We start from the raw sequence: 230,686 nt of genomic DNA on the forward strand, positions 1-230,686 counted from the left end.
GGTGATGGTACGGATGCCGCGATACAGCAGCGTAAAGCTATACATTCCGTCGGTGGCCAGCACCTCGGCGCGGATATCCTGGATAGCCAGCAGCGGTTCTTCCACCCTGGGCATGGCCACAAACGAACCCTTCCTGCGCTTGCGGACAATCATCCCCGCCGCCACCAGCGTTGAAAGCGCCTTGTTTACCGTCATGCGCGAGCAGTTGTAAATCTCCATCAACGCCTGTTCGGTGGGTACACGATCGCCGGGATGCCACTCGTTACTCAGAATTTTATTTTTGATATCGCTCTGAATACTCTGATGAATCGGCAAGGGTTTGACCCGGACGCGTCTGATGGTTTCACTCTTGGACTCGGGTTCCGACAGCGAGGGCTTAGTGGTATTGGGTCTATTTTGGTCCATAACGTCCCTTTTTCAATAGCTTGTTCAATAACTTGCAAAATAATGATAAGCGATATCATACAGCCAAAACACACACCCATCCGCCAAGGCTTAACGCCGAACGGTTGCACGTAGCGCCGGACATGGCACCGGAAGATGATAAAACATCCTATCATCTTTAACCGCTGTTAGGCGGTGCCCGGCACAGGCTTTTCGCCGGGGCAGGCATTTCTTTTTCTTATTAATCCCCTGCCGTTAAAACTCGCCTACTTTATGTATATACAAAATTAGAACGCCGTTAGCGTCAGCGTAAAAGCCGCCGGTGGGAAAAATAATCCCCTGTTTTAACGCGTATTTATCATAGGATTATCCTATGCAGAAAGCCGTGATTTTCGTCTGTGCGGGCTTTACTTCCCCCCTTGATATTATATGGTATATACCAATCAATTAAAACCAGCTTTTCCCTTATCTTTCCTGCGGATTAAGGGAAACCGCGATTGACGGGTGAACGGGATGATAAGAATAGGGGTTGATATCGGCGGAACCTTCACCGATTTCGTCGTCTGGCGCAGCGGCGGGCAGCAGGAACACTGGCAATCCTTTAAGGTACCCTCCACCCCGCCGAATTTCGCCCGGGGTTTTCAGGACGGATTTGAAAAACTGCTGGCTGAACTGGCCATCGGGCCGCAAGAGCCCGTGGTGATAATGCACGGCACAACCGTCAGCACCAATGCGGTGATTGAACGCTCCCAGCCGCCGGTGGCCCTATTGGTTACCCAGGGATTTCGGGATATTTTGGAATTGCAGCGGCTGCGCCTGATTGATCCCACCAATCTGCTGGGCACGCGCAGGCTGCCGCTGATTGAACGCCACCAGGTCTTTGAAATAGGGGAACGCCTGGGGGCGGACGGCGCTATCGTTGAACCGCTGTCGGCGGATTCGGTGGCCCGGGCCGTTGAACAGGTGCGCGCCGCCGGCATGACGGGCATAGCCGTCGCCTTTATGAACAGTTACCAGAATCCCGCCCATGAACAGCAGACCCGCGCATTGATTAACCGGCTGGCGCCGGAGCTGGATGTTTGCCTGTCAAGTGATGTCTGGCCGCGTCCGGGAGAGTATGAACGGGCCATCAATGCGCTGCTGAACGTCTACGTTAAACCCTGCATGTCCTCCTATCTGCAGCAGATTGAATGCTATCTCGCCAGCCGCCTGCGGCACGTGCAGCTGTTTATCACCCGCTCCAACGGCGGCGCCATGTCGGCGCGGGAAGCGCGGGATTTCCCGGTGCATACCCTGCTTTCCGGCCCCGCCTCGGGGGTCACGGCGGCGCAGCTGATGGCCCGCGCCGCGCCGGAACGGCACTATCTCACCATGGATATGGGGGGCACCAGCACCGATATTTCCCTGATCCGCGAGGGCATGGCGGCGGTAGTGGATCAGACGGAAGTGGGCGAGTTTCCCCTTACCATGCCGGTGACCGGCATTGAAGCCATCGGGGCGGGAGGCGGTTCCATCGGCCGCTTTGACGGACCGGTATTCCGTATCGGCCCGATGAGCGCCGGCGCCTGGCCCGGACCCGCCTGCTTCGGCCGGGGAGGAAACCGGCCCACCGTCACCGATGCCTACCTGCTGTGCGGCTACCTGTCCGCCGATGCCTTTCTCGGCGGCGCCATGATCCTGGATCGGGACGCGGCCCATCAGGCGTTTATGCCCCTGGCCCAACGCATGGGGGAGACGGTGACCGGTGCGGCCAGCGCCGCGATTTCCATCGCCACCTCCAATATGGTGGCCAGCGTCTTGCCCTACCTGGCCCGCCACGGCGTTGACCCTCAGGATGTCACCCTGGTGACGTTCGGCGGCAACGGCGCTATCCACGGACCGCTGCTGGCGGCGGAAATCGGTATCCCCTCCCTTATCGTGCCCAATACCCCTTCGGTTTTTTGCGCCGTGGGCGGCGTGGTGGCGGAGCTGACCCACGACGTGGTGGCCATTGTGCAACAGGGGGCCATGGACACCACCCGGTTACGGCAGGTTTTCACCGCCTTGCAGGATGAGGCCGGCGCATGGCTGGCGCGGCAGACCGATGGGGCCAATATAGAGGCCATCGTGCTGGAATACTGGGCGGATCTGCGCTATCGCGGCCAATCATTTCAGATACCGGTGAAAATCGCCGCCGACGCGCCGGACCACATGACCACCGAGATGGTCGTTAGCGCCTTTCACGGCGAGCATCTGCGTTTGCATGCCCATGCCGATCCCCAGGGACGGGTGGAATTTATCGAACTACGGGTGCGTATCCGCGGCGCGCTGGCTACCCCCGGCAGCCATGCGCCGGCGGAGTTGAAATCCGTTGCCGCCCCGAGTCCCTGCGGCCACCGGCGGCTGCACATCGGCGCCGCGCATTTCGACCACTGCCCGGTCTATGCCAGGTCAGGCCTCGGCGTCGGCGCGAGCGTTTTTGGACCCTGTATCATCAGCCAGAGCGACGCGACAGTACTGGTTCCACAGCATTTCACCGCCCGGGTGCAGCCCGACGGCGCCCTTTTTATGATGCAGGAGCGTTGACCGTGGATCCCATACAAACCGTTATCATGAATAACCGCTTTAACGCCATCGTCGAAGAAGCGTCGGTCACGTTGTATCGCACCGCCCATACCACCTTCGTCAAGCTGGTGCAGGATTTCCAGTGCGCCCTGGCCACGCCTCAAGGGGAGGTGTTCGCCTACCCCAGCCATTCCGGCGTCAATGCCTTTATCGGCCTGTCGGTAGCCGGCGGACTGGCGGGCATCGGCCTGGAAAATCTGGAGCCGGGCGACTGCATCATTACCAACGATCCGTTCAGCACCGACGGCATGGTGACGCATATTATGGATGTCTCCATGGTTCGGCCGATTTTTTTCGGCAATGAACTTATCGCCCTGGCCTGGTCGTTTGTCCACGCCTCCGATATCGGCGGCGCGGTGCCGGGCAGCATTTCACCGGCCTTTACCGAGGTGTTCCAGGAAGGACTGCGGGTCAGGCCCACCAAGCTCTACAAGCGCGGCCAGCTGGATACGGCCATTCGCAACATTTTTATCGATAACAGCCGTATTGCCGATGAGCTGTGGGGGGATTTCCAGGCGATGATCTCAGCCCTCACCAGTATGGATAACCGGCTGAATCAATTATGCCGGCGCTACGGCATCCAGCAGGTGCGGGCGGGGATGGATGCTTCCCTGGCCCTGTCCGAGGTGAAGACCCGCGAGGTCATTCGCCGCATTCCCAACGGGGACTACCCCTTTGCGGATTATATCGAAGGCATGACGGAAGGGGATTTTATTCATATCAACGCCGTGATGCGCGTCAGCGACGAACACATTGTGTTCGACTTCAGCGGCACAGACCCGCAGGTGGCGGCGGCCTTTAATTATGTCACCGGCGCCCGCGCCCATCCTTATACCCTGCAGGCGTTTATCTATTACATTTTGACCCTGGAACCGGAAGCGCCGCGTAACTCCGGCCTGCTGCGGGCGCTGGAGGTCATCGCCCCGCGCGGGACCATCATCAATGCCGAATTTCCGGCGGCGGGCGGTTCCCGCGTCACCACCAGCACCCGGGTCTACGACGTGATTCTGGGCTGCCTGAACGCCGCGCTGCCGGACGGGCTGACCGCCGCCGGCCCCGGCATGTCGGGGGTGATTGTCGTCTCCGCCAAAGATCCCCGCGGCGACGGCAACCGTGTCAGCGTCATCAATCCCCTGTGCGGCGGCGGCGGCGGACGCTTCGGCATCGACGGCACCGACGGCGTGGATTCCCGCTCCGGCTATCTGCGCACCGTGCCCGCCGAAATTATCGAAGCCGAAACGGTAATACGGGTCAAACGCTATGCCCTGGTTACCGACAGCCAGGCCCCCGGCCGCTGGCAGAGCGGCGCCGCCATTGCCCTGGAGCTGGAAAATACCGGGCCGGAGGCGGTAATGACGGTGCGGGGCATGAATCGCTTTTATTTTCGTCCTTGGGGCGCCCGCGGCGGCCAGTGCGGCCATTTGGGATCGGTGGTGCTCAATCCCGGTACCGACGATGAACGCAACCTGGGCAAGATCGATGTCTTGAAGATGAAACGCCATGACGTGGTGCGTCTCACCTCCCCCGCCGGCGGCGGCTTCGGCGATCCGTTCCTGCGCGACCCGGCGCTTATTGCCCGCGATGTGCGCCGCGGGCTGGTGACGCCCTTCAATGCCAGGAGCAGCTACGGCGTTGCGGTGGATGACGAGGGCCGCGTTGACGACGCCGCCACCCATCGGCTGCGGGCCGGCCATATCCCCGATCAAAGCCGGGTGACGCTGGGCAGCGCCCGGGATCAGCTGGATGTTGTCTGGCCGCGGGAAATCCGCGGGGCGCTGGCGGCCGGTCTGTTGCAGCAGGAGCGGAACGTTCGCCAGCCGCTGCGCCTGGCGGTGATCAAGCGCCTGACGGCGGAGAACCGGCCGGTGACGCTGCCGCTGATGAACCGGGTTATTGACGAAGAGTTGCAGTATCTAAAGATGCATTGAATGAATAGGGCTCTGCCCGCATCCCCGGGCCAGCGGTTATAAAAAATGGTTTTTTATAGCCTTATAGTGATGTTTTCTCTTGTTGGAGACCAGACATGCGTCATCTGCTTAGGCAAATCTTGTTAGCGCCCGTGGGTAAATCCGGCATGCATACATTAAGAATGCGGGGCTGGCTTTTCGCCTTGATGATGTTCAACGCCGTGCCGGCAAGCGCACTGGCGGATACGGTAAATATCGCCCTATCCGCCGGGCTGACCACTCTCGATCCCCAGCAGGCCACCGTGGTGCAGACGGATCTGAGCGTCATCAGCCATATCTATACCCCCCTGGTGGTGCGCAATGCCGACCTGAGCATTATCGGCGTGGCGGCTACGTCGTGGAAAGCGATGGACGATCGGACCTGGGATATCAAGCTGCGCCCCGGCATCCTGTTTACCAACGGCAAACCTCTGGATGCGGCGGTGGTGAAATGGAATTTTGACCATTTGCTCGATCCCAACCATAAAACCCGGGTGAAGGAGTGGTACAGCCTGATTGACCATGTGGACGTCGTGGCCCCCGACGAAGTGAAAATTGTCACCAGCGCGCCCTTTCCGGGACTGATTGCCCAGCTCAGCATGTTTTTCCTGATGGAGCCCACCTGGACCGCCGCCCACGATCCCGGCCGCGAAGCCATGGGCAGCGGACCGTACCAGCTGGCGCAGTACGTGCCGGGGGAGCGGGTGGTGCTGACGCCCAATCCGCATTATTTCGGCCCGAAAGCCGCCCACGACCAGGTGATTTTCCGCATGATCAGCGAACCGGCGGTGCGGGTTTCGGCGCTGCTGTCCGGCGAGCTTGACCTGGCGCTGGATATTCCGCCCACCGACATCGACCGGATCAATAAAAGCAGTGTGGCCCATGCTGGCTGGGGTGAAAGCAGCCGCGCCATGATAATCAAGCTCAACAGCCTGAAAAAGCCCTTCGCCGATAACCTGAAATTGCGCCAGGCGATGAATTACGCCATCGACCGCCAGGGGATTATCGATGCCATCTATAACGGCCACGGGGCCATGAGCAAGGGCCAGCTATTGTCCCCCATGTACTTCGGCTACAACGATAAGCTGCAGCCCTATCCTTACGACCCGGACAAAGCCCGGCAGCTCATTGCCCAATCGGGCCTGCCGCAGCCCATCTCGTTTGAACTGCAGGTTCCGCTGGGACGCTATTTGCTGAGCCAGGAAATCGGCCAGATCATCGCCGCCCAATTGCAGGACGTGGGGCTGGATGTGAAAATCAAGGAGATGGAATACGCCAACTGGTCCAATGCCTATACTCGCGGCGATATGGGCCAGGCCTCCTTCCTGGGCCAGGCCTGGCCGACCCTGGATGCCGACGGTCTGCTGGGGCTCTATCTGCCCACCGATCCCGGCGCGTACTGGAAAGACCCGGCATTTGCCGATTTGGTGCTGAAAGCCCGTTCAACGGTGGATAAGCAAAAGCGCATCGTCTATTACCAGCAGGCGACGGAGCGGATGCGCGATCAGGCCCCGGTGGTGTTTTTGTTCAACCAGCCCCTGACCTACGCCACGTCTAATAAATTCAGTTGGAAAGTCCGGGGCGATGACTGGGTCCGCGTCGATGATTTAGTGGCAAAATAACAGGCGACCCGCGTGGCTAAATATATTCTGTCCAGAGTAGTGGAAGTGCTGATTGCCCTGTTCGGCCTGGTGACCATCATCTTTCTGGTATCGCGCATGCTGGGGGATCCGGTATCGCTGCTGCTGCCCCAGGGCGCCAGCGCCGCCGACCTCCAGGCCATGCGGGAGCAGTTGGGGTTGCAGCGCCCGCTGCTGGATCAATATCTCGGTTTCCTGCGCCATGTGCTGTCGGGGGATCTGGGCACCTCCTTTTTTTATCAGCGCCCGGCGCTGCAGGTGGTGCTGGAACGCATGCCGGCCACCCTGGCGCTGACGGCGCTCTCCGCCCTGTTCGGCCTGGCGATAGGCTGCCTGGCCGGCCTGGCGGCGGCCCTGTACCGCAACTCCGTCTGGGAATTTCTGGTGCTCACCCTGGCCATGCTGGGGCAGGCCACTCCGGCGTTCTGGCTGGCCATTATGCTGATCCTGCTGTTTTCAGTCCACCTGGGCTGGCTGCCCACCGGCGGCACCGGCAGCGCGCTGCATCTGGTGATGCCCACCGCCGTCATGTCGATTTTCATCGCCGCCAATATCGCCCGCCTGTTTCGATCCAGCCTGCTGGAGGTCATGGGCGAGGACTATGTGCGCACCGCCTGGGCCAAGGGCCTGCCGCCGCGAACGGTTATCAGCTGGCATATGGCGCGCAACGCCGTCCTGCCGGTGGTGACCATGAGCGGGCTGCTGGTGGGGGAGATGCTGGGGGGATCGGTGGTGGTGGAAACCATTTTTTCCTGGCCGGGGGTGGGCCGGCTTATCGTCGAGGCGGTGGCTAACCGGGATTTCCCGTTGATCCAGGCGGGGGTGGCGGTGGTGTCCGGCCTGTTTTTACTGGTGAGCCTGGCGGTGGACCTGCTGTACAGCCTGCTGGATCCGCGCGTGAGGCAATCCCCATGATCAGGGCTGACGGCTTGCGAAGCCTGGGCCGCAGCCTGGCGGCCAGCAAAATCGGCCTGATTGGCTGGGTGGTGCTGCTCCTGCTGCTGCTGGGGGCATTGAGCACGTATCTGCTGCCCCTGCCCGACCCGGTGCACGGCAATCTTTTACAGCGGTTAAAGCCGCCCTCCTATCGGTTTTTCACGCTGTCGTCCCATCCCCTGGGCACCGATCAACTGGGACGGGATATGTTCAGCCGCCTGCTGTTCGGCAGCCGGGTATCCATTACCGTGGGCTGCGCCGCGGTGCTGATGGGCGGGGTGGTGGGCGTGCTGGTGGGCATGATCTCCGGCTATGCCGGCGGTATCACCGATCGGGTATTGATGCGTTTAGTGGATATGCAGCTTTCCATCCCGCTGATTTTGCTGGCGCTGATGGTTATCGCCGCCGCCGGGCCCAGCCTGGGCAATCTGATTATCGTGCTGGCGCTTACCAGTTGGATCCGCTACGCCCGCCTGGTGCGCGGCCAGGTATTGGCCCTGCGGCGCCAGGAGTTTGTCCTGTCGGCCACCGCCGTGGGAGCGGGACCCTGGCATATCCTGCGCTATTATCTGCTGCCGAATGTTCTCACCCCGATCCTGGTTATCGCCACGCTGGAGTTTTCCCGGGTTATCTTGCTGGAAGCCAGTTTAAGCTTTCTGGGGCTGGGCGTTCAGCCGCCCTGGCCGAGCTGGGGCAGAATGCTGGCGGAAGGGCGCACCTATATCGCCACCGCCTGGTGGGTCACCACCTTTCCGGGGCTGGCTATCGTATTAACGGTGATGAGCGCCAACTTTGTCGGTGACTGGCTGCGCGATTTTTTTGATCCCAAACTGCATTCCACCGGAGAATGAAGCCTATGCCGCCGCTGCTGGAAGTGCGTAATCTCACCGTTGAGGTACCCGCCAAACGGGGACGGCCCCCGGTGCGTATCATCGAAGATATCAGCTATGATCTGGACTACCATCAGACTCTGGGCATCGTGGGAGAGAGCGGCAGCGGTAAAAGCATGCAGGCCCTGGCTATGCTGGGACTGCTGCCCCTGCGCAAGGGCGGGCGGATTCAGGGGGAAGTGCTGTTCCAGGGCAAAGACCTGTTGACCCTGTCCCCTAAAGCGCTCAGGGAGATCCGCGGCGGCCAGATAGGCATGATCTTCCAGGAGCCGATGACCTCCCTCAATCCGGTGCTGACCATTGGCCGCCAGCTGGCGGAACCCCTGGTGCATCATATGGGCATGAGCTACGGCAAGGCGCGCCGGCATGCCGTCGACCTTTTGGGGCTGGTGGGCATTCCCGATGCCGCTGAACGGATCAGGCAGTACCCGTTCCAGTTTTCCGGCGGCATGCGCCAGCGCGCCATGATCGCCATGGCCATTGCCTGCAAGCCGAAGCTGCTGATCGGCGACGAACCCACCACCGCCCTTGATGTCACCATCCAGGCGCAGATTATCCAGTTGATTCGGGATCTGCGCGACGAGATGCGGATGTCCATTATCTGGATCACCCATGATATGGGGGTGGTGGCCGCCATGGCGGACCGGGTACAGGTGCTGTACGCCGGTAAAATCATGGAAACGGGGCCGGTGGAACAGGTTTTCGGCCAGCCCTATAGCGCCTATACCTGGGCACTGCTGCAATCCCTGCCCAAACGCGGCCAGCGCCCCAGGGAACCGCTGTTTCAAATCGCCGGGCAACCCATCAACCCGGCCCTGCGGCCGCCGGGTGATCCCTTTGCGCCGCGCAATCCCTTCGCCACCCCGCGCTGCCATCTGGAAATGCCGCCGCTGCGACCGGTGTCCGACGTAGCGCCGCAGCACCGGGTGGCCGCCTGGTACGATCTGCCCCGCTGTCTGGAACAACAACAGGAAAATAACCCATGAACCATGCCCCGCCGCCCGCTACGGCAATAGAAAGGCAGGCTACGAGCCACGCCCCATCGCCCCCGGCCCGGCCGCCGCTATTGCAGGTTGAGGGCTTAAGCAAAGAGTATCCGGTCAATAGTCCGTGGTTCGGCCGGCGCGGGGTGTTCACCGCGGTGGGGGGCGTGAGCTTTTCCCTGGCGAAAGGAGAAACCCTGGGATTGGTGGGCGAATCCGGATCGGGGAAAAGCACCGTGGCGCGCTGCCTGATGCAGCTGGAACGACCCACCGGCGGCCGGGTTCTGCTTGAGGGACAGGATCTGGCGCAGCTCGGCCAAAGCGAGCTGCGGCCGCTGCGCAGAGTTATGCAGATCATCTTTCAAGACCCTTACTCCGCCCTCAACCCCCGCATGACCGCCGGCCGGTTTGTGGCGGACCCTATTATTATCCACGAGGGAAGACAGCCCCGACAGGCTTTAGAGCAGCGGGTAGAGGCGCTGTTCGCCAAGGTGGGGCTGGACAACAGCCATATCCATCGATATCCCCATGAATTTTCCGGCGGCCAGCGCCAGCGCATCTGTATCGCCCGGGCGCTGGCGCTGTCGCCCCGGTTAATCGTGGCGGATGAGCCGATTACCGCCCTGGATGTCTCCATTCAGGCGCAAATAATCAACCTGCTGCAGCAGTTGCAGGATGAACAGGGACTCTCTTACCTGTTTATTTCCCACGATCTGGGCATGGTCCGCCATATCTGCCATCGGGTCGCGGTGATGCTGCGCGGCATGATTGTGGAAACCGGTTCCGTGGAGGACATTTTCAACGACCCGCGCCATCTCTATACCCAGGCTCTGCTTAGCGCCACCCTGGAAGCCGATCCGGCCCTGGAGCGCAGTAAAAAGCGGACGTTTTATAGCCCAACCCCCGCCGGAAGGTTGACCGCCGGCTATATGCGCGAAGTATCGCCGGGACATTTTGTCCGGGAAGAGCTGTAAGGCGAGGTAAAACAGCCCCGGTTCCTAATGCCGGTTGTCGTTTCAAACCACAAATGTATATACATAAAATTATATTGTATATACAATAATCCTGTCATGATTATGACGCCCCTTTTTACGGCGGCGTAGCCGTTAGGTTGTTTTTTGACGACAGGAGTAAGTGGTATGAGTTATACGAGCCTTGGCGATGTGATTAACGACATCCACAGCCATACCGGGCTAATCGCCCATGATGAACCCGCCGAGATCCACGCCTTTCGCACCGGCACGCTGGACAATCAGGCGGGAAGCTACGGTCAGTATTTCGGCACCTGGGATATCGCGGCCGGCATGATGCGCGATTACTCCATGTATACCTATTATCCGCTGCTGCAGATCGTTGAAAATCCGGCTATCGATCTGTCCCAGTTCGCCTTTATCCTCGACAGCTTCGATCACCCCTACAGCAACTATCTGCGCTACAGCGGTTTTCCGAAAATGGGCAAGCTGGCCTTCGCCATGCGGGAGTGGCTGCCGCAGGCCGAGTCGCGCCGGCAGGCGGTTGAAGCCATCAGGGCATTTTGTATATACACCAACAAAATGGCCGCCTGGTCTTTCCACTACTTTCCCTGGCGCCTGGGTAAAGAGTTTACCTATAGCCAGCCCGAAGCGGCCGTCTCTTCCCTCGCCGACCCGGCGCTGCGGGTAAAAATCAACCAGGGCCGCAAGATTCGCCTCACCTGGCAGCCGCTGGGCATCACCGTGGACGCCTATCTGGCGGTGAATGAAAACCCGGAGCTGTGCCAGGATGTGATCAACGCCCTGCCCTTTACCATTTTGCAGGATCACGCCGTGGTCACCGGCGAGTCCATGTATGCCTGGTGCCCGCTGGTATCCACCGCCCCAATCCATGTGCGGGAAAGAATCTGCGATGCCCCGAAAGGGCGGCTGCGTTTTTCCCAGTCCACCGGACAAAAATTCATCGTCCAGTACGGCCCCACCACCGAGGATTTGGCCCAGCCGGTATTGGGGGAAGTGGTGCCGGAACATACCGATCGTCTCGACGCGGTGGGTATCGAGGTCTGGAAAAGCACCTTTGAAACCAAAACCCCTATCTGGCTGCGGGTAGAACTGGCCTGACCGTATTATCTATCCCTAAATAGGGATAGCGGTAATCCACTCCACAGGAATGACAGCATGATTATCTTAAAACCCGGCAAGGTGACCTTGCCGGAGCTGGAGCAAATTTACCGCTCCGACGTGGGCGTCCGCCTCGATCCGGCCATGGAAGGGGCAATACAGCACAGCGCGGCGCGGGTGGCGCAGATTGTGGCGGGGGATGCGGCGGTCTACGGCATCAATACCGGGTTCGGCAAGCTGGCGTCGGTGCGCATTCCCGCCGAAGACGTGGCCACCTTGCAGCGCAACCTGATTTTATCCCACTGCTGCGGCGTGGGGGAAGCGCTGGCCAGGCCGGTGGTGCGCCTGATCATGGCCCTTAAGCTTATATCCCTGGGACGGGGCGCCTCCGGGGTGCGCTATGACATTATTCGTCTTATCGAAGGGATGCTGGCCTGCGACGTCATACCGGTGATTCCCGGCCAGGGCTCGGTGGGCGCCTCGGGAGATTTGGCGCCCCTGGCGCACATGGTGGCGGTGATGATAGGCGAAGGCGAGGCGGTGATGCTCGGACAAAGAATGCCCGCCCGGCAGGCGCTGCAGCTGGCGGGGCTGAAACCGGTGGTGCTGGCGGCCAAAGAGGGCCTGGCGCTGATCAACGGCACGCAGGTTTCCACCGCCCTGGCCCTGGCCGGACTGTTCGGCGCTCATCGGGCGTTGCAAACCACGCTCATCTCCGGCGCCCTCACCACCGACGCCATCATGGGCTCCACCGCCCCGCTGCATGATGAAATCCATCAACTGCGCGGGCACCGGGGACAGATAGACACCGCCCGAAGCCTCAGCCGTTTGCTGGCAACGTCAGAAATACGCCAAAGCCATTTGGAAAACGACCCGCGCGTGCAGGATCCCTATTGCATCCGCTGCCAGCCGCAGGTGGCCGGCGCCGCCCTTGATTTGATCCGCCAGGTGGCGGCCACGCTATGCACCGAAGCCAACGCCGTCACCGACAATCCGCTGCTGCTGTCCGATAATACCGTGGTGTCCGGGGGAAATTTCCATGCCGAGCCGGTGGCGTTCGCGGCGGATATCCTGGCCCTGGCCATTGCCGAGATAGGCTCCATCGCCCAGCGGCGCATTGCCCTGATGGTGGATCCCGCCTTGAGCTTCGGCCTGCCGGCATTTCTGGTGGCCGCTCCCGGGCTTAACTCCGGCATGATGATCGCCGAAGTGACCTCAGCCGCCCTGATGAGCGAAAACAAGCAAATGACCCATCCCGCCTCGGTGGACTCCACACCCACCTCCGCCAACCAGGAGGATCATGTCTCCATGGCCTGCCACGGCGCGCGCCGCCTGCTCAAAATGCTTGATAACCTCAATGCTATCTTAGGGATTGAAATCATGGCCGCCACCCAGGGCATTGAATTCCGCGCGCCCCTCGCCACCAGCCCTGAGCTGCTCAAGGTAACGCGGCAGGTGAGAAAACAGGTAGCCCCGCTGACCACCGATCGCTACATGGCGACGGATATCGCCAATGCCGCGCAGATGGTGGCCTCCGGCGCCATCATCGGCGCCCTGGGCAGCGACGGATTGTTACCGCCGCTGATGTGAGCGGACTGATGCAGGGTATCCATGTCTCGTCATAACCGGCATCCGCCGGTTTTTCTGCCTAAAAAACATACCCCCGCTAATAAATGGCAAATGCATCTTGAAACACACATGTCTCCATGTTGCGACGCCATAACATTGACCTAATTTATTCTATTGATAATTAATCACATTCTCATTTCATACCACTAATAAAGTCATGTGGCTTAATACCTCTTAGCGCATGCCTTACGTTATCTCCATATTTCCAGACACGCCTGGAGTTAATGTGCCAATAACGACGTAAACGCCGCATTCCGTTTAACGTCGCCAGCCCCTTTTGCGTTGGTAGCGCTGTAAGGGGCGTTTTCATTATCGCACTCGGCAACCGGCTGCTTATGGCAAAAAAACAACTACTCCTACACCACGCGGCAAATGCCGTTTCGCAGCGTTATAGATATGCATTCATCTGTAATAGATGTGCGCTCACGGCCGGGGGTAACCCATTACACATTGATGAAATGTTTCGCCGCCATAAGGAACCTTCGCGAACCTTACGGCTTTTTTAAGCGAACGCTGACAGGAATTTACCGGAGCGGTCGCTCTCGTTTCTTTTGATGAACGGTATGAAATTCATTATGCGCCAGAGATTTCTTTACACCAGTTTGATTCTGCTGCTCGCCGGTTGCCACCAGGACACATCATCCCCCCAAGCAACCCAACCCACGGCAGTGGGAGTGGTGACGCTACAGACCCAGCCCATCACATTATTCACCCAACTTCCCGGCCGGACCACGGCGGTAAGAACCGCCGAGGTCCGGCCGCAGGTGAACGGCGTTATTCAAAAACGACTGTTTATCGAGGGCGGCGAGGTGAAAGCGGGCCAGCCGCTGTACCAGATCGATCCCGCCAGCTATCAGGCTGCCTACGATAAAGCGCAGGCCACCTATACCAATGCCTCACTGCTGGCGAAACGCTACCAGCCGCTGGCCGCCGCGCACGCCATCAGCCAGCAAAGCTATGCGGACGCGGTGGCCAGCGCCAACGAAGCAAAAGCCGATTTGGAGACCGCCCGGGTCAATCTCGACTATACGCAGGTGCGCGCGCCCATTTCCGGCCATATCGGCCGCTCTCTTTCCACCGAGGGGGCATTGGTTACCAACGGACAAACCAATTACCTCACTACCATTGCCCAACTCGATCCCATCTATGTGGATGTGAGCGAATCGTCCCAGGATATGCTGCGCCTGCGCCGAGCGCTGGCCAGCGGCATGTTGCAAAAAACCGGCGATAACGCCGCCGCGGTAACGCTGACCCTTGAAGACGGATCGCCTTATCCCCAGCAGGGACGGCTGGAATTTTCGGAAGTGACGGTGGATGAAGCCACCGGCAGCGTCACGATGCGCGCGTCCTTCCCCAATCCCCATAACGAATTGCTGCCGGGCATGTTTGTCCATGCCAGCTTCCCGCGCGGGATACAGGAACAGGGCATTCTGGTGCCGCAGGAAGCCATCATGCATGACAACAAAGGCCAGCCTTACGTTTACCTGGTGCAAAAGGATAACACCATTGCCCAGGCCGATATCGCCACCGGTCAGATGATCAACGACAAATGGCTGGTGAATAAGGGACTGAACGCCGGCGAAAGCGTGGTGGTCAGCGGGCTGCAGCAGATTCACGTCGGCAGCAGGGTGAAGGCGGTATCGTCAGGTTCGGACGATGTGCCCGGCAAGAACGGCGTTACCCTTTCCATGACCGACGCCTCGGCGCAATAGGAGGCGATATGTCAAAATTCTTTATCGACCGCCCGATTTTCGCTTGGGTAATCGCCATTATCGTGATGCTGGTAGGCGCTATCGCGGTACTGAATCTGCCTATCAGCCAATATCCCACCATTGCAGCGCCGGCTATCTCGATTACCGTCACCTATCCGGGCGCCAGCGCGGAAACGACGCAGAATACCGTGGTGCAGGTTATCGAACAGCAGTTGAACGGCCTCGATAACTTGCGCTACATCGAATCCCAAAGCAGCGACGACGGCAGCGCGCAGATTATCGTGACGTTCAATCAGGGTACCAATCCCGATATCGCCCAGGTCCAGGTGCAGGATCGGGTGTCGCTGGCGGAAGCGCAGCTGCCTGCAGCGGTCACCGATCAGGGACTGCGGATCCGCAAATACCAATCCAACTTCATGATGGTGGTCAGTCTGATTTCCAAAGACGGGAAATTGAGCAACAGCGATCTGGCGGACCTGCTGGTGTCCAAGCTTGAAGACCCTATTTCCCGCACCAAAGGCGTCGGCGACTTCCAGGTGATGGGGGCGGAATATGCCATGCGCATCTGGCTGGACCCGGATAAACTCTACAAATATCAGCTGATACCCAGCGATATCACCACCGCGCTCAATGAACAGAACGTCCAGGTGTCATCCGGCTCCCTTAGCGGATTGCCCACCATCCCCGGAGCAAAAACCACCGCCACTATTTTGGGCAAGTCCCGTTTTACCACGGTAGCCCAGTTCGAAAACGTCCTGTTGAAGGTCAACACGGACGGTTCCCAGGTACGCCTGAAAGACGTGGCGAAAGTGGCGCTGGGGCCGCAAAGCTATAATGTCGACTCCACCTATAACGGCATGCCTTCCGCCGGTATCGCGCTGCTGCTCTCCAGCGGAGCGAATGAGCTGGATACCGCCAACGCGGTGCGCCAGACGGTGGCGGGCGTGAAGGATTCGTTGCCGGGCAACGTGGAGGTAGTGTATGCCTATGACACCTCGCCGGTGGTCAGCGCATCTATCGAAGAAGTGGTGAAAACGCTGTTGGAGGCCATTGTGCTGGTCTTCCTGGTGATGCTGGTCTTCTTGCAGAACCTGAGGGCGACCCTGGTCACCACCCTGGTGGTTCCCGTGGTACTGCTGGGCACCTTCGGTATACTTGCCGCCTTCGGCTATAGCATCAACACATTGACAATGTTCGGCATGGTGCTGGCCATCGGCCTGCTGGTAGACGATGCCATCGTGGTGGTGGAAAACGTCGAGCGCGTCATGGCTGAGGACGGCTTGCCTCCCAAAGAGGCTACCATCAAATCCATGCGCCAGATCCAGGGCGCGCTGTTCGGGATAGCGCTGGTGCTCTCGGCGGTATTGCTTCCCATGGCCTTCTTCAGCGGTTCAACGGGCGTCATATACCGACAGTTCTCCATTGCCATTGTTTCGGCCATGGCCTTATCGGTACTGATGGCGTTGATTTTCACCCCGGCGCTGTGCGCCACCGTTCTCAAAAGCACGTCGGCGCAGCATAAAACCACCGGCATGGCCGGCTGGTTCAACCGAAAATTCGATTCCGGCACCCGGCACTATGTTAATGGCGTCGGCAAGGTCATCTCACGCCGCGGTCTGTTTTTGCTGCTTTATCTGGTATTGGTCGTCCTCACCGGTTTTCTCTTTGAGCACGTGCCCACCACATTCCTGCCCAACGAGGATCAGGGGGTAATGACGCTGCAAGTGACGTTGCCCCCCAACGCTTCGGCACAGCGCACCCAGAAAGTCATCAATGACATCAATGAATGGCTGCACAAGAACGAGGCGGCAACGGTCAATTCCGTCTTTGCCGCCAACGGCTTTAGCTTCGGCGCCCGCGGGCAAAGCACCGCCATGGCGTTCGTCCGGCTAAAAGACTGGAGCCTGCGTCCCGACGGCAATCAGAGCGTGCAGAGCCTGGCCCAGCGGACCATGGCGCATTTCGCCGGCTATAAAAACGCCAAGATTTACGCCCTGGTGCCGCCTGCGGTAATGGAGCTGGGCAATGCCACCGGTTTCGACTTCTATTTGCAGGACACACTAAACAAGGGCCATGACGCGCTGATGGCGGCTCAAAGCCAATTTTTACAGTTGGCTGCAAAGGATAAGCGATTAGCCGCGGTGCGCGCCAACGGCATGGCGGATGAACCGCAATATCAACTGAACATCGATGACGAACGCGCCAGCGCATTGGGCCTCAATCTGGAGAATATCAACGATACCCTCTCCGTGGCCTGGGGGTCGAGCTACGTCAATCAGTTTATGTTCAACGGCCGCGTCAAGGAGGTGTATCTGCAGGGCAACGCCGGCTCCAGGGTGACGCCGGAAGATCTTAATAAATGGTATTTCCGTAATGCCAGCGGAACCATGGTGCCCTTCTCCGCCTTCGGCAGCGGTAAATGGGTCTTCGGTTCGCCGCGCTATGAACGTTTCAACGGTCTTTCCGCCATGGAAATCATGGGCTCGCCGGCCAGCGGCTACAGCACCGGCGACGCGGTGAAAGCGGTTTACGACATCATGGCCAAACTGCCTCAGGGATTCAAACCGCAATGGCACGGCGTCTCCTATGAAGAGCAAACATCGGGTTCACAGACGCCGGCGCTCTATAGCATATCGATTCTGGTGGTGTTCCTCTGCCTGGCGGCGCTGTACGAAAGCTGGTCAATTCCGCTTTCCGTGATTCTGGTGGTGCCGCTAGGCGTACTGGGCACCATCGCGGCGGTGCTTTTACGCGGGCTGGAAAACGATGTCTTCTTCCAGGTAGGTTTGCTGACCACCGTCGGGCTGGCGGCGAAAAACGCCATCCTGATTGTCGAATTCGCCAAGGAACTGCAAGAGCGGGAGGGTAAAGACCTGATGGATGCGGTGATTACCGCGGCCCGTATGCGCATACGACCCATCATCATGACCTCCATGGCCTTTGTGCTCGGCGTGCTGCCGCTCACCATGTCCCGCGGCGCCGGCGCGGGCAGCCAGCACTCCATCGGAACCGCGGTGGTGGGCGGCATGATAACAGCCACCTTCCTCGCCATTTTCTTTGTGCCGATGTTTTACGTTGTGGTGGCCCAGCGTTTTTCCGGCAAGAAGGCCGCTAAACCTGTTTATGAAGAGAAAGTTCATAATGATAATTGAATCCTTCCGGTCGGCTGTGCTGCCGCTGGCTCTGGCCGCCGTACTGCTGAACGGCTGCTCATTGGAACCGAAATACCAGCGCCCGGCCTTGCCCGTCGCCAATCATTACGATTACGGCGCCGCCGCCACGCCGGGCGACGGCGCCGATTTGCCGTGGCAAACGTTTTTCACCGACCCGAGCCTGCGCCGGCTGATAAGCCTATCCTTGCAAAATAACCGCGATCTGCGGGTGGCGGCGCTTAACGTCGAAGTGGCCCGCTCCCAGGTGCAGATTGATCGCGCGGCGCTGTTGCCAAGCGTCAATTTGTCCGCCGGCGAAACCGCCGAACATATTCCCGGCGGCCTGTATAATACCGCCAGCACAGGGCCAATCACTTATCACGAGTTCAATACCAGTCTCGCAGTGACCTCCTGGGAGCTTGATTTCTTCGGCCGCCTGCGCAGCCTGCGCGATCAGGCGCTGGAGCAATACCTCTCCCTGGACGCCACCCGGCGCGCTACCCGGATAAGCCTTATCTCCCAAGTGGCATCGGGCTATCTGTCGCTGTGCGCCGATAACGATCTGCTGAAGCTGGCGCAAGACACCGCCAAAAGCCAGCAGGCGTCCTATGACCTCACCAAACGGGGCTATGACGGAGGCGTTTACAGCGACCAGGATCTGGCGCAGGCGGAAACCTCCGTGCGCAGCGCCCAGGCGGATGTGGCCACCTATACGCGCCAGGTACGTCAGGATGTCAACGCGCTGCGGCTGCTGGCGGGCACCGATCTTCCCGCCAGTCTGCTGTCCAATGCGGGATTGAACAAAGATTGGCATTTCCCGGCCACCCCCGCCGGGCTGCCTTCCGATCTGCTGGCCCGCCGGCCGGATATTATTGCCGCGGAGCATACTCTTAAAGCATCCAACGCCAATATCGGCGCGGCGCGCGCGGCCTTCTTCCCGAGCATTACCCTGACGGCGGCCGGCGGATCCACCAGCAGCACCCTGAGCAGTCTGCTCAACGGCGGTACCGGGGCATGGTCATTTATGCCCTCCGTTAACCTGCCCATTTTCGACGGCGGCGTAAACAAAGCGAATTTGGCCATTGCTAAAGCGCAGAATCGCATCGAAATCGCCGATTATGAGAAGGCGATTCAAACGGCCTTCAAAGAGGTGGGGGATGCGCTGGCGGGACAGGATACCTACCGTGATGAACTGCAGGCGCGGGAACAAGATACCGCGGCCAACCAGCGCTATTTCGGTTATGCCAAAATGCGCTTTCAAACCGGCGTCGACAGCTATCTTAATGTGCTGGTGGCTCAGCGTTCGCTTTATACAGCGCAACAGGCTCTTATCACCACGCACCTCGGCCAGTTGAATCAGCAAATCACGCTGTACGAAACCCTCGGCGGCGGGTGGCAATCCTGATAAGACCGGATAAGGCCCTGGGCCTGTTGCTCCAACACGTTCCGAGCGCATTTCCCAGCGGCCTGAAGTTCTTGGCGCCTTGATTTACATGTGGATAAACCGCGTCAAGGTTAATTCAAGGTTCGATAGTGTTTGGCCTGCCAGGCGGAAAACTGCGCGGGTCGTAACCGGTATCGGGCTATTGACCCCTCGTGCAGCTGCCGCAGCTCTTCTATCACCAGCGCTTTCACCACGGCCTGTTCCTCCGGCTTCACTTCGGCGGCGACCATTGCCTCGATCAGTTCGATGGCGTCTTGATCCGCCGCCGCCACCACCTGATAAACCATACCCTTAACGATGAGGCGATAACGCAGCCTCAGCGGATCGGGCTCGCTTAATTCCTGCCTCAACGACCGGTATTCCTCCACGGAACGTTCATAGGCCCACAGATAAAGATCCCGCAGCAATTCGACCCGGGTCATTTCATACACCCCCAATATCGAACGGCAGTAGGCTTGTTCCGGCACACCCAAAAACGCCAGCGGGCACAAATTGGCCCGCAGCAGCGGCAGATTGGCCGCCAGGCGGGAGGTACGTTTATTGACGTCGGCGAAAGGCTGCAGGTAGGGCAGATGGACCATTATAAAAAAAGACTGTTCGAAAGGATCGGTTATGGCCCGCGCCTTGATCAACAGTGAATCCAATACTTCACTGATGTGCGCCTCTCCTATAAGCGGCCGGTAGACACTTTTGCCGATGCCCACCGCGTGCTGGCGGATACGCCCGCCTTCGATGAATTTGGGTAACAGGTTTTCGGAAAGTATACTGTGTAAATTCAGCAGGGTATAGCGGTTGAAATCGGCCTCCTTGACACTCTCCAGCAGGAATTCGATGGCGGCTTTATGATTGAGGATCATCTGGGTTTCCATCACCGTTTTGCCGCTGGCGGCTTGGCCATGCTCAATAAGCTTAACGGTGTCCAGACGGCTGTAGGTATTCCCTTCCAGATGACTGGATGCCCAGGACAAATCAATCATCAAACGGCTTAATATTCCCCGGCCATAGGTGCCTGCGATCTTGGAAGCCTGCTCCATATCCCCCATCCGCCAAAGCTGGTTTCTGATGGGTTCGGGCAGGTAAAAAGTCACATTGGGTTCATAGGCATCGAGAAAATCACGCTGGTACCCCACGGGTATCCTGACGTGCACCGGCCGCTCAATATATCCGAGAATATCCTTACTGTCCTCGGACAGGGGAATCTTCGGGGGGTCGGTATCGCGATCTTCGTCGGAAAAAAGCCAGTACCGGGGATAGTCGTCACGCAGAATCAGCCCATGGGCCGCAGAGTGATTAAGGTCGACCACATAGTGCCGTCCCCGCCCCTCCCCCCGCGCCCGCACTTTGCCATCAGCGACAAGCTGCTTCAGCCAGCGCTGAAGGGTCCGTCGCGCAATGGCCGGATGTTCCGCCGACAAATCGGCCACCGTCAGAGGCTGGAATGTGTTGAAGATCGTCTGATAGACGTTATTTATTGAGTTCACAGGGGTAACCGAGAGCAACGGGAGGATGGCGCGATTATGGCGTGATGGATAATTTTGCGCCATAAACGCTCCATAAACGCGCCATGGACATGACGCCATTGACCTCATAGCGCCTTATTGCGCCACGTTAAACCATGCCTGCGGCGCGATGGGGAGCGCCGTTCCCCGCGCCCCCGCACCAATACTCTTCTCAGGCGTACACTCCGCGGTTCTTCTCGATAAAAGCCTGAACAGTAAGTGCCGGGGCGCCGGTGATTGTTTCTACGTTATCATTGGTGCCGGCAAAAATGCCCGCTTGGTAGTTTCGCGCCACTTCGGTGAGATGCTGAACGAGAAAGGGCGGGAAATGGTAAACCTGTTCCATTTTTTGCCTAAAGGCATCAATGGAGGCCGGAGCATAGTCGATTTTCACCCCCAGCACCTCACTCATGGCGGCGGCAATTTCCGTATGGTTCATTTCGACGGGACCGTGCAGGGTATAGATTTTGCCCTCGTGGCCGGCGGGGTCGGCAAGAATGTGCGCGATAACCCGCCCCTGATCCTCCGCGCTGACAGGCGCATGACGCCCGTCGCCAAAGGGGAATTCGATTTTTTTCCTGGCCTGTATCTCCTTGGCGAAGTGATCATAGACCAGCCAGTCGGCAAAAAAGGTCGGGCGCAGATGCGTCGTCGCTACCCCCGACCAGTCAAAGACCCGCTCGGAAATCCAGTGATCCTGCGCGGCATGGCTTGCGGATTCCCGCCGCGCCGATATTTGCGACATATTGACGATGGCGGTTACGCCGGCTTCCTTGGCCGCCTGCGCAAAAAAAGCGGCGGCGCTGATAATGCCCGGCGCTATGGGATAGAGGAAGTAAGCGGCGTCGATACCCTCCATCGCGGCGCGTATAGCGTCAATGTTGGTGAAATCACCCAAGGCGATCTCCACCCCGCGTTTGCGCAACGCCGCGGCCTTTTCGCTATCCGATCGCACATAAGCCCGTACGCGTTTACCCATGTTCAACAGTTGTTCAATGGCCGCGCCGCCGGTACGTCCGGTTGCGCCGCTTACCAGAATGTTTGCCTTAGTCATTTTCATCACCTTTGCCAAGCGCGAACCGGCCGCGAAACACGTCTGCCGCGGGCGGTTTTTGCCGTTGATCAGCCCGCCATAGCGGCGAAGAATTGTTCCAAGCCCTTGGGATTACCGCCCCACAGCACGGAAAGCTGTTTTGAGGTAGGATCGGGATAGATATCTTCCTGGTCGGCAATAATGCCCTTGACGATATCTTCAGCCGCGTACGCGGGGGAGGCCTTGTCCAACGGCAGGTTTTTCGCCATGTCGGTATCGAGGGGGCCGGGGAAAACGCCGATGACCCGGATGTTCTTGGACTTCAATGCCGTTCGCGCCGCCTGCGTGGCTGAGAACAGCGCCGCTTTCGATGCCGAATAGCCCTCAATGCCCGGCACCGACGCCAGGCCGACCACGCTGACGACGTTGGCGATTACGCCGCCGCGCTTTTCCATCAGGGGCGCAAAGGCCTGCATCATGCGAACGGTGCCATAGTAGTTTACGTCCATGTCCGCCGACAGCTCTGCGGTTGTGGCCGTGAGAATAGAGGTGTAGTTCATAATGCCGGCATTGTTCAGCACAATATCCACCGCGCCTATCTGCCGGGCGGCGGCGGACACGTCGTCGGGCTTGGTGATATCAAGCTGTACGGGAATCACTCGCGCATCGTTGAAATCAGGCAGGGACGAAAGAGTGCGTACGCCCGCATACACCTTGCCGATGCCGTATTTCAGGAATGCGCGCACGATTTCGGCGCCGATGCCGCGATTGGCGCCGGTGATCAATACTGATTTTTCTTGGATATTCATCGTCATGATCCTTAGGTTGGTTACAGCGGTGATTATTCAATGCACCAGCATTGACTTGACATGGGCGCATGCTCTCGCCATAGTTACTTGCATGATGATAGTATATGCGAAACTATCATCATGCAAGTGACTTTTAATACCTGTGGTTTTTTTAACCGGGAGCAAGTATGAAACATAAGAGTTTTGACGAGCTGGTGTGCCCCATCGCCCGCAGCCTTGATCAGGTGGGGGAGTGGTGGAGCATCCTGATTCTGCGCGAAGCTTTTTATGGGGCCAGGAAATTCGATGAGTTTCAAAAAGGCGTGGAAGGCATTGCGCCGAATACGCTGACGCGCCGCCTTAAAGAACTGGTGGGCTCCGGTCTTCTTGAACGCCGCCGCTACAGTGAACGTCCGGAGCGCTATGAATATATCCTGACGCAGTGCGGTCGCGATTTTTATCCGGTCTTGTGGGCATTATTGGATTGGGGCAATAAATATTTCGCCCCGGAGGGGGACATTGTCCAACTGGAAAATCTCAAAACCAAAAAATTGGCGGCGCCTTTCCTGGCCGACAGAAATACCGGCGAGGAAATATCACCGGTGAATTACCAGATTGTCGCCGGTCCCGGCGCCACCGACGCCGTCCGCGGTAAAATCGCCGCATCCCGGCAAAACCTGGATTAAGCGCTCAAACATAAGGCGGCGGCTATCCGCTTTATTCCCCGGGCAGCAGCGATGCATCGATTTTCGCCACCACTTTGCGCAGCCGTCCCGGAATGCCGAGAGTAGCCATAGGACGATGCAGCTCACCGGGAAACAGCAAGACGATGTCTCCGGGACGCAGGCGGATGAGACTCTCCTCACCCATGCCCCGGTAGAACCCGATATCCCCTTCTTCGTTGAAGGGGCCGTCGGAAAGCTGCCGGCTATCCAGCGGCGACGCGCCGATGACCTCCTCGCCTTCCAGCAACAGGTGCACGTCCACATAGCGGCGATGCAACTCCGGCCGCTGCTCGTGCAACGGCCGGCTCTTACCTTCGATAACCGAAAAAAACAGGGCGTCGCCGTCGATGGCATAGCGGCCCGTGGCCAGTTGCGCCAGCGGATGTTGCTCAAGCGCCTGCAACAGCCGCCGAATGATGGCCGGATAGAGCGGATTCACCGCCGCCCGCGCCAGTGTATCGATAATCATGACAATTCCTTGATGGATAGGGGGATGCCGCGCCATGGCGGCGCCGGCGGAGTCTCAGGGCAACGCCTCTGAGCCTTTACACCGCCACCAGCATGCCGCCGTCCACAAACAGCAGATGGCCGTTGACGAAGTCCGACGCGGCGGAGGATAAAAATACCGCGGCGCCGATGAGCTCACGCGGATCGCCCCAACGGGCCGCCGGCGTGCGTTTGCACAGCCATTCGGTAAATACAGGATCCTGCACCAGCGCCTGGGTCATTTCCGTTTTGAAATAGCCCGGCGCAATGCCGTTGACCTGGATGTTATAGCGCGCCAGCTCCACGCACATACCGCGCGTGAGCATTTTCACCGCCCCCTTGGCGGCGGCATAAGGGGTAATGGTGTCGCGCCCCAGTTCGCTCTGCATGGAACAGATATTGACGATTTTACCGGCGCGGCGCTGAACCATGCGGCGTGATACCGATTGGGAAACCAGGAACACCGCGGTCTGGTTAACGGCAATAATGTCATTCCAATCTTTGAGGGGAAATTCGGTGAACGGATGGCGGCGTTGAATGCCGGCGTTGTTGAACAGCACATCAATGGCGCCGATATCCCGCTCGATATGCTCCACGGCGGATTCCACCGCCTGCGCGTCAGTCACGTCGAATGCGGCGGCGTGGGCGTTAAACCCCATATCGCGCAGCTTCAGCGCCGCAATTTCCGCCCGCTCCTGGGTAATATCATTGATGATAATTTCCGCGCCATATTCCGCCAACCCCTGCGCGGTGAGAAAACCGATTCCCCGGGCAGAACCGGTAATCAATATTTTTTTATTTTCAAGACTAAATAAATTCATTATTTTTTCCTACAGATTGGGCTTACGGTATTTAGCGTGCCGCCGGCTATTCGTCCGGCGACAATTAATACGATGTGAAAGTATTTATTTATCGTTCAGATAAAATACCCACATTCCCGGCTATTTAATTTCGCCAGCGAAAAACGTTTGTACTCTTGTGCTGTGCGACGCACCTTGCTTTGTCATTGCTGGAACGGCATCGCCCTGTGCCGCCGGATAACGAGTATGAAAGCGATTTAAGGCCGCTGAAACTGTGATGAAGATCACTTTAAATAGTGTTACGTCAACCTGTTACCTTTGCTGTGATCCAAGCGGGATAACGTTTTCGCTGCCGGGGAGAAACGCAGGGAATGCCTGGGGACGGCGGCATGTTATCGATGGGGGAGAGACGGTAATACCCTTTTCTTTTACCGCTGCCCGGGGGCATAATCAATTCAATCAGATAGGACCGGAAATAATCAATGAAACCACAGCGGGTGACATTACAGGATATCGCCGCCCTGGCCGGCGTGACAAAAATGACGGTTAGCCGTTATTTACGCACGCCGGAAAAAGTGGCGCCGGATACCGCAGCGCGCATTGCGGCCATCCTGGCGGAGGTGAATTACCAGCCCGACCCGGAAAATCGCTCGCTGGCCAGTAATCAATTGCCGCGCATCGGCGTATTGATCCCCTCATTCAATAATCAGATTTTTGCGGACCTGCTGGCCGGCATTGAATCGGTAACGACCCCGCAGGGCTTTCGCACCCTGGTGGTGAATTATGATTACGACCGCGATCGTGAAGAAGAGCAAATCGCCAATATCCTGAATTTCCCGGTGGCCGGACTCATCTTGACGGAAACAATCCACACTTTGCGGGCGGAAAAATATTTGCACGCCGCGGATATCCCGGTGGCCGAAGTGATGGATATGACCGCCGGCAGCGGCAGGATCAACGTGGGCTTTGACAACAAGCAGGCCGCCCATGACATGACCCGTATGCTGCTGGCCAGCGGCAAGCGCCGCATCATCTATTTCGGTTCCATGTCCGACGACCGCGATCAAAAGCGGTACCACGGATACTGCCAGGCCATGGCCGATGCATGCCTGCCCACCGGACGGCTGATACCCAACAAGGTATCCTCGGTGTTGATGGGCACCGGCATGATGACCATGGCCCGCCAGATGTATCCGGATCTGGACGGTATCCTGTGCACCAATGACGATCTGGCGGTTGGCGTGTTACAGGAATGCCTGGCCTCAGGTATCCGCGTCCCCGAGGAAATAGGCATAGCCGGCTTTCACGGCCTGGATATCGGCCAGGTGACCCAGCCGAAACTGGCAAGCGTAGTCACCCCGCGCTTTGAGATGGGACGGGTATCCACCGAAATACTAATACGTAAAATCAAAGGCATATCCACAATAGAACAAATAGATCTGCACTATCGGCTCTCTCCCGGCGGTACCCTGTAAGGCGGGCCGTCAGTACCGAACCGAACTCTCCCGTCCCGCCCGGCCGGCCACCCTCCGTGCCGGCCGCCTCCGATAAAACCCGCTGAATATGTCATACCCGTCACGCACCGGGTAACAGGATTTGTTAACACGATTCAGCGTGATCTATGTCTCAATTTTTCACTGTGAAAACCGTTCTGATAATACCCACAGGAGAGGAGCGGTAATGACAATGATGAATACGCTATTAGCCTATAAAAAAATCTAAGAATGCACTGATTACATAAACCATATTGAGACCAGTCAACATGAATACATTGCCCAAACGCCGTTGGCTTTATCTAATGCCGACGATATTTATTACCTATAGCCTGTCTTACCTTGATAAGGCTAATTACAGTTTTGCCTCCGCCGCCGGCATCGGTAACGATCTGGGTATTGATCCCTCGCTGGCGTCCTTGATTGGCGCGCTGTTTTTCCTGGGGTATTTTACCCTGCAAATTCCGGGCGGGATGCTGGCGGAAAAATGGAGCGTGCGCAAACTGCTGACGCTGAGCCTGGTGCTGTGGGGCATCTGCGCCACGCTTACGGGGCTTGTCACCAATGTCGCCTCGCTGGTTGTCATCCGCTTTGTCCTCGGGGTGGTGGAAGCCATCGTGACGCCAAGCCTGTTGCTGTTGATTTCACGCTGGTTCACCCATACCGAACGCTCCAAAGCCAATACGCTGTTTCTGCTCGGCAACCCGGTTACCGTATTGTGGATGTCCATTCTTTCCGGCTGGCTGGTGCAGAACTGGGGATGGCGCCATATGTTCGTGGTGGAAGGCATTCCCGCCGTCATCTGGGCGGTGGTGTGGTGGGTGGTTATCCGCGACAGGCCGGAACAGGCCGCTTGGCTGAATAAGCAGGAGAAAGCGGCGCTTATGGGCGAACTGGCCAATGAGCAGCGTCGTAAAGAGACCATGACCAACTGGAGCCAAGTCCTTCGCTCCGCCAATGTGATCAAGCTGGCGGGCTGGATGTTTTTCCAGAGCATCGGCTTTTTTGGTTTCCTGATGTGGCTGCCCTCCATTCTGCACTCCGGCGCCATTTCTATGGCCCAAACCGGCCTGCTGTCCTCGCTGCCATACGGCCTGGCGGCGATATTAATGATGATTGCCGCCTGGCTGAGCGACAAATATCAAAAACGGGTGGGTTTTATCGCCTATCCGATCCTGATAGCCGGCTGCTGTTTCCTGCTGCTGCCCTTCCTTGGCACGAACCATTTCTGGCTCTCTTACCTGCTGCTGGTGATTACCGGGGCCTGCCTTTATATCCCGTTCGGGCCGTTCTTCGCGCTGGTGCACGACGTATTGCCGGCGTCCATGGTGGGCGGCGCCGGCGGGATGATCAACAGCATGGCCGCCGTCGGGGCGTTTATCGGCTCGTATCTGGTGGGCATGCTCAACAGCGTCACCCATTCAACCAATTCATCCTATTTTATGATGGCGGCCTGCCTGGGCATCGCCGTGGTCTTCGCCCTTTCCATCAAGCCGCAACAAGAGGCTGAAACGGGGAAGTTAGCCGGTGGTTCCAGCGTGGCGTAACGCCGTACAGGGGTAATAACATGACAGTAAGAAATTTGCGTACCGTTTTGCTGATAGCACCGGTAATGGACCAACTGCAAAAACGTCTTGAGGCCGGCTACGTAGTGCATAAGCTGTACGAGCAAGCCGATCCGGCGGCCTATCTGGCGCAAAACGGCGCCGGCATTTTAGTCGTGGTGACGCGCGGGGACGTAGGGGTGGGCACGCCGGTGCTGGAGGCGCTGCCGTCGGTGGGACTGGTGGCTGTTTTCGGCGTTGGCACCGACGGGGTTGACCTGGACTATGCGCGTCGACGCGGCATCCACGTCACCATTACCTCCGGCGCGCTGACCGAGGATGTGGCGGATATGGCGCTGGGCCTGCTGCTCAGCACCGCCCGCCGGCTGTGCCAGGGAGATCGCTTCGTGCGCGAGGGACGCTGGCCGCTGGAAACGCCGCCGTTAAGCAGCCAGGTCAGCGGCAAACGCATCGGCATCCTCGGCATGGGCAATATCGGACGGGCCATTGCCCGCCGCGCCGGCGGCTTCGATATGCAAATCCGCTACACCGACCGTAAACGTAACGACGCCCTGCCCTATCTCTTCTGCCCCGATTTACCCGCCCTGGCCCGCGACAGCGATTTTCTGGTGATTGCGGCCTCAGGCGGTAAAGAGAGCCAGGGAATGGTGAATCGCTTGATCTTCCAGGCGTTGCCGGACCATGCGCTGGTTATCAATATCGCCCGCGGCAGCATCGTTAACGAGCCGGATCTCATTAACGCGCTGCAACAGGGCGATATCGCCGGGGCCGGGCTGGATGTCTATGCCGACGAGCCCAACGTGCCGCCGGCCCTGCTGGCGATGGACAATGTCGTGTTACAGCCCCATACGGCCAGCGCAACATGGGAAACCCGGCGCAAAATGAGCGACATCGTCTTCGCCAACGTGGAGGCTTTCTTCAACCAGCGCCCGCTGCCGAATAAACTGGAATAACATTAGGGGGTGATGGATGTTTATTTCACGGCGCCGGCTTTTCTGACAATCATTATTCAATGACGATAGCCGGATATAAAAATAATACTGATTCCTCTTTTTATGATTAAAAAGGGGTGGCTAACCTTATTGTCGGACATTTCGCTATGGATGATAAAATACCTCATACCCGTTGGCTGCGAGTGGTCGCGCCAATATTAATCGCTTGTATCATTTCCTTTATGGATCGGGTGAATATCAGTTTCGCCCTGCCGGGAGGCATGGAAAGCGATTTAGGCATAAACAGCCGGATGGCGGGTCTCGCCAGCGGAATATTTTTTATCGGCTATCTCTTCTTGCAGGTGCCCGGCGGCCGTACCGCGGTTCACGGCAGCGGTAAGCGTTTCATCGCCTGGTCGCTGGCGGTATGGGCCGTGGTGTCCATCGCCACCGGATTTGTCACCGGCCACTATCAGCTGCTGGCGCTGCGTTTTCTGCTGGGCGTGTCGGAGGGCGGCATGCTGCCGGTGGTCTTGACCATGCTGAGCAACTGGTTCCCGGAAAAAGAAATCGGGCGGGCCAATGCGTTTGTCATGATGTTCGCGCCCATCGGCGGCATGGTCACCGCCCCCATCTCCGGCACCATTATCAACCTGCTGAATTGGCGCTGGCTGTTTCTTATCGAAGGCATGTTATCGCTGGTGGTGCTGGCGGTATGGTGGTGCCTGATAAGCGATCGTCCCCAGGAAGCCCGCTGGCTGCCTGAAAGAGAACGTGAGTACTTACGCAGGGAGCTGGCCCAGGATGCCGAAAACCGCCAGAACCTCACGCCGGTCAGCAATGCTCCGCTGCGGGACGTATTCCGCAACAGCGGACTGATAAAGCTGGTGGTGCTGAATTTCTTTTATCAAACCGGTGATTATGGCTATACCCTGTGGCTGCCCACCATATTGAAAAATCTCACCGGCGCCAATATGGCAGGGGTGGGGTTGCTGGCGATATTGCCGTTTATCGCCACTATCGCCGGCATCTATCTCATCTCTGTGTTGAGCGATAAAACCGGCAAACGGCGGCTATGGGTACGGGTTTCGCTGCTGTGTTTCGCCGCCGCGCTGCTGGCATCGGTCATTCTTAAACAGAATGTGATCGCGTCCTATATCGCCCTGGTGATTTGCGGCTTCTTCCTCAAAGCGGCCACCAGCCCGTTCTGGTCGATCCCGATGCGTATCGCCTCGGCGGAAGTTGCCGGCAGCGCCCGCGGGGTGATAAACGGACTGGGCAACCTCGGCGGTTTTTGCGGTCCCTACCTGGTAGGCGTCGTGATGTTTCTTTACGGACAAAACCTGGCGGTTTGCGCGCTGGCGGCTTCACTTATCATCGCCGGCCTCCTCACGTTCCTGTTGCCGAAGAGCTGCGACCTGACGTCGGTCGCGACCCCGTCGGACGAAAGCATGAGGCTGCGCAAAGCCCCTCGCCCTTGAGGCAATCATCCCGTTATCCGGCGGAGCGCCAATAGGCTGTCCTGCCGGAAATCCCACGCCAGGAAAATGACCGGAAGATTTTTTCCAAAAAAAAACGGACGCTGCTGGGCGTCCGAAATTTTGAATTGGAGCGGGAAACGAGGCTCGAACTCGCGACCCCAACCTTGGCAAGGTTGTGCTCTACCACTGAGCTATTCCCGCATTATGTCCTGCATTATGCTTTCCTGGCACATCTTTCCGGCAACGCGTTTGCACAGTCTATGCGCAATATCCAACCGCGGCGCCATCAACACAATCAATTGATTCCGTTGATATTTATGTGTCTATTGAAAAGCGGATTGCATTATGGACCAGATGTTTAAAACTGACAAGTTTTTTTTAAACGCCGGGGCGCCAAGCGTGCAGAACGGCAGCATATTATCTCACCGAGTCCCCGCGGCGATATTCAATGGTAAGCTCATCAAACCGGGCCTTGAGATCCGCCGTAAGGCTGTAATCCACCGCGGCCAGGGAATCGGACAGCTGCTCCGCCCGGCTTGCGCCAAGAATAACCGAGGTGATGGCGGGATTTGCCAGGATCCAGGCGATGGAAAGCTTGGTCAGCGGCTCGCCGATTCCCCCGGCGGCCTCTTGCAGCCGAGCGATGGTCTCGAACTCGCGCTGATGCCAATAGCGCGCCTGATACATGGCGCCGAACTGCCCGACTTCCGCCGAGAAACGTCCCTTTTCCGGCGTCTCATCCTGCCGGTAACGGCCCGTCAGCAATCCTCCGGCCAGAGGATTAAAGGGGATCACCGCCAGGTTTCCCTCTGTGGCCAAGGGCAACAGTTCGCGTTCGATTTCACGATACAGCAGGTTATAGCGCGGCTGCACCGAAACGAACCCCACCAGTTTCAACGTTTCCTGGCGGCCGATGGCGCGTGCGAGCCGATAGGCCAGGAAGTTCGATACGCCGACATAACGCGCCTTGCCCGAGCGGACAATGGCGTCAAGGGCTTCGAGGGTCTCGTCCAGGGGGGTAGCCGCATCGTCCAAATGAAGCTGGTAGAGATCGACATATTCAACGTTCAATCGACGCAGTGACCCATCGATTGCATCAAGCAAATGTTTGCGCGAGGTGCCCTGGTCCCAGGGGGAAGGCCCCATGGGGCCGCCCGCCTTGGTGGCAAGAATAAAGCGGTCGCGCTTGCCTGCCAGCCAACGGCCGGTAATCTCTTCGGTGAGCCCCATTCCGGAAGCGCCGATGCCGGCCGGGTACATATCCGCGGTGTCGATAAAGTTAACGCCGGCTTCCGATGCGATGTCAAAGATCCGCCTCGATTCCGCTTCGTCGGTTTGTTTACCGAAGGTTCCGGTGCCCAGGCAAAGACGGGATACGGTCAGACCGGTCCGGCCGAATGTTGTAAATTGCATAGAGACTCCACAGTTGCTAAAGACAGGTCAGCCGTAGCCCACCCCCACCGCCCGCCAAACGCGCGGGCCAGCCTTAATATAGTGATCACTATATTACGATATAAGGCCTTGTCAAGATGATGTATAATGGTCGCTACATGAGGAAATAATGCAGGATGAGGTAAGCGGCAAATGGCGCGCGCGCGGGTATTCGACGTTGACAGGGCAATTGAGGCGGCAACCGAGCTTTTCTGGCGTAACGGCTATGAACGGACATCCCTGGCCGACCTGACCAAAGCGATGGGCATTACGCCCCCCAGCTTCTACTTTGCCTTCGGCAGCAAGGACGGTCTGTTCAAGACGGTCCTTGAACGCTATGCGAAAATCCGTCTTGGCTACGTGGAAGAAGCCTTAAGCCAACCCACTGCCCGCGGCGTCGCGGAGCATATGCTGTACCGGATGGCGGATCTTTATACCGATCCCGCCAGTCCGCCAGGTTGCCTTGCGGTGAATTGCGCCTTGCCCTGTTTTGACGATTCGGGTCCGGTACGGCAGGCGCTCTCGTCAATACGCGAGGGCCGCCGGGCCAAGCTACGGCAGCGGTTTCAACAGGCCCGGGCAAGCGGCGATCTGCCCGCAGACCAGGATCCGGACGAACTTGCGCGGTTTATTATGGTGGTGGGCTGGGGCATGGCGTTCGATGCGCAGTCCGGCGCGACCCGGGCCGACCTGTATCGTACCGTCGCCAGGGCGCTGAAGGCTTGGCCGGACTGATATATCTACAGCGCCCGTCAAGGCGCTACGCGCCGTGCCCGCCGCAGGCAGAAAGAAAAACGGACGCCCTGGGGCGTCCGCAAATCAAAATTTGGAGCGGGAAACGAGGCTCGAACTCGCGACCCCAACCTTGGCAAGGTTGTGCTCTACCACTGAGCTATTCCCGCTTTGCCGACAGTGAAAAACGCTATCGGTATGGGGAGCGCATTATACGAGAAAACATTTTCCCTGCAAGCCCCCCGGCGCCAAAAAATCCTTCTTTTCGTTTGATTGATTAATTAATCATCGATGTGCTGGTTTTCCCGGCGGCCCGCGCGCGGTCAGCCCCTCATAGCCGGATAAAATGTTCGCGGTAATAGGCCAGCTCGGCCACCGACTCGCGAATATCATCCAGGGCCTGATGGGTGCTTTTCTTGGTCAGGCCTTCCAGGATTTCCGGTTTCCAGCGGCGCGCCAGCTCTTTCAGGGTACTGACATCCAGATAACGGTAGTGGAAATAGGCTTCCAGCGCCGGCATATAACGGAACAGGAAGCGCCGATCCTGGCCGATGCTGTTGCCGCAAATGGGGGATTTGCCTTCCGGCACCCATTGGCGCAGGAATTCCAGGGTTTGCTCCACCGCGGCGTCTTCGTCCACCGTGCTGGCCTTGACCCGGTCCACCAGCCCGCTGGCGGTATGGGTGCGGACATTCCACTCATCCATCAGGGCCAGCTGTTCATCGGACTGGCGCACCGCCAGAACCGGACCTTCCGCGAGGACGTTCAGGTTGGCGTCCGTCACCAGGGTGGCGATTTCAATGATGCGATCGCGCTCCGGATCCAGCCCGGTCATTTCCAGGTCGATCCATATTAGGTTGTTCTCGTTTACCGACATGTTTTTCTCGATGTAAAGGGTTTTACGGCGTATCTGATAGAATACTGTGTATCATAGACGTTTTAGTCGCCCCAGGCGATCCATGTGCTACAAGTGAGGCGCAGTGAGCAAAAATAAACTGTCCAAAGGCCAGCAACGCCGCGTACAGGCCAACCACCAGCGCCGTCTGAGAAAAGACCGCGGCGTCGATGTGGATGACGCGCTGCTGGGGGAAGCCCAGGAAGGCATCGTTATCAGCCGCTTTGGCATGCACGCCGACGTGGAATCCGCCGAGGGTACCCTGCATCGCTGTAATATCCGCCGCACCCTTACCTCGCTGGTCACCGGCGATCGCGTGGTATGGCGTCCCGGCACCGAAGCGCTGGCGGGCATCAGCGGTATCGTCGAAGCGGTTCACCCCCGCACCTCGGTGCTTACCCGCCCCGACTTTTACGACGGGGTCAAACCCATCGCGGCAAACATGGATCAAATCGTCATCGTCTCGGCGATCCTGCCGGAATTATCGGTGAATATCATCGATCGCTACCTGGTGGCCTGCGAGACGGTAGAGGTTGAGCCGCTTATCGTCCTGAATAAAATCGATTTGCTGGATAAGGAAGCCCGGCTGTGGGTGGATAAAACCATGGCTATCTACAGCCGCATCGGCTACCGGGTCATCATGGTCTCCAGCCAAACCCTGGAAGGCATGGATGCGTTCAAAACCGCGCTGACGGATCGCATCAGCATCTTCGCCGGACAGTCCGGGGTGGGTAAATCCAGCCTGTTGAACGCACTGCTTCCCGACGAACTGGCCCCTATCGTCGTCAATAATGTCTCCGACAACTCCGGTCTCGGTCAGCACACCACCACCGCCGCCCGCATGTACCACTTCAAGCACGGCGGCCTGCTTATCGATTCCCCAGGGGTACGGGAATTCGGTTTATGGCATCTGGAGCCGGAACAAATCACCCGCGGCTATGTCGAATTCAGAGAGTATTTAGGCAGTTGTAAATTCCGTGACTGTCGCCATAATACCGATCCCGGCTGCGCCATTCGCGCCGCCGTGGATGCGGGGGAAATATCGGCGGTGCGTTTCGAAAATTATCATCAGATACTGGAAAGCATGTCGCAGGTAAAGACGCGTAAATCCTTTTCCGAAACCGATCGCTGACATTTATCCTTGCCGCCGGTACACTTTTCCCTCTTTTTTTCTTCAACCACTCACGTACGAGGTTTTAGGTGCTGGATAGGATGAAAATAGCATTGCAGTATTTACTGCCCAAACGCGCCCTGACCCTGCTGGCCGGCAGGGGAGCGGACTACCGGGGCGGCTGGCTGACCAAGATGGCCATCGGCCTGTTCGTGCGCTACTACCGGGTGGATATGCAAGAAGCGCAGCAGCCGGAAATCTCGGCTTACCCCACCTTCAACGCGTTTTTCGTACGCCCGCTGCGTGACGACGCGCGGCCCATCGATGCCGACCCGAACGTCCTGACGATGCCGGCGGACGGCATCATTTCCCAGTCCGGCCCCATCCTGGACGACCGCGTTTTCCAGGCCAAGGGCCACGATTACAGCCTGGAAGCGCTGCTGGCCGGCAACGAGCGGCTGATAGAAGAATTCCGCGACGGGACGTTTGTCACCACCTATCTTGCCCCAAGGGATTATCATCGGGTGCATATGCCCTGCAACGGCATTCTGCGGGAGATGATTTATGTGCCTGGCGAGCTGTTTTCCGTGAATCCGCTGACGGCGGCCTCGATCCCGAATCTATTCGCCCGCAATGAACGGGTCATTTGCCTGTTTTCCACCGATTTCGGACCGATGGCGCAAATCCTGGTGGGCGCCACCATCGTCGGCAGCATTGAGACCGTCTGGTCCGGCACCGTCACCCCGCCGCGCGAGGGCATCATCAAGCGCTGGCATTACCCGCAGGCAAACGACGATAACGCGGTGGTCCTGCTGAAAGGCCAGGAGATGGGCCGTTTCAAGCTGGGATCCACCGTGGTCAATCTGTTCGCCAAGGGCGGCGTGACGCTCAACGATCGCCTGCATGCCCGTGCCATCACCCGCGTCGGCGAACGTCTGGCCGACGGCATCCCGCACGCGGCCGACAGCCCGCAGCCCTGAGCTGCCCCCCGGCGCGTAAAGAGGGAAAAGCGTGCGTATAACCATAATCATACTGCTGGGGTGGCTGTTATCCGCCCCGCTTTTTGCCGCCGCCTTCCCCGATGAAGCGCAGGTCCGAAAAGAGCTGCAACAGGCCGAATCCAACAAAGCCGTCCCTCACCAGGGGGAAATCGTTGAATCCCTGCAGGGCGCGCTGGACTTCATCACCGAGGGCAAGGTCTCCGCAGAGCGCGGCCGGCAATACCAGAACGCCATTGACGATTTTCCCAAGCTCACCGCCGCGCTGCGCCAACAGTTGGAGACCGAGCCGGAAAAACCCGCCGAGGTCAGCGGCAAACTGTCCGCAAGCGCCCTGGAGCAGCAAATCGTGCAAACCAGCAGCCAGCTGCTGGAGCTCAGCCGGCAATTGCAGCAGGAGCAGGAGCAGGCGCGGGAGATCAGCGAATCGTTAAGCCTGCTGCCCCAGCAGCAAACGCAGGCGAGGAAAGCCCTGCGGGACGCCGAACAACGTCTGCAGTCGCGAAACGGCGCCCCCTCGTCGCCGTTGGCGCAGGCGCAAAGCCGGCGGCTTCAGGCAGAGGCCGCCGCCCGGCGCGCCCGGGTGGATGAGCTGGAGCTGGCGCAGCTCAGCGCCAATAATCGCCAGGAATTGTCGCGCCTGCGCGCCGATGTGCTGAGAAAACGCCATGACGGCGTCGACCTGTATTTGCAGGCGCTGCGCAATCGGCTCAACGCCTTACGCCAGCAAGAAGCGGAACGGGTGTTGGAGAACACTGAACTGCTGGCCGGACAGAGCGGTAATTTACCCCAGGCCATCAGCGGCCCGTTGCAAATCAATCGCGAACTGTCCGTTGCGCTCAACGAGCAGGCCCAGCGCATGGATCTTATCGCCTCGCAGCAGCGCCAGGCCGCCGCCCAAACCCTGCAGGTCAGGCAGGCGCTGAACACCCTACGGGAACAGGCGCAGTGGATAGGAGACTCGCCGGCGCTGGGGGAAACGCTGCGCGCCCAGATATCCCGCCTGCCCGATTTACCCAAACCACAGCAGTTGAACAGCGATATGGCGCAGCTGCGCGTCAGCCGGCTGCATTACGAGGATCTGCTGAACAAATTGCCGCAGCCGGCGCAGGGCAGGCAAGACGACGGAAAACCCCTGACCGCGGAACAAAGCAGGATCCTGGCGGCGCAGCTGCGCACCCAGCGGGAATTGCTGACCTCCCTGCTATCGGGCTACGATACCCAGATTCTGGAGCTCACCAAGCTCAAGGTCGCCAACGGCCAGTTGGTGGACGCCATGAGTGAAATCAGGGAGGCCGCCCACCGCTACCTGTTCTGGGTGGCGGATGTCGGTCCCCTAAGCCTCGATTTTCCGCTGCTGCTGCTGCGGGATCTCAGGGGCTTGCTGTCCATCGACACCTTCACCCAGCTCAGCCACGCGCTCATCATGATGCTCACCAGCCAGGAGACCCTGATACCGCTGTTTTGCGCGGTATTGCTGGTGGGGTTCAGCATCAGTTCCCGCCATCACTACCATGCCTTCCTCGATCGCGCGGCCGGCAAGGTGGGCAAAGTCAACCAGGACTATTTTTACCTTACCCTGCGCACGGTATTCTGGTCCATCGTGCTGGCGCTGCCCCTGCCGGTGCTGTGGGCCGCCCTGGGCTTCGGGCTGCAGCATGCCTGGCCCTATCCGGTGGCGGTGGCCCTTGGCGACGGCCTGATAGCCACGGTTCCGGTATTATGGCTGTTTATGATCAGCGCCCACTTTGCCCAGCCCCGCGGCTTATTCATCGCCCACCTCGGCTGGCCGGCGCATCGGGTGGCGCGGGCGATGCGGTATTACCGCCTGTCCATCTGGCTTATCGTGCCGCTTATCATGGCGTTAATCGCCTTCGATAATCTCAATGACCGGGAATTTTCCGGCACCCTGGGCCGCTTATGCTTCGTGCTGCTGTGCGCCGCCCTGAGCCTGGTGACCAACAGCCTGAAACGATCCGGCATTCCCCTCTATCTGGATAAATCCGGTTCGGGAGATAACGGAGTTAACCGCACGCTGTGGAATTTACTGCAGTGCGCGCCCCTGGCGGCGGCGGTGGCGGCCTGCCTCGGGCATCTGGCCACCGCCCAGGCGCTGCTGGCACGGCTGGAGACCTCAGTGGCAATCTGGTTCTTTTTGCTGGTTATCTACCATATCATTCGCCGGTGGATGTTTATCCAGCGGCGCCGTATCGCCTTCGATCGCGCCAAGCAGCGGCGGTCGGAGATCCTGGCGCAGCGGGCGCGCAGCGAAGAGGACCTATCGCCTTCCCAGCAAAACGACGCCGCGGCGGAAATGGACGAACCTGTCGTGGACCTGGACGCCATCAGCGCCCAGTCGCTGCGCCTGGTACGCTCGATATTGACCCTGGTCGCCTTTATATCGGTGCTCTGGCTGTGGTCGGAAATCCATTCGGCGTTCGGCTTCCTGGAAAATATCCGGCTATGGGATGTGAGTTCCACCGTCAAGGGCGTGGAAAGCATTCAGCCCATCACCCTGGCGTCGGTTCTGATCGCGGTGCTGGTGGTTATCATCACCGCGCAGCTGGTGCGCAACCTGCCGGCGCTGCTGGAGCTGGCGCTGTTGCAGCATCTGGATTTAACGCCGGGCACCGGCTACGCCATTACCACCGTCACCAAGTATCTGCTGATGCTGGTCGGCGGGCTGATCGGCTTCTCATGGATAGGCATTGAATGGGCGAAACTGCAGTGGCTGGTGGCCGCGCTCGGCGTCGGGCTCGGTTTCGGCCTGCAGGAGATCTTTGCCAATTTTATTTCCGGCCTGATGATCCTGTTTGAAAAACCCATCCGTATCGGCGATACCGTCACCATCCGGGAGCTTACCGGCAGCATTACCCGCATCAACACCCGCGCCACGACCATTACCGACTGGGATCGCAAAGAGATCATCGTGCCCAACAAGGCCTTTATCACCGAGCAGTTTATCAACTGGTCCCTGTCGGATTCGGTGACGCGCATCGTGCTGACCATTCCCGCCCCGGCCGACGCCGACAGCGAAACGGTCACCCTGCTGCTTAAACACGCGGCGCAGCGCTGTCCCCTGGTGCTGGCCAATCCTCAGCCCGAGGCGTTTCTGGTGGATTTGCAACAGGGGATCATGCTGTTTGAATTGCGGGTACACGCGGCGGAAATGGGCCATCGCATGCCGCTGCGGCATCAGCTCAATCAGCTGATTCTCGAGGGGTACCGTGAACACGGCCTGGAAATGCCGTTCCCGCCGTTCCAGGTCAGGATGGGGATAGTGAAGCGGCCCGCCGGCTTTGAAGCCGGCTCGCGATAGCGGTCCAGACGGGGCTTAAGCCCTCTCCACCGTAAAAGCGATGACATCCGCCAGGCTGTCCGCCTTGAGCGCCAGCATCACCAGCCGATCCACCCCCAGCGCGACCCCTGAACACTCAGGGATACCGTGCGCCAGGGCCGCCAGCAGGTGCTCATCAATGGGCTGCTCCGGCAGCGACATGGCGGCACGCTTGCGGTTATCCTGCACAAAACGCTGGCGCTGCTCGGTAGCGTCGGATAACTCACGAAAGCCATTGGCCAATTCCACCCCTTTGAAATAGGCTTCAAAACGATCGGCGACCCGGTGGTCCTCGGAGCTGATTTCCGCCAGCGCCGCCTGGGTGGCGGGAAAGTGATAAACAAAGGTCGGTTTATCGCGGCCGATATTCGGCTCCACGCCCATGGCGAACAGCATCTGCAAAAGCGTATCGCGATCTTCATCCGGCGTGCATACATCCGCCAAATCAAGCTTTGCCGCGGCGTCGCACAGCTGCGCCTTATCGGCTGAAAGAGGATCGATGCCGATATGGCGGATAAAGACCTGCTGATAGGAAACGGTCTCCGCGCTGTCGCAATCCAGGGTCTGCTGCAATAAATCATCCACTTCGTTCATCAGCCGGTACATATCGTAATGGGGCCGGTACCACTCAAGCATGGTGAATTCGGGATTATGATGCCGCCCGGCCTCTTCGTTGCGAAAACTGCGGCCAATCTGGAAAATCGGTCCGCTTCCGGCCGCCAGCAGGCGTTTCATATGATATTCGGGGCTGGTCATCAGATAGAGCGTCAGGCCCTGCGCCGCACCCGGCCCGACAAAACGGGTCTGGAAAGGAGAAAGATGCACGTCCGTCACCGTCGCCTGGCTCATGGCGGGGGTTTCCACTTCCAGTAAGCCGCGATCGGTAAAAAATTGCCGGATCTGCGTCATTATAGCCGCGCGTTTTAATAGATTGGCGATGGAGGCGCTGGGTTGCCAGCTTGCCGTTTCGCTCATGTTCAGTCCCTCCTGATTCAAACCGGGGATGCAGTCTACCCGTATCCCGCCGGGTAAACAAATTCATCGTCACACCCGAAGAGAGGTATAGCCCATTGCACGCCGTTCGATAAGGTGTCAGGTCGGGGCAGAATGATAGATCGTAAACACGCCGTAAATCCGTCCCTGGAGGCTCGATCCACGCCATCCCTGGCGTGGACGGTTTACTCTTCTATCATCCTGCCCCTCCCCATTGGCTTCACTCAAACTTTCAGCAATCGTGCCCATGAACTGACAATGCCAGAATGCGGTAGTCCCGTTTTCACATGATGTGAAACCGGGCGTGTTAAAGGGAGAGCGTGCCGATGGGGTCGAAGCAGGCGTGGTTTTCCCGCCTGCCCGAGCGCCCCATGGCGCGGTAGGCCCGCGATCACCGGACGTGCAAAGGCCGAGTTAAAGGGAGACCGTGCCGATGGGGTCGAAGCAGGCGTGGTCTTCCCGCCTGCCCGAGCGCCCCATGGCGCGGTAGGCCCGCCATCACCGAGCGTGCAACGAACCGGTTAAAGGGAGACCGTGCCGATGGGGTCGAAGCAGGCGTGGTTTTCCCGCCTGCCCGAGCGCCCCATGGCGCGGTAAGCCCGCGATCATCGGACGCGCAGCGAACGTGTCAAAGGGAGACCACCCCTCCTCCGCGGCTAAGCGATGGTCGCCATCTTCCTGCGCAGATAGGCTATCTGGCTTTGCAGCGGCAGCTGTTTCGGGCAGACATCATGGCAGGCCAGCAGCGACATGCAGCCGAACACGCCGTTATCATCGCCGATAACCTCATAATAATCGTCATCGGTGCGATCGTCCCGTGGATCCATCCGGAAACGGGCTATTTTACCCATACCCACTGCGCCGATAAAATCGTGCCGCATCTGTGCGGTACCGCAGGCGGCAACGCACGAACCGCATTCGATACAGCGGTCAAGCTCATAGATTTTCTCGGCCAGCGTGGGATCCATCCGCTCTTCCGCCTTGCTCAGATTGATCTCCTGCTCCTTGATATGCACCCAGGTTTGCAGCCGCTCGCTCATGCCGTGCATCCACTTGCCGGTATTCACGGACAAATCGCCAATCAGCTCAAAGAACGGCAGCGGGGTCAAAGAGATCTCGGTCCCCAAGGATTTGGTCAGGGTACGACAGGCCAGACCGGGCCGGCCGTTGATGGTCATCGCGCAGCTGCCGCAAATACCCGCGCGGCAGACAAAATCGAATTGCAGGGTCGGATCCTGATGCTGCCGAATCTCATTCAAGGCGATAAATAAGGTCATACCTACCGCTTCTTCCACCTGATAGCTTTGCATATGCGGCTTACTGGCGGGATCCTGCGGGTTATAGCGCAAAACGCGCAACGTCAGCAAACGATTCGGCGCCTGCTTCTCATTGTTACCATTACCGGTATAAGCAGCGACCTGGGCCGGGGTAAGCGGTACGTCATTATTTTGATTTTCGTTCATAGTCAGCTCATCTATCCAGTGGCTCATCAATGCGTTCATTAAGCCCGCGCAGTTTGGCTGGCAGCTTATCGGTGTAAGACATGATCGCGTCCTGAACGGCATATCGATCCTGACCGGCCATGCGCTGCTTGATTTCTTCCACTTCGGCGGCGCGCTTGGGAGTATCGGGATGATCGATATAGTCTTTGGCGCCATAACCACGCCATCCCGGCGGGAGCTCCATTTTCATCACGTCCAGGTCTTCGTATTCCAGCTCCGGCAGCGTGGCGTTGTCATCCCGCCAGAAAGAGAGGGTACGCTTGAGCCACTGCTGGTCATTACGGTGCGGGAAGTCCCTGCGGAAATGGGCGCCGCGACTCTCGGTACGCTGCAGGGCGCCATAGGAAACGGTGAGCGCCAGCTTGATCATTTTCTGCACCCGATACGCCATCACCAGCTCGGGGTTCACGCCGGGAACCCGATTGCTCACGCCGATATTGCGGCTGCGCACCAACAGCTCCTGCAGCTTCGCCACCCCTTCCTGCAAGGCCTCGCCGCTGCGGAAAATCCCCACGCAGCGGGTCATGGTGTCCTGCATTTCCATATTGAGCTTAAAGGCGTTTTCAGTACCGCCGCCGTTCAGCAAGACCTTAAGCTTCGCCTCTTCCCGCCGGCCGAACTCATTCACCAGCCCCATGGGAATATCAAAATTGCTGCCGATGTTATCGCAAAAATCAGCGATGAATTCGCCGACGATCATACCGGCCACCACGGTTTCCGCCACCGAGTTGCCCCCCAGGCGGTTAAAGCCGTGCATATCCCAGCAGGCGGCTTCCCCGGCGGCAAACAGGCCCTTTAATTTACGGGACTCGCCGGTGGGATTGGTACGCACCCCGCCCATGGTGTAGTGCTGCGCCGGGCGGACCGGGATCCATTTTTCCGCCGGGTCGATGCCAAGAAAGCTTTCGCAGATTTCTTTGACTTCACGCAGGTTGTGCTCGATGTGATGGCGCCCCAGCAAGGTGATATCCAGCCACAGGTGATCGCCGAAGCGGGATTTGGCCCCCTTGCCCTTGAGGATATGCTCCTCCATACGACGCGATACCACATCCCGGGAAGCCAGCTCCTTTTTCTCCGGTTCATAGTCCGGCATAAAACGGTGGCCGTCCACATCCCGCAACAGCCCGCCGTCGCCGCGGCAGCCTTCCGTCACCAAGATGCCCGCCGGTACGATGGCGGTAGGATGGAACTGCACGGCCTCCATATTGCCCAGCGGCGCAACGCCGGTTTCCAGCGCCAGCGCATGTCCCATGCCTTCGCAAATCACGGCGTTGGTGGACACCCGGTACAACCTGCCGGCCCCGCCGGTGGCGATGGCGGTGGCCTTGGCCACATAGGCAACCAGTTCACCGGTGATGAGATCCCGCACAATGGCCCCATAGCAGCGGGAACCGTCGTGGATCAGCGCCAGGGCTTCCTTACGCTCGTGGATATCGATTTTTTCCGCAATGGCGCGATCGCTGGCGGTAAAGAGCATGGCATGGCCGGTACCGTCGGAAACGTAGCAGGTGCGCCATTTTTTCGTACCGCCGAAGTCGCGCTGGGCAATCAGACCCTGCGCCTCGTCACGTTCGGTAATGGTGACCTTTTGGCTGTTGATGATAACTTCGCGATCGCCCTTGGTAATCCGGCTCCAAGGACAGCCCCAGGCGGCCAGCTCACGCACGGCCTTGGGGGAAGTATTCACAAACATGCGCACCACATCCTGGTCCGCGCCCCAGTCGCTGCCGCGCACCGTGTCTTCAAAATGAATGTCTTCGGTATCTCCCTGCCCCTTGATGACGTTAGCCAGCGACGCCTGCATACCGCCCTGTGCCGCGGCGGAGTGGGAGCGCTTGGGTGGAACCAGTGAAAGAAGGGTGACATCATGTCCGCGGCGTTTCGCGCCAACGCCTAAACGCAAGCCCGCCAAACCGCCGCCGATAACCAGTACATCCGTTACGATAGTTTTCATTTACCACCCTCATTTACTGATTGAACAGCCCAGGTTGGGGTGTAGGTTTCATTAGGATTATGCCTGTGTTCATAGCCGATTTTCATATAAGCGACCAGCGTGAGTAAGCCGATAATCATGAAAAATGCGGTCAAACCCCATTTTATTTTTTTCAGAGTCTTGCGCGGAGCATTGGGAATACACCATTTGATCGCCAGGCGATAAATACCGATACCGCCGTGTAATTCAATGGCAATCAGCATAATCAGGTAAAAGGGCCATAGCATATCGCTCCACATGCGCGCGCCGGATCCGTAAGGACCGATGAGCTGAGGCCAGAAAAACATCTGGTACAGATGGGCAGACGCCAGGAAGAAGAGGGCGAAGCCGGTATACACCTGCCATATCCACAGCGTGGTGTCTTCGTGATGCATGCCTTTCATATGAACGCGATAGGCGCGATATTGCTTATAGCTGCCGGGAAATTTACGCACTGCCAGCAGGGCATGGAACACAAAAAGAAAGGCCACGCAGCCTACGACGATGGACACGATCCAGGGATAGCTTTTTCCGCCGAAAAAGAAATAGCCTTCAAAAAACTTGGTGATGGTCCACATCGCATCGCGGCCCAGCAGAATGGATGCGACAAAAAACATATGCCCGCACATGAACAGAAATAATAACAGGCCGGATAAGCTTTGCAGCAAATCCAGCCGGGCGGGCAGACGCGACTTCTTAGCCTTATCGGCTAAACCTGCTCGGTCTATCAGTACATCTTCTTCGTTTGACATGGAGTCCCTCCATTGGAAACAAGAAAAAGCTAAAAGGCTTTTTGTTGAACTGCAGATTATAAGGGTTGGAATAGCGTGGTCTTGATTTCTGTCAATTCATAGAAGAAGCATAAGAAAAGTATTATTTTTTTTTAGTAAATTAATTATATTTCCCAATATTTAATTTGCCCAAACCTCAGAGTATAGCGGAGTATATTGAAGTAACTTTTGACACAGGTATCAAATATCGTTAAACGGCGGGTTTATGAAAATTCGTTATAGCCGGCTTGTGTTATTGATCGATTCAGCTTGCCGTCGCTACGGAGGGTACGACGGTTCCACTCGGGGGGACGATAAAGGGATACAACTCTTTTCCCTATCACGCTTCTTCACAGCATACATAAAATAAGGCTCCACAAAAACCAGGGAGCCATTGACGCTGTTCAACGCGCCAAAGAGCCGGCATCATCGGGATAAATCCGGCGCAATCGCGCTAAGAGGCAAAGTGCCCATGCCAGAATCAAGACCGGCAAAGATACGCAGCCGCGGCACATCAACTATTTATTGCGCAGTGCGCTGAATAGCCTGGCCACCGGCAGAGACATCTTCCCCTACCCCGCGCGTGGTATTGCACGCTGCGAGTGAGGAAAGGATCAGCAGGGCAGCGACGGCCAAAACACTTTTTTTCAGCATAACAATTTCCTTTTTAGTGAGCTTTAGAAGTACGTCTCTTTAAGCTTAGTAAAAAAAGTGTATAGCGCTCGCCTTTCGCTGAAATATTCTGTAATAGTGCCGCCAGCCGGCCTATTTGGAGGCGGCGTGGGAGATTTTCCCGCCCAGATGCTGCACATCCTCGCCAAAACCGCGGGTGGTGTTACAGCCGCTCAGCGTCGCCAACGTCAAAAAAGTAATAACGATCAGTTTTGTCATTCTGGATAACATAATCGCCGTATTCCTTGCTTGCTTGGAAAACACCGGAAAAACCGTCTATTGACAGCATTCCCGGCCTGCCTTTATTTCACGCGGGAGACATAAGCGCCGGAGCGGGTATCTACCTTGATCACTTCGCCAATCTGCACGAACAGCGGCACTTTCACCACCGCGCCGGTGCTCAGCGTGGCGGGTTTGCCGCCGGTGCCGGCGGTGTCGCCCTTCAGGCCCGGATCGGTATCGGTGATTTCCAGCTCGACAAAATTGGGCGGCGTCACGGCGATGGGCTGGCCGTTCCACAGCGTTAGGATACACTCGGCCTGCTCTACCAGCCACTTGGCGCTATCGCCCACGGCTTTGACATCGGCGGCAAGCTGGTCGAAGGTTTCATTATTCATGAAATGCCAGAATTCACCGTCGTTATAAAGGTAAGTCAGGTTCACATCCATCACATCCGCCGCTTCAACGGAGTCGCCGGATTTAAACGTTTTTTCATACTCCCTTCCGGAGAGCAGCTTGCGAATCCTTACGCGGTTGAACGCCTGGCCTTTGCCTGGTTTTACAAACTCATTATCAACGATCGCACAGGGCTCATCGTCTTGCATGATTTTGAGACCGGAACGGAATTCGTTGGTACTATAAGACGCCATGGTGGTCCTCTTAATATAAACTTGGTAATTAAGCCAAAAAAATGGCAGACATTGTAACCCGAAATACCCCAACTAGAGAAGATTGGTTGCTGCAACTTGCTGATGTCGTCACCGATCCCATTGAACTGCTGCAACAACTCCATCTCGACAACCACAAGGAATTACGTGAAGGGGCCGCCGCGCGGCGACTGTTCCCTTTTCGAGTGCCAAGAGCCTTTGTCAAGCGCATGGAACCGGGCAACCCCCACGACCCCTTGTTACGGCAAATTTTGACATCCAGGGAGGAATTCCTGGATGTACCGGGTTTTAGCGCCGATCCGCTGGAAGAACACCAAAGCGTGGTGCCGGGCCTGCTGCACAAATACCATAACCGCGCGTTGCTGCTGGTCAAAGGCGGCTGCGCGGTGAATTGCCGCTACTGCTTCAGACGCCATTTCCCCTATCAGGATAATCAGGGCAGCAAGGGCAACTGGGCTGCCGCCCTTGAGTATATCCGCCGTCATCCGGAACTGAACGAAATCATTTTTTCCGGCGGCGACCCGCTGATGGCAAAAGATCGCGAACTGGCGGAGCTGATAAGCGGCCTCGAAACCATTGATCATCTTAAAACCCTGCGCATTCACACCCGCCTGCCGGTAGTGATACCCGCCCGCATTACGCCGGCGCTGTGCCAACGCCTGGCGGACAGCCGTCTGAAAACGGTGCTGATAACCCATATCAACCACGCCAACGAAATAGACCGGCCGTTCACAGAAAGTATGGCACAACTGCGCCGGGCGCAGGTGGTTCTGCTCAATCAAAGCGTGCTGCTGCGGGGCGTCAATGACAGCGCCGATACCCTGGCGGCGCTGAGCGAAGCGCTCTTTGCCGCCGGGATACTGCCCTATTATCTGCATGTCCTGGACCGGGTGCGGGGCGCGGCGCATTTTATGGTGCCCGATGACGAAGCCCGGATAATCATGCAGCAGCTGATGACCAGGGTCTCGGGTTATCTGGTGCCGAAGCTGGCGCGGGAAATCGGCGGCGAGCGCAGCAAAACGCTGATTGACATAGGACTGCGACAGCGGTAATCGATGTCACCGTCCCGGTTATCGGGACGATGGCTGGCGTGCGGGTGCGTGAAAGACTAAGGGCAATTATACACTTCGCCCTGAAGCTTGCTGTCCAGCGGCACAAAGCTGGACAGGTAGGTTTCCGTCTTACTTACCGGGCTTGCGGCCTTGTAAATAACGTTACCGCCCATCGCCGCGGCTTTATTGCGCAGGTCATTGGCCGCGCCGCGCATTGAGCTGTCTTCGCCGCCTTGCCCCGACAACCAGTTACTTTGCGTACCGACCACCGTACCCAGCAGACGGCAGTTGGCCGCCGGCTGATCCTCGGTGAATTTAACCGACTGGCCGGCCGCGGACAATTGGTTACCGGTACTGCATCCCGCTAATAACAAAGAGCCTGCGCAAAGACAGAGTAGAAATTTGATTCGCATCGTTTTCCTCGAATTTTAATTTGTCCGGCAAAAGTTTTACTGTGCGCCATGCTTCCCTTGGGCAACCGACAGCGAAAAACCACTGTTAACCTTGCCCATACTGCCCACTGTTTATACCTTAAAAACGTGCCGGTTGATAATTTTTTGCCAAAAAAACAAAACCCCCGGAGACCGGGGGTTGAGAAAACTACTGGTGAAGCAGGGGCATTACATCATGCCGCCCATGCCGCCCATTCCGCCCATACCGCCGCCGGCACCACCTAAATCAGGTTTGTCGTCACGGGGCAGTTCGGTGATCATCGCTTCAGTGGTGATCATCAGACTGGCAATGGATGCTGCATATTGCAGTGCAGAACGGGTGACCTTGGTCGGATCCAGGATACCCATGGAGATCATGTCGCCGTACTCTTCCGATGCCGCGTTATAGCCCATGTTGCCGTTGCTGGCTTTAACGTTGTTGGCGATGACGGAAGGTTCTTCGCCGGCATTGGCCACGATCTGACGCAGCGGCGCTTCCATGGCGCGACGGGCAATCTTGATGCCGACGTTTTGATCTTCGTTATCGCCACGCAGTTCGGTGATGCTGTTGGCAACGCGAATCAGCGCAACGCCGCCGCCGGCGACCACGCCTTCTTCAACCGCGGCACGGGTAGCATGCAGGGCGTCTTCCACGCGGGCTTTTTTCTCTTTCATTTCCACTTCGGTAGCGGCGCCGACTTTGATGACGGCTACACCGCCGCTCAGCTTGGCGATACGTTCCTGCAGTTTTTCACGATCGTAATCGGAAGTGGCGTCTTCGCTTTGCTGCTTGATGGTGGCGATACGGCTGTCGATATCGGCTTTATCACCGATACCGTCGATGATGGTGGTGGTGTCTTTGGTGATAACCACACGTTTAGCCTGGCCCATGTCTTCCAGAGTGGCTTTTTCCAGTTCCATGGCGATTTCTTCGGAAATCACGGTACCGCCGGTGAGGATGGCGATATCCTGCAGCATGGCTTTGCGACGATCGCCAAAACCAGGGGCTTTCACCGCGGCGACTTTAACGATGCCGCGCATGGTGTTCACCACCAGGGTGGCCAGGGCTTCGCCCTCAACGTCTTCAGCGATGATCAGCAGCGGTTTGCCTGCTTTGGCAACGGCTTCCAGCACCGGCAGCATTTCGCGGATATTGGAGATTTTTTTATCAGCCAACAGGATGAACGGGCTTTCCAGTTCAATGGTGCCGGTTTCCGGTTTGTTGATGAAATAAGGAGAGAGGTAGCCGCGGTCGAACTGCATACCTTCCACCACGTCCAGTTCGTCTTGCAGACCTGAACCTTCTTCAACGGTAATCACGCCTTCCTTGGTCACTTTTTCCATGGCTTGAGCAATAAGCTGGCCCACGGTTTCATCGGAATTGGCGGAGATGGTGCCCACCTGGGCGATGGCTTTGAAATCGGAACAGGGCACGGACAGTTTTTTCAGTTCTTCAACCGCGGCGATAACCGCTTTGTCGATACCGCGTTTCAGATCCATCGGGTTCATGCCGGCGGCAACGGCCTTCAGGCCTTCATTGACGATGGATTGAGCCAGAACGGTGGCGGTGGTGGTGCCGTCGCCCGCAGCGTCATTCGCTTTGGAGGCGACTTCTTTCAACATCTGGGCGCCCATGTTTTCGAATTTGTCTTCCAATTCGATTTCACGCGCTACGGAGACACCGTCTTTGGTGATAACGGGCGCACCGAAGGATTTATCCAGCACAACGTTACGGCCTTTGGGACCCAGGGTCACTTTTACCGCGTCTGCCAGGACATTAACGCCGCGAAGCATTTTGATGCGAGCGTCGTTACCGAATTTTACGTCTTTAGCTGCCATTTGAATTTCCCTTAAATTCGTTCAGTTCAGATGATTACGCGCGAATTACGCCTCAACAATTGCCAGAATGTCGCTTTCGGACATGATCAAGACTTCTTCGTTATCGATCTTTTCTACTTTCACGCCATAACCGTCGTTGAAAATCACGATGTCGCCTACTTTCACATCCAGCGCTTTGATTTCGCCGTTTTCAAGGATGCGGCCATGGCCAATCGCCAGGACTTCGCCACGGGTGGATTTGCCCGCCGCGGAACCGGTCAGGACGATACCGCCGGCCGATTTGGATTCAACTTCTTTGCGCTTGACGATAACGCGATCATGTAATGGACGAATTTTCATTGAAAGCTCTCCTTAAGAAAGTCCGTATCTGTTTCGGGATGAATGCCAGGCATGCCCTCATGCCCGGCCTCGTGGTGTTTAAGATGGGGGCGTTCAGTTACGCTTCAAGGGGGAAATGAAGATTTTTTTTGCCCGAATGGCCATATTTTACACACTGCGAATGAAACACATTCTAAATCAATCAGTTAAATAACATGTTTCTTCATGTGCGATTTTATCTATTTTCATCGTCCGGGTGATGCTCGATGCGGTCGCGGGAAACGTCTTTACGCTTGAACTCTCCTTCGAACGTCTCGCCGCCGCCCTGGGAACCGAAGCCGCCGCCGCGCTGAAAATGCAAATAGGGCAGCAACCGCAGGGTCAGGGAAGTCTGCACGGGGGGCAGCAGCAGCAGCAGGCCGAGGAAATCGGTAAAAAAGCCCGGCAATAACAGTAAAAATCCCGCCAGCAGGACAGACACGCTTTTGATCATTTCCGCCGCCGGGCTTTCGCCATTGGCTATCTTGACCTGCATTTGGGTCAGGATGATGATGCCCTGCGCCCGAACCAGCGATACGCCGATAAACGAGGTCAGGATCACCAGCAGCAGGGTAAGCAGCACGCCGATGGCCTGCGCCACCTGGATAAACAGGGTGATTTCGATATAAACCACCAGAAAAATAACCAGCAAGGGTAACCAACGCACCAGACTCTCCTCAGAGTAAATTCAACCGCTTAATATAACGCCTTTAATTGTAATGGCATCAGCGCAGGCGTTATTCAACCCGTGGACCGGGCTTCTTTACCACACTTTACACCTAGTGCGCTTCTGTAATAAAAAAGTTAAACATTCGTGATCAAGTTAATAGCCGATAAAGCTTTTCAGCATATAATGACGCACACAATGCGCATTGCCAGTGTAACGCGCTGGATATTAAAATGATTGCGCTATTATCCCTTAACACCAGTCCACATCATCGCTTTTTAAGGAAGTACGCCATGGCGAATAACATCCGTATAGAAGAAGACCTGCTAGGCACCCGTGAAGTTCCCTCCGACGCCTATTATGGCATCCACACCCTGCGCGCCATCGAAAATTTTCGTATCAGCAAGACTAAAATCGGCGATATACCGGAATTCGTGCGCGGCATGGTGCTGGTAAAAAAAGCCGCGGCATTGGCCAATAAAGAGCTTAATACCCTGCCCCCTGCCATCGCCGATGTCATCGTCGCCGCCTGCGATGAAGTCCTGAATAAGGGCCGCTGCCTGGATCAATTTCCCATTGACGTCTTCCAGGGGGGCGCCGGCACCTCGGTGAACATGAACACCAACGAAGTGCTGGCCAATATCGGCTTGGAGCTGATGGGGCATCATAAAGGGGACTATCCGTTCCTCAACCCCAACGATCATCTCAATAAATGCCAGTCCACCAACGACGTTTATCCCACCGGCTTTCGCATCGCGGTCTACAGCTCCATTCTCACCTTGATAGACGCCATCGATCGCCTGGGAGAGGGGTTTGAACGCAAGGCGCGGGAGTTTTCCACTATCCTCAAAATGGGCCGCACCCAGCTGCAGGATGCGGTGCCCATGACGCTGGGCCAGGAATTCCACGCCTTCGCCGTTCTCCTGAAAGAAGAAAACAAAAACCTGCTGCGCACCGCCGAACTGCTGCTGGAGGTGAATCTCGGGGCCACCGCCATCGGCACCCGACTCAATACCCCGGAAGGCTATCAGGTCCTGGCGGTGCAAAAGCTGGCCGAGGTCAGCGGCCTCCCCTGCATCCCGGCGGAAGATCTGATAGAAGCCACCTCGGACTGCGGCGCTTATGTCATGGTGCACAGCGCATTAAAGCGCCTGGCGGTAAAACTCTCAAAAATCTGCAACGACCTGCGCCTGCTCTCTTCCGGCCCCCGCGCCGGCCTCAATGAGATCAACCTGCCCCAGCTCCAGGCCGGCTCCTCCATCATGCCCGCCAAGGTCAACCCGGTCATTCCCGAGGTGGTGAACCAGGTTTGCTTTAAAGTCATCGGCAACGACACCTGCATCACCATGGCGGCGGAAGCGGGCCAACTGCAGCTTAACGTCATGGAACCGGTTATCGGGCAGGCCATGTTTGAATCCATCCATATCCTGACCCACGCCTGCGACAACCTGCTGGAAAAATGCATCGGCGGCATCACCGCCAACCGGGAGGTCTGCGAATCCTATGTCTTTAACTCCATCGGTATCGTCACCTTCCTGAACCCGTTTATCGGCCATCATAACGGGGATATCGTCGGTAAGATCTGCGCCGAAACCGGTAAAAGCGTCCGCGAGGTGGTGCTGGAGCGCGGTCTGCTCACCCCCGCGCAGCTGGATGATATTTTCTCGCTGGATAACCTGATGCATCCGACATACAAAGCCCGGCGCTACGACGACGAAAAACAGTTATAACCGTACGGCCCGCGGCGGGATAACCGGTTATACTGCGGTGGTCATCATCACAGGAGGCCATCATGGCAGCGCATTCCCCGGACCGCACACATCCCGCCGTCCAGCCTATATCCCCCGGCCATCCCGGCAGCGCCGCACCGGGAAACGTGGTGGTGCTTTGCACCGCGCCCGATGAAGCCGCGGCCCGCGATTTGGCGGCCAAACTCCTGGATAACAAGCTGGCGGCCTGTGTTACGATGCTGCCCGGCGCCCTCTCCCTGTATCGTTGGGAAGGCGAACTGGAGCAGCAGCAGGAAGTACAGATGCTGATCAAAAGCCATACCCGGCATCAACAGGAGCTGATTACGTTGATAAAAACCCACCACCCCTATGAAACCCCTGAACTGCTGGTGCTGCCCGTACTGGGCGGGGATGCGGATTATTTGTCATGGCTCAACGCCTCTTTACGCTGATTGTCCTGGCGCTGCTGCTCGGCTTCCCGCCGGCGTCGGCCGCCCTGTTCGGCGGCAACGCCGCCCCGGCTTTCGTCAAGGCCGATGAGGCGTTCGCTTTTGATTTCCAGCGGCACGGCACCGATATCCGCCTGAATTGGCGGATTCGTCCGGGTTATTATCTCTATCGCCAGCAGATCAAGCTCGAACCGGTGGATGCGGTGCTGGGCAAGGTGGTCATGCCCGCCGGCGGCAATCACCACGATGAGTTCTTCGGCGATACGGAGATCTACCGGAACACATTGCAGATTGGCATCCCTTTGCAGCACGCGGCCGAAGGCGCCACGCTGCGGGTCACCTATCAGGGCTGCGCCGATGCCGGGTTCTGCTACCCTCCCGAAACCCGCACCGTTCCCCTGCCCATCGCCTCGGGGGACATGTTCGCTTCACTCGCCCCCGCCGGGACCGTTTCACCAGCGCCGGCCACCGCCGCCTCGCCCTTTTCCCTATGGTGGGCGCTGCTGATAGGTATCGGAATTGCCTTTACCCCCTGCGTGCTGCCCATGTACCCGCTGATTTCCGGTATTATCCTCGGCGGCGACCGGGCGTCCCTCAGCACCGGCCGGGTGCTGCTATTGTCCCTGGTCTATGTCCAGGGCATGGCCATTACCTATACCCTGCTGGGCATCGCCGTGGCGGCGGCGGGATTGCCGCTACAGGCGGCACTGCAGCAGCCGGCGGTGCTGATTGTCCTCTCGGCGCTGTTTATCGCCCTGGCGCTCTCCATGTTCGGTCTGTTCACGTTGCAACTGCCCTCCTCGGTGCAAACGCGCCTGACCCTTTGGAGCAACCGGCAACGGTCCGGCTCGCCCTGGGGGGTATTTGTCATGGGCGCGCTGGCGGCGCTGTTTTGCTCCCCCTGCACCACCGCTCCCCTCAGCGCGATATTGCTGTATATTGCCCAGAGCGGCAATCTCCTGATGGGCGGCGCCACGCTGTATCTTTATGCCCTGGGCATGGGCATTCCGCTTATCCTGGCGGCGTTGTTCGGCCACAGACTGCTGCCCCGCGGCGGCGCCTGGATGAAACAGGTTAAAGAAGGGCTTGGTTTTGTTATCCTGGCCCTGCCTATCTTTCTGCTGGAGCGTATGCTGGGGGACCGGTGGGGCGACCGGCTATGGAGCCTGCTGGCGGTGGCGTTTTTCGGCTGGGGGTTTTTACTGAGCCTCAAAGGCGCCTATCGCGGCAGCCGCATCGTGCAAATCGCCCTGCTGGCCGTTATGCTGGTAGCGGTGCGGCCCTTGCAGGACTGGGCATTTCCCGCCGAACGGGGCGCCGGCGCCGAGGCAAATCTTGCCCCTGCGCCGGGATTTAACCGGATCGGAACGCTGGATGAATTGACCCGCGAGGTCAATAACCCCGCCGGCAAACCGGTTATGCTGGATTTTTATGCCGACTGGTGCGTGGCCTGCAAAGAGTTTGAGAAATACACCTTTAACGCCGCCGGGGTACGGCAGGCCATGGACAGGATGACGCTGCTCCAGGCGGACGTCACGGCCAATACCCAGGAACATGCCGCACTGTTGAAGCAGCTGCGGGTCCTGGGTTTACCGACCATTATGTTTTTTGACGCCCAGGGACGGGAAATCCCCGATTCCCGGGTGACGGGCTTTATGGACGCGGCGGAGTTTCAGCGGCACTTACAGAAAATTATCCCGTAGACTACCTGTTTCAACGGGACCAGCCAGCTTTCCGGAGGCTTTTATATGGAGGCATCTATGCAACGTGAACACGTCCTGAATCGCGCGTTAAACCTGCTGGAGCAAAAAGGGTTTACCCGTGTAACGCTTGAGATGCTGGCGGATGAGCTTTCCATCCCGGTTGCGCAGCTCCAGCAGTTCTGGCCCGAACGCGAGGCTTTACACTATGACTGCCTGCGTTATCACGCCGATCAGATCGACAGCTGGCGCAGTAAAGTCCTGCTGGACAATACCTTAGACCCGCAGCAGAAGCTGCTGGCGCGTTACCGGATACTGGACGAGCAGGTACGCCAGCAGCGTTATCCCGGCTGCCTGTTTGTGGCCGCCTGCACGTTTTACCCCGCCGCCGACCACCCGATTCACCAACTGGCCGAGCAGCAAAAACAGGCATCCTTTACTTACACCCATGCGCTGCTGACCCAGCTGGAAGCCGACGACGCCACCATGGTCGCCCATCAAATGGAGCTGATTCTAGAAGGTTGCCTGAGCAAATTACTGGTTAAACACCAGTTGCAGGATGTGGCCATCGCAAGACGCCTGGCGGAGGATATTCTACGGCTGGCGCTATGCCGTAAAAACGGCGCGCTGGCATGAAGCAGCACGCAAATTTGCCTGAAAAGAGAGCAATTAAGCGGGATTTAAGGTGAAACCGCCATAAACACATTGACGAAATGCGGTCAATACGGTTTAATGCGGCCCGTTGCCCGGATAGCTCAGTCGGTAGAGCAGGGGATTGAAAATCCCCGTGTCCTTGGTTCGATTCCGAGTCCGGGCACCACTTCTTCTTTTTTTATGCTTTCTTATGAATCCCTATATATCTTAAATTCAATAGGTTAGCGTAAAAACCCTTTCCGATACGTTTTGATTTATCCCTAGGTATCCGGAAAATGTGGGGTCAAATTGCGGGTCATTCAGTTCGATGAATGGAGTGACCCTCACATGGCTCTAACTGACAGTAAAATTCGCGCTGCAAAAACCTTCGCAAAATCCTACAAAATCACCGATGCCCAGGGTCTGTATCTACTGGTATCCACCAGCGGCTCGCGTCTGTGGTATTTCCGCTACAGCTTCGGCGGCAAAGAATCCCGCCTGGCCTTAGGCGCCTATCCGCAGGTCACGCTGGCGGAGGCCCGTGAAAAGCGCGACGCTGCCCGCAAGCTGCTGGCATCCGGCATCTGCCCTTCCCTGCCCCGTGAATCCGAAAAAACCGCTGTAGACGAAACCCGCACCTTTAAACACATCGCAACCTCGTGGCACACCAGCAGCCTCAGACTCTGGTCGCAAAGCCACGCCGATAAAATCCTTACCTGCCTGAAACGCTATACCTTCCCTATGATTGGCGAAATGGATATCGCAGAGATTGAAACCCGGCATCTGGCGCAGTTAATCAAAGCCATTGATGACAAGGGCGTCCATGACGTCGCCGGAAGAATGCGCCAGTACCTGACCAAAATCATGCGTCACGCCGTGCAACAGGGCATCATCAAATACAACCCCGCGTTCGATCTGGGTGGCGTTGTGACGCCGATTGTGGCCCAACATCTTCCTGCCCTGCCATTGCGACGCCTGCCAGAACTTTTGCAGAACATAGATAACTACAAAGGTCGGATACTGACCCGCCTGGCGCTGGAACTGAATCTGCACGTCTTTCTGCGCTCCAGCGAGTTGCGCTTCGCCCGCTGGGAAGAGTTTGACCTGAAAGCACATATCTGGACGGTGCCCGCGCAGCGCGAAGCCGTAAAGGGCGTGAGATTTTCAGAGCGGGGCGCAAAGATGAAGGACGAGTATCTGGTGCCACTATCAAATCAGGCAGTTACTCTGCTAAAACAGATCCAGGCGTTTACCGGCGAGTCGGTCTTCGTTTTTCCGGGTGCGCGTGGTCTGGACAAACCGATGAGCGAAAACACCATTAATAAAGCGCTACGTGTGATTGGCTATGACACTAAAACTGAAATATGCGGCCACGGCTTCAGGACGATGGCTTGCAGCGCTCTGAACGAGTCCGGGCTGTGGTCAAGAGATGTCATCGAGCGGCAGATGAGTCATAAGGAACGCAACGGCGTGCGGGCGGCCTATGTGCACAAAGCGGAACATCTGGAAGCCCGAATCGAGATGATGCAGTGGTGGTCGGATTATCTAGACGTCAACCTCGAAGGTTATGTCGCGCCGTATATTTATGCGCGGCAGTATAAATCGTCCGAATACTAGTCAACTAGCATAAAACAAGATCTCTTCCATCAGGAACTGTTCGTTATGCTCTAAGATAATTTACCGTAATTTTTTCCGCATTCAATCAGGAAAAATTCGGAATTATTCACAAGTGAATATTTTAAGGCAGTGACTAACAATATTGCAGTTACTAAAGAGAGAACCTTTTAGACATACTATCGACTTAAACCGTCACACACCGTTTTTGATACTATATGCTAGGAGTGTCTAAATCTCAGATACTTTCCTAGCGCCTAGTGAACGACTGTCATTTTTGATTCGAATGGTTTACCCGATTTTATGACTCCAAAGGCAAGTTGAAGAAGCTTTTTTATGGTGGCTCAATTTATCGATTTTACAGATTTATTTTTGTTCTTCAGCCCATTGCAAAGTGATGCAACGATTAGGTAAAACGTCGTAGCAATTAAGGCTGGCGCATAAAGTGCTTTTTCTCAAAACCCAACATCCCTTTTTTTGACAATATTGTTTTAAACTTAGATATGCCAGTTTCCTGGAGCATACATTTAAACCGGCATACGCGACTAGCACTTTATGATTTTTAATAACGTGCCACATAACCAATATATCCAACAAGATAACGCTCAATACCTTACCCCACTTTCCCGATGTCTATGCAAAGATTATGAGTGTGATTCCTTAAAAAGTGAAAATGTGACCGTGTCCGGATGAATGTGATGGTTGAATGGAACAAGTAGGACTGTAACATTTAGAGAGGAGGCGACAGGTTTTATCGTAATGCTGATGTAAGAATTATGTGTCAACATACTAAGTTTAATAAATTTGTGAACACGCGAATCTATCGCTGTTGATCTCCTGCAAACAAGCACCTCCATTACAACTCAAACATCATATGATATATTCTCGACAAATGATTAAATATAAAATTCACGATCATATAATCACCTTTCTTACACTACTTTGACAGTCTTAATATTGTTAAACAATTTTTTCAATAACCCATCAAAGAAAAAAAGTGTTTATGATAAACAAAGCCACCACGTACTTAATGCTGAATATACAAAAAATATTAACACGGAAATTGTAATGAACATGGGTCAAAAATAATATAAAACATTATAATTTGATAAATTTAGAAAAATATTTTGTTTTTACAAAAAGTAGAACACTAAAAAAGGATAACACAATGGAAATATATGCCAATGATTCTAATGCGATATAAATATTGTGTTCAATTAATTTACCAAAGATAAGATTAGATAACCCATACCCTATTCCACAAAATATAGTATAAACTGAAAATACGTATGTTGTTGAAAATTTTCCGACAAGTTCAGAAACTAAGAAATCTAATTCAGGAAGTATTATAAGTTCGCCCAATGACAGAAGAAAGAAACCGACCCATAGCCAAACAACACTATTTTGTAGGTAAAACATAATATATCCACCACAAATAAAGGCAAACCCTAATGCTATAGCAAGCATGTGAGAATGCATAAAATATTTTGTTATAAAAAATGTGACCACCCCCTGAAGAGCAATAAGTGTAATAGCATTAAATGAAAGTAAATAGTTTATAAGACCACCATAATTCAATGTCTTAGATATATAGAACGGCAGCAAAAAATATATTTGCGAATAAACAAACCACATTGAGAAGGCCAAAAGGAAAAGAACGTCTAACCCTAAATTCTTGATAAAAATCAGATGCTTTAATTTAAACCTACCAAATACATCGGCATAAACAACTTTAGGCGCTTTAAAATAAAATAATGAGTTTAAAAAGGCACCTAAATAAAAAAATGAAGATAATAAGAGCGAAAGCCCGATATTAAAATGAGAAAAAAAACCAGTAATAAGAGGACCAACTACCGCTGTTAAGTTCGCTATCCAAATTTGCAGAGTAAAATTTTTCAATTTTGATTTTTTTTCGACAATATTTCCACTTATATAGGTTTGTATCCCAAGGATGTTTATCGATATTCCAACCCCACTAATAATAACGCTACCTATAATAATATAGAAATTATTAGAGATAAAAACTAAAACAAGACCTAAAGACGCACTCAATGTACCAAACATAATAATTTTTTTTATATTATGAGAAAGAGAAGGAAAGATGAATAGTGGTAAACTTCCTCCCTTAACAGCAAACGCAAAAATTGCCATAATATAACCAACAGATATGGTGTCAAGGTTTTTAGTGTTCATTAAGATAATTGAAAACAATGGAATGGTAACATAGTAGCCCATTCCCGTGAAAATCCTATTAATACCCAAAGTTTTTAAATTTTTGATTACTTCATTCATTACGTTGCGCTCCAAGCAGTTATATCGTATTACTAATWAATGGTTTTTACCTCTACTATATATGATATATTTTTTATAAATTCATCTGCATCTTCTTTGGCGGCTTTCAAGCTATCTGCGACAGTATAAAATTCAAATATAAGATCTTTATTGGATTTTATATCTGTGATCTGAGCTCCTATTTTTTTTAGCAAATTCAAAGACTTTATCCGATTTACGAATTTTTCCTGCTGAAATCCTTTTACTTCTATAAGTTTTCCACAACATTGTGCGCCAACATACCGTGATTCGCAATATCTATTTTTTGTCCTTTTAAGATTTGGTTCATCTCCTATCAGGATTTCTATAAGCGTTTTTATAGGATCAATACCCGTTGCTTCATATATCATAGGTGCAATAAGTGCGCCACAAAGTCTAGGGTTTAAATCAATTATCTGAATATCTCCATTCTTTTCTTCTATAAATTCTATATGTAAAATGCAATTATCAAAATTCATTATATTGATAATACTTTCAATATAAAATTTTGATTTCTTTTCATTTACCAGCTTTGCGGGAAATCCTGCACCGGTTTCAGCAAAATATGGATAACCGCTTATAATTCTGTCCGTAAATCCTAAACAGTAACTTTCATGCTTATATACTACATATTCCGCACTATATACATCCCCTTCCAAATACTCCTCTGCAATGGCCAATTTATTCAAGGTGATGCCACGACCGAAACCAGGGTAGTTAATTAACTCTTCATACGCAATATTGAGCTCAATTAAATTTTTACAAACTGAAACCGCGACACTTGCAGCACCGTCAACAGGTTTGATAACACAAGGGAAGCCAATTTCATCCGGGACATAAGCGAGGCTGTTAATATCCTTAATAGAAATAAATTTTGGCATAACGTATCCATTTTTTCTTAAAAAATCACGCCATGCATATTTGCTTCTCGCTAACTTAATAGCTTCATAATTATGATTTTTTATACCTAATGCCTTAGAAATGTAGGCTGCTTGTTCAACATAAAGTTCGCTGAGACTAGTAACAGCGCTAAATTGATGTGCAGTATTTAATTTTTTTATGTATTCAACCAGGTCAATGATATGATACAAATCCGTTTTATGTTCATAGACTTTCTCAGCATCATTGAGGGGATTACCTAAGGATGAATCATAAAAACTTTTATCGCTTGTGACAACATAAGTAAGGATACCCATATTCCTGCATATCCTCAATGCCTTCGCACCTGTACTTTCCATACCCGGATTCAACTCAATAAAAAGTATGCTTTTTGACATTTTATATACCTTGATATCAATTGTTAATTGTTCCAATTATATGAGAGATTACCTGATCTCTGCGAGCGCGATCAGTTGAGTCCCATTTAATTTTATTGTCAGAATTTTTAAAAACTTCGGTTGGATAAATTAATTTTCTAAAACCATAGGTTACTCTCTTTAAAACTTTTGCGCTTTCCTTTGCATTTAATTGAATGTTGTCTATTATTTCCTGTATAGGAGATGCTAGTACGGCGATCATAATTACATCATAAGAACTTACATTAATATTTTTCCCGTCATGATGTTCAACCAGAACATTGCAAGAACCTAATTTTTTTAGTATATCTTGAGATTTATAAACAGCTGATTTTGAAACATCTATGCAATCAAATTGACATCCAATAGCTTTTGATATCATTATGGGCGATACTGGGAATGGACCACCACCTATCCATAATATTTTATCATTCTTTTTTAATTTTAAATGTAAAATTTCTCTGTTTACTAGATCCCTATATCTTTTGAAATATGGCATCAAAATATTTTTGTTCCCATTGAAAATGAAATTTGTTATTTTAGGATTTTCACTAATGATACTATCAATATTCATTTCTATTTTTGTTTCAAAAGACACATACAATGATTGTATCTTCCTAAGAACATCGCAGGGTAATCGGCTCACTATAGCCTCCTGCTCAAGTTCTGACTTTAGATCATTCAACAATAGATGATCAAGCATAAGAATATGTTCATATTGTATCTCATCTGTATCATCATCCTTAAAGTTGGTTACTGTATTGGCAATAAAACTAGAATACCCATCTATTTCATCTAAACGCTTCATTATAGTAATCCTGTCGTTAAACAATCTTTTTATTTTAAAGTAGACCTTAGAACAACAACCGTATGACCCACTTCTTTACCATGCTTTATGTATGATAGAGCCTCTTGGGGTGATAGGATGAATGGACTCAGTTTCTCCTCTATCTGCAACGCATATTTATTGCCAGTGTAATATCGGTTTTCATGAAAAACTTCCTCCAATTTTTCGATTGGATAGAAATGGAATGGTCCAAACCCCTCATTTTCCCATTCTAAATAACCATTTATAACGTCTTCAGGTTCTGACTGCTTTTTCCAAGTTATTAGATGAATAGCGCCCGTATATCCTGCCAATTCGGAAGTGTCAAGTATAACTTTAATTGGAATTCGTCCTCCGATCACGGAAAGAATATCGCCTGAGGAAGAAATCAAATTTTTCGCCTCAATCAAAGCAAGATAGTGCAATGTAATAAGATATTTTGAAATAAACGAAGGAACGAATTCGTTGCGTTTTTCTATATATGTAGAACTGTTTTGTCCCTGCTCAACGTCAATATTATCGAATGTAGGTATATTGGGGAGATTCTCGTATATAAGGTCTATTTTCTCATTAATATCTAAAACTGGTGTAAGCAAATCACCCGCTAATGCAATAACCTCTACGGTATTTTTTTTTGCAATATTCTTAACTATATTAAGTCTTGCATTTTCTACAACATCCTCATGCAGGTCCGTGATAATTACTTTATCCAGATTGAAAATTTCAATTGCAGCTAATGCATCCAATCCTGCACCAGTTCCAACTGTACAAAAAATTTTCTTTTCTCCATTTACCTTGGCCAAAGCTTTGAATGCTGGAGTTGCCACACTTGCTACCCAGTCACTTAATGGATCATCCGTTTTAGGCATGTATGAATGTTCCTTTAATTCAATGTTTACCATATGTTTTATTTTTTGGGGAAAAGATAAATCCAGGAATCTCCCTATGTCAAAACATATGCTAGAGGAATCTAAATTATTTTTTTCTTGCAATAGTTCAATCATGAATTTTTACCTCACGGTTTATTGGTATACCATTTATGTTTAAATAATGTTATTTTCAAATCATTTATGAAAACATTATGTAGCACTAATGTTGCTACTTTCTTGGCTGGATGTTGCAAATATTTATTAAAGACTACTTTCGGCTTTGGTATTTTTCTAGTTTCCTTTAGCTAAAAATTAGAATTGCATAATAATTTTTAGCTTGGAAATTAATAATAATTGTTTCATAATAAGATTAGTTTATAGCCAATCCGGAGAATTCAATGAATGATCATTGCGCTGTTATTCTTAGTGACAGGCGATTAACGCTTGAACATTTACGTACTTTTGCATGTATCGCTGCTGAAGGTAGCTTCCAAGCGGCAAGTTTCAAACTTAACCGTACACAATCCGCGCTAACTCAAAGCTTGAAGCATCTTGAGGATATTATTGGTTCTCCTCTAGTTCTACGAATTCAAGGACATATTGGTGGATTAACACCTGAAGGTACAAGGCTGCTTCCATTAGTTATGGATATTTTACTCAGATTAGATAAAGCTCTTAGCTATATAAGAGAAACAGAATTGAGTGGATTTATTCGTTTAGGCGTTCCCGATGATTTTAATATTACTGACATCCTTTCATCTATATCATATTTACTTTCAGTAAATCCAAACCTCAAGTTGCAAGTTGTTTCGGCATTATCTGATCATTTACTATATTTAATTGATAACAATGAACTTGATATCGCAATTTTTAAGCATACAGTTTCGGTAGGTGCTCTGAATCGACTTGCTTTAAAAAACATTTGTCACCTCTGGACGGAACCTTTACATTGGGTAAGTAGAGATATCGCTGACTTTAATCGGATTGAATCTATTCCCTTTGTAGGATTCCCGCAAGGTTGTGCTTATCGGTCCGCTGTTACGCAAATTCTAAAAGAAAATGATAAGGATTTTTTTATTGTGTATGAGAGTGCCTCATATGATAACATAAAAATTGCTATTTCCTCGGGATTAGGCATAAGTTCACTCCCTCAAAGTTCAATTTGGAAAGAACATATGATATTATCTTTCAATAATCACTTTCCCGTTCTTCCTCCTGTTCATTTATCTATGGAAATTAGGACTAAAGGGAGGATATATACTGAATTCTCTGATTTTATCATCAAATCGTTATCTCGCCTAAGGTAAAAATATAGTTCATATTTGAATCATTAGTACAGGCTCAAAACATAAGTAATAGATTAAAGCTATTGTTATGGACCGAGGCCGGCTCAGTTTTATAACGTAGTATATCTGTAGGCGCCGATGAAGTTGAACCCGCTGCTACGAAAATATCAATAAAAACCTCTGTAGAAGTAACCCGCACCTTTAAACACATTGCTACCTCAATGGCACATCAGCAGCCTCAGGCTCTGGTCGGAAAACCATGCGGTTAAAATTATTACGTAACTGAAGCGCTATGCCTTCCCTGAGATTAGTGAAATAGATATCGCGGAGCTGAAACCCGGCATCTGAAGCAGCTCAACAAAGCCATTGACGGCAAAGGTGTGCATGACATGACGGGCGAGATGTGCCAGTACCTGATCAAATTCCTGCGCCACGCAGTGCAGAAAGGGAACACCCTGCGTTCGATCTGGGTGGGGTCGCGCCCCCAATCTTGACCCCACATTTTCCCGCCTTGCTACACGCTGATTAACAACGTGGTAGCCACCATAACCGACCCGTTTCAGCGGTAGGTGATGTTTTGCAAACGTTTCCACTACGCATACACATGACTTGGATCATACCCCTGATAGGGTGAGTTCTAATAACTCTTTAATATTATTAATCAACGTTTAGTTTTTTTAAACAAACTACCACTTTTACAAAATCGGAGTTAAGTTTGATTTTCAATAACAGTGGAATGGTGAAAAATTTAATTCATATATTTTTTAGTTAAAAGGAGAGTTCACAAATTATTGTGAAAAATTGATATCGTCATTGGAGGGCAGAAATTTGTAGCTTTGAGAATCCAATGATAGCGATTTTCTATAGAAAAAAACAGATTTTCCCTCATTAAAATCTGTCTAACTTAAAAAGTAAAAAAGGGGAATTTGGTGAATCAAAGCACAGGAAACGAAAAAAATGATATTAACAGCAAAAAAAATACTGGAGCTTGTAAATAAAGGGGATGTTGTCATTATCCCTTTCAATGAAGCCAGTCTGGATGTAAATTCTTATTCGTTTCATCTTGGTAAGGTTTTAGTTGAATATGGCAACTCTGTTATAGATTCCTATGTACCACCAAAAGAAAAATATATTGAAATTCTTGAACATGGCTAYANATTAAAGCCTGATCATTTTTATTTATCGTCAACGTTGGAGAAGATGGGGAGCTTAACTTGCGCTAGTGAGCTCTATGCCAATTTCTCCACAGCAGCATGTGGTATGTTTATTCAAACCAGTGCCCCACTTGGACACACCGGCGCCATTATTAATTGGACACTGGAGATTATTGTAGCTCAGCCAGTTATCGTCTACCCAGGAATGAGGATTGGCAAGATCTGTTTCTGGGAAAATTTTGGCGAACTAATTAATTATCAAGGGCGTTACCGTGGCTCAGACAACGTCGTTGCATCAAGAATTTATCAGGACTTTAACAGTCAGGAATCACAGAATGATATTAACGGGTAAGGAAATTGAAAAAAGAGTAAGAAGTGAGGAAATCATTATATCTCCTTTCTTACCTGACAATATAAATCCGAATAGCTATAATTTCCGCTTAGGCCATACCATGAAAGTCTACCATAATGAGATTATTGATCCAGCGAAAGAGAATCCAGTAGACATCATTAAGATCGGAGATAACGGGTATATTCTTAAACCGAGAAAACTCTATCTGGCTGAAACGATAGAAATAATGGGTAGTACAAATTTCGTTCCCACCTATGCTGCGCGCTCTTCCGTTGCTCGCATGGGGATGTTTATTAACCTATCCGCACCATTAGGGGATATTGGCTTTATAGGCCGCTGGACTATTCAGCTATTCTGTATTCATCAAGTGAAGGTCTATTACGGCATGAATATTGGTCAAATGATGTTCTGGCGTACCTCGGGAGAAATCGAGCTTTACCACGGGAAATATCAGAACGCGGAGGGGCCGATTGAAACCCGCATCCATATTGATTTCAAAGAAAAGATGAAAAAAGGTCTGTCGGGATTATCATTAATAACCCATGATAAGGAACTCCAATGATTGAATTTGCTAAAGATCAGGAAATCATCCTTCCGGGTAAATTTAGAAATATTTATGAGCTGTCAACTCAGCACCCCGTGCCTCCAATGGTTTTAATCACAGAAATACACTTAACCGACTGGTTAAATGATTTCTCCAAAATTAAGGCCATCCTGGCCGATGCTGAGCGCAATATTGCCATCACCTCCGGAGCTTTTCTTACTCAAGACATGGAGAAAATCACTCGGGCATTGAATGAACTACGGTGGTCTGAACAGGCAAAGACCAGCATCACTGAGTTTGTCAGTGATCTCATAGATACTCAAGGGACGCTGAATGTTGCTGTTCGCTCCGCCTGCCTGGCAGAAGATATGCAAAAAAAAAGTTTTGCTGGCATCTATGAGTCGGTACTTAACGTCGGGTCGGTAAGCGATCTTCAAGAAGCAATCTTCATTGTGTTGAAATCCTTTTATTCTCTGCGTGCCATTATGGAAAAACGTGATGCCAATGCAGATGCCGCAGTTAGCGCAGTTAGCGCAGTTAACATCATTGTCCAGCGTATGGTAAATCCTGACTTTTCCGGGGTGGCATTCAGTTGCCATCCGTTAAGTGGACACGAAAGTTTATACGTGGAATATGTACCTGGCTTAGGGGAAGGATTGGTATCCGGCGAAAAGGAATCGTTACAGCTACAAATAGACAGTGAAGACCCACGTCACCGCCAAGCTTGGCAGCAAATCAACGGAATAGTCAACTCCGCGCGTACTTTACTCAACAGCCATGTCGATATTGAGTGGGCCTACCAAGATGGAAAAGTTTGGCTATTGCAGGCTCGCCCGGTAACTACCTACCCCCGTGTTGAATGCGATAATACACCAAGTGCATTCTTCTGGCCGTTATACGGTGATTTGCCGGTCAAACTTGCGGAAACACTGCCAGCATACGCCATATACTTCAATCAAAAACGAAAGCCATTGATAGATATTGCTCGTCTGCATCAGAAAACACAGCCCGGAGCCATAATCCTACAGGCCAACCGATATGGACTTGAAGACATAGTGTTGCAGCAACAATTGCTGGATCACTTTACGGGGCAGTACGTAGTTGTGGATTTTTCAGATGCAGTGCGGCAGTTGATTGTTGACAAGTCGACCTTGGTGGATCAACTCACCGCACTGATGTCAGAAGGGAGACGACTCTATACGGTAGTGCTCCGCGACTTTATTAAAGGCGAATGTGGCCTGATCACTCGCAAGGTTCAAACACCAGACGGGATAAAACTTGTGGCAGAAGTTTCCCCTGATGGTCTGATGGCAATGAACCGAGGTACTGCCATCAGCCAAATTCTGACGCTGGATAACCCCCAGCAGGAGGCAGGGCTAACAGAAGATAATATCAGCCTGCTACACCGAGTGACGGCAGATGCCTTGCAAGCACTAGGGGATGTACAAATTGAGTGGGTGCTCTCTGGTGGTCAGTTATATGCTTTGGACTATTCCGCGGTGACGGACACTCAGTTGGTATTTTCGGCAAATGGTCGGGTGATGTCGCAGGGTTACGCACGCGGACAAGTTTATCTGATCACAGAGACAGAGGAGATGGAAAGTTACAGCATTGCCCCCTCTATGAGTCTGACAGAAGTCCCCGATGCGTCAGTATACGGAGACCTATTCTCAACCATGGTGCAAGAAATGGAAAAGTTACCATCCCCGCCCATTGTACTAGCGCGTCGACCCTATGCAGCCTTAGCTTCCCTGATTCCATGGGCAGCTGGATTTATTTTTGAAAAAGGCTCTCTACTCAGCCATTTGGGCATATTACTGCGCGAGAAAAAACTGCCCGCCGTTTGTGATGAGCAATTATTTAAACAGATAAAACACGGCGATATTTTTGTACTTGATACTAACTCAACTCGTTGAGGGATATTTATGGATAGCAAATTATTTATTCTTTTATTTCAGCCCGGAGAGTTTTTTTCACCACGATCTGTGGTTGCTCACCCCGATGTAGTTTTGAAATGCGACGATACTGTGAGCATAGCAGGGAATAATTCTCTATTCCATCGTGAAAACGACTTAATCGCCAGTAAAATAATTACGGCCAGCAGTTGCCATGAAATAGCATCAACCCCTTATCAGTTCCACTATTTTACCGACCACTACCGCCAAGTTAAAAAAGCGAGTGGAGTGCAATTTGACACATTATTCTCCAAGTTTAATATCACAAAGCACTTTAACGAATTGATGCCAGCAATCTCAATACGAATTGACGAACAACAACAGTTGGCAAAACTCTATCATTTCAATGATACTGCATGGCATGGCACATTAATGGTGAAGTATGCAGAAGTGGATATCACCAATCTGGCCGAAGCCAACGACTGGCAACTCTGCATAAATGCGTTAGAAGGAGCATATCCGCGTCTACTGAAATACCGCCATTTATTGAATGACACCTGCTGGTATAGTCGCTGGAAACACGATATGGAATTGGAAAGAAAATTCACTTTCCAAGGAATTCCGAACACTTGGAAACTAAACACGGCATTATATGAGGCAATTAATCTGCGTGGTGAACTATCTGGTTTTATACCTGAACTTGATATGAGCCTGCAAGTATTTGACTACGACAACCATATTTTCGAAGTGATTGAGCCTTCAGCAAAGGGTTATATCTCTTTTATCCCCCAGACGAATAACAAGGTTGCTATTAAACAGAAGTGGTTTGCCAAAAATGCTGAACTCCGTAAAGAGAGTATTTACTATGACGTTACTCTCAGCAACTCAGAATTTGAGTCAAAGGCACGCGAAATGGCCGGCGGTGAAATTAAGCGTCTAGCGCCTTTCCGCCGAAAACGCTTTGATGTAAATTTCGAGTCCCTTGAAACCGGCAACATTTATGGCGTCTATTTCGATATCTGCCGTAGTTTAGATGAGCCATCGCGTTTCGCATTTTCACAATGCGAAGTGGAATACTGCCGCTCACGTACACTATTTGATTACAGCAACGTAATGGAAGAATTCGAACTGGTATGTGCCTATGTTAAACACTTCCTCGAGCAACAAGGAATGCTATTTGAACAGAATCTCTATTCCAAGCTTGATTTTGCGCGTGAAACCCATCTTGCTCTTTCACAACAGGAGATGACCCATGGCTAATTACGTTGTTCTGGGAAGCTGGAAAATCCGCCATGATGAACAGGTTTCCCCCGCAGAGCGGTCCTTGTACTTTGTAGCTTTGCCGGAAGGGGAGACAATCACCGACAAAAGCATTCTTTGTGATCTCCGAGGGCTGACCAGTCCGGTACTGGATGCTCCCGCCGGTCACCCAGTCATTGATGCCTCGTTAAATAATCTGAGCAGCGAGTCCATTCCATTGGCTGTAGTATCGACCACCCCCACTGGATGGCAGTTGACACACCTCGTACACCGCATTGAAGTTTGGGTGACGCATTTTTTGGCACTAGAAAATTTACCGATATCGATCACTGAAGAAGAACTATTTGATGCGCTTTGTACTCAGTTCCACCAAAATTACCTTTATAACAACAACTTCGAGTGTTATTACGAGAAAGGAATCCCTGATACCGAACTAGAGCAAAAGTTTAATATCAAACAAAATTACAACTTCTACGAGCTCAATGAACGCTTCTACGCCGCTCTGGCCGATGGCAAAGTGGCAAACTTCCGTCCTCATTTAGGCGATGAAATTGAACACTGGAGCTACGACAATGATCTCTTCGAGATCGCCCCTAATGAAAAACACATTGCGGGCTACGTGTCGGTGATGCATTGGAGCCGTAAAAAGAAGATACGCTTCGATGAGCCGGTGGTTACCTTCAAGAAAAAACTCTATCAGGAAGATGCGCTGGAGCGATGGGAGCGTAATTACCACTTTCAGCGTATCGACACCACCCCGGAGGAAGCGCTATCCAGATTTTTTGAACTCCCTCTGAAAGAGCTGCCGAGCTGGCGACGGGTGCGCTTGGACATTGCTTGTGAATACCTGCCGACAGGCGACATCTACATGCTTAATTTTGAGGACTGTCGCATCAAGGATGTCCACGACGCTGCCGGCCGCCTACAACAGTGCGAAATTGAGTACCTGAAAACTCGCGGTAAAGCAGACAAAACCAACATTTACCGTGGGTTTAATGCACTGGTAATAGAGGTGGAGTCATTTATTCAAGCACAAGAACTTTCTTTTGAGAAAAGTCACTATTCAAAACTAACTTTCCTGAAAGATTTTCAAGCATCCTCATCTTATAGAGAGAAAGCCTGATGATGGAATCAGTAATCCTCAGCAATGACAAACTCTTGGTGAACATCACATATCCTGAGTCACGGCGCGAGCTATTCCAGAGGTTAATGGCGTTTATCTCGCCTAATTTTTCACCTCTGGACACAGTTGATGAGGTGGTGGATTTACAGCTTACTCTGTACCCGCACAGTGATTTTTCTGCTGGCTGGAAAGCAGCGTGCACTACTACTTATCTTATCCGCCGCAGTACCGCCGAGGCATTTAATCTCGAGATCAATTGCGGCGAACTGAGTGATGGCCGTCAGGTCGCTTGGCATGAGCGTGATCAGACTGGTTATGCCTGGCAAAAAGGCGGACAGCATATGGTGATGTATGTCAGCCACGAAAGCTTTATCCATGTGATCGAGTTTTTTCGCTACTACCTACTGGCGCTGGAGGCATTAAAAGGAAGTCTTATCCTGCATGCCTCCGGGGTAGATAACCGTGCCACCGGTAATATTGTGGCTATCTGTGGTGTTAAAGGGGCCGGTAAAACCTCGACCATGCTCAATTTGACCACATCTGAAGCCTTTCGATATTTTAGCGGCGATAAACTGCTTGTGGATATACACAACAACGAACTTAGGGTACGTGGCTGGCCTGATTATCCTCACGTGGGTGCGGGTTCATTACGTCGACATCCTGTGCTTTGCCGTAAACTTGGTTTGACGCTAAACCATCCCCCTCTCTCAACAGCGGAAAATAGCGATAAGTTCCTGTTTGTACCCGAATTGTTCTACAGTGCATTAAGCAAATCACCACTGCGCGCCGCCACTCTAGAGGCGATATTGCTCCCAAACGTGCAGGATAGCACTCTGGCTATTAAGATAACTGGACGCAGCGAAAAGAACGCGTTGGATAGCAACCATTTGTTTGAAAACCCGCTATATTTCACCACCGCGACATGGCACGGCTTGGCATTGCCCGAGTGGGATGCAGTAACCGAAACCACCCACCAAAAAATACGAGATCGCTTATACCAATTGAGTTGGTTAACACTGTCTGGCAACGTGCCTGCCGCCACTTTGGCTGATCGGTTAAGCCAAGGGACACAGCTACGTCTGGCGCTAGTCGCCGGTAGTGGATCAGGTAAAAGTACCACCGCCGAATTGTTAAGTGAGGCCTTTTGCAAACGAGGACTGCTAGTAAGCATTGAAAAACTAGCGCAACCACTCTATAGCCTGCAGCAGGCTTACTTCAATGAATTAGCACAAACTATCGATGCTGATGTACAGCATCAACATCTGATGGAAAAGATCGCTGATAACCTACGCATGGTAGAACCACGTTCGCTGATCAACCATCTGTTTGCCCGCCTGCAGCGGAACAAAAGCGATGTCATTTTGACGGATGATCTACGCGACAAAAAGATCGATTGGCCAGCCCTGGTTGAACACGGGTATGTGGTAATTAGAGTATTGTGCGATGAGCCCATTCGGCGCCAACGCCTGAATGCGCGTCAGGACATGCAGTCACAAATTACCTCCACATTGGATACCGATATTAGAGCCATCGAAGCCGACATTACCCTTGATAATAATGGCGATATAAACCAGTTGCGCGAAGGGGTGTATGCGTTGGTAGAACGACTGCTGAGGGCGCGCGATGAATAAAATGTTGCCGCGCGTGAAATGGGCCGTGCTCGACGGACTTCCGTTTAACCTGCTACAGAAATATCTCGATCCCGACAGTATGCCTAAGTTGTCACAACTGATGCGCTCGGGAGCGATCACGCCGCTGGAGCCACTGTGGCCTAATTGTCAAACACCTCCTTCACTGTTTTCCATTTGGAGCGGAAAATCCGCCACTGAACATCAGATCTTGGGGTTTGATACCCCTGAAGGGACTCAGGTAGGAACATTTCGTAACGGCTTTACCGGCTGGCCAAATTCGCTGGAAATGGTATGGGAAACATATGCGCGTGCAGGACAACACATCCGATTGAATCACATTCCTTTTGTCGATGAGGCCAAACTAGGCAAGATGCTGGTGGCGCGCAGTAATATTTATAGTGAGCCTGGATATCAATCACAGGTATTTATACAAACCACATGTGTTCATATCAAGGAACACACGCTGACATTGATCTTACAACCACTAGACGCACAACACACCAAGTTACAAGTTGAGTGCGACGAGGTGAGACTCGCAGCAATATTACCGCTTGACGTCTTTAGCGATATTTATATACCAGTTCCTCTCGACACAACCCTAACGCTGATGATTATTCCAATGGACGATGGGCGCCTCAAAGGAGCGCTATTGGGCAAGAATCGTTACCAGCGTTCTGGGTGGGCTCCAGAGAGCACCGGGACCCCTCCTGAAGCAAACTTCTGTCATGCTAGCTTGGCAAAACAGTACCGGAACGGCGAACTGGGGGAGAAGAAAGGGCAAGGAGGGGATGGCAAAGCTGAGAAGATACTGTTTGCCAGCTTAGAACAAGTACATCAGAGCTTTTACCAGGAGTTGGCATATAGCTTTGCACAATGTGACGCTGACCTGACAGTGGGCTATTACCCGGTTATCGACCTTGCACTACACGAGATTCTTAATATTGAAAATCTGGCACAGCACGACGTGGTGGTAGCCGGCTATTTCCGGCAGATAATGCAATGGGCAGAGAGCGTAGTAGCAGATTTACAGGACGGCTGTCGTGAGAATGACAGGCTGGTGATCAATTCCGATCATGGTATGCAGCCTATTTTCGACACTTTCTATTTAAATCAATATCTCGCCCAACACGGCTGGCTGACTTTCGATGCGCAAGGGAGGATTGATTACTCTAACACGCGTGTAGCTTACCATCCGGCAGAGAATGGCACCCTATCAATTCGTGATGGATGCGATATTACTCAGGTTTGCGCACTGGTTTATGCATTTTTTATCGATGCGGAACGTTCCGGTGCAAGAATTACGCACTTACCGATGCCATCTAGGCAACAGGAGTTCGATACAAGCTGGTTTTTATTGCCACCGGACGGGGTAAGAGTCAAAGCGTCAGCCTCAAGCCAACTGATCAACCGCAGTGACAAAGCAGGCGATCATTGTGGTTACAGCCCGCTAATAGATCTGAAAGGTACGCTGATCAGCCCTCACGAGGGTAACCGGGCTGCAGTTATGCAGATGTATGACATCAAGACCTTCATTTTGAGTGAATAGCATGGATCTGAACATTATTCTTATTGTGGCGCTATTTTCGATAGTGCAGTCAGTTTTCGGCATGGGTCTATTGGTGTTTGGAACGCCCACCCTGTTGTTAATGGGATACCCTTTCAGTGACGTGCTATCGATTCTACTCCCTCCTTCATTGACTATCAGTACTATCCAAGTACTGCGTCAAGGTAAACAGCAAAAGCATTTTGCCCTCTCGCTGATTAAATTTTGTCTGCCTGTTCTTATTATTTCTCTTGCATGGACCCTTTTCAGTAAGCAGAAGCTCAACTTGCATTACATTATTGCAGCAATTTTGATTTTTACAGCGATATCCCGCTTTTCAGTTCACGTTTCCAACGCTCTGCGCCAATTTATTGAGCGCAACAGCCGTAAGTACATGGCGACGATGGGTTTTGTTCATGGGATGACCAACATGGGTGGTAGCCTACTGTCAACCTATGCGGTGACTCAACATCAGCTAAAAAAGGAAGTTCTGGGTTGTATTGTGACCGGATATTTATTGTTCGGCATTGTGCAGTTAGGTACGTTGCAATATGCCAATGCATTTAACATCAGCCTTACCACACCCGTTACCTGTCTGGTGGCAGGTTCGGTGTTTATGTTAATAGGCAATCGCCTCTACAGCTGGCTCAACGAGAGCTTTTATCATGGCGTGTTCACCTTGTTTATGCTGGTGTATGCGGCGCTGTTGATCTTCCATTGATTTGGGAATGCTGAGTGATGAACAGGAAAAAATATAAAGGTGTGATTATTGATGTGGACGGAACACTAGTGTTACATGGCAAAGCACTGCCAGGAGCTGGCGAGGCTATTGATATACTGCGAAGCGCTGGTTATCAGCTTCGTTTTGTCAGTAATACCACCAGCAGAAACGCAACGCAGTTGGCAGAGATACTGACTCACTGTGGCATCAGAGCCAGTGAAACAGAGATCCAAACATCAGTTTCAGCCTGCCTTTATTACCTTCAGACAAAGTATGGTGAGAACAAAGGATTTATAGCCGTACCGGATGCACTGCAACCATGCTTCGGCCATATTGCACAAACTGCCGAGCAACCAGATTATGTGGTGCTGGGGGACCTGGACGATGGATTCCAATACGATATCCTGAACCGTATATTTAACTTCCTGCGCGATGGAGCACAACTGGTTGTATTCCACAAAAATCTCTGGTATTTCCGCGATGGCAACACCTGGCTTGATAGTGGTGCTTTCACGCAGGCACTGGAATTAGCGAGCGGTACCCAAGCTATTGTCACCGGAAAACCATCTCCGGTGATGTTCCACAGCGCAGTAGCATCCATGGGATTAACGAACGAGCAGGTGCTGGTGGTAGGAGATGACGTTACTACCGATATCGCCGGGGCCCAAAACGCCGGGCTGGCGTCTCTATTGGTGGGCTCTGGGAAATTCAAACCTATAGACTTAACGCTGCATCTGATATCCAAAAAGAACTTTATCCCTGGCATCATCAATTTGCCCGAGTGGTTACAGCTTAAAAAGGCAGTATCCATATGAAATTACTCAATATTGAAGTGACCTCACGCGGCGATGTATTCCACAGCCGCTACGATATTTTTCGCCAACAGGGAGCAGAGATTTACTATCTGACAGCCAGTCGCGAGAGTGCCGACTACCCCCATTTCGCAGGCAAATGTATATTGCCGTCGAAATCGATTGATACGATCTTGAGCAAAGCAAAAGCTTGGCATAAGGAGATAGGTTTCAACGCCATCATCACCACCGACGAAGCCTCGGTGATATCGGCAGCTGTGTTATCTGAAGCGCTGGGCTTGCCGGGCATCAGCCTGCAAGCGGCCAAAAACAGTCGCAATAAGTACTTAATGCGATTGTCACACCAGAACGGAAGAGCGCCTCACCCCCCTTTCTATTTATGCGACGACCTGATTCAGGCACTGCGAGCGGGGGAAAAAATAGGCTATCCACTGATTATCAAGCCGACGCTGGGCGGTAATGCCGAGCATGTGCACCTAATCCGCAATGACGAGACGATGCGCAAACAGTTCCCGTTAGTGCTGCAAGCCAACCAAAACTACTCCTACTGTCACCATGAGGCGAGTGGACTCGATCTCGGACCTAACTCACTACTGGTTGAAGGTTTTCTTGCGGGTTCAGAACATTGCATCGAAGCTTGGGTATGCGATGGTGAAGCTCATATCGGCTCGATTGCCGATCGCATTTCTGCCGAGTTGGAAGTATTTGATAACGATCTTTATCGTACTCCCAGCGCTCTCTCAGAGAAAGACATAGAAAAACTGCGCCAGGCGCTGCAGGCAGGCGTCAGCGCACAAGGTATTACCCATGGTGTTGTTCATGCGGAATTCCGCTTCCATCAAGGCAAGCCCTACATTCTGGAAATCGCAGCACGCGTGGGAGGAGGCAGCCTGTATAAAATGGCACGACTGAGCTATGACTACTGCCCGATTATCACAGCCTACCGTGTGGCTACTGGCCAATTGGTATCACCGAAACCGTTGAAAAAAACCGGTCGGGTTGCTGTCGGACTTACTATGTTGTGCAATCAGGGGAAAATCGCCAAAATCCGCGTACCGGAGACTGTCAAGTCGCATCCTGCCGTATTCAACTTCGGTATTCTCGCACAGGTTGGGGATTTTCATAGTCGTCCTCCTGCCGGAAACGACATATTTGGCTATATCGGCGTAACAGGTGAGTCACAGGAGGAGGCAATTACATTAGCTTCGCTACTTTTTTCACAAATCGTAATTACTTTTTCATCTTAGGGGTTGTCGGCTTTTCTCGGGTAAATATTACGAGAAATAAAGGAGGTTATATGAGTGATTCCCGTAAGTTAGGAACTCTTCTAGTTTTGGCATTTTTACTCATGGCAAATGCCAATGCTGTTTTTTCTGGTTGGTTACTACAGTCGATATATCCTTTTACCTTGCTATTTTGGGGCTTCTTAATTACTACGCTGTTCTTTTTTGTCCGCCTCAGCCTGACACAGGGGCGCACTGCACTCAAAATCCCGCTCGCATCTCTATCAGGGTTGATCACCCTTAATCTGGCTAGCGGTATCAGTTGGATCGGCTACTATTGTGCACTAAAATTTATTGAACCTGCGATTGTCAGCGCTCTGATGGGATGCATTGGGCCTATATATATCGCCGTCACCAGCTTCATGTCTCAACGCCAGCTATCTGCTAATCAGGTGATCACCTCATTTGGGATCGTCATTGGTACAGCTGTACTCTCCTGGGCCTCAATAACTGATCACTCTGCTATACAAAACGTCAGCCTGCAACATGTGCTGCTGGGACTGGGATCCGCACTTATCGGTGGTTTTGGACAAGTATTAACTACGCTATCAACTAAAGGACTGGCAAAACAAAACTGGACGGCGAGTCAGATAATGGCGCACCGCTTCTACCTGCTAACATTGGTGGCAGCAGTGGTTGCAGTAACCGGTCAGGGAGTGGGGGTTGATACCCCCTCGCAGATGTTAGCGATTGGTGTAGTATCGCTATTCGGCCTACTACTGCCACTCTGGTTGCTGCAGAAAGGTATTATTCTTTCCTCGCCTTTTACCGTGTCGGTATTGTTGTCTCTCGGACCATTGATGACATTTCTGTTTCAAGGGTTCGATTCGCGCTTGCTATGGTCCAATATGTCAGTGATCGGTTGTGGCATTATCGTGCTCTCGACTATCAATAATTTCATTTTCGGCCAGAAAACGGCAAAAGCCGAACGTTCAAATGGATAAGGACATAAATAGTGATCAGTTCAACATCGCGCGCGGTGGAGATCGTACAAATAACGGATGCACATTTGGGTGCATCCGAAGACTTCATGCTGAAAGGAATCAATACAGCTGAAACACTTTCTCATGTATTAGCAGCGGTTAGCCAGACGCCTTATGACTGGTTGATCGCCACCGGCGATATTTCGGACGATTTCTCACATGCATCTTATGCTCTTTTCCTCCGGATGCTGGACCATCATGGCATCTCATCACTAATCTGTTTGAGTGGCAACCATGATGATCCGGCCGTGATGCAGCAGATACTACAGCCGGTTGCCTTACCCACAATCTTTTTTGATGGGAACTGGCTATTTATTTGTTTGAATACGACTCTTGCCAATTCGGATGAAGGTGAAGTAACGGAAACGGACTTGGCCCGGCTAAACACCTTATTAGCCCAGCATGCACAGCAACATGTCGCCATATTTATGCACCACCATGTTGTACCGGTGCAGAGTCGCTGGATTGATGCCTACAGACTAAGAAATCATTCTTCTTTCATGGAGCACTTGGCACGTTATAACAATGTACGCGCGGTGATTAGTGGCCATGTGCATCAAACCACTATAAGTCAACGTAATGGCGTCACTTTTTACACTTCACCTGCCACTTCACTACAATTTGTACCGGGCTGCCATCGCCCGAAAATTTCCACAGTTACGGCCAGTTGGCGAAAATGGACTTTTTGGCCTGACGGCAGAGTTTCAGACCAGCTGTTTAGCCCAAAAAAGAAAGTTATGAGTGCTGATGAAAAAATTTAAAGAGGGCATTTTGTATACACTTTGTCGCAAGAGAAGATGCATTTTTGGAAAAATTCTGCGAATATAGCTGATAAAGGTATCAATAATCATAATATTTTTATAGAAACTCATTCCGAATCATGATGTTTGACAGAAAAAAAGCAGATGCTTTGATGGCTATCATTGAAACAGGAAGTTTCGATCAAGCAGCCAGAAAATTGAATATTACTTCATCAGCAATATCTCAACGCATCAAATCCTTAGAGATGGAAGTTGGTGTGCCGCTCGTCACACGTGAACGCCCTTGTACATACACGTCTGAGGGGTTCAAACTTGTCCAGTACTTGCTAAAACTCCAAGCTTTGAATGAGGATTTTAAGAACAATTTTTACCGTGACAAATGGGCCAGTTTCGCTATATCCGTCAACAGTGATTCACTTGCAGGGTGGTTGCTACCTGCAATTTCAAGCTATCTATCCACTGAAAGAGTGAAGATAGAAATAATCGTTGATGATCAAGATTTTACACATATGGCACTGGAATCTGGAAATGCCCTTGCCGCGTTGTCTTCGAAAAATAAAGTTATCAATGGTTGTTCATCAATAAAACTCGGTTCAATCAGATATCGGTTGCTTGCATCGCGAGCATTTGCTGATCGTTGGTTCAAAGGTGGCGTTAAGAGAAGTAACCTGACCAAAGCTCCATTATTAGTCTTCAACAAAAAAGACCAACTGCAACAGAATTTTATTGCCGAGCATTTTTTTTTACAGCAATCCTCCTGTACTTGTCACTACATACCAGGGACAGATATCTTCTATCAGGCTGTGAAATTAGGCATTGGCTATGGGATGATCCCTGAATTCCAGTATAAAGATCTGATTGAACGTAATGAGTTAGTTGATCTATTACCGGGACGATTCACTGATATCGCACTTTATTGGTATTATTGGGACGCTCATTCGAATTTGCTAAATAGGCTTACCGGAATATTGGTTAATGAAGCAAAAAAATCACTCCACCAGGATTAGGTTAAGGATAAAAATTTAAAATTAAACATATAGAATGATGTTAAGATGTAATACGAAAATAGCGCCAATTTTCTAATTAATAATTAGATTTCATCATTTCTACTATATAGCAGCCGTTATTGTTTTAAAAAATAATATCGTCAAGAGATTACAAAATAAGTTATGACACCATGTGTTTCTCTTCAGAACTTCATGTCATAAAATCATTACTTTTCCCTTTTCAAAATTTTAAGACCACATTATAATTTCAATACATGAAAGATCACTCACCATAAAACAGTCTGTATTTGCTAATACACCACGATATAATGGTTCAAAAAATTTCATGGGGGTTAAGTTTTTCTTAATAAAGTACCATTCTATGTTTGAAGGAGTATTTTTAAGTAATGTCTTGATAACCGGAGTGGAAAAAAATGGGTATTAATAGAATAAAGGGAAAAAGAATCGCGTTTGCTGCATCAGGTGGACTGGACAGTTGTACTATTACACATTGGCTGTCAAGGAGAGGTGTTGAGGTAATCTGTTTCACAGCGGATCTGGGCCAACCAGATGAGGATAACTTTGACGAAATAAAAAATCGCATGTTACGGTCAGGTGCTGCTGAATATGTTTCTGTCGATTTAAAAAATGAAATGGCGGAAATGGGGCTGGCTGTTGTGCAGGCCAATGCAAAATATGAGGGAAATTATTGGAATCTTACAGGTGCCGCTCGCCAAGTCATTATGGAAGGCTTGTTGCCTGAAATTAAATCATATGGAATAAACATTTTCAGCCATGGCGCGACAGGCCGTGGAAATGATCAGGTACGTTTCCAGATCATTGGCACAATGTTGAATCCAAATCTTGAATTTTATGCGGCCTGGCGCGATCAGGAATTTTTGGATGAATTTCGGGGGCGTAAGGAAATGCTTGCTTATTGCTCTCAGAATAATATTCCAGTGAAAGCATCAGCCGACAAACCCTATTCAACCGATGCGAATTTATTAGGCCTAACCCATGAAGGGGGTAGACTTGAAAGCCTGCAAACCCAAATGAAGTTTGTTGAACCAGGTATTGGCCGTTGGCCAGAGTGGGCAGAGCCAGTTCCGGAACAGTTTACAATAGTTTTTGATAAAGGTCGGCCGGTACAAATCAATAATAGCAAAATGAGCCTCGTTGAGATTTTTAAATATCTTAATGTTAATGGTGGGAAACATGGCATTGGCATCGCGGAGAATCTCGTCGAGAACCGATTCGTAGGAGTGAAGTCACGAGGAGTCTATGAGTCTCCAGCAATGGTCATACTCTCTTACTCCTATCAGCAACTACTTCAGCAGATTCTAGACAGAAGAGCCATTCAGTTTTATCAAACTACGGCTTCATTCTTAGGTGGACAGTTATATCAAGGATATTGGCTTGACCTCGGTTCCCAAATGGCGCGTAAAGCGATAGCTGAACTCACTAACCTAGTGAGTGGGGAAGTGACTTTTGAAGCATATAGGGGAAATCTCAGTTACATCGCCAGTAGGAATGTTCGTCATGGGCTCTACACGAATGAAGGCTCAATGGAAGCGGAAGGCGAATTTGATCATCATGATTCGGAAGGGCTGCTTAAAATTCTGACGATATCGGCTCGTACCGCTTCTTTATCAGGGCAGATTAAATAATCCTGCAGGAGAGTATAAAGAAATGTATAGCCATAATGTTTTGTTTATCGGCGACGATTCGGTATGGTCACAGCTTGCCGTTAATTACTTAAAAGAGAATAATTTCAATATTATCGCCGTTTTATGGAATTATGATACCGACGATTCACAAGCGAAGGCTATTATCGAACAATGGAAAGGAGATTGGATACTTTCATTTAAATCCGATTTTATATTACCATATTCCGTGATAGATAGAGCCCAAAAGGGTGCCATCAATTTTCATCCCGCACCCGTGAAATATCGTGGGATTGGTGGATATCACTATGCGATAGAAAATAAAGATACTTATTTTGGAGTTACCTGTCATTACATCGATAATAAGATAGATCATGGGAAAATCATAAAAACTATTAAATTTGATATTGTATCAGGTGAAACTCCTGATTCTCTGATGAAACGAACTGCAGCTTACGCGCTTAGTTTATTTTATGAAATCACGGCAATAATAAAAAACGGTCAGAAAATTCCCAACACCAACATTAAATGGTCTAATAAACTGTATACCCGCTCTCAGCTTTGCGACTATTTAAGACATCATGAAAAGAACAAATTTGCCAAAGGAAATTGTTATGTCAGCTAAACTATGGGCAGGTGTATTTAAAAAAGATGTCGATAATGAAGTCCTCAACTACACAGAAACGACAAAAATAGATTCCAGGCTTATCCGTTACGATATATGGGGAAGTATGGCGCATCTTGCTATGTTGAGCGAACAGGAGATTGTAGCACATGATGCTGTATCGGCCATTTCCAGAAGTTTACTAGAATTATATTATGCAAATGAGCGTACTCCAATTGAGCTGGACCCACAGTGTGAAGATGTCCATTTAAATATCGAAACTTTAATTATTCAAAAAATTGGGCGCGAGGCGGGTGGCCGGCTGCACACCGCACGTTCCAGAAATGATCAGGTCGTTACGGATACTCGGATGTATCTGCGAGAAGAAATCCTTAATCTCACGGATTCCCTAATACTCTTTATTAATGATCTATTACAACTTGCGGCAGAAAACAATGGCCATTTGGCTGTAGGCTACACTCATCTCCAGCCAGCCCAACCGATCAATCTAGCTTTCTGGTATAGTGCTTATGTGAGCATGCTTTTGCGAGACGTTGAAAGGCTAAGAGATTCTTACCGTTATACAAACATTAATGTGCTCGGTGCATGCGCTTTGGCCGGAACGTCTTTCGATATTAACCGTGAGTTGACTACCCAGCTGTTAGGCTTTGACAGTATCCTTCACCATAGCCTAGATGCTACTAGTTCACGGGACTTCATTTGCCATGCAATTTCCTCTTTCGCTATTATCATGAGTAATCTTTCGCGTCTCGCCGAAGAGGTCGTCGTTTGGAGCAGTAATGAGTTTGGGCTTCTCACAATAGATGACGCATTCGCTACTGGCAGTTCAATTATGCCACAAAAGAAAAATCCGGTAATTGGCGAATTGGTTAAGGGAAAAGTTGGCCGAGTATATGGTGCATTGATGCAAATTTTAACTATCAACAAGGGAATTACACTTGGGTACAATTGTGACCTTCAGGAAGATAAACCCATGTTGTGGGATGCCATTGATACCCTAAAATCGTCGGTTAGCATTAGTCATCGGCAAATGACCACATCCATCTATCAGTCTGAGCGTGCAAATGAACTATGTTGGAGAAATTTTTCTACAGTTACAGAATTGGCCAACCTATTGGTCAATAGAATAAACATCCCTTTTAGAGAGGCACATAAGATATGTGGCACGTTAGTGCGTAAATTAACAGAAATACACTCCGATTTACGAGACTTTAACTATATTCATAAATATTTAGCCGAAAATTCAATTTCCCTAACTATTTTAGAAATAGAGGAGTGCGTATCGCCTGAAAAAGTTGTTCTGCGCCAATTAAGCAGCGGTGGCACATCGCCTAAGGCCGTTGCTAACATGCTTGACGACATGTACAAAAGGGTGCTGGATCATCAACTATGGGTTAATGAATCAAGGCAGAAACTCAATCATGCGCAAGATACGACAATTGCAATTCTGCAAAAACTTTCACAAATCTAGAGACATAGCTCATAGCTCTATATAGCACGGAAGCTCAATGCTATGGTTTGTTAACCTCCATAAACGGATTATTGCCGTGAATAATATGGACTCTACATATTATTCACCAATACAAAAAAGGTAAATAGCACGCAGATGAAAAACAACCCAGTGACATTTAATTTTGACAATGATTTCAAGCATCTCGGAATAAAAAAAGTTTGTTTCGCCACAATGTATAACATTGACAATTACCAAGTATTGCCACAGAGTTTTGTTGATAAATATGAAAGGCTAGTTAGAAACGCAGTTGAACAAAAAGATGGTGATTTACAACAAAGTATTATAGAAAATGGTTATCATGAACTTATTTTAGAGGTTAACAGAAGTGTAAAAAAATTTCCACCTAGTGCATTTTCCCTGACGGAGATTATACGCAAAAAAGGGACAGCGTTGCATATCAGTCCATTTGTCGATATTTACAATATGTATTCTCTAGAAACGCGTTTATCCATTGGTGCCCATGATTTAGATAAAATTAATGGAGAAATTCGATTTCAAATATCGCAAGGCGATGAACCATTTTACCCTATTGGAGGTGGGCAAAAAAAAATCTCTTGTGGTGACTATATTTATTCTGACTCCGTTAATGTTCTCGCTTGGCTTGATTCACGCGACTCAGAATTAGTTAAAATTGAACCTGCCACTAAAAATGCCATATTAATTATTCAGGGCAACCGCAATACAGACAAAAATTATCGTTTAAATGTACTTTATAATATCTGTTCAGATGTAACTAAAATTTGCGGCGGTAGCTTTGATATTGGTTATTCAGATATATCATCCGGAAAGATTATTTACATTTAACCATATGACTATTTATCCCAACATATTATTAAGTGCCTTTGGCACAGGGCTAGGATTAATTGTTGCCATTGGTGCACAAAATATATTTATCATCAAGATTGGATTGCAAAAAAGAAATGTATTACTTGCAGCAACCATAGCGGCAACCTGTGATATGTTATTAATTTTGTTTGGAACTTTGTTTATGGGTCATCTTAAACAATTAATACCGGATATCTTACCATTAATAAAATGGTCAGGCATAATATTTCTCATCTACTACGGTCTTAATTCATTGTATAATTCTTTAAGAGCTCATCCAATAGGCTGGGATATGCATGAAAAATATGCAAAATCAACGTCCAAGGTTGGTCAAGGAGTTATAGTTCCTACTCTAGCCTTTTCTCTGTTAAACCCTCATGTATACCTTGATACCTTGCTAATATTAGGAAATCTTGGTTCACGACTTACTTATAATGAACAAACTAGTTTCATCATCGGTGCTGGAGGAGCATCTTATTTCTGGTTCTATTTAACCGGGTTTGCTTCAAGAGTCTCGTCTCGGTTACTTAAAAATGAAATCATAATAAGAATCTTTGATTTTATTGTTGCTATTACAATGTTGTTAATTGCATACCTGTTGTTCTCTTCACCACTAATAAAATGAGATATTTTTATATATGTGATTCTATAAAAATATTGCAAGAATCTTATCGAGATTGATACAAGCAAGAAAATTGGTACGAGTGCTGGGACGATCCGGAGTAAAAAAAATTCGCAATGGTCCCAGACTCCGTGATTAAGGAGCGGAAGCGATTAAGCATTCACTAGTTATTCCATGAGTAGAGTGACTACTCTATTGTAATCGTTTATTTTTTCGATGCTCGGCTATGTTCCTGTTGATTTTTATTAACAAATAAATTAGCTCTATCCTCTTATTTTTAGTTATAAATATAGGAATTTATTTGTATAAATTAGTTATAAATACAACACACTAAGATTAACTTTCTGCATTTAAACCCTCTTATCAAAAAAATGCCTTCTTGGCATATATCGGTCCTGTTGATGCTGTGCAGAATCACATAATGTTGAATTGAGTTCATTGTTTTTTCTTAAAATAATTAAAATTATATACTTTTAAAAACAATTATTTACCTCCTTTCTTATTAATATTTTATTTACTTTAAATAGCTATATTTAATAATTAAACTAATATCGATATCCCAATAAAATATTTACGCAAATCATTTTGTTTCCATAAATGATAAATAAAACGCTATCAAATAGAATGATATTTTTTAGACCAAAAGACATTTATTTACATGAAAGGAGATGAATTATGTTAAAAAACAATATCATATTGAGTCAAAATAATAGAATGCAGAGCTGGCTTACTATACGAGAAGCCGTCAACATAGCCCAGGAGCTAACAAGCACAAAAATAAAGGACAGCGATATTTTCCGCAATGCCCTATGCGGAAATACCTGTCTTTCCTTGTATTTCCAGTCCCCTATTATATTGCGAAAGGTCCAAACTTCAAGAAATAAAGTAAAGCTTAGAGCAGCAGAAAACTCATTTATCCATCGACTTTGTCAGCTTGACAGTAACTGTTTTCTTAATGGACGAAACTTGATCGTCAGTACCGAAGGTGAATACTTCTACCCTACACAGATGATTATTGACACAACGTTGATAGGGCACGAATATGTTGTGTTGCAGCATTTACTGGCCCGTTCCCTGGGTATTCCGCTACCCGTAACTGGGGCAAATAATATCAATTATGGTATTTCGGTTACTATCTCAGGGGGGGTGTTCCAAGTGTTTGAAAATGTCACATTGCAAGAAAGAATAAAACGACAAATAATGAGATTACCTAAAAATATAGCACCGGGAATTTATGAACATATATCATCTCAAGGAATGAGAAAATTCTGCTCCAAAAAATATTTCCCACTTCATATCTTACCGCACGATGCCTGTTTTGTCATCCGTCAGACTGAACTTGAGAAGTTAATCAATATGCCGGTTAAAAGCAAAATTCCTCCATCGTCTTCCACACGGATATCCACGCCCTTATCCCGTCTATTCTGGCTTGCCTGCAAACATAATGAAGCTATCAGCCAGTTAATCATGCAACCATATAAGCTCCTGTCCATTTTTGAAGAATGGGCATCAACTGATGGCATCACCGACCATCTAAGCGGCGACACGCTGAAAACCGCGCTCAAGCGCGGTTCACCCATACCCTCTTCCACATCTGCATGACAATGACAATTTTGCATATATTGGAACGTCCGTATTAAGGACAGCGAAACCCGTAATACGGGCTTATCAACTTTCTCTCCGCCCCTCTTATGTGTTGTCGTGTCATCTCCGGGCATATCCCATTTCTGCCACAGGAGGAAACCGTGACATCCTATCAGTTATTACGTCTGAAGCAGGTTGAAGAAAAAACCGGTCTGAAACGCTCGCAGATCTACCTGTATATGAACAACGGCACCTTTCCCCGATCAATTAAGATTGGCCCGGTCAGTGTGGCCTGGCTCGAATCTGAGATTGATGAATGGATTAACCTGAAATTGACCAACCGCTGAAAGCGTTTAAAGGAGAATGATTATGAAAGATAATCACGGCACGCTTTTGCCTGTCAGTCCGAACCAGAGAATGGTTTTTGAGTTCAGCTCCGGAATCATCCGTAATCCTAATGACGATGAAATCAAAGCATCAATTAAAAACCGTGAGTTTGGTTATTTCCCAAAAACATTTCTACGGCCTGGTAAACCTTATTTGACCCCCCTGTTGCGCCGACTTCACGTAAAGCAGTCGAGGGAGGCGTCATTATGATCCCATCACTAAATTACGCCATATTAACCGACGCCCTGCATGCCCTTAAGGAAGGCAACATTCGCCACTGCGAAGCTCTGGGTTTCACTTTCGATGAAATGAACGCCCTCAATCAGCTGTCCCTGGATGAGCTGTTTATCATCAGCCGGGCATCAGCGCAGTTTATGGCTGTCACTGTCCATCATGACGCTTTACACCAAATCCTGGCATTGTCGCGTCAGGAGGTTCAGCGCCAGCAACAGATTAACCGGGCCATCGTTCTGGGTGGTTCAATTGCGCTGCTGAACCAGTATTTTGGCCTCACCTCCAATGAAGTCTGCATCCGTCGCCGGTTGCTGGGGATCACCATTCCCCATGGCCGCACACCCATACCAGATGAAGAGACCGATGCCGAGATCTGGCGACGATGGCAGAAACGCCATCCGGGAAATATCGCATCGCTCGACGCGCTGGATGTCATGATGCAGATCACCGAAGAGTTGTCCTCACTGGGGAATGGACCGTCCCTCACCGCCGTCTTGAACCGTATTACGCTTTGCGAAAAAGAAGCGTTGGACAGGAGGTCATCTCATGCCGGATGAAATTGACCGTGACCAGGAATTTAATGAACAGCGTCTGGAGGATATGATTGAACAGAACCGTTTCAAATCACCTGCAACGCCATCATTGCCCTACTGCCGCCTGTGCGGCAAGTCCATACCCGATAAGCGGCGTCAGACTTTGCCGGGCGTGACAACCTGTATTGAATGCCAGACAGCACTTGAACGCGGTCAACGCTGAGAATACGACAACTTGCGTGCGGAGCGAGCGATATTCATATCCGCACGCTTTTTATTACCTGTCTAAATTACTATGCCTGTTTTCATTGATTTAAATACAAATAAATCCTCCAGAATATTTCAGACACCCCCTTCACCCAAGTATTAAATCAAATTCAAACACCGTTAATTCCCCACTATTTTTCTTTTATTTCCCCGTTTGATTTTACTGTTACCCATCTGAATCAGAAAGCGCACCCTGACCACGCCATCATTCGTTGGCAGGCCTTATGGACGTTTATTCGTCCGGGCCGGGTATTCGCTCTTTAACAACATGGGTCGGGCTGTCACGTAACCACAATTCAGGGTGCCGCTGAATGTCCTCGCTGACCCGTTGAAACCGGAATGCAGGATCGGGATGTGATTCACTTATTTAATCCACTGCTGTTTTCATTCAAGGAAAACATAATGCGAAAACCCGTCTATCTCGCGTATGTCACCCAGGAAAGCCAGCCTGATCCGCAGGGTGAAAAAACCACGTATTGGACGAAAGTCGGCGTGGCGTTCTCCCATAACGGCAAACCCGGTCTTAACATTGTGCTGACGCCCGGCATTGCCGTCTCCGGCAAGCTGGTCCTCCTTGAGCCCAGAGACGATAGTGATACACCGCAGGAAATCCAGCCTGGCTAACATCCGAACAGGATCACCCCACATACCCACGCTTTTCTTCCTTCACCCGGCACTGCACATCAAGTAGCCGTACGCTTTGCCTGGCTTACTTTACCGAGGCCACCATGCTTTCCCCCACTGCCTTTCTGGCGGCGGCCATGCAGTGCGCCACCAGCGTTCATCCGTCCACGTCGTTCGATGTGGCCCGCGTCGAATCAGGTTTTAACCCTTACGCCATCGCTGAAATTGTACCCAAGAGTGAAAGAGCGCCCGGCAGCAACGGCGTTATTTCTCACCAGCCAGGTAACAGGGCAGACGCTCTTCGCGTCGTCAGACGGGTGGCGGCACAGGGCCGCCGCTATTCGGTCGGGTTGATGCAAATCACCAGCACCAACTTCCGGTATTACAGCGTCACCGCCGATGACCTGCTTGACCCCTGCACCAATCTTTCCGTCTTTGAGCACATCCTCACCGACTGTTACCGGCGTGGCGGCTCCTTGAAGCGTGCGCTCAGTTGCTACTACTCCGGCAATTTCGATACAGGCCAACAGCCGGAGTCCGCCTTTAACCAGTCCAGCTATGTGCAGCGTATCGGCTACGTCGTCCCGTCAACACAGGAAGATAAACCACACCAGGTCGCCGTAAAAGCGGGGCCGGAGATGCGTTATCCCGCTACCGTCCTGCGCGGTGACATAACCGACAACCCCATTCCAGCGCAGACAACCCTGCGCTACCCCAACGCCATTATTCGCGGCGATGTACCCGTCCCTGTCACTCTAGAGGAGAAATGACCATGCAAAAACGTCAATACTGGCCTGCGGTCGCTTACCTGTTACCCGCCTCCCGCGTGCTGGCGGCGGACAGCGGATTTGATAAAGCCAGCGATACGCTGAGCAACACCTCCACCGGCCTGCTGGGGCTGGCCGCCGTCACCATCACGCTGGCGACCATGTGGATTGGCTACAAGGTGCTTTTCGACGGCAAGAGTCTTTCTGACATGCGCAACGTCATTATTGGCGCCATCCTGATTGTCGGCGCGTCAGGCTTCGGGGCCTACTGGGCGGCGTAGGGGGAACGAATGACCACGCTGAATAAAGCGCTGACGCGCCCCGCCGCCATCATGGGCATTCCCCTCGTACCGTTCGTTATCGTCAGCGGGGCTATCGTCCTGCTGTCGGTCTATCTCAGCTATTACCTGGCGTTGCTGCTTATTCCTGCCTGGATAGAAATGAAGGCCAAAGCCCGAACGGATATTCATTATTTCGGTCTGCTCTGGCTGGCGTTTAAAACCCGTGGCCGGTTTGCCACCAACCGGCATTACGGCGCGAACGCCATGCTGGCCAATCGCTATGATGCCGTCGATGTTTCGGAGTTCACCCATAATATGAAGTTAAACGAGCGCATCACGCTGGATAAATACATTCCATATTCCTCTCATATTCACCCCCTGGTGATAAGGAACCGCCATGGCGACCTGGTTGCCACCTGGGAGCTGGCTGGAGCCGTATTTGAATGCGAGGATGAACATCACCTGACCTTTCTGGCAACCCATCTCAACAATGTGATTCGTTCGTATGAAGGTCTGCCGGTCACCTTCTATATTCACCGCATAAGAGAGCAATACCGGGATGCGTTTGAGGCCCATTCGGGTATTCCCTTTTCCGATGAGGTCTCAGCGCGTTATTACCGGCCGATTACAGAAAAACCCTTCTGGCGGCACCGACTGTTTTTCACCGTCTGTTATGCGCCGTTCTCTCGGCTTGATAAAAAGGTCATGAAGAGACAGCCGGTCGGAAAAAGGCTCGCCGCACTGGATGACGCCCTGAAAGCGATGCTGGAGCATCAGGACGCGCTGACGTCCGCCCTGTCCCGCTATATGGCGACCCCTCTGGGGGTTTATGAAGAAAAGGGACGGGTGTATTCCTCGCAACTGGCTTTTTATCACCGCCTGATAACCGGCAAATGGCAGAAGGTGGCGGTGACCCGCTCACCGTTTTACAACACCCTCAGCACACCGGATGTCTTCTTTAGCACCGATACCGCCGAGTGCCAGACGGTCGGCGGCTCCCGCTTCTTCCGCAGTCTGGAAATCAAGGACTACTCGCCCCAAACCCATACGGGATTACTGGATGCGCTGCTGTATGCCGAAACCGAGTATGTGCTGACGCAATCCTTTACCTGCATGGCGCGGGATGAAGCGCAAAATCACATCCGCCTGGCGGAAAAGCGCCTGAACTCGGCGGATGATGACGCCATTTCGCAGCGCGAAGAGCTGATTGTCTTGCGTGACCTGCTCCAGTCCGGGCATATCTCGTGTGGGAAATACCACTTTTCCCTGCTGGTCTCCTCAGACAGCGCCGACCAGGTGGTAAAAGACACCAACGCGTTGGCCCAGCCCTTTGCCGACCTCGGCATCATGACGGCCCTGTCCACCCTGTCGTTACCCGCCGCGTACCTCGCGCAACTGCCGGGGGTGTACCAGCTGCGCCCCCGGCTGGTTGCGCTCAGCAGCCAGAACTACGCCGATATGGCGAGCCTGCATAACTTCCATCCCCATAAACGGGACGGCAATCCCTGGGGTGAAGCCATCGCCATCCTGACATCGCCGGGCGGCGGTGGTTATTACCTGAACCTGCATGACAGCCAGGCCGGGCGGGATGATTTCAATGAAAAAACGCCGGGCAATACGGCGATTATCGGGAAAACGGGGTCAGGCAAGACGCTGTTGATGACGATGATGCAACAACTGATGCAGAAATACCGCAACCCGGCGACATTCTCCGCGTCGGCCACCATTAAACGGCTGACCACCGTTTATTTTGACAAGGACCGGGCGGCAGAGATGTCGATACGTCAGATGGGCGGGCGTTACTCCCGCATCCGGACCGGCGTCCCCAGCGGGTTTAATCCGTTTTCACTGGCGCCGAGCCGGCGCAACATCAGCTTTATTAAACGGCTGGTCCGGATGCTGTGTCTCCGTAACGGCAAACCGCTCGACCCACGCGATGAAGAGCGTATCAGCACCGCCGTGGATACCATCATGCTGGACTACCCGCCGGAATACCGTCGCTGCGGGATTACGCGGCTGCTGGAAGTGCTGCCGGAGCCGCCGACCAAAGATGCCCGGACCAATGGGCTGCGCATCCGGCTGAAACAGTGGGCGCAGGGTGGCGAATTCGGCTGGGTATTTGATAACGAAGAAGATACCTTCACTATCAGCGATATTGATAACTTTGGTATTGATGGCACAGAATTTCTGGACGATGACGACATCCGCGGCCCCATCACTTTTTACCTGCTGTACCGCGTGACCAGCCTGCTGGACGGACGCCGCCTGGTGATGTTTATGGACGAGTTTTGGAAGTGGCTGGCTGACGTCGAGTTTTCCCGGTTCTCGCTCAATATGCTGAAAGTCATCCGCAAGCTCAACGGCATCTTTGTCCCCGCCACCCAATCGCCCGATGAAATCGTTAAGCACCCCATCGCCCCGGCGATCATTGAACAATGCGGCACACAACTATTCCTCGCCAACCCGAAGGCCAGCCATGCGGATTACGTGGAAAAAATGAAAGTTCCGGAAAGCGTGTATGACATCGTGCGCACTCTTGATCCGGGCGAACACTACATGGTGATTTTGAAAACGCCCCTGCGCGCCGGTGAAACCCGACCGTTTGTGTCGATGGCAAAAATGGACCTGTCGGGCCTCGGGAAAATCACCAAATTGCTGAGCGGGAGTGAAGACAACCTGAAAATTTTCGACGCCCTTTATCAGGACGGCATGACGCCTGAGGAATGGAAAACGTTATTTCTTGAACAGGCAATATAACATTCAGACCGGAGATAAAATCAATGCGTACCCGATATAGCATCCTGGCGTTATCGTTGTTTATTTCCGCCCCGTCGATAAGCGCCGGAATACCGGTTTTCGATGCCGTGCAGAATGCGGAATCCATTACCCAGTGGACTGAAAAACTCAAGCAATGGGAAGAAACCGTGACTCACTATAAAAGCGAGCTTAACGCTTACAAGCAGCAATTAGCCACGGCGACGGGCATCCGGGATATTCAGGGTTTTCTCAGCGACGCCAGAAGCCTAAAAACGGATATTGATGCGCTGCAAAAGAATGGCGTTTCGCTGAATGACCTGCTCACCAACCAGAACGGTTCATATTCCTCTGAACTTCAGAGCCTATATAATAAATATAAATCTTTCGATGTCTGCAATCAGTCCAGCACGTCACAGAGTTACCTGGCAAGCTGCAAACAAATCGTTCTCAATCAGGCGGTGTCCATTGAGAACACCAGCGATGTGGAAAACAGGATCACCAGCACACTCAGCGATATATCAGACTTATCTGACCGCATAACGAACGCGCAGGACACGAAAGAGTCACAGGACCTGGCTAACGCCATGGCGGCCAAAAGCGTACAATTAAATGCGCTGACCAGCCAGTGGGAAATGTCTGTCAAGCAGTCAGAGCAGCGTGCGGCCCTCCTGGCTCAGCAGCGGCAAAAAGCCTTCAATGAACAGCAACTCGCCGCGCCCGTTCCTGATTTTAATAACTGAGAGGTTAAAAATGAAAACGTCTTTTTGCATTTTCCCGATTATTTTAGGTGCGTTATCGATGACGGGATGTGATAACCCGAAATCAAAGCAATGGTACAAAGAACATCCGGATGAAATGAACCAGCAATATAAGACGTGCGAATCGTCCGGTAATGATTTTCAAGATTGCCGAAATGCGCGTGAAGCCCGATTCGAACTCCGTCAGGATAATGCCAAAGTTCCCGATCTAAATTAAAGGGGGGATCTATGTCAGGTGGTATTTTTGTCGGAATGGACAAGATTATCACTGACGGTTTAAATGCCGTATTAGCCAGACAAACTTCTGTGTACGGCAATATGATAAGCGTTATAACCGTCAGTTCGTTCACTTTGTTTATCACTTATCGGGGTTATCAGACCCTGGCCGGTAAGCTTCATACTCCAGTAGAAGATGTCGCGTGGGATGTCGGGCGAATGCTGTTAATCATGACATTTGTCCTTAACCTTGGCGGCTGGCTTGATTTAGCTATTTCCGCGATTAACGGCTTAAAAGATGGCGTCAGCGGCGACGATAATGTCTGGGCATTACTGGATACCGTCTGGGAAAAAGCACAAACCATTGGACAGAAACTTTATCAGCAAGATGATTCCACCTATGTGAAACTCAATGGAGGATTTGCAGAGCTCCTGGTCTGGGGTGGCGCTCTCGTCACTTTGCTATTTGGCTCCGCCGTGAACCTTTTAGCGGAGCTTACAATAGTGCTCATGACGACTACTGCGCCACTCTTCATCTTCTGTCTGCTGTATGGATTCCTGATCCCCATGTTCAACAACTGGTTGAAAATCCTATTTACGGTTATTCTGACGGTAATGTTTTCAGCGTTGTCGATAAGGATCGTCATTAATTATCTGAATGGAATATTAGATAAGGCGGTTAATTTCGCTGACGACGCCAACATTATCACGCTCGGCGTCCAGAGCTGTGTGGCCGGTGTTATTTCAGGTGTCATCATTTGGTTTTCAGCGAAAGTCGCCAGCGCGTTAGGGGGAGCAGCCGTTCAGGCTGCATTACAAGGTGCAGCCATGAGCGGTCTGGGCGGACTGGTCAGTAAGTCTGCCGACGCATCCAGACCCGGCATGAAGGCCGGAGCAGCAGGTGCCCGGCTGGCGACTAAAGGGGGTGTTATCGCGGCGACTGCCGCAGGCAGACTCATTGCCGTTGGCACCGGTAAAGCCCTCTCTGCATGGCAAAAACGCGCCGCCGCCATCGAGAATATGAAACGTTTTAATCAGCAGCGTAACCGCTAATTCCTATCTGGATTAAGCCGCCACTTAACCCGAAACTTTCCAATAGCAGAGCAGGACTAGATCTGACAGGCTGCTAAGAGCGACATAATGTGTAAAAAACACTCAGAGAAGAGACAGTTGACAAATATCTAGATCAGCATTGGCAATTCAAGCTGAAATAGCAGCCCGTACGGCAAAGTGTGCTGAAGCTGTACGGTATATGTTTAACATTCGGGGAAAAATTAGCCGCAATGTTCGCTTTTGGAGGGGCCTGGACACATGTATCGCATTGCAGCAGGGATAGAGATTGGCTAAAACAATTCCATGGTATGTCCAGAAGCTGGACCGGGTTTGTGTACAAAAGTATCTTTGATCGGTTCATCCAGCAGTAGAAAGTTATCCAATTGCAGAGCGGGGATTAATTTAAAGCCTTCTTGTCCACGAGTTCTTGCTATATCTCTGGTTTCCATGAGTATTCTCCCAAGTACATTCATCCCGTAAAAGCTGCCATCTAATTCGCGGCGAGCCCCCCAGAAAAGGTCTTTTTCAGAATGTTCAACAATATTAACAACACCAGTGGAGTTAAGGAGTTGAAAAAAAATGTCCCAATTTTGGCAAAGCTTTACCCGGACGCACCATTTCATTATGGACACGCGATTTTTTTCCCAGCCGTCACGTGTTTTCGGCTCATAGTATCTGGCTATCTGTTTCGCCTCAAAGGGGTTGCTGAGGGTAATTATTTCTTTCTGTATTTTCGGGTAGTGGGGGTAACGGCAGGCCTGATAGAGGATTTCACTCGACTGGATAGGAATGTCGTTAACATACAGCGGAAATCCTCGCGCCATATTAGATAGTCCGCCCCATTTTTCAGTCGTTTTTCTAAAACTGACTATCTCATCGTTTGGATAAATTCGGTAGCCCATAGTTACTGATTATACCCAGTTCTGCGCATCAATGGATACCAGCAATCTAGTGCCCAATTTGGAATCCCATCGTGCTCATATCTTCCCCACCAGAAAGCTAAGGGGGTATTATTTGGACAATTTCGGTAGGTGAAAATTGTTCCACCGAACCCGAGTCCAGGGAATGTTGAAAAGCCCAGTGGTTTGAGAATCTGCGCGGGATTTTGGCTTTGGTGAAGTATATAAAACCCAGCCTTTGTTAGGGCGTATTCAAAACGATAGCGGTCGGCCATGTTAAGGAAGATGTCGTTTGCCTCAAAATGGGTCCGTTCACAGCCTTCACGAGAGGTATAGATTTCTGGATTTTGAATCCAATCAGGTAGAACAATACCATTTTTGCGTAACCAGAAAACTTCAGAGGATGAGGAATATTTCAGGCGATTTTCGCGTGTTTTAAGGAAACCTTTTTCTTTGATAATGAGTATGATATTTCGCCCTTGAAACCTCCTCGCGAGAGTTGTCTCTAGCATATAAGTAGCATATCTATGTGTCCCCAGAAAACACACACGAATAGTCACATCACTCAGGTCAAAGTGTTCTACAACCCAAGAAATATCGTTCAAAGCCTTGCTGCCAGAAAAACAAACATCATCAAAATAAATGAACTTATTGAATTGCGTAACGCGTTGGCATGTGGAAGTTCTTGATAGGGTAACTATGTCCAACCCATCGAATTCCTCTGCTTGGGTTTCTAAAAGCTCCAATAAATCGCTCTGACTGGTCCCGCGATTAGCTTCCTGTATATTAAAAAATGCTGATTCGAGAATTATACGCCTATTATTCTCAACACTAAGAATGTCGTCGATTTTTTCTAAATAATCATTCCTGCATATATAGGCATTTCGAAGTAACGCTAGTGTCTGCTCAAGAACGAAAAGCTGGTCGCTTTCCTCGAATTGCTCAACCCAGCGACCTACATGTGCTGTGTTCATCCCTCCGGGAGGAGCAAGTTCGTAATCCACAAGAATTTCTGCAATTTGCTCTTTTATCGCATTCTTTTTTTTGAGTTCATTATTTCCCAGAGGATTTTCACTCATAAATGCTCCTTTCTTATGCGGCTACTATGGCCTGTCCCAAGAATTAGATACATCTCTCAGTTAGCAATGAAGTGCACATGACTAATCAACCCTCAATGGAGTGCTACCATACCCACAAATCACTCCCTCACACAAGACATTGCAAGACCTTGTGAAAGCATATGCGCAATGTAGTATAATACCGAAGCATCACATTTTCACAATAACATATTGATGTAAATTGCTTTTAAAGATCGTAATCACAAAAAATGAACTAAAGTGAGCACCTATGTGAATCAGGTGAGTCAAAAGCACCAGAGTCAATGCAGATTGGTCATTTGCCTAAGTCTGCTCTTGGCATATAATTGCCCGCATCGGATCAGGGCGGCTATGAGCACGGAGGGACCTACCGATATGGTATGTTAATCACGGATTGAAATCAGAGTAAATTTCGTTAAATTTTTTGATTAGATGTGCCGAAAATCATCAAGGATGAGTTAATTTTTTTGAATTGCAAAGGAAATTATGATGCGTGAGGCAAAAACGATAGACATGGCAATCAACAGGATCGCCCGCAATCACTTCAAGAGACAGGCCCATCGAATTACAAATTACCATGAGTTGCACTAGTTTGCATCTCTCTTTGACGCCGATTATCTAAGTAAGCTTGCCCAACTGTTTTTCATAACAGATAAACATACCACAGATGGTCTGTACTCACATTATTATGCTGTTGAGATGGGCTGGATTGATAAGAAGCCGTTAGTCGCATACTCCCCGACGTCAAACTTACCAAAAGTAGAACTCGGTGATGCCTTACTTATTTATAATCATCACCACCGGGATAAGGCAGGTAAATATAGCGGCATGATTGATGAACGTGCCGTCATTATTCAGGCAAAAATTACAGGCAACAAAACGCGTCATCCTAAAGTCACTGTAACCTCTGGGGATTCATCCAGTAAAGAATATGCGCTTTATAGCAAATGGCCTTCTTTTATGCTGAAGCACAAAAAATATTACACCTCCCCTTTTAATCTTCCTCATCCACTTAAGAACAATGCACCATTTCCCTATGCTTTTTATCTTGCTGCAAGAAAGTCATATTCTAAGCATCCGAACTGGCGCTGCCACTGGATGGGAGCACCGTCAAACTTTCGGAAAGGTGCAACATTTCGGCAGGGGATATTTTACTTGCACTGAAAACCGGCTTGCCGACAAGTAACTACCCGGTTGGAGCGGACTAAAAGTCAAATCCGGAGTGGGATCGGTTGGTAAGAACTGTTCTGATGTATGTCGCGCTTGGCCGGACGAATGTAGGATGGAGTGGGGTCATAATGCCCACCCGAATTAAAGGAAGCCATCTAAGGTTTCTTCACCAACAAATTCCTGTATTTGATCCAAACTCGTTTGGCTTAGAGTTACGTATGGGGCTACAGCATCTACCACCCAATGTGGCAATTGAATGGGAAAAGCAACCCAGACCGGGTAAGGACGCCAAGTCCGATGGCAATTTTTCGGGCAAACTAATGATTTTGAGAGTGACCCGAATCAGTTCAGAATTCCCACTTGAGCCTGATAGCTCCGCTAAGGGATGACGAATCATTTAAAAATGTCGTCCTGCAACAATTTAGCTGGCAATAAGTAGCTATATTGAATCGCCACTCAAAAGCTAGGCCCTTTCGAGTCGCTGACCATGTAGTGCCCTGTATTAAAACGTCTGCTTTTGGCACGGGCTGTGTGAAAACGTTTTTGGTCGCAGAGACTGTCAAAAACAGAGCTGAAAACCGCGCTCATACGTAAAATTCAGCTCTAACTAACCAGTCGATCAATTTCAGATTTTGCATAGACGCACGCACTTCAGTTTTTGGTCAGGGTTTTCACACAGCCTGGCCCAGAGCCAATTGTAAGATTAGATTTAAGCTCCCAACTAGAAACTGTGTTAACACCAAATCTCTTCCCCCGCTCATCACATCCGCATTCGTATCGCGTCGTGGCGATAACTCTGACGCCACTGCATCCGTTAAATAAAGGGCTTGATATGAAACTCAGCATATTCCTTCTGATGCTGTGCACGCTTACGGGCTGCGCACAGCATAAAGACACTCTCCCGCCGGTATCCGGCGAACCACAACCGGTGAACACTCCGTCCATCATCCAGGAGCTGACAAAACATGTCTGAAACAGAAAAAGTCCTTGCGACGTCCCGAACGTTTGAAGCCGTCATCCTGGAAAAGGATGAGCGCACCAGGAAAGTCGCCTGGTTGATGGCGGCGGTCGGCTTTATTCTTGCCGCGATGGCCATTGCGGCCCTGATTATCCTGTTACCGCTGAAAACCACTGAGATTGAGCTGTGGTCGGTGGATAAACAGACCGGACGTTATGAATATATGACCCGCATAAAAGCGCGGGATATTTCTTCTGAAGAATCGCTGTCGCATGCCTTAGCGGCAAACTACGTCAAGCTCCGTGAAGGGTATAACTATTTTTCGCTCCAGCATGATTATGACGATGTGCAGTTATTCAACAGCGACAGCGTGAATAAAGAGTATCTGGCCGGGTTTAACAGCGACCAGGCGCCGGATGTCATTTTTAATAAAGCGGAATATGTCGTTTATATTGACATTATTTCTAACGTCCATGCATCCGCGACAGCGCCCGATCATCTGGCGACATTGCGCATCAGACGCACCATTCGCCGCATTGCGGATAACTCCGTCAAAACGGATGTCTGGAATATTCGCCTGACGTACCGCTACCTCACACGCAAACAACTCACCGACAGCCAGCGCGAAGTGAACCCTATGGGCTTCATCGTCACCAGCTACCAGCGCGATAAAGAACTGAGGACTGAATGATGCTGAAAAATAGTCTGGGCCTTACCCTTATTCTGGCGTCATACGTGGCCTGGGGTGCAGCCATACCGCGTGGAAGTGTCTGGGACAGCCGAATGCAGACCGTTTTTTACAACAGCCAGAACGCCACGGTCGTCAACACCCGCCCCGGCTATGTCACCACGCTATTGTTCGACGATGATGAGGAGGTTATTGATGCGCAGGCGGGCTTTCCCAAAGGCTGGACGGTCACGAAAAGTGATAACCGGGTGGGCGTCAGCCCGAACCCCATTACCCAGCCGGTGACGGATGCCAGCGGCAATAACATCAGTCAGGTCTTTCTGCCGACCGCGAAAGACTGGAAGACCAATCTTTTTGTCGTGACGTCAAAACGTGATTACAGCCTGGAGCTGAACGTGCTGGATAACGACTCACCCTCGCAGGCCTTTGTTATCCGCTATCGCTATCCGGATGAGGCCCGCCGGCAATCAGACGCCGCCAGCGCCGTCGGTCTGAAAATGCTGCGCGAAACGCAGGAAAAGCAGCAGATAGCAACGGCATTTAAACAGGCCACCATACCGCGTAACTGGCGCTACACCAAACGGGTGGCGGCAGGCTCAGCGTCCATAGCGCCGGACTTCACTTACGATGATGGCCGCTTTACCTATATCGGTTTTTCACCGGTCAAAATCCTGCCCTCTCCCTTCCTGGTGGTTAACGGTCAGGAGCAAGCAGTCACTCCCCGAATTGTCAGTCAGGGCAATTACACCGTGATGGTGGTACGGGCATTGTCGCCGCGCCTGGTACTGCGCTACGGCAATGCCGTGGTCGGGATTGAAAACGTAGCATACGGGCAAGCCACGGTCGCCAGTGGCGACACCGTATCACCCGCCGTCACCCTGGAGGCCAAATGACAGACCCATCCTCCCCTGAATCAACGGAAAAAACCACGGCAGAACTGGAGTCAGAGGCCCGCGAGCGCGCCCGGTTGGCGATGGCGAGTCCGGAGTTGGAACAAAAAGCGCCTCCCGGTCAGCCCGAAGTGACCCGCTTTCGAAAAGCGTCCGGTCGCCGGACGCTGCTGGTCTGCCTGGTTAGCCTGGCCTTACTGATCGCACTGGCGCTTGGCGGCGATCGCTTGCTCGGGGCGCTGAAAAAAGGTGACGAAAAGGAAGCCGACGCCGCGCCACCGCCTTCGACCAGCGCGGGACAACATGTACGAACCAATCTCGGCATGGACAGCAATCCGTTCGGTCTGTTCGGACAGAACACGCGGGAAACGACGGCGGACAAGGGTCAGGCGCAAATCGCCGCGCCATTCTCAACACCGGAACCGCCCACGTTGAACAAGGCGACGGCGCTGGCTGACGGGCTGAGCAACGCCACCGGGACCGCGCAGCGAGGCAACACGCGAACCACCCGAAGCGAAGCGCGCGACAGAGCGGGAGCGACCGGCGGTCCGACAGCCGCCTCCGTTACCAGCGGCAACAATGAAAATCCTGGGGTGGCTAAGGTCACTGGCGTCAGGCGGCTGAACCTCGATCCTGATCTCTACATCCCGGTTGACCGCTACATCCCCTGCTCAATGATGCGGCGGTTTGTCTCCGATGTGGGCGGTGCGATTTCGTGCCTTATCAGCGAGGATGTCTACAGCGCCAGCAATCATGTGAAGTTGATCCCGGCGGGCACCGTCGCCAGAGGAATATACCGCGCCGGGGCGTTGCAACACGGGCGCAGCAGGATGTTTGTCATCTGGACGGAGTTACGCACGCCGGAGCCCGGCAGCCTGCAAATTCCGCTCACGGATACCGGGGCCACCGGCCCACTGGGTGAAGCGGGTATTTCAGGCTGGATTGATACCCATTTCTGGGCGCGTTTCGGTAACGCCCTGATGCTGAGCACCGTGCAGGATGTGGCTGCGGCAGCGGCGGATTCGGCACCGGGAAAAGACCGCAACACCGACTATACCGAAAACACCCGTGCAGCCGCGTCGGAAATGGCGAAAACGACGCTAGAAAACAGCATCAATATTCCACCCACCATGTATCTGAACCAGGGCGACATTATCAGCATCATGACCGGCACCGATATTGATTTTTCCTCTGTCTATCAACTGCGCATGAAACAGAGAGGGGTATATGACAACTGAAAACCTGTCTCTTGATTTTATGAAAAATCAGCTTTTCGGTGATTTCCTGCCAATAGAGGGTCTGACCGACATTGCCATTAACCGCCCCGGCGAGATCCACACCAAAATTCGCGGAAAATGGCAGATGCACGATTCCCCGGTCACGCTGCGTCAGTGTCATGCCTTTGCTAAAGCACTGGCTTCCTGGAATGAGGACAATGTGGATGACACGTCGCCCATTCTTTCCGCCACCCTTGAATCCGGTGAAAGGATTCAGGCCGTTATTCCCCCGGCCTGTGAGCGTGATACGGTCTCCATCACGCTGCGCAACCCGTCATTCGAACAGAAAACGCATCAGTCCTGGATTGATGCCGGTTTTTATAACCGGGTGACAGGTAAAGAGCGGACTGAAAGTAAGGATGATGAACTGGCCCGATATTATACCAGCGGGGATATCCCCCGCTTTATCGAAAAGGCCGTTGAGTACGGTAAGACGCTGTTTATTGTCGGTGAGACCGGGTCAGGCAAAACCACCTATATGAAAACGCTGCTACATTATATACCGCAACACTTGAGACTCATCACCATTGAAGACAACCCCGAAATCCGGTTTTACCACCACGCCAATTATGTTCACCTGTTTTATCCGGCGGACGCCGGGGATGATGCCATCGTCACACCCGGCAGGCTTATCCGGGCCAATTACCGGATGAACCCGGACCGCATTCTGCTGGCGGAAATTCGTGGCAGGGAAGCCTGGGACGCGCTGAAAATCATCGGTTCAGGTCATGAAGGACTTATCACCTCCCTGCACGCGGGCAGCCCGCAAGACTGTATTGAAGGCATTATTGACCGCTGCTTTGAGAACCCTGATTGCCAGAATATTCCGTTTGCGGTGCTGCTGCGCAAGGTGCTTAAAAGCGTGGATATTATCGTCAGCATTGATATTCACGGCGATATCCGCCGGATGGGTGATATCTATTACAAATATCTTCACCTGGATAAAATGAAGGAGACCTTAAACGATGCGAACGATTGACCTGTTTTTAATCAGCGTGATGATAGCTATTCTTTCTGGCTGTTCATCCCCACCGGAGCCTGTTCAGCCCGAATGGAATAAACCCGGTGTGGAAATGAATACGACACGTCCACAGTGGTCAGAGAACCGGGTTATTTTGCCGTCTCACACAGTCGATGACCACTGGTCAATAAAAATGACACTCAACCCTGATGCGGTTTACCCGCCCAATCTCTGGTACGCCGTTGTCCATTCCAGTCAGGTTATCGTTAACGCACCGGATGGTGTACGTTATTTCAGGGCGAAAGCTTGGCTACAAAAAAACGGTTACTCCGGCGCCATTACCTTCCTGCCAAAACTGAATAATTGCCTAACATGTAATACAACAGATATTGAGTTTTATCGGTAACACCATATACACCCCAGCTTATCCAGATAACCCCTCCCGTCGATTCAATAGTCCATTCCCACTCAGAGGTAATTAACATGAAATCGATCATGCTACCTGCTTTTTTTCTGTGTATTGCTTCGTTATTTGCATCCTCTGCGATGGCTGCCGATGCCTGTGAAGTGGTCTTGTGCATGTATGGGAAAACAACGGGTAATGACGGAGGAAAAGAATGCAGCTCTGCTGAACGTTCTTTCTTTAATATCGTGAAAAAGAACAAACACGGTTTTCTCCCCAGCCATACTGCTGATGCCCGTAAAGCCTTTTTGCTCGAATGTCAGTCAGCCGACACGGCAATTATCGGCCAGATTATTAATAAATTTGGCCGTATACGCAGTTGATCAATTACCGGCACGTTTGCCGGGTGAGCTGATTATGACGTCAAGGCTATGAGATGGAACGCTTTGCCAAAAAATCAAGAAATGCCCGTAATGGTGGGATCATTTGCCGGCGGCTGGTGTAGTACACATAAAAACCAGGGAAAGCGGGCGTCCAGTCTTTTAAAAGTTGTATCAGTTGTCCATTTTCCAGAAAGGGATCGACCTGGTGGGCAAACTGATACGCTATTCCTGCACCATCCAGTGCGATTTGAGTAAGCATCGCCGGTTCATCGACAATCAGCGCACCCTTGACGTTCACTTCCAGTTGTTCACTCTGACGCTGGAATTCCCACCGGTAAACGCTGTTGTCGCTTGGACGGCGATAAGTCAGACACCGGTGACGAACCAGATCCTGCGGTTTGCGTGGATACCCTGCCTTCGCTATATAAGCAGGGCTGGCAACGACTTTCATTTCCAGATCGCCGCTGAGCCTGACAGCCACCATATCACGATGCAGCTTTTCCCCAAGCCGTATCCCGGCATCGAAACGTTCGGCCACGATATCAATCAGCCGGTCATCAGTCACCACATCCACGGTGATATCCGGGAAAGCGCTAAGAAAGCCGCCTAATATTGGCGCCAGGTAGTGTATTGCAGCCACTCTCGCAACGTTAAGCCGCAGTAGGCCAGACGGGCGATCTGCCTCCTGAACCGCATCGGTCACTGCACCTTCCAGCTCTTCCAGCGCAGGTCCCAGCCGTTGCATCATTCGTAACCCCGCATCACTCACCGCCACGCTGCGCGTTGTCCTATGGAGCAGACGAACCCCCAGACGCTCTTCAAGCTTGCGGATAGTGAGGCTTAACGTCGAGGAAGTGATACCGAGATGGGCCGCAGCCTTGGAAAAACTGCCATGCTCAACAACTGCCGCAAAAGCCCTGAGTTCTGCGTATTCGCTACCGCGCATTATGCTTGAATTCTCAAACAGTTCGATTGATATAAAGGTTATTATCAAACAAAAGAACAAGGTTTACCATTCCCGGTAGAGACTTCACAAAGCGGGAAACAAAAAATGAACAGGTTCTCTGGAAAACGAATCCTTGTCACTGGCGCCACCAGCGGTATTGGTCTGGCGGGAGTTAAACGCATTGCGGGTGAAGGAGGTTCGATCATAGCCACGGGACGCGATCCTGAACGGCTTGAAAAGTTGCGTACTCTGTTGCCCGATGGATCGGTGGTTTTCCAGAACGATGCGTCAGATCCAACTGCCGCTGACGCATTGGCGTACGAAATCCGCGAACATGGGCGAATTGATGGACTCTGGCTTAATGCGGGATATGCCACGGTCGGCAAGTTTGAGCACATAGACGCCGCCGCATTTGATGCGTTGATGGCGGCTAATGTACGAGGTCCCGTGCTCCAGTTGGCAAAGTTAGCCGACCATCTCAATAATGGGGCATCCGTCGTCGTCACCGCGTCGACATCGGCCTATGAAGGCGCAGCGATGGCAAGCTTGTATGCGGCAGCCAAAGGCGCATTGATATCGCTTGTTCGTTGTTGGGCATCAGCGCTGGGTCAGCGCGGTATCCGCGTTAATACGTTGGTGCCCGGCCCCATCGACACGAATTTTCGGAATTTCATGAGCGACAACTTCCGAAGAGAGTTTGAAGCCGATGTGGTAAATCGATTATCGCTGGCGCGGGTGGGTTCGGCTGAAGAGGCGGCGGCTGTCGGCCTCTTTCTGCTGTCGGACGACGCCTCATTTGTCACCGGTAGCCAGTACTTTGTCGATGGCGGTTTGACGAAACGCTGAATTGACTGGCGCTTCTCATGCTCGTGATCAAGCCCCCCTGAAAGCGTTATCGCGCAGCGCATGAATGGTGTGTCGTTCTCGCTAAAGGATTCTAGCTTCCGGTTTCCTTAGTCGCCGGATCAGTTATCTTTTGTTTTTTTTAAAATAAAATAGCAAAGCCGATGGTCATATGTGGTCAGAACCGACTCAAAAGAAACGGGCTTATAGCCCCTCTTGAGATACATACCACAGGCAGGTAAAGATGCATCCAGTCTGATTTCGTTACTGTAACCGAACACCAGTGTCTCAAGCTTGTCCATCATGAGTGTCTCAAGCTTGTCCATCATGTAACTGCCCAGTCTTTTACCCTGAAATAATGGTAAAACAAACAGCCTGCATATTTCATTATCTTTTATGCTCCCTGTGGCGACTGCTTTTCCTTGAGCGGTGAGAATATAAACCCCTCCAGCATCAACGGCATCCCTGATACTGTCAGTAGAATGATAATTCAAAAAAAATTCAACCACGCCATCTGGATAATATTTCGGATAAGTAGAGGATATGGTCTCCCTAACAATTTCTGCGATGGTGTCAATATCCTTTCTTTCAGCCATGTAAAACATCGAATCAGCCCCTCTCGTTTTGCATTTTCTGATAGCTTTCACCGGGTACAGGTACAGGCCGGGTAAGAACGCTCATACGCCGAGCGTACTCACTAAGCGGCCGTGTGGATGACTGTTCCCCCCACTGTAACCGGCGAGGAATAGGCTGTATCTCTCAAGTATATAATTGTCTGAAAAACAGTCGAATACAATCAACTTTAACTATCGATTGATAGTTTTTTGCCGCTTTGAGTTCATGGATGAGTGCGCCTAATATCGCCGCAGCCGCCGCTCTTTGTTCCAAGGAACGAACAATAACCAGATTCGACGCCAGGTAATTCCGGTTGAGGCTGCCAGGGTTAATGGCAGTCCACTTATAAGCACAATGCTACATCTCAAGAAAGTGACCTGTATGGCTGGGAATCCATACGATGTTACCATTACTTTGGATATTGAATATCCAATGACATAAAGAAGAGTCGATAGCACCACCAAAAAATCGCCAAAACCTGATAGCGATGACGTTCAACAGATAAAGCCGCAAACTTGGCCATTTTTAACCTCAAAAAAAGGTACTTTAACAAGTTGTACAATATTCATCTTACATTGCCGGATATCGCCACGACTTTTTTTTAACGGACAATTCGGCTACGGCATTATCACAATAGTTTCGCCGACGGCACACATTAGGGATCTCGGTTTGATTGCCAGTGAGAAAGTTGGCCCCCATGCGGTTTGATATACAAAAATATTGTCAGATAATGACGCTTAGTCACATGCTATATTCGCTCCGGTCAGAATAGCAGCGACCGGGCAGGGGCATACCGCTGGCTCCCCTGGGAAATGTGACAAAATACCAGCCAGGGATACCGCGCCGGAAGGCTCCAGGATAAGCCCAGCATATTTAAGCGCATAACGTGTCGCCACGGCTATCTGCTCTTCCTCCACCAATATCATTTCGTCTACCAAATCGCGCATATCTTCCAGCGCCTGCGGCACCGGCACGCGCACCGCCAGGCCGTCGGCCTGGGTATTTACCGCCCCGCCGATCACCACCTGATGAGTCAGCCAGCTTTGGTACATAGCGTCAGCGCCGCGCGGACACACGCCGATAATGCGGATATCCGGCGCCGATGCCTTGATCCAGCGTGCCACACCGCCAACCAACGCACCGTTGCCGACCGGGATATAGATTGCACGGAACGGAACACAGGCTGACAACAGCTCAAGACCGATAGTACCGGCCCCTTCGCTTACTTCCGGCTCTAGGCCGTCTTCGATAAACCAGCCGCCTATACTGGCGCTATATCGCTGGCCCTGTTCCTTGGCGCTATCAAAATCGGCGCCGACCTGCCTGATATCGGCGCCGTAGGCGGCAATGGCCTCAATTTTCAGCGGGTTGGCATTTTGTGCGGCAAACACCGTCAACGGCAGGCTGGCCTTATGGCAATAGTACGCCAGCGCTAGACCCCAATTGCCCGCACTGGCGCAGACCAGCGGTCGCGATTCGCCGCGGGCGAGCGCGCCGGCGATAACCAGGCCCGCGCCACGCCCTTTAAAACAGCGCAGTGGATTAAGCGTTTCCACTTTGAGCCATACGGCGCGCCCGAGCAGAGCCGATAACTGGGGGCATTCGTACTGCGGCGAATTAAGGAATACCGGGTCGATGGCATTGGGCGCCTGGCGAATATGGTCCAGGCTGAGCCGGTGCGCGGGCCGCTGTCCGTCGATCAGGGCTGAACGTTCGGCTATGGGTCGGATGGCATCGGCACCTATCGCCCGGTCGGTCATCAAGATGCCGTCGAGGTGATCGATTTCATGTTGGATCAGTTCCGACATATCCGGCGGCAGCTTATCCCATTGATGAGAGAAACCCTGTTCGTCTTGCCATGCCACGCTGATGCTCATATGACGCAGCACCCTGACGATCGCCTCCGGTACGCTCAGGCAATCATCCCAGACTTCCTGCATAGCGTCGCTGCGCCATAAAATACGGGGATTTATCATGGCAAAAGGACGGGCGCCCAGTTGCAGCACGATAATCCGCAGCGGGATATCAACCTGCGGCGCGGCCATCGCCCGGCCAAAACCAGCCCCCAGGCGAAAATCCGCCAGCGTGGCCTGCAAATCGCCGATAATCCGCCGCAGTTCGGAATCGAAATCAATGACCGGACCGGCAATGCCATGCAATCCCGGCGCGTTGTCGGTGATAATGGTGAGCACTCTGGACATCTTTTCCCCCTCTGCCGTTAGTGTTAACGTAGTTTAACGGCGTTGCAGCGCCTGGTGACGGCATATTCAGGCACTTTCTTGCGGACTAACGGATAAATGAGCGATAAAAAAGCGGCTAAACCGCAACAGAGCCACAGCATAACCGCTATCGACGAGTTCGACCGCCGTATCTTGGCGCGTTATCAACGCGATACCCGCCATATTGCGCAAAGCATCGGTGAAGAGGTTGGACTGTCGGCTGCTGCGGTGCAACGGCGGCTTAAACGGATGCGCACGGATGGCATCATTGAGCAGGAAACCGCTACACTGAACCCTCACGCTCTCGGCTACCCCGTGACTTGCCTGGTGGGTATCGATTTGCTTGAAGAACGCAACGAACAGATCAAATCTTTCAAACAAGCGATGCTTAAGCAAGCACAAGTCCAACAGTGTTATTACGTCACCGGGGAGTATGACTTTATTTTAACGGTGGTCTGTCGCGACCTGCGGGATTATGAACGTTTTACGCAAGAGGTCATAATGGCCGAACAGAACGTACGTAGTTTTACTACCTGGGTGGTCATGAGCAAAGTAAAATCCGGCACCGCCCTGCCCCTTGCACCGAATTAAGCCGCATAGGTGCTGGAGTGATGCTTACAAACGCACCTGAGCATTTGCCGATAATATAATGCTAATAACATAAAAGAGTAAAGGCGCATTTTAAATAAAAGGATATGATAAAAACAGCCAATATAAGAACTTCGTGGATATCATAAAATAAAGCGCTAAAAGAATTTGCATCATAGAATGTCAGGACAATATTACATGTGTGGCAAAAATCAAATGATCTTCAAGAAATATCACATTACCACAATGACTTTATCATCACTCAAAGCCAGAGATATTGACCGAAGGTGAGATCTTCGTGCAACAGCCTTAGATGTGACTGCTGACCCTACTATATTAATTATTAATTCCGGCACAGGAATAGGTATCCAAGTTATTACTTTGAGGCTAATTGTTTCTTCAATATATAATTACGCTGCCATAATTCACATTTCATCAGCGTAAATTTTTCAACCGCACTGAATTATATCTATCCATAAAATTTCAAATCGCAGGCTATAATATTTTCATTACTACCGAACTCAGCGTTGAAATTCAATTCACAAGATTGTTAATTTCATCGCATCTAAAACACCAACCAGTAATGGTAATAACCATACTCACAGACGGTGTTTTTGGGCTTTTAATCCTAGGCTCCAGCATAGGATTAAAAGTGGCGTGAGGCGAGTAAATTCGATTTCGAAGAAATTGCTAATTTGCGTCGCCGAACCCACCGGCGAGCGTTCACCCCCAGGTGAACCGAGCTGGCGGGGGGAGCCGAATAAATTTTGCCGCCCTAGCGAGCAAAAAGACGCGCCCACGCGTCGGTTTATTTGGGGGGCGTCAGCCCCGCACACCGTCGCGGCTAAGTCTCCGGCCAAAAGCCGGTAGCGTGGCGCGACCACCCTCTTTGAAGGCGTTTTCCCATTTTTTCGCTTGGCCGGAACGGACAAAAGAAAAAATAGGCGAAAAACGGCGTCTCAAAGGGGGTGGTCGCGCGTAGCGGGCGACGGTGTGCCGCCTTTGACGTTGGGGGTTTTGGCGCGGCGTCCAGCCGCGACATTACCCCCATGCGACAGTCCATAAGGGCGTCCAGCCCGCGTGAACTGGCGCACGCCGCTCGGGCCGGGAAGTAAGCCTCCCGGCGCATGGTCGCAACGCGACCACCTCATGAGCCCCATGCTTTCGCCCCGCCTTTTCGCCCAACACCGTGGGGCGAATTGATGGGGCGATGCTATGGGGCGAGTTGCTGACGAAGGAGGCACCATGATCTTAAATAAGCTGGCCGTTTCACTGTCACCGATAGTGAATGGCGCGCTGGCCTTCATTGCTTTTATGCAACAGCATCAACTGATGCTGGCGTTATTATCGGGGCTGACCATGCCGTTTTTCGCGTCGATGAAAAGCGATGAACGGCAAAAAGCCCCGTTCTGGCAAAAGTTGATTATTGCTTTTGCCATGCTGTGTTTTCTTTTCGGTACGATGGCCCCGGTTGTTATCTGGATATTTCAGTGGTTTTATAAAGGCCGAATAGTCGCCAGCATTCCCGTCCTGGCATGGTCGGTGCTGATTGTCTTCACCGTAGCGGGTCTTATTTTCCATATTCTGCTGCGTAGGTTATTAATGCCAGAATTGGACAAAATAAAGAAACGGTTCGTTAAAAAGTCAACGCTTGAGCGGGAATTACGCACCGATGTGCGCACGGTTAAATCACTGCTGCCGGAAACGTTGCATTATGATCCACTGGATTATATCGATTTGAGCAAAGGTATTTTTATCGGGATGGACCGGGATAAACAACCGATGTATCTCCCGTTAAAAGACTGGCAAAGACAACACGCGGATATTATCGGCACAACCGGCGCCGGTAAAGGGGTGGCTACCGGGATATTACTTTATCAAAGTATCCTGGCCGGTGAAGGCATCTTTGTTATGGACCCCAAAGATGATGAATGGGCACCGCACCTCTACCGGAAAGCCTGTGAGGATGCAGGCAAACCCTTTGCCTTAATTGACCTGCGAAAACAGCAATACCAGTTAAACCTGATTGAAGATATTACCCCGGATGAACTGGAGGAGCTTTTTGTCGCCGGTTTCAGCCTGGCGGAGAAAGGGCAAGAATCCGACTTTTACCGCATTGACGACAGAAAGGCCGCGCGCATGGCGGCGCAATTCGTCAGCCACTTTTCAGACCCAACTATCCGCGACATTTACAATGGTGATTACGTTCAGGGTATTGCGGAAAACATCAAAGCCTTTTTCGGTAAGATTGAGGAACTAGCATTACTCAATGCCATCAACGCGCCGAAGGGGTTTTCACTTAAACAGATATTTGATGAAGGTGGCTGCTGTTATGTCATTGGCTCCATGCGAAACAGCAAGATTATTACCGCCCAGCGAATGCTGCTGGTACGTCTTTACCAGTTGGCGGAAAGGCGCGATCGGGTAAAAGAAACGCCCCGGCCCATTGCCATCTTTCTCGATGAACTGAAATACCACCTGTCAAAACCGGCGCTGGAGGGATTAGGCGCGGCACGGGATAAAGGTGTGCATATTATTATGGCCCATCAATCTGTCGCCGATTTAAAAGACTGCCCGGCAGATTTAAAAGGTGACGCCGTTGTGGGTGCCGTCGTTGAAAACGCTAAATTCAAACTGGTTTATCGCGTTATGGACCCCGATACTGCTGAATGGGTGGCGAGAATGTCAGGCACCATATTAGTGGATGATGAAGTCCGCAAGGCGAAAACTGATACCGTGCTGACTGAAACTATTGATGATGAACGCACAATCCGACAGGCCGAGCGTTTCTTTATTGACAGTAATATGATCCTGAACCTGCCTGATTTTGTCAGCTTTATATTCACCACCAGAAAACTTCCATCCGCATCGTTGATTTCGCCGATAAAGGTAAAAAAGCGCGAACTAGAGATCTTTTTTGTTTCTCCTGAAATTGCCGCGTCAGCGGCATCGGTAAAAGTCTCGCTGGATTTTAGCGAAGAAGAAAAAATGCCTATACCCGCATCAACGCTAAATTTAATGGAAACCCGGCCCGATCTTTTCTTCACGGATGAAGATAATAAAGCCACAAAGCCGATGCCTGACGAAGAAGAAAAACTCTCCCTTCTCGATTTTTAGGAGGCTAAATGCTTATCGCAACGCATAACGAGCGCACCGCACGCAATAGCGAGAAAATAAAGAGACTGCTGAATTTCCTGAAAGAAGAAACCTACAGCGATTTTAAAACGCTGATGCTGCTTTTCGGCTTCAGGGATCACAAGTCACTCTATTCGCTACTGTTAAAAGTCGAGGGAATGGGGTTAATACAAAAACATGTACTTGAATCGCGGACGATGAAAATTTCATTGTGGGGAATAACCAGTGATGGACTGGCCGTCGTTTTAACCACGGATGATGCCATTTTCCCGGCGCGGTTTGAACCCTCAAAAATCACCGGCTGGACGCTGGAACATCATCTTGATAACCAGTTAGCACGGATCATCCTTGAGAAAAAAGGCGCTTCTGGGTGGATAAACGGCGATCGCACTGCCTTCCTCAGCCAGTATGAGGTCAAACACAGACCTGACGGGCTGGTAACACTCCCGGACGGAAAAGTCATCGCGGTCGAAACCGAACGCCACCTGAAAACCAAAGCCCGTTACCAGTCGATCATTGCCAGCCACCTGCTGGCGCGCACCAATAAATACTGGATTTACGTTTTTTATCTCGTGCCCGATCAACAGAAAAAACGTGCCATTGAACTGCTATTCGCAAGTATAAAACACGTCATCGTTAACCATCAGCATATTCCGCTGGAAGCGCGCCACCGTCATGTTTTTCGTGTCTATACCCTCGCCGAACTGCACCAACTGGAGCTGCATCACTACGCTTAAGCCAGTGCTTTTTGTGCTGGCAGGTTTACCTATACGGTAAGCCTGCCGCATGGTTTATTGAATTGATGAGTAATCTTTTAAGGTATATACTCACAGTATGCACAGAAGAGGAACACGACTATGAAACACAGAGTCAGCGTTACCGTGGACAAAGACAATTATCAGGTTCTGAATGCTGCCGGAGTCAATATTTCTGGTCTGGTGAATGAAGTTATCGGCAAGGAAGCCCGTCGCATAAAGGCTGAGGAGTGGAAGAAAGAGAACCACGAAGGGATGGAGGAAGTCGCCAGATTTATCGCACAGAATGGCTCTTTCGCCGATGAAAACAGGAACTGGTGATCATGCAATTCACTGTTTATCAGTATAAGCGGGCAAGCCATTACAAAATGTTTGTCGATGTGCAAAGTGATATTGTCGATACACCAGGGCGGCGAATGGTCATCCCGCTGATAGCATCGCATCACCTGTCTGAAAAAGTGAATAAAACCTTGTTCCCCCTGATCCGCATCGACGGCGAGAATCACCGACTGATAACAACTGAATTATCAAGCGTTTCCGTTGAGGTCACCGGTGAAATTATTGCGGATGTAAGCCCTTGTGCCGATGAAATCAAAAATGCTATCAATCTCATGTTCTGGGGTGTTTAAACGCCCTTAAACGGTTTTCAGTAAAAGGGCGATATATCTCCCGTCACCAGAAAATACAATAAGTACCGATAATCCGGAATGTGAATGTATGATTAAAGCCGCATTCCTTTGCGGTTTCCTCTATTTCCGTTCAAACCTTCTCCATCAAATAACGATGCGCTTTCGATGCCGCGCTGGCGGCTTTGAAAATATAGCGTTTGTCGTTTTTCAACGCTTTCAGCCAGGAAGCGATATAGCTCTCATGCTGAACCTCTCCGGCAATCCCTAAATCAGCCATCAGAAAAGCGCTTCCCAGCTCAGCGCACAACTCTTCAAATGCATAATCCTCACTACCAAACCTCCCTTTCATTTCACGGTTCAGACGATTTTTTGCACCGCTCCAATGGACTAGTTCATGCAAACCAGTTGCTTAAAAATTGGCAGCGTCAGAAAAAAGGCGGCGCTCCGGCAGCCAGATTTCATCAGTTGACGGCCTGAAAAAGGCGTTTTTTCCTTTTTCTATTATGTTGGCGCCACTGCTCCGGAACAGATTTTCAGCCTGCGGTAGTGGATTGAACGTCTCGGCGGGGCTGACTGTCTCAGTTGCCAAGGGCAGACCGTCAATCTGTTCAACATTAAACACCGTGAACGTTTTCAGCATCGGAATATGTTCGATCCCGCCTTCGTCGTTTTCCTTCTCAAGGGTCGAGTAGAAAATGGCTGTCGTGCCGCGCTCTCCCTCGCGAACCTGCCCCCTTGCCGCTTGCGCCTGTTTGTATGTCATCCAGCGGGAATCATTGAATCCCTGTTTTGAAGCACTGCACCACAACAGCATGATATTCATCCCGCTATAAGCTGCACCGGTGGCGTAATTAGAAGGCAAGCCGGACATACCCGCTACGCGCTGCCACGGGCACGGGCACGGGCACGTCCATGGTTTAACACCAGCTTCCAGTGCCGTAATGATGCTGTCGGTGACGGTCTGATAAATATCGGTTCTGACTTTGGAAAATTTCGTTTTTGAGGAGCCTGACTGCTCCAGCGGGGATACGCTGGTCGCCGTTGCGGTGTTAGGGGCGCTGGTCTGGGTATGCAGGGAAATGGACATGGTTTTTTCTCCGTCAGTGGTGTGATTTTCGTCTTCGTATCGCCTGACGGTTCGCTTTCCCGACATCGTTCCGACCAGCAAGGGCGCAGAATGCGTGCCATTTACCCTTGCGGGACGGGTTGTGTTGGGAAACGATTAACCGGCAGCAGATATGGAAACGAAAAGCACACAGGAGAAAAAATTTGCCCCTGCATACCTTGACGTAGCGCCCTTTACTCCGTAGCGGTGAAATGGATAACTAGGACGGATGCTGGGAGATTATCGGGATGGATATCGGCGAATCGGAAGCCAAATCGTTCTGGCTGAGCTTCCCGCCGGGCCTGAAGGAGCGAGGTCTTCAGAGCGTGAAGCTGATTATCTCCGACTCGCACAATGGTCTGAAATCAACGATACAGCAGGAGTCCTGCGCCAATTGGCAGCGTTTCCGGGTACACTTCATGCGCAACGTCATGTGGCGGGTGAACAAGGCTAATCTGTCGGTGGTGCATGCTGTGTTGCAGCAAGTGTCCGTGTAGCCGGGCGAGAAAAGCGCTCATACCACCTGAAGGAGGGTCGCCGACCAGTTGGAAAAGAGTTTCCCGTCGGTCACAGAAATGATGGATGAGGCCGAAGCGGATGTGTTGGCGTACTTCGCTTTCCCGAAAGCACACCGGGTAAAAATCCACTCTACGAACATGCTGGAACGATTCAACAAGAAAGCGAAACGGCAGACTGACGTGGTGGGTACCTTCCCCAACAAAAAAGAGGATATAATGCGGCTTCTGGGTGAGGTGCTGACGGAGCAGAATGAGGAATGGGGTTGCAGAACAGCTACCTGCCCAGCACAGCATGGCATGGCATGGCGGAGATAGGACAATCCGCTGAAAATGATTTAATCGAAGCGCGACCAGTCAGCTTATAACAGGCTAATTACCGTGCCGGAAAGCTGGCACTGAATTTACACCATTTTAACGGACTCTACCGTAAATCCACGGAACGTCCGATTTTATCCGATACTAACATTCAAAGTTGCAATTTATTTATATATTAGAAAGAATTGATATTTCAATCCGATATGAAGGATTTTTGCATGAAGAGCATCTTGTTGCCGCCGTATGCCCCGACACTGATCGAATCAACCCGTGCCATTGGCTATACACTAGAAGCAGCAATTGCTGACGTTATTGACAACAGCATCTCAGCACTAGCTTTATGCATTGGCATTTTCTTCTACCCGATTGGAGATTCATATATCGCTATTATGGACGATGGCTGTGGGATGACTGCGGAAGAACTTAATACTGCTATGCGCTACGGTAGCCAAAACCCGAATGAGAAACGGTCCGCAAATGATCTAGGACGTTTTGGCCTTGGTTTAAAAACGGCATCACTTTCTCAGTGCCGAACCTTAACTGTAGTCAGCAAAAATCACGGCCACATTGAGGCCAGACGCTGGGATATTGACCATGTTATTGCTTCCGGAGACTGGTCGCTGTTAGTCCTTGAATCGGAAGACGAAATCAATCAAATCCCTCGTATTGACAGTTTGAAAGCAATAGAATCCGGCACACTTGTAGTGTGGCAGAACCTTGACAAGCTCAAGGTTGGAGAACTTGACTTTGAACGCTCAATGGGAAAAAAGATGGATGAAATGCGGGTGCACCTTTCCTTGGTCTTTCACCGCTATATCAGCGGTGAAACGGGGTTGAAAAAGATGCAGATAAGGATGAATAACATCCCCATTGAGCCGGCAGATCCATTCCTCTTGTGGCGGAACACACAAGTGATGTCAGATGAGTCCATATATATCGAAGGCTCAAAAGTGACAATCCGCCCATATATTCTTCCGCATATCTCAGATTTATCTAATGCAGAAATTACTGCACTTGGAGGCAAGGAAGGTCTCAGAAAAAGCCAGGGCTTCTATATTTATCGAAATAAACGATTACTGGTTTGGGGCACTTGGTTCCGTATGATGCGGCAGGGCGAGCTTTCCAAGCTGGCTCGTGTTCAAGTCGATATACCTAATGAACTAGACAATCTCTGGACACTTGATATCAAAAAATCCACTGCTGTCCCGCCAGAAATAGTGCGCAACAATCTGGCATCAATTATTGAGCGTCTAGCAGGCAAAAGTAAACGCACATGGGAGTTTCGTGGCAAGCGTGAAACCAACGACTCCATTGTACATATTTGGCAGCGGTTCAGAGGAAAACATGGCGGCTACTACTACGGAATAAATCGCGACCATCCATTAGTTGAAACATTTGCAGAGGCAACACCACAGGTTAAGCGTTGTATCGAAAACTTACTGAAATCAATTGAGGCGGGAATACCCCTCAATCAGTTGTATTTAGACTTGACTTCTGACAAGCAGATTGAAAATGATATTGAAATAACCGTGCAGGAAGTTGATATCATATTGCGTGGCCTGCTTGAACAAATTTCGACACCTACAGGAAAAATGGAGCTGTTGGAGCGACTTGCAGTTTCTGTACCATTTGTGAATTATCCAAAACTCATAGAACGCTATAGAGAAGGAAGCCCGTATGACAGCAACTAATGTTGAGCAGTTGGAAGGCATTATTTCTTCCAGCATTAACAAAGAATACCCAGACTATCCACCAACCGAAGCCCAGTTTGAAGAGATGGCGGTAGAAATCCGCCGGTTGCTTCAACCACTGTATCCTCTCAGCGACGATGAGTTCGCAGAAATCAGGCGCAAACTCATGGCAAAAGTTGTCGTACAGATGGATTTGGGCATCGCCATCACTGACAATAAACGCCCGCATCAATCATGGCTTCCGGCAAGACGTGCCGATTTAGATTTTTTCTTCTGGAAGCGGTATAAGACATATCTTGAAGAAGTCAAGGGGTGGAATTCACGCGTAACCGGCAGTCTTGACCGCGTATCTGACGAAATCGTTGACTTATTAGGTGACCCCCAAAGCGATGAATCTTTCCAGCGAAGAGGTCTGGTGCTGGGGGATGTGCAGTCTGGAAAGACTGCCAACTACACTGCCATATGCAACAAAGCCGCTGACACGGGCTACAATGTTATCATTATTCTTGCTGGTATGATGGAAAATCTGCGCCAGCAAACACAGGAACGTATTGATGCGGAATTTTCAGGAAGGAAGAGTGAGTATCTCTTGGACCCAAAACGCGACATTGAGAACATTCCTGTTGGCGTAGGCAAGTACGGACAGGAAAAAAGAATAGAATCCTTCACCTCAGTTGTAAAAGACTTTGATAAGAACATATTGCGCCAACTAAGACTCTCATTGCAAAGTGTGAACACTACAGTTGTCTTTGTTATCAAAAAGAACAAGAGCATCCTCAACAACCTTATCCGCTGGCTGAAAAGCAATAATGCTGATGCTAGAGGCGCAATCAATAAGTCGCTCCTTCTTATTGATGATGAAGCCGATAACGCATCAGTGAACACGAACGATCCCGAAAAAGACCCGACCGCTATCAATAAGGCGATTCGTGATTTGCTAAAACTATTTCGACAGGCTTCTTATCTTGGCATTACGGCAACTCCATATGCCAACATATTCATTGACCCGGACAGTGTCGATGAAATGATCGGGGACGATTTGTTTCCACGGGACTTCATTTATGCACTTTCGCCACCGACCGATTATATCGGGGCGGAAGATATATTTGGCAGCGATGAGGAAACCCCGGCAAGATATAAGGATGTTGTTCTTGAGCCGATTTACCCAATAGAAATGAATGCCTTTTTCCCGTTCACTCATCGAAAGGGGCATATTGTAACGGAGTTGCCGCCCAGCATGAAGGAGGCAATGGCATATTTTCTGCTGGTCAATGGAATACGCGATATCAGAGGCGATGATCATAAGCATCGTTCCATGATGATTCATGTCAGTCGTTTCACCGATGTTCAAAATCAAATCCGTGATTTGGCTACAGAATGGGTAATTCAGATGCGTTCGGATTTACAAAACTATGCAGGTTTATCCGAGCCTGAAAGCGACCAGATTCCCAGCATTGCCTATCTCAAGGCGGTCTGGGAAAAGCATGAGCTTGCCAAAAAAGCAGGTAAGCCGGAAAGCCCGATGCCGTGGTATCAGTTTTTATCACACTATTTATTCAAAGCGGTCGCCCCTATTGATGTAAGAGCGGTCAACCAACAAAGCGGAGCAACCAGCCTCGATTACTTCAACCACAAGCATGACGGATTGCGTGTCATCGCTGTTGGCGGAAACAGTTTATCCCGTGGATTGACGTTAGAAGGCTTATGTGTCAGCTACTTTTATCGTCGTTCCCTTATGTACGATACACTGCTCCAAATGGGTAGATGGTTTGGTTACCGTCCTGACTACGCCGATTTATTCAAAATCTGGATTAGTGTAGAGGCGATTGACTGGTATGGATATATAACAGCCGCAACAGAAGAGTTGAAGCTTGAAATAGCACTGATGAAAAATGCAAACCTTACCCCAATGGATTTTGGTCTAAAGGTTCGTCAAGACCCGGCTTCCCTAATAGTTACCGCGAAAAATAAGATGCGGGCGGCCACACTCGTTAAGCGCCCAATTACAGTGTCAGGCCGGTTGCTTGAAACCCCTCGTTTAAAAGCCGATCCCACTTCTTTAACCTTGAATGAGGAAATTTTTAAGGATTTCATAAATCGTTTACCTGATATTGGACAGCGAATTCAGCGAGAAGATGCCCGCTTCTTTTGGACGGGCATTAAAAAAGATGAAGTCGAACAACTTCTTCGCGAGTTCAAAACCCACACATGGCAGCTTAATTTTCAAGGTGCTGCACTTGCAGATTTTGTAAGAGATGATGCTGATCTGGGTGATTGGGATGTCTTCATTGCAGAAGGCAGCGAAAATGAAGGCTATAAACTAAGCTACGGATATGAAATTTTGGTAATAAGGCCGGAATCACGTGCTGTAAAGGCAACAAACGGGCAGATTAGCATCAGTGGTACAAAAGTACGTGTCGGTTCCGGCGGCGCAGCAAAAATCGGATTAACTGAGGAAGAAAAGAAGACTGCTGAAAACAACTTTAAAATGATAAAACCCAATGCGCGTCATATTCCGGACAAAGCGTATCTCAGTATTCAGCGAAACCCAATATTAATATTACACGTTATTGCTGTCGACAAAATTAAAACTGATCCCCAAGGGAATTTCCGTAGCCAGATTGAAAAAGGTGTACAAGTGCCAGATTATCTTTTTGCCTTGGGGATCGGTATTCCTGCTATCGGCGGAGAGAAAACAGCAAATTATATGGTTAATCTTGTTGAGTTTCGCAATTACTATGACTTCGATGAGAATGAGGACGAATGAAAATAACACCTGAAATTCTCCAACAGCAATGGGACAGCATCAGCTACAAGGATGGCGGGTTCTTGCAGATTGATATCCAGCATCCGTTTGAATGGCACATTGGCTATCAGTCTATCAGTCAGCGAACACTGCTGCTTGTCTGCAATACTGCGATTAATACTTTTGAATCCTCTAAGTCAATGGCTGTAAGCCGTCGTCGCCGCGAAACAGATAACCGTTGGACCCTTACAATTGAACTTTTGCGAGATGAACAGCAAGATGTCTTTGCAATCCTTTGCTGCGACATTATTGAGTACTCGCGTACGGCTACAGATGAAAAGGAAGCGCTGGCTTTGGTCATAAGCCGTTACAGACAATGGAGCAGGTTGCTTGAATTGCAAAAGAGCGGGCTTATGGATGAACGCGTACGAAAAGGTCTGTTGGGTGAACTGCTGTTTTTAGAACAGCACATGGACTGTGTTGATTCTGTATTGAATGCAGTTCAAGGCTGGTCGGGGGCAGAGGCGGCAGACCAAGATTTCATATATCTTGATGGATGGTATGAGATAAAGAGCATTGGGGCTTCAGCGACAAGTATAACCATTTCTTCGTTAGAACAGCTTGATTGCAAAGATACAGGCGAGCTCGTTATTATGCGCATTGACAGAGTCGCTCCTGACAAAACATGTGCGGTCTCGTTGAATGATGTTGTCTATAGGATAAGTGACAGGCTTTCTTCTCATACAGAAGCACTTGACCTATTCCGAAACAAACTGGCGGCATATGGATATATAGACTTGCAGGAATACTCTGAGCAGAAATACTATTATTCTACTATGCAGAGATACAGCGTTGATAAATCATTTCCACGGCTTACCTCGCACTCAGTACCTGCAGAAATAATCGCTTTGCATTACGAATTGAGCTTGCCCGCATTGAAAAACTGGCTAAAAGGATGAAATGGATGGACTCACAGGAATTCAGAAAAGATTTTCTTGAAGATATAAAAGCTGAAGCTGCAGCAACCGGCGAAGGTTCCTGTGCGTCTTTTGTATCTGCTTTTGCCCGCTATTTGCAAGAAGCAGAATTTCTATTGGACTTCACCGCCTCTTATTTCGAGGGAACTGGAAAGCGTAGCCGAAAACTGCGTGTTGATGGTTATGCTTACGATGAATTAGACAAAACCATGAGTCTGATAATAGCAGATTACAATGGCTCAGAGACCGGGCGTGTTCTTGCGAAAACACAAGCCAAACAACTGCAAGGTCGCCTATCGCATTTTGTAGATGATGTGCAAAACACTCCACTTCACCGCAATGTAGAAATGAGTCGGCCATGCTCGGATTTGGTTGATTTGTTGAGGGAAAAACGGGCGGAAATCCGTAAGTACCAGTTACTGATTTTTTCAACTTCAAATGTTAGTACGACTATTACTAAACTGGAATCGGACGACATTGATGGTATTCCTTCTGAATGCCAGATTTTGAATATCGAACGACTATTTAGAATTTGCGGATCGGAGACTGGTCGGCACATTATCGAAATAAATTTCAAGGAACATTCCAAGCATGGTATCCAATGTTTGGAGGCCAGTGGAGCTGCGACAGAATATTTTAAAAGCTATCTTTGCATTATTTCGGGAGCCGTTTTAGCCAATATTTATGATAAATATGGCAGTTTGCTTTTGGAAGGGAACGTTCGTTCTTTTTTATCTACCAAAGTTGCAGTGAATAAAAAAATACGCGCAACCATTCTGAACTATCCTGAAAGATTTTTCGCTTATAACAATGGTATATCAGCCATTGCAATGAATGTTCGAATTGAATCTTCTCCACAAGGACAATCTCTTGCTTCGGCAAGGGGTTTTCAGATAATTAATGGGGGTCAAACCACCGCTTCTTTATCCAATACACGATATAAAGATAAATGTGATCTCAGTACAATCTTTGTGCAAATGAAGCTTACAGTTATTGAAGAAATTCCTGATGGGGAAGCGACAGAGCTTATTCAAAATATTTCCCGTTCATCAAACAGCCAAAATAAGATTAGTGATGCAGACTTCTTTTCAACACATCCATTTCATGTGCGAATGGAACATTGTTCACAGCGATTATACGCAAGAGCAATTGGAGGTTCTCAATTTGACACTAAGTGGTTTTATGAACGGGCGCGAGGTCAGTATTTTCAAAAACAAATGCGCTTAACAAAAGCTGAGAAGAAAAAATTCCTATTTCAAAACCCCAAGAATCAGTTAATCACAAAAACTGACCTTGCTAAAGTGAGGAACTCTTGGAAAGGCTTACCACATATTGTAAGTCGTGGTGCACAGACGAACTTCACAGAGTTCGCCGATAAAACCAGCAAAGAGTGGAATGAAAAAAATGATGTACTAGTGTTCGGTGACAGATATTTTCAAGAAACTGTTGCTCTAGTGCTGATATTTAAGTACACCGAATCGATGATACCAGCTCAAGTATGGTATCAACAGGGATACCGTGCAAATATCGTAACCTATACCATCGCACTTCTACATAAATTGATACAGAAACAGTTTGAGAAACATGATTTGGACTTAATGTCAATTTGGACACGACAGGTTGTACCTAATATTCTTCAAAAAATTTTGATTGAGTTGTCCGAGCAAGTCTATGCTAGACTGACCGACCCGCATCGCAGTGTGGAAAATGTTACTCAATGGTGTAAGCGTGAAGATTGTTGGAATAGTGTTCAGAGCATTTCCTATCCACTACCTGCAGAGATGAGAAATTATCTGATTAGTCAAGATGATATAAGCATTGCTGTCTATGATGGTAACGCCAACCGACTCATAATGTAAGATAATGAAATCACAGCAAAAGTCATAAAGATTCCAATAGAAAAATGACAAAATGCATCAGCATTTGCCATTAGCAACAGAGGGTTGCACCCCATGAATGACGGTGCAGAGAAATGCTGGCAGATGCCTAACAAATTACCAACATATTTCAGTTCAGTACAGAAATTTGCTTACTTATTATGATGTTGGAACGATTGGAAGAAAATGGATTCAGACGATGGGCAAACAAGTTAAGTCAAAACCGAATTACAGTTTAGTAGATTTGTTCGCTGGTGCCGGTGGGCTTAGCTATGGATTTCTGCAGACAAAACGCTTTTCGGTTAAAGCAGCTTTTGAATTGAACTCTAACGCCAGGCAGACCTATCTCCGCAATCACGGGGGCAAAGTAGCGATGTACAGCGATGTGGAAGATGCTTTGTCAGACAAAATAAAGGCCGAGATTGGGCAGATTGACGTTGTCATTGGAGGTCCACCTTGTCAAGGATTCTCAAGTGCTAATCGTCAAAAAAATCATGCAATCAGCCAAAATAACTCCCTTGTCAAAAAATTTGTTCAGGCTGTCCTTAATTTGAATCCTAAAGCTTTTGTAATGGAAAATGTTAGTCTGTTGCAATCCAAGGTTCACCGTTTCTATGTAGATGACAGCGATCAAGCCGTAATAAGGCGATATGATATTGCTACAGTCCCAACTGAGATTCAACTTCTTGATGAACCATTTATATTTAAGGATGTTATTGATGTTGTTAGTAGCAGTGAAAGAACCGCATATTATTTATGGAATGAAAAAGATTATTTTGTTCTTAACGTCGTTTATAAAACACGTAAGAACAATGATAAGCTGAAGTTGACCCTAGAGAAACATAAAAAAAACCTGCTCACTCTTGCAACAAAACTCACTTCACAGAGTGGAACTAATGATCCTATTATTCGCTACAACAATATTACTGGTAATGCAATAAACCATTACTTTACTAATACTCAAACAAATCCAATTGATTTATGCAGCAAAATTGAGCCAGTTATTATGATACAGCGAATGCTTTCCAAGTCTATGGAGATTCATAATAATCACATTGTTGTTTCAGAGTACACCATAAAATGTGGATTAATGGCGAAAGTTACATCAATGGCCGTTGTTGATTATATTGAATCGATTCTTGGTGCAGAAAATAATGGCTACAGTATTACCAAAGGGATTTTGTCAGCTGCAGATTTCGGTGTTCCGCAAAAACGAATGCGCTTTGTCATTATGGGAGTTAGAAAAACAATATCTGAAAATATCAATTTACCCGCTGGTACTTTTACTGAAGCAAACTTTAGAACAGTTGAGGATGCCATCAAGGATATTGAGAACATTAAAGTTGCCACTACAGTTAGTGAAGGTGATATCGGCATTGAACTTCCTAAAACTCAAGGAGTTATTAGCGAATTAGGAAGGCAACTTCGCGATTCAGATATGTTATATAACCATGTTGCTACTAACACCACCCCTGATGCTCTGAAACGATTCGAGGTTATTCCACAAGGTTGCAACTTTCATCATTTACCTCCGGAACTTAAGACTACATATTCAGATAGTTCTCGGACGCAAAACACAATTTATCTGAGGTTAAGATATAATGAGCCTTCTGGAACTGTGGTGAATGTACGAAAGTCTATGTGGATTCACCCTATTCACCATCGTGCCTTGAGCATTCGGGAAGCGGCCCGTTTACAAACATTTCCAGACAGCTTTGCATTTTGCGGATTGAAGGATTCTCAATATCAGCAAATTGGCAATGCAGTACCGCCAATATTAGCAAAAGCGCTTGCTAACCATTTGTGTAATTATTTAGATGTATAATTGTAAGTACATCTGTTTTAGTCCCACCCACTTTATGAGATTTATTGGAACATGATAATTTGGAATTAAAGGCTCCCCACCAAATCCCCCAACGTTACCATAAGCATCATCGGGTCAATCGGTGAAGGCTCAAACCCGACCCGCAGGTAAAATTCCCGCACCTCATCAGACAGCGCATGAACCAACATTCCACGAATACCGATCGTTTCCGCCACTTGAATCACCCGTAGCCCGGCATCCCGCACCAGTGCTCGCCCGACGCCCTGGCCGTGCAATGATATATCTACCGCCAAACGGCCCAACACCTCGATCGGGATCGGATCAGGCATATTACGGCGAAAGCGTCCGGACGCGGCAGTTGTCATCACTGCGCTGGACGCCAACGAGTAATGCGCCAACACCTTCGAGTCGTCGCAGCAGACGAGTGTTCGGGATGCGCCGGTTAGCTGATTTTTCATCGCCCTCTGTTTTAGCCAGTTGTCCCTAGAATCCACGCCGCAGCAAAATGAGGAGAGAATATGCCCGGCGTGAAGAGGCTCAGGGCTAGGATCACTTTTCCTGCTCCCACGGCGCGGGCGTTTGCATGGTTTTACGCAACGCGGCGTTCGGCGATAGAGCTTGATCCAGACGAACAAGAAAATCCTGATAGGCTTCAGGGTCTGCCATAATAATACGTTGCTCAATCAGCGCTTCCTCTGCCGCAGCGTGTACGGCTTCCAACACAAAGTGGGGTCTGAGTAGCAACGGAACAGAAAACCTACATAAGGGTTTCACGGCTCATCACTATCGGCGCTTGATGGATCGCGCAACGGCCGGAGTTCCCCTCTTGCGACGAAATCCGGCAGTATGAAGGCGTATCGACCGAGCATGCTGATATGTTTGAGCCCGAGGGGCGACAGGCGATCGACGTCTTCGGGTTTAACGTTATAGCCTTCGGATAGGGCGGCGTCCATATAGATTGTATTCCAGAGCACTACGAGATTGACTACCAGGCCAAGCGTGCCGAGCTGATCTTCCTGACCCTCGCGATAACGCTGGCGCAGTTCTCCACGCTTCCCATGAAAGATAGTCCGGGCGAGCTGGTGGCGTCCTTCTCCGCGATTGAGCTGAATGAGGATACGCCGTCTATAACTCTCGTCATCAATGAATCGCAGGAGGTACAGCGTCTTTAACTTAGGCGCATGGGAGTTTATAGGCTATAGGTTTATGGACGGGTATTTATGAAATTCAACGGCTTTTCCGGCGGCTTTGCGATCGGCTCCACATCATCACATCAAACCGGGGTTTGTTGCAAAAGCGCTCAGCGGCGCGTGGTGACGCTGAGGTCTTCTTATTCTTCTTCAAAACCAGTGCAGAAACCTATAGCGCTAAAACCCTGTCCAGCTTAGATTGTCGTATGTGATGAACTCCGGCCGCCCCGCGACTGGCCGCAGCCGGTGTTGATGATACGTGACAGCGAGCTTGTGAAGGCTTTTCTGTTCCGCTGCTTCTCAGCTCTCTAGCCGCAAAATGGAGAAATATTCTTTGATCCAAACCTTAAAGAGTGCCTCGCCCGTTGCCCTCGTGACTGGTTCCACGTCCGGCATCGGCGCCGCGATAGCCCGCCGGCTATCCAGCGAAGGGTATGCCGTAGTCCTGCACTCGCGCAGTTCTGCTGAAATTGGACTCGCGTTAGCCGCTGAATTGGGAAAAGCTACGTACATCCAAGCCGATTTGGCCGATGATGCTGACAGGATCAGGCTTGTGCGGGAAGCTGTATCCTGGGAAGGTCGGCTTGATGTCCTTGTCAACAATGCCGGCATCAGCCGCGTTATTCCCCATGCCGATCTTATGGCCGCCTCGCCTGCCATCTGGAACGAGCTGCATGAGGTCAATGTGGTAGCCCCATTTCGCCTCGTGGCGGAAGCCGAAACCGCTCTGAGAGATGCAGCCCGGCACGGTCGACCTGCCTGTGTCGTCAATGTCAGCTCACACGCTGGCGTCCGGCCCAAGGGTGCATCAATCCCTTATGCCGCATCGAAAGCCGCGTTGAACCATGTCACTCGCCTGCTTGCAGTATCGCTTGCACCGGATATCAGAGTGAATGCCGTTGCCCCTGGTTTGGTGGATACGCCTCTGACGGCGGATTGGACCGCGGCCCAACAGCTTTGGCGAGAGCGTTCGCCCATGCGCAGAGCCGCCAGACCGGAGGATGTCGCCCAAATCGTCGCTATGCTGGTAGCCTCGGACTACCTGACCGGCGAAATTTTGCTGTCGGATGGCGGGCTGAATCTGACATAGCGCACCATTAGAAATGCATGACAGCGAGCTTGTGTAGGTTTTCTGTTCCGTTGCTACTCAGACCCCAAATTCAGTGCGGTTTTTCCCTTTAACCTTCGCCGCTCGATCGATAAGATCGCGCTCGGCAGGTTTGATGCGTAAATTCAACGTCTCACACTTGTCAGAAACGTTGTTCGTCACTGGCATAATGAAATCCTCCGGGCTGTCCTCTGGATATTAATTATCCAGCACACGCGGCGCAAAAGTCATTACGTTTTACAGACAGCTTGGGGAATCGAACCGAAGGAACGAACCGGACCTATTTCCGTGCTGCCGACCCACTCTTTTGCTCTACAAGCAAAAAAGCGGGTCAATCTGCGGGTCTTGACAACAGGCGGGGATAAAATTTATGATGAATTTCAATTTAATAGAAAACTGAATGACCCCGAGTCCGGGCACCATTTTTCAAAAAACAGTTTTAGAGAAACCAGCTTAACGGCTGGTTTTTTGCTTTCTGACGTCTGGACTCTCCATCGAAGGCAGTTCGATTAGTCGCCTTATCCAAGAGGCTCTCACCACGCAATTCTTGGTTGCTCAAATTTGAGACAGAGCTTATGATAAGACCACAATTATGGTCATTTTTGAGGTCTTATTTATGGCTACTGCTATTTATGCCGATCGCTCAGCATCAATTTCGGAACTGAAAAAAAACCCTACGGCTACCGTTAAGTCCGGCGAGGGTCGGCCTGTGGCGATTCTGAATCACAGTAAACCGGCATTTTATTGTGTTCCGGCATCATTGTACGAGAAAATGCTTGAAATCATTGAAGATCGCCAGCTTGCACGTATCGTCCGCTCTCGCCTCAATGAGGAAGAAGTCGAGGTCAATTGGGAGGATTTGTAATTGTCAGAAAAGGAATTTAAGACAAGACTTAAGTTTAAAAAATCGGCAAAAAAAGAGTGGGATGCACTGGGCGGCAATGTTAGAGAAAAATTCAAAAAACAGCTTAAAAAACGCGCAGAATCAAACGAAGCTTTAACGTCTCTCAAGAACCAGCTTTCAGGCGTCGACTTTTGCTACAAAATCAAACTGCGGTCAGATGGTTACCGGCTTGTTTATCAAGTAACGCAAGATGACAGCGGCGTGGTCAATGTCGTAATCACCGTTATCACTGTCGATCGTCGCGAAGATGTTTATGAGAGCTTGCAAGATAAGATAAACAAAGATTGAATCAGCCTGTTTTAGGGCTGGTTTTCCACATGTTGGGGCCGGCGCGCCACATCGCCTCGGCCTGATAATAAACCTTCATCTGAAATACCTTCATCAAGATTATCCCAGTGTATCCATGTATGCTGAACGTTAAACGCCCTCACCCCCCTAGCCCTCTGCCCTACCCTTACCCGCTTTCACCGATAAAGGCAGGGCATTGTGTTGCTTTATTGACTCTCTAATTTGCAGTATCGGGATGGCCAGATTTCCGCCGGCATCATACCCAGTTCTTCGGCGATCAGCTTTTCTCCTTTGGGCCAGTGTTTTGTCAGGGTATTTGCCAGGGTGGAGGATGCCAACCCGGCTTTACGTGAGACCGCCGCCAGCGACATCCCTCTTTTTTTCAGCGCCGCGATAATATCGGCGGGATGCCAGTCTTGCTCATTCATGCCGCTACCTCACCAATACACCTCACGCCGTCAGGAGTACGTATCCAGCGCGGGGCTTTCAAATCAGCGGCGAAGTACGAGACCAACTCAGCCAGCAGCCCGGTGAGCGTCCTCTCCCTTTCCCGCGACAGCAACCCGCCGGTTATAAGCTCCGCCACGGCAAGACTGTAGTCGCAGAGCAATTCAGAATCGGGATCAAAACCAAGGGAGAGAGGGGGGAGGATATCAACGGTAAGGCTTTCGGCCAGATGATGCGGAACGGGATCGTTCAGCGTGGACTTCAGCAGAGCAATACAGGCGGAAAGCCGCCCGCAGAGCGCCATCCGCAGCGCCGGATCGTCGCTCTCAAGCAATGTTTCGGCACAAAGCTCGCAGTATCCGGCCAGTTCGGTGAAATCCGTGGCGGCGCTGAAGGGGATGGAAAGTAACGGGTGTGTCTGGGTGAGGGGTGTAGCCATAAGGCAGCCTCCAGTGAGTAACAAACTATTCCCACCACCAGAGGTTCCAATCTCAGGGTGGTGGACCGAACAGGGTTGGAACTACCGGCCTCACTGACACCGGCGCATCTTTCGATGCCCCCGCCCGGCCCACCATAATTTTTGGTGCAGCTAAACGCGCGACAAAAAAAGACGCGCAGGCGTCTTGTCGCCAGTGAGGTTAATCGGGGTTCCAATCCCAGCACCTGATTTTGCAGGTGCGGTTTAACGATACCGTTATCGACGTTGGGCTGCAAGAGGTTTTGCCAAGGGAAACAGGGCGGGATGGCCCTTTCGCCGATGAAAACAGGAACTGGTGATCATGCAATTCACTGTTTATCAGTATAAGCGGGCAAGTCATTACAAAATGTTTGTCGATGTGCAAAGAGATATTGTCGATACGCCAGGGCGGCGAATGGTCATCCCGCTGATAAAATCGCATCACCTGTCTGAAAAAGTGAATAAAACCCTGTTCCCCCTGATCCGCATCGACGGTGAAAATTACCGTCTGATGACAACTGAATTATCAAGCGTTTCCGTTGAGGTCATCGGTGAAATTATTGCGGATGTAAGCCATTGTGCCGATGAAATCAAAAATGCTATCAATCTCATGTCCTGGGGTATTTAAATGCCCTTAAAAGGTTTTCAGTAAAAGGGCGTTATATTTCCCGTCACCAGAAAATACAGTAAGCACCGATAATCCGAAATGTGAATGTATGAAAGCCGCATTCCTTTGCGGCTTCCTCTATTTCCGTTCAAACCTTCTTCATCAAATAACGATGCGCTTTCGATGCCGCGCTGGCGGCTTTGAAAATATAACGTTTATCGTTTTTCAACGCCTCCAGCCATGAAGCGATGTAGCTTTCATGCTGGACCTCGCCAACAATCCCCCAATCCGCCATCAGGAACGCACTTCCCAACTCAGCAATAATTTCTTCAAAAGCGTAATCCTCACTGCCAAACTTCCCTTTCATTTCTCGGTTTAATCGCAACTTGCCGCCGCTCCAGTGAATCAGCTCATGTAAACCGGTAGCATAAAAATCGGCAGCCTTGGGAAAAAGGTGTCGTTCCGGTAAATAAATCTCGTCAGTAGACGGTCTGAAAAAGGCGTTTTGTTTTTTCTCGATGATGTTTGCGCCACTGCTCCGGAACAGGTTTTCAGCCTGTGGCAGCGCATCGAACGTCTGTACTGATTTGCCCGGCTCAGTCGCCAGGGGCAGGCCGTCAATCTGTTCAACATTAAACACCGTGAACGTTTTCAGCATCGGGATATGTTCGATCCCCCCTTCGTCGTTTTCCTTTTCCAGTGTGGTATAAAAAATGGCCGTTGTACCGTGTTGCCCTTTGCGAACCTGTGCACCTTCCGCCTTAGCCTGTTTGTAGGTCATCCAGCGGGAGTCACTGAAACTCTGTTTTGACGCACTGCACCACAACAGTATGATATTCATCCCGCTGTAAGCAATACCGGTAGCGTAATTAGAAGGCAATCCGGACATACCCGCTACGCGCTGCCACGGACACGCCCACGGCTTAACCCCGGCTTCCAGTGCCGTAATGATGCTGTCAGTGACGGTCTGATAAATATCGGTTCTGGTTTTTGAACATTTCGTTTTTGAGGAGCCTGACTGCTCCAGCGGGGACACGCTGGTCGCCGCTGCGGTGTTAGGGGCGCTGGTCTGGGTATGCAGGGAAATAGACATGGTTTTTTCTCTGTCAGTGGTGTGATTTTCGTCTTCGTATCCCCTGACGGTTCGCTTTCCCGGCATCGTTCTGTCCCGCAAGGGCGCAGCATGCGTGCCATTTACCCTTGCGTGACGGGTTGTGTTGGGAAACGATTAGCCATGGGAACGTAAAACACACAGGAGAAAAAAGTACTCCTACATGACCAGACGTAATCCCCCTTGACCGCAGCAGTGAAATGGGGTTGAAGGTTATCTGACAGAATCCCCTTTTGGCAGGGTAGTTGACACCCCATACTGAAAATCCCAATGGGGGCAACGGAGCCTGTTAATGGGATGGACTACCTCCTCCCACTGCGCTTAACTGAACAAAATACGTTCGGCAGGAGAGCAACCATGAGCATCGCATATCTGGGTATTGATGTGGCCAAAAATGTTTTTCAGCTCTGCGGATTAAACCAGGCTGGAAAGCCGCTTTACACTAAACGCGTTGAGCGGAAACTATTGCTACAGACTGTAGCAAACATACCGATTTGTCTGATCGGTATAGAAGCTTCCACAGGGGCATTTTACTGGCAGCGCGAGTTTGAAAAATTGGGGCATAAGGTAAAAGTCATCAGCCCCCAATATGTAAAGCCATTTGTACATGGGCAGAAAAATGACGGTAATGATTCACAGGCTATCGCTGTGGCACTGATGCAACCGACAATGCAATTTGTCCCACCCAAAAGCCCTGAACAACAAGATATACAAGCTTTGCATCGGGCAAGACAACGTATTGTTAATCACCGTACTGCGACTGTCTGTCAAATCAAGGGGACTGCTACTTGATAGAGGGATCCCAATTGGTCGGGCCGTCTCCCGGGCTCGCCGTGCAATTCCGCTGATCCTTGAAGATGCAGATAATGGATTAAGCACCCGAATGCGCAGAACGCTTGCAGAACTATACGATCTCTTTATCGATCTCGAACGTCGTATCGCCTTCTTTGATAAAGAGATCGAAATAGTGTTCAGGCGTTCAGAAGCCTGCCAGCGCATTGCCAAAGTTAAAGGGATCGGCCCGAAAACCGCGACAGCCGTTATTGCTGCCATTGGTAAAGGGACCGAATTGAAAAATGGACGGCATTTTGCAGCCTGGCTTGGCCTTATTCCACGACAGCACTCGAGTGGGGATAAGCAGGTGCTCATGAATATGACTAAAAAAGGCGATAAGCATCTACGTACACTCTTTATTCACGGTGCCCGTGCTGTCGTCAGAGTCGCAGAAAATAATAATGACGGATATTTAAACCAATGGGTTAACCAGTTAAAAGAGCGAAGAGGATTTAATAAAACTACTGTCGCAGTGGCAAACAAGAACGCCAGGATTATTTGGTCAATCCTTCGGCACGAAACAGAATATCAATCAGCAGGAGTATGACACTTACCGTATTAAAAGTTGCAGAGTAATGAAAAATGGTGGCAGGTTGTCCCTGCACAATCGGAACCTGATCTTTATAATGGCCCTAGAGGCCGTCCAGTTGTTGAGGCGATTGTGTGCGGTTACCCATTTGGGCACAGGTCTCCCTGATGCCGGATAGATGTAAGCAACAGCTTAAAACCAAATTCAGTGCTTGCAAAACGGAGGTAGTCCATAGATATAGAGAGTAGCTTCCGAGATCCCTTCCATTTGCGCAACTGCAGAGACCGTCATGTTGTACGGAGTAAGTAATTTGGCCAGTGTGGCGGCCTTTCGTTCCGGTGAAATGCGTTTCATATCGTGTCCCCGTTACCCCATTAGAATTGCAGATAGGGGTGACAAGTATCCTGACAGAGGGGGAGAACAAGCACCAGAAAACGGGGAAATGTACGTAAAAAACACGCACAATTAATTTGAATTATAAATCATAATAAATGAATTTTAGTTCATTACTTAGAATTTACACTCTATTTACTAATGTAGTGTAAACAAAAATATTTATTTCAAAATGTGATTAATTGTGTCATATTGTTTGTTGTTTTTTATTAGATTATATACATGAAATTGTATTACATGTATATAATTAAATAAACACACTTAATAAATTATCATGTAATTATTGATATAACTTAACAATTGAAGCATATGGGTGTTGTTGGCCAACACATGATTATTGATAACATATGCAGTATTAATCTCTTAAAGGATCTGTTATGGAATTCAAAAAAAGTGAGTTTGGTTCTGTTCTGTCTGTTGACGTGCTGAAGATGTCACGACAGTCACCGTTAAGTGTTGGCATCGGTGGCATCGGTGGTGGCGGCGGCGGCAGCTGTGGTGGTCAGGGAGGTGGCTGCGGCGGCTGCAGTAATGGCTGCAGCGGTGGAAATGGCGGAAGCGGAGGCAGCGGCACCAAGGGTTAAATGACTAATTGATAAGGACTAAGGGTGGTTATCCATCCTTAGTCCGACAAAGACTAAGAGAAGATCATGCTTATAGTGCTGCCTTTTGAAATCGTTTCTCGTAACGAAAAATCCCTTCTAATCTCTTATTTATCCTCCGTCGATTTGCACCATGAGGGAATGAAAGAGGTACTCAATGTTTTGTATAAGAACCGAGGTCCTTTTTCGGAAGAACAACTTGCATTGTTATTTTTAGAACAAAATATTTCTTTGGAAGATGGTGAGGAGTTTCTACTCTCCAATGGAATAATAAAGAAAACTCACGCTCAAAATAGTATTCTGTGGAAAAATGTTATCATTCTGACAGATAACGCAGGCCTCTTCGGCCAGTCTGAATCTGAGTGGCTATGCGATAACATAATGATAGGCGGAGTTTACAATCTGCAAAGTTTTCCCACAGAAATCAAAGAAAATACGCTAGTCTGGATTCATCTTGAAACCTATTCGTCCGCGATTATTCGTGCGGTTTATCAAAGTTTTCTGCACGTCATAAATGTGGCTTTTGTCCAAAGTTACTATCAGAAAGAAATATTCCGTATTGATGGCGTTTATTCACCACAACTGGGTACCCCCTGTCATTACTGCTATATTGAACGGTGGCTTAACCGCGAAGAGAAGAGTTTCCGACGTAATGAGATGTCCTGGGCTAATCTGCTCACCCTTCTACAGACCTGCGATCTCGGGCTACCTGCCATAGCACTGAGCGAGACAGAGCGCGGATTTTCACTGCATCTGATAAAGCGACGTCTGCAGGAACTTGCTGGTAATTCACTGGTGAAAGTACACGTTGATACGCTGATGTCATCCGTGAGTACCGATCTAATCACCTGCGTACTGAACAGAGAACCTGTGATCCACTGGCATGCCTGTGACTGCACGGAGAAATGATTATGGACAAAAACCAACTTTCACTCCTGGAAGTAACACACTATTCGGATGCAGAAGTACTGGATAATGTGAAAATGTTCCATTCACGTGGCCTTTTTACTTCACTGACTGAAACGGCGGAACGGACGTATGTTTCCGCTGTACCGCCTGAAAGTCTTAAAAGATTTGAGAATAAAGAAATTCTGTTACAACCGGGTCTCTCCCGGCTGTTGAAAGTTAACGAACGTGACCGTATTTTCACAGAAAGAAAACCTTCAGGCATCCATTTCATCGATGAGAGGAAGATCTCTTTTGATGATGTAACACGTCTTCTTATCAACGCATTCAGTTCAGGTGATCCGGATTCTGTCCGCCGTCCTTATCCATCAGGAGGGGCACAGTATCCGGTTGAAGTTTTTATGTGCCGCTTGACAGAAAATACTGATGGCTGGCCTGCGGACATAAACGCTTTCCACTATCTTCCTGTCAGCCGTAGCCTGGAGTCAGCGGGTGCACCGGCTTTGAATGATCTGTATCGTGCTCTGGCAGGCGGAGATCAGGAACGGTTAGGTCGGCCGCATTTTGCTCTGGTTTACTTTATTGTTTTCGAAAAGGCACTGTTTAAATACCGGTACCGGGGATATCGCATGGCAATGATGGAAGCGGGTTCAATGTATCAGAATGCCGGCATGGTTGCGGATCGGCTCGGGCTAAGTAATCGCGTATGGGCGGCTTTTACGGACACTTATGTGAGTAAAATGCTAAACGTCGATATGAGGACGGCGGCACCACTTATTGTGCAGTTTTTTGGAGACTATAATCCATGATCAATATTTACAGTGACCTCATGTCCGCATGGCCTGCATCTGTCGTTCTGGCCCCAAAACTAAGCCTCCTGACAACTTCTTTTGCTCAGGTCTGGGATTATGAGCGGATTTCTCCTGCGAGTGCGGTAGGCGGAACAGTGAAATCAATTCAGGGGGCTATTGGTGAATATTTTGAAAGGCGACATTTTTTCAATGAGATCAAGACAGTATCTAGAAAGACATTGCATGAAATGATGCCATCATCATCCGCAGATGCATTCCTGAATGCTTTCGTTCAGACGTCGTCAGTCGGAACTGACCGCATCTCAGAACACCAGTTCTCGACGGTGCATGCCTTCAATGCCTTTACTCTGGAACAGGTAGAGATCCCGGCCGTAATGGTTGCTCTGGATAATATCACTGCAAGTGAAGATCTGGGATTTTATCCCCGCAGGGATACATGCGGCTGCAGCTGCCATATTGACCTGACAGAAGCCATAAATGGGGCTCTCGGTGAGCTGATGGAGCGGCAGTCGCTACTCCTGTACTGGTTGACCGGAAAGGCTAATTATGAACTGATCCCCGACGGTGAAACCGGAGTAAATTACGTTGACGAATTAATTAAAAATCTGAAGGCACAAGGGGAACTCAGAATCCTGGATGTGACGATGCCCGGCGCTCCGGGTTATGCCATTCTGACCATTTATGGCACACAAAACGAACACAGCACAATAAAATACAGTACGGGTTTGTCTTATGCTGCCGACCTGAGGACCGCTTTAAATAAATCCATGATTGAGCTTTGGCAGTCATATATCTGTATGTATAATTTTATTACGGGAGGCTACCGTTTTGAGGATATTATTGACAGGTATCAGCAACATTTCATGTCATGCAATACATATTCTACTTACACTGAATTGTATCAGAACACGGAATACAGGTTTGTGCCGTCACGGCTTTCTGAACAGAATAGTGAACATTCCGTCATGAACAGTGTGACTGATTTTCTGCAGGAGATCACACCTAATATGTTCATATACTACGCCCGTGATCTCCTGAGTGATAGCATGTTATGGTATACGAAGGCCCTCAGTCCAGATTTATTTTTGCATATGGATAACTCCGGCCCCCTTAATATCCACAACACTATTTATAGTCGCGGGAGTGGGATTCAGGAACGTGAAAGTATCATGGTTCCATTTCCGTGAGGATGAATTATGAATTTTTTTAAAATGTCATTTATTTTCCTGAAAGAGCAATTGCGCGCGCCCTTCAGTGTAATATGGACAATTGCATCACCAGTTGTTCTTTTTTTCTTTCTGCACTTTGATGATATCGATAGGCATTCTGGTGACAAAATATGGTTGCGCAGCCAGGTATCCTGGTTTGTTGGTTATATATCTTTTTCTGTTATTCTCTTCAGCTACTGTCTCTATCTTAATGGGCGCCGTGAGAGCGGATTCATTGCAACATTTGTGCATGATACTTACAGTAAGTGTTTATTTATACTGTCGCAGCTATGCGCCTCAGTTATTATGTCATTTGTCTATGTGATTTTTTTTCTGTTGATTGTTTACACAGGCTTTCGCGTTTCAATTAATTCTGATATTTTTTTGCTGACACTGAAGTCTTCAGCTATTTCGCTTATATTGATGTTTTCATTTACCTGGCTGGCATCACTACCTGTGACTTTTCAGACTGCGAATGTTATTTTTTCAGTTATGGTGACGGTTTTTATGGTTTTCGGGATAATTTCCTTCAGGGTGGATGAAGGAATTGTCCACGTCGTTAACTCTGTCAATCCCGTACTTATCTACTCCAGTATGCTAAATGAGCATAATCCCATGAATATGGTTTCTGGGTTTTTTTATGGCGTCATGTTTCTGGCGAGCATCATATCCCTTTCCCGGTTCAGAACAGAGCCCGCCTGGAGTTCGCAATGACTCAGATTCTGCTTGAGATAAAAAATTTGTCATTCTCGTACAAGAATAAAAAACCTGTTTTCGAAAATATATCACTGTCAGTGAAAGAAGGGCAACTTATCGGTCTTTTAGGTGAAAACGGTGCCGGGAAAACAACCTTGTTTAACCTGATTAAGGGGGGGCGAATGAAATTTTCTGGCACCATGTATAAGGAATTTTCTGAGAGTGAGCTGATTACCCTTCCGCAAGTGGTGAATCTTTCAGGTACATTGAAAAATTTTGAAATCTTTGACCTTATTTGTTGTTTCAACAGATTGACCAGATCCCAGGCTGAAAAAAAACTGCAGCTCAGATGGAGTGATGATTTTTTTTACCGTTATGAAAAAATAAAGGACAAGAGAGCCTATGCAGTAAGTTATGGTGAAAAACGCTGGCTGACAATTTCACTGATGCTGGGGCTCTGTGACCGGTCCCGCTTCTTTCTTCTGGATGAGCCTACAGTGGGTATCGACATTCAGTACAGAATGCTTTTATGGGATCTTATTGATATGATCGTAAGAGAAGGTAAAACTGTACTTTTTTCAACGCATATTTTAGACGAACTGACACGTGAAAAAATACCTTTTTTTATGCTTTCTAAAAAAGGATTGTCACAGTATTCTGACATGCATTCCTTTATGAAAGTTAAAAACTCACAGACGCCTGAGCAGGCTTTTATCAGCGAAATTTTGACTAAGAATCCGCGAAATGATGTATAAAAACAAAAATTTCTCCGGGCTTCGCCCGGCTCATGCCAGTACGGAAAAGATTGAATTTTATGGATGTGTGTTTACCGACTGTGTATTTGATGATTATCAGATTCGTGACTGTGAGTTTGAAAAATGTTCATTCAAAGACTGCGTAATAAAAAATCTCAAACAATCGTTTCTAAGAATAAACGACTGTTCCTTTATCCAGTGTCTTGTTCAGGGTGTTAATCTGGCAGGTCTCTCATTCCCGCATTCATTTTCGTTACTTAAATGCAAGCTCGTATATGTTGACTTTACTGACCTGCGCTTACAGAAATCAGACTTCACCAACAATGCTTTCAAAGAATGTATTTTTGAAGAATGCGATATGATTGGAAGTGATTTTTCCGGATCGGAATTTACTTCAACCGAATTCCGCAGGTCAGAACTTTCAGAATGTGATTTTTCTCATACTCAGGGACTTGATTTGAACCATCAGATTAATAGAGTGTTCAACGTTAAGATACCGGAGGAGGCGGGGATAAGGATCCTGAAAAGGATGGGCATCACCATTACCTGACTTTACATTTCGGGGTGACGCCGTTGGCCAGCATTTTTCCAGTTGTACCCAGAGATCGAGAGGTGAGTGGTTCTGCAGATGCCCCTCGCGCTGAAGTGCACTAACCGTCCGCATGTAATCCTGCTGTGCGGTAAGATAGCACATGCATACGGCGCCCGTGTCTTCATTTGTTCGCTCCAGAATTCGCTGGCGTTCAGCCAGGACTATAGCAGGCACGATAGTGACGACTATTTTCCCCATTTCACCTTCTGTACTGATGCCGTCAGCTATAAATTTTACAGTCACCCCCTGTTCATCAAATTTTTTATCAGCTGAATCCCCCCTATGTCAGGGTAGTTGTCGCCTTATTTTTTCATAGGGGCGATGGGATTTGTAATGGCGAATCATACTGTAGCTGCTGAACTTAAAGAGAAAGCTATAATGCGGCTTATGCCACCCTATAATTGGACTCTTCGGCAAGTGGCTGACGAGATTGGCTCTGGCGTTTCTACCGTCTGGCAATGGCGCAAGCAACTTGAAATGGAAGGACTTATCGCACAGAAAGAAGATACAGCTGATGAGCGTTCGCCCGAACAGATTTTCACCATCATCCTGGAAACGGCCCCATTTTCCGAACATCAGCTTGCAGAGTACTGCCGGGAAAAGGGTCTTTATGTCGATCAGGTAAAACAGTGGACGCAGAACTGCATTGGGGCTAATCAGCCGGCCTCACGTCAGCGTGCCGAAGCTGAAAAACAGACACGCGCGGACAAATCGCGGATCCGGGTGTTGGAAAAGGAACTCAGACGTAAGGACAAAGCGCTGGCTGAAACGGCGGCATTGTTGGTGCTGCAAAAAAAGTTAGATGCCCTCTGGGAGGACGAAGAGGAAAACTAACCTCTTTCCCAGAGCGGCAAAAAATAGTGACCTGGATAGACGAAGCCGTGAGCGCGGGAGCCAGAAAAACGAAGGCGTGTCAAATTACGGGCATCAATATCCGGACATTACAGCGTTGGTATAACGGTAAAAAGCTGCGCACTGATGGTCGAACGCAGGTCAAACGCCCTGAACCGGCCAATCAGCTTATTGCGTTTGAGCGTCAGCAAATTATCCGTTTTTGTACTGACGCAGAATTCGCTGATCGCCCACCGTCGCAAATCGTACCGATTCTTGCCGATCGAGGAATCTATGTCGCATCCGAGTCCAGTTTTTACCGTGTGCTGAAAGCTGAAGGGCTGATACATCAGCGAGGGCGGGCAAAGCCCCCTGGTACGTACGCACGACCGCAAAGTTACACGGCGACAACGCCAAATCGACTCTGGAGCTGGGACATTACCCATTTACCGTCACAAGTTGTGGGAGCCCATTTTTATCTGTACTTGATAATGGACGTGTTCAGCCGAAAGATTGTGGGTGCGGAAGTGTATGAAAAAGAATCGGGGCAGTATGCCTCCAGTGTATTGCAACGTGCGATTTGGACAGAAAAATGCCGAAATGTTCAACTCGTGCTTCATGCTGACAATGGCGGACCGATGAAAAGCTTCACGATGCAAGCGAAACTGTATGAGTTGGGCATCACGCCATCTCACAGCCGCCCGCGAGTCAGTAATGATAATCCCTACTCGGAATCGCTGTTTCGGACACTGAAATATTGCCCGCAATGGCCTCGGGACGGTTTTGCCAGCCTAACAGGCGCACGGGATTGGGTACACCGGCTCGTGGAATGGTATAACACGAAGCACCGGCACAGTGGGATCAAGTATGTTACGCCTGAGGAAAAACATCTGCTGCGGGATATTGAGATCCTCATGTGACGTAAAAAATTGTATGGGAAGGCGAAGGAAAAACATCCGGAGCGCTGGACACAAGAAACTCGCAACTGGGAACCCATCACGTCGGTTTCCCTAAACCCAGAAAACGAACGCAAAATAGCATAAAAAACGACAACTACCTTGAAAATTACCGGTAATCAGTGATCGGAATGGGGCGAAACATGCAAAGGAATTCAAGGCAAGACTAAAGTTTAAAAAATCCGCAAAACAAAGAGTGGGATGCACTGGGCGGCAATGTTACAGAAAAATTCAAAAACAGCTTAAAAAACGCACAGAATCAAATGAAGCTTTAACGTCTCTCAAGAACCAGCTTTTAGGCGTCGACTTTTGCTACAAAATCAAACTGCGGTCAGATGGTTACCGGCTTGTTTATCAAATAAAACAAGATGACAGCGGCGTGGTCAATGTCGTTCTGTCGATCGTCGTGAAGATGTTTATGAGAGCTTGCAAGATAAGAGTGAGCGTCCTCTCCCTTTCCCGCGACAGCGACCCGCCGGTCAAAAGCTCCGCCACGACAAGACTGTAATCGCAGAGCAGTTCAGAATCGGGATCAAAACCAAAGGAGACAGAGGGAGGATATCAGCGGTAAGGCTTTCGGCCAGATAATGTAATACGGATCGTTCAGCGTGGACTTCAGCAGCGTAATACCGGCGGAAAACCGCCCGCAGAGCGCCATTCGCAGCGCCGGATCGTCGCTCTCAAGCAATGGATTGGATTTACTCAGGTACGTGCATTCATAAGGCGAATACCGTAAGGGCTAAAAGCCGTATCTGCTGAAATGAGCGTAAGCCCTTCCATCTGCGATTGAGCAATCAGCATTCTGTCGAAGGGGTCACCATGATGCCGTGGTAGATCTCCTGCTTGCTCAGCATGAGCATGAGTAATTGACAGTGCAAGAAAGTTATTTTTTTCCATTGCCTCATCAATATCCACGTCAAACTCCAGTTTGCCAATGGAGCGCTTGATAGAAATTTCCCACGTTGTCACTGCGCTGACATAAACGATGTTGCCACCACGGGAAATAGCAATTCGGGTGGTTGGGCCTAATGACGGATCATTAGCCAACCACCAAATGAAAACATGTGTATCGATAAGAAAACGCTTCATTCACCGACCTCAAACATCCGTTGAATATCTACGTCAGCATCATTGAAACTGTCATTCATTGTGATTCTATTTTCATAGCCACCAGGATTTCTGTCCCTTTGCAAAATGGGCACCAATTGAACATAGGGTACACCCGCTTTGGCGATGATGACCGTTTCGCCATCCACCGCTTTATCTGCAAGCTGCGAGAGACATGATTTTGCTTCATGCATGTTGGCCTGAACTGTCATGACTACCTCCATTATCAAGTTAGCTAACTTAGCTAAGCTATTATGTAATAAAAAAAGCGGCCAGTCAAAACAGGTATTATGGTGGATTTTATTGATTAGTTTGCCCTACCTTTACCCGCTTTCGCCGATAAAAGCAGGGCATTTTACTTTATTGACTCTCTAACTTGCAGTATTGGGATGGCCAGATTTCCGCCGGCATCATGCCCAGTTCTTCGGCGATCAGCTTTTCTCCTTTGGGCCAGTGTTTTGTCAGGGTATTTGCCAGGGGGGCGGAAGCCAACCCGGCTTTACGTGAGACCGCCGGCAGCGACATCCCTCTTTTTTTCAGCGCCGCGATAATATCGGCGGGATGCCAGTCTTGCTCATTCATGCCTCTACCTCACCAATACACCTCACGGTAATCCCCCCGAAAAACTGGGGTACTCATAAGTAGAATTTTCTCGTAACATGAATCGAGGAGATTCGGATGAAAAAATCACGTTTTAGCGACAGCCAGATCATGACCATTTTGAAGCAAGCTGAGGCAGGTACACTAGTTTCTGAGCTTTGCCGCGAGCATGGTATGAGTAATGCCAGTTTTTATAAGTGGCGCTCACGCTTTGGCGGTATGGATGCCTCAATGATGGCCCGCCTGAAAGAACTGGAAGATGAAAATCGACGGCTCAAAAAGATGTATGCCGAAGAGCGTTTAAAATCCGAGATCATCCAGGAGGCCATGCAAAAAAAGTGGTAACGCCATCCCGGCGACGCGAGATGGCGCGGCACGCAGTCAGCGTTAAAGGTATCTCTATCCGCCTGGCCTGTTCCATTTTTGGCCTCAGCGAAAGTGGCTACCGTTATTGCACTAAATTGCGTGATGAAAATGTGCAAATAGCCAATTGGCTTACCGATTTAACGGCACGACACCGTAGTTGGGGATTTGGGCTGTGTTATTTATTTCTGCGTAACGTCAAAGGCTTTCATTGGAATCATAAACGTATTTATCGGATTTATTGCGAACTCAAATTGAATTTGCGGATCAAGCCAAAACAAAGGATTCTCCGGCCTCATCCGGCCCCGTTAGTTGTGCCTGACAAGGCCAACCATACCTGGTCAATGGATTTTATGCATGATCAATTAAGTGATGGCAGAAGTTTCCGCACATTCAATGTGATAGACGATTTTAATCGGGAAGGCCTGGTCCTGGATGTTGATTTTTCCCTGACGTCAGAACGCGTTATTCGTTCACTTGAACAGCTCATCGAATGGCGCGGAAAGCCGGCCTGTATACGGTGCGACAACGGCCCGGAATACCTGAGTATCCAACTGCAAAAATGGACGATTAAACATCAAATAACCTTGCTTTATATCCAGCCGGGCAAGCCCCAGCAAAATGCCTATATAGAGCGATTTAACCGCACGGTACGTCATGACTGGCTAAATCAATATGTGTTTAGTTATATTGCCGAAGTACAAGATTTCGCAACGCGGTGGCTTTGGACCTATAACCATGAACGTCCCCATATGGGGCTAGGCGGCATAACGCCCATGCAGAAGCTCGCATTGGTGGCATAATTCTACTTAAAGATCCCGTTGAAAACGGGGAGATTACCGATTGTCAGTGTCGGAGACTTACGTGTCGAGCATAGCGAACAGTAATAATTGTTTGACATTCTGACTAATTTCTTTCTTCCCAGTCGGTGAATGCCCTGTTAATATTTTTTGGTATAGCCTAAATAATTTGGTCGCTTCAATTTTAAATAATTCTCAAGGAATAGAACTAAAATCCTATAAAGAATTAATTTTTATTTTTATCATTTAATAATCATTTTACGTTTAATTTTTAGGGAGCCATACTATGGGAAAAATTATCTCATCTGTACAGGATATAATAACTGACGTATTAATTTATTCCCCGGTGTTATCCCTATTTATGTTGCCAATTACCCGGGCGCGCAATCTTCCTAAATCTGAGGACCGGGTGCGTGAAGAGGATTTCCGCACCCAGGGCCGTGAACTTTACCAACTGGCACAAGACCTCTACAACCTGAATGCCGGCGCGCAGGGCCTCCCCCCAGACCAGACACTGCACGTCAACACCGTGACGCAAGCGGCGGTGGCCGGGCTGTATTTGACGCATACGCTGGCACCACAGCTGGAAAATAGTTTAAGAGCAGGCAATGAAATTAAAAATCAATTTACTAAAGATACGTTCGCTTATCCGCCCCCATTACCTTTTCTGACTGATAATTATTTACCCAATGAGGAGCCTAATGACATATTACCGATTGATAATTACCCAAAGGCACCGCTCAATGTCCTTTTTTTACCGGACCACACCCTTCGCCTGAAGAACGGTGCGCCATTGTTTGCAAGTCCAAATCTTCAGAACCCGACGTCGGTGTCGCCCCCATTACCTCCGGCATTTTCAACGTTGTCGCCCTTCCCTCTTATTCCCAATGCGGCGGCATGGGGTAACGCGACGCAACCTGAAAACGTGTTGAAAATACCGCCGCGCAAACCTTTCCCCAAAACCAAAAATCCCTTTGACAAGAAGCATCGTGCGAAAAAATTTCCCAGCGCTAGCACTTTAAAAAAATCGTTAAATAAAAAATGGCTGACTAATAATGAAGTGGACCCAGAGCAATATTATGCAGGCCGGATCGATGAGCGAGCAGAAGTTCAGTTGACCGCCGTGCAGGAGCAAATAGTGTCAAAATCGCAAAAACCACAGGCTAAGGAGGTGATATCAGAGCCGGACGGCAACGTACCGGAACCCCCGGTGCTGGAAGATTTTATTGAGCCCAATGAGACAATCCTCCAAGCACAGCCGGTGGAGAGCGGTAATGTCCCTGCTCCGACTATGGTAGAAAAAGTTGGTGAACCTGCCTTAGTCCAAGACCCGGAAGAGATTGTCGCCCCTAACGTGGTGCCGGACAGTCTTCCCCCGGCGCCGTTGCCCGAAAACGATAATACGGCACCCGTCCTGCCGGCGGCAGAAAATATTGATGGCTCCCTGGCGGGACCAGCGTCCTACCTGCTTTCCCAAGTATCTGAATTAGCTTCGCAGTTGATGAAAAAAACCGTTCAAGGCGCCACCGTGGGCGGGGGCACCGCACTGGCCACTGGCGGGGCTGCCGTGATAGAAGGCGCCGCCGCGGTAGCCAGCGGTGGTCTCGGCGTGTTGGGCGGCGGCACGGCAGTGGCAACCGGTAGCGCCGCAACGGCAGGGGGCAGCGCCACGTTAAAAATCAGCGGTGATGCGGCAGCAAGCGGCAGCCTAGCCATGTTGACGGCCGTGGGCATCAACCGCGCTGCGCGCCAAGAAGCGGATGCCGTGGACGCCATTCCGGCAGTGGTTGGATCACCTTTACCGCCGCCAGCGCAGCCCAATCAAGGAGCAAACCGCGTCTCTACGCCTAAGCCAAAAGAGCAGGATAACGTTCAGCCGGCCCGAGGGGCTGAGAGTATGCCTGCGCTGACCTTCGCTGACGATATCGCCGAATTGCCTGCCGTAGCGCCGAACGAGCACATCTTCCCGCCCGTCGTGGCGCCGGCCCCAGAGGAAATCTCCGCGCCGGAGGTCGAGGTGAAGCCCGACACGGCGGACCGCCCCATCATGAAACCGGCCCAGGTCGTCGAGGCGGTGGAAATCGCCCGCCCCGCCGAACGGGTGAAATCGCGTCCCGCGCGCCCCAGGGAGAAAACCCCGCAAAGCCGGACGCCGTTAGCCAAACCTGGGGAGGTAGTAGTGCAGGACGACGTCCATGCGCCTAGGGTTACCCCCGAGAAAACGGTTCCTGGCGAACGGGAAACGCGACCGCCCATCCACCCGGTGCCCATTGAGGCTGAGCGCTCCCCCTTGCCTGCCGCGGTGCCAGCCCGTGAGGACATTGCCCTGCCAGACGTCAAGGTGAAGCCCGGCAAGGCGCACAGCCCCGTCATACAACCGGCCCAGGTCGTCGAGGCGGTGGAAATCGCCCGCCCCGCCGAGCGGGTGAAATCACGTCCCGCGCGCCCCAGGGAGAAAACCCCGCAAAGCCGGACGCCGTTAGCCAATTCTGGCGAGGTGGAGGTCGACGTCAATGCGCCGATGGCGACGCGAGGGGGAACGGGGGTCGGCGAGCGGGAAGCATCGCCGCTTATGCGCCCGGCGTCCAGTGCGGCTGGACGCTCCCCCGAGGCCGTTGCAGAGCCGGTGGTAAGCCCTGCTCAGGAGACCGTCCAGCCCGCCGAAGCTAGTGCCGGGTTGAGCATAATGCCATGGCCTGTTTCGTCCGTGCTTTCAACAGAAGCGATTATAAACCAATGCAAAATCCGGCTGGCCGCTCACGAAGAAGGCGTGTTAAAGAAATATATCGATTCCGACTATTATGGCCACGTGCCGATTTATGAAGTGGTGGACAAAAACGCGGCCTTTTGGCAACCGGTATACCGGCATTACATCGAGATGAACGGCGAAAAGGTCGCCGTCAAATTAAGCAGCGTAAAGGGGCATGGGATAAAATATACCCTGATTGACGAAAACAAGCCGGATGTTCAATATGGCCTGGCGTTTGATGACGGGCGCTGGCAATTGCAACCTCCCACTGCGGAAGAAATCGATCCGTCCTTGCTGGCTGTCATGACGTTCAATATGGTTGATCCGGATATCAGCGAAGAGATGTTATCCGCTCCCGACGAACGGGGAGTGCAATGGACCCGAGATCAGGAGGGTTATCTGCGTGTAAATGGATTTTATGCGAACATTGACGCGTGGCAAGATTATTTCAATTTTTATCACATCCAGCCACCGCGCAACCAACTGAGGAAACATGCCATAGCTATACGCTACAAAGATGGCCGATTTATCCAGCAAGATCCGCGCCAAAATTTCTATAAAAAAGGACTGCAAAAATGGTTCGACGATATGCGTAGGCGCATCAATACCCTACTTACTGATGCCGAGCAGGATTTGGACAAAAACCGGATGGTGAAAGGTGCTCGCCGTATGTGTTTGGCATTTCGAGGGCACAAAATGTCTGATGTTGGTTCAATGCATCGAATTACTCGGCTCGCCTTGAAATTTATTCAAAAATATGTTTTCAATAATGAAAATATAGATCTTGCCACGGTAGATGCAATAACTATTCAAGAGGCATGGGTGAAAAATATTAGGCTGCTATTGAAAAATGATATAAAAGAGAAAGAGGAGAATCTTATTGCATTTTTCAATGAAATTCCAAAATTTTATAAAGATATTTTAGTATTTATCATTAAACCTTCGGTAAAAAACAGTGTTGAAAAGTTCACATTAGCCTTGGATGGTTTATCTACCACGCCTCTGCCGCTTTATAGTGTTAACCAGAAAACTGTACTTTATAATTTAGAAATTGACGAGACAACAGCATCAAAAATCGCCATCATGGGCAATGATGTGTTTATTAAATCCGTCATAGGGGTATTAAACGAAATTAAGCAGACCTGGCTGGGACGCAAACTTCTCCTGGCGTTGCAAGAGCAACCTTTTACCATACAACCCCCGACCATGAGCGCCATAGAGCGGGTTGCGGACGGTCGGTTTTACGCCAGAAACAGTGCCGGCGGGGCTATCGCGTTTGACCCCGGTAATTTTATCATCGGCGACGGCAAAACGATTATGACTGAGCCTTGGCGTTATCGAAATCCCGCCATAGCTCTTTATCATGAATTATTGCATCTCTATTATAAAACCTATCCTGTCTGGTTTGAATCTGTCGATGAAACATCAAAAAAAATTTGTGTGGGTGCCTATTCACCTCTCGAAGAAGCACTGATCACCGGCATCAGTTATAAAGATCCTAAGACGCAAAAAATATACGATTTTGCGAATGACGAATACCTCGTAATCAAGAATAAACTTGAACGAATTTCCGAAAATCACTTCAGAGAAGAATATGCTAAAATGAAAAGGTATGATCATTATTTTATCAGACCTTATTATGGTGGTGACAATGCGATGGATCCCCCCATCGATATTAAATTTACATTATCTTATAGCTGAGTAATAATATAAAAATAAAGATGTATATAGTCAGCACGTTGTGAATAGGAACTTTTTTTGATTTTCATTTACGGCTAATGATAAACAACAAAAGAAACGCTTTTATTCAACATGCTTAATGAAACTATTCTATTTTTATAAATTAAAATAAGCAATATAAACTATTGAATTATTGCAATGTCTGTGGATTGTATTAATTACTTAAACGCTTAGGAGGAGAAATAATCATGCGACTATCAGAATACTTCACCTGCTTGCCAAAGCAAGATTTCACCGGTGGCGACTATATCAGGAACAATGAATGGACCTGCGATTATGAAGGTGAATGGGAACGTTGGGCGGAAGAAGCCTGGGGGGAAGAAAAAAGGAATCGGCACATCGCCTTGAGCAGACTAATACATTGCCGGCATCATTGGCTGGAAGAGCTGGATTTATCCCGGCTTGGCCTTTCCTGCTTGCCTATATTGCCCCCATTGGTAAAAACCCTCAATGCCAGCCACAATAAGTTAACCGGCCTACCCTCTCCTTGCCACGAAACTCTGGTTAAGATCGATCTGAGTTTTAATAAATTCAAAGATATCCCGGATTCTTTAACCAGTCGGGTACAAGAATTAGTTTTAACGGGTAACCCTCTTGATAAAAATTTAATGTGGAACTTGGATTCTAAGTGCAATTCCTATATAAAATTCGAACAACCCCCGCCGAAGTCTCCTCACCGCACGGATCACGTTGCTGCGACGAACATAAGTTGGCCAAGCACCGCGACCGGTAAACTCGGGTTAAAAAAGTGACGGCAATGGACTTTGGGGGATGTTAACCCCTTATTTTTGTCTCTCTTCCAATGTCAGTCCCGGCACCTGCGCCCATTCCCGGGTCGTTCATCAGCGGGACGGCGCCGGTTTCGGTCGGGATATTTCTATGCTTTCGCCAGCCCGCTGCATAAGTGTGCTTAATGCCGGCAGCATACGTTCAGAATAACCAACTTCATCACGATGTTTTACGCCAGAGTTGATTGGCGGCGCGCGAGTGCCGATAAAACACTACTGCCGACTACAGCTATGTCCTTCCCCACGGCGATAACACTGTACGCCGCAGGGGATCGTGCTGACAATCTCTGTTAGAGACTGTAGGGCTGAGAGAGGCGTACAGAAAATCTGGCACGACCTCCGCGCAACATTAAGTTGACTATTTTTATCGTTAGCACTGCAAATCATAAAGGTCAAAGTTCAAACACGTGTTTTCGTTCCATCGAACCTCAAACCCTCTAGAGATTTGCGAGGTATATTTCAGAGACTGCATAGGTTCCATTTCCGTTATCGTCGGCACGAAAATCACCAATGTCATGAAAAACCAACAGCCGGTCAAAGGCTTTGGTAAATTTCATCACCATCTGTTTCGGTTTCGGATGTTGACTGTCCGCCAGGACGTATTGGCCCATCGGCAGGCGCCCGTGGCCTAGGGATAAAACACCTGTAGTATTCTCGCCCGTTCCTATGCGATAGATTTCAATATAACCATCGGCAAATCCAACGGCCGCCAGCGCATTCAGGGCGGAGAAGGCAACGCTCACGATCTTACCCAGTCCGTAGCTTTTTATCCCTACAGGCTGACTGCGGTGCAATAACAGGTTTTTACCATTGGTGGTATCCAACAGCAGGATTTCATGGTCATGCATTACATCATGGCGCTTAACGTAACCGAGAAAACGCTGGTCAGGGGAGACGAAGTCCGGCTGGAAGCCTTCAGGTGTTACCCAGCGGGGATGGTCTTCCTCTAAAAAAGACCAATGATTCACCCAAGGCACATATAACTCGCCTTGGTTCGTCACCCAGGATGCCCGACCGGGGACAAATTCCCCTGCTATCTGGGCTTCTTCAAAATGTTCCCTCTCCTTCCCCGCGTCCTCACTGCCCATCGGCGGCAAATGATAATACAGCGCGCGAAGACGGTGCGCCGTGCGTTCAACGACCAGTACCACGATATCGCCGTCGGGAGAAACGATGATGTCATCAACAGGATGGTTGGCTGATTGGCGATATAATCGCGTTTTGACACCGTCCGGCGTCTGTGCCCATATTTGGTGACTCTCATCGATCCAAAACATCGGTTGCTGGCCTTCCGCCAAGGCAAACTTTGTCACTAACGTCGGTGGCGTGTCGCCAAACTCCGGAAGCCAACGGCTCAACCCTTCTTCCATCAACAACGGCTCCGCCTCCATCCGATCGGGGAAAAGTTTTATGGCATATTTTTGTTGGCGTGCCCCCTCGTGTGAGACCCCATCGCTGATAATAAATAATCGAAGATCGGGACCTAACCCAAACAGTTTTGGCCCCGGCAACGGCCATGAGAGACCCTCAATCTGCGCCAATTGCCGACACGCCCATGGCGTATGGGTTGCCGTCACACGCTGCACGGTGTTGACCAGGGTTGCCCATAACGCAAGGGGCTGGAAATTCACAATCCACTCTGCCGGCAGGGAGAGATCCATTTCAAACGCGCGGAGCAAAGCGCTGGAAGCGTGCAGGATTTCGGTTCGCCGCGGTGGGTCCAGTCGCAACAGCAGCGCCACCTGACGTAATCGGGTGTGAATTGCGCCCGTTGAAGCTGGCGCGGCGTCCTGCGTTGGGTTTCCCACGCGACAAAGCGATGCAAGGGTGGGAAAAGTGCTTTTGGAAAAGGCCCGCGCGGCGAGTTTTTCGAACCGCGAAGGCGGCCCGCCTAAACCCCAATCGGGGTTGGGGGGATGATTATCCACATTGATAATATCAAAGCTGCCCGTGAACAATTCATAGCGCAGAGTCCAGTATTTTTTGTTTTTTCCCTCCGCCGCATCATCAGTGGACAAGGTATGATAAAGGCCGTTAAACAGCGCGATGGTCAACATCCGCTCGCCAAACTTGAGGAACATTTTATTACCGTAACTGAATGCCCCGTTTACCAGCGGCGGCAAAAGGATGTTTATATACGGTTCCTGAGTTGCCAGGCGGTTGTTGCTGATCTTGGCGCGTAAAAATTCTCCCAGCCGGTGGGCATGCAGAGGCTCCACCGGCGAGGTAAAAACAAAGTCGCCGTTGTCGACCCGGTACGCCAGCCGGAATGCCGCCGCATTCTTCTGTGTAGGATGACGTAACAAGAAAGTGGCAGCGTTTTTTTCCGGCCAAAGCAGATAACGCCATTCGCCTATTTGCACATTGAGGTGGCATTCATCGTGGATCAGGGCATTAAAGCCTGTTGGGCCCTCTTCAGTTACCGTGTAATTGGCCAACACCGCTGCCAGTCCATTACCGTGGCAGGCGTATTGCTTTCCCGCTTTTTCCGGCGCCGCACAGGCGTTAAGCGAAGACCCAATGTACGATCATTATCCCCGGGTTCAATCATGGAAACTGTTTCACCGCGGTGATGTGACTGCTCCTGCCAATCGTCAATATTGTCCGCCGGTATCAAGGTGCCGTTGTCCCGGGAAAAAGCCCATCGCCTGGCGTTTATTTCAAACAGCACCCATTTTTCGTCAGCGAAGTCCAGCACAGACAGTGGGTGCACCACCACCAAGTGAATGGGCGAGCTGCTGGTGAGCAGCCAAAAAAAATGCACATCCATTATACGGGGAAGTTCGGCATTTTTTTCAATCCTGTAATCCGGCTGGCTGTAGGGAGTGAGATTGCATTGAGGACTGCCAATATCCAGGCAGAAATGTTTTTTGTAAATGCCTAGCCGGCTTCGCAAATCCAACTGGGCAAATAACAATTGACCGCCCAAGGTACGTTCTCCGGTTTCAATCGCCACCAGACTGCTGTTGTGTATCTTAAGCACCGGGTAAGTCGTGCCCTGTATGGTGGCCGTCAAGGGAGTATCACCTTGGTGGTTATACGCAATTTGAAAATCAAGGACATCGGCGGCCACCAGATTTGTGACGCCTTCAGCGACGCTGGCGAGATTTCGTTGCCAGGCTACCACCCCGGCCGTTGTTCTGCCGAGAACGGCTAAATACAGCCCTTTAGTGAGCATGCTTATTGATTTCAGCGTGCTGATACCGGGATCGGCGCTTTTCAACAAGCCTAAGCCCATAGCCTCCATAAACTGCTTGGATTGAGCCCGCGTGGCCGCAATACCACCGGCAATTTGTACCGTGGCCGGCACGACATTCCTGAAAACTTCTTGCTCTGAAGCGCTGAACATAGGACCGCTCAGGGTCCGGCCAATGCCTACCCCCGCTTCCCTGAACAGACCTAACCCGGCCTTCATGCCGGTAAAGACCAGGGGCATCCCCACCATGGCGCCATCCACCAGGCATTCCGAAAAGGCGGACCGGTGTTCCCCGGTATGTAGCGCACGGACGCAGCCATAGAATGGAATGATATAACCCGACACCGTGGTCACTACATGTCGTAACGACGACTCTACCGTCTGGTAGCCCGCATCATGAATACTGAGCCGATAGGCCTGAAAATGGGCCTCAGCGTAACGCTCCAGGAAAAGATCTAACGTTTCATTTGACCGCTTTATAACGTCGGTGCCGTTTACCGGCAGCAGTGAAAATTCATGCTGAGGGACTAAGGCGGGGAAAGGCCAATCCGCCATATACGGCATCAGATCGCTGAGATGCTTATCTTCCAGGGGGATCTTACGCAGCAAATAGCCCTGCGAGGTGGTACGCAAGGCAAACAGTTTGCGGTCTTTGTGCTGCTTGGCTTGAAAAAAAAACGTATCCGGCTTGCCGAAATAATGTATCGGCTTATTGGAATAAAACATATCCGGTATGCGCCGATGTTGCATCAACCGGGGGGCGACCCAATCAATCTGGGCCCTTTGCAAAAACCGCACCTCTTCGGATTGAATATTTTCATCCTGCACATCGCTGGGCAAAAATGCCGCCGCCAAGAGCGCCTTGTCCAGTGAGCGGATTTTTTCGGCAAAACGATCCACTTCGTGACGATAAAAACCATCCAGGTCAGGGATAGGCGTGCCTGTCGCTTCGCAATGCTGGCCGGCGGGGGAAACCATCAAGCGCCTGACCTGATCTGCATGCTGTGAAGCGGTCTCCCCGTTCCCCGTGTCATCATCATCTCGCAAGGGGGAGTGCGCGTATGCGCAATGCTGTTTTAACAATTCCTCGGCCGCCACTTTGCGTGAGCGCCATGACGGTTTTTGAAAACCCACCTGATAATAAACAAAACCGTCATAAAGACGCTGCGCAACCTGATGCCGCGTTTCCAGCTCGGTCTTTAACAGATCAAACGCGGGATCCAGCGTGTCTGCCGCCAGAACCTCGTTCAGGCTCAGCTCGGGGCGGGCACGAAGATAATAGAGCAATAATCCCAGATACATCGTCGGCTCCACGCCGGAGGAGAGCACGCCTTGCCTGAACATACTGACCAGGCCGAGACCTAATTCAATGACGGATTGCAGGCTGGCGGATTTTAGATGTTCCGGATCTTCCAGAACCATGGTGCGGGCGCCAAATTGCAATAACGCCCAGGTTAGACTGCCGACCCACAATTTATCCAGGTCAATTATGGCAGGCTGGATTTCCTGCATCCCTTCCTGAACAGTTTGCACGCTATACAGATTTTTTAAATAAAGAGACGGAATTTCCGGTGCTTCAAACGTTTTTTGCCACAGCCATTTGTCCTTTTCATCCAAACTGGAATAGGGCCAGAATTGCACTAATGCGGCAAAGGCTTGCTGAGTAATATGACGGTTACCGTCAAATATCTTAGCTATACGCAATACAATATTGTCTTCGTGGTAGATAAGCTTACACAGCGCCTGGCCGATAAGTCCTGTGTGCTGTAAGGGACTCAGGTTATCCCCCCACCGTTCACCATAAAGTTGACTGCCATAAAGAGCTAAACGGGCAATATCGGGAAATAAATGGGGTTTTAGTTCGATGGCGTTGAATATCTCGATGGCCAGCTGTTGATCCACAACAGTGGCAGGGTCAATTCCCGCCGCCGCATTTTTGTTTAAAAATAGAGCCAAGCGATATTGCCAATCCGTCCTGCTATGGTGCGACGCTGGAGTGGCCTCGCGTTTTGATCTAATTGGTCCACTTATGGGAACGGCTGCCCTATCATCGGGATAGTCAATGACCGGAGAAAAGTAGGAGGTCTTTTCTTGACGAATGGTATTATTTTTTTGGAGGGGGATGGGAAGTAATGAAAAAACGCTATGGGTATCTCTTATTATTGCTCTGTGCTGATGATCGCCAATGTTGGACAAACCAAGCAGGCCATAAATTAATTTTCTGACATTATTGTTAGGGGGTTTAAGGTTGGGTTTATTATTTAAATGATATTTAATGCGTTGGCTTTTTTCTTTGTTATACTCTGCTGCGAGAGTGTAGAGATCATGTCCATTTAATGGCTCCTTATAATGTGGTAATGTATTATGTGTTGATGATGCGTATGTCAGATGGTGATGTAGACTACGAGTATTTTTTCTACTGTGATTAGAAGACCCAGGCTGTATACCGATCGGCTCTACTGAAAAATTCATCGTGGATCCTTCTTGATATTTAAGAATGCTAGAAATGATGGAGATAAAATCATGAATTTATATTAAATATAACCCGAGGGCCACCCGAGTTACAGATACAACTCATCACAAAATTTCAATATAAACTTAACCAAGAAAAATGATAATTAATAAAGTAAACTTTATTTTTTGGTAATATATAAAATAATTTACATCAGAAGAAATATTTTATTAGTATAAAATGATAAGATTGACTATTTTTTAATTAAGCTATTTTTATCATCTTTTCCTTATAGCATTTTACCTGGAGTTGACCTGGACGCTTGCAAGACATTTGGCGTCATCCCAATATTGATACCAGGTCACGACCTGCAGCGCGTCGCTGACGTAAAGCAATCGCTTCATTCACCGACCTCAAACATCCGTTGAATATCTGCGTCAGCATCTTTGAAACTGCCATCCATTGTGATTCTATTTTCATAGCCACCAGGATTTCTGTCCCTTTGCAAAATGGGCACCAATTGAACATAGGGTATACCCGCTTTGGCGATGATGACCGTTTCGCCATCCGCAGCGCCGGATCGTCGCTCTCAAGCAATGTCTCGGCACAAAGCTCGCAGTTTCCGGCCAGTTCGGTGAAATCCGTGGCGGCGCTAAAGGGGATGGAAAGTAACGGATGTGTCTGGGTGAGGGGGTGTAGCCATAGGCAGCCTACAGTGAGCAACAAACTATTCCCACCACCAGAGGTTCCAATCCCAGCACCTGATTTTGCAGGTGCGGCTTAACGATACCGTTATCCATGATGTGCCGCAAGAGGTTTTGCCAAGGGAAACAAGGCGGGATGGCCCTTTCGCCGATGAAAACAGGAATTGGTGATCATGCAATTTACTGTTTATCTGTATAAGCGGGCAAGCCATTACAGGAAAAGTATTGGATGGCCCGAAGTCCGCCAACGATCTCAAAAAGTGTAGGGCTTTAATCTTAGGATGTTTACAGTATGGCCATCGAAAGCAAGTTTGTGCCTGCAATAATCGCCATAGCCAAAAATTCAACTTTATTGCGAGAAATCATTCCCTGCGAAAAGGCGATCTGCGCCTCGTTGATAATTAGAGAACCAACAGACACATTATAAAATAGAGGATAAATTTATCTTATTGCTGGCTTAAGGTAAAACCAGCATGATTTATTTTGCTGAAAGTTAATTTCACCTATGAAAATATTATTTTTACTACAAATTTAATTAGGCCATCATAGCGCTGATGCAGCTGCGAATAGGGCTGAACTTGACGTCTTATCGGCACAGCGTCTGACCTATTAAGCGGAATACTCATTCCGTACTGATTAAATCTTGTTTATAACACTTCTTCAACTAAAATATATCATTTTGACCATACTCTCATCAGTCTAACATCTTGTATCCATTTGATGGCACTATATCCGGATAAATGCGTTAAACTATGCGCTTTATTTTTAAATTTTGATGATAAAAGCCTATGAAGCCGCTGCAGCCAAAATCGCCCACAGTACTTACCTTACAGCGACGCAGGGACGTCATTCGCCAATTTATACAGCGTGATAAAACGCCGGTGATAATCCTAATCTTGGCAGCGCTGGTAGGTATTATTGCCGGCCTGATAGGTGTGGCTTTTGAGAAAGCAGTGGATTGGGTGCAGCAACGGCGTCTATCCGCGTTGGCGCATGTCGCCGATAGCTGGATCCTTGTCTGGCCCCTGTCCTTTATTATCTCCGCCTTGCTGGCGATGCTGGGCTATTATCTTGTTCGGCGTTTTGCGCCGGAAGCCAGCGGTTCGGGCATACCGGAGATCGAAGGCGCGCTGGAGGAACTGCGGCCGGTACGTTGGTGGCGGGTGATCCCGGTAAAATTTATCGGCGGTATGGGGACGCTGGGCGCCGGGATGGTGTTGGGGCGAGAAGGACCCACGGTACAAATGGGGGGGAATGTCGGACGCATGATAGTGGATATCTTTCACCTGCGCGGCGCCGAAGCACGGCATACCCTTCTGGCAACGGGGGCGGCGGCGGGGCTTTCAGCGGCGTTTAATGCCCCGCTGGCGGGTATCCTGTTTATTATTGAAGAAATGCGTCCGCAGTTCCGCTATAACCTGATTTCAATTAAAGCCGTCTTTATTGGCGTCATCATGTCGACTATGGTGTTTCGCTTCTTTAATGGCGAGCATTCAGTAATCGATATTGGCAGATTGGCCTCTGCGCCCATGGATACGCTTTGGTTGTATCTGCTTCAGGGGATGGTATTTGGTCTGGTTGGAATGTCATTCAATATAATGGTGTTTCGCAGCCAGGACCTGTTCGCCCGATTACATGGCGGCAACTTACGCAAATTCCTGCTCATCGGCGGCATTCTGGGGGGAGGATGCGGGCTCCTTCTACTCGTTCAGCAGGCCGCTATCGGCGGTGGTTTTGCGCTGATACCTATCGTCGCGGCAGGAAACTATACCCTGGGTATGTTGGTATTGATTTTTATTGTCCGAATGGTGGCTACCCTACTCTGTTTCGGCTCAGGGGCTCCGGGGGGGATTTTTGCGCCCATGCTGGCCTTGGGAACCGTATTGGGTACCGTATTCGGTATGGCAAGCCTCCATTGGTTCCCCTATTATGGCCTCGAGGTCGGAACCTTTGCCATAGCCGGCATGGGGGCGCTCTTCGCCGCGTCGGTGCGGGCACCCCTTACCGGGATCGTATTGGTGTTGGAAATGACGGATAACTATCAGCTCATTTTGCCGATGATTATTACCTGTTTGGGCGCCACGATAGTTGCACAGCTTTTGGGCGGGAAACCCTTATATTCAGCCCTGCTTGCCCGTACTTTACAACGGCAGGAGGCCTCGATGGCAATGTCGGTTGATAAGGTTGCCGATGATGAAATTACGACCACGCGCGACCTCACAGCGGCCGCTCCCGGCGAAAAGTAAATCCGCCCCTACGGTTGCTGCTTATCATCCGGTGTTTACACCGGCACCGAGAACTGGAAACACGCCCCGCGTTCAGGCTCTTCAATGAGCGTGATATCGCTGCCGTGCAGTTGCAGAATACGGCGGACGATCATAAGGCCGAGCCCGCCGGCCCGGTGTTTATCGGCGCTGAGGATCGACGGACGGACAAACAGATTCTCTTTAAGCTCCGGAGCGATTCCCGGGCCGCTGTCTTTAAGACGCACCATCACCTGCCCTTCGTTTTTCCACAATCTGATCCCGATGGTGCCGCCTTCCGGCGTATGGCGTATGGCATTATCCAGGAGATTGGTCAGCACTCTTTCAATCATCCCCAAATCCGCGTTAACCAGCGGGATGCCGGGCGTGATGTCGGCCTGCAGCTTTTGTCCGCGCGTCTCGGTGGCCAGTTCGAATTTTTGAAAGACGTCCTGCACCAGTTCGCACAGGGAAAACGACTCTTTTTGCGGTTTTACCACGCCATATTCCAGCCGGGCCAGTTCGAACAGCTCCTGGGCCAGCCGTCCGACCTTTTTACTCTGCGTCAGCGCAATGTTCAGATAGCGCTGCCTGTCCTCATCGCTCAGATGGTCCGATTTCACCGACAGCGTTTCCAGATAGCCATGCAGCGACGTCAGCGGCGTGCGCAGGTCATGGGAGATATTCGCGATAAATTCGCGCCGCTGTTGATCCTGCACCATCAGGCTTTGCCATTGCCGGTCAATACGCTTTGCCAGCGCGACAAAAGCCTGCTGTAATTGCGTCACTTCATCGCGCGGAGCACCGGATGGCGCACCGTTTTTCGCCAGCGTTTGAATGGCCGCCATCCCGCCATTGTCCAGCAAGGCTATTTGCGCCGTCAGTTTGCGCACCGGGCGCGTCACCCAGCGGAATGCCAGCGCGCCAGCCAGCAGACCAAATAGCGCCACCAATCCCATGGAGCGCAGCGCCATATAAATCGCCGATTGGTATTGGGCATCGCTGCTCAGCGCGTTATATGCGTCGCCGAGCAGTACGATATACACATAACCTTTGGTCACGCCGTTCACCTGCAACGGCGCGGCGCTAAAGACCTGGCGGTTTTGCGGCTCGCGCGGATTATCGCCATAAACCGGCATCCTCGCGCCGTGCAGCAGGGCGTTAATGGGAGCCAAGTCAATCTTCTGCCGTTGCAGTTTTCCTGCCGGGGCCGCGTTGCCGATGATATTGCCGTCTTTATCCAGCAAATAGACTTCAACGCTCGGGTTGACCGCCATCAGTTGATCAAATAGCCGATGCACCACTTGCGGATTCAACCCCTCCTGGCTGAGCAGCGGATTATAGGCCGCAATCTGCGTGGCCAGATTGGCCGACAGCCGCTGAATAACCGATTGGCCGTACTGATTACTGGAACGCACCTGCATATAACCGGAAAGCGAGCAGCAGGCGATCAGCAACAGCATGAATACCAGTGTCAATCGTTGCGCCAGCGTGAGATTTTTCATGATTTACCCTGCATGCCTTCAGCGAAGGACGCGAATTTATACCCCTTGCCCCACACCGTCAGGATCCGCTCCGGCTCAGCCGGATTAGCTTCTATCTTGATGCGCAGCCGATTGATATGGGTGTTCACCGTATGTTCATACCCTTCGTGCTCATAGCCCCACACCTGATTTAACAGGCTGAGGCGCGAAAACACTTTGCCGGGATTTTTAGCAAAGAAGTACAACAGGTCAAACTCCCGCGGCGTCAGCTCAACGGGCTGCTGATTGAGCAGCACTTCACGGGCAATCGGATCAATCGTCAGACCGGAAAAACTCAAGGTTCCAGCATCCAGTTTCACATTGCGGCTCATGGCTTCCTGGCGGCGGAAAAGCGCCTTGACCCGCGCCACCAGTTCCAGCACCGAGAAAGGTTTCGCCAGATAGTCATCGGCGCCCAGCTCCAGGCCGAGCACCCGGTGCACTTCGCTGGAGCGCGCGCTGATAATAACGATCGGCGTATAGCGCGTCATATTGCGGGCGCGGCGGCAGATCTCCAAACCATCGACGCCTGGCAGCATCAGGTCGAGGATTAATGCGTCCCAGCCGCCTTTTTCCAGCAGCGTTGCGCCCAGATTGCCGTCGCCGGCGTGGGTAATGTCATAACCTTCATCACGCAGATGCAGACTGAGTAAGTCAGCGATATCGCCGTCATCTTCGACGATCAGGATCTTTTTCGTTTTGTCCATGTGTTCATCTTCACGCGTGGCTTCTCCATACCGTCTGAGTCTACACAAGCAACTCATCCGGAGTTATCACATTTTATTTAACTTTGCGTGAGGTCTTGGGGAACAAATCCGCTCAATACTCGCCACATCACCCGGCGGAAGGCAGGAAAAATCATGATGCTGCAGCCCAATTTATCTATGGGTAGTAAACAGGATCCCAAACCGGTGACGGTTCACCCTCGGCGGCTGGCTGGGCGGCGCGCTCCAATGGCATTTCGCCGGCATTCTGCTGGCTATTTCAGGCCTGGTGGTATGGAAGTCGGTGCAATTCCCGCGGTTGAGGGAGTTGCTCGGCGGTTATGACGCCGCGCGCTATGTGCACTTTGTGGCGATGGCTGCTCTGGTGGGATTTGTGGCGCTGCATTTGGTGATGGTGGCGCTGGTGCCGAGAACCCTGATTGCCATGCTGCGTGGCCGCTAAGGAAGATCAGGGCTACAACTGGTTTGGCGGCAGCTGATTACCGCCGACGAATACGCTTTATACACAAGGCGATATGCCGTTTTATCTCAATAAAACCCGGAAAAGGAAATACGATGAAAAAGCTAACCGTAATGATGATGTCGGCCGCGCTGATGATGGGTGCCGCAAGCACCACCTATGCCGCTGATACCATGATGAAAAAAGACAGCATGGGCCACACCGCCAAAGTCTGTATGAAAAAGGACGGCATGGGCAAGGACTGCCTGTCAAAAGATAAAATGTCTCAAGATAAAATGTCTCAAAACGGTATGTCTAAAGATCACATGAAGAAAGATACGATGAAAAAAGACGCAATGGGTCAATAACGTTCACGCTTTTTCTTTTTTTCATGCAAAACACCTCCGGTCATTATCTGTCCAGAGGTGTTTTCAATGAGATACAGCTCAAGTCAGCGCCGCGGATAGATGCTCGACAAATGCCCTGACCTTGGCCGAATGCTTGCGTTCGGGCGGGCTCACAGCATGAATTGGCGATTGGGGCGACTCCCAGTCCGGCATGAGCCGCACGATTTCTCCACAAGTCAGCTCTGCGTCGAACAGCCAGGTGGGCGAAAAGCCAATACCCATCCCTGTGGTCACGGCAAATCGGAGTACCTCGCTGCTGTTGGTCTGGATATGCCCCTCGACATGAATACTCTTGATGGTCCCTTTCGTCTCCAACGCGCCTGCTCCCGCTGTAAATGTCCACAAATCGCTGTTGGACATTCCTGTGTAAACAATGCATTCGTGCGCTTGCAGGTCTTCCGGATTGACCGGAACCCGAACGCCTTTGGGAAGGGTTCGCAGGTAGTCGCGATGCGCAAGCAGCATACGATGGGAGGTGCCGATGCGCCGGGCAATCAGCCCGCTGTCTGGCAAGTCGCCGATCCGAACCGAAACATCAATCCCCTGCTCAACCAAGTCGATAAAACCATCATTCAGCCGCAGATCGATTTTGACATCGGGATGCGCCGCCATGAACGACTTCACCAACGGCATCAGCTTTAAACGGCCAAAACCCACCGAGGCCGCCACCCGAATCCAGCCGCGTAGTTGCCCTTCTCCTTTGATCAGGCCCGCTTCCGCCTCCGCAATTTCGGCGACCAACCTTCGGGCCTGCTCGAAATAGCGCTCGCCCTCTTCGGTGAGGGCAAGGGACCGCGTCGTCCTGACAAGCAGTTTGGCCCCCAATGCCTTCTCCAGGGCGGCCACCTGCTTGCTCACGGCGCTTTGGGTAGCCCGCAATTCGTTCGCCACGGCGGAAAAACTGCCGGATTCGACCACTCTCACAAAAGTGCCCATTGCAGAAAGCTTGTCCACACCCGCTCCATTTATTCCATTTTCTACTAATTGATATGACCAAAACCAGTCTATATCAACCAAAGGGAATCAGTCAAAGTAGAGCCATCCTTCATCCAACCAGGAATACACATGAACCAAACCACAGTCCTTATCACCGGCGCTCTTACCGGAATCGGCCGGGCAACCGCCTTCGCTTTCGCCAGGCTCGGCGCCGATGTGGTCGTCAGCGGACGGCGCGAGGAGGCTGGCGCAGCGCTGGCCATTGAACTTCGCTTGCTTGGCGGCAAGGCTGAATTCGTCAAAGCGGATGTCGCCAACGAGACGGAAGTCAGAGACCTTGTCGAAAAGACGGTCAGCCTGTTCGGCAAGATCGACATTGCCGTCAACAACGCGGGTACCGAAGGCATGCAGGGCCCGATCACCGAACAAAGCGTGGACAATTTCCTCGCCACGTTTTCGACGAACGTGCTGGGCACGCTATTGTCGATTAAGCATGAAATGCGCGCAATGCAGGCCCAAGGACATGGCTCCATCGTCAATCTGTCCTCAATAGCGGGCCAGGTCGGCATGGCCGGCGCCTCCGTCTACGCCGCCAGCAAATTTGCCGTCGAGGGGTTAACCAAGAGCTCGGCGTTGGAAGGCGCAGCCTTCGGCGTGCGCGTCAACGCAGTAGCGCCGGGGCCGGTGGCAACCGACATGCTCGACCGTTTTGTCGGACGCAACGAAACCGCCAAGACCGGATTTCTCGGAAGCATTCCAGCCAAACGCGCGGCGACGGCGGATGAGGTAGCCGAGACGATTGTTTTCATCGCTTCCGCCAAGGCGCCCTACATCACCGGACAATCCATCGCAGTGGATGGCGGCTACACCGCGCAGTAAACACAATCTAACTTTCACACCCGCTTTCAATCATCGACAGGAGAACGCCATGACCACCATCAACGTACCCACCCGCGAAGAAGTCAACGCAACCAACCAGGCTATTTTTGACAATCTCAAAAAAAGCCTTGGCATGGTCCCCAACCTCTTCGCCACGTTTGCCCACTCTAAGACGGCGCTCGCCACCTATCTGGCATTGCAAAACGCGAAGAGCAGCGTCTCCGGCAAGGCTCGCGAGGTCATCAACCTGGTCGTCAGCCAAGTGAACGAATGTGAATATTGCCTGGCCGCCCACACCATGCTAGGAAAAATGAATGGCTTAACCGATGAGCAGATCATCGAAATCCGTCATGGCCACGCCGGTTTCGACCCCAAGCTTGATGCGCTAGCCCGCTTGGCCAAAGGCATCACGCAAAGCCGTGGCCACGTTGATCAAGCTTTGGTTGAAGCATTCTTTGCCGCAGGCTGGACTAAGGAAAACCTGGTGGATGCCATCGTCATTATTGGCGACAAAACCGTGAGCAATTATTTGCACTCGGCCACGAAAATTCCAGTGGATTTCCCTGCTGCCCCTAAGCTGGATTGATTCAACAAAGCAAGGGGAGCGACATGCCATGCACGCTTCCAGTTCATCCCCAGCAAGCGACCACTACCAATGCCAAAGGTCTTGCGCTGGGTATTACTGCAGGGCTGTTTGCTGCCGGCATGGGTGCTCTCTATACCGTCTACCCTCGCTGCAGGAATCGACTCGATAAATATAGGCAAGGCAGCTCGTCGCATAAAGGCTGGGGAATGTAAGAAAGAGAACCCGCGAAGGGATGGAGGAAGTCGCCAGATTTATCGCACAGAATGGCTCTTTCGCCGATGAAATTAAAAATGCTATCAATCTCATGTTCTGGGGTGTTTAAACGCCATTAAATGGTTTTCAGTAAAAGGGCGGTATCTGTACGTTCCACTGTATAACCCCAGAAAAAATGAGAGCGATTAACCACTGACCTCTCGAACGATCAAACACCGGAATCGGTCAGTGTAGCCCTCACGTGAGGAAGGCTCTGCGGATAATTTTGCTGAATAAACTCAATCATTTTTTCCCGCACGTGGCAGCGTAAATCCCAGGCAATGGGGGAATTCTGCGCAGTCATCAATAATCTGACGGTCATGGTTTTGTCATTAGTATCGGTAACCTGGAGCACCTGAGTCTGTTGATCCCAGAGTTTTGTTTCACTGAGTACTTTTTCAAAATGCTTACGGAGAGGATCTAATGGCATGGAATAATCAAGGTAAAGAAAAACAGAGCCTAATATTTGTGCATTATTACGCGTCCAGTTCTGGAAGGCATTTTCTGTAAAGTATGTAATGGGCAGGACCAGTCGGCGCAGGTCCCAGATACGCACAACAACATAAGTCAGGTTTATCTCCTCAATCCAGCCCCATTCATTTTCAACGACTACCGCATCATCAATTTTTATAGGTTGCGTGAAGGCTATCTGAATGCCGGCAAACAGGTTGACAAGCGACTTCTGAAGGGCAAACCCAATTATTATTCCGGCAACCCCAGCACCGGCCAGGATGGTAGTGCCGAATTTTCGGACTCCAGGGAAACTGAGTAGAATCAGAGAAAGACAGAATGACACCAGTAGTACGATAGCGACCTTTTTTACATATATTATCTGAGTGCGAATTTTACGGGCACGAAGATTATTTGAAAGATTAATGTCATAGCGTATAAAAAGCATATCCTGCGCAACATTAGTCAATCTAATCAAAACGGAGCAAAATGACAATATAATGAATATATTAACGGTTGTTGTAATAAAAACAAGGGAGTCCGGCTGAATGCTAATATAATTAACCCCTACATTTATTAACAGTAAGGGAATGAAAAAAAACATTGAACCACGAAGATGCTTTTCAAGTGATTTAAATAGCTTTCTGTCACGGCTCTGCCAGTAGCGGATGAACTTGAGAAGTATAAATCGGGCCAGGAAACCCAGTGCGAATGAGAGAGTGACGAGCAATAGAGCAGGCACCCATGATGGAGCACCAGATAACTCACCGAATATCATTGGCATTTTTTTCCCTTATAATCAACCAACAACCTTTAGTTGTCAGATCAGTAATAAAAACTCATTAACCTTGGTCTTTTCGATTATCTGCAGACTAAGTGGTTAACGTACATGAGTTTTTGCAAAAGTTAGTTACCTGACTTTCTTAACACAAAATAACCTCGAAAAGAAACCGATATTTTATGGGCAGCATAAACGCAACCCACTAAAATTTATTATAACGTTTAATTTACTCAGCCTGCCGGCAGGCTGTCCGCGCTAAAACCGCACGGGTATCATTTGCCCATACCGGGCGTTGTTCCTGGGGAAAACGTCGGACACTGCCTTGCGCGGCCGGCCAAAAATGTCAGAAGCCGGTGGCCGCAATTGTGCGCAATACTGGCTCTAGAGACGCTTTGCGCTAGTGCCTTCATGACAGGAATGCACAGCTTTTATTATGAACTCTATCTGCGTGGTAAACCGAAAATTGTTGCGCCAGGCGCTGTGGCGAATCGACCGTTAAACTGGGGATAAAAAAGTGTCAACAATGGACTGAAAACATTGATGTCTTCAAACTTCTACGCATATCCGACGTTATGGTTTCAATGCCCAGCGTTCCCATTTTTTTTCAATTTGTGATAATTTGTCCAGTGCATTTTCGTACGTTTCTAACGTACAGCCGCCATTCAATGAAGCAACAGCAATAGGGCCGCGAAGCATCGCAATGTCTGCCATAGCTAATATCGCATCATCTTCGTTAGCCACATCACTTTTTGCAGCGTCAAAAAGGCCTGTGGCACGCCGGTTAAACTCGCTTTCCGCCGCTTTTAAAACAAAGGACCTTTGTTGCACGGGTATTGCATCCACGGCTTGCTGCTTCGTTGATCGTAGAGGTAATCTCTGTGAAGGTTGGGGAGAGGTGGTTTTTTCCTCAAACCCAGGCCCCGGTTGATTAAGCGATTGGATTAAACCGGCGGCAATTTTATCGGCAAATGCTTTTTTGGCCATCAGCCCGAATAAATCATTGGAATAAAGAGCATCTGGATGAAAACTTACGGCTATTGAGCCTTTCGGTTGGATTAAAATCACCGACAAAAATTCGTCTTTACCTGGAATCTTGACGTAGCCAATATAAAGTTTCGGCGAGGAGTGGTAATCGAACTTTTTCTGTGTACTACCGTATTTATGAAAATATAACTCAATAATTTCTGGTACTGAGTACGCCGTACCTTTTCCATTATCGAATGCTTCCTGTGAGGACGCGGCTTGTGCGATTCTGTCTGCTGAGGCTAACGCAACCGTTTTTTTAATAAAAGAAAAAACCATAATCACCTGCATATTCACTGATATAAAGATATCTTTATTATGGCATACTTGAGAAGCTGCCAATGTTTACACATCAGGTTTGGACATCTTTAGATGGATGCCACTTCCGTTGGATGATACAGTACAACACGCTTATTTATCATTGATTTTAAGCAAACTATCAAGAAGGGCTTTATGCCGCCTGGCCCCATCCCCAGGAGGTCGCTGCAGTGATTAAAATGTCATCCGTCATGAAGGACTGCCGCCGGTGAAATGCTTCCTTTGTGAGATCTTCAATCATTTGAAATACCGCCCTTCGATTGAATTAGGGGAACAACCTCGTCGGCGTCATCCTTGCTTGACGCATAGTTTACGATAACGGTAGCGCCCGCATTGCCTAAGGCTCTGGCGATACCCGCGCCGATACCTTTGGACGCCCCGTGACAACAGCAATTTAGCCTGATAATTTCATTGGATGACCTTTTCTGAGATGAACACCCTTTAGCCGGATGGCATCCGTTCAGGATGTGGGGCGCGCAGCGCTGACTACACAACCTGGTGCAAAGGGTCCGAGTGATGGTGGAAAATCCGCCATTGGTCTTGCTCCCGGCGATACAGAACCGTGACGCGCCGGCATCTTACCGTCGAATCTATCATGTTGGTTACGCATTCCCGCAAAATGACGTATCCGAGCATCCCGTCGTTGATGGCTGCGATGGGCTCCTCCTGATAGTCAGGCTGCCATCCCCGGTAGTTGGCGGCTGCGCGGATTATCGCCGCGCAGACCGCTTCGTAGCCCGTGTAGAGGCCGCCGTAGGCGCCCATCATGGTGACGTCTGGCGCACGGGACCACAGTTGCTGGTAGGGAATGTGCTCGCCGACGAGAAGACATCCGACGGCGGCATGCAACTCCCCTAGGGCGTCCTGCCATGATTGTGACTTCATGGCCGTTGTCCGATGGTCTTGCGGACGAACGGCTCGACTGCGGCGCGCCAAGCCTGGGGGTTGTCGAAGTGCAGCACATGTCCTGCGTCCGGCACCAATACGAATTCACCTGCCGGAAGCACATCTGCCATGCGGCGTGAAGCCTCGGCGGGGAAATAACTGTGCTCCCCGGCGACCACAAGCGCCGGGCAGTGAACCTGGCTCAGTTCAGGGGTATGATCGCGGTTGTTCCAGTGTTCGCGGCAGGCAAGTACATTGCGCGTACCCGCAAGAGGCCAATAACCATCCCGCCGCTCAGCGAACACCTCGACAAAATAGTCTCCTTCAGCCGGGTGTACTCGTTCGGAATGCGCGCCAATCATGTATTTACCAAAATAGTCCCCGCCGAAATAGTCGCGGATAGCCGCAATACTGTCGAATGGGACCGGCCACTCGTCCAGCCATGTCTGCCAGCGTACCTGAACGTCGGGCACCACGGCGGCCATGTCGCCGATAACCACGGAACGGACCAGTTCAGGATGCTTGCCGGCGAGCTGCCACGCGGTGAGCGCGCCCATCGAATGACCGATGACCACGGCGGGAGCGAGGCCATACGCATTAATCACTGCGGCGGCGTCCTCGACATGGGCGTTGCGGTCGTAGGGCCCTTCGGGCGCGTCGCTTAAGCCGTGGCCGCGGGCATCGTATCCGATCACTTTTCCATGTTCGGTCAGCCACCCTGCCGTTGTTGACCAGGTCGTTGCCCTGCCCATCATTCCGTGGATAAGGAGAATCCCTCCTCCCTGACCGCCGAAGTCGATGGTGGCCAGGTTGGCGCCGGCAAATCCGGCGACGTTGCTGCGCTTCCAGTTCATAGGCTTATCCTCTTTTTCCTGTGTTGATCATCAGCGAAGTGGGGCCATGGAATCCCAGATTCGTATTCCAGACGGGTTCGGTTTGCCGGCTCACGTCGAAGGAAGGGTAGCGCGTGAGCAGGAGGGAAAGCGCAATTTGAGTCTGTTGGCGCACCAGCGTCGCGCCGATACAGGCATGCGGACCGATGCCAAAGGAAAGATGCCGGTTGGGTGTGCGGCGTAAATCAAGGGTTTCGGGATGATCAAAAACCATCGGATCCCGGTTCGCGGAACCGACATAGGGCAGCACCAGTTGCCCCTCCTCGATTCGGTAATCCCTGTAGGTGAATGTCGTGGCCGCCCTGCGACCAATGTACTGCACGGGCGTACCGTATCGGAGGAACTCCTCTATCGCCAGCGGCAACTGCTCCAGATCCGCCGCCAGCGCGTGCCGTTGGGCCGGATGCTGATGCAGCGCCCAGACGGCATTGCCGATCAGATACCTCGTGGGCTCCAGCCCCGCGAACATCAGCAGCATACACTGCGCGGTGGCTGATTCCATATCGAACTGGAATCCCTTGCCGTTATCGCTCATTAAACGGTTAAGTATCAAATCGTCACGGCGGGACTTTATCGCGTCGCCGGCAAGCCCGCGCAAATATCGCCCAAATGCGTGGACGCTTTTCTGGCCGCGTTGTACATCATCTACAGTCAGATCGCTTGCGCCAAACAGGTACGCTATATCATCGGACCAACTCGCCAGTTGCTCATGATCTCCGTCAGCCCCGCCAAGCAGCCGCGTGATCACCATTGCGGGTAACGGACGGGCAAAATCGGCTATCAGATCAACGCAGTCTTTCTCCTGCCAGGCGTCCATGAGATCCTCGGCAACAGTGTGGATGAGGCCGGACAAGGAACTTTTGCTGAGCAGCGTTGGACACGACCAGTCCAATCGTTGCCGGCGCTCTACATGGTCATGTCCATCAAAGAATGCCAACCACTTGCTGAGAACCGGAATCATGTCGGCAAACTGTGACCGTTCTTCTTCGGGCAAAGCCAATAGCGGCAATGCGGACCGATCGTTGGTCAGTCTGGGATCCGTTAACAGAGCCTTGACGTCAGCGTAGCTGAATAGCAGCCAGGATCCGCCATACATCGTCGAGTAGTGTATGGGTTCTTCCCGACGAATCTTGTCGTAGTACGGGTATGGATCCTCAATCAGCTGTGGGTTGCTTAATGAGAAGTCTTTTATTTTGAATTGGTCGGTAAAACCTGAGCGATTTAATTCCATTATTAGCACCTCGTAAACATTGCATCGACCCCTGCGTCCGTAAAACGTCTATCCGGCGAGAAAACGTAAAAAAATAGCGCCGCGAAGATTATTAGGTTCGCTACAGATTACGGTTTCTAATTAAATTGGCTATTATGCTAATAAAGCGAGAAAACTCATGGGCCGAAATCGCCCTTATAAACATATTTCAAATGACAATACCCATCGATTCAGTCTACTGAATGGCAACTGTTATTTACCTAACTTAATTCCATTAGATTTTATTTAGTATATATGAATTTATTTATTAATTTTTATTATGTCTATTTATAATCAAGCAAAAGCTTCCCAGCCGCTAATATCAAGGCTAAAAGTACAAATAATTAATTTACCTTCAAACAATAATTATACCTCAAGACAATTACCAATGAATAAATGGTGTAATGTGATCCCCTTCAAATTCTATAAAACAACCCTTTTCTTAACAAAGCGTTAACCAAGCCCCTGTTGCAGCATCAATAATCGGTCAGCAAAGGTGGTAGCGCCTGGCCGTACGCTTGTTTGGTTAATCCACTGCCCCCGGCTTTTTTATCGTCTTCCCATCGCCCATTAAAGATGGAAAAGACGCAGGCTCCGGCCTGGGTCGATTCCATCATTTATGTTGAAGTATTGGACAATCGCACCCGGCAGCGATCCTTTTGCAGCCTTACCCTGATATCCGGGCTTCCCCTGGTCACACTTTGATATATCGGCCAGGAAAGGAGCCGGTTAGGCCGTCTTCCTGGCTGTAAACCGTTTCGCCCCGTAAAATGGTCCGGACAATCCGGGCGCCGATTTTCCGGCCGACATAAGCGCTGATTTTATTTTTGTATTCCAAATCCTCAGCTCTAAGGGTATAGGGCGAGTTCGGCTTGATAAAGGTAAAGTCGGCATCTTTGCCAATCGCAATTCTGCCTTTTGTATGCAAAGCAAAGCGGTCGGCAGGATTTGATGCGATGAGTCTTGCAAACTGTTTCAAAGGCATACCCCGTTTCTGTACGCTTTCATCAAAAAAAATATCAACGTCATTTTGTACTCCGGCAATGCCGCCCCAGGCGTCAAACGCATTCTTTTTGTTTTTCAGTTTTGCCGGACAAGGTGAATGATCAGACGTAATAAAGTTTATATTGCCGGCCAGCACATGCCGCCATAAGCCATCCTGCGCTATTTTATCGCGAATGGGCGGTGAGCATTTTGCCAACGGGCCGATCTCATCCAACTCATCCGTGACAAAATACAAATACTGATTACAGGTTTCACAGGTAATGTTAACCCCTTCCCCGCGCGCTTTTATCACCTCTTCCACGGCTTCGGGACTCGATACATGGCAAAAATTTATTGGGCAGCCGGTTATCTTCGCAAATAAAACCGCGCGTCGGATGGCTTCAACTTCAGCAAAAACCGGACGAGTGGCTACATAGGATTTTAACGATACGTGACCTTTTTTATAGGCTATTTGCTCTAAACGGTCTGTTATAGCGGCGTTCTCAGCATGAATCATCAAAACCTTGCCTGTTTTGGCTATTTGTCGCATGCCTTCATAAAGGGAATAATCATCAACGTTAAGAAAATCACCTTTAATGGAAGGATCGCCGCACGTTGCCATAAAGCATTTGTATCCAACAACCCCACCGTCGCTCTGCTCTTTGATTCCATTGTTTTCTACATTATAAGGAACCAAGCCACCATGGGACGCTACATCAATGACTAATTTTCCTTCACCCGCGGCATATTTGATTTCCAGCGTTTTTTTATCTACTGTGGCGGGCAATTGATTCAACGGCATCTCTATGATGGTGGTGACGCCGCCTTTGGCGCATGCCCTGGTTCCGGTGACATACCCTTCCCAGTCGTTGCGGATGCCGCCCCCCGGTTCATTGATATGGACGTGCGCATCCACCATTCCCGGGCTTACCACCAGACCCGTTGCATCAATCACCTGTTGAGCTCCTCTTAATGACGAGCCGATTGCGGCTATTTTGCCGTTTTTTATAGCGACATCAGTAAGCGTTTCACCCTGTTCTAAAATAACCAAGCCATTAGCAATGATCACATCGTAATCATGAACTCCCGGCTGAGGGGCAGGCAAGGGGGCGCGGCTATTCGCCTCACTGGCCGATACGGGAATGGGTGCCGATGCCAACACCCCTATTGCCGCTATACCGGTTATTTCTTTTAGAAGGTTCCTTCTGTTTTCGGAAAATAAAGCGTCTTTTTCTTGATTTCCCGCTTTCACCTCAGAGGTCTTTCCAAACTTCGATGTCATCATTTATATCCTTATATTGAATTAACATAAAAAAGTATTGTTGATACTTAATATTGACTTATTTGGTTTTTTGGGAAATATAAGCAGCCATTATCTTTTTTGATTTCTTATAGCCGTCATCTGCTTATTTGAAATTTAAAAATCTTTTAAGACATGAAAATAATAACCAAATTTGCTATTTTATTGGTTCAAATCTCATTAACCATTTCCACTTAGCTTTCGGCACGTAAAATTTACGATACCTGTTGCGACAATCTTCTTCATCGGCCAGCCTACCCGGTGGATTCGACTAATGAACGTCAGAAGTCAGGATTTACGCCGAAGCCTTCATCCGCGTTCAGCCGATTATAGGCCTTGGCAATACAGGAACCCGGCGTGAATACCACCTCTTCGTGCTGTTTGATATCGGCAAGTACGCCTAGTTCAGGAGTGGTGTTCCATTACATTTTACTTTAACGTTAAGGTGAGCGGCGGCAAGCCTAATGGCGGGAAGAATGGCTGGATGAGCTAGGCATCGGCACGGTAATCTCCGATAAGAGCTAAACGAAGTACATCCGACATGATAATATCCTGTGCTGGTAAAATTTATCTGAAGCTCCAGTGCACGCTCACGACAAAAACTGAAGGAAGTATTATCCCGCTTTCAATCGCGAAAAAATCTGTAAAGTTGTATTGAATTGCATGATAAATATAGGGTGACCATCCTATTCCGGTCGCTTTCCTGAAATCATTATACGAACCGTGATCACCACAGTGACTGAACGCGTCAAAAAAGAATTCACCCGTGTAACCATATATCCCTTTAAAAGACCAGCCTGAGTCGCCTGTTATCCAGTCCCTTCTCACGCCTATTGCGATACAGCGGTCGCCGAAACTATTGTTTAACGTCCCAAGTAGCACACTGTATTTTGAATCTTCAGAGAATTTACGTTCAACAGAAATGAATTTATTGTCAAAAAACTCATTATATTGACCATAGTTACCCGTCAGATGATAAACAAACGAACCGGTGTTGGCGGAATATAAGTTTATTTCACTCTCATGAGTCTCGGCGGAGGCTATCAGCATCAATAAACATAAAACCTTGCTTAAGTATTTAGACATTTTAATAATCTCATTGATTATAAAAAATTATGGTTTTTATCTATTAGCTGCGAGAACATTACCCAGGGGGCAGAAATAATCCTATAATAATTATCTTAAGATAAATTTAAATTTTGTAAAGAATAAAGGCTTTATTCCATTAATTAGTTTTTGCCTCTATGATCCGATACACACTTGCTGTCAGTCGGATAAGGCGCGGGGAGGCTCTCGTGTCTGTCACGTTAAATTCTATTGATTGTTCGAATAAACTTGAACTAATATTAACCTTTTAAGAAAAGTTGAGTACTCATGGTTCGCTCATACATTCACCCTGAACCAAAAGATGTAAGTCTGCCCCGCGTGCTATTTGCTTTGAGCGATCCTGTCAGGCTTGCCATGGTCCACATCTTGGCGATCCGGGGTACGGTTAATAGTTTAGAACTTGGTCCGGGTATGCCAAAATCGACGATTACGCACCACACCCGTATCCTACGTGAGGCAGGTGTCACCACGACACGCCCGGAGGGGCGCAACTGCTGGATAAGCCTTCGCCGCGATCTGCTGGATTTGAAGTTTCCCGGGCTGCTTGATGCCGTGCTTGCATCTGAGCTTGAGCGTTAATTATTTCTTTCGGTAAAACCCTTGGCGTCCTTTTCGAGTTTCAGTGTCTTACCTATATGGACGGTTATCGCTATGACTATCGCCAATAACGCGCCAATAGGCAGCCAATGCGCGGGTAGATGCGCCATTAATGCAACCGATCCTGCCGCGGCACCGATGGCTCCGCCCAGATAGTTAGCCGATGAATTCCAGGCGATTAGCGCAACGGCATGTTTGGGGGAATGCGTTACCAGGGTATGCTGTTGAGGAGCAATGCTGGCCCAGCCGGCCAATCCCCACAAGAAAGCGCCCAACATGACCATTGGCAAAGGCATAAACCCGAATAGATAAAATCCAATGCCCAGCGCGACTAATAAAATCAGCGTCGCTTTTATGGGTGGCAAGCAAATATCAAGAAGCCGTCCAATAAGGAGGGCGCCGGTCATTCCTCCCAGTCCCCACATCCAAATGAGGGTATTTAGGGACAAGCTTAATCCATTGGCCATAGTGACTTCGGCCATATAGGTATAAAGACCCAGGGAAGCGATGCCTGTCCATAGTGTAACGGCCAGCGTGGAAAGGGTGAAAGGTGTCCGGAAGGCCATAACGCGTTCATGCCAGGCAATTGAGCGGGGCGTCGGGAATCTGGCGCAATGGATTGATACGCCAATGGCGGAGATAAGCCCCAACACCACGATAAATCCAATGGTCCAACGCCAACCGAACCGGTCTGCAATCAATAAGCCAAGAGGGACGCCCAAGGCGGTACCCATGCTCAATCCAGCCAGCACCATAGATAAAGCCCGGCCGCGCCGGCTGGCATCAACGAGATTAGCGGCGCTGGATGATGCCAGGGGTGAAAACACGCCGGCGCCAACACCGGCAATCAGCCGTGCCGTCAATAACACCCATAGTGAAGGCGCTATCGTGGTCGCTATGTTGCCAACGCTGAAAAGTCCAAGCCCGCAAAGTAGCGCAGTGCGTACAGAATAGCGCGAAGCTATTGATGATAAAGCCGGGGCAGAAATGGCATAAGCGGCAGTAAACAAAGCGATGCTCAATCCCACCATTGCCTGGCTGGTATGTAAGTCCGCCGCCATGCGGGGTAGCAGCCCAGCCAATATGTAGGCATCCAGGCCAAGCGCAAAGGCACCGAGAGATAAAGGCCATAAGCGGCGGATCATTCGCCTCTCCCGACGGCCAATTTGAACTTATAAGGCCGCAAGGCCGTTGAAAGTAGATGTAAAAACACCATAAACATTCCCTTAATGGCATAAATGTACGAAAATTACCGAACAATAATAGTTCGACTATTACCGTACAGTCAATTCTTTGATCACCCTCCCCGCTCTGAAGCAATGCTTAGGCTAAAAGTCCGCAGTATCCGGCCAGTTCGGTGAAATTCGTGGGTCTTGTGTACACGCCGGGTCTGTAAAAGCGCTTACCTGTATCGAGCAACGGTTTTTCCGCCTGTAATTAAGTGCAATAAGCCCAACTGTTATGTGTCTGATAATGACTTATCCCCATCAAAGGTCGCTTTTTCTGCTATGACTAACAGAGAATAATCTGGAACCGTTGGCAAAACGGCTTCACCTGCAAATCAAAAATCAAGGAGCATAGAGTGGTTGATGCGAACAAGAAAGTCGCGGTTGTGACCGGGGCCGGTCAGGGTATTGGCAGGGCCATTGCGCTGCGCTTGGCTAAGGATGGCTTTGCTATCGGCAGCCTGGACTTTAACACCGTTACAGCGAAGGAGACGGTGGCGTTGATTGAGGCGGCCGGCGGCAAAGCCTTGGCCGTGTCGGTGGATGTGTCAAAGCGAGAAGAGGTCATATCCGCCGTCGACCAGGTGGTGGCAAAGTTCGGCCGACTTGATGTCATGATCAACAATGCCGGTTTAGGCCCGACCACTCCCCTTGAAGATATTACGCCGGAAATCTACCATAAGGTTTTTGACGTTAATGTGGGCGGCGTGTACTGGGGTATCCAGGCCGCGCTTAAACACTTCAAAGCCAGAAAACCCGCCAAAACCGGCGACATCGTCGGCAAGATAATCAACGCCTCATCCCAGGCCGGACAGGTGGGCAACCCTGACCTGGCGGTCTATGGCGCCACCAAGTTCGCCGTCCGGGGCATTACCCAAACGGCCGCCCGCGACCTGGCTAAACTCGGCGTGACCGTCAATGCCTATTGTCCGGGTATTGTGCGTACTCCGATGATGGAAAATATTGCCAAAAAAGTCGCTGATGAAAACAAGCAGTCGCTGGAATGGGGTCTGCAGCAGTGGGCAAAAACGGTCACGCTGGGCAGGATATCCGAGCCGGAAGACGTGGCGGCCTGCGTATCCTATCTGGCGGGACCCGACTCAGACTATATGACCGGACAAGCGCTGATCATTGATGGCGGCATGGTATTTAATTAATCGGCTTACAATCAATAAAAGCGCGCCCGCGCTCTGACAGGCGGGTGCGCTGAAGCGGGCACTACATTTGCAGTTCAAGGTGAATTCCGCCTCTTTCCAACAAGAGGAAAAAGCCGACTCTGACTTTTTGCCGGCGCGAAAGGCGCCGACCCGTCTTTACGTAAGCCCTGAATGATCTTTACGGTTCCATGCTGACAAATTCTTGATGGGTTGTTTCACATAAGGGCTTGCCTTCATCAAAGCAAAAAGAACACGGTTAAAAAGTGTTCCAATCCGATCCATTGGCCGGATGACATCTAAAAATAATACCGCGCGCATTTCATCGGTATCATTAAGCACCTCATGCTCATAGGAGTCATCAAACAGCAGGACTTTTCCCTCTTGCCAATGCAGAACCTGGTCGTGCACTCTGATCCACACATTTTGCCAATTTTTTGGCACCTTAACACCCAGGTGAGCACGGACCACGGCACGCGTCGGGCCTTTGTGCGGGACAATGTGATAATGGGGCTTTAGTATAGAGAACATCGCCGTATACATACCTGGGATAGTGCTGATCACCTCCGCCGTCCGTGGACATAGCCGGCAATTCTGCTCGATGCGCTTTCCAAATACATACATGCCAAAGGTTTTCCAGTTATCGCCCTTGGAGATTCGCTTCTGGTCCGGGGAGATTTGGTGGAAGGAGGGTATGTCTTCAGGATGCTCAAGCAGATGATCAAGCTCAGCCCGGATTTCGGGCCAGGCATTCTCGAGACGTGCCGTCCAATCAAATTCTTTATTACTGATGTGCGGGGTAGTGGAGATAAGCGAATGACGGGTCTGAAAACGTCCATTCCAGCGTAAAAGGTGTTTACCGATTTTGATAAGCGAGCGCCGCAACATAGGCCGCGATGTTGGCTTACTTTCTGGCATATAAAATTTACTCCTTGTTTGAGGACTTCACCATGGCCATCGGAAGCTACCGCAGCGTCAGCAAATAGCATCCGGCGCTTTTTTAACCGCACTCGACTATAAGTGTGCGGAACTCCCCCTATAGTGAATGCTGTAATCAGTCTAATAATGGCAATTTCATCCAGCAAATCCTCGTCACTTTGTGCTTATTTAGCTAATGGCGCGAACGCTGACATTCCTCAATGGAAGGATATCGCCGTGTGGATGACGGATTTATCATGCTAAGCATGTCTATACCCGCCATCAGGCAAGAGTGATACTTATCGGCGCATAAGTAATGTTTTCATGATGGGTTGTGCTGCCAGCTTTTATAGACGAATTCCAGGGTATAGCCGTCGGGGTCGATAACACCGGCGGCATAATAGCGCGGATCATAATAAAGACGCGCGCCAGGCACGCCGTTGTCAGCGGCCCCCGCTTTTATCGCTGCGGCATAGGCCTCGTCAACCATGGCTGTACTATCGGCAACGAAACCAACGTGTACAGCGCCGCTCGCCGCCGCGCCCTGCCGCAGCCAGAAAAAAATCCGGCCGTTGGCGCCAAACCCCTTGAGGTCAGGATGTCCCGGCGGCCCGTCTCTCCCGTCATAGTCCACGCGGGCTGTGATACCGAGCGGCGCCAGCGCCGCCGTGTAAAACGCAACGGATCGGTCTGTGTCGCTCACCGATAAAAAGATATGATCGAGCATAGGGCCTCCCTAGATAGTGAAATATGAGAGAACGTGAAATTCTTTATCACGTATTGTAGGATGTGGCGCATCTTCGCAGGGTTATCAACGTGCGCGATGACTATCAGAAATAACCGGATCTTTGCGATATTCTCCGGCTGGCGCCCGCGGCAACGTTGAAATATCTCAGTCAGTCCGGATAAGAAACTGAAGAGCGACTTTTCGAGAGCGGTTTGAAAAGCCCTGCTGTCGCGATCTCCACGCGCCTGCGCGCGGCGGGCTCATCGTCGCCGAATCTGTCTACCGCCCAGGACAATGCCGTCACCAATTCAAAAACCTCGCTGCCATTAACCGCATCAATGGCGGCACCGGCTTCCCGTGCCCGGCCAAGCAGGTTATTTGTTTGATCCACGAGGGAGGAAATGGCCGGATTCATCGACGCGTCCGATGAACCGCGAGCGGTAGCGATACATTGAGGCAGGTCATGCCAGATCCGCAGCCGCCACGTCAGCCACACCAGCCATTCAGCGAGCGCATCGCGGGGCGAACGCTCGCGGCCGAGCGCTTGTGCTTGCGCCCGGGCACTGTCAATGCTTGCCTCCATAACCGCCGCAAGAAGATCTTCCCTGGTGGGAAAATTTCGATAGAGCGTCGCGTTCCCAACCCCAGCGCGAAGAGCGATGGCGTCGAGGGAGGCGAGCACGCCTTCCGTTTCGAAGATTTCCCGCGCCGCCGCCAAGATTGCGTCGCGGTTCCGCCGGGCATCGGCGCGCATCGGCCGTTGTTGAGTAGCCATTAAATCCCGCCTTGACAAAGTGGGGACACTCCCCGTATATAGGGGGGCAATCCCCACATAATTCCGGAGTAGAACACATGACCACATTGTCTGACAAGTTAGGATTATCTCTGAGCGGACGGACCGTGCTCGTGACCGGCGCTAATGGCGGCCTTGGCCATGAGTTCGTGACGCAGGCCCTCAAGCGCGGGGCCAGGAAGGTCTATGCCGCGGCACGTACGCCCAAAAGTTGGAATGATGCCAATGTGCAGCCGCTGCCCCTCGATATTACCAGCGCCGAAGCGGTCATCCGCGCTGTCGCGATGGCCCCCGACGTCGATCTGCTGATCAACAACGCGGCCATCGCGCCGTTATCCGATTCCATTTCCGGCCCGGAAGACGAGCTCCGCCGTATATTCGAAACCAACTTCTTCGGTTCGTTGCGCGTCGCGAACGCGTTTGCTCCCATCCTCGCCGCCAATGGCGGCGGAACGTTGCTGAACATTCTCTCTTCTGCGGCCTGGATCAGCATGCCGACTGCCTATGCGGCGTCGAAGGCTGCTTTCTGGTCGGCGACCAACGCACTCAGGTTTGAGCTGGAAGGACAAGGAACCCAGGTCGTGGGCCTCATGGTCGGCATGATCGACACGCCGATGGCCGCCGGCTACGATGTCCCGAAAAGCAGCCCGGCCAGCGTTGTTAGCCAGGCCTATGAAGGCGTCACCACGGGCGCGCTTGAGGTGTTGGCCGACGATTTGACGCGCGACCTGAAATCCAGGCTGAACACAAAAGCAGAGGAATTCTACCCCTGGATGCACGCCCAACTGCGCACATTCCTTGCGCACTGATCAGGCTGCCCACTTCGCACGTCTTTCTTCGCTCAAGCCAGTGGCGCTTCGTCGTCACGGAACTGCTGCAAGGGTGAAGGGCGTGAATGTCCGTACGAAGGCGAAGTCATGTTCCCGCAACGGGAGCGGCAACAGCTATGCCCGGTGGGATGACGAGGACCGAATGGTCCATCTAGCCGGGTTCTGGCGGTCGTAATGCGGATCGCCGGCGTCGACGGGACTTGCAAATCGCTTTATAGGGAGAAATCAACCGCTTCCCGCTATAGAATAACGGTGTGGGCCACATGGCTGTTCCCGGACGGGGAGTAAGATGCTACTACATTCGGTATATGATGCGTTTCGCTGTATGAACCTGCTGGCCACCGTGAGTGAACCCACAGGTATCCGTGAGATTGGCCGCCAATTATCGCTTGATTCGGCAAAAGTTACCCGCATCATGCAAACGCTGCTGGCGCTGGAGATGGTACATCGCAATGAAAAGCGAAAGTACTCCCTAGGCCTTGGCGTGCACCGTTTTTCCGCCCATGCCATTCATAATTCCGCCTTTTACAAAGCCGTCCTCGAAATACTCGAGGAAGTGGGCAACAAACCGGTTTCCATTGTCATCGGCGTGTTGAGCGGCAGGGATGTCGTCTATTTGATCCATACCCGACAGGGGAAAAGCGTGGCCCGGGCCATAGGGAATTATGATTCGGTCCCGGTTACCGATTCGATTATCGGCATTAAACTTCTTGCCGGACGCAGCGATGAAGAAATCGTCAGCCTGATTGGCATACACGATTTTCATCTGATCAAAGAGGATATCGACAGCGCCCGGCGCCATCAGGTCATCGTGAAGCGCTATCCGCCGCAGGAGTACCGTATGGCCTGCGCCATTCCGGGAATGCAGGCGGCGATAGCGCTGTCAAACCTGAGCGGCGAACGGCTGGAATTGGAAACGCTGAAAAAGTTCCTGGTTTCGGCGGCGCATAAAATCAGCGGCGGATAAGCGCCGCCGGTTTGACATTTCAGGCGCGGAGCGCCGAATGTCATCCCATCAGCGCCGCGGCGCGCCGGCGGGTCAGTGACGGCGGCTGGCCGGGCCGGTAAAGCGCCGATCCGATACCCACGCTATCGTAATAACGCAGATAGTCCGCCATATTATTCTCATCAATGCCCCCCACCGCGCAAAACGGTATGGCGTGGGAAAGCGGCCCCTTGATAAGCTGCGGCCAATTCGCCGGCAGCGCCGCCGCCGGAAATATTTTCAGCGCATTGACGCCAAGCGCGCCTGCGGCAAAAATCTCGGTACTGGTGTAAACGCCTATACAGGTTTTCAGTCCGTGCCGCCCGCAGGCCAGGACAACTTTTTCGTCAAGGTTTGGCGTGAGGACATAATCAGCGCCGGCCTGCGCGCAGGCCTCCACCAGCGCGGCGGTGACGATGGTGCCCGCCCCCAGATTCACCTGAAGCCCGAAGTGCCGTTTGATATCCCGGATACTTTGCGCCCAGTCCGGCGAATTGGCGGGGATTTCCACATCGGTGATGCCGTTATCCAGCAGGCCGGTGACATGATCGATAGCGTCAGACGGGCTTATGCCCCGCAAAATGGCGATAACTTTTCCATTAAACAGCATCGTCGAATACCTCGTTCAATCCGTAAATAATCGCCTCTTCCGCCGCCAGGGTAGTGCAGGGAAGATGAAGTATTCGGCACGCCCGCCGGTAGCGCTCCAGCAGGAGAGCGGAGCCGATAAAGCAAACGCTTTCGCCCCGCGGGTGGCCGGTCAAGACTTCATGCCCTACCAGCAGGCCGGAAAGCCAGGCCGCGGCAAAGGCGGCGTCGAATTCCCCAAGGATATAGCGTCCCCGGCAACGGAACAGTTCGCTGAGCAGCGTGGTGTCCCCCTGTGCAATGGTGATGGCGGTTTCCACCCCCTGCTGGAAAATGTCATCAGAAAACGTCTGCTCGCCGAGTCCTTTGCCCACCACCGAATGATTCAGCACCAGGTGGTACAGTTCACCGGTCATCAGCGTGCGCAGGCCGACGATTTTTTTCTGTTCCGGATCAACGGTTATCCATTTGCTGTGGGTGCCCACGGCGGCAAACACCCGCGCTTCGCTAACCGTTAAGGCGCCCGCCAGCTGCATCTCCTCGCCGCGGCAGATTTCATGTTCCTCCCGGCTGCAGATGCCCGGGCGCACGGTAGCGGGATTGGGCAACACCTGTTCCAGCGGCACCCCACGGCCGAAGAGATCGTGAAAGCTGACCGGCAGCGGGAGATAACCGGCGTCTTTGATGCCGATATTGCTGCCGATCATGCCGCACAGGATCACCGGCAAGTGCTCGTTATAATCATCCCCCAGCCGCGCTAACTCTGTGCGCAACACCTCCCCCAGTTGCGCGCGCGGGCAGCGGGCGACGCCTTTTTCAGACTGCACGGTGCGCACCACCCTGCCCTGTTTGACGCGCATGGCGCGAAAATTACTGGTTCCCCAGTCGACGGCAATGTAGTTCATTGCGCCCGCGCCAGAATCGCCAGCGGCAGATGGTCGGTAATCTCCTGAAGCTCCAGACGCGTGATTTCATCGAGCCCCTTGGCCGGGGAGCGCACGATAGCGGTGGCAAAAAGCCCGGAGCGATGCAATATCTCTTTATGAACCGCCACGCCTAATCCTGGTTGAACGCCATAGCGCAGGAAGGGTAAATAGCGGTAAAACAGCGCTCGCGCCGCCTCTTTGTCATGTTCCCAGGCCAGCAAAATGGCATTTATCACCTCGGGAAATTCACAGGCAGGCATGGTGCCGACAACGCCCCGCGCGAGCTCCTCATATAAAAAGCCGGCATTGAGACCGCCGAAAAGCCCGACCCTGTCCCCGATCGCCGCCTTAAGCTGGCTGATTTTCAGCGTGGTGGGGGGCTGCTCGACTTTGATGTAGCGAATTTGCGGAAAATCCTCACACAGCCGCACCAGAGTGGGAACCGGAAAGCTGACGCCGGTCATTTGCGGCGCGTCCTGAATCATGATGTCGATATCGCACTGTTGACAGATGTCGCAATAGAAGCGGTAGATCTCTTCCGGACCGGGTTTGACTACCGACGGCGGATTGATCATCGCCACATCCGCCCCCCACCCCTGCACCCGTTTAATCTCTTCTATTGCCACCGGCGACGCCGCGCCGCCGGTGGCGACCACCAGCGGCAGTGAGCCGGTGATAGCCTTCACGCTCATGAAAATCGCTTCTTTCTCCTGCCACGTCAGCGCGTAGCCTTCCGAGGCATTGCCGAATAACGCCAGACCGTCGATCCCCTGCTCAAGTAAAAACCGCACAAGATTACCGATGGCGGGAAGATCGACAGCCCCCTGGTTATCAAAAGCGGTTGCCAAAATAGGAACATTACCTTTTAACATGCGTCACTCCAGTGATTTTCACGTACGCTTTCTTCATTGATTTCAATACCCAGGCCCGGCCCCGAGGGAAGCGCATAATGGCCGGCGGCACAGACCAGCGGTTGGCGCAGCAGGCTGTTGGCCACCTCAAATACCGGCGGCTGGAACTCAAGCATAAAGAGGTTGGGCAGCGCGGCCGCCGCGTGAATGGAGGCGGCGATGCAGGGACCCAGGCCGACGCTCAGATGCGGCGCCACCAGCAGGTTCCAGGTTTCGGCAAGGGACGCGATGCGCATCAGTTCGGTAATGCCGGTGCGCCCGACATCCGGCTGCAGAATGTCCACAGCGCGCTGCTCGATATAGGGACGGAACTGATAGCGGGTACGTTCCGTTTCGCCAAGCGCCACCGGCACCGCGCTTTTCCGGCGCAGCTCCCGGTGGCCCGCCACGTCCTCCGGCAGAAGCGGCGCTTCAAGAAAACCGACGTCATAGGCTTTGAGGCCTTCCGCCAGCCTTGCCGCCTCGTGAACGCTGTAGTTCCAGTGCGCGTCGATAAAAATGGCGGCCTGCGGCCCCAGCGCTTCCCGGATGGCGCGGACATTATCCAGGTCCTCGGCGACGCCGTAGCCGAGCGCCAGTTTTACCGCGTTAAAGTTTTTCCCCTGCCATTCCCGCGCCAGCTCGCAGCGGGCTTCGACGGTGGGGCGCGGCAGACCGGAAACATAACAGGGAACCCGCTCGCGAAAGGCGCCCCCCAGCAACTGGTGCACAGGCTGCCCCAGAATATGCCCCTTAAGATCCCACAGCGCGATATCCACCGCCGCCAGCGCATCAATGTGGTAGCCGGCGGTATGCCCGCGGTCGCGCATCGAGTTGTACATCCGCGCGTTCAGCACATTGCCGCTAAACGGACTGGCGCCGAGCAGCAGCGGTTTGAACAGGTGCGTTATCAACTGCGCGGCGACCTGCGGCACTACCGGGGCCAGCGCTTCGCCCCACCCCACATGGCCGTCATCGCAGGTTATCTTCACCAGGCAGGTTTCCATTTTGCGTGAATAGACGCAGCGGTATTCAGGACGATAGTAATAATCCTCGGCGCCTTCATCCGGATCTCCGCCGAGATAAATCTCCTTCGGTTTGATTTTTAACGGGAAACACTGTACGTCGACGATCTTCATATCCACTCCGGTTTTTCGGGTTAATCCAGTTTTTTGCCCGCGGTCTCTTTGGCCAACCACACGGCGACAAAAGAGATAAGCGCGGTCAGCATGACGTAAAACGCAGGCGACAACGGGTTGCCGGTGGCGGCAATCAGGCTCCCCGAGATAAGCGGCGTAACGCCGCCAAAGACCGCCACCGTCATGTTGTAGGCGATGGCGATGCCGCCGTAGCGCAAAGAGGTAGGGAAAAGCTCCGCCATGGCCGCGCCGCAGCCGCCGTTAAACAGGGCCACCAGCATGCCCAGCATGCTCATGGCGGCAACGGAGACGGCAACCGAACCCTGTTCCATCACCATCATCGCCGGGTAGGTCAGCAAAATAAAACCGCCGCACCCGAAAAGCATCAGCGGCCGGCGCCCCCACCGGTCGGAAAGATAGCCCGCCAGCGGCATTACGATAGCGACGCTGAGCAGGCCAAGGGTGGTGATCAGATAGGAATCGGTATGGGAATAATGCAAATAGGTGGAGAGGTAGCTGGGCATAAAAGATTGCAATACCCAGCTGCTCACCGCCTTTACCACCACGAAACCCACACAGAACAGCAGTGCGCGGGTGGAGGTGGTAAGCGTGGTGCGCAGCGGTGAGTGTTCCAGTTTTCCCGCTTTTTGCAGCAGATTGAATTCAGCGGAGTCTTCCATATTGCGGCGCATATAGAGGCCGCCAAGCCCCAACGGCGCGGCCAGCAGGAAAGGAATACGCCAGCCCCAGTCGTTCATCGCCGGCTCCCCCAGCAGATGGGTCAGGGCCAGTACCAGTCCGGAACCGCAGACAAACGCCATAAAACTGAAGTTTTCGCTCCAGCAGGTCAGGCTGGCCCGGCGATGGGGTTGCGCGCTTTCCGCAAGATAGGTGATAACGCCGGAGCTCTCGCCGCCCGCGGCGAATCCCTGCACCAGCCGGATCAATACCAGCAGCACGGGTGCGAGTAGCCCGGCGCTCGGATACGTGGGAAGAATGCCCATGGCAAAGGTGGAAAAGGACGTGATGACAATCACCGTCACCAAGACCTTACGGCGTCCCAGCCGGTCGCCCATGGAGCCAAAGAAAAATCCCCCCAGCGGGCGCATCAAAAAGCCGGAACCGAACACGGCGAAGGATTTCAGCAGCGCCACCGTTGGGTCGCTGCTGGCAAAGAAGTTGCTGCCGATGATGGCCGCGAGGGTGCCGTAAAGGCCAAAATCGAACCATTCGATAAAGTGGCCGATGCCCGCCGACATCATGATTTTAAACGTCCGCTGTCTTTTTGTTTTTACTGACTCAGCCGGGTAAGGCGCCGTCCGGTGAGTGATGGAATTTGTCATTTTATCTCCTGATCGAAACGTCGCATGACGACGGTACCCAGAGGAACACCGGAAGGCCCGGATAGCCGAGTTGTTTGAATAACCAGCAGTGTAGGCAGGCGGGGCCGGGAAGCCACCGCACGTCTGCGTTGCGTGAGAGTAGTCATAAAATCATGGCTAAAATTGCTTCATATAGTGAAGCAACTGGGAATGCGGCCTCTGAATGCATAAGTATTTATCACGATGAATTGAGACTGTTTTATCAAAACCGATACCAGAGACGGACCCAGTTTTCGTCCGGCTGGTTATCGGAGGTATTGCTGAAAGTGCGTTCGTAATCGATTTGGAAACCATGGGGCAGTTCCGCGGAAATCCCCAGGTCGGTGTGATTGGTCTGGAAATGATCCCAGCGCATGCCGTCGCCGGCTAAATAGGGTTTGATGGCGGTGATGACCCGGCTGGCCACCGGCCACCGATAGGCCGCCATGTACTCCCAACCCCGCGCCTGCCCTTCAAAATAGGCCGCAGGAACTCTTGCCGTATGCCGCGGGATAAAATCATGGTAATAGCCGGCCGTGGCCGCCAGAATCCAATTACCCGGTTTCCATTGCGCCCCGATAGCCGTCACTTCCTGATTATAACCGGCCGTATTTGCGCCGCTCCCCACCGGAACGCGGCTAACGATATTGGCCCGGGTATAGCTGAAGGCAGCGCTCAACGTCAAATCCTTGGCGACATGGTAATCGATGCCGCCGGCGCCTCCGGTTTGGCGCTGGTAACGGACATTGTCGCTTTCGACATAATAATCATCCACCGGCGCGTCCCAGCTGGCGCTCAGGGTGACCTGTCCTGCGTCCTTGACATATTTGAGCAGTTTTTTACCGCGATAGGAGCCATCATAATTGCCGTTGACGCCGTTGTTCGACGCTTGACCGTGCATATCATTATCCCAGACGTCGGTTTTGGCGCCGATGACGCTGTATAAAACGCTGTTTTGCTGGCCGAAGGTCAAGGTTCCGTAACGCTTGCTGGCGATGCCGATATAATTTTTACGGCGGAAGGTGGTGTCTTTATTATGATCGTAATGGCTGCCGGCCCCAAGTTCATTGAATATATCGAAGCCCACTTCGTAATACCATAATAAGCTTATATCATCATTGAAGTAATAATTCACTGAAGTATGAATAAAGCTGCCGCTGTCATATCCCCGCTGGGTATAAGTATGATCGTCGGCCGAGCCCATTTTATTGCGATATTGCGGCCGGATAAGACCGCCGAATTGTAATTCCAGTCCGTTAAGCATAGGCAGGTTATTGTTTCGGTTAAGCAGGGTGATATCCGCCCGGGCCAAACCGGGCAGGACAATCATGCTTAACAGTGCTGAGCTAAAAAGCACCGTCGTTTTCCGTAGGGCTGTCATATTATTATTCCTCAAAAAAACCGCTTTAACCGACATGGGATATTGGCGGCCAACATGTTTTCCCACCGGATTTTCGGCATGGGGCCATCGCGCCGGTGGAACGGTATTATTCCCGGTAAAATGTCAGGTTTATTTATAGAAGCCGAAGTCCGTGCGCCATAATAAGGCGACGGCGCAGGCCTCTGTTATTTTCGGCGCGCCGATAAAGGACAGGTTCAGTCATTTATCGGCAGGCTGGGTGAGCAATTCTGCTTACGTATCCGGCAGTGTATGCCGGCGGGGTCGGGAAGCTATCGCACATGCGCGTTGCGTGAGAGGAGTCATAAAATGACCGGCGATATTGCTTCATATAGTGAAGCAATGGCAAAAGGGGCGTTAAACCATCTTGTATATTACTGGTGATTTTCCATTGCGGCGGCAAGTCTCAATGCGTTGGCTATGCCATCATTTAGCAGCTGCGTTGACAATGCCTTATCCGGAACGATGCGAGAGAGCTGAAGAGTACCGGCCATCACCGCCCAGATTGCTCCCGCGACTCGCATTCGTGTCTGGGCGGCAGCCTCTTGAGGCAAGCAGTCGGCCATGCGCCGGATGAAGTCTAGGGTTTTGCCGGCAATCATTGCACGGGTATCTTCCGGCCGATTCTTCAGTTCCGAAGCCAAAGATGCCACCACGCAGCCTTCTCCCGGCGCATCCCGATGTTCGACGCTCAAATAACGCCGTAATATCAGCTCGAGCGTGACTTTTGCGTTGCCTCCGGGGCCGCCGAAAATACCGCAAAATGTTTCGTCCGCCGCACTGCCGACGGCTTCCCGGATCAACTCCTCCTTGGACGTGAAGTGGCTGTAGAATCCTCCCACGGTCAAGCCCGCCTGCCCCATCAATGCCGCAACACCGACTTTTTCAATGCCTTCTTCACGGAAACGCCGTGCCGCGACCTTAACAATATGTCTGTGCGTTTCTTCTTTGTGATCTTTTGCGTAACGCATAGAACCGCCCTCAGCTTATCAAGCTTCACCACCATAGAATTATGGTCATAATATAACAAAGGAGCATGATGTCTTCATCTATTTTGATTTGTGCCGGAGACATCGCGACCCAGCAGAAGATATGGGTTCGGCTGCCGGCTAATCGACATAATGCAGCTTCTGCATCGGTCCGCATCTTTATATTACGATCATAATTCTATAGACTATAAAACTTGAATGCATGAGGGCGCTTGCAAGAATATTCAGCACGGTGTAGCGGCTTTAAATGCAGACACACAAAATGCGGAGGGCACAGAGCAGGTCCGCTCCCGGTCCCTACCTGAACCACCATGACAATTTACGTTTATCCGTGAAATCAAGGAAGCAGTTAATTATGAAAAAGATTTGGCTATCGCTGGCGGGCATCATCCTGGCCTTTAGCGCATCTGCCGCGCAGTTTACCGACGGTAAACAGTACATTACCCTGGATAAGCCGGTTGCCGGTGAGCCGCAGGTATTGGAATTTTTCTCTTTTAATTGCCCGCACTGCTATCAGTTCGAACAGGTGTTTCATATTTCCGACAACGTGAAGCAAAAACTGCCGGCAGGCACCAAGATAACCAAGTACCATGTTGAATTCCTTGAGCCGCTGGGTAAAGAACTGACCCAGGCGTGGGCGGTGGCGATGGCGCTGGGCATAGAAGATAAAATATCATCCCCGCTGTTTGAAGCGATCCAGAAAACCCAGACCGTGCAGAACAAGGCCGATATCCGAAAAGTATTTATTGATGCGGGTGTGAAGCCGGAAGAGTACGACGGGGCGTGGAACAGTTTTGTGGTGAAATCCCTGGTCGTCCAGCAAGAAAAAGCGGTGGCTGACTTTCAGCTCCAGGGCGTGCCGGCGATGTACGTTAACGGTAAATACCAGCTGAATATGCAGGGCATGGATACCAGCAACATGGATATCTTCGTTCAGCAGTATGCAGCCACGGTGAAATATCTGGTGGAGAAGCAATAAATTGGATAAAGCCGGCCAGCCTGTTCAGCACCGCCCTACTTAGGCGTCACGTTCATTTGGCTGCTGGGGTGACTGAGGAAAGTGGGGGATTGTCTGATCAAGGCAAACCCACTTTTGCCCACTGGCGGTATAAATGTCGAGCGTTGGCTTGAAGTCCGATATGTCGTCAAGGGAAGGAAATCGGATAGAGGTGACTTGCGAATACGCTTCGCTTTGCGTGAACAAAGGGGTGCCGCAGTCAGGGCAAAAACTGCGGGTTGTGAGACCACCGCTGCTGGCGCGAACCGCATATGTTTTCGGCGTACCCATGATCTCGAGGTCGGCAGTCTTGACGATGATGCCTGACGCAAAAGGAGCCCCACTTGAAAGCTGACAGTCTCTGCAATGGCAGTTGATCATGGCTACCGGCTCCCGCACAACGGTATAGCGGACCGACCCGCATGCACACCCGCCTGAAAAAGGAATGTTCATCTGCGTTTATCCCGGGTTTTTCACTATTCATGGCATGAAGCGCGTACCTTTTCACTTTGTGCGTCCCATGGACTTGCACGTCTGAAAAAGCCAAGCGCACTCGTTTCGTTGGCACATTATGTCTTTACGCTGCGCCTTGATGGTCTTTACCCAACGAGTCCCTCTGAGGCTCGGTTGAAATGTCCACTTGAGCAAATGAGCAATCAAAACGGCCATAAGTTTGGCAAGCTCCCTTTGTTCGCTCTTACCCACGACATCAGTCTCGTACCAAGTATGATGAGTCATGTTTACTTCCGTGACATCGCAGACTGGAATTATTCATCACAAGTCTGTCATGGAAAAAAGCGCTAGTCAAAGACCCACGAGCATTTATGTCACTGCATAAAGTCTATTGGCGCAGGAAAGCAGTTCAGCATCAACAATAAGTAAAGTGATAATGGGTCATCTTGATTATTTTCAATTAATTTACAGCAGTAAAATTTAACTTTAGTGAGGTTCTCTAAAAAATTTAATGGAATTGGCACTTCACTTTTCTTTAAATTCTTAATGTGTTAAATTAAGTAAATTAATTTCAATTACTTGTAAAATAATTAAACATGATCACAAATATCCACATCGAAAACTATCGTTCTATTAAAAATATCTCTTTGGAATTGGATAGGATTAATATTGTTTTTGGTCCAAACGGTTGCGGTAAATCAAATATTTACAAAGCCATTCATCTTTTATCCAGTGCGGCTTCGAATCAGATTTCTTCTTTTTTAAGTGATGAAGGTGGTATAGAAAACGCTATGTGGTCAGGCACCTCGAGATCAAATGATAGCCCACGCAGACTAAGACTATCATTTGAAACGGTAGACTTCGAATATGAACTTCAAATCGGTTTCCCTGATAAACCCCCCTTTGAATCACTCTTCGATTTAGACCCAGTGATAAAAGAAGAAAGCATATGGATTGCCGGGTTTAACCGCCGACCCTCGTCAAATGTTTTACGTAGAAAAAACCAATCCGTGATATTATCTAATATACATGGCGAAAAGATAACACATGCAAGCTCAATCTATGAAAACGAATCTTTCTTCAGTCAATTAAGTGAACCGCATCTTTACCCCGAAATATCTCAAGTAAAGGAGACTATTAGAAATTGGCGTTTTTATCATGAATTTGATGTTTCACGCAAATCCGCTATTAGACAAACGCAAGTCGGATTTAGGTCGCCCGTTTTGTCAAGTGACGGAAAAAATCTTGCAGCAGCCTATCAAACTATTGTTGAGATTGGTCACATTGAGCTATTAAACGAAATTCTGCAGGTCGCCTTCCCAGAATGTTCCTTTTTTTGTACGAACAACAGAGCCCAGTTTAGTTTAATGATGAATCGTGTAGGCATCTCTCGGCCACTTCATATCAATGAAATGTCGGACGGTACTATTAGATTTTTATGTTTGGCAGTGGCGCTGTTAAGCCCTCGACCTCCTAAATTAATTATACTCAATGAACCTGAGAATAGCCTTCATCCTCAGATGTTACCTGCGCTAGCAAAATTAATATCAGAAGCAAGCCGATACTCACAAATATGGCTTACAAGTCATTCATCCCGATTAGCTGAATTAATAAATAAACACACTGTGTTTCAGTTATATGAACTTTCAATTAATGAAGGACAAACATCAGCACGAAAAGCCTAATTTAGCTATAATTTATTGGATACGTTGAGGATAAGATTTTTTTAACTATCCAGATGGGTAAATGCGAATCCACACGCATCGATCACCATAATGTCAAGCAAACACCTCCCGGTTCGGAAAGTGGTAATCTGCATGCCGGAGTTTTACTTAGATAGCTTTGCTAAAGTCGTGGTAAGCGGAAGCGGCCGGCACCTGAACTAAAACTGGTCAAGGTATATAGAGCAAGTCATATATTGGAAAAAACTAATTTAATCAATCATAACTAAACGGCTAACTAAAACAATTATGGCGAATATGGGTTTACAGCTTAACTTTATCCCAGTGAACCCTGAATCATATCAGTAATGATTTTATCATTTGCATTCCTACATTCAACCTTGGCTGCTTTGCGCTCAGGACTACTCCCATCCATTAAAAATGGGTTAAACACGTATTTATTATATGCACGAGCTTGAACTTTTTTCCGCCGTAAAGGCGAATGCCGGCCTCGACTTTCTCAGCCCGCTGCACAAGGTATTAACCAGCCATTGGTATGTGATGGGCAACGAGGTGCGGTCGTTTGAAAATGAATTCGCCGACTACCTTGGCGTAAATCACTGCATTAGCGTTGCCAATGGGTCGGATGCGCTGGAGCTCGCCCTTAAAGCCTTGAATGTGCAAGCGGGCGCGCGGGTCGTGACGGCGGCCAACGCCGGGTTTTATGCCAGCAGCGCCATTTATGCCATCGGCGCCACGCCGGTTTATATCGACGTTGATGCAGCGACGCTAACCCTATGCCCCAAAGCATTGGCAGCGGTACTTGACTCCTCTATAGCCGCCGTCATCGTCACCCATCTTTACGGCCAGCTTGCCGATATGGAAGAGATCGTCCGCCTGTCGTCGGCCGCGGGCATACCGGTACTGGAAGATTGCGCCCAAGCCCATGGCGCCCGCCGCAATGGCAAACCGGCGGGCAGCTTTGGCGCTATTGCCTGTTTTAGTTTCTACCCCACCAAGAACCTTGGCGCGTTGGGTGATGGCGGGGCGATGGTCACTGATAACCACGACATGGCCGCACGCATTCGTCAATTACGGCAATATGGCTGGGGGCAAAAATATCAGGTAACCCTTGCCGGCGGGCGTAATAGCCGCATGGATGAGATACAGGCGGCTATTTTGCGTATCAAGCTGCCTTATCTGGATCAATGGAATGAACAACGCCGATTCATTGCAAAACGCTATAACGAGGCGTTTTTCAAATTCAATGTACTTTTACCCTGCTCCACGGCGGCGGACTATGTTGCTCATCTTTACGTCATGCGCCTGGCGAACAGGCGGCAATTCATCAACGTGCTTAAACAAAAAGGGATAAAGACGGATATCCATTATCCCATTCCCGATTATCGCCAGGCAGCCTATATTGCCGAGCTTCCCTATGCCCTGACCGTCACCGAGCACGCCTGCGAAACCGTGGTTTCTTTGCCCTGCTACCCTGGCTTGACCGGTGATGAGGTTGATCGCGTGATTACAGCGGTCACCGCCTATTTTGAACAGGAGGGATGAATGTGTTGACGCTGGTCATTCCCGTTTATCGTAACCAACACAATCTTCCGGACCTGCTGGCCGCCGTTGCGGGCTTGAATAACCAGTTGGGAAAGGCGCTGGAAGTGGTTTTCGTGGTGGACGGCAGCCCCGATCGCTGTTATGAGCTCCTGCATCAACAGTTACCTTTGCAGCCTTTTCGCTCAAGGCTGTTGCTGCTGTCGAAAAATTTCGGCGCCTTTATGGCCATCAGGGCAGGCTTGCAGTATGGCAAGGGTGATCGTTTCGCCGTCATGGCGGCGGATTTGCAAGAGCCGCCGGAACTGGTCCTGGTCATGAATCAGCTACTGCTGCGGCAGGACATCGATGTTGTGGTTGGCGCAAGAGAGGGCCGGCATGATCCCTGGCTGAGCCGCCTGGCCTCAGCGATATACTGGGGCTTATACCGCCGTTACGTCATTCCCGAAATCCCCGCCGGCGGCGTTGACGTTTTTGCCTGTAACAAAACGTTTCGCGACCAATTGCTCCGGCTGGAAGAACGCCACAGCTCACTTATTGCCCAGATTTTCTGGCTGGGTTACCGCCGCAAGGTGGTGACTTACACTCGCCGGGAGCGGCGCCACGGGCGTTCTGCCTGGACGCTGGGCAAAAAAATTAATTACATGATGGACAGTATATTTGCATTCACCGACTTGCCGATCAAATTACTGATAAGCGTTGGCGCATTGGGTTCCGGTATGGCGGTATTGCTGGGAATGTTGACCCTGTTTGTCAAATTTTCCGGCACGACTGAAATACCCGGCTATGCCATGATTATGCTGACCATCACCTTTTTAGGCGGCCTGATTCTCCTGGGCCTGGGTACCGTCGGTTCCTATGCCTGGCGCACCTACGAGAACACCAAGTCCCGGCCGTTAGCCATCCCGATGCGGGTAGAGGCTTTTGGAGGCGCGGATGAATAGCGCCAACGGTTTTTTTGTCCATAGCCAGGCAATATGCGAATCAAATGACATTGGCAGGGATACGCGCATCTGGGCGTTTGCTCATATCTTGCCGGGGGCGCGCCTGGGCAGCGAGTGTAATGTGTGTGACCATGTATTTATTGAAAATGACGTACAGATTGGGCATAGAGTGACTTTAAAATGCGGTGTCCAGCTCTGGGACGGCATTACCATAGAAGACGATGTCTTTATCGGACCCAATGCTACTTTTACCAACGATCCTTTCCCCCGCAGCAAAGTCTATCCGCAGGAATTTGCAAGAACGGTTATTCGCAGGGGCGCTTCCTTGGGCGCGAACTGTACCGTCCTGCCGGGCCTGACCATTGGCACAAACGCCATGGTCGGCGCGGGGGCTGTCGTCACGCGTTCCGTTCCCGCCAACGCCATTGTCGTCGGCAACCCGGCCAAGATAGTGGGTTATGTTGATGCCAGGCCGGTTTGCCATGAACAGATAACCGCGGCGGGTAAGGTTGCGGCGCAAACGGAAACCATGGTGAAAGGCGTGACATTGCATACCATGAACAAATTCGCCGACCTTCGCGGCAGCTTGTCGGTGGGTAATTTTGGCCACGCCATTCCGTTCAAGCCGGTACGTTATTTTATGGTTTACGATGTGCCCACCGAAGAAATCCGGGGAGAACATGCGCACCGGGTCTGTCATCAATTTCTCGTTGCGGTAAAAGGGTTGGTGCATGTCGTGGCTGACGATGGAATTCATCGCCAGGAGTTTATACTCGACAAACCCACCCAGGGCGTTTATCTGCCGGCGATGACCTGGGGCATTCAGTATCGCTACTCGCCGGATGCCATATTGATGGTATTCGCCTCGCATCATTACGACGCCACAGACTATATACGGGACTATGACGAATTCAGAATACTCACTGAATGCGCCGGTAACGGGCGGCCATGATGTCGGCGCCATTGGCAGTATTTAAACTGACATTTGCCAGATTTCTCCTGTCGGGCGGGCTTAACACTGTCCTGACCTATGGCGTGTACTTGCTGCTGCTGATGGCTTTCAGCTATACCGCAAGCTTCTCCATGGCGTATGCGGCGGGTATTTTATTTGCCTATGTGATGAATCGTTTTTTCGTCTTCAAGCGTCATCAAGGGCTGAAATCAATTATCTGGCTGCCTTTTGTTTATATATTACAGTATGTATTAAGCATAATCGTTTTATGGAGTTGGGTTGAGAAATGGCAGTTCTCCGTCCATCTAGCCCCGCTGGCGGCAATTGCCGTGACCCTGCCGGTGACATATTTTTTCTCCAAGCTGCTCTTTTAGTCTGTGGGCAGTTTTTAAATGAGCCGCCGGAAATGCCGGCACACAGATAAAACCGGAGCATAACTTTTCTTCCCAAAGGATTGCTTGATATGGACGTTATAAACAGCGTTGCCCTGTACGGGATTGCAGGGATATTTATTGCCTTTGTTATCCTGCTTGCGTTTATTTACAAAAATACGTTATGCAGAGCATTTAATAGGGCCGACCACTCATTAGCAGGTTTCGCCGTGCAATTGCGCTTTGACGGCTTCAATCTACGTGAGCTGGCGGTCTTGATTTTTATAGGCGCGGTATTTTATGGCTATTTTTTATCAACGTTCTCATTGTCTATCGATAACGAATCCGCGGCTCTTCGCCAGGACTCCGGCGTTTGGGTGAGTCAGGGAAGATGGTTCACCTATCTTATCGAGAGATTTTTATTGCAGCAGCCTTCGGTTCCTTTTGCCCCTTATGTCCTTTTGATCATCGCATTTGCCGTTTCTTACCTTGCGCTCGTCAAGGCACATGGTTATAAAGAAAGCTGGAGGACCTACCTGGCCTATCCTGTTTTTTGCGCCTTCCCCACCTGGTGGGCCATCGCGACGTTTTACGCCAACACTCCCGCTTTAGCCATAGGACTCGTTTTAACCAGTTTGGGCGCTTATCTCTATTTTGGCGCAGGCTATACGGGGAAGATAGCAGGCCATAATTCCCTTGCCAAAAATACGGTCGTTATCACGATGCTGGCTTGTGGCATTGCCGCTTATCAATCTCTGATTCTGATGTTTGTCTCTTACGCGTGCGGCATCTTGTTAGTGAGGTGTTTGCGTATTGGTGGCGTACGTCGGATACCAGTAAAACTGCTGGCAATGGCTGTATTCAGAGTAATGCTCCTGGTGAGTGCTGCGATCCTTGTTTATGAAGTCATTAATAAACTGTCCCAACACTTTATTGCCCACGACAGTGGCTATATCGCTAAAGCTTTTTTTAATTATGATAAAACGTTATCAGAACCTTTACGCGTGCTGCGCTCCATTTCCCGGGAACAGCTGGCTATTTATGGCGGGTCTACTAAAAGATATGGCGCTAATTTAGCCATGAATGGAGTAATACTCTGTCTGGCTACTTTAGCTATTTTACGCACCAATTTTTTCAAAAATTCAATCAATTTTGTGTTATGGCTGGGCGTATTATTTTCTCCGTTCGCTTTACATTTGGTCACCGGCGGCGAGCCCTTACCGGTGCGCACGTTAATTCCCATCGCGTATGTCAGCTGGCTGGCGTGTATCATCCTGCTGTCCTGTCAGCGTGCCGTGACTCTTCTGGCGAGCGGCATTCTGGTTGGGCTGTTACAGATAAAAATCATCGGCGTGACGTCTCAATACATCGCGTCAGCCACTATCGTACAATCACACGACAGGCTGTTGGCCGCCGATATTTACAGCAGGATCGGTGAATTAAGCGCTGATTTCGATCCCAATGCCCCCTTGATAATGGATTTCTACGGTCGAAAAATTTTCAGCACGACTTATTATGCGAATGCTTGGCAAGGAACCATGCAGGGCTCATTTTTTTCGTGGGATCATGATAATATTTCTCGTATCACCCAATATATGAAAGTAATGGGTTATCACAATATTGTCCTGCCTAACGACGTCGAGAGAAAAGCGCTCAGCATTGTTTTTGAACAGATGCCGGTCTGGCCCGCCGCCGGCTCGGTTAAAAAGGTCGGGGACATTTATCTGATCAGGCTCAGTAAAGATCCGGACACAACACATGCTATATAAGCATGGGACCTTATCGGGTAGGTTTAATGGAAAACAGCATACCGGCCAGTACTATAAAGGCGCCGATAATGGCCAGTTGCCAGGTGCTCGGGATGCCCACCAGGATCAGCACGTTGTTCACCAGCGTGATCAGGATGACGCCGAGCAGGGTGCCTACCACGCTGCCGGAGCCGCCGGTGATGCGGGCGCCGCCGAGAATAACGGCGGCGATAACCTCCAGTTCGGAACCCGCCAGGTCGAAGGGATTGGCCAGGCGGTTGCTGGCGACATGCATAATGCCGGCGATGCCGGCAAGCAGGCCCGCATAGGCGAACACAAACACCCGCACGTTACGCAGGTTATAGCCAAGCCGTTGGGCAATGTCGGCATTACCCCCCACCGCATAGATGGCCCGGCCCATCAGCGTACGCTGCAGCAGGTACCAGGTGGCGACGGCGGCAACCGCCAGCGCCAGCACGTAGGCGGGAAGCGCCGACGCCCCGCCGCCGGCGCTCTGGTGATGGAAAAGCGCATATTTGCCGAACGCATCCATCGATGCCGGGATGTTCATAAACGTCGCCGTACCGACAAAGGTCAGCAGGAAGCCGCGGATCACATACTGCGTGCCGATGGTCACAATCAGCGACGGCGCCCTGAGGGCGCTGACCAGCAGGCCGTTGGCCGCCCCCAGCAGCGCGCCGCCCGCCGCGGCCATCAGCAGGATGGGCGCCATGGACATGCCGGGCGCCAGGTCCGTCACCAGCTTGGTGATGACGTACATCACCAGGGCGGCGATGGCGGTGAAGGAGACGTCAAGCCCGCCCGCCGCCAGCACCACCAGGACGCCCAGCGCAAACAGGCCGCTCACCACGGAGGAGCGCGCCATGTCGAACAGGTTCGACACCTGCCAAAAGGCGGGGTTGAGGGTGCCCACCACCAGGCAGACCAGGACTATCAGCAGCAGCGTCACCGCCGGCGGATGATGAATGAACCAGCGGCTGAGGCGTACGCTGTGGCTTGCCGTGCCGTCGCGGCGATGCTGTGTTGTGATATCGGTCATTGTGGCGTCTCCGGGCGCTCTTCCGCCGCCATGGCGCGGTACAGCGCCCCTTCCTCAAGGTTATCCGCCGCGAACGTCGCCGCCACGGCCCCCCGGCGCATCACGAGGATGCGGTCGCAGTTTTGCAGCAGTTCCGGCAGGTCGTCGCTGATGATGATGACGCCCATGCCGTCGCCGGCGAGCCGCTGGATGATGCGATAAATGGTGTCCTTCGAGCCCACATCCACCCCCGCCGTGGGCCCGTGCAAAATCAGCAGCCGCGGCTCGATGGTCAGCCAGCGGCCAATGAGCACGCGCTGCTGATTGCCGCCGGAGAGCGACATGACGGGGTTGTCGCTGTCGGGGGTGACAATCTGCAGGTCATCGATGGTCCGTTGGGCGGCGGCGTGATTGCGTTTGCCGTCCAGCAGGCCGAACGAGCCGCGCAGGCGGTCGAGCATCGCCACGATGATATTCTCCTTAATCGATTTCTCCAGGAACAGCCCCTCGGACAGCCGGTCCTCCGGCACATAACCGATGCCGGCGCCGATGGCCTGCGCCGGGCTGCCGAGGGTGATGGCGGCGCCGTCCAGCGTTATCCGGCCGCTGTCCGCCGGTAAAATGCCCGCCAGGGACAGGGCCAGTTCATTGCGGCCGGAATCCAGCAGCCCGGTGATGCCGAGGATTTCACCGCGCGCCAGCTGGAAGGACACGTCCCGGTAGCCGCCGCGCCGGCCGAGGCCGTCGACGCCCAGCAGCGCCTCGCCGCCGTCAAAGGCGGCGCGGTACCGGGTGTCATCCAGCTGCTTGCCGGTCATCCAGAAGGCGAGCTGCCGCTTTGACTGTCCGGCCACATCGCATTCGGTGACTTTCAGGCCGTCGCGGATGATGATGGCCCGGCCCCCGATAGCCTTGCACTCGTCGAGCTTGTGCGTGACGAACAGCACCGATACGCCCTGCGCCTGCAGTTTGCCCACCACCGCAATCAGGTTGTCCACCTCGCGCCGGGTGAGGGCGGTGGTGGGCTCGTCCATAATGACCAGGCCGGCGTCCGACGCAATGGCCCGGGCAATGGCAATCAATTGGCGGGTGGCTATCGGCAGTTCTTCCACCGGCGTGTCGAGAAACGCCGCATCGGCGGGCAGGTTGACCTTGGCCAGCGCGCGCACCGCGGTGTCCTTGAGCATGCGCAGGTCCAGGCGCCGCGCCAGACTGCCGCCGGCGGCCACCAGTTGGCGGGTCAGCGCGACGTTTTCGGCCACGCTGAGATTGGGCAGCAGCGACAAATCCTGATAGACGGTCTCAATGCCGGCGGCCAGCGCGCCCACCGGCGTCAGCTTGTCCACCCGCCGGCCGTTAATCAGCAATTCGCCGCCGTCGGACGGCTGCGCCCCGGAAATGATTTTGATCAGCGTGCTTTTGCCGCAGCCGTTTTCCCCCATCAGGTGATAGACGCGGCCGCGTTCGATAACAAAACTGATGCCTTTAAGCGCCTTGACGCCGCCAAAGTGTTTTTGCAGTTCGCGCACCTCGAGAAAAGGCACGGTCTGCGCCGGGTTGCCGGCGGGCGAGGTATCGGCTTGAACGGTCACGGGCATGGCTTTTATCCAGGCAGGTTTACGGGTGGGGATCGGCAACTGGCCGCCGATCCGAGTTTGTTGACAAAGTGCCTGGTCGGGATAGGCTGCCAGATCGTAAACACGCCGTGAATCCATCCCTGGAGGCTCGATCCGCGCGATTACGGCTACCTTCCTTGGTCGCCGCCCTGCGGGCCAACGCCTGGCGGCGTTGTTCCAATACGCTCCCGGCGTATTGGTCCCTGGCGCGGACGGTTTACTCTTCTGGCAGCCTATCCCTCCCTATTAACTCTGAGTACTTTGTCAGCAGTCTGAGACCGGCGGCCGGCCGCCGATCCGTTGCACTCTCTATGGACTTTGAGACTCAGAACGGGTATTGCCGGTAGTTGGACTTGTTCACGTCAACCCAGGCCTGACCGGTGACGATGATGCCCTTGCCGGGACCTTTTTTCACCGACACCTTGTTATAGCCGGGTACGCCCAGGTCCATGCCGTCGGTAACCTGCTTGCCCTCCAGCAGCATCTGCGCCACCTTGTTCATGATGTAGCCGGCATCCTTGGGATCCCAGAAGGAGATGCTCTGCACGGTGCCGGATTCCAGATACTTGCTGGTGTCCTTCGGCAGGCCGATACCGATGACGCACACCTTGCCGGAGAGGCCGGCTTCTTCCACGGCGCGGCCGATGCCGATGACGTCATTGCCGGCGCTGCCCTGTATCCCCTTGATATCCGGGTATTTACGCAGGATTTCGCGCGCTTTCTCATAGGCGGTATTAGCATCGTCGAAAGATTCATTCTTGGGGGACACCAACTGCATCTGCGGGTACTTCTTGGCGTTCTCGGCGCTGCCGTCGGCCCACTGCACGTGGGTCCGGCTGCCGAGGGAACCGACGAAGGTGGTCCACTTCCCGCTTTTGCCCATGCATTGCGCCAGCTGTTCGTTGAAGTGGGCGCCAAGAGCGGTGTTATTGAACGCCTCGATATCCACCTGGGTATTTTTGACGCTGTCCCCCTCATGGGTAACGACCTTGATGCCGCGATCCATGGCGCGTTTGAGCACGCCTTCAGTGGCCGAGGGGTCCATCGGCACCACGGCGATGGCGCTGACGTTCTTGGCGATCAGATCCTCAATGAGATGTCCCTGCTGGGCGGCATCGGCCTTGGCCGGGCCGATCTCGCTGGTGGTGACGCCGGGATTGTCCCGGCCGTAGGCAACGACGCCTTCATTCATGCGGGTGAACCAGTTCTCGCCGGTTATCTTTACCACCGTCACGATGGACGGCGCGTCTTTCGCGAGCAGGGGCGGCGCCGCGCACAGGGCGCCCAGCGCAACGGCGAGGGCGGTAAGTTTACGTATCATTGGCATCAACGTTTCCTCATTATGGTTGTGTTGCACGTAGGGTAAGAGTTCGCCGCCGGCGCCGATAAGACGCCGGCGGCGATAAAACGCGTCACGTTCGTGACGCAAGCCAAGACCGGATATCGACGCGCGACACCGCCAGGAACAGCAGCAGCAGCAGGCCCCAGGCGCAGTCGCGGAAAAAGTTGGAAATATTCAGGAAATTGAACAGGCTGGCCAGCATCTGCAGCGCGGTGGCCGACAGCACGACGCAGACGATGCGCCCGTAGCCCCCGTCCGGCCGCACGCCGGCCATCACCACAATCAGGATGGCGATAAGCACATAGGAGCTGCCATAGTCCCACTTCACGCTGGAGGTGCGGGCGGCGATGACGATGCCGGCGATACCGGCCAGAACGCCGCTGGCGGTGTAGGTGAGAAACAGCATCTTTTTCAGCGCGATGCCGGCGTACCGCGCGGCCTTGGCATTGCTGCCCATCAGATAGAGCCGCAGGCCGAAGGGGCAAAAACGCAATACGATGCCCAGCAGCAGCGCCACCGCCAGAAACAGCGAAAAGCACAGCGGCAGGCCCAGCACCGGCGAATTGCCGAAATCGTCCAGCGGTTCGATATAGCCGATGCTGATGGCCGACCCGTTGGTCAGCACCACCGCGATGCCGGTGAAGAACATCTGCGTGCCCAGGGTGGCGATAATCGGCGTCAGGCCGGCATGGGCTATCAAAAAGCCGTTAAGCATGCCCCCCGCCAGCCCCACCAGCAGGGCGACGGCCGCGAAGGCCCAAACGAACAGCAGCGGGGCGTCATCAGCCGACACCCAGTGGCGCACCAGCAGATAGGACAGGACGCCGGCCAGATTGGCCAGGGCGATGCCGGACAGGTCGATGCCGCCATTGCCCGAAATCATCGCCAGCATGACGCCCAGGGCCAGCAACCCCAGTTCGGGCACCTGCGCCGACATGGATTGAAAGTTGTACAGGGTGATAAAGTTGGCGCCGGCAAACGCCACGCCGGCCGCTAACACCAGCACGTTGGCCGCGGCCAGAAAATTGAGCTGACGGTCCGACAGAATGTTACGCATCGATCATCTCCTCCCGACAGCGCCCTCTTTTGGATTCGCCGTCTCCGAGCGCGTCAGCGTTTTTCACGGTAATAGCGGGCTTTGTTGGAAAAAGTCATGCAGCACCCGGAATAAAATCACCGCGACGCTACCGCCCGAATCGACGATACCCAGGCCTTTTTCCGCGAAAGACGCGGCCTTGCCCCATTGAGGCAGCATGGTACGGGTTGCATCAAGCCCCTGCTCCGCCGCTCGAAAAGCGGCCTCCACCGCCTGCGCCGGCGAGGCGCCGCCGTCAATGCCGTCCGACAGCGCCTGACTGGCCGGCAGCAGCACGTCCAATACCGTTTTATCGCCGGCCCGGGCCTTACCACGGTCCGCAATGCCCTGGGTAAAGGCGTTAAAAAACCGTACCAGCAGCTGACCATCCAATTCGGCAGCGGCGGCGGGAAGCGCTTTTCCGCCGCGCATAAACCCGGTGGCCATCAGGGTTCCCATGGTTGACGGCGCGGCTTTCGCCATCGCCACGCCGCAGAGGGCAAAATATTCGCCAATGCCCTCCTGCTCCCCCGGGACTGTGTTCGCCGCGGCGGCAAACGCTTTTTGCATCGTAATGCCCAAATCCCCATCGCCTATCTGTTGATCGAGCGCGATCAGGGTAGCGCGCTGTTCGATCATGGCCTGATGCCAGGCGGCGACCAGGGCGCGGCACTGTGTTAATGACAAACAATCAACCATCGGCGGATGCTCCTGTCAGTTATCAAGTCTTGGCTGGATAAAGAATGGCGTATTCGCCGGCTGAGCCAGATAGCCCTTCAGCTCGGCGTCAAGCTTGCAAACCGATAATGAGAAACCGGTCATTTCCATTGCGGTGGCAAACTCGCCGCAATAGACATGGAAAACGGCAATCCGCCGTTCGGCCAACACTTGGTGAATGCGGTTATACAGGATATACAGCTCATCTTTCGGCGTGGCGCCGAGGCCGTTAAGCAAAATTGCCGCCTGGTCGTTCTGGCTGAAGGTCAACTCGTCCAATAGCAGCGGCAGAATGCGATCAATGATGCGGTCCGCGCTTTCACGTTTGCCTGTGCTGATGCCCGGTTCGCCATGAATACCCATGCCGAGCTCCATCTCATCTTCCGCCACGGTAAACGCCGGGGTGCCGACCTCGGGGATGATACAGGGCGACAAGGCAACGCCGATGGTCTTGGTCGCATCGCCGGCGCGGGCGGCCAGTCGCGCCACCTCCTCCAGGCCCAGGCCCGCCGCCGCCGCCGCGCCGGCAATTTTATAGATAAAGAAAATACCGGCCACGCCCCGCCGCTTTGACCGACGGTCCGCCGTGGCTGAACCGACATCATCGGCGCCCACGACCGTAGCGGTGTTGATGCCGTCGAAACCGGCCAGTTCGGCGGCCAGATCAAAATTAAGAATGTCGCCGCTGTAATTGCCGTACAGATACAGTACGCCGCTGCCTTGATCCACGGCCTTGGTGACATTCAGGATTTGATCCGCCGAAGGCGATTGAAAAACATCCCCCACCGCACAGCCGTCAAGCATGCCCTCCCCCACATAACCTAGGAACAAGGGTAAATGGCCCGAACCGCCGCCGGTGACCAACCCCACTTTGCCAGGCACGGCCGGGACGGCGTTAACCAGACAATGCACATCATCAGCGACATATTTCAACTGGCGAGGATGGGCGGCATAAATACCGGCCAGCATTTCCACTACATATTCGGAGGGAGCGTTAATAAATTTTTTCATCGGATAAATGTCCAGAATCTCCATAATTTTCAATGGAGAAATAAATGATTAACCGCTTGATGAAATAGATAATAGGAAGGTAAAAAAAAGCTGTAAACTAAAATTTTACTAAAATATAGAGAGGATTTTAATATGTGAACAGTGTCACAAGCCCGTTCATTAAACCTGATAGAGTTAATGATAAAAATAGGCAATTTTAAATTTTTATTGGAGTATTTAAATGTAGTTATCATAAGAACCCATGGGGAATTTATGGCAAAAATAAAAGATATCGCGCAACGCGCGGGCGTTTCCCTCAGTGCGGTCTCAATTGCCATGAATGGCAAGCGGGGCCTCAGTATCACTACACGCGAACGGATTCTGAAGATTGCTCACGAACTCGATTATCATTCCTCACGACAGGAAAAATATCCCGGTGTGATCCGCTTTTTAAAAATCGCATTACATGGCAATACCGTTAATGAAAATCATAGTATCTTCATTAACGGTTATATTGATGGCATGATTGAACAGGCAGGAAAATTAAAGCTCTCACTTGAGGTTGCGCATTATCAGGGCATAAGCGTTGAACAGATAGTTGAAAAACAGAGCAGCCTGCAACCCGTGCAAGGCGTCATTATTTTAGGCACCGAATTCGAACAAGCCGATTTTAGCGCATTGAAAAATATAAAAGCACCGTTTGTGATTATTGATAATATTAACGATTTTCTTCCCTATGATTTTGTGAATATAAATAATCGGGGCGCTGTTTTTAAAATACTCCATCACTTTCAGCGCAGCGGCCTGACCCAAATCGGGCTGATTACCAGCTTTGCCCACACGCCTAATTTCCAGCAGCGCGAAGCCGCTTTTCGTGAATTGGTCGGCCAAGTCGGACTGGCCTTTGATAACCGGGATACCCTCAGCGTCAATTCCACCCTTGAAGATGCCTATCAGGCAATGAAGCACTATCTGGCGGCAGGAAGGCCGCTCGCACAGGGGTACTTTTGCGTCAATGATATTATCGCTTGCGGCTGCCTGAAAGCGCTCAAAGAATATGGCCTAAGGATACCGGAAGATATTTCCCTGATTGGATTCGACGATCTGCCGATTTCCGCCGTGATAGAGCCTCCGCTGACAACCATCCAGGTGTTTAATAAAAAACTCGGCGCGGCGGCGGTGGATTTACTATATCAGCGCATCAGCTTGGGAAAAAGTTCCAGCCATACCAATATATTGATCTGCGGCGCGCTGATAAAACGCGCAAGCGTGCAGATAAAAAGTCACGGCTTACCGCACCAGGAAAGCCTTTCGGGTTATTCACACCCGCGATAAGGATGCCCTGAAGTCCACGTTTGCCAGCGCAGCCAGCCCATCAAGCCGGCCGCCGATGTCCGGGTTCTCCGCCAGCCGCACGCCAATTAGGCCATCATTAACGTATTCGGATTGGCCGGGAGTCAAAACTGGCTTAACCGCCTGATGATGCCTTCCCGGACATTATCGATATGCGTGGCAATCAAACTCTGGGCCAGTTCAGGCTCGTTGTCGCGCAGGGCCGCAATGATCGCCAGGTGCTCTTTATGCCCGGTCTCGAATCGTTCGGGAACCTGCGTAAGATGGAACATATGGGTTTTAAGACGCAGGGTGCGGATGAAATTCACCAGCATCCTGTTACCGCTGTAACGGGCTATGGTTTCGTGGATGCGTGAATCCGCCTCCCAGTCAGCCTCCGTGTCGGGTACTTTTTTCAACAGCAGCGCCCTGACCCGCTGCTCCATTTCATCCAGCTCGCCGAGCGGAATTTTGCCGGCCGCCAGGCGGGTCGCTTCGGTTTCCAGTATTCGGCGGATATGCAGGGTTTCAACCAGTTCCTGGATGGAAAACTCTTTAACAGAGGGCGTTCTGCCGCCGTTTCTGGCGATAAAGCCTTCATTTTCCAATCTGTTCAGCGCATTGCGTACCGGCGTGCGGGAAATATTCATCATGTCGGCAAGGCGGCGTTCCTGCAGTACGGTATTGACCGGCAGTTCACGCTTGAGGATCATTTCCAGAACGGTTTCGTACGCTCTCTTGCTCAGGTTTTGCTCAACCTCATCTGCGGCACTGAATAACTGATCGGCAAGCTTCATGATATATCACCATAAAAGAGAAATTTTCTTATTTTTACGTTTTAGGTAGGGGTGATGCCAGCTTTTTCAGGTTACGCTTTTGCAGCGAGCACCTTGTCCATGGTGGCGAATGCAATGCCCTGCTTTTCAAGCAACCGGCGAACCGACCTGGCCATTTCAACCGCGCCGGGCGTATCGCCATGCACGCAGAGGGAATCTATCGGCACGGGAATCAGGGCGCCGTTTGCCGTAACGATCGCGTTTTGTTCCATCATCCGCAATATCCGTTCACTGGCCATGACCGGATCGTGCAGCACGGCGCCGGGTAATTTTCGCGACAGCAGATTGCCGTTTTCAGCATAGGCCCGGTCAACATAGATTTCCCTTATCACCGGCAGACCCACTTTAAGCGCTGCCGTTTCCGTGCGCATGCCCGGCATGACCACCATGATTAAATCCTTATCAACGAGGTAAATCGCCTTTGCCACCGCCATGGCGAGATCGTCGTCTTCAGCCGCCATATTCCCCAGCGCCCCGTGGGTTTTAACATGCTGCAGCCGCACACCCTGGCTTTCGGCCAGCGCTTTCAAAGCGCCTATCTGGTATATCACCTGACGCTGGATCTGCAGCGGACTGTCGCCGATTATCCGGCGGCGGCCAAAACCGGGCAGATCAAAAAAACCCGGATGGGCCCCGATGCCAACCCTCTTCTGCGAAGCATTGTCGAGCGTTATCGCCATGACATCGGGATCGCCGGCATGGAAACCGCAGGCAATATTGGCGGAAGTGACAATCTCAAGCATCAGCTCATCAGAACCCATTTGCCATGCCCCGTAACTTTCACCCATGTCGCAGTTCAAATCGATTAGCATCTGACATTCACCTCAACTGTATAATTTCAATATCTATTTTTTCTAAGATAAGTTTTTTGTCTTGTACAATTATTGACAGCATGCCAATGGTATGCCAAATGTATTCCGACTACAAATAGCTTTATTCTATGTTAGGAACGTAAAGTGGAAATGGCCGACAATTCTGTTCGTTGGGAATTTCAGCCGGTCGCGGATCAGGCTGTTAATATTGATTTCGGCGAGCTGATAGATGAAGAAATTAATCTTCGAATAACGTCTCTGGCCGCGGCAATTAATAATAAACGGCTTACGGGCGTAACGGCCTGTATTCCCACTTATCGTTCCCTGACGGTGGCATATGACTCAGCTTTAGTCAGGCAGTCCCATTTAATTGAACGTTTGAAAGAACTGATAACGACCGTAAAAACCGAGACAAAAACGCGCAAATGCTGGTACCTGCCGGTCTGCTATGGCGGTAAATACGGTGTTGACCTGCCGGCGTCGGCCCAAACGCTTGCATTGAGTCCCAATGAGCTTATCCGACTGCATACCGCAACCTGCTACCGGATTTATATGATTGGCTTTATGCCCGGTTTCGCCTATCTGGGCGGGCTTGACGCCAGACTTCACATACCCAGACGAACCGCCCCGCGGCAAAGTGTCCCGGCAGGCAGCATAAGTATCGGCGGCATACAGACAGCCGTGGGATCCGTGGCGGCTCCCAGCGGCTGGCATTTGCTTGGCCAAACACCGGTCAAGAGTTTCGACCCGTTGCGCGAACAGCCTTTTCTTTTTACCGCCGGAGAATATATCGAGTTCGTTCCCATTAAAGAAAATGAATATGTGAAGCTCGCTGACGACCGGGGTTATATGCCTGACTGGAACCTGCGGGCATGACCTATTTTGACGTTATCTCGCCGGGACTGTTATCCACCCTTCAGGATGGCGGCCGTTTCGGCTATGAAGATAAAGGCGTCCCGCCGTCAGGGGTGCTGGACGAGCTGAGCTTCGCCATTGCCAACGCTCTGGTGGGAAATCATCCCGGAACAGGGGCTATCGAATTCACCCTTACCGGCCCAAGCCTGCGGCTGTGCGGTGACGGATACTGCTTCTTTTCGGTCACCGGCGATTTTAGCGCCACATTAAACGACGCGCCCTGCGCAACTTACCAGAATCACCGGATGCATCCTGGGGATATTTTGTCGATTCAGCGCGTTATTTCCGGCGCCAGAGGCTATCTGTCCATTTCCGGCGGCTTTGCCGTGCCGCCGGTTCTAGGTAGCGTCTCCACGCTGATGCGGGCGCAGCTGGGAGGGGTTAACGGACATCCGCTGCGCAAGGGCGACCGCCTGCCCATTGCCCCGCAGCGGCATTCGGTATGCCATGGCGTCCGGGCCGAACGGATTCTACCCCAGATGGAAAAACGAGCCGTGCGAGTGGTTTGGGGACCTCAGGACGATTACTTCGACGATGAAGCGCGGGCGTCCTTTCTCACCCAAACCTATACCCTCTCACCACAGTGCGATCGAATGGGATACCGCCTGAAAGGCAGCCCGTTGGCCCATGTAAAAGGCTTTAACATCATCTCCGATGCGATATGCGCGGGGAGCATCCAGATTCCGGGAGACGGCCAACCCATTGTGGCCATGAACGATCGCCAGACTACCGGCGGCTACCCGAAGATTGCCACGGTGATCCGCGCGGATCTGGCCAGGCTGGGCCAGATGAAACCGGGCGATCCCATTCGTTTTGAAGCGGTATCGGTAGAGAAAGCCGAGGATTTATGGCAGGGAAGGCAGAAGATCCTCGCGCAAAAGCTGGCGGCGCTTAATAAAAAAGTCTTGGCGGCATGCCCGTAACCTGCGTGCGGCAGCGCTAACGAGGAATGACAAATGTCTGTAATCACATCTAAAACAAAGGGCGTTTTTGTTATTGCCGTGACGCCGTTTCGGCATGACGGAACGATCGATCCCGGCAGCATTGACAGTATGGTGGATTTCTATTTTGAAAAGGGCGCCGACGGGCTGACCATTCTGGGCATGATGGGAGAAGCGCCCAAGCTGACATTGGCCGAGTCATTGGCGGTCGCCAGGCTGACGTTGGCACGCGCGTCAGGCAAACCGGTTATCGTTGGCGTTTCCGCGCCCGGCCTGGCCGCCCTCGGAGAACTGTCCGGTAAAGTCATGGACATGGGCGCTGCGGGGATTATGGTCGCCCCGCCTGCCACCCTGCGCACCGATGAACAGATCATCAATTACTACCGTCACGTGATCGACATGGTGGGCGCCGAGACTCCGGTGGTGCTGCAGGACTTTCCTCTCTCCACCGGCGTGCAGATTTCAACCAAGACGCTGGGGGTCCTTTTTACGGCCCACCCCAGCATTGTCATGCTAAAACACGAGGACTGGCCGGGACTGCAAAAAATCAGCGACATCCGCCGGGCCGAAGCGCAGGGACAGCGTCCCGTATCGATTTTGTGCGGCAATGCCGGGGTTTTTCTACCCGAGGAAATGCAGCGCGGAGCGGATGGCGCCATGACCGGTTTCGCCTATCCGGAAATGATGGTTGATGTGGTTCGGCTGATGAACGCGGGCAGGGTTGAAGAGGCCCATGATGTTTTTGACGCTTACCTGCCGTTGATTCGCTATGAGCAGCAACCCGGACTTGGCCTGGCGGTAAGAAAATACCTGCTGGCAAAACGCGGCGCCATTTCCTGCGCGGCACAGCGGCGTCCGGGAATCATGCTGAGCGAGCCGGCTGTTAACGAGATCGAGCGTCTTGTCGCCCGTCAGGATCGAAGACTTACCTTGCCGGCGTAAGTCACATGAACAGGAAACAGTTGTGAACGGGGGCGCCAGCCACGCCATGGTCAATAACACATCTTCGCCGGCTGCCTTATGCGGGAAGGCCCGGCGTTGCGGGAGAATGAACAGTGAAAGACCGAATAGTGCGGTTTGACCGCGTGGAATTCGATACGCGGCAAAACAGGCTCAGACAGCAAATGGAAAAGCAAAAGCTGGATGCCATTATCGTTTCGGCGCCAGAGAATATTTATTACCTGTCCGGGTATCAAACCAAGGCGGTATTCACCTTTCAGTTTCTTTTATTCACGGTAAAAGGCCCGCTGTTATTGTTCACCCGGCAGATGGAAATTGCCAATGCCATGGCCGCCCATGCTGAAGGGGGATTTTCCGATTATGAAGTGTATCAGGACGATCAGGACCCCATGGAGGCCGCCATCGCTTTTTTGCGCCGCCATCTCCCTTCGGGGGCCAGGGTCGGGCTGGAACTGGCAAGCTGGTGCATGCCGGCCCAGCGCGCGCAGGGGATTACCCGTGGTTTTACCGCGGCAAAATGGATTGATGTCTCGACGCTTATCGATAGGCTGCGATTGGTTAAGTCGCCAGCAGAACTCATGGCGCTGGCACAAGCCGGACGTATCGGCGATGCCATCGCCGACCGAACCCTGGCGGCCATCGCTCCCGGCCGTACCGAGAACGATCTGGCCGCGGTGCTGATGACCGAAATGGTAAACCAAGGGTCGGAATACCCCGGCAGCTGGCCCAACGTGATGGTCGGCCAGCGCACCGGAAGAATTCATGCCGCCTGGGAGGGCGTTGCCATTGGCCGTGACGATCATGTGATGGCTGAAATCACCGGCGTAAAGCTGCGCTATCACGCGCCGTCCTGCCGAACAATCCTGGTGGGCAATCCGTTGCCGGCTATTCGCCACGCGGCCGAAGTCCTTGAAAAGGCACAACAGGCCGCCGTTGCGGCCGTGGAGTCCGGCCGTCCCGCCCGGGTCATCAATCAGGCGGCGGAGGCGGTGCTGGCGGCCAACGATCCCGGCTGTGTCGTCGCACGCCGCTGCGGTTATTCACTGGGCATCGGTTTCCCTCCTTCCTGGGGCGCGCAATGGCAGTTGGGGTTGAACTCGCTGGTGGAAGAGACGCTGGAAACGGGTATGGCATTCCATATCGTGCTGGTGGGGCATTTGCCGGAAGGACGCGCCGTCAGTATCGGCTGTACGGTCGCGCTAGGAGAAAACGGTCCTGAACGACTCACCCGTGGCGGCGTGTTCTGGGCTGACGGCTCAAAACGCCTGTGAATCCCTGACATCATCAATGAATGAAGGAACCGTAAAAAAATGAGTAAAAACAGTCGCTCTTCCCAGCGGGCCGGCGGGCTCACCCGCCGCTCTTTCATTCTGGCTTCGGCGGCCATCCTGCCCGTCGCCGCCGGTTTTTCCCGCGTCTCGCTGGCCGCTTTAGCCGGCGAGACGCTGGTTGTGCGCACGAGTTCCGGCGGCAGCTATGGCGAAGCGATGGATCGCGCCATTTTCACGCCTTTTACCAAGGCCACCGGCATACGCATCATCAAGACCGCCAGCGATATGGCACCGCTGATTGCTTCAGCTAAACAAGGCAAGCCGCTGGTCGACATTGTGGATACATCGGAAGGGCTGCTGCAGACCCTGGCCGCCAATGGGGCGCTCAATGCTATCGATTATGGCAAATGCAGGCTGTTCACCGTCGACGACATCGGCAAAGACGCGGCCAAACAATACATGGTGCGCCGAATGGTTTACGCGCGCGTGCTGGGCTACCGCAAAAACGCCTTTACCGGCGCCGTTCCCGCCGATTGGCGGGAGTTCTGGGACGCGGAAAAATTTCCCGGCGCCCGCGCCTTGCCCGGACTTGGCCTCGACATGCCTGACCTGGAGTTCGCCCTGCTGGCCGACGGCGTTCCGATGAACGAGATATACCCGATTAATATTGATCGCGCCCTGGCGGCCTATAGCCGGATTCGCGGCAAGATCCAGAGTTTTTATAATACCGACGCCATTTCGGCGAATTTGCTGTCCACCGGTGAAGTGGATATTGAACCCATCGCCAACGGCCGTATTCAATCGATGATTGATGAAGGGGGCGGTTATGCCATTGAATGGAACCAGCATATGAAGGTGCCCAGCGCCTACGCCATCCTTAAGGGGGCTAAAAATCTGGAGAACGCCTACCGCTTCCTCGATTTTGCCCTGTCGCCGCAGGTGCAGGCGGATTTTGCCAAGGAAATTCCTTATGGTCCGGTCAACAAAAAGGCATTTGATCTTATCCCGTCCGGCATCGCTGCGAAATTGCCCACCAATCCCGCCTGGAGCGATAAAGGGTTCATGCAGGATGTCAAATGGTGGGGAGACAATAGCCAGCTGGTGACGAATAAATGGAATCAGTGGGCAGCGCAATGAGAGGAATAACATCCGCCGCGGCAGTTCAGGCCGATGGAACGCGGGTGACCAAATCCGCCTCGGTTCGCGTTGAAGGACTGAAAAAAGCCATCGGCGGCGCCACCCTCCTCGCCAACGTCGATTTACATGTTAACGCCGGGGAATTTGTGACGCTGCTCGGCGCCTCCGGATCGGGTAAAACCTCTACCTTAATGGCCATCGCCGGATTCCTCACGCCCGACGCCGGGCGGATTACCGTCGGCGATCGCGACGTTACCCGCGTCCCGCCCGGCCGCGAAAGGGATATGGGCATTGTCTTCCAGAATTATGCCTTATTCCCCCATATGACCGTGGCGCAAAATGTCGCCTATCCGCTGAAGGTTCGTCACCTGCCACGGCAGCAGATCAAAGCGCGCGTCGCCAAGGTATTGGAGCTGGTGCAGCTTACGCCCCTGGCCGATCGCAAGCCCGCGTGGCTTTCCGGCGGGCAGCAGCAGCGCGTGGCGCTGGCGCGGGCGCTGGTTTTTGAGCCTTCAGTCCTGCTGATGGATGAACCCATGGGAGCGCTGGATGTACGCCTCAAAGAGGAGCTGCAATGGGAGATCAGGCGATTGCAGCGGGAAATCGGCGCCACGGTCATTTATGTCACTCATGATCAACATGAAGCCATGCTGCTTTCCGATCGCGTTGCCTTGATGCGCGACGGGCGGATTGAGCAGTACTCCACCGCTCAGGAACTCTATCAGCGTCCCGAAACCCTGTTCGCCGCCCGGTTTTTAGGGGACTCGAACCTGCTGAAAGGCCGCTTGAGCCATACCGCCGGCCCCGCGCTGGAGGTGGCCGGCACACACCTTCGGCTCCCGGCGGAACAGGCTGACGGGAAAGAGGACGGGGCGTTATGCGCCGCGCTGCTGCGCCCGGAAGTCCTGGCCATACAGCCCGCCGGCCTGCTCGAGGAGCCGCCACCGGGATGTTTTATTACGGGCATGGTCAAAGATTTGGCCTTTGTGGGCCAGTCCATACGCTATGAATTTGAATGCGAACTCATGGATGTGACGATGCTAATTCACCAAGTTGCGCGTTCCGGCCATACGCAGCTTTCACCCGGCAGCCGTGCCGTCGTATCATGGGATCCCCGGGATATTCATCTGATTAAAATGGACGGCAGCCATGGCTGAGGTGAATATCGCCGCTGCGCCGGCGCCTCGCAAACGTTTAACGGCGCCTGATTTGCAATGGCTGGCATTAACGGTCGTCGTTCTGTTCATGCTGGCGACGTTCATTGCGCCGCTTTTGCAGGTGTTGTTTCTTGGCGTTACCGATGATGGCGGGAATTTTACCTTCGCCCCGTTGAAGGAACTGTTTCAAAACGGCAGCCTGCGCCACGTCATACTGCAGACGGCGTTCACCGCCGCGGAGGTATCGCTCTGCTGCCTTATCATTGGCTATCCGGCGGCATATTACCTGTCACAGCTAAAAGGCAAAATGGCAACCCTGACCGGAGTCGCCATCCTGTTCCCTTTCCTCACCAGCAGCCTGGTGCGCACCTTTGTTTTTATGGTTATCCTTGGTCGCACCGGCCTGCTCAATAGCCTGCTCAAGGCCCTGGACATACCGGGAACACCCTTCAAACTTCTGTTTAACCAGACGGGGGTGGTTATCGGCATGACCTATGTCTTACTGCCCTATATGCTGCTGTCGCTTATCGGCACGATGCGCAAAATCGACCCGGTGCTGTTGAATGCGGCACGCAGCCTCGGCGCCGGGCCCGCCACCATTTTCCTGACCGTCTATCTGCCCCTTAGCCTGCCGGGAGTGGCGGCGGGAACGATCATTACCACCATTCTCGGTTTCGGCTACTTTGTCACGCCGGCGCTGATGGGCGGCCCGTCCGAAACCATGATTGCCCAGCTCGTGGAGCAGCGCATCGTCGTCATGTACGATATGCACGGCGCGGCGGCGCTGTCTCTTATTATGCTGGCGATAGTGCTGGCGGTGTACGCCGTTGCCGCCCGCTGGCTTGGCTTATCCAGGATGATGAGGCCGCACGGATGAAAACGCGGCCCTCGCTCTCCAGAAGCGTCCTTTCAGTCTATGCCTACGGCCTCATTATCCTGATGCTGATTCCGATGGCTGCGCTGGTACCCATCTCATTGGGCGACAGCGCCACCATGTCGGCCCTGCCGGAGCATTTCTCTTTGCGCTGGTACCGCGAGGTACTGGGGGGAAGCCAGTGGCGGGAATCGTTCTCATGGAGTTTGATCACCGCCGGCCTGGCCACCCTGATTTCCACCGCGATCGGCTATTTGGGCGCCTACCTGCTGGTGCATTCCACCAGCAAAATGAAAGGCGTGCTTGAAATAATCCTGTTGATGCCGGTGATGGTGCCCACCGTTATCGTGGCCTTTTCCACCTATATTCTGTCAAACTGGATGCCCGCCGACAGCAACTGGCTATTGATCGCGGTGGGACAAGCGCTGCTGGGCCTGCCGATTGCCACGCTAATCATCGCCGCCGGCCTGCGCGATATCGACGTCTCAATCATCAGGGCGGCCGTAAGCCTCGGCGGCCAGCGACACCAGGTCTTTCTGTGGATCATTTTGCCCATGGCCCGCCACGGGATTCTCTCCGCCGCCGCCCTCGGTTTTCTTATCGCCTTCGATGAGCTGCTGGTGGCGATATTTTTGACAAAACCCGGCCTGGAAACGCTACCCGTGCGCATCTACGATGCCGTGACCTATGAACTTACCCCCGCCATTGCGGTGGTCAGCGTATTTCTGATGGCGTTGATTGCACTGGCGCTGATTGTGGGGAATTGCCTGAAAAGCCGGGGAACGGCGAAAGGCCGTGTTTAGCTTTTCCGTCCCCAAAGGCCAACGGACTATCGCGAAACCGTTCATGTACATCATCCCGCCGAACCACGCCCGGTCGTTGAAGCTTAAGACACTCTGCGCCACTTAGGGGGTACGCCTGAAGTGGCACGAACGTTGGATCGATACTGGCCGGTAATGGCTGGTTTTTCCATATTATCGAAGGTCATTTCAAAGCTCTGCAATATTTGAATGACCGTGTCCTGTTTATTATCTAGTGCTATCTTCAAGGCGGTATGGCCGTTGTTATCGGTAGCGTCAAAGTGGATTTTATCGTGCTCCAATAAATCCATCACCATAGAAGCCCAGCCCTTTTCTGCCGCCAGCATCAGGGCAGTGGTGCCGGAGTTATTCTTTTCATTGATAAGAAGAGAGAGTTTATCCTTAAGGCCATTGTACGCGACTTTATCGTCGTGATGGATCATGGCATGAAGGAGTGTATTACCATTTTTGTCTTTGAAGTCTTCGATTTTCATTAAGTTTTTTTTAACATATGCAATGGACAGCAAATATATATTTTTGTTAAAGAAGTCATTAAAAACCTTGCCAACATCCCCGCACCAGCTGCTATGATAATATTCAAGCAGCGATTCCTCTGGAGAATAGGTGATGGCGTCACGAAGCAAATCATCTTGAATGCGACAATTTATCTCACCCATATGCAAGGCCTGCAATGTTACAGAGTCCCTATATTGGCCGTGATCGACCCAAAACAAACCCTTAAATGATTTAATAGTGCTCGAATATGAGATGCGTTTAGACTGGATATTATAAGTATTTCCCTCATTATTTTCCGCGACTAACGCTTCAGCTAAACCACCATAAATGGCGCCAGAATATTCCAGTAAATAAATATTATGATTATTTGCAGCATTTCGCCCCAGGATCGCGGTGAGATCCACCGGCAGGCTCGTTGATTGCGTAAATTGCAAGATTTCCTGATGGCCACGTTCAGTCAAATACCTCATATCGCCCACGTCGGCATAATTCCCCGGCATATTAAATATTACTTCTACATTTTGACGTATCTCATCACCAATGTCTTTAATCATGGTGATGATATTGGTAGCTTGATTAAGCTTTACAAGCATAATATAGAAATGCTCTTTCGTGATACAGTCAATATCCGCTCTAAGCCTCTTATTCTTACACTGCAGCGGGTAAATCCAGTTGGCTTTTTTCAGATGCTGTTTGTAGGCGTCGACGTAGAGTTCCAGTTCATCCCGGTCAATGGCCGCATGATATTGTTGGACATGCTTTACAATGACGTCATGAGCCGTTTTTTCTATGTGGGCATTGATATGTTGCAAAATATTTTTCCCTGAGGGAACATTCATTATTTCATTGATCTGAATGATATCTGACAACGCTTGCTCAACATTATTTCCCAGATTGAGAATTATATTATTCAGCATCCTTTGGATATAAAATTTATGTGCAAAAAAACCGTCAAAATTTAATTGTCTGAAGCCCATTAAAGATTTACCAAGGCTGTCATATAAAAACGGTTTCAGTTCATTTCTAACATTCTGACATTGGTGAAAATTCTGGCAAAAGAGTCTTATATTTTCTTCGGATGAACGATCTGCATTTATATTTTTTGCAATCGACTTGAAGTCGTTTTCGATCTGTTCAATATATCGTCCGAAGTCTTGGCCGCTTTCAAAATTTTCGACACAGCCATATTTTCGCTCTGAATAGAATACTCTGTTTGCATCATCCAGCCGTGCCGGCTCTTTTGTCAACAACTCGGTGGGGTGAAGCCATTTAGACGTGGTGCTAACATGACAAACTGGCATGATATCTCCTGGTGATAAGTTCTATTGATTAACCGCCGAAATAGGGATTTTTCGGAAATCCTTGATGTTTTACATATATTTATACTATTTAAAATAACCGACGGCCATCCATAAAAATTGCCGAAGAAATATGTAATTAGCTTAGGGTTTCATACTCTTTTTTGCTTGCATAAATCGCTGTAAGATTAAATTTTGCATAATTAAGGCGTTATTTGGGGACCGCGGCCCGCTGCAATCTCGCATATCTGGTGGGCGCCATGCCCACATGGCGCGTGAACGCCACGCTGAAAGTACTGGCCGAGCTGTAGCCGACGTGCTCGGCAATCCCGGCTATGCTGCCCTTGTCGCGCCGCAGCAGATCCTTGGCCATCGCCATGCGCCAGGTGAGCAGGTATTCCATGGGCGTCACGCCCACGGCGCGGCTGAAGCGCTCAAAGAACGCCGAACGTGAAAGCGCCGCCTCTTTCGCCAGCTCCGCCACCGTCCAGGCGCGCGTCGGACGCTCGTGCATGGCGCGGATCGAGGCCGCGAGGCGGCTGTCCGCCAAACCATGCACCAGGCCCGGCGACGCTGCCGTCCCCGCCGTTGACCGCAGCGCCTCAATAAGCAGCACCTCCATCAGGCGTACCAGCACAACTTCACGCGCGGGCCGCTGCTCGCGAGTCTCTTCGCCCACGAGCTGCACAAGCGTCGTCAGCCGGGGCTCGCCGCGCACGTGCATGATCCGCGGCAGCAGCGAGACCAGCAAGGCTTTATCCGGCGAGCCGAAGCTGCAGTGGCCCGCCAGCATACGAAAGTCGGTCGGCCCCTCCTGGCGGCCGATCCTGAATCGGCCCGCCCCTAACTCGGCGTGCTGCGTCTCAGCGCCCGCCGGCGGCGTCTCAAGGCTTGACATCGCAACACCGTAGACCGACGGGATAAGGGCGAAGTCACCCGACCGGAGCTCGATGGGCACATGCCCATCGGCAGCAAGGCGGCAAGCGCCCTCGAGGACTACGCAGTAGAAGGGTTCACCGGCTTCCGAACGGCGGATGGCCCAGGGACCCGCGCCGACGACGCTCTTTGAAAAGCCGGCGCCCGGCTGCAGCAGCGTGACTACCTCGGCGAGAGGATCGATCATACCGGACTCCTGCGGATGAAATATGGACTTTTGATTGTAGTGAGTACGGTATCCGCCGTCTATCATCTGGACATCGCTCACCATAATACCAGGAGCTTTCATGAAGACAGTCTTGATTACCGGTTGTTCGTCCGGCTTCGGCCTTGAAATCGCCCGTCATTTCCTTGACCGCGGCTGGCGGGTTATCGCCACCATGCGCACCCCTCGGGAAGATATCCTGCCCGTTTCCGAGCATCTTCGCGTGCTCGCCCTCGACGTAACCGATGCCAAGAGTATTCAACGGGCCGTGGAGGCCGCGGGGCCTATTGACGTGCTGGTGAACAATGCGGGATTCGGCGCGGCGGCGCCCATCGAGTCCATGCCCCTTGCGACAATGCGCGAACTGTTTGAGACCAACACCTTCGGCACCATGGCCTTGACGCAGGCAGTGCTGCCGCAATTCAGGCAGCGCAAGGCCGGCGTCGTTATCAACGTCACATCCAGCGTCACCTTTAAGGCACTGCCGCTGGTGGGCGTTTACCGGGCCAGCAAGGCGGCGGTGAACGCCTTCACCGAGTCGCTGGCCGCAGAGGTTGGACAGTTCGGCATCCGGGTACGCCTGGTATTGCCGGGGCGCGCTCCCGAGACCCGTTTCGGCGATAACGCACAGCCCCATACGGCGGGCATCGACCATGAAGCCTACGCCGAACTGGTTAAGAATCTTTTCGCCACCTTTGCCGAGAACGTAGGTCCTATCACGCACTCAGAAGATGTAGCCCGGGCGGTATGGCGCGCGGCCACCGACCCGGACAGCCCGATGCATATCCCGGCCGGCGAGGACGCAGAGGCGTGGGCCGCCGAACAGCGGTAAGATGCCTGGCCAAAAAATCGTCAATCTTTATCCTAACGGCTCCCGGAAGCCCCGGTTTCCGGTGAGCCCCATGCGAGCCGCGCGGGTAAGATCAGCTATTTCATATAGGAATCCAGCACCTTCAGCACAACATCAAGGTCTTCTTCCCGTTTTAGCTCTTCGTCCTGATGAACAATGTGTTCCGTGAGATGGCCTTTTATCACTTCACGCATTAATCCGTTCACCGCTCCGCGGATAGCCGCTATCTGCTGAAGCACTGCCGCACATTCATTAGGCTCATCAAGCATTTTTTTCAGAGCGGCCACCTGCCCCTGAATTTTATTGGTTCTCGCCTTCAGCTTCTGCTGGTCACGAAGGATATGCGACACGTTAACCTCACTCCGACATCAAATCTGGGGTCAATATACCATTGCAGGATACTAGGGGGTAGTATATTGTACTGGGGGGGAGTAGTATGCCATCATCTGTTTAATCAAAAATTATTATCATGAATGAATTTAACGCTCTGCTTTCGCAAGGCAATGCCTGGTTATTTATCCCCAGCGCTATTCTGCTCGGTTCTCTACATGGGCTGGAGCCCGGTCACTCAAAAACGATGATGGCGGCATTTATCATTGCCATCAAGGGAACCATCCGCCAGGCCGTTATGCTGGGCCTGGCCGCCACGGTATCGCATACCGCTATTGTCTGGCTGATTGCTTTCGGCGGGATGTACGTCAGCAGAAAATTCACCTCGGAATCAGCCGAGCCCTGGCTTCAGATGATCTCTGCCGTGATTATCCTGGGCACGGCGTTCTGGATGTTCCGGCGGGCGCGCAAAGATGAGGAAAACCGGTTTGGCGATGGGCAGGAAGACGCCCATCCCCACCCACATCCGCACAACCACCCTCATCCTCACCACCACCTTCACCCGCAGCAAGACCACAGTCCCCGGATATTTCTCGGACCTATGCATCCGGCGCCGGCGGGCGTAAAAGCCGGTCCCGACGAATATCAAACCGCCCATGAGCTGGCGCACGCCGGCGCTATTGCCCGCCGCTTTTCCGGGGACCGTGTCGGCAACATGCAAATCGTTCTTTTTGGCCTGACGGGAGGACTAATACCCTGCCCGGCAGCCATTACGGTGCTGCTTATCTGCCTTCAGCTGAAGGAAGTGGCACTGGGCGCCGCCATGGTTCTGTGTTTTAGCATCGGTCTTGCGCTCACCCTGGTCACGGTGGGTGTTGTCGCTGCCGTCGGCGCAAGGCAGGCGGCCAAACGCTGGCGCGGCTTTAGCGTTCTTGCCGGGAAAGCGCCTTACCTTTCGTGCCTATTGATGGCTATTGTCGGTCTCTACATGGGTATACCCGTCATCCTTCACGTTACGGGTGCGTTGGCCCGCCTCGTTCACCCCGGTCACTTACTCGGGTAAGCTCTTGTGGTTCGCTGCGTTGCCGCCTTCCTGCAACTCGAATTATTTAGGGTATATACCGGCTGATACGGCCATTCCGCCTCACCCATACCAGGCGTACCCCTTTGGTGCGCGCGAAAAGCCGGCGGCGGACAGGGCATCCGCCGCAGGGCTGGCGCCCGCCGGCCGGCCATCGACATCTTCCAGGGTAAAACTCCGGCGCGGCTCGCGTTTCAGCGCGGCCGCCAGCGCCCGCAGTACGGCGGCAAACCATCCGGCGGATTCCGCGTCATTTTTATCAAATGCCTCTTTTTTGCCGGCAAAGGTCAGTAATTGGCGGCCGCCCTGCCCCAGATAGCATGCCAGGCGGCCGTTGCAGATGACCACCAGGGCGCCGCCGCGCCGGGCCGGACGGATACCTGAAGGGTGGGAGGGCCAGGGCAACAGCCAGCCGAAGGGATTGGCCGGATCGTTGGCGGACAGCGCCACCGCTACCGGTTCGCCAGAGGACGCCTCCGCCAGCTCGCGCAGACGCTCGATGCAGTCTTTATCGGCGAACTGCGCCGCCCCCAATCCGCTGATAAAGCGGCCGCGCAGCACTCGACCCGCCTCTTCCATGCGCCGCAACACCGGCGTAAGCGCGGGAAAGCCCCCCGGCAGCTGCTCCGCCACCGCCACGCCGCGGCTTATCACGCCATAGCGATCGAAAAGATTCTCCACCAGGGTCAGCGTTCTGACGGTGGGGTTGACCGGTTCGCCGGCCAGCAGCGACCAGCGTCCGGCCAGGGCCGCATCGCCAAAGCGGGCGTTTCTCGCCGATACCGGTTTGGCCGGCTGCCACACCGGCACCCACCCCGCCACCTGGCGACGGTGGCGCGGTGAGCGGACCGGGCGCGAACGTACCGGCGTGCGCACACCGGTCAGCGCGCGCAGCGGCGACCAGGTGTCGCTGGTGACGCGGCCTTGCCAGGCCAGATCCCACAGTGCTTCCGCCACTTCGGCGGCGGTGACCTCCGCCGCGCTCCCTGGTTCGGCCGTTTCCCGGGCAAAAGCCTCCATCAGATGCCCCTGGGCAAGGGTGACCAGCTGGCGGACAAAATAGGCGCCGCCATCCGCCAGCACGTTGAGAATGGCCTGTTGCAACGGGGAAGAAATGGGTACGCCGGCCTCATCATCCGCACTGTCACCCGTGACGGGCAGCGTTTCGCCGGCCAGTTCGCGCAGATGCAGCGAGACCAGCCCGTCGTCGTCTCCCTGCGCGCCATGGCCGGCCCACAGCACTTCGCCGGCGGCGATGAGTTCGTCCAGCATGGCCGGCCGATAGTCATGCACGCGGCCGGGCAGAATCTGGCGCTCCCACAGCGAAGCCGGCAACGCAATACCCGCCAGTTGTTCGATGACCCGCGCTACGCCCTCGATACCCTCAAACGCGCCCTGCCCCGCGGCAAGCGCTGGTATCGTGGCCGGGAAAGCGGCGTCGGCCAGCAGCCCCTGACGCTCCAGCACCAGCCGCACAAAGGCTTCCTGCGGCACCGGCCGGGTCGCTTCGCGGGCCGCCTGCAAAGAACGCGCCCGCAAACGGCGGAATACTTCATCCCATACCCACCGGCGTGCGGATCCGGCATCGACGTTACAGGGCAAAATCCTGCCCTGATCCCGCAGGCGCTCCAACTGCTCATTGACCACGGCCACTCCCAGCCCAAGGCGCGCCGCCGGCTGCGCCGAGGCGAAGGGGCCATGGGTGCGGGCATAGCGGCCGAGCAGTTCGCGCAAGGGATCGCTCGCCGCTTGCAGAAATACGTCAGGAATGCCCGGCGGCAACGCCACCCCCAGCCCGTCGCGCAAACGGGCGGCATCCTCTATGCCGGCCCAGCGCCCCTCGTCGGCTATGCGCACGGCGATAATCCGCCGGGCCGCCTCCAGCGGCGCCAGATAATCAGCGGGATCCTCGCCGGACAAACGACCGGCGATTTCCGCAAGCGACAGCGGACCCAGTTCGCGCAGCAGATCCACCAGCCCCTCGGCGCCCTTGGCCTGGGTGCCCGCGGCGGTGCGCTGCAACTCCTGCTCCACCCGTTCCACCACCCGGGGATCGAGCAGCTCGCCCAAATCCACCTGCCCCAGCAGTTCGCCGAGCAGGCCGCTGTCCAAAGACAGCACGGACGCCCGCCGTTCGGCCAGGGGCACATCCCCCTGATACATGAACTCACCCACGTAGCCGAACAGCAAATCGGCGGCAAACGGCGAAGGGATTTCGGTGGTGACCTCCTGCAGCCGTATCGCGCCGTCATGCAGCCGCTGCATCAGCGCCTCTAGTGCGGCCAGGTCGTAAACATCCTGCAAACACTCTCTGGCGGTCTCGATGATAAGCGGGAAATCGTCATGCTCCCGGGCAATCTCCAGCAGTTGGCCGGCGCGCAAGCGCTGCTGCCACAGCGGCGAGCGCTTGCCGGGACGGCGGCGCGGCAGCAGCAGGGCGCGCGCCGCGCATTCGCGAAAGCGCGCGACAAACAGCGCCGACTGCCCCACCGCATCGGTGACGATTTGCGCCAGGGCATGAGGGTCGAAAACAAACAGTTCCGCGCCGGGCAGGCGGCCCACGCCGTCCGGTATGCGAATAATGATGCCGTCATCGCTGGCGACGACGGAAGGATCGATTTTCAAACGCCGGTGAATACGCGCGGCGATGGCCAGCGCCCAGGGAGCATGCACGCGCTGCCCATAGGAAGAGTGCAGCATCACCCGCCAGTCGCCGCTCTCATCGCGGCAGCGCTCGATTACCAGCGTCCGATCGGTGGGCAGCGCCTCGGTGGCCTCCCGCTGCTCCGCCACCAGCTGCAGCAGATTATTAACGGCGTTTTCATCCAGGCCGGCGGTTTGGAGGCGCGCCGCCAGCGGACTCTCCTTATGCAGCGGATCCCCCTTGCCCGCCGTGGCTTCCTCCACTTCGCGCAGGAAGGCGCCGATGGCTTCGCCTAATTCCGCCGGACGGCCCGGGTTATCGCCATGCCAGAACGGCAGTCGGGCGGAACGTCCCGGCGCTGGGATCACCACCACCTGATCGTGGGTGATCTGCTGGATTCGCCAGGAGGTCGCCCCAAGCGTAATCACGTCGTTGACCCGCGACTCGTAGACCATCTCCTCGTCCAGCTCGCCCACCCGCCGCGCGCCGCGCTGCTCCTCGCCTTCCGGCAGGATCACGCTGAACATGCCGCGATCCGGAATCGTGCCGCCGCTGGTCACCGCCAATTGCTGCGCGCCCGGGCGGGCGGTCAGCGTGCCGCTGCCGCGATCCCACACCAGGCGCGGGCGGAATTCACCAAACGCCTCCGACGGATAGCGGCCCGCCAGCATGTCCAGAGTGGCGTCGAAGGCGCTGCGGGGCAACGCGCGGAACGGATCCGCGCGCCGCACCATGGCATACCAGTCCTCAATGTTAAGCGGCCCCATAGACACGGCGGCAACGGTATGCTGCGCCAGAACGTCCAAAGGATTGCGGGGCGGCGCCACCGCTTCCAGAGACCCCGCCAGCATGCGTTCCACCGTGACCGCGGTGTCGATCAAATCGCGCCGGGTACGGGGATAAAACACCCCGGAGGAGACGCCTCCCACCTGATGTCCGGCCCGCCCCACCCGCTGCAGCGCGCTGGCCACCGAGGGCGGCGCGCCAACCTGGATGACCTGATCCACCAAACCCATATCAATGCCGAGCTCCAGGCTGGAGGTGGCCACCACGCAGCGCAGTTCGCCGGATTTAAGCGCGATTTCAATCTCCGCCCGCTGCTCCTTCGACACCGAGCCGTGATGGGACCGGGCGACGGCGGGCGGCTCGCCGGCGGCGCGCTTTCCGGTGCCCCCCGAGGAAGAAAGGTAATTCACGGGCGACTCTTCCGGTAAGGATGAATGGGCGTAATGCTCGGCATAGCGTTCATTGAGGCGCGCCGTCAGCCTCTCCGCCAGTCCGCGGGAATTGGTAAACACGATGGTGGAATGGCAGGCGAGAATCTGTTCCAGGACACTGGCTTCCACATGGGGCCAAATCGACCCCGGCCGGCCGGGCCCGCCGGTCTCCGGCGAGGCATCGCCCCGGGCCGGTATATCGGTCATATCCTCCACCGGCACCACGATTTTCACCTCCAGGGGACGGCGAGACGGCGGATTGATAACGGTGACCGGCATTGCGCCACCCAAAAAACCGGCCACGCGTTCTACCGGGCGCACCGTCGCCGACAGGCCGATGCGCGCAGCGGGCGCGGGCAGCAATGCGTCCAGCCGCTCCAGGCTCAGCGCCAGATGGGAACCGCGCTTGGAACCGGCCACCGCATGGATCTCGTCGATAATCACCGTGGTCACGCCGCGCAGGGTCTCGCGCGCTTTGGAGGTCAGCATCAGGTACAGCGACTCGGGGGTGGTGATCAGAATATCCGGCGGTTTGCGCTGCAGGCCGGCGCGTTCAGCGGCGGGCGTGTCGCCGGTGCGCATCCCCACCGTCAGTGCCACCTGGGGATCCCCCCGCTGCCGGCGCCTGGCGCTGACGCCGTCCAGCGGCACGCTCAAATTGCGCCGCACATCGGCCCCCAGCGCCTTGATGGGAGAGATGTATACCACGCGGGTGGCGGTTTGGCGCGGCCGGGCAGGATCGTTTTCACGCTCCCGGAACAGTGCGTCAATGGCGTGTAAAAAGGCCGCCAGCGTCTTGCCCGACCCGGTGGGCGCAATCACCAGCGTGCAGTGGCCGGCGCCGATCGCCGCCCAGGCGGCCTGTTGCGCAGGCGTAGGCGCCGGGAACGCCGAAGCGAACCAGTCCCTGGTGGCGGGCTGGAACCGGCTTAGGGGATCCGGGGAAGTCTGTCCTGGCTTTGCCATCGCTTATCGACGCCTGATGGTGCGGTACCGAACCCGTATCGGGACGGGATACGCGGTTGGTAAACAGTGTCCACTCGACTTCAGACCGGTTTTCTTCATGACAAGATCCTTGCAAAGGCCGGCGGGCCAACCGTTCCCGCATCCCGGGCTCAGGCGAACGGCAGGCCGCGGCAGCTCCGGACAGACATTGAATAACAGCTTAGCACTATTGCTGAATAGCGATCGACTCCATGCCGGTATCGATAAAACAAGTGTTAAATTTTTGTTTGTTTTTGTTTTCCTGAATATTACATGCTAGAGATCACTTTACCGACAAAGTTTACTTCCTACCATTAAGACCATCCGGTGAAGAGGTCCTTATGTTTGCTGAAGAGAGACGAAAAGGCATCCTTGACTATTTAGATAAACATGAACGCGCCAGCGTGCCGTTTTTGTCGCATATGTTTGGCGTCACCAAAGAAACCATACGGGCTGATTTACGCCTGCTTGCAAGCCAGGGAGGATTAAAACGCTGCCATGGGGGAGCCATGGTTATTCGCTGCGGGCTTTATCGCAGCCTGATATCACCGGCAAGCGGTAATTTCGACGTTTTATTGCAGCGCGTGCAAAGCAAAAAATATAAGCGCGATAAAAAAAGGAAAAATCCAATGAGCGGCAGAGTCTGTATTCTCGGTTCTTTTAATGTCGATATTGTGGCCAAGGTAAAACGCTTTCCCCGGGGCGGTGAATCACTGCTGGCGGAAAGCAGCAATCTCGGTCCGGGGGGAAAGGGCTCCAACCAGGCCACCGCCGCCAGCCGGGCCGGCGCCAGAGTGCATTTTGTGTCAAAAGTCGGCAAGGATCAATTCAGCCAGTTCGCCTGCGATCACCTGGCTTCTTCCGCCATTCATTCGTTTCGGCTTTATCAGTCGGAAACGGAACCCACCGGCAATGCGATTATTTATGTCTCCGACGAAAATGGAGAAAATATGATCGCGATATATCCGGGTGCGAATAAAACCATCACGGATGAAGAAATTGCGGAAATGGCCGCTGAGCTGTCGGAATCAAATGTTTTACTGGTGCAATTGGAAAATAATATTTCCGCTATTTTAGGTGCGATAAAATTAGCCAAGGCGATGGGTGTCACTATTGTTATGAATCCCGCGCCTTATTCCCAAGAGGTTGTGCAATGCCTGCCCTATATTGATTTGGTTACCCCCAATGAAACGGAAGCCTCGCAGCTTTCCGGCATCGAGGTCACCGACATCCACAGCGCAAAAAAAGCCGCGCTGGCTATTGTCGCCCTGGGGGTGCCGCAGGTCATCATTACGCTGGGTTCCCAAGGGGCGCTGCTGTACCAGAATAATCAATTCCAGCTTATCCATGCCTTCCCCGCCCTGTGTATTGACAGCACCGGCGCCGGCGATGCGTTCAACGGCGCGCTGGCCGCCGCCCTGGCCGACGGCCGGTCCCTATTGCAGGCGGCCACCTATGCCTGTGCGTTCGCGTCGCTGGCGGTGGAGCTGGAAGGGGCGTCCAACATGCCCAGCCATCAGCAGGCGGTCAGCCGTTTGAGCCAGAGATAATCCGTTTACCGGGTTAACGTCCACATCCCGATACCCGGCTATTTCGCTACAGGTCGTAAGGACAAAATGCCGCTATGAGCAGAGTCGCGTTAAACAATATCGAAAAAGAGTTCCATGGCCACCGGGTTATCGACGGTATTGATTTGACCATCGAAGACGGCGAATTCATCGCCCTGGTGGGCCCCTCCGGCTGCGGTAAATCCACCCTGCTACGAATCATTTCCGGCCTGGAAACCGCCTCCAAGGGGCAAATACTGATAGACGATAAGGTGGTGAATGCGCTGCGGCCGAAAGACAGAAACATCGCCATGGTATTCCAGAACTACGCGCTTTATCCCCATATGACGGTACGGCGTAATATCAGCCTGAATCTTGAAATCGCCGGACTGGGCAAAAAAGAAATCGATGAACGCGTGGACAAAGCCGTCAAGCTGCTGGAAATCGAAGAGTTGCTGGACAGACGGCCGTCGCAGCTCTCCGGCGGACAGCGCCAGCGCGTCGCCATGGGACGCGCCATTGTGCGGGAACCCTCGGTGTTCCTGTTTGATGAACCCCTGTCGAACCTGGACGCCAAGCTGCGCGCCCAAATGCGTATCGAGATAAAAAGCCTGCATCGCACATTGGCCACCACCCTGATTTATGTTACCCACGATCAGTTGGAAGCCATGACGCTGGCGGACCGCATCGTGGTGCTTAACCGCGGCGTTATCGAGCAGGTAGGACCGCCGATGGAGCTGTATCTGCGGCCGAAAAACCAGTTTGTCGCCACCTTTATCGGCTCGCCGTCCATGAACCTGCTGCCGGCCACGGTGCGAACCGCCGCCGGGGAGACATCGCTGGTTCTGGCAGAGGATGTTACGCTGCGGTTGCCCTTTACCCTGCCCGACCGGCAGGCGGTCACCCTCGGCATCCGGCCGGAGAACCTGGTGATCGACGGACCGGGATTGCCCCTGGAGGCCACGGTCCTGTTCAATGAACCCTCAGGCGCCTATAGCCTGGTGAGCGCGCGTATCGGACAAAACATGTCTTTGTCGCTGATGGTGGACGGCTACCGGTCCATCGAAGCCGGCCAGCGCCTGCGGCTGGGCATCCTGCCGGAGCATATTCATCTGTTTGACGCGCAAAGCCAGAAATCGTTGCGGGAGGGCGTGCCGTGTTGATATTCAGCCCCAAGGGCATCGGCGCAATATTATCCGTCGCCGCGGCGGCGCTGACTCAGCCCTGCGCGGCGCAGGAGCAGGCGAAAACCACGGTAACCTTTCTCACGGCGGAGCGACCCGATACGTTTGCCCCGGCCATCGCCCTGTTTGAACGGCAGCATAAAAATATCCATATCGAGTATCAGCAGGTGCCTTTTGATAATCTGAGCGCGCAGGTCGCCGCGCGTATCGGCTCCGGCGATAAAGACCTCGACCTGTACGCGGTGGACGTTCCGCGCGTAACCGAACTGGCATCGAAATCCTATCTTGCGCCCCTGGAGGATGAACGGGCCAAGCTGGAAAACATCGCCGGCGATAAGGCCATCCAGGCGGTCAGCTACCAAGGCAAAATCTATGCCTATCCGCTGTGGACCTCAACCCAGATAATGTACTTCAACCGCGATTTGCTCAATGCCGCCCATATTCCGTACCCGTCGGCGGATCCCGCCCGGCGCCTGACCTGGCAACAGTTGGTCGGCCAGGCTCAACAGGCGCAGCAGGCGGGCGCTCCCTGGGGATTTTCATTCGAACAGGTGGATCGCTACTACCAGCTGCTGTCGCTGTATATCTCTTATGGCGCCGGCAGCGGCCTGAAGGGCAACGACGCGCTGACCGCTGATTTAACCAGCGGCGGGTGGCAACAGGTCAGCGACTGGTATCGCTCTCTGTATATCAAGCATATCGCGCCGCGGGGGGTCACGCCGGAGCAGACGCCGGATCTGTTCGGGGACGGCAAAGTCGCGTTTTTTGTCGGCGGGCCCTGGAATATCGGCCGCTTCAACAAGGTCGCTTCCCTGCATTACGGCGTGGCGCCCATGCCCTATTTCGCCGGCGGCAGTCCCAGCACGCCCACCGACTCGTGGGCGGTGGGGATCAATCCGCACTCCGCCCACGCCCGTGAAGCGAAGCTGTTCGCCGAATTCATCTCCATCGATCCCGAGGGCTCGTACAGCACGGTCATCAATAACCCGCTGCCCCCGGTCAATAACGTCGCCTTCAAGCGCTACATCGGCAATCTGTCCACCATGGACAGCAAGATTGGTCCGATCTCAAGCATCGTTTCCTACGAGTTGGCCCATACCGCCGTCAGCCGGCCGCGTACCAAAGGGTACGTCATATTTGAAACCATCATCGACCGGGCATTCAGCGATATCCGAAACGGCGCCGACAGCAAGCAGACCCTTGAGCGCGCCCAGCTGCGCTTGAACCGCTCTTTTGCACGGATTAAATAACGAATAGGGGTATGCCATGGACAGTAAAATGAATCAAAAATGGGTGCAACTGTTTATATTTCTCGGTCCGGCGCTGCTCTGCGTGGCGGTACTGCGCCTCTGGCCGGCGGTGCTCGCCATCCATGAATCGTTGGTGGATCCCATTTCCGGCAAATACGGACTGAGTAATTACCTGTATATCCTCACCGATCCCGAATTCATCGCCTCATTAAAAGTGACGCTTCTGTTTTCCATTATCGTCAATCCGCTGCAAATCGCCATCGCCCTGGCCCTGGCGCTGCTGACCAACGCCGCGCTGCCGCTGATAGGCCTGTGGCGCACGCTTATCCTGCTGCCGGTGGCCATCCCGCAAAGCGTTTCCGCGGTGGTATGGGGAGTGGGATTGCGGCCGGACGGCCCCGTCAACGGTTTACTTAACGCCTTGGGCATCGCTTCCCAGCCATTTGTCACCTCCCCCGATCAGGCCCTGGCCTCCATTATCCTGATTGTCAGCTGGGTGGGGGTAGGCTACTGGATGACCTTCCTGGTGGCCGGTTTACAGGATATTCCCCAGGCCCTGTACGATGCCATAGAGATTGACGGCGCCAACGCCTGGCAAAAATTCCGCTATGTCACGCTGCCGCAGCTGCGACGCCCGCTGACCTTTGTGCTGGTGGCCAATACGGTGGCCAATTTTCTGGTATTCGCGCCGGTGCAGATTCTCACCAAAGGCGGCCCCCAGGATTCAACCAATCTGATCATGGAAGAGATCTATACCCAGGCATTTTCCTTCGGCGACCCCAGCAGCGCCTATGCGTCCACGGTGATTCTGATGATTCTGGTGATTGCCATCGTCGGCCTTCAGTTCAAACTGATGCAAAAAGGAGGCGTACGATGAGCCCATCCCTCTCTCGCCGCGGGCTTCGTCTGGTCACGCTGCTTATCATCGTGGCCTTCTTCATCCTGCCGCTCTGGTGGACCGGCGTCAGCGCCTTTAGGCCCAGCGAGGAAATTTTCCGTTATCTGTCCCCCATCAGCATCCGCACCCTGTTCCCGGACCGGGCCACCTGGTCACAGGTCATCGCCCTTGTGCAGAGCCCGTTCCTGCTGGCCATCGGCAATTCGGTGCTGGTGACCGCCGTAACGGTCATCATCGGACTGGCGGTGTGCTCGGCGGCGGCCTTCGCCCTGGCATGCATCGAATTCAAAGGACGTGGCGTCGTTTTCGCTATTATGGTGGTCAGTTTCCTTATTCCCTTCGACGCCATCGCCCTGCCTTTGTATCAGATATTCCATCTGCTCAGGCTGGATAACAGCTATACCGGCTTGGTTTTACCCGGTATCGGCAACGGTATTGCCGTGTTTTTATTACGCCAGTTCTTTTTGGGAATTCCGAAAGAGCTATCCGAGGCCGCCTTTCTCGACGGCATGGGCTGGACGGCGATTTTTCTGCGCATCTACCTGCCGCTGTCGAAACCGGCCATGATCGGCGCCGGACTTATCCTGTTTATTTTCCAATGGCAATCATTCCTCTGGCCGCTGCTGATCGCGCCGTCGCCGCAGTATCAAATGGCCGCCGTCGCCATCGCGCAGTTCTCGGCCACTACCGGCACCCAATGGGGATTGATTTTTGCCGGCGCGCTGTTTACGTCGGTGATTCCCATGCTGGTGCTGGTGATTTTCCAGAAATACTTCACGCCGTCGGTGGCTGCCGCCGGCAATAAAGAATAACGCGGATGCCGCAAGGCTAAGGATCTGAAAAATGAGTCTTAATGAAACCGAGCGGGTCAGGTTATTAACGCCGCCCCAGGGCAAAGTGCGCATGGTGCTTGATACCGATGCGTTTAATGAAATAGACGATCAGTTCGCCATTGTCCAGGCCCTGCTGTCGCCGGACAAGGTGACGGTTGAAGCACTCTACGCCGCGCCCTTTTCCAACCAGCGCGCGGATAATCCCGCCCGGGGCATGGAACTGAGCTTCGAGGAAATCAACCGCCTGCTGGAACGGCTGGGCATGCAAGGCACCGTCCCGGTGCTCAAGGGCGTGACCTCATACGTCGGCGCGGCAAAGGAAGCCCGCGAGGCGGAGGCGGTGGATCACCTGATTGCCGCCGCCCGCGGCGCCTCGCCGCAGTCGCCGCTCTACGTGGTGGCGATTGCCGCCATCAGCAATATCGCCTCCGCACTGCTGAAGGCGCCGGATATCATCGATCGTATCGTCGTCATATGGCTGGGGGGCCATGCGTTAAACTGGCCCGATACCCTGGAATTCAACCTGCGGCAGGATATCGGCGGCGCGCAGATCCTGCTGGACAGCGGCGTTCCCCTGGTGCTGATTCCCTGCAAAGGCATCACCACGCATCTGCGCTCTACCGTGCCGGAAATCGAACGCTACGTCGAACCCTGCGGCGACATCGGCGCCTTCTTGTCATTACGCTTCAAGGAGTACAGCCGCGAACACAAAGGCTGGTCAAAAGAAATTTGGGATATGGCCGCCGTCGGCTGGCTGCTGCATCCGGAGTCCATGCACAGCGGCCTGACGCCCGCGCCGTTATTAACGGCGCAAGGCACCTGGAGCGCCGACCCCGCCAGGCATCTTATCCGCTATATTTCTTATATTGAGCGCGACGTTATTATCACCGATTTTTTTAACCGGCTTGAATCCCATGTCCAGGGAAGACAGCCGACCGTTTGATACCGCGCCGGGGCCGGGACCCTCGGCAATACGCGACCTTAAGTTGCGGGCTGATGCTCCCGGCAAGGCCATGAACAGATGTGATTAATAGCTGTTATGAAAGGAGGTTATTAAAGGCTGCGATCAATAAATAACTTTTACCCGCTTCGCTTTAATGTCCCGCCTTTTGTCATTCTCGTGCGGATGCATCAACACCGCTAGCGGAACTATTAAAATATGTCAAATTTCCAATTTAAAAACGCCATCAGAATTATATCCCTAGGACAGTATATAATAAAAAAGAGCGTAATGAGTTTGCATTAATTTTATGATGAGCTAACTTTAGATAGACGACACAGGCATTATAAAACGTCAGAGACTGCAAAAAATAACGATATCTAATTGTATTGTATTTTGTTCTTTATCATTTTTATACTTTATATCTGTGTGATACTCACCGTAATGGTTGATAATTTGCGATCTTTAATTCATTTCCGCGATTCAATCTCCCTGTCGGCATACTTCGTTTCCGCTTTATCTCATGAGCACAAGTCTCGGGTTAGCACGCGTTTTTAGCCAAGAAAATATTTTCACTTATATTTTAATCAATATTTTTTATTAATTTGCCATTTACTATTTCCAGTAAAATCAAATTATTCAATTCTTATCATATGCGAATAGTCCTAAATGTTTATTTGTTCAAATCCGTTCCCTACATAAGTTGTAATAGTTAATCAAAAACGAGGTGAATCATGACTTACGAAGAAAATTACCACGATTGGCTGCGTGACGCCCACGCTATGGAAAAGCAGGCGGAAAGCATGCTGGAAAAAATGGCCGGCAGGATCGAACACTATCCCGATCTTAAAGCGCGCATTGAACAGCATATCGCAGAAACCCGCCAACAGCTGGTGCTGCTGGATGAAGTCATTGACCGTAATGACGTTTCCCGCTCTACGCTGAAAGACGCGATGGGAAAATTGTCGGCCTTTGGCCAGGCAATGGGCGGCATGACCGCGGAAGATGAAGTGATAAAAGGTGCGATCAGCGGCTATGTCTTTGAACACTTCGAAGTCGCCTGCTACACCTCGCTGATTGCCGCGGCCGAGCTGGTCGGGGATATTGAAGGCGCTCGTGTTTTTGAACAGATCCGCGAACAGGAAATCGCCATGGCTGACTGGGCGCAGACCCATTTGCCGGCGCTCACGGAACAATTTTTGGTGCGGTCCAATACGCCGGATGTCGAGGCGAAAAAATAATTTTACCGGACAATGCGCCGCGACGCGTTGCCAACAGTAAGAAAACAGGGATCACAGGGCAAGGAATCGCCGAACCCGTCATTTTGATTTTTGGAGAGAGTAATGTTTAGACATGTAAAACAACTGCAGTACACCGTCCGCGTCGCCCATCCTAATCCTGGGCTGGCGAATCTTCTCCTTGAACAATTCGGCGGCCCGCAGGGAGAACTGGCGGCGGCATGCCGTTATTTTACCCAAGGTATCGGGGATGAGGATCCGGGCCGCAAGGATCTGCTGATGGATATCGCCACCGAAGAACTGAGCCATCTGGAAATCATCGGTACCCTGGTGGGCATGCTGAATAAAGGCGCCAAAGGCGATCTCGCTGAAGGCACCGAACAGGCAGGCGAGCTTTATCGTTCATTAACCGGCAATGGCAACAGCAGCCATACCACGGCGCTATTATACGGCGGCGGGCCGGCATTGACCAACTCCGCCGGCGCACCCTGGACCGCCGCTTATATCGATACCATCGGCGAGGTCACGGCGGATTTACGTTCTAATATCGCGGCGGAAGCCCGCGCCAAAATCATCTATGAACGCCTGATTAACCTGACGGATGACGCCGGCGTCAAAGACGCGCTGGGTTTTCTGATGACCCGTGAAGTGGCCCACCAGATTTCATTTGAGAAAGCGTTGTATTCCATTCGCGACAACTTCCCGCCCGGCAAGCTGCCGCCCATAGAGAAATATGCCGCCACCTATTTCAATATGTCCGACGGGGGCGAAGTCAGGGGCAGTTGGAACTCGGACGAGAATTTCAACTACGTGGCCGAACCGGCGCCGGCGGTGGATGGCGGCGACGGCGGCGCCAGCGTGACGTTGCCTAAAAAACAGCAGGCCAACCTGGACAATCTCGCGCTTCGCACGGCATCCGACCCAGCGGTGAACCCCATAACCGGCGCGGAAATCGGCGCGGTCCCGCCTATTGAAAATGAAGCGGCGGAAAAAGGCAAAGCATCGAAAAAGAAATAACGCTTCCGGCGGTTTATCCGTGGGAAATCCACAGCTGCGGATAAGCCGTTATCCCACCTCCCTGGCCGCGAAATCATCGCGGGACTGGCGAAAGGCCGCCGAATTTTCAATGATCCAGTTCCATAGCGGCAGCATATTAAGCAGCATGCTTTCTCCCAGCGTGGTCAGCCCGTATTCCACCCTGGGATGCGGCGTTTTCTGCTGATAATCATGCCTGCTGATAAGGCCATCCCTCTCAAGACGGCGCAACGTCAGGGTCAGCATTCTTTGCGTAATCTTGGGTAATGCACGTATCAGCTCCGCATGACGCAACGTCCCCCTTGTTCCCAACGCATACACCACCCCCAGCGACCAGCGGTTGCCGGCATGGGCAAGAATTCCCCGCTTCAGGTCGTCATCTTCATCGCTCAGCGCATCACAAATGGCAGAGAATTGCGCTATCTGCGCTTTCGCTAGTTTCATTCACTCCCCCGGTATCATCTGTGTACCTGATTGCGGCATGGGTTTGCTGCTGGCAGGATGTGGCCACATCCACAGGAGGATACTATGAACGGTTCAATGACTCGTCAATGGCGAAAAATTCTGGTTCTCGGCGCCGGAGAACTGGGTATGGCAATGCTTGACGCCTTTGTAAAAGAGCGCGAACGGCATCCCGATATCAGTTTAACCGTATTATTGCGCCCGGCATCGTTAAAAGATGACGGTCCGGCGAATCGGACCCGCCGCCAACGGCTAGCGGCCTGGGGCGTTGCGGTAATCACCGCGGATTTCAGCCGGCTAACCGCTGAAGAACTGGCTGAGCGCTTCACCTCTTATGACGCCATCATCAATTGCAGCGGTTTTGTCGGCGGAGCGGGGACCCAGCTTAAAATTACCCAGGCAGTGCTCGATGCCGGCGTAGAGCGTTATTTTCCCTGGCAGTTTGGCGTGGATTACGATCGGGTGGGTCTGGACAGCGGGCAGCCCGTGTGGGATGAACAGCTGGCCGTGCGTCAAATGTTACGCGCCCAGCGCCAGACCCGCTGGGTCATCGTTTCCACGGGCATGTTCACCAGCTATCTTTTCGAACCCGGCTTCGGGCTGGTGGACATGCCCCGGCATCGGGTGCATGCGCCAGGCGATGGGGATTATGGGCTGACCCTTACCACGCCGGAGGACATAGGCATCCTGACGGCGAAGATATTTTTCCATCAGCCTGTTATCGAGGATGAAGTGGTGTATATCGCCGGCGATACCCTTACCTACCGCCGGCTGACCACGCTGTTGAGTGAGCATTATCAGCGTCCCTTCACCCTAGAGGTGCATAGCCATGATGACCTGCGGCAGGCGACAAAAGCCGCGCCAAACGATGTGGCGGCGGCCTACCGGCTCGCCTTTGCGCGACCGGACGGCGTGGCCTGGCGGAAAGAAGAGAGTTATAACGCCCGCAACGGAATTCGGGTTACCGATGTAAAGCAGTGGCTGGAAAACAATAAACCAGCAGAGTGATGTGTGGTTGCCGGCCTAGCCGGCAGCGGCTAAAACCCTGACAAGAACAAGGGCGTGGGCATGGGCGTGGGCATGGGCGTGGGCATGGGCGTGGGCATGGGCGTGGGCATGGGCATGGGCATGGGCATGGGCATGGGCATGGGCATGGGCATGGGCATGGGCCAATTTTTAAACACACTCAACGATGTTGATATAATCAGAGAAAAATTTAATGATAATGCCATCGTTAGTGATAAAGTACAGATTCTCCGCCTTCGCCTGAGCAACCAACAGACGATCGAACGGATCTTTATGCATCACCGGCAAGCCACTGATACCGCTAGCATGTCGCGACGTCATCGGCAGCTCGGTATAGCCCGCCTCCAGCAAGCCTTTGGTCAATGCCTCGGCATCAATACTGAAATCAGGTTTGTTCAAATCGGTCTTGATAGCGATCTCCTGAATAGATACGGAGGAAAAGTACAGACGGTTCTTCTCATTGGACAGGATATCAATAACCTTGCTGTTCAATCGCTCAGGCTCCCCCGCCACCCAAATCAAAACATGGGTGTCCAATAGATAATCCGCAAAAAGCAACTTTTTGATATCATCCTTTTTCGTCGGCATTCTTACTTCCCATAAAACTGGTCGGAAATATCGTCACTGTTCAGCTCGTTAAA

At 51.8% G+C, this 230,686-nt stretch carries 201 protein-coding genes, 3 tRNA genes and 11 pseudogenes (2 of these 215 only partly in view); 131 read left to right on the plus strand and 84 right to left on the minus strand.

The window, feature by feature from the left end:
* A protein-coding gene (gene hutC / locus ACL2XO_RS23265; protein ID WP_413725555.1) for a histidine utilization repressor crosses the window boundary here: on the minus strand, positions 1-405 show its 5' portion. 399 nt of this gene lie to the left of the window's left edge; the window shows 405 of its 804 coding nt (coding positions 1-405); it begins with the start codon at positions 403-405; the stop codon falls past the left edge of the window.
* A 492-nt stretch (positions 406-897) separates the two neighbouring features.
* Between hutC and ACL2XO_RS23270 the strand changes: the two genes are divergently transcribed.
* The 12 genes from ACL2XO_RS23270 to ACL2XO_RS23325 all read left to right on the plus strand — a co-directional run bounded on the left by ACL2XO_RS23270 (position 898) and on the right by ACL2XO_RS23325 (position 19,374).
* Positions 898-2,949: a hydantoinase/oxoprolinase family protein gene (locus ACL2XO_RS23270; protein ID WP_413741594.1), complete on the plus strand. Its 2,052-nt coding sequence runs from the start codon at positions 898-900 to the stop codon at positions 2,947-2,949.
* A 2-nt stretch (positions 2,950-2,951) separates the two neighbouring features.
* Entirely contained in the window at positions 2,952-4,916 is a 1,965-nt protein-coding gene (locus ACL2XO_RS23275) for a hydantoinase B/oxoprolinase family protein (RefSeq protein WP_132925665.1), read from the plus strand.
* Positions 4,917-5,062: 146 nt separating this feature from the next.
* Positions 5,063-6,556, plus strand: coding sequence for an ABC transporter substrate-binding protein (locus tag ACL2XO_RS23280; protein WP_413741595.1), 1,494 nt, complete (start codon positions 5,063-5,065; stop codon positions 6,554-6,556).
* A gap of 12 nt (positions 6,557-6,568) precedes the next feature.
* On the plus strand, positions 6,569-7,489 hold the full coding sequence (locus ACL2XO_RS23285) for an ABC transporter permease (protein ID WP_413725559.1): 921 nt from the start codon (positions 6,569-6,571) through the stop codon (positions 7,487-7,489).
* Positions 7,486-8,361 carry an ABC transporter permease gene (locus ACL2XO_RS23290; RefSeq protein ID WP_413725560.1) on the plus strand — a complete coding sequence of 292 codons (876 nt, stop codon included), beginning with the start codon at positions 7,486-7,488 and terminating at the stop codon, positions 8,359-8,361. Before ACL2XO_RS23285 ends, ACL2XO_RS23290 begins: the two co-directional genes overlap by 4 nt.
* Positions 8,358-9,386 (plus strand): ABC transporter ATP-binding protein, encoded by a 1,029-nt coding sequence (locus ACL2XO_RS23295; RefSeq protein ID WP_413741596.1) that lies wholly within the window; start codon positions 8,358-8,360, stop codon positions 9,384-9,386. Before ACL2XO_RS23290 ends, ACL2XO_RS23295 begins: the two co-directional genes overlap by 4 nt.
* Complete coding sequence (locus tag ACL2XO_RS23300) at positions 9,383-10,357, plus strand: ABC transporter ATP-binding protein (protein ID WP_413741597.1); 975 nt, start codon at positions 9,383-9,385, stop codon at positions 10,355-10,357. Before ACL2XO_RS23295 ends, ACL2XO_RS23300 begins: the two co-directional genes overlap by 4 nt.
* 165 nt (positions 10,358-10,522) lie before the next feature.
* Complete coding sequence (locus tag ACL2XO_RS23305; RefSeq protein ID WP_413741598.1) at positions 10,523-11,476, plus strand: hypothetical protein; 954 nt, start codon at positions 10,523-10,525, stop codon at positions 11,474-11,476.
* 57 nt (positions 11,477-11,533) lie between these two features.
* A complete protein-coding gene (gene hutH, locus ACL2XO_RS23310) occupies positions 11,534-13,066 on the plus strand; it encodes a histidine ammonia-lyase (protein WP_132925653.1) in 1,533 nt (510 codons plus the stop codon).
* 614 nt (positions 13,067-13,680) lie between these two features.
* Positions 13,681-14,817: an efflux RND transporter periplasmic adaptor subunit gene (locus tag ACL2XO_RS23315; protein WP_413726840.1), complete on the plus strand. Its 1,137-nt coding sequence runs from the start codon at positions 13,681-13,683 to the stop codon at positions 14,815-14,817.
* 8 nt (positions 14,818-14,825) lie between these two features.
* The gene (locus tag ACL2XO_RS23320) at positions 14,826-17,969 is read left to right on the plus strand and encodes an efflux RND transporter permease subunit (RefSeq protein ID WP_413741599.1); all 3,144 of its coding nucleotides are present in this window, start codon (positions 14,826-14,828) and stop codon (positions 17,967-17,969) included.
* Positions 17,959-19,374, plus strand: a complete 1,416-nt coding sequence (locus tag ACL2XO_RS23325; RefSeq protein WP_413741600.1) for an efflux transporter outer membrane subunit — start codon at positions 17,959-17,961, stop codon at positions 19,372-19,374. The genes ACL2XO_RS23320 and ACL2XO_RS23325 overlap by 11 nt, the downstream gene beginning before the upstream one ends.
* 110 nt (positions 19,375-19,484) lie before the next feature.
* Here the strand turns inward: ACL2XO_RS23325 and ACL2XO_RS23330 are convergent, their stop codons facing one another.
* From ACL2XO_RS23330 to ACL2XO_RS23340, 3 genes are all read right to left on the minus strand, one after another.
* Entirely contained in the window at positions 19,485-20,957 is a 1,473-nt protein-coding gene (locus ACL2XO_RS23330; RefSeq protein WP_413725566.1) for a Fic family protein, read from the minus strand.
* A gap of 127 nt (positions 20,958-21,084) precedes the next feature.
* Positions 21,085-21,966: an NmrA family NAD(P)-binding protein gene (locus tag ACL2XO_RS23335; RefSeq protein ID WP_413741601.1), complete on the minus strand. Its 882-nt coding sequence runs from the start codon at positions 21,964-21,966 to the stop codon at positions 21,085-21,087.
* A 68-nt stretch (positions 21,967-22,034) separates the two neighbouring features.
* Entirely contained in the window at positions 22,035-22,754 is a 720-nt protein-coding gene (locus ACL2XO_RS23340) for an SDR family oxidoreductase (protein WP_413741602.1), read from the minus strand.
* Positions 22,755-22,921: 167 nt separating this feature from the next.
* Here ACL2XO_RS23340 and ACL2XO_RS23345 point away from each other — a divergent pair, with 167 nt between their 5' ends.
* A complete protein-coding gene (locus ACL2XO_RS23345) occupies positions 22,922-23,419 on the plus strand; it encodes a winged helix-turn-helix transcriptional regulator (protein ID WP_413741603.1) in 498 nt (165 codons plus the stop codon).
* Positions 23,420-23,450: 31 nt separating this feature from the next.
* Here the strand turns inward: ACL2XO_RS23345 and ACL2XO_RS23350 are convergent, their stop codons facing one another.
* Together ACL2XO_RS23350 and idnO are read right to left on the minus strand one after the other, a co-directional pair.
* Complete coding sequence (locus ACL2XO_RS23350; protein ID WP_413741604.1) at positions 23,451-23,927, minus strand: YhcH/YjgK/YiaL family protein; 477 nt, start codon at positions 23,925-23,927, stop codon at positions 23,451-23,453.
* Positions 23,928-24,003: 76 nt separating this feature from the next.
* On the minus strand, positions 24,004-24,768 hold the full coding sequence (gene idnO, locus ACL2XO_RS23355; protein ID WP_132925642.1) for a gluconate 5-dehydrogenase: 765 nt from the start codon (positions 24,766-24,768) through the stop codon (positions 24,004-24,006).
* Positions 24,769-25,226: 458 nt separating this feature from the next.
* On the opposite strand from idnO, the gene ACL2XO_RS23360 reads away from it, so the two are divergent.
* The 4 genes from ACL2XO_RS23360 to ACL2XO_RS23375 all read left to right on the plus strand — a co-directional run bounded on the left by ACL2XO_RS23360 (position 25,227) and on the right by ACL2XO_RS23375 (position 30,215).
* On the plus strand, positions 25,227-26,219 hold the full coding sequence (locus ACL2XO_RS23360; protein ID WP_413741605.1) for a LacI family DNA-binding transcriptional regulator: 993 nt from the start codon (positions 25,227-25,229) through the stop codon (positions 26,217-26,219).
* Between the two features lie 287 nt (positions 26,220-26,506).
* Positions 26,507-27,784 (plus strand): MFS transporter, encoded by a 1,278-nt coding sequence (locus ACL2XO_RS23365; RefSeq protein ID WP_413725572.1) that lies wholly within the window; start codon positions 26,507-26,509, stop codon positions 27,782-27,784.
* A gap of 20 nt (positions 27,785-27,804) precedes the next feature.
* Positions 27,805-28,755 carry a 2-hydroxyacid dehydrogenase gene (locus ACL2XO_RS23370; protein WP_413741606.1) on the plus strand — a complete coding sequence of 317 codons (951 nt, stop codon included), beginning with the start codon at positions 27,805-27,807 and terminating at the stop codon, positions 28,753-28,755.
* Positions 28,756-28,901: 146 nt separating this feature from the next.
* The gene (locus ACL2XO_RS23375) at positions 28,902-30,215 is read left to right on the plus strand and encodes an MFS transporter (RefSeq protein WP_132925636.1); all 1,314 of its coding nucleotides are present in this window, start codon (positions 28,902-28,904) and stop codon (positions 30,213-30,215) included.
* 126 nt (positions 30,216-30,341) lie between these two features.
* Here the strand turns inward: ACL2XO_RS23375 and ACL2XO_RS23380 are convergent.
* Together ACL2XO_RS23380 and ACL2XO_RS23385 are read right to left on the minus strand one after the other, a co-directional pair.
* Positions 30,342-30,416, minus strand: a tRNA-Gly gene (locus tag ACL2XO_RS23380).
* A gap of 216 nt (positions 30,417-30,632) precedes the next feature.
* Complete coding sequence (locus ACL2XO_RS23385; RefSeq protein ID WP_413741607.1) at positions 30,633-31,628, minus strand: aldo/keto reductase; 996 nt, start codon at positions 31,626-31,628, stop codon at positions 30,633-30,635.
* Positions 31,629-31,799: 171 nt separating this feature from the next.
* Between ACL2XO_RS23385 and ACL2XO_RS23390 the strand changes: the two genes are divergently transcribed.
* The gene (locus ACL2XO_RS23390) at positions 31,800-32,381 is read left to right on the plus strand and encodes a TetR/AcrR family transcriptional regulator (protein ID WP_413741608.1); all 582 of its coding nucleotides are present in this window, start codon (positions 31,800-31,802) and stop codon (positions 32,379-32,381) included.
* 92 nt (positions 32,382-32,473) lie between these two features.
* Here ACL2XO_RS23390 and ACL2XO_RS23395 read toward each other — a convergent pair.
* Both ACL2XO_RS23395 and orn read right to left on the minus strand, forming a co-directional pair.
* Positions 32,474-32,548 (minus strand) — tRNA-Gly (locus ACL2XO_RS23395).
* Between the two features lie 161 nt (positions 32,549-32,709).
* A complete protein-coding gene (orn, locus tag ACL2XO_RS23400) occupies positions 32,710-33,255 on the minus strand; it encodes an oligoribonuclease (RefSeq protein ID WP_203523996.1) in 546 nt (181 codons plus the stop codon).
* Positions 33,256-33,358: 103 nt separating this feature from the next.
* On the opposite strand from orn, the gene rsgA reads away from it, so the two are divergent.
* From rsgA to mscM, 3 genes are all read left to right on the plus strand, one after another.
* Complete coding sequence (rsgA, locus tag ACL2XO_RS23405; protein WP_132925628.1) at positions 33,359-34,405, plus strand: small ribosomal subunit biogenesis GTPase RsgA; 1,047 nt, start codon at positions 33,359-33,361, stop codon at positions 34,403-34,405.
* A gap of 68 nt (positions 34,406-34,473) precedes the next feature.
* Positions 34,474-35,364, plus strand: coding sequence for an archaetidylserine decarboxylase (gene asd / locus ACL2XO_RS23410; protein ID WP_413741609.1), 891 nt, complete (start codon positions 34,474-34,476; stop codon positions 35,362-35,364).
* 31 nt (positions 35,365-35,395) lie between these two features.
* The gene (gene mscM, locus ACL2XO_RS23415) at positions 35,396-38,701 is read left to right on the plus strand and encodes a miniconductance mechanosensitive channel MscM (RefSeq protein WP_413741610.1); all 3,306 of its coding nucleotides are present in this window, start codon (positions 35,396-35,398) and stop codon (positions 38,699-38,701) included.
* Positions 38,702-38,716: 15 nt separating this feature from the next.
* Here mscM and epmA read toward each other — a convergent pair whose 3' ends face one another.
* The 7 genes from epmA to efp all read right to left on the minus strand — a co-directional run bounded on the left by epmA (position 38,717) and on the right by efp (position 45,497).
* On the minus strand, positions 38,717-39,694 hold the full coding sequence (gene epmA / locus ACL2XO_RS23420; protein WP_132925622.1) for an elongation factor P--(R)-beta-lysine ligase: 978 nt from the start codon (positions 39,692-39,694) through the stop codon (positions 38,717-38,719).
* A 674-nt stretch (positions 39,695-40,368) separates the two neighbouring features.
* The gene (locus ACL2XO_RS23425) at positions 40,369-41,175 is read right to left on the minus strand and encodes a fumarate reductase iron-sulfur subunit (RefSeq protein WP_132925620.1); all 807 of its coding nucleotides are present in this window, start codon (positions 41,173-41,175) and stop codon (positions 40,369-40,371) included.
* 7 nt (positions 41,176-41,182) lie between these two features.
* Positions 41,183-43,168: a fumarate reductase flavoprotein subunit gene (locus ACL2XO_RS23430; protein ID WP_203524000.1), complete on the minus strand. Its 1,986-nt coding sequence runs from the start codon at positions 43,166-43,168 to the stop codon at positions 41,183-41,185.
* Complete coding sequence (locus ACL2XO_RS23435; RefSeq protein ID WP_132925616.1) at positions 43,165-43,938, minus strand: fumarate reductase cytochrome b subunit; 774 nt, start codon at positions 43,936-43,938, stop codon at positions 43,165-43,167. Before ACL2XO_RS23435 ends, ACL2XO_RS23430 begins: the two co-directional genes overlap by 4 nt.
* A gap of 540 nt (positions 43,939-44,478) precedes the next feature.
* Complete coding sequence (locus tag ACL2XO_RS23440) at positions 44,479-44,610, minus strand: entericidin A/B family lipoprotein (RefSeq protein WP_132925614.1); 132 nt, start codon at positions 44,608-44,610, stop codon at positions 44,479-44,481.
* Between the two features lie 111 nt (positions 44,611-44,721).
* Positions 44,722-44,847, minus strand: coding sequence for an entericidin A/B family lipoprotein (locus ACL2XO_RS23445; protein WP_413726842.1), 126 nt, complete (start codon positions 44,845-44,847; stop codon positions 44,722-44,724).
* A gap of 83 nt (positions 44,848-44,930) precedes the next feature.
* Positions 44,931-45,497: an elongation factor P gene (gene efp / locus ACL2XO_RS23450; protein ID WP_413725580.1), complete on the minus strand. Its 567-nt coding sequence runs from the start codon at positions 45,495-45,497 to the stop codon at positions 44,931-44,933.
* A gap of 41 nt (positions 45,498-45,538) precedes the next feature.
* Here efp and epmB point away from each other — a divergent pair, with 41 nt between their 5' ends.
* Positions 45,539-46,567, plus strand: coding sequence for an EF-P beta-lysylation protein EpmB (gene epmB, locus ACL2XO_RS23455; protein WP_413725581.1), 1,029 nt, complete (start codon positions 45,539-45,541; stop codon positions 46,565-46,567).
* 56 nt (positions 46,568-46,623) lie between these two features.
* Here the strand turns inward: epmB and ACL2XO_RS23460 are convergent, their stop codons facing one another.
* The 4 genes from ACL2XO_RS23460 to ACL2XO_RS23475 form a co-directional block, all read right to left on the minus strand.
* Positions 46,624-46,980, minus strand: a complete 357-nt coding sequence (locus tag ACL2XO_RS23460; RefSeq protein ID WP_132925606.1) for a DUF4156 domain-containing protein — start codon at positions 46,978-46,980, stop codon at positions 46,624-46,626.
* A 207-nt stretch (positions 46,981-47,187) separates the two neighbouring features.
* Positions 47,188-48,837, minus strand: a complete 1,650-nt coding sequence (gene groL, locus ACL2XO_RS23465) for a chaperonin GroEL (protein ID WP_413725582.1) — start codon at positions 48,835-48,837, stop codon at positions 47,188-47,190.
* Positions 48,838-48,882: 45 nt separating this feature from the next.
* Positions 48,883-49,176: a co-chaperone GroES gene (locus ACL2XO_RS23470; protein ID WP_132925602.1), complete on the minus strand. Its 294-nt coding sequence runs from the start codon at positions 49,174-49,176 to the stop codon at positions 48,883-48,885.
* A 214-nt stretch (positions 49,177-49,390) separates the two neighbouring features.
* Complete coding sequence (locus ACL2XO_RS23475) at positions 49,391-49,861, minus strand: FxsA family protein (RefSeq protein ID WP_413741611.1); 471 nt, start codon at positions 49,859-49,861, stop codon at positions 49,391-49,393.
* A 293-nt stretch (positions 49,862-50,154) separates the two neighbouring features.
* On the opposite strand from ACL2XO_RS23475, the gene aspA reads away from it, so the two are divergent.
* From aspA to ACL2XO_RS23505, 6 genes are all read left to right on the plus strand, one after another.
* Complete coding sequence (gene aspA / locus ACL2XO_RS23480) at positions 50,155-51,591, plus strand: aspartate ammonia-lyase (protein WP_132925598.1); 1,437 nt, start codon at positions 50,155-50,157, stop codon at positions 51,589-51,591.
* A 62-nt stretch (positions 51,592-51,653) separates the two neighbouring features.
* Positions 51,654-52,043, plus strand: a complete 390-nt coding sequence (cutA, locus tag ACL2XO_RS23485; protein WP_413741612.1) for a divalent cation tolerance protein CutA — start codon at positions 51,654-51,656, stop codon at positions 52,041-52,043.
* Positions 52,019-53,743 carry a protein-disulfide reductase DsbD gene (locus ACL2XO_RS23490; RefSeq protein ID WP_413741613.1) on the plus strand — a complete coding sequence of 575 codons (1,725 nt, stop codon included), beginning with the start codon at positions 52,019-52,021 and terminating at the stop codon, positions 53,741-53,743. The genes cutA and ACL2XO_RS23490 overlap by 25 nt, the downstream gene beginning before the upstream one ends.
* 57 nt (positions 53,744-53,800) lie before the next feature.
* Entirely contained in the window at positions 53,801-54,376 is a 576-nt protein-coding gene (dicD, locus tag ACL2XO_RS23495; protein WP_203524008.1) for a division control transcriptional repressor DicD, read from the plus strand.
* Positions 54,377-54,484: 108 nt separating this feature from the next.
* Positions 54,485-54,560: transfer RNA gene (locus ACL2XO_RS23500), tRNA-Phe, on the plus strand.
* Positions 54,561-54,721: 161 nt separating this feature from the next.
* The gene (locus ACL2XO_RS23505) at positions 54,722-55,990 is read left to right on the plus strand and encodes a tyrosine-type recombinase/integrase (RefSeq protein ID WP_413741614.1); all 1,269 of its coding nucleotides are present in this window, start codon (positions 54,722-54,724) and stop codon (positions 55,988-55,990) included.
* A 1,095-nt stretch (positions 55,991-57,085) separates the two neighbouring features.
* Here the strand turns inward: ACL2XO_RS23505 and ACL2XO_RS23510 are convergent.
* The 4 genes from ACL2XO_RS23510 to ACL2XO_RS23525 are packed head-to-tail and all read right to left on the minus strand — an operon-like array spanning position 57,086 to position 61,422.
* Positions 57,086-58,279 (minus strand): MFS transporter, encoded by a 1,194-nt coding sequence (locus ACL2XO_RS23510; protein ID WP_413741615.1) that lies wholly within the window; start codon positions 58,277-58,279, stop codon positions 57,086-57,088.
* A 32-nt stretch (positions 58,280-58,311) separates the two neighbouring features.
* A complete protein-coding gene (locus tag ACL2XO_RS23515; protein ID WP_413741616.1) occupies positions 58,312-59,574 on the minus strand; it encodes an ATP-grasp domain-containing protein in 1,263 nt (420 codons plus the stop codon).
* Between the two features lie 16 nt (positions 59,575-59,590).
* Positions 59,591-60,400 carry a nicotianamine synthase family protein gene (locus ACL2XO_RS23520; protein ID WP_413741617.1) on the minus strand — a complete coding sequence of 270 codons (810 nt, stop codon included), beginning with the start codon at positions 60,398-60,400 and terminating at the stop codon, positions 59,591-59,593.
* 29 nt (positions 60,401-60,429) lie between these two features.
* Positions 60,430-61,422, minus strand: a complete 993-nt coding sequence (locus ACL2XO_RS23525) for a hypothetical protein (RefSeq protein ID WP_413741618.1) — start codon at positions 61,420-61,422, stop codon at positions 60,430-60,432.
* A 263-nt stretch (positions 61,423-61,685) separates the two neighbouring features.
* Here ACL2XO_RS23525 and ACL2XO_RS23530 point away from each other — a divergent pair, with 263 nt between their 5' ends.
* The 31 genes from ACL2XO_RS23530 to ACL2XO_RS23680 all read left to right on the plus strand — a co-directional run bounded on the left by ACL2XO_RS23530 (position 61,686) and on the right by ACL2XO_RS23680 (position 92,331).
* Positions 61,686-62,594, plus strand: coding sequence for a LysR family transcriptional regulator (locus ACL2XO_RS23530; RefSeq protein WP_413741619.1), 909 nt, complete (start codon positions 61,686-61,688; stop codon positions 62,592-62,594).
* A gap of 936 nt (positions 62,595-63,530) precedes the next feature.
* Positions 63,531-64,079 (plus strand): dCTP deaminase domain-containing protein, encoded by a 549-nt coding sequence (locus tag ACL2XO_RS23535; protein WP_413741620.1) that lies wholly within the window; start codon positions 63,531-63,533, stop codon positions 64,077-64,079.
* Positions 64,063-64,641 carry a dCTP deaminase gene (gene dcd / locus ACL2XO_RS23540; RefSeq protein WP_413741621.1) on the plus strand — a complete coding sequence of 193 codons (579 nt, stop codon included), beginning with the start codon at positions 64,063-64,065 and terminating at the stop codon, positions 64,639-64,641. The genes ACL2XO_RS23535 and dcd overlap by 17 nt, the downstream gene beginning before the upstream one ends.
* On the plus strand, positions 64,638-66,539 hold the full coding sequence (locus tag ACL2XO_RS23545) for a PEP/pyruvate-binding domain-containing protein (RefSeq protein ID WP_413741622.1): 1,902 nt from the start codon (positions 64,638-64,640) through the stop codon (positions 66,537-66,539). Before dcd ends, ACL2XO_RS23545 begins: the two co-directional genes overlap by 4 nt.
* Positions 66,540-66,548: 9 nt before the next feature.
* Entirely contained in the window at positions 66,549-67,778 is a 1,230-nt protein-coding gene (locus ACL2XO_RS23550; RefSeq protein WP_413741623.1) for a hypothetical protein, read from the plus strand.
* On the plus strand, positions 67,771-68,901 hold the full coding sequence (locus ACL2XO_RS23555) for a hypothetical protein (protein WP_413741624.1): 1,131 nt from the start codon (positions 67,771-67,773) through the stop codon (positions 68,899-68,901). Before ACL2XO_RS23550 ends, ACL2XO_RS23555 begins: the two co-directional genes overlap by 8 nt.
* Positions 68,901-70,532: a hypothetical protein gene (locus tag ACL2XO_RS23560; RefSeq protein ID WP_413741625.1), complete on the plus strand. Its 1,632-nt coding sequence runs from the start codon at positions 68,901-68,903 to the stop codon at positions 70,530-70,532. The genes ACL2XO_RS23555 and ACL2XO_RS23560 overlap by 1 nt, the downstream gene beginning before the upstream one ends.
* Positions 70,525-72,078, plus strand: a complete 1,554-nt coding sequence (locus ACL2XO_RS23565) for an alkaline phosphatase family protein (protein WP_413741626.1) — start codon at positions 70,525-70,527, stop codon at positions 72,076-72,078. Before ACL2XO_RS23560 ends, ACL2XO_RS23565 begins: the two co-directional genes overlap by 8 nt.
* A 1-nt stretch (position 72,079) precedes the next feature.
* A complete protein-coding gene (locus tag ACL2XO_RS23570; protein WP_413741627.1) occupies positions 72,080-72,796 on the plus strand; it encodes a TSUP family transporter in 717 nt (238 codons plus the stop codon).
* A gap of 17 nt (positions 72,797-72,813) precedes the next feature.
* A complete protein-coding gene (locus tag ACL2XO_RS23575) occupies positions 72,814-73,611 on the plus strand; it encodes an HAD-IIA family hydrolase (protein ID WP_413741628.1) in 798 nt (265 codons plus the stop codon).
* Complete coding sequence (locus tag ACL2XO_RS23580) at positions 73,608-74,855, plus strand: ATP-grasp domain-containing protein (RefSeq protein WP_413741629.1); 1,248 nt, start codon at positions 73,608-73,610, stop codon at positions 74,853-74,855. The genes ACL2XO_RS23575 and ACL2XO_RS23580 overlap by 4 nt, the downstream gene beginning before the upstream one ends.
* Before the next feature lie 50 nt (positions 74,856-74,905).
* Positions 74,906-75,835, plus strand: a complete 930-nt coding sequence (locus ACL2XO_RS23585) for a hypothetical protein (protein WP_413741630.1) — start codon at positions 74,906-74,908, stop codon at positions 75,833-75,835.
* 11 nt (positions 75,836-75,846) lie between these two features.
* Positions 75,847-76,635: a metallophosphoesterase gene (locus tag ACL2XO_RS23590; protein WP_413741631.1), complete on the plus strand. Its 789-nt coding sequence runs from the start codon at positions 75,847-75,849 to the stop codon at positions 76,633-76,635.
* Between the two features lie 122 nt (positions 76,636-76,757).
* On the plus strand, positions 76,758-77,642 hold the full coding sequence (locus ACL2XO_RS23595) for a LysR family transcriptional regulator ArgP (protein WP_413743102.1): 885 nt from the start codon (positions 76,758-76,760) through the stop codon (positions 77,640-77,642).
* A 413-nt stretch (positions 77,643-78,055) separates the two neighbouring features.
* A complete protein-coding gene (gene argG / locus ACL2XO_RS23600) occupies positions 78,056-79,288 on the plus strand; it encodes an argininosuccinate synthase (protein ID WP_413741632.1) in 1,233 nt (410 codons plus the stop codon).
* 22 nt (positions 79,289-79,310) lie between these two features.
* Positions 79,311-79,910, plus strand: a complete 600-nt coding sequence (locus ACL2XO_RS23605) for a formyltransferase family protein (RefSeq protein WP_413741633.1) — start codon at positions 79,311-79,313, stop codon at positions 79,908-79,910.
* Positions 79,900-81,381 (plus strand): argininosuccinate lyase, encoded by a 1,482-nt coding sequence (gene argH / locus ACL2XO_RS23610; RefSeq protein WP_413741634.1) that lies wholly within the window; start codon positions 79,900-79,902, stop codon positions 81,379-81,381. The genes ACL2XO_RS23605 and argH overlap by 11 nt, the downstream gene beginning before the upstream one ends.
* A 135-nt stretch (positions 81,382-81,516) precedes the next feature.
* The gene (locus ACL2XO_RS23615; RefSeq protein ID WP_413741635.1) at positions 81,517-82,227 is read left to right on the plus strand and encodes a B3/4 domain-containing protein; all 711 of its coding nucleotides are present in this window, start codon (positions 81,517-81,519) and stop codon (positions 82,225-82,227) included.
* A gap of 4 nt (positions 82,228-82,231) precedes the next feature.
* Complete coding sequence (locus tag ACL2XO_RS23620; RefSeq protein WP_413741636.1) at positions 82,232-82,873, plus strand: LysE/ArgO family amino acid transporter; 642 nt, start codon at positions 82,232-82,234, stop codon at positions 82,871-82,873.
* 672 nt (positions 82,874-83,545) lie between these two features.
* Positions 83,546-84,472 (plus strand): hypothetical protein, encoded by a 927-nt coding sequence (locus ACL2XO_RS23625; RefSeq protein WP_413741637.1) that lies wholly within the window; start codon positions 83,546-83,548, stop codon positions 84,470-84,472.
* Positions 84,473-84,615: 143 nt separating this feature from the next.
* Entirely contained in the window at positions 84,616-84,801 is a 186-nt protein-coding gene (locus tag ACL2XO_RS23630; protein WP_410014876.1) for an AlpA family transcriptional regulator, read from the plus strand.
* A 22-nt stretch (positions 84,802-84,823) separates the two neighbouring features.
* Positions 84,824-85,051, plus strand: coding sequence for a hypothetical protein (locus ACL2XO_RS23635; RefSeq protein ID WP_413741638.1), 228 nt, complete (start codon positions 84,824-84,826; stop codon positions 85,049-85,051).
* The gene (locus tag ACL2XO_RS23640) at positions 85,048-85,632 is read left to right on the plus strand and encodes a DUF2857 domain-containing protein (RefSeq protein WP_413741639.1); all 585 of its coding nucleotides are present in this window, start codon (positions 85,048-85,050) and stop codon (positions 85,630-85,632) included. The genes ACL2XO_RS23635 and ACL2XO_RS23640 overlap by 4 nt, the downstream gene beginning before the upstream one ends.
* A complete protein-coding gene (locus tag ACL2XO_RS23645; protein WP_413741640.1) occupies positions 85,622-85,831 on the plus strand; it encodes a TraR/DksA family transcriptional regulator in 210 nt (69 codons plus the stop codon). Before ACL2XO_RS23640 ends, ACL2XO_RS23645 begins: the two co-directional genes overlap by 11 nt.
* A gap of 446 nt (positions 85,832-86,277) precedes the next feature.
* Positions 86,278-86,499, plus strand: coding sequence for a hypothetical protein (locus ACL2XO_RS23650; protein WP_413741641.1), 222 nt, complete (start codon positions 86,278-86,280; stop codon positions 86,497-86,499).
* Positions 86,500-86,603: 104 nt separating this feature from the next.
* Positions 86,604-87,269 (plus strand): lytic transglycosylase domain-containing protein, encoded by a 666-nt coding sequence (locus ACL2XO_RS23655; RefSeq protein WP_413741642.1) that lies wholly within the window; start codon positions 86,604-86,606, stop codon positions 87,267-87,269.
* The gene (locus ACL2XO_RS23660) at positions 87,266-87,547 is read left to right on the plus strand and encodes a TrbC/VirB2 family protein (RefSeq protein WP_136157281.1); all 282 of its coding nucleotides are present in this window, start codon (positions 87,266-87,268) and stop codon (positions 87,545-87,547) included. The genes ACL2XO_RS23655 and ACL2XO_RS23660 overlap by 4 nt, the downstream gene beginning before the upstream one ends.
* A gap of 9 nt (positions 87,548-87,556) precedes the next feature.
* A complete protein-coding gene (locus tag ACL2XO_RS23665) occupies positions 87,557-90,304 on the plus strand; it encodes a VirB3 family type IV secretion system protein (protein WP_413741643.1) in 2,748 nt (915 codons plus the stop codon).
* Between the two features lie 23 nt (positions 90,305-90,327).
* On the plus strand, positions 90,328-91,044 hold the full coding sequence (locus ACL2XO_RS23670; protein ID WP_413741644.1) for a type IV secretion system protein: 717 nt from the start codon (positions 90,328-90,330) through the stop codon (positions 91,042-91,044).
* A 10-nt stretch (positions 91,045-91,054) separates the two neighbouring features.
* Positions 91,055-91,279 carry an EexN family lipoprotein gene (locus ACL2XO_RS23675; protein WP_413741645.1) on the plus strand — a complete coding sequence of 75 codons (225 nt, stop codon included), beginning with the start codon at positions 91,055-91,057 and terminating at the stop codon, positions 91,277-91,279.
* Between the two features lie 11 nt (positions 91,280-91,290).
* The gene (locus tag ACL2XO_RS23680; protein WP_413741646.1) at positions 91,291-92,331 is read left to right on the plus strand and encodes a type IV secretion system protein; all 1,041 of its coding nucleotides are present in this window, start codon (positions 91,291-91,293) and stop codon (positions 92,329-92,331) included.
* A 290-nt stretch (positions 92,332-92,621) separates the two neighbouring features.
* Here ACL2XO_RS23680 and ACL2XO_RS23685 read toward each other — a convergent pair whose 3' ends face one another.
* Together ACL2XO_RS23685 and ACL2XO_RS23690 are read right to left on the minus strand one after the other, a co-directional pair.
* Positions 92,622-93,233, minus strand: a complete 612-nt coding sequence (locus ACL2XO_RS23685; protein ID WP_413741647.1) for an NADAR family protein — start codon at positions 93,231-93,233, stop codon at positions 92,622-92,624.
* Between the two features lie 2 nt (positions 93,234-93,235).
* The gene (locus tag ACL2XO_RS23690; protein WP_413741648.1) at positions 93,236-94,309 is read right to left on the minus strand and encodes a hypothetical protein; all 1,074 of its coding nucleotides are present in this window, start codon (positions 94,307-94,309) and stop codon (positions 93,236-93,238) included.
* Positions 94,310-95,026: 717 nt separating this feature from the next.
* Between ACL2XO_RS23690 and ACL2XO_RS23695 the strand changes: the two genes are divergently transcribed.
* The 8 genes from ACL2XO_RS23695 (at position 95,027) to ACL2XO_RS23730 (ending at position 101,057) form a co-directional block, all read left to right on the plus strand.
* Positions 95,027-95,491, plus strand: coding sequence for a hypothetical protein (locus ACL2XO_RS23695; protein WP_413741649.1), 465 nt, complete (start codon positions 95,027-95,029; stop codon positions 95,489-95,491).
* 838 nt (positions 95,492-96,329) lie between these two features.
* On the plus strand, positions 96,330-96,470 hold the full coding sequence (locus tag ACL2XO_RS23700) for a hypothetical protein (protein ID WP_413741650.1): 141 nt from the start codon (positions 96,330-96,332) through the stop codon (positions 96,468-96,470).
* On the plus strand, positions 96,463-97,146 hold the full coding sequence (locus ACL2XO_RS23705; protein WP_413741651.1) for a virB8 family protein: 684 nt from the start codon (positions 96,463-96,465) through the stop codon (positions 97,144-97,146). The genes ACL2XO_RS23700 and ACL2XO_RS23705 overlap by 8 nt, the downstream gene beginning before the upstream one ends.
* Positions 97,143-98,036, plus strand: a complete 894-nt coding sequence (virB9, locus tag ACL2XO_RS23710) for a P-type conjugative transfer protein VirB9 (RefSeq protein WP_413741652.1) — start codon at positions 97,143-97,145, stop codon at positions 98,034-98,036. Before ACL2XO_RS23705 ends, virB9 begins: the two co-directional genes overlap by 4 nt.
* Entirely contained in the window at positions 98,033-99,271 is a 1,239-nt protein-coding gene (gene virB10, locus ACL2XO_RS23715) for a VirB10/TraB/TrbI family type IV secretion system protein (protein ID WP_413741653.1), read from the plus strand. Before virB9 ends, virB10 begins: the two co-directional genes overlap by 4 nt.
* Positions 99,261-100,289 carry a P-type DNA transfer ATPase VirB11 gene (virB11, locus tag ACL2XO_RS23720; RefSeq protein WP_413741654.1) on the plus strand — a complete coding sequence of 343 codons (1,029 nt, stop codon included), beginning with the start codon at positions 99,261-99,263 and terminating at the stop codon, positions 100,287-100,289. Before virB10 ends, virB11 begins: the two co-directional genes overlap by 11 nt.
* Positions 100,276-100,677, plus strand: a complete 402-nt coding sequence (locus tag ACL2XO_RS23725; protein WP_413741655.1) for a cag pathogenicity island Cag12 family protein — start codon at positions 100,276-100,278, stop codon at positions 100,675-100,677. Before virB11 ends, ACL2XO_RS23725 begins: the two co-directional genes overlap by 14 nt.
* Positions 100,678-100,754: 77 nt before the next feature.
* Entirely contained in the window at positions 100,755-101,057 is a 303-nt protein-coding gene (locus tag ACL2XO_RS23730) for a TrbM/KikA/MpfK family conjugal transfer protein (protein ID WP_413741656.1), read from the plus strand.
* Positions 101,058-101,103: 46 nt separating this feature from the next.
* Here ACL2XO_RS23730 and ACL2XO_RS23735 read toward each other — a convergent pair whose 3' ends face one another.
* A complete protein-coding gene (locus tag ACL2XO_RS23735) occupies positions 101,104-102,003 on the minus strand; it encodes a LysR substrate-binding domain-containing protein (RefSeq protein ID WP_413740317.1) in 900 nt (299 codons plus the stop codon).
* A gap of 105 nt (positions 102,004-102,108) precedes the next feature.
* On the opposite strand from ACL2XO_RS23735, the gene ACL2XO_RS23740 reads away from it, so the two are divergent.
* The gene (locus ACL2XO_RS23740; RefSeq protein ID WP_413740316.1) at positions 102,109-102,849 is read left to right on the plus strand and encodes an SDR family oxidoreductase; all 741 of its coding nucleotides are present in this window, start codon (positions 102,109-102,111) and stop codon (positions 102,847-102,849) included.
* Positions 102,850-102,968: 119 nt separating this feature from the next.
* On the opposite strand, the gene ACL2XO_RS23745 is transcribed toward ACL2XO_RS23740, so the two are convergent.
* Together ACL2XO_RS23745 and ACL2XO_RS23750 are read right to left on the minus strand one after the other, a co-directional pair.
* Positions 102,969-103,451 (minus strand): GNAT family N-acetyltransferase, encoded by a 483-nt coding sequence (locus tag ACL2XO_RS23745; protein WP_413741657.1) that lies wholly within the window; start codon positions 103,449-103,451, stop codon positions 102,969-102,971.
* Positions 103,452-104,198: 747 nt separating this feature from the next.
* A complete protein-coding gene (locus ACL2XO_RS23750) occupies positions 104,199-105,662 on the minus strand; it encodes a pyridoxal-phosphate dependent enzyme (RefSeq protein ID WP_413741658.1) in 1,464 nt (487 codons plus the stop codon).
* A 96-nt stretch (positions 105,663-105,758) separates the two neighbouring features.
* Between ACL2XO_RS23750 and ACL2XO_RS23755 the strand changes: the two genes are divergently transcribed.
* From ACL2XO_RS23755 to ccdB (ACL2XO_RS23775), 5 genes are all read left to right on the plus strand, one after another.
* Positions 105,759-106,271, plus strand: coding sequence for an Lrp/AsnC family transcriptional regulator (locus ACL2XO_RS23755; RefSeq protein WP_413741659.1), 513 nt, complete (start codon positions 105,759-105,761; stop codon positions 106,269-106,271).
* 1,242 nt (positions 106,272-107,513) lie between these two features.
* On the plus strand, positions 107,514-109,385 hold the full coding sequence (locus tag ACL2XO_RS23760; protein ID WP_413741660.1) for a type IV secretion system DNA-binding domain-containing protein: 1,872 nt from the start codon (positions 107,514-107,516) through the stop codon (positions 109,383-109,385).
* 8 nt (positions 109,386-109,393) lie between these two features.
* Entirely contained in the window at positions 109,394-110,140 is a 747-nt protein-coding gene (gene mobC, locus ACL2XO_RS23765) for a MobC family replication-relaxation protein (protein WP_413741661.1), read from the plus strand.
* A 120-nt stretch (positions 110,141-110,260) separates the two neighbouring features.
* Positions 110,261-110,479 carry a type II toxin-antitoxin system antitoxin CcdA gene (gene ccdA, locus ACL2XO_RS23770; protein WP_113867773.1) on the plus strand — a complete coding sequence of 73 codons (219 nt, stop codon included), beginning with the start codon at positions 110,261-110,263 and terminating at the stop codon, positions 110,477-110,479.
* A 2-nt stretch (positions 110,480-110,481) separates the two neighbouring features.
* A complete protein-coding gene (gene ccdB / locus ACL2XO_RS23775) occupies positions 110,482-110,787 on the plus strand; it encodes a type II toxin-antitoxin system toxin CcdB (RefSeq protein WP_413741662.1) in 306 nt (101 codons plus the stop codon).
* Positions 110,788-110,917: 130 nt separating this feature from the next.
* Here ccdB (ACL2XO_RS23775) and ACL2XO_RS23780 read toward each other — a convergent pair.
* Positions 110,918-111,874 (minus strand): annotated as a pseudogene (locus ACL2XO_RS23780) (ArdC family protein).
* A 242-nt stretch (positions 111,875-112,116) separates the two neighbouring features.
* On the opposite strand from ACL2XO_RS23780, the pseudogene ACL2XO_RS23785 reads away from it, so the two are divergent.
* The 6 genes and pseudogenes from ACL2XO_RS23785 to ACL2XO_RS23810 all read left to right on the plus strand — a co-directional run.
* Positions 112,117-112,775, plus strand: a pseudogene (locus ACL2XO_RS23785) (transposase); the annotation flags it as partial.
* Between the two features lie 168 nt (positions 112,776-112,943).
* The gene (locus ACL2XO_RS23790; RefSeq protein ID WP_413741663.1) at positions 112,944-114,416 is read left to right on the plus strand and encodes an ATP-binding protein; all 1,473 of its coding nucleotides are present in this window, start codon (positions 112,944-112,946) and stop codon (positions 114,414-114,416) included.
* On the plus strand, positions 114,403-117,183 hold the full coding sequence (locus ACL2XO_RS23795) for a Z1 domain-containing protein (RefSeq protein WP_413741664.1): 2,781 nt from the start codon (positions 114,403-114,405) through the stop codon (positions 117,181-117,183). Before ACL2XO_RS23790 ends, ACL2XO_RS23795 begins: the two co-directional genes overlap by 14 nt.
* Positions 117,180-118,121 (plus strand): PD-(D/E)XK motif protein, encoded by a 942-nt coding sequence (locus tag ACL2XO_RS23800; protein WP_413741665.1) that lies wholly within the window; start codon positions 117,180-117,182, stop codon positions 118,119-118,121. The genes ACL2XO_RS23795 and ACL2XO_RS23800 overlap by 4 nt, the downstream gene beginning before the upstream one ends.
* A gap of 5 nt (positions 118,122-118,126) precedes the next feature.
* Positions 118,127-119,998 carry an AIPR family protein gene (locus ACL2XO_RS23805; protein ID WP_413741666.1) on the plus strand — a complete coding sequence of 624 codons (1,872 nt, stop codon included), beginning with the start codon at positions 118,127-118,129 and terminating at the stop codon, positions 119,996-119,998.
* Between the two features lie 217 nt (positions 119,999-120,215).
* The gene (locus ACL2XO_RS23810; protein ID WP_413741667.1) at positions 120,216-121,841 is read left to right on the plus strand and encodes a DNA cytosine methyltransferase; all 1,626 of its coding nucleotides are present in this window, start codon (positions 120,216-120,218) and stop codon (positions 121,839-121,841) included.
* Positions 121,842-121,906: 65 nt separating this feature from the next.
* On the opposite strand, the gene ACL2XO_RS23815 is transcribed toward ACL2XO_RS23810, so the two are convergent.
* From ACL2XO_RS23815 to ACL2XO_RS23825, 3 genes and pseudogenes are all read right to left on the minus strand, one after another.
* Positions 121,907-122,359, minus strand: a complete 453-nt coding sequence (locus ACL2XO_RS23815) for a GNAT family N-acetyltransferase (protein WP_413743103.1) — start codon at positions 122,357-122,359, stop codon at positions 121,907-121,909.
* 31 nt (positions 122,360-122,390) lie between these two features.
* A pseudogene (locus tag ACL2XO_RS23820) lies at positions 122,391-122,576 on the minus strand (DUF1778 domain-containing protein); the annotation flags it as partial.
* Positions 122,577-122,611: 35 nt separating this feature from the next.
* Positions 122,612-123,010, minus strand: a pseudogene (locus tag ACL2XO_RS23825) (Tn3 family transposase); the annotation flags it as partial.
* Between the two features lie 340 nt (positions 123,011-123,350).
* Here ACL2XO_RS23825 and ACL2XO_RS23830 point away from each other — a divergent pair.
* Positions 123,351-124,121: an SDR family NAD(P)-dependent oxidoreductase gene (locus ACL2XO_RS23830; protein ID WP_413741668.1), complete on the plus strand. Its 771-nt coding sequence runs from the start codon at positions 123,351-123,353 to the stop codon at positions 124,119-124,121.
* A gap of 66 nt (positions 124,122-124,187) precedes the next feature.
* Here ACL2XO_RS23830 and ACL2XO_RS23835 read toward each other — a convergent pair.
* Positions 124,188-124,307: pseudogene (locus ACL2XO_RS23835) on the minus strand (DUF1778 domain-containing protein); the annotation flags it as partial.
* A gap of 448 nt (positions 124,308-124,755) precedes the next feature.
* On the opposite strand from ACL2XO_RS23835, the gene ACL2XO_RS23840 reads away from it, so the two are divergent.
* Positions 124,756-125,004: a type II toxin-antitoxin system Phd/YefM family antitoxin gene (locus ACL2XO_RS23840; protein ID WP_132925556.1), complete on the plus strand. Its 249-nt coding sequence runs from the start codon at positions 124,756-124,758 to the stop codon at positions 125,002-125,004.
* The gene (locus tag ACL2XO_RS23845) at positions 125,005-125,331 is read left to right on the plus strand and encodes a type II toxin-antitoxin system RelE family toxin (protein ID WP_132925554.1); all 327 of its coding nucleotides are present in this window, start codon (positions 125,005-125,007) and stop codon (positions 125,329-125,331) included.
* Positions 125,332-125,537: 206 nt separating this feature from the next.
* On the opposite strand, the gene ACL2XO_RS23850 is transcribed toward ACL2XO_RS23845, so the two are convergent.
* Both ACL2XO_RS23850 and ACL2XO_RS23855 read right to left on the minus strand, forming a co-directional pair.
* Positions 125,538-125,759 carry a helix-turn-helix domain-containing protein gene (locus ACL2XO_RS23850; RefSeq protein WP_132925590.1) on the minus strand — a complete coding sequence of 74 codons (222 nt, stop codon included), beginning with the start codon at positions 125,757-125,759 and terminating at the stop codon, positions 125,538-125,540.
* On the minus strand, positions 125,756-126,217 hold the full coding sequence (locus ACL2XO_RS23855) for a hypothetical protein (RefSeq protein WP_413741669.1): 462 nt from the start codon (positions 126,215-126,217) through the stop codon (positions 125,756-125,758). Before ACL2XO_RS23855 ends, ACL2XO_RS23850 begins: the two co-directional genes overlap by 4 nt.
* Positions 126,218-126,557: 340 nt before the next feature.
* On the opposite strand from ACL2XO_RS23855, the gene ccdB (ACL2XO_RS23860) reads away from it, so the two are divergent.
* Positions 126,558-126,863 (plus strand): type II toxin-antitoxin system toxin CcdB, encoded by a 306-nt coding sequence (gene ccdB / locus ACL2XO_RS23860; protein ID WP_413741670.1) that lies wholly within the window; start codon positions 126,558-126,560, stop codon positions 126,861-126,863.
* Positions 126,864-126,990: 127 nt separating this feature from the next.
* Here ccdB (ACL2XO_RS23860) and ACL2XO_RS23865 read toward each other — a convergent pair whose 3' ends face one another.
* A complete protein-coding gene (locus ACL2XO_RS23865) occupies positions 126,991-127,935 on the minus strand; it encodes an ArdC family protein (RefSeq protein WP_413741671.1) in 945 nt (314 codons plus the stop codon).
* Positions 127,936-128,310: 375 nt separating this feature from the next.
* Between ACL2XO_RS23865 and ACL2XO_RS23870 the strand changes: the two are divergent.
* From ACL2XO_RS23870 to ACL2XO_RS23905, 8 genes and pseudogenes are all read left to right on the plus strand, one after another.
* Positions 128,311-129,334, plus strand: a pseudogene (locus ACL2XO_RS23870) (IS110 family transposase).
* A gap of 752 nt (positions 129,335-130,086) precedes the next feature.
* Complete coding sequence (locus tag ACL2XO_RS23875) at positions 130,087-130,293, plus strand: microcin B17 family TOMM (protein ID WP_413741672.1); 207 nt, start codon at positions 130,087-130,089, stop codon at positions 130,291-130,293.
* Between the two features lie 66 nt (positions 130,294-130,359).
* Positions 130,360-131,220: an McbB family protein gene (locus tag ACL2XO_RS23880; protein ID WP_413741673.1), complete on the plus strand. Its 861-nt coding sequence runs from the start codon at positions 130,360-130,362 to the stop codon at positions 131,218-131,220.
* Positions 131,221-131,222: 2 nt separating this feature from the next.
* Positions 131,223-132,026, plus strand: a complete 804-nt coding sequence (locus tag ACL2XO_RS23885; RefSeq protein ID WP_413741674.1) for a SagB/ThcOx family dehydrogenase — start codon at positions 131,223-131,225, stop codon at positions 132,024-132,026.
* Complete coding sequence (locus ACL2XO_RS23890) at positions 132,023-133,216, plus strand: YcaO-like family protein (RefSeq protein WP_413741675.1); 1,194 nt, start codon at positions 132,023-132,025, stop codon at positions 133,214-133,216. The genes ACL2XO_RS23885 and ACL2XO_RS23890 overlap by 4 nt, the downstream gene beginning before the upstream one ends.
* A gap of 9 nt (positions 133,217-133,225) precedes the next feature.
* Positions 133,226-133,951 (plus strand): protein mcbE, encoded by a 726-nt coding sequence (locus ACL2XO_RS23895; protein WP_413741676.1) that lies wholly within the window; start codon positions 133,226-133,228, stop codon positions 133,949-133,951.
* Positions 133,948-134,688 (plus strand): ATP-binding cassette domain-containing protein, encoded by a 741-nt coding sequence (locus ACL2XO_RS23900; RefSeq protein ID WP_413741677.1) that lies wholly within the window; start codon positions 133,948-133,950, stop codon positions 134,686-134,688. The genes ACL2XO_RS23895 and ACL2XO_RS23900 overlap by 4 nt, the downstream gene beginning before the upstream one ends.
* Positions 134,678-135,238 carry a pentapeptide repeat-containing protein gene (locus tag ACL2XO_RS23905; RefSeq protein WP_413741678.1) on the plus strand — a complete coding sequence of 187 codons (561 nt, stop codon included), beginning with the start codon at positions 134,678-134,680 and terminating at the stop codon, positions 135,236-135,238. Before ACL2XO_RS23900 ends, ACL2XO_RS23905 begins: the two co-directional genes overlap by 11 nt.
* Positions 135,239-135,400: 162 nt before the next feature.
* Here the strand turns inward: ACL2XO_RS23905 and ACL2XO_RS23910 are convergent.
* A pseudogene (locus tag ACL2XO_RS23910) lies at positions 135,401-135,544 on the minus strand (recombinase family protein); the annotation flags it as partial.
* A gap of 69 nt (positions 135,545-135,613) precedes the next feature.
* Here ACL2XO_RS23910 and ACL2XO_RS23915 point away from each other — a divergent pair.
* Positions 135,614-137,154: pseudogene (locus ACL2XO_RS23915) on the plus strand (IS3 family transposase).
* Positions 137,155-137,769: 615 nt separating this feature from the next.
* Here the strand turns inward: ACL2XO_RS23915 and ACL2XO_RS23920 are convergent.
* From ACL2XO_RS23920 to ACL2XO_RS23930, 3 genes are all read right to left on the minus strand, one after another.
* On the minus strand, positions 137,770-138,156 hold the full coding sequence (locus ACL2XO_RS23920) for a type II toxin-antitoxin system VapC family toxin (protein ID WP_413725622.1): 387 nt from the start codon (positions 138,154-138,156) through the stop codon (positions 137,770-137,772).
* The gene (locus ACL2XO_RS23925; protein WP_413741679.1) at positions 138,153-138,386 is read right to left on the minus strand and encodes a type II toxin-antitoxin system Phd/YefM family antitoxin; all 234 of its coding nucleotides are present in this window, start codon (positions 138,384-138,386) and stop codon (positions 138,153-138,155) included. Before ACL2XO_RS23925 ends, ACL2XO_RS23920 begins: the two co-directional genes overlap by 4 nt.
* 148 nt (positions 138,387-138,534) lie before the next feature.
* Positions 138,535-138,756: a helix-turn-helix domain-containing protein gene (locus ACL2XO_RS23930; protein WP_413741680.1), complete on the minus strand. Its 222-nt coding sequence runs from the start codon at positions 138,754-138,756 to the stop codon at positions 138,535-138,537.
* 96 nt (positions 138,757-138,852) lie between these two features.
* Here ACL2XO_RS23930 and ACL2XO_RS23935 point away from each other — a divergent pair.
* From ACL2XO_RS23935 to ACL2XO_RS23945, 3 genes are all read left to right on the plus strand, one after another.
* A protein-coding gene (locus ACL2XO_RS23935; protein WP_413741681.1) for an IS3 family transposase occupies positions 138,853-139,940 on the plus strand; the annotation gives its coding sequence in 2 pieces (ribosomal slippage) (positions 138,853-139,105 and positions 139,105-139,940; 1,089 coding nt in all).
* A gap of 283 nt (positions 139,941-140,223) precedes the next feature.
* Complete coding sequence (locus ACL2XO_RS23940; protein WP_413741682.1) at positions 140,224-144,387, plus strand: hypothetical protein; 4,164 nt, start codon at positions 140,224-140,226, stop codon at positions 144,385-144,387.
* Between the two features lie 227 nt (positions 144,388-144,614).
* Entirely contained in the window at positions 144,615-145,178 is a 564-nt protein-coding gene (locus ACL2XO_RS23945; RefSeq protein WP_413725627.1) for a hypothetical protein, read from the plus strand.
* Between the two features lie 473 nt (positions 145,179-145,651).
* Here the strand turns inward: ACL2XO_RS23945 and ACL2XO_RS23950 are convergent, their stop codons facing one another.
* The 3 genes from ACL2XO_RS23950 to ACL2XO_RS23960 form a co-directional block, all read right to left on the minus strand.
* Positions 145,652-147,652, minus strand: coding sequence for a hypothetical protein (locus ACL2XO_RS23950; protein ID WP_413741683.1), 2,001 nt, complete (start codon positions 147,650-147,652; stop codon positions 145,652-145,654).
* The gene (locus ACL2XO_RS23955) at positions 147,634-150,882 is read right to left on the minus strand and encodes a hypothetical protein (RefSeq protein WP_413741684.1); all 3,249 of its coding nucleotides are present in this window, start codon (positions 150,880-150,882) and stop codon (positions 147,634-147,636) included. The genes ACL2XO_RS23950 and ACL2XO_RS23955 overlap by 19 nt, the downstream gene beginning before the upstream one ends.
* Positions 150,883-151,851: 969 nt before the next feature.
* Complete coding sequence (locus tag ACL2XO_RS23960; RefSeq protein ID WP_413741685.1) at positions 151,852-151,986, minus strand: hypothetical protein; 135 nt, start codon at positions 151,984-151,986, stop codon at positions 151,852-151,854.
* 368 nt (positions 151,987-152,354) lie between these two features.
* Between ACL2XO_RS23960 and clcA the strand changes: the two genes are divergently transcribed.
* Positions 152,355-153,812 (plus strand): H(+)/Cl(-) exchange transporter ClcA, encoded by a 1,458-nt coding sequence (gene clcA, locus ACL2XO_RS23965; protein WP_413741686.1) that lies wholly within the window; start codon positions 152,355-152,357, stop codon positions 153,810-153,812.
* A 35-nt stretch (positions 153,813-153,847) separates the two neighbouring features.
* Here the strand turns inward: clcA and ACL2XO_RS23970 are convergent, their stop codons facing one another.
* Positions 153,848-155,314, minus strand: a complete 1,467-nt coding sequence (locus ACL2XO_RS23970; RefSeq protein ID WP_413741687.1) for a sensor histidine kinase — start codon at positions 155,312-155,314, stop codon at positions 153,848-153,850.
* A complete protein-coding gene (locus ACL2XO_RS23975; RefSeq protein WP_413741688.1) occupies positions 155,311-156,039 on the minus strand; it encodes a response regulator transcription factor in 729 nt (242 codons plus the stop codon). Before ACL2XO_RS23975 ends, ACL2XO_RS23970 begins: the two co-directional genes overlap by 4 nt.
* Positions 156,040-156,253: 214 nt before the next feature.
* Between ACL2XO_RS23975 and ACL2XO_RS23980 the strand changes: the two are divergent.
* A pseudogene (locus tag ACL2XO_RS23980) lies at positions 156,254-156,499 on the plus strand (cytochrome b/b6 domain-containing protein); the annotation flags it as partial.
* A gap of 113 nt (positions 156,500-156,612) precedes the next feature.
* The gene (locus ACL2XO_RS23985) at positions 156,613-156,864 is read left to right on the plus strand and encodes a pentapeptide MXKDX repeat protein (RefSeq protein WP_413741689.1); all 252 of its coding nucleotides are present in this window, start codon (positions 156,613-156,615) and stop codon (positions 156,862-156,864) included.
* A 78-nt stretch (positions 156,865-156,942) separates the two neighbouring features.
* Here the strand turns inward: ACL2XO_RS23985 and ACL2XO_RS23990 are convergent, their stop codons facing one another.
* Complete coding sequence (locus tag ACL2XO_RS23990) at positions 156,943-157,857, minus strand: LysR substrate-binding domain-containing protein (RefSeq protein ID WP_413741690.1); 915 nt, start codon at positions 157,855-157,857, stop codon at positions 156,943-156,945.
* 111 nt (positions 157,858-157,968) lie between these two features.
* On the opposite strand from ACL2XO_RS23990, the gene ACL2XO_RS23995 reads away from it, so the two are divergent.
* From ACL2XO_RS23995 to ACL2XO_RS24005, 3 genes and pseudogenes are all read left to right on the plus strand, one after another.
* Positions 157,969-158,718 (plus strand): SDR family NAD(P)-dependent oxidoreductase, encoded by a 750-nt coding sequence (locus ACL2XO_RS23995; protein WP_413741691.1) that lies wholly within the window; start codon positions 157,969-157,971, stop codon positions 158,716-158,718.
* Positions 158,719-158,767: 49 nt separating this feature from the next.
* Positions 158,768-159,304 carry a carboxymuconolactone decarboxylase family protein gene (locus tag ACL2XO_RS24000; protein WP_413741692.1) on the plus strand — a complete coding sequence of 179 codons (537 nt, stop codon included), beginning with the start codon at positions 158,768-158,770 and terminating at the stop codon, positions 159,302-159,304.
* Positions 159,305-159,472: 168 nt separating this feature from the next.
* Positions 159,473-159,626 (plus strand): annotated as a pseudogene (locus tag ACL2XO_RS24005) (type II toxin-antitoxin system CcdA family antitoxin); the annotation flags it as partial.
* 99 nt (positions 159,627-159,725) lie between these two features.
* On the opposite strand, the gene ACL2XO_RS24010 reads toward ACL2XO_RS24005, so the two are convergent.
* The 8 genes from ACL2XO_RS24010 to ACL2XO_RS24045 all read right to left on the minus strand — a co-directional run bounded on the left by ACL2XO_RS24010 (position 159,726) and on the right by ACL2XO_RS24045 (position 170,288).
* A complete protein-coding gene (locus ACL2XO_RS24010) occupies positions 159,726-160,790 on the minus strand; it encodes a mechanosensitive ion channel family protein (RefSeq protein WP_413741693.1) in 1,065 nt (354 codons plus the stop codon).
* Positions 160,791-161,357: 567 nt separating this feature from the next.
* Complete coding sequence (locus tag ACL2XO_RS24015) at positions 161,358-162,152, minus strand: hypothetical protein (RefSeq protein WP_413741694.1); 795 nt, start codon at positions 162,150-162,152, stop codon at positions 161,358-161,360.
* A gap of 462 nt (positions 162,153-162,614) precedes the next feature.
* Positions 162,615-163,013 (minus strand): YybH family protein, encoded by a 399-nt coding sequence (locus tag ACL2XO_RS24020; RefSeq protein WP_413741695.1) that lies wholly within the window; start codon positions 163,011-163,013, stop codon positions 162,615-162,617.
* Positions 163,010-163,867, minus strand: a complete 858-nt coding sequence (locus ACL2XO_RS24025; protein ID WP_413741696.1) for an alpha/beta fold hydrolase — start codon at positions 163,865-163,867, stop codon at positions 163,010-163,012. Before ACL2XO_RS24025 ends, ACL2XO_RS24020 begins: the two co-directional genes overlap by 4 nt.
* 4 nt (positions 163,868-163,871) lie before the next feature.
* Complete coding sequence (locus ACL2XO_RS24030; RefSeq protein ID WP_413725645.1) at positions 163,872-165,137, minus strand: cytochrome P450; 1,266 nt, start codon at positions 165,135-165,137, stop codon at positions 163,872-163,874.
* 712 nt (positions 165,138-165,849) lie between these two features.
* A complete protein-coding gene (gene allB / locus ACL2XO_RS24035; RefSeq protein ID WP_413741697.1) occupies positions 165,850-167,424 on the minus strand; it encodes an allantoinase AllB in 1,575 nt (524 codons plus the stop codon).
* 582 nt (positions 167,425-168,006) lie between these two features.
* Positions 168,007-168,489, minus strand: coding sequence for a hypothetical protein (locus tag ACL2XO_RS24040; RefSeq protein WP_413726844.1), 483 nt, complete (start codon positions 168,487-168,489; stop codon positions 168,007-168,009).
* Positions 168,490-169,121: 632 nt separating this feature from the next.
* Positions 169,122-170,288 (minus strand): MFS transporter, encoded by a 1,167-nt coding sequence (locus tag ACL2XO_RS24045; RefSeq protein WP_413741698.1) that lies wholly within the window; start codon positions 170,286-170,288, stop codon positions 169,122-169,124.
* A gap of 437 nt (positions 170,289-170,725) precedes the next feature.
* Between ACL2XO_RS24045 and ACL2XO_RS24050 the strand changes: the two genes are divergently transcribed.
* Positions 170,726-171,526 (plus strand): (S)-acetoin forming diacetyl reductase, encoded by an 801-nt coding sequence (locus tag ACL2XO_RS24050; RefSeq protein ID WP_132925524.1) that lies wholly within the window; start codon positions 170,726-170,728, stop codon positions 171,524-171,526.
* Between the two features lie 156 nt (positions 171,527-171,682).
* Here ACL2XO_RS24050 and ACL2XO_RS24055 read toward each other — a convergent pair whose 3' ends face one another.
* The 3 genes from ACL2XO_RS24055 to ACL2XO_RS24065 form a co-directional block, all read right to left on the minus strand.
* The gene (locus ACL2XO_RS24055) at positions 171,683-172,441 is read right to left on the minus strand and encodes an aspartyl/asparaginyl beta-hydroxylase domain-containing protein (protein ID WP_413725649.1); all 759 of its coding nucleotides are present in this window, start codon (positions 172,439-172,441) and stop codon (positions 171,683-171,685) included.
* Between the two features lie 322 nt (positions 172,442-172,763).
* Complete coding sequence (locus ACL2XO_RS24060) at positions 172,764-173,168, minus strand: VOC family protein (protein WP_413741699.1); 405 nt, start codon at positions 173,166-173,168, stop codon at positions 172,764-172,766.
* A gap of 169 nt (positions 173,169-173,337) precedes the next feature.
* Positions 173,338-173,943 carry a TetR/AcrR family transcriptional regulator gene (locus tag ACL2XO_RS24065; protein ID WP_413725651.1) on the minus strand — a complete coding sequence of 202 codons (606 nt, stop codon included), beginning with the start codon at positions 173,941-173,943 and terminating at the stop codon, positions 173,338-173,340.
* A 77-nt stretch (positions 173,944-174,020) separates the two neighbouring features.
* Here ACL2XO_RS24065 and ACL2XO_RS24070 point away from each other — a divergent pair, with 77 nt between their 5' ends.
* Both ACL2XO_RS24070 and ACL2XO_RS24075 read left to right on the plus strand, forming a co-directional pair.
* A complete protein-coding gene (locus ACL2XO_RS24070; RefSeq protein ID WP_413741700.1) occupies positions 174,021-174,770 on the plus strand; it encodes an SDR family oxidoreductase in 750 nt (249 codons plus the stop codon).
* A 310-nt stretch (positions 174,771-175,080) separates the two neighbouring features.
* Positions 175,081-175,758, plus strand: a complete 678-nt coding sequence (locus ACL2XO_RS24075) for a transcriptional regulator (RefSeq protein WP_413725653.1) — start codon at positions 175,081-175,083, stop codon at positions 175,756-175,758.
* A 40-nt stretch (positions 175,759-175,798) separates the two neighbouring features.
* On the opposite strand, the gene ACL2XO_RS24080 is transcribed toward ACL2XO_RS24075, so the two are convergent.
* From ACL2XO_RS24080 to ACL2XO_RS24110, 7 genes are all read right to left on the minus strand, one after another.
* Entirely contained in the window at positions 175,799-176,386 is a 588-nt protein-coding gene (locus ACL2XO_RS24080) for a bifunctional 4-hydroxy-2-oxoglutarate aldolase/2-dehydro-3-deoxy-phosphogluconate aldolase (RefSeq protein WP_413725654.1), read from the minus strand.
* A complete protein-coding gene (locus ACL2XO_RS24085) occupies positions 176,376-177,269 on the minus strand; it encodes a 2-dehydro-3-deoxygalactonokinase (protein WP_413741701.1) in 894 nt (297 codons plus the stop codon). Before ACL2XO_RS24085 ends, ACL2XO_RS24080 begins: the two co-directional genes overlap by 11 nt.
* Positions 177,266-178,162 carry a dihydrodipicolinate synthase family protein gene (locus ACL2XO_RS24090; RefSeq protein WP_413741702.1) on the minus strand — a complete coding sequence of 299 codons (897 nt, stop codon included), beginning with the start codon at positions 178,160-178,162 and terminating at the stop codon, positions 177,266-177,268. Before ACL2XO_RS24090 ends, ACL2XO_RS24085 begins: the two co-directional genes overlap by 4 nt.
* Positions 178,156-179,319: a mandelate racemase/muconate lactonizing enzyme family protein gene (locus tag ACL2XO_RS24095; RefSeq protein ID WP_413741703.1), complete on the minus strand. Its 1,164-nt coding sequence runs from the start codon at positions 179,317-179,319 to the stop codon at positions 178,156-178,158. The genes ACL2XO_RS24090 and ACL2XO_RS24095 overlap by 7 nt, the downstream gene beginning before the upstream one ends.
* A 20-nt stretch (positions 179,320-179,339) precedes the next feature.
* Positions 179,340-180,662 carry an MFS transporter gene (locus ACL2XO_RS24100; RefSeq protein WP_413741704.1) on the minus strand — a complete coding sequence of 441 codons (1,323 nt, stop codon included), beginning with the start codon at positions 180,660-180,662 and terminating at the stop codon, positions 179,340-179,342.
* Between the two features lie 241 nt (positions 180,663-180,903).
* A complete protein-coding gene (locus tag ACL2XO_RS24105) occupies positions 180,904-182,061 on the minus strand; it encodes a porin (RefSeq protein WP_413741705.1) in 1,158 nt (385 codons plus the stop codon).
* Positions 182,062-182,453: 392 nt separating this feature from the next.
* A complete protein-coding gene (locus tag ACL2XO_RS24110) occupies positions 182,454-183,050 on the minus strand; it encodes a TetR/AcrR family transcriptional regulator (RefSeq protein WP_413725660.1) in 597 nt (198 codons plus the stop codon).
* Positions 183,051-183,423: 373 nt separating this feature from the next.
* On the opposite strand from ACL2XO_RS24110, the gene dsbA reads away from it, so the two are divergent.
* Positions 183,424-184,047 (plus strand): thiol:disulfide interchange protein DsbA, encoded by a 624-nt coding sequence (gene dsbA / locus ACL2XO_RS24115; protein WP_413725661.1) that lies wholly within the window; start codon positions 183,424-183,426, stop codon positions 184,045-184,047.
* Between the two features lie 39 nt (positions 184,048-184,086).
* Here the strand turns inward: dsbA and ACL2XO_RS24120 are convergent, their stop codons facing one another.
* Both ACL2XO_RS24120 and ACL2XO_RS24125 read right to left on the minus strand, forming a co-directional pair.
* A complete protein-coding gene (locus ACL2XO_RS24120; RefSeq protein WP_413725662.1) occupies positions 184,087-184,518 on the minus strand; it encodes a GFA family protein in 432 nt (143 codons plus the stop codon).
* Positions 184,519-184,635: 117 nt separating this feature from the next.
* Positions 184,636-184,803: pseudogene (locus ACL2XO_RS24125) on the minus strand (DUF29 family protein); the annotation flags it as partial.
* A gap of 311 nt (positions 184,804-185,114) precedes the next feature.
* Here ACL2XO_RS24125 and ACL2XO_RS24130 point away from each other — a divergent pair.
* From ACL2XO_RS24130 to ACL2XO_RS24155, 6 genes are all read left to right on the plus strand, one after another.
* The gene (locus ACL2XO_RS24130) at positions 185,115-186,203 is read left to right on the plus strand and encodes an AAA family ATPase (protein ID WP_413725663.1); all 1,089 of its coding nucleotides are present in this window, start codon (positions 185,115-185,117) and stop codon (positions 186,201-186,203) included.
* A 441-nt stretch (positions 186,204-186,644) separates the two neighbouring features.
* Positions 186,645-187,745 carry a DegT/DnrJ/EryC1/StrS family aminotransferase gene (locus tag ACL2XO_RS24135; RefSeq protein WP_413725664.1) on the plus strand — a complete coding sequence of 367 codons (1,101 nt, stop codon included), beginning with the start codon at positions 186,645-186,647 and terminating at the stop codon, positions 187,743-187,745.
* On the plus strand, positions 187,742-188,686 hold the full coding sequence (locus ACL2XO_RS24140; RefSeq protein WP_413741706.1) for a glycosyltransferase family 2 protein: 945 nt from the start codon (positions 187,742-187,744) through the stop codon (positions 188,684-188,686). The genes ACL2XO_RS24135 and ACL2XO_RS24140 overlap by 4 nt, the downstream gene beginning before the upstream one ends.
* Before the next feature lie 169 nt (positions 188,687-188,855).
* Positions 188,856-189,638 carry a WxcM-like domain-containing protein gene (locus ACL2XO_RS24145; protein WP_413741707.1) on the plus strand — a complete coding sequence of 261 codons (783 nt, stop codon included), beginning with the start codon at positions 188,856-188,858 and terminating at the stop codon, positions 189,636-189,638.
* Positions 189,635-190,012 (plus strand): GtrA family protein, encoded by a 378-nt coding sequence (locus tag ACL2XO_RS24150; protein WP_413741708.1) that lies wholly within the window; start codon positions 189,635-189,637, stop codon positions 190,010-190,012. Before ACL2XO_RS24145 ends, ACL2XO_RS24150 begins: the two co-directional genes overlap by 4 nt.
* Positions 190,013-190,101: 89 nt before the next feature.
* Entirely contained in the window at positions 190,102-191,778 is a 1,677-nt protein-coding gene (locus ACL2XO_RS24155; protein ID WP_413741709.1) for a glucosyltransferase domain-containing protein, read from the plus strand.
* 10 nt (positions 191,779-191,788) lie between these two features.
* Here ACL2XO_RS24155 and ACL2XO_RS24160 read toward each other — a convergent pair whose 3' ends face one another.
* The 6 genes from ACL2XO_RS24160 to ACL2XO_RS24185 all read right to left on the minus strand — a co-directional run bounded on the left by ACL2XO_RS24160 (position 191,789) and on the right by ACL2XO_RS24185 (position 198,557).
* Complete coding sequence (locus tag ACL2XO_RS24160) at positions 191,789-192,718, minus strand: ABC transporter permease (RefSeq protein ID WP_413743104.1); 930 nt, start codon at positions 192,716-192,718, stop codon at positions 191,789-191,791.
* 95 nt (positions 192,719-192,813) lie between these two features.
* Entirely contained in the window at positions 192,814-194,511 is a 1,698-nt protein-coding gene (locus ACL2XO_RS24165; protein WP_413741710.1) for a sugar ABC transporter ATP-binding protein, read from the minus strand.
* A gap of 226 nt (positions 194,512-194,737) precedes the next feature.
* Positions 194,738-195,841, minus strand: a complete 1,104-nt coding sequence (locus ACL2XO_RS24170; RefSeq protein WP_243701516.1) for an autoinducer 2 ABC transporter substrate-binding protein — start codon at positions 195,839-195,841, stop codon at positions 194,738-194,740.
* Positions 195,825-196,811 carry an ABC transporter permease gene (locus ACL2XO_RS24175; protein WP_413724080.1) on the minus strand — a complete coding sequence of 329 codons (987 nt, stop codon included), beginning with the start codon at positions 196,809-196,811 and terminating at the stop codon, positions 195,825-195,827. Before ACL2XO_RS24175 ends, ACL2XO_RS24170 begins: the two co-directional genes overlap by 17 nt.
* A gap of 63 nt (positions 196,812-196,874) precedes the next feature.
* The gene (locus ACL2XO_RS24180; protein ID WP_413741711.1) at positions 196,875-197,528 is read right to left on the minus strand and encodes a DAK2 domain-containing protein; all 654 of its coding nucleotides are present in this window, start codon (positions 197,526-197,528) and stop codon (positions 196,875-196,877) included.
* Between the two features lie 15 nt (positions 197,529-197,543).
* Positions 197,544-198,557, minus strand: a complete 1,014-nt coding sequence (locus tag ACL2XO_RS24185; RefSeq protein WP_413741712.1) for a dihydroxyacetone kinase subunit DhaK — start codon at positions 198,555-198,557, stop codon at positions 197,544-197,546.
* A gap of 252 nt (positions 198,558-198,809) precedes the next feature.
* Here ACL2XO_RS24185 and ACL2XO_RS24190 point away from each other — a divergent pair, with 252 nt between their 5' ends.
* Positions 198,810-199,871: a LacI family DNA-binding transcriptional regulator gene (locus tag ACL2XO_RS24190; RefSeq protein ID WP_413741713.1), complete on the plus strand. Its 1,062-nt coding sequence runs from the start codon at positions 198,810-198,812 to the stop codon at positions 199,869-199,871.
* A gap of 122 nt (positions 199,872-199,993) precedes the next feature.
* Here ACL2XO_RS24190 and ACL2XO_RS24195 read toward each other — a convergent pair whose 3' ends face one another.
* Positions 199,994-200,665 (minus strand): GntR family transcriptional regulator, encoded by a 672-nt coding sequence (locus ACL2XO_RS24195; protein ID WP_413741714.1) that lies wholly within the window; start codon positions 200,663-200,665, stop codon positions 199,994-199,996.
* A gap of 71 nt (positions 200,666-200,736) precedes the next feature.
* On the minus strand, positions 200,737-201,516 hold the full coding sequence (locus ACL2XO_RS24200; RefSeq protein WP_413741715.1) for a LamB/YcsF family protein: 780 nt from the start codon (positions 201,514-201,516) through the stop codon (positions 200,737-200,739).
* Between the two features lie 150 nt (positions 201,517-201,666).
* Between ACL2XO_RS24200 and pxpB the strand changes: the two genes are divergently transcribed.
* The 8 genes from pxpB to ACL2XO_RS24240 all read left to right on the plus strand — a co-directional run bounded on the left by pxpB (position 201,667) and on the right by ACL2XO_RS24240 (position 209,574).
* The gene (gene pxpB / locus ACL2XO_RS24205; RefSeq protein ID WP_413743105.1) at positions 201,667-202,392 is read left to right on the plus strand and encodes a 5-oxoprolinase subunit PxpB; all 726 of its coding nucleotides are present in this window, start codon (positions 201,667-201,669) and stop codon (positions 202,390-202,392) included.
* The gene (locus tag ACL2XO_RS24210) at positions 202,389-203,354 is read left to right on the plus strand and encodes a biotin-dependent carboxyltransferase family protein (protein ID WP_413741716.1); all 966 of its coding nucleotides are present in this window, start codon (positions 202,389-202,391) and stop codon (positions 203,352-203,354) included. The genes pxpB and ACL2XO_RS24210 overlap by 4 nt, the downstream gene beginning before the upstream one ends.
* Before the next feature lie 33 nt (positions 203,355-203,387).
* Positions 203,388-204,314, plus strand: a complete 927-nt coding sequence (locus ACL2XO_RS24215; RefSeq protein ID WP_413725676.1) for a dihydrodipicolinate synthase family protein — start codon at positions 203,388-203,390, stop codon at positions 204,312-204,314.
* 113 nt (positions 204,315-204,427) lie between these two features.
* Positions 204,428-205,603 carry a M24 family metallopeptidase gene (locus ACL2XO_RS24220; protein WP_413741717.1) on the plus strand — a complete coding sequence of 392 codons (1,176 nt, stop codon included), beginning with the start codon at positions 204,428-204,430 and terminating at the stop codon, positions 205,601-205,603.
* A 39-nt stretch (positions 205,604-205,642) separates the two neighbouring features.
* Entirely contained in the window at positions 205,643-206,740 is a 1,098-nt protein-coding gene (locus ACL2XO_RS24225) for an ABC transporter substrate-binding protein (protein ID WP_413725678.1), read from the plus strand.
* Positions 206,737-207,897: an ABC transporter ATP-binding protein gene (locus tag ACL2XO_RS24230; protein WP_413725679.1), complete on the plus strand. Its 1,161-nt coding sequence runs from the start codon at positions 206,737-206,739 to the stop codon at positions 207,895-207,897. The genes ACL2XO_RS24225 and ACL2XO_RS24230 overlap by 4 nt, the downstream gene beginning before the upstream one ends.
* Complete coding sequence (locus tag ACL2XO_RS24235; protein ID WP_413725680.1) at positions 207,890-208,774, plus strand: ABC transporter permease; 885 nt, start codon at positions 207,890-207,892, stop codon at positions 208,772-208,774. Before ACL2XO_RS24230 ends, ACL2XO_RS24235 begins: the two co-directional genes overlap by 8 nt.
* On the plus strand, positions 208,771-209,574 hold the full coding sequence (locus ACL2XO_RS24240; RefSeq protein ID WP_413741718.1) for an ABC transporter permease: 804 nt from the start codon (positions 208,771-208,773) through the stop codon (positions 209,572-209,574). Before ACL2XO_RS24235 ends, ACL2XO_RS24240 begins: the two co-directional genes overlap by 4 nt.
* An 83-nt stretch (positions 209,575-209,657) precedes the next feature.
* Here the strand turns inward: ACL2XO_RS24240 and ACL2XO_RS24245 are convergent, their stop codons facing one another.
* A complete protein-coding gene (locus ACL2XO_RS24245; protein WP_413741719.1) occupies positions 209,658-211,388 on the minus strand; it encodes an ankyrin repeat domain-containing protein in 1,731 nt (576 codons plus the stop codon).
* 208 nt (positions 211,389-211,596) lie between these two features.
* Positions 211,597-212,508, minus strand: coding sequence for an AraC family transcriptional regulator (locus ACL2XO_RS24250; RefSeq protein ID WP_413741720.1), 912 nt, complete (start codon positions 212,506-212,508; stop codon positions 211,597-211,599).
* A gap of 100 nt (positions 212,509-212,608) precedes the next feature.
* On the opposite strand from ACL2XO_RS24250, the gene ACL2XO_RS24255 reads away from it, so the two are divergent.
* Positions 212,609-213,358 carry an SDR family oxidoreductase gene (locus ACL2XO_RS24255; protein WP_203521013.1) on the plus strand — a complete coding sequence of 250 codons (750 nt, stop codon included), beginning with the start codon at positions 212,609-212,611 and terminating at the stop codon, positions 213,356-213,358.
* A 95-nt stretch (positions 213,359-213,453) separates the two neighbouring features.
* On the opposite strand, the gene rcnR is transcribed toward ACL2XO_RS24255, so the two are convergent.
* Complete coding sequence (rcnR, locus tag ACL2XO_RS24260) at positions 213,454-213,726, minus strand: Ni(II)/Co(II)-binding transcriptional repressor RcnR (RefSeq protein ID WP_132925420.1); 273 nt, start codon at positions 213,724-213,726, stop codon at positions 213,454-213,456.
* A gap of 119 nt (positions 213,727-213,845) precedes the next feature.
* On the opposite strand from rcnR, the gene ACL2XO_RS24265 reads away from it, so the two are divergent.
* A complete protein-coding gene (locus ACL2XO_RS24265; RefSeq protein ID WP_413741721.1) occupies positions 213,846-214,769 on the plus strand; it encodes a nickel/cobalt efflux transporter in 924 nt (307 codons plus the stop codon).
* Between the two features lie 81 nt (positions 214,770-214,850).
* Here ACL2XO_RS24265 and ACL2XO_RS24270 read toward each other — a convergent pair whose 3' ends face one another.
* Positions 214,851-219,614 (minus strand): ATP-dependent helicase, encoded by a 4,764-nt coding sequence (locus ACL2XO_RS24270; protein WP_413741722.1) that lies wholly within the window; start codon positions 219,612-219,614, stop codon positions 214,851-214,853.
* A gap of 359 nt (positions 219,615-219,973) precedes the next feature.
* Here ACL2XO_RS24270 and ACL2XO_RS24275 point away from each other — a divergent pair, with 359 nt between their 5' ends.
* The 8 genes from ACL2XO_RS24275 to ACL2XO_RS24310 all read left to right on the plus strand — a co-directional run bounded on the left by ACL2XO_RS24275 (position 219,974) and on the right by ACL2XO_RS24310 (position 228,539).
* Positions 219,974-221,182: a PfkB family carbohydrate kinase gene (locus ACL2XO_RS24275; protein WP_413741723.1), complete on the plus strand. Its 1,209-nt coding sequence runs from the start codon at positions 219,974-219,976 to the stop codon at positions 221,180-221,182.
* Between the two features lie 74 nt (positions 221,183-221,256).
* Positions 221,257-222,342: an ABC transporter ATP-binding protein gene (locus ACL2XO_RS24280; protein WP_413725686.1), complete on the plus strand. Its 1,086-nt coding sequence runs from the start codon at positions 221,257-221,259 to the stop codon at positions 222,340-222,342.
* Complete coding sequence (locus tag ACL2XO_RS24285) at positions 222,336-223,613, plus strand: extracellular solute-binding protein (protein WP_413741724.1); 1,278 nt, start codon at positions 222,336-222,338, stop codon at positions 223,611-223,613. Before ACL2XO_RS24280 ends, ACL2XO_RS24285 begins: the two co-directional genes overlap by 7 nt.
* A 28-nt stretch (positions 223,614-223,641) precedes the next feature.
* Positions 223,642-224,490, plus strand: a complete 849-nt coding sequence (locus ACL2XO_RS24290; RefSeq protein WP_413741725.1) for a carbohydrate ABC transporter permease — start codon at positions 223,642-223,644, stop codon at positions 224,488-224,490.
* The gene (locus ACL2XO_RS24295; protein ID WP_132925407.1) at positions 224,487-225,323 is read left to right on the plus strand and encodes a carbohydrate ABC transporter permease; all 837 of its coding nucleotides are present in this window, start codon (positions 224,487-224,489) and stop codon (positions 225,321-225,323) included. The genes ACL2XO_RS24290 and ACL2XO_RS24295 overlap by 4 nt, the downstream gene beginning before the upstream one ends.
* 31 nt (positions 225,324-225,354) lie before the next feature.
* A complete protein-coding gene (locus ACL2XO_RS24300; protein WP_413741726.1) occupies positions 225,355-226,287 on the plus strand; it encodes a nucleoside hydrolase in 933 nt (310 codons plus the stop codon).
* Positions 226,288-227,018: 731 nt separating this feature from the next.
* Entirely contained in the window at positions 227,019-227,525 is a 507-nt protein-coding gene (locus ACL2XO_RS24305; RefSeq protein WP_243701515.1) for a ferritin-like domain-containing protein, read from the plus strand.
* Between the two features lie 102 nt (positions 227,526-227,627).
* Positions 227,628-228,539, plus strand: coding sequence for a manganese catalase family protein (locus ACL2XO_RS24310; RefSeq protein ID WP_132925401.1), 912 nt, complete (start codon positions 227,628-227,630; stop codon positions 228,537-228,539).
* Positions 228,540-228,587: 48 nt separating this feature from the next.
* On the opposite strand, the gene ACL2XO_RS24315 is transcribed toward ACL2XO_RS24310, so the two are convergent.
* Positions 228,588-229,001, minus strand: a complete 414-nt coding sequence (locus ACL2XO_RS24315) for a winged helix-turn-helix transcriptional regulator (RefSeq protein ID WP_413741727.1) — start codon at positions 228,999-229,001, stop codon at positions 228,588-228,590.
* 84 nt (positions 229,002-229,085) lie between these two features.
* On the opposite strand from ACL2XO_RS24315, the gene ACL2XO_RS24320 reads away from it, so the two are divergent.
* The gene (locus ACL2XO_RS24320) at positions 229,086-230,027 is read left to right on the plus strand and encodes an aromatic alcohol reductase (protein WP_413741728.1); all 942 of its coding nucleotides are present in this window, start codon (positions 229,086-229,088) and stop codon (positions 230,025-230,027) included.
* A 15-nt stretch (positions 230,028-230,042) separates the two neighbouring features.
* Here ACL2XO_RS24320 and ACL2XO_RS24325 read toward each other — a convergent pair whose 3' ends face one another.
* The 3 genes in view from ACL2XO_RS24325 to ACL2XO_RS24335 are tightly spaced (at most 3 nt apart) and all read right to left on the minus strand, a layout consistent with a single transcriptional unit that may run on beyond the window.
* Complete coding sequence (locus ACL2XO_RS24325; RefSeq protein ID WP_413741729.1) at positions 230,043-230,192, minus strand: hypothetical protein; 150 nt, start codon at positions 230,190-230,192, stop codon at positions 230,043-230,045.
* Between the two features lie 3 nt (positions 230,193-230,195).
* Positions 230,196-230,633: a type II toxin-antitoxin system VapC family toxin gene (locus ACL2XO_RS24330; protein ID WP_413741730.1), complete on the minus strand. Its 438-nt coding sequence runs from the start codon at positions 230,631-230,633 to the stop codon at positions 230,196-230,198.
* 2 nt (positions 230,634-230,635) lie between these two features.
* Positions 230,636-230,686: the end of a type II toxin-antitoxin system Phd/YefM family antitoxin gene (locus tag ACL2XO_RS24335; RefSeq protein ID WP_132925394.1), read on the minus strand. The gene runs 189 nt beyond the window's last position; the window shows 51 of its 240 coding nt (coding positions 190-240); its start codon lies beyond the right edge, outside the window — the gene reads right to left on this strand; the stop codon is at positions 230,636-230,638.

It is taken from the genome of Sodalis sp. RH15 (genome assembly GCF_047324255.1).
Taxonomy (GTDB): Bacteria; Pseudomonadota; Gammaproteobacteria; order Enterobacterales; family Enterobacteriaceae; genus Acerihabitans; species Acerihabitans ligni.

Excerpts from the sequence above, each read along its gene's own strand:
- ACL2XO_RS24225 (WP_413725678.1), top strand. The coding sequence starts at position 205,643 with ATGAGTAAAAACAGTCGCTCTTCCCAGCGGGCCGGCGGGCTCACCCGC.
- ACL2XO_RS23565 (WP_413741626.1), top strand. The coding sequence starts at position 70,525 with ATGAATAAAATGTTGCCGCGCGTGAAATGGGCCGTGCTCGACGGACTT.
- ACL2XO_RS24290 (WP_413741725.1), top strand. The coding sequence starts at position 223,642 with ATGAATCAAAAATGGGTGCAACTGTTTATATTTCTCGGTCCGGCGCTG.
- ACL2XO_RS24110 (WP_413725660.1), bottom strand. The coding sequence starts at position 183,050 with ATGCGTTACGCAAAAGATCACAAAGAAGAAACGCACAGACATATTGTT.
- ACL2XO_RS24010 (WP_413741693.1), bottom strand. The coding sequence starts at position 160,790 with ATGCCAATGATATTCGGTGAGTTATCTGGTGCTCCATCATGGGTGCCT.
- ACL2XO_RS23885 (WP_413741674.1), top strand. The coding sequence starts at position 131,223 with ATGGACAAAAACCAACTTTCACTCCTGGAAGTAACACACTATTCGGAT.
- ACL2XO_RS24310 (WP_132925401.1), top strand. The coding sequence starts at position 227,628 with ATGTTTAGACATGTAAAACAACTGCAGTACACCGTCCGCGTCGCCCAT.
- ACL2XO_RS23580 (WP_413741629.1), top strand. The coding sequence starts at position 73,608 with ATGAAATTACTCAATATTGAAGTGACCTCACGCGGCGATGTATTCCAC.
- ACL2XO_RS23640 (WP_413741639.1), top strand. The coding sequence starts at position 85,048 with ATGATCCCATCACTAAATTACGCCATATTAACCGACGCCCTGCATGCC.
- ACL2XO_RS23945 (WP_413725627.1), top strand. The coding sequence starts at position 144,615 with ATGCGACTATCAGAATACTTCACCTGCTTGCCAAAGCAAGATTTCACC.
- ACL2XO_RS23855 (WP_413741669.1), bottom strand. The coding sequence starts at position 126,217 with ATGGCTACACCCCTCACCCAGACACACCCGTTACTTTCCATCCCCTTC.
- ACL2XO_RS24240 (WP_413741718.1), top strand. The coding sequence starts at position 208,771 with ATGAAAACGCGGCCCTCGCTCTCCAGAAGCGTCCTTTCAGTCTATGCC.
- orn (WP_203523996.1), bottom strand. The coding sequence starts at position 33,255 with ATGTCGGTAAACGAGAACAACCTAATATGGATCGACCTGGAAATGACC.
- ACL2XO_RS23300 (WP_413741597.1), top strand. The coding sequence starts at position 9,383 with ATGAACCATGCCCCGCCGCCCGCTACGGCAATAGAAAGGCAGGCTACG.
- ACL2XO_RS24275 (WP_413741723.1), top strand. The coding sequence starts at position 219,974 with ATGTTTGCTGAAGAGAGACGAAAAGGCATCCTTGACTATTTAGATAAA.
- ACL2XO_RS23895 (WP_413741676.1), top strand. The coding sequence starts at position 133,226 with ATGAATTTTTTTAAAATGTCATTTATTTTCCTGAAAGAGCAATTGCGC.
- ACL2XO_RS24280 (WP_413725686.1), top strand. The coding sequence starts at position 221,257 with ATGAGCAGAGTCGCGTTAAACAATATCGAAAAAGAGTTCCATGGCCAC.
- ACL2XO_RS23850 (WP_132925590.1), bottom strand. The coding sequence starts at position 125,759 with ATGAATGAGCAAGACTGGCATCCCGCCGATATTATCGCGGCGCTGAAA.
- virB11 (WP_413741654.1), top strand. The coding sequence starts at position 99,261 with ATGACAACTGAAAACCTGTCTCTTGATTTTATGAAAAATCAGCTTTTC.
- ACL2XO_RS23555 (WP_413741624.1), top strand. The coding sequence starts at position 67,771 with ATGGCTAATTACGTTGTTCTGGGAAGCTGGAAAATCCGCCATGATGAA.
- ccdA (WP_113867773.1), top strand. The coding sequence starts at position 110,261 with ATGAAACACAGAGTCAGCGTTACCGTGGACAAAGACAATTATCAGGTT.
- virB9 (WP_413741652.1), top strand. The coding sequence starts at position 97,143 with ATGATGCTGAAAAATAGTCTGGGCCTTACCCTTATTCTGGCGTCATAC.
- ACL2XO_RS24000 (WP_413741692.1), top strand. The coding sequence starts at position 158,768 with ATGACCACCATCAACGTACCCACCCGCGAAGAAGTCAACGCAACCAAC.
- ACL2XO_RS23675 (WP_413741645.1), top strand. The coding sequence starts at position 91,055 with ATGAAAACGTCTTTTTGCATTTTCCCGATTATTTTAGGTGCGTTATCG.
- ACL2XO_RS23790 (WP_413741663.1), top strand. The coding sequence starts at position 112,944 with ATGAAGAGCATCTTGTTGCCGCCGTATGCCCCGACACTGATCGAATCA.
- ACL2XO_RS24200 (WP_413741715.1), bottom strand. The coding sequence starts at position 201,516 with ATGCTAATCGATTTGAACTGCGACATGGGTGAAAGTTACGGGGCATGG.
- ACL2XO_RS24150 (WP_413741708.1), top strand. The coding sequence starts at position 189,635 with ATGATGTCGGCGCCATTGGCAGTATTTAAACTGACATTTGCCAGATTT.
- ACL2XO_RS23805 (WP_413741666.1), top strand. The coding sequence starts at position 118,127 with ATGGACTCACAGGAATTCAGAAAAGATTTTCTTGAAGATATAAAAGCT.
- ACL2XO_RS24065 (WP_413725651.1), bottom strand. The coding sequence starts at position 173,943 with ATGGCTACTCAACAACGGCCGATGCGCGCCGATGCCCGGCGGAACCGC.
- ACL2XO_RS24255 (WP_203521013.1), top strand. The coding sequence starts at position 212,609 with ATGAAGACAGTCTTGATTACCGGTTGTTCGTCCGGCTTCGGCCTTGAA.
- ACL2XO_RS23320 (WP_413741599.1), top strand. The coding sequence starts at position 14,826 with ATGTCAAAATTCTTTATCGACCGCCCGATTTTCGCTTGGGTAATCGCC.
- ACL2XO_RS24210 (WP_413741716.1), top strand. The coding sequence starts at position 202,389 with ATGACCTATTTTGACGTTATCTCGCCGGGACTGTTATCCACCCTTCAG.
- ACL2XO_RS24180 (WP_413741711.1), bottom strand. The coding sequence starts at position 197,528 with ATGGTTGATTGTTTGTCATTAACACAGTGCCGCGCCCTGGTCGCCGCC.
- ACL2XO_RS24085 (WP_413741701.1), bottom strand. The coding sequence starts at position 177,269 with ATGAACTACATTGCCGTCGACTGGGGAACCAGTAATTTTCGCGCCATG.
- ACL2XO_RS24165 (WP_413741710.1), bottom strand. The coding sequence starts at position 194,511 with ATGGATTCACGGCGTGTTTACGATCTGGCAGCCTATCCCGACCAGGCA.
- argG (WP_413741632.1), top strand. The coding sequence starts at position 78,056 with ATGGGTATTAATAGAATAAAGGGAAAAAGAATCGCGTTTGCTGCATCA.
- ACL2XO_RS23280 (WP_413741595.1), top strand. The coding sequence starts at position 5,063 with ATGCATACATTAAGAATGCGGGGCTGGCTTTTCGCCTTGATGATGTTC.
- cutA (WP_413741612.1), top strand. The coding sequence starts at position 51,654 with ATGGCAGCGCATTCCCCGGACCGCACACATCCCGCCGTCCAGCCTATA.
- virB10 (WP_413741653.1), top strand. The coding sequence starts at position 98,033 with ATGACAGACCCATCCTCCCCTGAATCAACGGAAAAAACCACGGCAGAA.
- ACL2XO_RS23305 (WP_413741598.1), top strand. The coding sequence starts at position 10,523 with ATGAGTTATACGAGCCTTGGCGATGTGATTAACGACATCCACAGCCAT.
- ACL2XO_RS24300 (WP_413741726.1), top strand. The coding sequence starts at position 225,355 with ATGAGTCTTAATGAAACCGAGCGGGTCAGGTTATTAACGCCGCCCCAG.
- ACL2XO_RS23830 (WP_413741668.1), top strand. The coding sequence starts at position 123,351 with ATGGAGAAATATTCTTTGATCCAAACCTTAAAGAGTGCCTCGCCCGTT.
- ACL2XO_RS23525 (WP_413741618.1), bottom strand. The coding sequence starts at position 61,422 with ATGATTGAACTATTGCAAGAAAAAAATAATTTAGATTCCTCTAGCATA.
- groL (WP_413725582.1), bottom strand. The coding sequence starts at position 48,837 with ATGGCAGCTAAAGACGTAAAATTCGGTAACGACGCTCGCATCAAAATG.
- dcd (WP_413741621.1), top strand. The coding sequence starts at position 64,063 with ATGATATTAACGGGTAAGGAAATTGAAAAAAGAGTAAGAAGTGAGGAA.
- ACL2XO_RS24045 (WP_413741698.1), bottom strand. The coding sequence starts at position 170,288 with ATGATCCGCCGCTTATGGCCTTTATCTCTCGGTGCCTTTGCGCTTGGC.
- ACL2XO_RS23700 (WP_413741650.1), top strand. The coding sequence starts at position 96,330 with ATGAAACTCAGCATATTCCTTCTGATGCTGTGCACGCTTACGGGCTGC.
- ACL2XO_RS24080 (WP_413725654.1), bottom strand. The coding sequence starts at position 176,386 with ATGCTGTTTAATGGAAAAGTTATCGCCATTTTGCGGGGCATAAGCCCG.
- ACL2XO_RS24095 (WP_413741703.1), bottom strand. The coding sequence starts at position 179,319 with ATGAAGATCGTCGACGTACAGTGTTTCCCGTTAAAAATCAAACCGAAG.
- ACL2XO_RS23730 (WP_413741656.1), top strand. The coding sequence starts at position 100,755 with ATGAAATCGATCATGCTACCTGCTTTTTTTCTGTGTATTGCTTCGTTA.
- dsbA (WP_413725661.1), top strand. The coding sequence starts at position 183,424 with ATGAAAAAGATTTGGCTATCGCTGGCGGGCATCATCCTGGCCTTTAGC.
- ACL2XO_RS23585 (WP_413741630.1), top strand. The coding sequence starts at position 74,906 with ATGAGTGATTCCCGTAAGTTAGGAACTCTTCTAGTTTTGGCATTTTTA.
- ACL2XO_RS24230 (WP_413725679.1), top strand. The coding sequence starts at position 206,737 with ATGAGAGGAATAACATCCGCCGCGGCAGTTCAGGCCGATGGAACGCGG.
- ACL2XO_RS24265 (WP_413741721.1), top strand. The coding sequence starts at position 213,846 with ATGAATGAATTTAACGCTCTGCTTTCGCAAGGCAATGCCTGGTTATTT.
- ACL2XO_RS24090 (WP_413741702.1), bottom strand. The coding sequence starts at position 178,162 with ATGTTAAAAGGTAATGTTCCTATTTTGGCAACCGCTTTTGATAACCAG.
- argH (WP_413741634.1), top strand. The coding sequence starts at position 79,900 with ATGTCAGCTAAACTATGGGCAGGTGTATTTAAAAAAGATGTCGATAAT.
- ACL2XO_RS23440 (WP_132925614.1), bottom strand. The coding sequence starts at position 44,610 with ATGCTGAAAAAAAGTGTTTTGGCCGTCGCTGCCCTGCTGATCCTTTCC.
- ACL2XO_RS23635 (WP_413741638.1), top strand. The coding sequence starts at position 84,824 with ATGAAAGATAATCACGGCACGCTTTTGCCTGTCAGTCCGAACCAGAGA.
- ACL2XO_RS23360 (WP_413741605.1), top strand. The coding sequence starts at position 25,227 with ATGAAACCACAGCGGGTGACATTACAGGATATCGCCGCCCTGGCCGGC.
- ACL2XO_RS23345 (WP_413741603.1), top strand. The coding sequence starts at position 22,922 with ATGAAACATAAGAGTTTTGACGAGCTGGTGTGCCCCATCGCCCGCAGC.
- ACL2XO_RS23890 (WP_413741675.1), top strand. The coding sequence starts at position 132,023 with ATGATCAATATTTACAGTGACCTCATGTCCGCATGGCCTGCATCTGTC.
- ACL2XO_RS24120 (WP_413725662.1), bottom strand. The coding sequence starts at position 184,518 with ATGAACATTCCTTTTTCAGGCGGGTGTGCATGCGGGTCGGTCCGCTAT.
- ACL2XO_RS23350 (WP_413741604.1), bottom strand. The coding sequence starts at position 23,927 with ATGATTATCGATACACTGGCGCGGGCGGCGGTGAATCCGCTCTATCCG.
- ACL2XO_RS23760 (WP_413741660.1), top strand. The coding sequence starts at position 107,514 with ATGATCTTAAATAAGCTGGCCGTTTCACTGTCACCGATAGTGAATGGC.
- ACL2XO_RS23545 (WP_413741622.1), top strand. The coding sequence starts at position 64,638 with ATGATTGAATTTGCTAAAGATCAGGAAATCATCCTTCCGGGTAAATTT.
- ACL2XO_RS23745 (WP_413741657.1), bottom strand. The coding sequence starts at position 103,451 with ATGTTTTACATGGCTGAAAGAAAGGATATTGACACCATCGCAGAAATT.
- ACL2XO_RS23995 (WP_413741691.1), top strand. The coding sequence starts at position 157,969 with ATGAACCAAACCACAGTCCTTATCACCGGCGCTCTTACCGGAATCGGC.
- ACL2XO_RS24100 (WP_413741704.1), bottom strand. The coding sequence starts at position 180,662 with ATGACAAATTCCATCACTCACCGGACGGCGCCTTACCCGGCTGAGTCA.
- ACL2XO_RS23375 (WP_132925636.1), top strand. The coding sequence starts at position 28,902 with ATGGATGATAAAATACCTCATACCCGTTGGCTGCGAGTGGTCGCGCCA.
- ACL2XO_RS23430 (WP_203524000.1), bottom strand. The coding sequence starts at position 43,168 with ATGAAAACTATCGTAACGGATGTACTGGTTATCGGCGGCGGTTTGGCG.
- ccdB (WP_413741662.1), top strand. The coding sequence starts at position 110,482 with ATGCAATTCACTGTTTATCAGTATAAGCGGGCAAGCCATTACAAAATG.
- ACL2XO_RS24250 (WP_413741720.1), bottom strand. The coding sequence starts at position 212,508 with ATGATCGATCCTCTCGCCGAGGTAGTCACGCTGCTGCAGCCGGGCGCC.
- ACL2XO_RS24070 (WP_413741700.1), top strand. The coding sequence starts at position 174,021 with ATGACCACATTGTCTGACAAGTTAGGATTATCTCTGAGCGGACGGACC.
- ACL2XO_RS23810 (WP_413741667.1), top strand. The coding sequence starts at position 120,216 with ATGGGCAAACAAGTTAAGTCAAAACCGAATTACAGTTTAGTAGATTTG.
- ACL2XO_RS23520 (WP_413741617.1), bottom strand. The coding sequence starts at position 60,400 with ATGAAGCGTTTAGATGAAATAGATGGGTATTCTAGTTTTATTGCCAAT.
- ACL2XO_RS23670 (WP_413741644.1), top strand. The coding sequence starts at position 90,328 with ATGCGTACCCGATATAGCATCCTGGCGTTATCGTTGTTTATTTCCGCC.
- ACL2XO_RS23665 (WP_413741643.1), top strand. The coding sequence starts at position 87,557 with ATGACCACGCTGAATAAAGCGCTGACGCGCCCCGCCGCCATCATGGGC.
- ACL2XO_RS23900 (WP_413741677.1), top strand. The coding sequence starts at position 133,948 with ATGACTCAGATTCTGCTTGAGATAAAAAATTTGTCATTCTCGTACAAG.
- ACL2XO_RS23650 (WP_413741641.1), top strand. The coding sequence starts at position 86,278 with ATGCGAAAACCCGTCTATCTCGCGTATGTCACCCAGGAAAGCCAGCCT.
- ACL2XO_RS24020 (WP_413741695.1), bottom strand. The coding sequence starts at position 163,013 with ATGAAGTCACAATCATGGCAGGACGCCCTAGGGGAGTTGCATGCCGCC.
- ACL2XO_RS24305 (WP_243701515.1), top strand. The coding sequence starts at position 227,019 with ATGACTTACGAAGAAAATTACCACGATTGGCTGCGTGACGCCCACGCT.
- ACL2XO_RS23680 (WP_413741646.1), top strand. The coding sequence starts at position 91,291 with ATGTCAGGTGGTATTTTTGTCGGAATGGACAAGATTATCACTGACGGT.
- ACL2XO_RS23365 (WP_413725572.1), top strand. The coding sequence starts at position 26,507 with ATGAATACATTGCCCAAACGCCGTTGGCTTTATCTAATGCCGACGATA.
- ACL2XO_RS23490 (WP_413741613.1), top strand. The coding sequence starts at position 52,019 with ATGGCTCAACGCCTCTTTACGCTGATTGTCCTGGCGCTGCTGCTCGGC.
- ACL2XO_RS24215 (WP_413725676.1), top strand. The coding sequence starts at position 203,388 with ATGTCTGTAATCACATCTAAAACAAAGGGCGTTTTTGTTATTGCCGTG.
- ACL2XO_RS24130 (WP_413725663.1), top strand. The coding sequence starts at position 185,115 with ATGATCACAAATATCCACATCGAAAACTATCGTTCTATTAAAAATATC.
- ACL2XO_RS23655 (WP_413741642.1), top strand. The coding sequence starts at position 86,604 with ATGCTTTCCCCCACTGCCTTTCTGGCGGCGGCCATGCAGTGCGCCACC.
- aspA (WP_132925598.1), top strand. The coding sequence starts at position 50,155 with ATGGCGAATAACATCCGTATAGAAGAAGACCTGCTAGGCACCCGTGAA.
- ACL2XO_RS24155 (WP_413741709.1), top strand. The coding sequence starts at position 190,102 with ATGGACGTTATAAACAGCGTTGCCCTGTACGGGATTGCAGGGATATTT.
- ACL2XO_RS23290 (WP_413725560.1), top strand. The coding sequence starts at position 7,486 with ATGATCAGGGCTGACGGCTTGCGAAGCCTGGGCCGCAGCCTGGCGGCC.
- ACL2XO_RS23315 (WP_413726840.1), top strand. The coding sequence starts at position 13,681 with ATGCGCCAGAGATTTCTTTACACCAGTTTGATTCTGCTGCTCGCCGGT.
- ACL2XO_RS23645 (WP_413741640.1), top strand. The coding sequence starts at position 85,622 with ATGCCGGATGAAATTGACCGTGACCAGGAATTTAATGAACAGCGTCTG.
- ACL2XO_RS23685 (WP_413741647.1), bottom strand. The coding sequence starts at position 93,233 with ATGGGCTACCGAATTTATCCAAACGATGAGATAGTCAGTTTTAGAAAA.
- ACL2XO_RS24040 (WP_413726844.1), bottom strand. The coding sequence starts at position 168,489 with ATGCTGATAGCCTCCGCCGAGACTCATGAGAGTGAAATAAACTTATAT.
- ACL2XO_RS24175 (WP_413724080.1), bottom strand. The coding sequence starts at position 196,811 with ATGCGTAACATTCTGTCGGACCGTCAGCTCAATTTTCTGGCCGCGGCC.
- ACL2XO_RS23875 (WP_413741672.1), top strand. The coding sequence starts at position 130,087 with ATGGAATTCAAAAAAAGTGAGTTTGGTTCTGTTCTGTCTGTTGACGTG.
- ACL2XO_RS23865 (WP_413741671.1), bottom strand. The coding sequence starts at position 127,935 with ATGTCTATTTCCCTGCATACCCAGACCAGCGCCCCTAACACCGCAGCG.
- ACL2XO_RS23605 (WP_413741633.1), top strand. The coding sequence starts at position 79,311 with ATGTATAGCCATAATGTTTTGTTTATCGGCGACGATTCGGTATGGTCA.
- ACL2XO_RS23755 (WP_413741659.1), top strand. The coding sequence starts at position 105,759 with ATGAGCGATAAAAAAGCGGCTAAACCGCAACAGAGCCACAGCATAACC.
- ACL2XO_RS23335 (WP_413741601.1), bottom strand. The coding sequence starts at position 21,966 with ATGACTAAGGCAAACATTCTGGTAAGCGGCGCAACCGGACGTACCGGC.
- ACL2XO_RS24235 (WP_413725680.1), top strand. The coding sequence starts at position 207,890 with ATGGCTGAGGTGAATATCGCCGCTGCGCCGGCGCCTCGCAAACGTTTA.
- ACL2XO_RS23505 (WP_413741614.1), top strand. The coding sequence starts at position 54,722 with ATGGCTCTAACTGACAGTAAAATTCGCGCTGCAAAAACCTTCGCAAAA.
- ACL2XO_RS23385 (WP_413741607.1), bottom strand. The coding sequence starts at position 31,628 with ATGCAATTTACAACATTCGGCCGGACCGGTCTGACCGTATCCCGTCTT.
- ACL2XO_RS23445 (WP_413726842.1), bottom strand. The coding sequence starts at position 44,847 with ATGACAAAACTGATCGTTATTACTTTTTTGACGTTGGCGACGCTGAGC.
- epmB (WP_413725581.1), top strand. The coding sequence starts at position 45,539 with ATGGCAGACATTGTAACCCGAAATACCCCAACTAGAGAAGATTGGTTG.
- ACL2XO_RS23325 (WP_413741600.1), top strand. The coding sequence starts at position 17,959 with ATGATAATTGAATCCTTCCGGTCGGCTGTGCTGCCGCTGGCTCTGGCC.
- ACL2XO_RS23530 (WP_413741619.1), top strand. The coding sequence starts at position 61,686 with ATGAATGATCATTGCGCTGTTATTCTTAGTGACAGGCGATTAACGCTT.
- ACL2XO_RS23550 (WP_413741623.1), top strand. The coding sequence starts at position 66,549 with ATGGATAGCAAATTATTTATTCTTTTATTTCAGCCCGGAGAGTTTTTT.
- ACL2XO_RS23295 (WP_413741596.1), top strand. The coding sequence starts at position 8,358 with ATGAAGCCTATGCCGCCGCTGCTGGAAGTGCGTAATCTCACCGTTGAG.
- ACL2XO_RS24270 (WP_413741722.1), bottom strand. The coding sequence starts at position 219,614 with ATGGCAAAGCCAGGACAGACTTCCCCGGATCCCCTAAGCCGGTTCCAG.
- epmA (WP_132925622.1), bottom strand. The coding sequence starts at position 39,694 with ATGAGCGAAACGGCAAGCTGGCAACCCAGCGCCTCCATCGCCAATCTA.
- ACL2XO_RS23435 (WP_132925616.1), bottom strand. The coding sequence starts at position 43,938 with ATGTCAAACGAAGAAGATGTACTGATAGACCGAGCAGGTTTAGCCGAT.
- ACL2XO_RS24295 (WP_132925407.1), top strand. The coding sequence starts at position 224,487 with ATGAGCCCATCCCTCTCTCGCCGCGGGCTTCGTCTGGTCACGCTGCTT.
- mobC (WP_413741661.1), top strand. The coding sequence starts at position 109,394 with ATGCTTATCGCAACGCATAACGAGCGCACCGCACGCAATAGCGAGAAA.
- ACL2XO_RS23340 (WP_413741602.1), bottom strand. The coding sequence starts at position 22,754 with ATGAATATCCAAGAAAAATCAGTATTGATCACCGGCGCCAATCGCGGC.
- ACL2XO_RS24320 (WP_413741728.1), top strand. The coding sequence starts at position 229,086 with ATGAACGGTTCAATGACTCGTCAATGGCGAAAAATTCTGGTTCTCGGC.
- ACL2XO_RS23625 (WP_413741637.1), top strand. The coding sequence starts at position 83,546 with ATGTTAAAAAACAATATCATATTGAGTCAAAATAATAGAATGCAGAGC.
- ACL2XO_RS23695 (WP_413741649.1), top strand. The coding sequence starts at position 95,027 with ATGGGCTGGATTGATAAGAAGCCGTTAGTCGCATACTCCCCGACGTCA.
- ACL2XO_RS24185 (WP_413741712.1), bottom strand. The coding sequence starts at position 198,557 with ATGAAAAAATTTATTAACGCTCCCTCCGAATATGTAGTGGAAATGCTG.
- ACL2XO_RS24025 (WP_413741696.1), bottom strand. The coding sequence starts at position 163,867 with ATGAACTGGAAGCGCAGCAACGTCGCCGGATTTGCCGGCGCCAACCTG.
- ACL2XO_RS23930 (WP_413741680.1), bottom strand. The coding sequence starts at position 138,756 with ATGAATGAGCAAGACTGGCATCCCGCCGATATTATCGCGGCGCTGAAA.
- allB (WP_413741697.1), bottom strand. The coding sequence starts at position 167,424 with ATGATGACATCGAAGTTTGGAAAGACCTCTGAGGTGAAAGCGGGAAAT.
- ccdB (WP_413741670.1), top strand. The coding sequence starts at position 126,558 with ATGCAATTCACTGTTTATCAGTATAAGCGGGCAAGTCATTACAAAATG.
- ACL2XO_RS23425 (WP_132925620.1), bottom strand. The coding sequence starts at position 41,175 with ATGAACGAAAATCAAAATAATGACGTACCGCTTACCCCGGCCCAGGTC.
- ACL2XO_RS23880 (WP_413741673.1), top strand. The coding sequence starts at position 130,360 with ATGCTTATAGTGCTGCCTTTTGAAATCGTTTCTCGTAACGAAAAATCC.
- ACL2XO_RS24075 (WP_413725653.1), top strand. The coding sequence starts at position 175,081 with ATGCTACTACATTCGGTATATGATGCGTTTCGCTGTATGAACCTGCTG.
- ACL2XO_RS23460 (WP_132925606.1), bottom strand. The coding sequence starts at position 46,980 with ATGCGAATCAAATTTCTACTCTGTCTTTGCGCAGGCTCTTTGTTATTA.
- ACL2XO_RS23955 (WP_413741684.1), bottom strand. The coding sequence starts at position 150,882 with ATGAATTTTTCAGTAGAGCCGATCGGTATACAGCCTGGGTCTTCTAAT.
- ACL2XO_RS24105 (WP_413741705.1), bottom strand. The coding sequence starts at position 182,061 with ATGACAGCCCTACGGAAAACGACGGTGCTTTTTAGCTCAGCACTGTTA.
- ACL2XO_RS23470 (WP_132925602.1), bottom strand. The coding sequence starts at position 49,176 with ATGAAAATTCGTCCATTACATGATCGCGTTATCGTCAAGCGCAAAGAA.
- ACL2XO_RS24190 (WP_413741713.1), top strand. The coding sequence starts at position 198,810 with ATGGCAAAAATAAAAGATATCGCGCAACGCGCGGGCGTTTCCCTCAGT.
- ACL2XO_RS23575 (WP_413741628.1), top strand. The coding sequence starts at position 72,814 with ATGAACAGGAAAAAATATAAAGGTGTGATTATTGATGTGGACGGAACA.
- ACL2XO_RS23735 (WP_413740317.1), bottom strand. The coding sequence starts at position 102,003 with ATGCGCGGTAGCGAATACGCAGAACTCAGGGCTTTTGCGGCAGTTGTT.
- ACL2XO_RS23615 (WP_413741635.1), top strand. The coding sequence starts at position 81,517 with ATGAAAAACAACCCAGTGACATTTAATTTTGACAATGATTTCAAGCAT.
- ACL2XO_RS24195 (WP_413741714.1), bottom strand. The coding sequence starts at position 200,665 with ATGAAGCTTGCCGATCAGTTATTCAGTGCCGCAGATGAGGTTGAGCAA.
- ACL2XO_RS23570 (WP_413741627.1), top strand. The coding sequence starts at position 72,080 with ATGGATCTGAACATTATTCTTATTGTGGCGCTATTTTCGATAGTGCAG.
- hutH (WP_132925653.1), top strand. The coding sequence starts at position 11,534 with ATGATTATCTTAAAACCCGGCAAGGTGACCTTGCCGGAGCTGGAGCAA.
- ACL2XO_RS24140 (WP_413741706.1), top strand. The coding sequence starts at position 187,742 with ATGAATGTGTTGACGCTGGTCATTCCCGTTTATCGTAACCAACACAAT.
- ACL2XO_RS23795 (WP_413741664.1), top strand. The coding sequence starts at position 114,403 with ATGACAGCAACTAATGTTGAGCAGTTGGAAGGCATTATTTCTTCCAGC.
- ACL2XO_RS23620 (WP_413741636.1), top strand. The coding sequence starts at position 82,232 with ATGACTATTTATCCCAACATATTATTAAGTGCCTTTGGCACAGGGCTA.
- ACL2XO_RS23660 (WP_136157281.1), top strand. The coding sequence starts at position 87,266 with ATGACCATGCAAAAACGTCAATACTGGCCTGCGGTCGCTTACCTGTTA.
- efp (WP_413725580.1), bottom strand. The coding sequence starts at position 45,497 with ATGGCGTCTTATAGTACCAACGAATTCCGTTCCGGTCTCAAAATCATG.
- ACL2XO_RS23985 (WP_413741689.1), top strand. The coding sequence starts at position 156,613 with ATGAAAAAGCTAACCGTAATGATGATGTCGGCCGCGCTGATGATGGGT.
- ACL2XO_RS24060 (WP_413741699.1), bottom strand. The coding sequence starts at position 173,168 with ATGCTCGATCATATCTTTTTATCGGTGAGCGACACAGACCGATCCGTT.
- ACL2XO_RS23390 (WP_413741608.1), top strand. The coding sequence starts at position 31,800 with ATGGCGCGCGCGCGGGTATTCGACGTTGACAGGGCAATTGAGGCGGCA.
- ACL2XO_RS24330 (WP_413741730.1), bottom strand. The coding sequence starts at position 230,633 with ATGCCGACGAAAAAGGATGATATCAAAAAGTTGCTTTTTGCGGATTAT.
- ACL2XO_RS24030 (WP_413725645.1), bottom strand. The coding sequence starts at position 165,137 with ATGGAATTAAATCGCTCAGGTTTTACCGACCAATTCAAAATAAAAGAC.
- ACL2XO_RS23925 (WP_413741679.1), bottom strand. The coding sequence starts at position 138,386 with ATGACAGTTCAGGCCAACATGCATGAAGCAAAATCATGTCTCTCGCAG.
- ACL2XO_RS23800 (WP_413741665.1), top strand. The coding sequence starts at position 117,180 with ATGAAAATAACACCTGAAATTCTCCAACAGCAATGGGACAGCATCAGC.
- ACL2XO_RS23920 (WP_413725622.1), bottom strand. The coding sequence starts at position 138,156 with ATGAAGCGTTTTCTTATCGATACACATGTTTTCATTTGGTGGTTGGCT.
- pxpB (WP_413743105.1), top strand. The coding sequence starts at position 201,667 with ATGGCCGACAATTCTGTTCGTTGGGAATTTCAGCCGGTCGCGGATCAG.
- ACL2XO_RS23970 (WP_413741687.1), bottom strand. The coding sequence starts at position 155,314 with ATGAAAAATCTCACGCTGGCGCAACGATTGACACTGGTATTCATGCTG.
- ACL2XO_RS23510 (WP_413741615.1), bottom strand. The coding sequence starts at position 58,279 with ATGAATGAAGTAATCAAAAATTTAAAAACTTTGGGTATTAATAGGATT.
- ACL2XO_RS23940 (WP_413741682.1), top strand. The coding sequence starts at position 140,224 with ATGGGAAAAATTATCTCATCTGTACAGGATATAATAACTGACGTATTA.
- ACL2XO_RS23705 (WP_413741651.1), top strand. The coding sequence starts at position 96,463 with ATGTCTGAAACAGAAAAAGTCCTTGCGACGTCCCGAACGTTTGAAGCC.
- ACL2XO_RS23330 (WP_413725566.1), bottom strand. The coding sequence starts at position 20,957 with ATGGCGCAAAATTATCCATCACGCCATAATCGCGCCATCCTCCCGTTG.
- ACL2XO_RS24055 (WP_413725649.1), bottom strand. The coding sequence starts at position 172,441 with ATGCCAGAAAGTAAGCCAACATCGCGGCCTATGTTGCGGCGCTCGCTT.
- dicD (WP_203524008.1), top strand. The coding sequence starts at position 53,801 with ATGCAACGTGAACACGTCCTGAATCGCGCGTTAAACCTGCTGGAGCAA.
- ACL2XO_RS23840 (WP_132925556.1), top strand. The coding sequence starts at position 124,756 with ATGGCTACTGCTATTTATGCCGATCGCTCAGCATCAATTTCGGAACTG.
- ACL2XO_RS23690 (WP_413741648.1), bottom strand. The coding sequence starts at position 94,309 with ATGAGTGAAAATCCTCTGGGAAATAATGAACTCAAAAAAAAGAATGCG.
- clcA (WP_413741686.1), top strand. The coding sequence starts at position 152,355 with ATGAAGCCGCTGCAGCCAAAATCGCCCACAGTACTTACCTTACAGCGA.
- ACL2XO_RS23975 (WP_413741688.1), bottom strand. The coding sequence starts at position 156,039 with ATGGACAAAACGAAAAAGATCCTGATCGTCGAAGATGACGGCGATATC.
- ACL2XO_RS23905 (WP_413741678.1), top strand. The coding sequence starts at position 134,678 with ATGATGTATAAAAACAAAAATTTCTCCGGGCTTCGCCCGGCTCATGCC.
- ACL2XO_RS23560 (WP_413741625.1), top strand. The coding sequence starts at position 68,901 with ATGATGGAATCAGTAATCCTCAGCAATGACAAACTCTTGGTGAACATC.
- ACL2XO_RS24135 (WP_413725664.1), top strand. The coding sequence starts at position 186,645 with ATGCACGAGCTTGAACTTTTTTCCGCCGTAAAGGCGAATGCCGGCCTC.
- ACL2XO_RS23725 (WP_413741655.1), top strand. The coding sequence starts at position 100,276 with ATGCGAACGATTGACCTGTTTTTAATCAGCGTGATGATAGCTATTCTT.
- ACL2XO_RS23740 (WP_413740316.1), top strand. The coding sequence starts at position 102,109 with ATGAACAGGTTCTCTGGAAAACGAATCCTTGTCACTGGCGCCACCAGC.
- ACL2XO_RS24245 (WP_413741719.1), bottom strand. The coding sequence starts at position 211,388 with ATGCCAGTTTGTCATGTTAGCACCACGTCTAAATGGCTTCACCCCACC.
- ACL2XO_RS23370 (WP_413741606.1), top strand. The coding sequence starts at position 27,805 with ATGACAGTAAGAAATTTGCGTACCGTTTTGCTGATAGCACCGGTAATG.
- ACL2XO_RS23270 (WP_413741594.1), top strand. The coding sequence starts at position 898 with ATGATAAGAATAGGGGTTGATATCGGCGGAACCTTCACCGATTTCGTC.
- ACL2XO_RS24315 (WP_413741727.1), bottom strand. The coding sequence starts at position 229,001 with ATGAAACTAGCGAAAGCGCAGATAGCGCAATTCTCTGCCATTTGTGAT.
- ACL2XO_RS23750 (WP_413741658.1), bottom strand. The coding sequence starts at position 105,662 with ATGTCCAGAGTGCTCACCATTATCACCGACAACGCGCCGGGATTGCAT.
- ACL2XO_RS23595 (WP_413743102.1), top strand. The coding sequence starts at position 76,758 with ATGTTTGACAGAAAAAAAGCAGATGCTTTGATGGCTATCATTGAAACA.